Here is a 230,686-nt window from a genome sequence, read left to right on the forward strand (position 1 = left end):
CAACACATTCAGTGACCATTACGTTGAAGTGCCGTTTAATTTATCCAACGTGATGTTTGTTACGACTGCCAATGCGCTTCATAATATTCCTCGTCCGCTGCTTGACCGTATGGAGGTCCTGTATATTCCCGGGTACACGGAGCTTGAGAAGCTGCAAATCGGTACGCGTTACTTGCTGCCGAAGCAGAAGAGAGAGCATGGGCTGACGGAAGAGCATTTGGTTATCAAAGAAGAGGTGCTGCTGCAGCTCGTTCGGGAGTATACGCGCGAGTCAGGCGTCCGTAATTTGGAGCAGCAAATTGCAGCCGTATGCCGGAAAGCAGCCAAGCATTTCGTTTCCCAGGAGCAAACCGAAATATTGGAGCCGCTTGAGCTGACGAGCGAGCTGCTTAAGGAATGGCTTGGGCCATCAAAGTTCCGCTATGGTCTTGCCGAGAGCGAGAATCAAATCGGCGCGGTGACCGGTTTGGCTTGGACGGAGGTTGGCGGAGACACGCTTGTAATTGAAGTTACCGTAATGCCTGGTAGCGGAAAGCTAACGTTAACTGGTAAACTAGGTGATGTCATGAAAGAATCGGCCCAAGCTGCGTTCAGCTATACCCGCTCGAAAGCGAACGAGCTTGGCATTGATCCGTCATTCCATGAGAAAAACGATATTCATATTCATATTCCAGAGGGCGCTATTCCAAAAGACGGCCCATCTGCGGGCATTACCATTGCAACAGCTCTTATTTCAGCGCTAACGAACCGTTACGTGAACAAAGAAGTAGCGATGACTGGTGAAATAACGCTCAGAGGCCGTGTGCTGCCGATCGGCGGCTTGAAAGAGAAATCGCTAGCCGCGCATCGGGCAGGAATTCGCACGATACTGTTGCCGAAAGATAATGAACGGGATCTAAGGGATATTCCCGACAGCGTACGTCATGATATGCAATTTTTTCCTGTCAGTCATATGGATGAAGTGCTGCAGCATGCGTTGCTTCCGGTTCAAACGGAGGAGAAGGCAGGTACATCGATTTTATGAAAATTACACAAGCAGAGTTCGTCATCAGTGCAGTAAAGCCCCACCAATATCCAGAAGACGCCTTGCCAGAGATTGCTCTGGCAGGGCGTTCGAATGTAGGAAAATCTTCATTGATCAACAAACTTATTTTACGCAAAAACTTAGCAAGAACGAGCTCGCAGCCTGGGAAAACGCAGCAGCTTAACTATTACCGGGTAAACGACCTGGTTTATTTGGTCGATTTTCCGGGTTATGGCTATGCAAAGGTTTCGAAGACACAGCGCGTGCTGTTTGGAGAAATGATTGAGCGGTATCTGCAAGGCCGAGAGCCGCTTAAGCTGCAGCTTCTGATCATTGATATCCGCCATGAGCCGTCGGAGCAGGATCAGCAGATGTACAAATGGCTGAAGCACTACGAAATTCCAACCTGTGTCGTCGTAACGAAAGCGGACAAGATTCCAAAGTCGAAATGGGACAAGCATATCAAAATGGTCAAAAAAACGCTTGAAGTGGATCCGCGCGATTCCGTTGTTTTATTTTCGTCGGAATTGGGTATTGGAAGAGAGCAGCTTTGGGATATTATTAACGAAGCGATTGCTACATGAGGTAGCAAGAGCAGCAAGTTCTTATATAAAGCAGAGGATACAGTGAAAAAGTCGGCATTACTCGTGAATTCTACCGTTATATTGTGGAATATGCGAGAATATCGGGGATGAACAGCAGGAATAAAATGCTCAGATCACGTATAATATACTTAAGCAACGAGACCAGAGTTATAAGTCCAAAGCGTGCAAGTTCAAAGAATTGAGGAGATTTTTATGGCTAAGCGGCTAGCCACAGAGTATGTAAATGCCAAACTGCAATTGACGAATGAAGAGATGGCTGAGTTTATCCGATTATTTGAAGAGCAGCAAATTCACCTTCAGGTGCTAGTGCTCGACAATGGGAATCAAGAGCTCGTTCTCGAAGACGTAGCAGGGAGGGAAGAAGTCCGACTGACCTTTGAACGTCAACAAGACTATTATGTATGCGTACTATCCTGCCGTCTTGTGCAACCGAGGCTGACCAATGCCATGCGAAAGGCACTGTCTGCTTTCCGCGGCAATGCGATCGTCAACCGAATCTATAGTCATTATACGATGATCTATCATTATAAGAATGGTTCTGTTCACCAAATTGTCGAAAGCTCCAAAACGGGAGACCGAATCGTATTCGAATTCAAGGATACGTTAGGTCAATTGGAGCGAGTATTCCGCAGTCGACTTATCGAGCGCGAGATTGGCTTGTTAAACAGCGCTGTCAATGAGCTGCTTGACCTTCGCAACCAAACGAAGGAAGCCGGAGAAATTCGCAAGATCGACGAGCGCCTTACAGATTTGACGCGAAAGCTGTTCATTCTTGAGGCGTAAGTTGAATACGAAAGCTAATGGAAGGAGTCGCCGCGGCGGCTTCTTTTTTTATGGTTTAGGAAATTATGAAAAGCCGGTAGCTGTGAGCAAGCATGTATGCATGTGGAGTCAAATTGGCGTAACAGTGAGCATTGAAGGGGATAATTAAGAACCAATGTGTTCTAACAGCAGCCAAGTAACCCTATTGAGCGAGCTGTAAGCACACATGTGTTCTTACGGAGCCAGATTGGTGTAGTGGTGAGATTGAAAGGGAGCTGTAAATACCTATATGTTCTTATAGCAGCCAAGTAACCCTATTGAGTGTACTGTAAGCACACATGCGTTCTTATGGCTCCAGATTGGTGTAGGATTGAAGTTGAAGGGGAGCTAAAGCATCTATGTGTTCTACAGCAGCAGGTAACCCAATTGAGCGAGCTGTAAGCACACATGCGTTCTTATGGCGTCAGATTAGCCTAGCAGTGAGCATTGAAGGGGAGCAGCAAGCACCTATGTGTTCTAACAGCAGCCAAGTAACCCTAATGAGTGCGATCAAAGCACATATGTATGTTTTCTAACTATTTTTGTTTGCGTGAGGTGCAACATTTTATCCTGATTTGCAGTTAGTAGCAAGGTAAGGGAAACTAAGCCCACATAAAAAGACATAATATAGGAGATGAACAACGATGAATCAAACGAAGCGTTTCAAACAATTCGCAATTGGCATATCGTTTGCGATTGCTTTATCATTGACGGCATGCAGCAGTGATGCCAACACGGATTCGACGCCGCCGCCGGCAACGGTGCTGCCAAGCGAGCAGCCTAACAACGATGCGACGCCTGAGCCGAGCGCAGAGCCTTCCTTGGAGCCTACAAAAGAGCCTGAGCAGTCCGGCGATAATAATGACGAAGCGGCCGAAAGCGGTGCAGAGGTTAGCGAATTGATCGGGCCAATCTATAATCTAGCCAAGGAAGGCAAGGTTGAGGGAAGCGATTATGCGGCTCATGATTCTCTATTTGATGAGATCGAGAAGGCTTGGGGCAAGCCTGATTCGAATGAATCAGCGGGTAAAGGCATCTATGCGACCTATAAGGACAAAGGTGTTACGTTCGGATATAACAAAGGCATGGTCGTGTTTGATGTAAGGTCTTATTCGCCTAAGCTGAAGCAGATCTCCTTGAAGGATCTTGAAGTTGCGCTGGGAACGCCAGAAGAGAAGACGGTCAGCGGCTCCGATACGATCTATACGTATGAGGTCAATAAACAATATCAATTGAAATTCGCCATTACGAAGTCTTCGGGCAAGGTTGATCACATTTCCGTCTACAGCGCGGCAGACACGAAAAATAATATGGCAGGGTAAGCAGCATACCGTTGCGGGACAAGTTCTGATGTCATACATTGAGAACGGGGTTGATGCAGAAAGGCGAATTACAGCTTTCTGAAAAAAACTATTGCATTTATCTCGGATAGATGTTATTTTTATTCTCGTTGAAAAGATTGTTGAAGAAAATAATAGGAACCAGGATTCACTCAGGACATAGTTATGTTGCGAGAGATTAATCCCTCGAGAAGTGAATGACGTAGGTCCTAGCGGATGAAATTTTTCAAACATTTTATTCCTAGGAAGGGGGAACCGGAAGATGGAATACTCAACTTTCGGAAGACACGTTGCTGTTGATACTTGGGGTGTAGACTTTGATCTACTTAACAGCGCAGAATTTTTGCAATCACACATGGTAGAGGCTGCTGAAGCATGTGGTGCTACTGTATTGTCGGTTCAAGCAAAACAATTCGATCCTCAAGGCGCAACTGTACTCGTGCTGTTGTCGGAGAGTCACCTCTCGATTCATACGTATCCAGAGAGAGGCTTTGCTGCATTAGACTGTTATACCTGCGGTGAAACTGTAGATCCTCAGCTTGCGATCGACTACATGCTCGCTGTATTGAAGCCAAAAGCGACTTATGCGAAGAAGCTTGTGCGCGGTATGGGCGAACTGCAAGTGGAAGAGCCACAAATGAAACAAACTGAGCTCGTTTAAGAGCTTTAAAACTTATTAATCATAGCGAGATAACCATGGAGAATATCCATGGTTATTTCTTTGTATGAATAGGGAATAATGAGTCTGTAGTTTTCAAATATTATTCATAAATGAACATTATCTGAATAACGAACTATGCTATAATTAGCGATAACATCAGTGGCTTATACGCACAAGAGAAGGAGGCAGGAGACCGCGCATGCACATTATCGCAGTAGGACTGAATTACCGAACAGCTCCCGTGGAAGTAAGAGAGCAATTTGCATTTGCGGAACGGGATTTACCCGAAGCAGTGTCCCAGCTTATTCAGACACAAAGCATAATGGAATGTGTCATAGTAGCGACCTGCAACCGTACGGAGCTTTATGCGGTAGTAGATAGGCATCATCTATGCGGGCATTACATTCGCAGCTTTATGGAGAAGTGGTTCAAGCTCCCGCGGGAGCATTTCACTAACCATTTATATATGTATGAAGACGAGAAAGCGATCGACCATCTGTTTCGCGTGACTAGCGGTTTGGATTCCATGGTAATCGGCGAGACTCAAATTCTGGGACAAGTAAAGAATGCATTCTTGCTTGCGCAGCAGCAGAAGACGACGGGAACCGTATTTAATATGTTGTTCAAGCAAGCGGTGACGATGGCGAAGCGGGCCCATTCGGAAACGTCAATCGGTGAATCGGCGGTATCTGTTAGCTATGCAGCGGTAGAGCTAGGCAAGCGGATTTTCGGACAATTCAACAAAAAGACGGTAATGGTTGTCGGTGCCGGCGAAACGGGCGAGCTTACCGCCAAGCATTTGTACGCGAACGGTGCGGAGCGCGTCGTCGTCGTAAACCGGACGTATGAGAGGGCGACGCAGCTGGCCGATAAGTTCAATGGCGTTGCTTGGTCTATGGAAGAAGCGGCCGAGAGGCTGCATGAAGCGGATATTATTATCAGCTCAACCGGCTCTGACGGCTACGTTCTGACACGGCAGCAGGTTGCGGCTGCTATGCAGCGGAGGAAGGCGAAGCCGCTCTTTATGATCGATATAGCGGTTCCGCGCGACCTGGATCCTTCGATTGCGGCAGTAGAGAACGTCTTTTTGTATGATATCGACGATTTGGAAGGTATCGTGGAGAGCAACATGGAGCATCGGCGCCAGGAGGCGGCGAAGATCGAAGCCATGATAACCGAGGAGATCGAATTGTTCGAGCAATGGTATAAAACGTTAGGCGTCGTTCCGTTAATCCGTTCCTTGCAGACGAAGGCGGCCGGCATTCACGAGGAAACGATGAACAGCCTGACCAATAAGCTGCCAGATCTAGGCGATCACGAGCTGAAGGTCATCCGCAAGCTAACAAAGAGCATCGTGAACCAAATGATGCAGGATCCGATTCTGCGCATTAAGGAAATGGCCGGCGAGAAACGTGCCGACGAGGCGATGGACATGTTCGTCAAATTGTTCGCGCTTGAGAATGAGCTTGAAAAAACGCGTCAAGCCGAGCTTGAAGCGGCAACGGATACTGTCGCTGCAGCACAAAAGAAAAATGTTCAACCCCATGCGGCTGCGGCAGTATTAGCACCTATTACAAGGTAGAGGGCTGCAAGGTGGAGGAGCTATGGTGACGCAAAACTTTCTATATGATGCGATACTTTATATTTACGCCCTGAGCCTGCTGTTTTACTTCTCCGACTTTATGAACGCGAGTCAGAGAGCGAAACGGATGGGTACAGGGCTGCTTATTTTTGTTTGGGTATTACAGACGGGCTACTTAATATCTAGGGTCGTCATGCATCTTCAAATGACAGCGGTCACGGCTTTTGAGTATTGGCTGGGGTTTTCTTGGCTTCTTGTTACGACGTCGCTAGTAATCAATAGGTTCTTCAAAATTGATTTCATCGTTTTTTTCGTCAACGTCGTTGGTTTTGCTGTACTGGCATTAAATCTTTACAGCAATCCAGGCAGCGGCGAATCACTCGAGCTTTGGAAAACAACGAGAGAGCTGCTCTATATTCATATCAGCTTAGTATTGTGCGCCTATGCTGCTCTGACGATCGGCGCACTATTCGCAGGCATGTATTTATTTCTTCATAACCAATTGAAAAGAAAGCGTTGGACGAACTTTGTGCGTAGGCTGCCCAGTCTCGATCTGATGGAGCGGTATGGCGACCGTGCAGTCATTATAGGCGTTCCCTTGCTTGCCATGTCGCTTGCTATCGCCGTGACCTCATTGCTCGTCGAAGGACGTGCTGCGCTATTGCTTGATTGGAAGGTGCTCTCTTCCTTCGGAACATTAATCGTGTATGGCATTTATGTTTATCAGAGAGCGATGCTGAAGCGGCCGGGACTCCAATTGGCGCGTTTGTACATTTTTTCCTTCGGTTTGCTGCTGTTGAATTTATTTTCCAATTATTTCTCTTCGTTCCACTGACCGAACCTATTAATCAAGCGGTTAAGGAGGAGACTGACACCGATGAATGGATTTTATCCGGTGTTCCTGCAGCTTAAAGGCCGCCGCTGCTTAATAATCGGCGGAGGCAGGATTGCTGAGCGCAAGCTTCTGGGCTTATTGAATGCCGGAGCGGATAACGTTTGGATCATTAGTCCAGACGTAACGCCGCGAATTGCCGCCCTAGCAGCCGAAGGAGCCATCACTTGCTGCTTGCGTGCCTATGAAGCAGGAGATCTAGAAGGAACCAGGCTGTTATTTGCGGCAACCAATGATAAACGCCTGAATAAGGAAGCTGCCGCTGCTGCCGAGCGTATGGGGATATGGGCAAATACGGCGGATGAGGCGGGCAAAGGCTCATTTATATCTCCGTCTGCGCTGCGAAGAGGGGACTTGCTGTTTGCGGTTACGGCCTCAGGCGCAAGTCCCGCTTTGTCCCAGCATATCAAGCAGGAGCTTGAGGCGAATTACGGAGCAGAGTACGAAGAAATAAGCGCCGCTCTGCGGCGTTTGCGGGAACGAGTTATCCGCGAGGTCGAGGATGAACAGAAAAGACAGAATATACTGAAGCTTGCGGCTGAAGATGCTGCTAGGCACAAACGATACAATAGGGACATCGATGAATGGCTGATTAGCCTTCTTCATCGTACAGACAGGAGGCATACATAATGGAAGCAGGCAAGCAGGGAAAACGCGTCATTGTCGTAGGGACAAGGCAAAGCGCGCTGGCATTGACGCAAACCGGACAGGTCATTGACGAGCTGGCGCGGATCAGCGAGAAGCATGGCTTTGATTATACGTTTGAAGTAAAGAAAATCGTAACCAAGGGTGACCGAATTCTAGATGTAACGCTATCGAAGGTTGGCGGCAAAGGCCTGTTCGTGAAAGAAATTGAGCAAGCTCTCGTTGACGGTGATATCGATTTGGCTGTGCACAGCATGAAGGATATGCCGTATGAGCTGCCGGAAGGCTTGATGAACGGCGCGATTCCTAAGCGAGTAGATCCTAGAGACTGCTTGGTTACGCGCGAGGGCGGAGGTCTGGACGCTTTGCCGCTGGGCGCCCGCGTTGGGACGAGCAGCTTGCGCCGCTCATGCCAGCTCAAGCATGCGAGACCTGATCTGCAATTGGAGTCCATTCGCGGCAATATCGACTCCCGTATCCGCAAGCTGGAGACGGAAGGCTTCGACGCGGTTGTGCTTGCTTCCGCCGGGCTTACGCGCATGGGCTGGCAGGACCGCATATCGGCGAATATACCGGTAGATGTATGCCTGCCGGCAGTTGGGCAAGGTGCGCTTGGCATTGAATGCCGCGAGAATGATGAACAGATAAGAGAGCTGCTTTCATTGCTCAATGATAGTGAAACGGAGCTGACTGTCAGGGCGGAACGAAGCTTTCTGGGCTCATTGAACGGCGGCTGCCAAGTTCCGATTGGCGCCTACTGCATGAGGGGCGAAGAGATGGAGGGCCAATCCGGGACCTATAATTTGATCATGACCGGCATGGTTGGCTCGCCTGATGGCGCTGTTTTGCTTAAGGAAGTTATGCAAGGATCTGACCCTGAGCAGCTCGGCAAGGACGTCGCAGCCGCACTCATTGCGCGCGGTGCAGATCGTATATTAGCTGAAATCGGGGGATGACGGAATTGGATAAGGGGAAGGTTTACTTGGTTGGCGCGGGACCGGGAGATCCTAAGCTGATCACAGTGCGCGGACTGCAATGCTTGAAGGAATGCGACGTGGTCGTGTATGACCGCTTGGCAAGCCCAAGATTGCTGCGCTACGTTAAGCCGGGCACTGAGCGGATATACGTTGGTAAGCTGCCTGACCGCCACACCATGAAGCAAGAGGAAATCAATCAGCTGCTCGTGGACTTGGCGCTGCAGGGCAAGGTCGTAACGCGCCTTAAGGGCGGTGACCCAACCATTTTCGGACGTGTCGGAGAAGAAGCAGAGCTGCTTTATGATAACGAAATCGAGTTTGAAATCATCCCGGGCATTACCTCTGCGATTGCCGTACCTGCTTATGCGGGCATTCCGGTTACCCATCGGGATTTCGCATCCTCCCTCTCCATCATTACGGGGCATGAAAGTCCGGACAAGCTTGATCGCTCCATTCATTGGGATAAAGTTACGAATGCAACCGGTACGCTTATTTTTCTGATGGGCGTAGCGAAGATTGGATATATTGCCGATCAACTAATGAAGCACGGCAAGCCTCCTGAAACGCCGGTAGCGCTCGTTCGCTGGGGGACGAGAGTAGAGCAGCGAACGGTTGTCGGCACGCTTGAGACCATCGAGGGGATCGTCAAAGCGGCCAACTTCCAGCCACCTGCCGTCATCGTTGTCGGCGAGGTTGTATTGCAGCGGGAGAAGCTTAAGTGGTACGAGAACAAACCGTTGTTTGGCTTGCGCGTGCTCGTCACGAGGGCAAGGGCGCAGGCGAGCGAGCTTGCGGATCAGATTGAAACGCTGGGCGGCGAGCCTTGCGAATTTCCCGTTATTGAGACAATCGAGCCCTCGTCACCGGAAGCGCTTGAGGCGCTTCGCGATAAGCTGGAGCTGGCAGAGCAATATGATTGGTTGATGTTTACAAGCGTGAACGGCGTTAACTATTTTTTAGGGTGGCTTCGCAAATTCAGAATTGACATCCGTAGGTTTTTTGGTGCTAAAATCGCGGCGGTAGGTCCGAAGACGGCAGCAGCGCTCGCTGAGCATGGACTTATCGCTGAGGTGCTTCCGATGAAGTTTTACGCGGAAGGTCTTCTTGAACAGCTAAAGCCCCAGCTTAAGGCGGGTGAACGAGTGCTGCTGCCGCGAGGCGATCTCGCTCGCGAGGTGCTGCCGCTGGAGCTGAAGGCAATGGGCCTTGTTCCTACGGAGATTGACGTTTACGAGACGGTGCTTGCCGAGCAGCAGGACGAGCTTGCGCTTGAGTGGATTCTGGAGAAGGAAATCCATATGATTACGTTCACGAGCTCATCGACAGTAACGAATCTGCTGGAGCTTCTGAAACGTAAAGGCGTGGCTGATCCGGTAGCGCTGCTTGCGGGCATTCCGATTGCAAGCATGGGACCGATCACGACCAAAACCGCGCAGGAAGCTGGTTTAGTCGTTACGATTGAGCCGGAAGCAGCTACGCTGGACGGCTTGCTTCAAGCGATCGTCGGTTATCAGCAAAGCCAGCTAGCCGAAAAGGCAAGGGAGGAACTATAAATGTTACGTTTTCCAACGGTTAGAAACCGTAGATTGCGCAAATCGCAAGCACTTAGAAATCTTGTTAGAGAAACGACGCTTGGCGTTCATGATTTCATATATCCGATTTTTGTAACGCACGGCACGAACATCAAGGAAGAGATTCCGTCCATGCCTGGAGTTTATCATCTTTCCATGGATCTATTGGAGGATGAAATCCGGGATGTCGTCGCCACCGGCATACAATCGGTACTGCTGTTTGGCTTGCCGGAGCATAAGGATGCTCTAGGCACCTCTGCTTATGCATCAGACGGCATTGTTCAGCAAGCGATCCGTGCGGTAAAAGAATGGGCGCCGGAGCTCGTTGTCGTTGCCGATACATGCTTATGCCAATTTACCGATCATGGCCATTGCGGCATCGTGCATGTGCATGAAGAGTCCGGCATTGCGGAAGTGGATAACGATTCCTCCTTGGACCTGCTTGTGCAGACAGCGGTATCGCAAGCCGAGGCTGGCGCCGATATTATTGCGCCATCGAATATGATGGACGGCTTTGTGCTGGCGATTCGTCAAGGTCTTGATGACGCTGGCTTCAGCGATGTGCCGATCATGTCGTATTCCGTGAAGTTTTCGTCTGCGTATTACGGGCCTTTCCGTGATGCTGCCCATTCCGCGCCTCAATTCGGAGACCGCAAAACGTATCAAATGGATCCGGCAAACGGTCGCGAGGCGCTGCGCGAAGCGGAGACCGATATTGCGGAAGGCGCCGACATGCTCATGGTTAAGCCGGCTTTGGCATATTTGGACATCGTGAGGCAGCTTAAGGATAAATACCACTTGCCTGTCGTCGCGTATAACGTAAGCGCGGAATATTCAATGGTCAAAGCGGCTGCAGCCAATGGCTGGATCGACGAGAAATCGATTGTGCTGGAGACGCTGCTTGGGATGAAGCGGGCAGGCGCGGATCTGATCATTACGTATCATGCAAAGGATGCGGCACGCTGGTTGAAGGGAGAGGTATAAGCAAATGAGTGAAAAGTCGAACCTAAGAAATGACTCGCGCTCGGTAGAGGCTTTCGCAAGAGCGAAGAAGGTCATTCCCGGCGGAGTGAACAGCCCGGTGCGGGCATTCAAGTCGGTGGGCTTAAATCCTGTCTATATGGAGCGCGGACAAGGAAGCCGCATTTATGATATCGACGGCAACAGCTATATTGATTACGTGGCTTCATGGGGGCCGCTCATTATGGGACATGCCCACCCTGAGGTTATTGAAGCGATTAAGCGAACGGCGGAGAAGGGGACAAGCTTCGGTGCTCCTACAGAGCTGGAGACGCTCATGGCTGAGCTCGTTTGCGAACGGGTGCCCTCCGTTGATATCGTCCGTATGGTTAACTCCGGCACGGAAGCAACGATGAGCGCAATTAGACTTGCCAGGGGCTACACGAAACGCAACAAAATATTGAAATTCGAAGGCTCCTACCACGGTCATTCGGATAGCTTGCTAATCAAAGCAGGGTCGGGTGTTGCCACTCTCGGCTTGCCTGACAGTCCGGGCGTTCCCGAGCATGTCGCGTCTCATACGATTACGGTTCCATACAATGATATCGAATCGGTAAAGCTGGCTTTTGAAAAATTCGGCGAAGAAATTGCCTGCGTTATCGTAGAGCCCGTTGCCGGCAATATGGGCGTTGTTCCTCCCTTGCCAGGTTTTCTTCAGGGACTGCGCGACGTGACGACCCAATACGGAACCGTGCTTATTTTTGATGAGGTTATGACCGGTTTCCGCGTGGGCTACAGCTGTGCGCAGGGGCTTTATGACATTAAGCCGGATCTGACCTGCTTCGGCAAGGTCATCGGCGGTGGCTTGCCCGTAGGCGCATACGGCGGCAAACGTGAGCTGATGGAACTGATTGCGCCTAGCGGACCCATTTATCAGGCGGGTACGCTGTCGGGCAACCCGCTTGCGATGGCTGCAGGCTTTGCGACGCTAAGCTTGCTGACACCTCAGGTTTATGAGCTGCTGGAGCGCCAAGCGGTAAGACTGCATCTCGGCTTTGAATCCAATGCCCGCAAGCTTGGCATTCCGAGCACGATTAACCGCGTAGGCTCCATGGTATGTCCGTTCTTCACCGAGACGACGGTTATCAATTTCGAGACTGCCAAAACATCGGATCTGGAAAGATTCAAGGCGTATTTTGCTTCGATGCTTGATCTGGGCATTAGCGTGGCTCCATCCCAATTTGAAGGCATGTTTGTATCGGCCGTTCATACCGATGAGGATATCGATGCTACGGTGGAGGCGCATCACGCCGCATTAAGCCGTTTATAGGGTTATGAATAGGAGGAACGGGAATGGTTGATGGTCGTGTAAAGAGGAACGGCAAGTGGCTTGAGCTGGACGATGCAGCTCTCCGGGCCATAGCCGCTGCTCCAGCTCCAGCCATTGATCCCCCTTCGGAGAAAGGTCCGGCGGCAACGCCGGAGCTGTCACAGCCTCGGGCTGGCAGTCATCCGCATATCGTGCGGCAGTGGCTGCTGGCCCGTTCCTTTTTTCCGCAGAAGTGGGTTAATCGGTTATTTTCAGTCGGCGGGATTCGCTGGGAAGGCGATGTGCTTCAACTGCTCGCGTTCCCTCCGGTAGATCCGCGCAGTGACGCCGTCTACCGAAATATCCGTTTGGATTCGATTGAGCCCCTGCCTAAGGTGCTTTACGAGGATGAGTTCTGCATCGTCTTTGACAAGCCTGCAGGAATGGCTGTCCATGGCTCTTCCCCAGGACAAGCCGGCACATTGGATGATGCGGCGGCCAGGCATCTCTTGGCACAAGGCGATCCGTTAAACGTTCGCCATATCCATAGACTCGATGACGATACGTCGGGTCCGGTTCTCTATGCCAAAAACGATTTGGCGCAGTGGAAGCTCGACGAGTCTATGCGGGCAAAGTCGATTGACAGGCATTATATCGCCGTTGTGCACGGGCAGCTATCCAAAGCCAAAGGCAAGATCGATGCTCCGATTGGCAAGGACAGGCATCACCGTTCAAGAAGGCGGGTATCCGATCAAGGAGATGAGGCGATTAGCCATTATGAGGTGATAGTCTCGAATGCCGAAATGTCGCTGATCCGCGTTAAGCTGGAGACGGGACGCACGCATCAAATACGCGTCCATCTAAGTTACATCGGCCACCCGCTGGTGGGAGATAGCTTATACGGCGGAGATACCCGTTTGCTAGGCCACCAAGCGCTGCATGGGGAAAAGCTGGTATTCGCCCATCCTTGGACAGACCAGGCCATGGAAATCGCTTCGCCATGGCCGCAGTGGCTGGCTCACCTGTCGGGAAAGATGCCGGCACGACCAAAATGATAGTCATGCTCCAGCTTCTCCTACCATATAGATAAGTAGTGAATGTAAAGTTAGACCAAGCATTCAGTAGGAGAGGGGAGGACTTTAGCGTGTCGGATCAAACGAACGGATTACGCTTTGACGTGTATGAGCGCGTCCATTTGCCCGATGATGTTGCGGCAATTGACGAGCTGGAGGAAATCGAGCTTGTTCCCCGCATTCAGGTTATCGACCAGGGGGATCATGCTGTGCTTAGAGGGCAGCTTCTTCTGAGCGGTGTGTATCGGAGTCAAACCGATTCCGAGAATTCACTCACGCTTGAGCACTGGATACCGGTTGAAATAACGCTGCCAATGAACCGGATATCGCGGCTGGATGACATTTCGATCGAGATCGATAATTTCGATGTGGATTTATTGTCGGCGCGAACGCTGAACATTACGGGCGTATTATCGCTGCGGGGCATTTCTGCCCAGCCTGTTTTGGAGCAGGAGGAAATCTGGCGCGAGGAACCGTTCACCGTCGTGCATCAACGTGAAATGTACGAGGAGCGCGTTCCGGAAGCGCATGATGGACAGAATGCGGCGATTGAAACGCCGTACATACCAGCAGAAGAGCTATACGGCAGGCAAGAGGAAATTGCTTATGAACAGCAGGAAGAGCAGACGGACGAATCGGAGGCGATCGTTACGATTTCTTCCGTTGCTTCGGATACCGGCTGGAGCTCTTCGCAGCTGTTTGCGAATCCGAAGCAGCAGGCGGAAGAAGATGCCGGACCTGCGGAGGATGAGCGGGAAATAACGTTAGCCTCGCAGCAGTTCGCGAGCGAAGGCTGGCTCACAACGTCATCGGCGTATGCGAATGCGAACGCAAGCTTCGCGCAGCCGGTTGAAGGGTCATCCGAGCCGTCGGAGCAAGAACGTATCGCATTTGCAGAATCGGAAGCATTGGCAGAGGAAGAAGCGGAAGCATTGGCAGAAGCAGAGGCAGAGGAAGAAGCGAAAGCTTCATCCGAGCCGACCGAAGCAGCATTGCCTCCGCAGCGAGTCGAGCCCGAACCTGAAAAGCAAGAGCTGCGGATCGCTTTCAATGGCAAGCAGCCTCAAGACGGGGCAGGCACGCCGCCGGACGTCGGAATACTGACCTTGCTGCAAACAAGCAGGCGCGAGCAAGCAGCCCGCGAGGCTGCCGAGCAGGTGGTTGCGCAGCAGCGGGCGGATGAGGAAGCTAGGGTGCAAGCGTCAGGCGACGAGATTGAATGGAAGAACCTGTTCCTCGGGAAACGATCGGAGGACACGGAATTCCGCAAAATCAGGATGTGCATCGTGCAGCGCGACGAGACGCTCGACGTCATTGCTTCTCGCTATAGCCTAAACCCGAGAGAAATCGTCATTTACAACCGATTGGAAGATTCAGGAGTATCGGAAGGACAGCTATTGTATATTCCATAATGCGTTGCTTGGCGGAAATGCCCTTGTTGCTCAAAAAAATGAGCGATAAGGGCATTTCTTGCGTTAGTTTGGTTGACTCAGCTTTGTAAGAAAGGTATGATTAAAGATATATATGCGTTATAACGACATTGAAGGGGAATAGTAGACAGCAAAGCCTTCAGAGAGTGGAACCGTTACGCTGAGAGGTTCCGCAGGAAGTGACTGCTACGAGTCGCCCCGGAGTTGCCTGAGCCAAGTGGGTGCAACCTGTGCCCTACCGAATTCAGGCCGGCTACAGCCGTTATCTGTTTGAGTGCCATGCGTATTTCGTTCGCGTGGAACAAAGGTGGTACCACGGAAGCTAAACCTTTCGTCCTTTATGTTGAGGGCGGCAGGTTTTTTTTGTGTTTGTAGATCGATTTATGGAGGATGGAACGAATGTCAGAAAATCAAACGACAACTGCAATGCCAACAACCTATGATCCGAAGGCAGCTGAGCAGAAATGGTACGATTACTGGATGCAGGGGAAATTTTTTGAAGCGGGCAAGCGCCCGGACGCGGAGACGTATACGATTGTTATCCCGCCTCCAAACGTAACGGGCATGCTTCATATCGGTCATGCGCTAGATTTCACGCTGCAGGATATTTTGATTAGGACGAAGCGGATGCAAGGCTACGATGCGCTATGGCTGCCTGGCACGGATCACGCGGGCATCGCGACGCAGACGAGAGTAGAACAGAAGCTGCGCGAGCAAGGCGTGTCCCGTTACGATCTTGGACGCGAGGCGTTTTTGGAGAAGGTTTGGGAGTGGAAGGAAGAGTACGCGAACACCATCCGCGACCAATGGGCGAAGATGGGACTCTCCCTCGATTATTCGAGAGAACGTTTCACGCTCGATGAAGGCTTATCCAAAGCGGTACGCGAGGTTTTCGTAAAGCTGTACGAGAAAGGGCTCATTTACCGCGGCAAAAAAATTATCAACTGGGATCCGGCCGCACGCACGGCGCTTTCCGATATTGAGGTTGAGCATAAGGAAGTTAACGGACATCTGTACCATTTGAAGTACCCGCTCAAAGACGGATCGGGCTTTATCACGGTGGCAACGACCCGTCCGGAAACGATGCTTGGCGATACGGCGGTAGCCGTTCATCCCGAGGATGACCGCTATAAGCATATGATTGGGCAAATGATCGTGCTTCCGGTTGTCGGACGCGAGATTCCGATCATTGCCGATGAATACGTTGACAAAGAATTTGGCTCAGGAGCCGTGAAAATTACGCCGGCGCATGACCCGAACGACTTCGAGATGGGTGAGCGCCACAGCCTGCCTCAGATTATCGTTATGGACGAAACGGGCACGATGAACGCCGAAGCCGGTCCTTACCAAGGGCTTGACCGCGCGGATTGCCGCAAGCAGCTCGTTAAGGATTTGCAGGAGCAAGGCGTATGCGTCCACATCGAGGACCATGTGCATCAGGTTGGACACAGCGAGCGCAGCGGCGCCGTTGTCGAGCCGTATCTGTCGACGCAATGGTTCGTTGCGATGAAACCGCTCGCCGAAGCTGCGATTGCTGCCCAGAAGTCTGGGAAAGGCGTGAACTTCGTACCGGAACGGTTCGAGAAAATTTACTTGCACTGGATTGAGAACGTACGCGATTGGTGCATATCGAGGCAGCTATGGTGGGGTCATCGCATCCCGGCATGGTATGACGAGTCGACCGGCGAAATGCATGTGTCCCGCGAGGATATGGCAGGCGAGCATCTTAGCCAGGACAACGACGTGCTCGATACATGGTTCAGCTCGGCGCTTTGGCCGTTCTCTACGCTCGGCTGGCCGGATCAAACCGAGGACCTGAAACGCTTTTACCCCACGGACGTACTCGTAACGGGCTATGATATCATTTACTTCTGGGTTGCGCGCATGATCTTTACGGCGCTCGAATTTACGGAGCAATCACCATTCAAGGACGTATTGATCCACGGCCTCGTTCGCGATTCCGATGGCCAGAAGATGTCGAAATCGAAAGGCAACGGCGTTGACCCGCTCGAGGTTATCGAGAAGTACGGCGCAGATGCCATGCGGTACATGATCTCCACAAGCAGCACGCCGGGACAGGATCTGCGTTTCCGCTGGGAGAAGGTAGAGCAGGCCCGTAATTTCGCGAACAAAATATGGAACGCATCGCGCTTCGCCTTAATGAACCTGGAGGGCGTGGAAGCGGCCGACATCGACATTAAGGTAAGTCTTGGCACAGCGGACCGTTGGATTCTGCATCGCTTGAATGAGACCGTTCGCGATGTCACCCGCTTAATTGAAAGCTATGAGTTCGGCGAAACCGGGCGTATCCTGTATAACTTTATTTGGGATGACCTATGCGATTGGTATATCGAATTCGCAAAGCTCAGCCTTTACGGCACGGATGAAGCTGCCAAAAAAGCGACGCAGTCGGTGCTTGCTTACGTACTGGATCGCACGCAGCGCCTTATTCACCCGTTCATGCCATATATCAGCGAGGAAATTTGGCAGCATCTGCCGCATACTGGCGACACGATCACATTGGCCGAATGGCCGGTGTATGACACTGCCCTTGAAGCTCCGGATGCCGTTAAAGAAATGGAACTGCTGATGGAGATGATCCGTGCGGTACGCAACATCCGCGCTGAAGTAAACGTGCCGATGAGCAAAAAAATCGAGATGCTGATCAAGCCGTCCAGCGAGGCGGAAGCCGCTATTATGACCCGCAACGAAGAATTCATTAAGCGCTTCTGCGGTACGTCAAGCCTTGAAACGGGCTTGCATATCAGTGCGCCTGACAAAGCGATGACCGCGATCCTGACAGGCGCAGAGCTTTACCTGCCGCTCGCGGGACTGATCGATATCGAGCAGGAAATTGCGCGGCTTGAGAAGGAGCACCAGCATTTGAATGCTGAGGTTGATCGTATTGAGAAGAAGCTTGGCAACGAAGGTTTTGTCGCGAAGGCGCCAGCCAAGGTCATTGACGAAGAGCGTGCCAAAATGAACGATTATGCAGACAAACGCGACAAGGTGCTGGCTAGAATTGCGGAGCTGCGCGGTTAACGCTGCAAAACGGAAGAAGGAACGATTGGAATGACGAATCAACCATTTGAGCAGCGGCCGTCAGAGCCGCTGCAATCCTATAAGGAAGCCGTGGATTGGATAAATGGCTTAATTCCATTCGGCATACGTCCGGGCTTGGAACGGATCGAAAAGCTGATGGAGCTGCTGGATAATCCACATCGCAGGCTGAAATTCATCCATATCGCAGGCACGAACGGCAAAGGCTCGACTTGCGCCTTTTTGACCAGCGTGCTGCTGCGGGCAGGTTATGACGTAGGCACGTTCACGTCTCCTTACATTACTAAATTTACGAATCGATTCCAGTACAACGGCGTCGATATCGACGAAGAAACGCTGCTTAGGCTCGCGAATGAGCTGAAGCCGTTCGTTGAGGAGCTTGCAGAGACGGAGCTTGGCTCGCCAACGATGTTCGAAGTGTCCACTGCGCTTGCCATTCTCTTCTACGCGAGGGTTACCTATCCCGACTACGTTGTATGGGAGACAGGCCTTGGCGGACGCCTGGATGTAACGAATATCGTTCAGCCTGTCGTTACGGTCATTACGAATATCGGACATGACCATATGGACCGTCTGGGGGATACGATCGAGGCTGTGGCGAGCGAGAAGGCTGGCATTATCAAAGCAGGCATTCCGGTCATAAGCGCGGTCGAGCAGCCGGAGGCGATTGAGGTCATTAAACGCACGGCAGCCGAGAAAAAAAGCACGCTTTATTTGCTGGGCGAGCAGTTTCACGTTGAGACGCTGTCGGCGCGCGAGAATGAACAAACCTTCCGCTTCAACAATCTGTTCCGCAGCATCGAGCCTTTGACGATTACGTTAAACGGCGCGCATCAACGGACCAATGCGGCAGTAGCCGTAATGACGCTCGAGGTGCTCCGCCAATATAACGCTCTGGTGGTAGAGGACGAGGTGCTTGGCGAAGGGCTCAAAGCGGCAGCGTGGCCAGGCAGACTGGAAATGCTGTCAGAGCAGCCGCGTATTTTGATTGACGGGGCGCATAATCCGGAAGGTGCGCAAGCGCTTGCCGAGGCGCTCAAAAATACCTATAAGTATGATCGTTTACATCTAATGATGGGTATGCTGGAGAATAAGAATCATCAGGATGTACTTAAGCATATACTACCAATAGTGGATACGCTTATCTTGACCGAGCCTGATTTTCGGATGAAAAAAGATGCGGTTGCTTTGGCTGAGTTGGTGTCGGAAATGCGGCAGCAGCAAGGCATGCAGCATGCGTTCGAGCTTGTAGTGGAACAGAACTGGCAAGCAGCATTACAAAAACTACAACAGTTAACCGGGGAAACAGACCTTGGGGTCGTAACAGGCACGCTCTATTTAATCGCCGACGTTCGCTCCCGCATTTTGTACAACTCGGATTCTGAAAAAGGTTGGTGAACCGTCTTTGAATACGGCAGAACACGTTCATTTCATCGGAATCGGCGGTTACGGAATGAGTGCCATTGCCCGCGTTATGCTGGAAATGGGCTATAAGGTGACCGGGTCCGATGTCGCTAGGCAAGAATTAACAGAGAAGCTTGCAGCCAATGGTGCCAGCATCTATATCGGTCATCAGCCTGAGCACGTGAAAGGTGCGGATTTGGTTGTGTATTCCACGGCGCTGTCTAAGGACAACGTTGAACGGAAAGCGGCCGAGGAGCTCAACATTCCAGTATTGCACCGCTCGCAGATGCTGGCAAGATTGATGAATGCAGGCAAAGGCATTGCTGTAGCCGGCGCACACGGGAAGACAACGACTTCTTCGATGATCGCACTCGTTATGGAATCCTGCGATGCAGATCCAACCTACATTATTGGCGGCGAAATCGTCAACGTAGGCACTAACGCAAAAGCAGGAAAGGGCGAATACGTCGTAGCAGAAGCGGATGAGAGTGACGGCTCCTTCCTTCACTACCATCCGACGCTCGCTATCGTGACGAATATCGAGCCCGATCACCTAGAAAACTACGATGGCGACTTCGGCAAGCTCAAGGCGGCTTACGTGCAATTTTTGCAGCAGGTGAAAACGGACGGAAAAGCGATTGTATGCGCGGATGACGAGACGGTTAACGAACTGATCCCGCAGGTATACAAAGGCGATATTGACAAAGCGCAGCTTGTTACCTACGGCATTGACGGCGATGCGGATTATAAAGCCCAGAACATTGTGCTCGGAGACCGTAAGGTAGCCTTCACGATGACGTACAAAGGCGCGGAGCTCGGCAAGGTTGAGCTGTCCGTCCCAGGCTTGCATAATGTGTATAATGCAATGGCGACGGTCATCACTTGTTTGGAATCGGGTCTATCCTTCGACAAGATTGCCGTAGCCATTCAATCCTTCAGGGGAGCCAAGCGCAGATTCCAAGTGCTTGGCGAAATCAACGATATTCTGGTTATCGACGATTATGCCCATCACCCTACGGAAATCAAAGCGACAATCAGCGCGGCAAAAGCAACGGGGAAACGCATCATTGCTGTATTTCAGCCGCAGCGGTATACGCGTACGTTCTTCTTGTTCGAGCAGTTTAGCCGTGCGTTTCCGGAGGCGGATGAAGTCATTATTACCGACATTTACTCGCCGGCTGGCGAGCTTCAAATAGAGGGTGTGACCTCGCTTAAGCTTGTAGAGCTAATCAAGAGCAACAGCAATTCGAACACCACTTATTTGCCGACAAAGGAAGAAGTGCTCGAATATTTGACGGCACGCGTCGTGCCTGGCGATCTCGTTATTACGATGGGAGCAGGCGATATTTGGAAGGTAGCGGATTTGCTGGCCAAATCATTGAAGTCGAATCACTAAACGATAAAAGCCCGATGATTCCACATAGGAGTCATCGGGCTTTTGGAATTCCGGGGGTCATTAACCTTGTACTTGCCTTTCCCGTTCGGTCTAAATCTCGTAAAACTCTCATAGAATGATACGAGATGAAAGGGACAAGGAGTGGATGGAATGACGCAAAAAAATCGGATTACCTATCGTTTCGATCGCAATGGACAAGCTGTAACGGGAGATGGCAACAGCCTCGAGAAGCAGCTGGATGTCCCTGAGAACAAACCCGATGAAGCAGGCAGCACGGCTCTTCAGGGTAATAGATTGCCTAAACCGAAAGTAGTTCCTTTATATCCAGCCGTAGAACAGCATGCTATGAGTGAGGTCAGCCCTTGGAACAGCCCGTTTCAGGAGGATATCGCCGCCTTGGAGGAGCTTATTCGGAACGCGGATACCGTGCCGGCAGCCAGCAAAGGGAAAACAATCAAACAAGCTGTCGTACCGCCCATCGAGAAAATAGAAAAAGAAGACCCGTACAAGGACGAGCTCTATTTGGTGAAAAAAGAAAAAAAAGCCGTAGACGAAGAAATGGATTTCCCCGTTCATGAAGAGCTGGAGGACATTCAGTCTTACGGGGAAGAGCGAATATACGAGGAGCCGCGCAGAGGCAAAGCGCAATACTCGAGAATTAAAAGAAGCTCGTCCGCGCCTTCGTGGTTTAACGTCTTTTTGTCGGTAGCAGCCGCGCTTGCAACGGGAGCGCTATTTGGTTACTTGCTGCTGTCCTTATTTACGGGAGCCAGCCTTTTTCCCGGCGAAGCAGGCAATAAGCCGGACGCTCAACCGGTCATTGGCAATGCGGCAGGCAGCGGAGAAGGAACGGAGAACGGGGCAAACGTCAAAAATAACGATACGCCTAAACCGTCAGCGGCGGATGGCTCGGGCGAGGATCAAGGCAGCACGGCTCCAACAGTCAGCCTGACAGGGCTGGAGCATACGTATTTCATGCTGCAGTTCGGCGTATTCAGCAATACGGAGGGGAAGGATGCCGCGCTTGACCAGCTTGCTAAGAAAGGCTTGGCTGGGGCGACTCTGACAAGCGCTAAGGATTACAGAGTTTATGCGGGCTTGGGGAGCGACCGCAAGCAGGCAGAAGCAATCAAGGGATTGCTGCCGGATTTGGAATTGTACGTAAAAGAAGTAACGATCGATGCCCCTGGCAAGCTGCCATTCTCAGGCAACTCGGCTGTCGCTCAGCGCTTCTTTGAACATACGGGCGCACTCGTCCAAATGCTGGATGAATTGACATTGGCCCAATTGGAGCAGCCGACGCTCAATCCTTTGAGCAAAACGGCGGCAGCCTCCTGGCAGGCAGAGCATAAGGAATGGACCGAAAATGCGGCGGCAATGCGAATAGGTATAGGGGACGCGGAAGGAAAGGCCTATGTGGAGCAGATCATCCAGGCTGTTAATTCGGCCGCAACATCAATGGTAGAGTACGATAAGAAGCCCTCGCAAGCTCACTTATGGTCTTCACAAACTGGAATTATGCGTGCAGTCATCGCTCAGAAAGAATGGTTTGAGTCCATCAGCGCATTGTAAACGAATAGGTTCATGCGTATAATGGTCTTAGGTGTCATTTCATGGCGAGAGGCGTTGAAAGATGAAGAAAAACGGCTGGATCCTTCTCATTTTTATCATTCTTGGCTTATTAGCCGGCGCATTAGTCGCGCGGTGGCTGGCCCCCGTTCAAGGCATCTCATTTCTAACAAAACCAATTGAGGCTTCATGGTCTCCCGCCATTGATCTATATGTGCTCAGTTTCAACCTGGCGCTTCACCTGCAATTCAGTTTGTTCAGCATAATCGGAGCTGTAATTGCAATATGGTTGTACCGCAAAATGTAGTGAGGCGGCCTTGACCGCTTAAGGAAAGCATGAAGGAGAAGCAATAATTTGATGGCTTATAACCAATTACGCAACGAAGCGTTCAGCCAGTTCGTCCTGGCCTCTTCGTCACCGCGCCGGAAAGAACTGGTCGCATCGCTGGACCTTTCTTTGCCGGTTTATATTTTGTCTACAGATACGGACGAAACGATCGAAGCAGGCTGGTCTCCGGCGCAGGCCGTGGAGGCGCTTAGTCTAAGAAAAGCAAAAGCCGCGATTCCAATGCTGCAACAAAAACAAGAGGTTCTTTCGTCTTTAATTATTGGCGCAGACACCATTGTGGTGCTTGACGGCGATGTGCTGGGCAAGCCGGCCGATGAGGAAGAAGCGATGTCGATGCTGCGGCGTCTTCAAGGGCGATCCCATGAGGTGTTTACGGGTGTCGCGCTCGTAGTTTCTTCTACTTCTGAAGCAGTTGCTGCGCATCGCATGACGAAGGTCACGATGAAATCCCTTACCGAAGATCAGATCAGAAGATACGTGGCAACAGGCGAGCCGCTCGATAAGGCAGGCTCATACGGCATTCAAGGCTTGGGAGCCACGTTGGTGGACCGAATCGACGGCTGTTATTTCAACGTTGTAGGACTGCCGTTGTCGCTATTGTCCGACATGCTGGCCTCCTTTGATATCGCAGTAATCTAAAGGATGTTTTTGTGGCGCCGCTCGGATTTTTTTTCAAAAATTAGGCAGGCTATAAACAAACCAATATGGAGAAGGCGGGATTGGGACATGTTGCCGCAACCGATGATTTTGCGTGATGTCCCCCATGAAGAACGTCCGAGAGAGCGCATGATGAAATATGGGGCAGAAGCACTTAGCCATACCGAATTGTTAGCGATATTGCTCCGTACGGGTACGCAGCGTCAATCTGCCGTTCACCTGGCAGGGACGATATTAAAGCAATGCGGCAGCTTGCGTAACCTGATGGATATGAGCATGGAAGAAATGACGTCCATTCGCGGAATTGGTCCTGCCAAAGCGATTCAGCTCCGTGCGGGAATTGAGCTTGGGAAACGAATTTCACGTAGTCAAATGGGCGAAGCGATTATCGTCCGCAAGCCCCAGGATGCAGCGGATTATGTGATGGAGGATCTTCGCTATTTGAAGAAGGAGCACTTCGTATGCTTGTTTTTGAACACCAAAAATCACATCATAGGACGCGAAACCTTGTCCGTAGGTACGCTCAATGCATCGCTTGTCCATCCCCGTGAAGTTTTTCGCGCAGCCATCTCGCGCAGCAGCGCATCTATTATTTGCATTCATAATCACCCAAGCGGCGATCCAACGCCTAGCCCGGAGGATATCGCATTAACGAGGCGCTTGGCGGAAGCCGGCCAGCTAGTCGGAATAGAAGTGCTTGACCATCTCGTAATCGGCGACGGAAGATTCGTAAGTTTGAAGGAACAAGGTCATATGTAATATAATAAAGTGATGTGGCAATTAGAAGGGAGCAACAACATGTTTGGTGGTTTTTCGAAAGATTTAGGTATTGATTTAGGTACGGCAAATACGTTGGTTTTCGTCAAAGGCAAAGGAATCGTCGTGAGGGAACCTTCCGTAGTGGCCCTTCGTACAGATACAAAAACAATCGAGGCAGTTGGCGAGCAAGCCAAAAAAATGATCGGTAGAACGCCAGGCAACATCCGCGCTGTTCGTCCAATGAAAGACGGCGTCATCGCCGATTTCGAAACGACGGCTACGATGATTAAATATTTTATTCGTCAAGCACAGAAGCAACGCTCTTTATTTCCACGTCATCCAAACGTCATGGTTTGCGTGCCGTCAGGCATTACGGCGGTTGAAAAACGGGCAGTAGAGGATGCGACCAAGCAAGCTGGAGCCCGTGAGGCCTATACAATCGAGGAGCCTTTCGCAGCTGCAATCGGCGCTGATTTGCCGGTATGGGAGCCAACAGGCAGCATGGTTGTCGATATTGGCGGCGGCACGACAGAAGTAGCGGTCATCTCCTTGGGAGGCATCGTTACGGCGCGTTCCATTCGCGTTGCGGGCGATGAAATGGACGAGGCGGTAACGCAATACATCAAGCGGCAATACAACCTTATGATCGGCGAGCGCACCGCGGAGCAGCTCAAAATGGAGATTGGCTCAGCGCTTCCGTTCGAAAAGCCGGAGACGATTGAAATTCGCGGTCGCGATCTCGTATCGGGCTTGCCAAAAACGCTGGCTATCACATCCGATGAGATTACAGAGGCATTGGCAGATACGGTCAACGCGATTGTCGATGCTGTGAAAGTAACGCTTGAGAAATGCCCGCCGGAGCTGTCCGCCGATATTATGGATCGCGGCATCGTGCTTACGGGCGGAGGCGCCTTGCTGCGCAACCTGGACAAGCTGCTGCAACGCGAAACAGGCATGCCGGTTATCGTTGCGGACAATCCGCTCGACTGCGTAGCGATCGGAACAGGCCGCTCGCTTGATAATATTCATCTCTTCAAAGCAAGAAGCTCAGCATCTCGTTCGAGACGCTAAATTAGGTCCGCTGGGATACGGATATGAAATGGGCAGGTGATCGAGCTGTTTAAGCTGATGCGAAATAAGCGTATGTCTATGCTTATGATCGGATTTATATTGTGCATAGCGGTCATCGGCTTTTCGCTAAGCGACCGTAAGGAATTATCATGGCCGGAGAAGTTTCTGAAGGATTCGGCAGCATACGTGCAGCAATGGTTTTACAAGCCCGCTGGTTCTATAGCGGGCTTCTTTGAGGATATCGGCAATCTTCGTACGATCTATGAGGAGAATGAGCGGCTTCGTCTTATGGCTGCTGCCTACTCTCGTGAGAAAATCAATTATAATTTCGTAGAGAAAGAGAATAAACGCCTTCAAGAAGAGCTGAAGTTCACAGAGGCGCAAAAGCAAATGTATGATTATAATTATTTGATCGCCCAGGTCGTCTCTGTCAGCAACGAAGCCAATAACCGGACGTTAACCATCAATCTCGGATCCAAAAACGGCATTAAGCCGAATATGGCCGTTACGACGATTGACGGTCTGATCGGGTTGGTCAGCTCGGTTACGCCATTTACTGCAGCCGTAACCCCAATAACGGAGCTTGATGAGTCATCACCGACATTCAATCTGATCGCGGTGACGGTTATGGGGCGCGAGGCCGAGTCTTTCGGTATATTGAGCAGCTACAACAAGGAAACCTCGAGGCTGCTTATGACGAAAATCGCAGAGAAGGATAAAATGGACTACCAGGATACGGTAATCACTTCCGGCTTGGGCGGCGTTTATCCAAGGGGGCTCGTGGTTGGAACCATAGAATCCAAACAACTCGGCGATTTCGGGCTTACTTATACAGCTTCGGTCGAACTGGCAGCCAGCTTCGATCACTTGACTGAGGTGTTTGTGGTTCAGGTGCCTGAATTGGAGGCTGCCGATCAATGAGCATGAACCGAATCATCCTGCTTATGGTTCTCCTTTTCGTCATTGAGGGGGCTTTAATGCCGTGGATCATTCCAGCCGGCTTCGGGCATCGGATCATTCCTCACTTTGTTTTCGTAATGGTCATTTTCTCTGGACTTTACAGCCGCCGGCATCTAGCTTTGCTGCTGGGCGTTAGCTTCGGTTTGCTTCAGGATATCGTTTATTTCGGTCATTTACTCGGCATTAATGCCTTTATCATGGGTCTTATGGGTTATTTCACTGGCGTTCTTCTGGAGCGCCGCCGTTCTACGATCATGATGGCGATATCGGTTATCGGTTTCGCGTGCATTCTGTTTGACAGCGTTATTTATTTTATATATAGCGTGTTTCGGATAACGAATGAAAGCTACGCATGGGCACTTATCGATCATATTCTTCCAAGTTTGTTTCTTCAGCTTGCGTTCGCGCTTGCCTGCTACGTGCCGGCTAGGAAGCTGTTTGAAGGCCAGACTGGCGTGAAGGCGGAGAAGGATGATGAATAAAATAATGGCGCAGGCAGGATTTTGTTAGTCGCACCAAGAATGCATTAGGTTGGGGAGGGACGAACGTGACCGATAAGCAGCATATAATTATAAAAGGTGTAAAAGAAGGTCTCGTGTTCCTTCTCGACGATAAATGTGAATTCGCGACGCTACTCGATGAATTGCAATACAAGCTGGAGAAGACGCATCAGCAGCTGCTCACTGGCCCGCTCGTACATGTACACGTAAAGCTCGGCTCAAGGCAAATATCGGATGATGACAAGGACCGAATCAAAAGCGTGATTCGGTCACAAGGCAATCTCATGGTCCAATCCGTTGAGTCTGAAGCGCCGAAGGTTGATTTGCTGCAAGGGGATCAGCCTCGTCTTCAGGTGCTTACGTCTATCATTCGTTCGGGACAAACCTATGAGCATGACGGGGATTTACTTTTAATCGGCGATTTGAATCCAGGCGGCACTTTGATGTGCACAGGTGACATTTACGTGCTAGGCGCTTTGCGCGGCACGGCGCATGCGGGTATCGGAGGAAGAACGGACGTTATTATCGCGACTTCGCTCATGAAACCGACTCAGCTTCGCATTGCGGATATAATCAGCAGACCGCCAGAGGAATGGATGACCGGCGATGCTTCAATGGAGTTCGCCTTCTTAAGCGAAGGCAGAATGCAAATCGATAAGCTAGCGCAATTATTCCGCATACGGCATAATCCTATCATGTTTAAGGGAGTGTAGAATATGGGAGAAGCGATTGTTGTAACATCAGGTAAAGGCGGCGTCGGAAAGACGACCACCTCGGCAAACCTGGGTACCGCGCTAGCTTTGCTTGGCAAGAAAGTATGCATGGTGGATACCGATATCGGACTTCGTAACCTAGACGTGGTCATGGGACTGGAGAACCGGATTATTTACGATTTGGTAGACGTTGCCGAAGGCCGCTGCAGATTGAATCAGGCACTCGTCAAAGACAAGCGCTTCGATGAGTTATATATGCTGCCGGCTGCGCAGACGAAGGATAAGGACTCCGTTACGCCAGAGCAGGTCAGAAATATGATATTGGAACTGAAGAAGGACCATGACTACGTTATCATCGATTGTCCGGCCGGAATTGAGCATGGCTTCCGGAACGCAATTGCAGGGGCAGACCGCGCTATCGTGATTACAACACCGGAGAATGCTGCCGTACGCGATGCCGACCGTGTAATCGGCTTGCTCGAACAAGAGAAAATACCAAGCAAGCTCATTATTAACCGCATTCGCCAAAACATGATGAAAACGGGCGAGATGCTTGATATTGATGAAATCTGTCAAGTGCTGGCGGTTGATCTTGTTGGCATCGTGCCCGATGACGAGAAAGTAATTTCTGCCGCAAACAGCGGAGAGCCGACGGTTATGAATCCGGCTTCGCGCGCCGCAATCGCCTACCGGAATATTGCGCGCCGTATCTTAGGCGATATGGTTCCACTCATGCTGCTTGATGAGAAGGCGGGAGCGTTCAAGCGTTTCCGTAAGTTCCTTGGAATAGGATGATTACGATTTGCTTAACAAACTAAAAAAGCTGGATTGGGGAATTTTGATTATTTTAGTATTCCTCATGATTATCAGCACCGTTGTTATCCATAGCGCTACTGCCAACTTTCCCAAATACGCCGGATCGGACGTTAAGCAGCTCATCTTTTACGGCATGGGTTTTTTTATTGCTATCGCAGCAACGTTGTTCGATTACCGCATTGTGCTGAGGAGCTGGCACGTGCTCTACGGCATCGGCGTTTCCATGTTGATTCTTGTCTATTTCTTCGGTGCGGTCATCAATGGCGCAAGAGGCTGGTTCAAGCTCGGTACGATGTCCTTTCAGCCAGCTGAAATCGTCAAGATCGTGCTCATCATCGGGATTGCCTACATTATGGGCCGCAGGCAGGGAGAGCGCCTTACCTTCATGAAAGACCTGCTCCCGATAGCCGCCTTTTCGTTTTTGCCGTTCTTGCTCGTTATGATCCAGCCTGATTTAGGAAACGCGATTATTTACTTGGTTATCGTGCTTGGGATGCTCTGGATTGGGAACGTAAAGTATACGCATGTCATTGCGGGCCTTGCTGTCGTCGTTGCCGGGCTTGTACTGTTCGTTTCCTTATTCAATACGTTTAATCAGGAAATTTTCGATTATCTGGATGATAGGGATATGGGACATTGGCATAAGCGGATCAACACGTTTATCAATCCGGAGACCGCGACCGCGAATGACAAGCATCAATCGGAGAATGCGCAAATCGCGATCGGATCGGGCGGTTTGAGCGGCGATGGTTATTTGCAAGGGGACATGAAAAATGGAGGTTTCGTTCCGTATCCGTATTCCGACTCGATTTTTGTCGTCATCGGCGAGGAATTCGGCTTCCAAGGCTCGGCTATTCTCCTGCTGCTCTATTTCCTGCTTATCTACCGAATGATAATTATCGCATTCAAATGTTATGATTTGCGTGCTTCGTTTATCGTAATCGGCATTGTATCCATGTATGTATTCCAGGTGTTCCAGAATATAGGGATGATGATTGGGATTATGCCGATAACGGGAATTACGCTGCCCTTTGTAAGCTATGGCGGAACATCGCTTTTGCTTAATATGCTGTCGATAGGACTTGTTTTCAGCATCAAGGCGCATCAAGAAAAATATGAGCTGGCCGATTGAGGCTTTGCTGCAGTTAAAGCTGCTTCCGAGACGGATTTGATCCGTTTCGGAAGCAGCTTTTTATCGTTTGGAGGTTCGCATACTTGTCTCGCTCCCCACATATCCATGTATAAAGAAACAAGCTGTCGCAAGGACGATGGAAGCGGGGAGGAAATCGATATGCGGAAAAAGGTTAACGAAGAGCATGCGTACTTTTTGGCAGACGAGACAGAAGAGCTTGATCCGGAGGTTGTCTGGAAAACGAATCCGAACCCGTGGGCGAGCTGGAGCGACGACAAAGGGTTTATGGATAATAAAAGCTTTGTAAAGCCTCCGGACCTAACGAATAAAAAAGACCCGGATTTCGGAAAAAACAAGCATTCCTTCCGCAAAGAGCTGAAATGGAAGCTGGTCATTGCCATAATGCTTTTTGGAGCGGTCTGGGCGATGTTCCATTATGATACGCCGTACACGCTTAAGGGACAAGCGCTTGTAAAAGAGGCGCTTACCGATGAAATCGATTTTGCGGCAGCAGCCGCATGGTACAAGGATACGTTTGCCGGAGCGCCATCGTTTATCCCTATTTTCAAGGATAATAGCGAGTCAGCGATTGGTGCGGACGGAACCGTTAAGCTGCCGATTGTGGCACCGCTTGAGGGAGGCTCCTTGGTTAGAACCTTTGCAGAGCTGCTGAACGGCATTGAGCTGGCGGGGGAATCGGAAGAGCAGGTTGTCGCTGCTGAGACGGGACGCGTTCTGCTGCTGACGGATAAGGATGATAACAAGGGCTCCACGGTCCTCATACAACACGCGAACCAGCGCGTTACCGTATATGGGCTGCTCGGCAAGGCAGAGGTGAGCGTCAACGATTGGGTAGAGGCCGGCGATCCGATCGGCAGGCTATTAAAGTCAGAGGGCTCGCAGCCGAGCTTACTCTATTTCGCAGTGAAGCAGAATGATCAGTATATCGATCCCGTGGGCGTGATACCGATTGATTAAATGGAAAGGTATCGTATGGTCGGTTCATCCGCTGTTTGTCATCATTATGCTTGGATCGGTCATGACGGGATACTTCGCCGAGCTCATAACGTTATTTTTACTCGTACTGGTGCATGAGCTTGGCCATGTGTTCGTAGCGCTCGGCTATGGATGGACGGTACGGGAAGTAAAGTTGCTTCCGTTCGGGGGCGTGGTTGAGGTAGAGGAGGCAGGCGGGCTTCCGGCGAAGGAAGAAGCGATCGTGGCGATTGCAGGTCCGCTGCAAAATGTTTGGATGGGGCTGGCTGCTTGGACATGCGGGCAGCTTGGCCTTTGGGACCTTGAATGGGCGACCTACGTGTGGAAGGCGAATCTGATGATCGGCTTGTTTAATCTGCTCCCGATACATCCGCTAGACGGGGGCAAGCTGCTGCAGGCAGCTTTGAGCTATACCGTGAATTATTACAAAATGCTGCTATGGTCTGCCCGCATCAGCATGCTATTTAGTCTGCTGATGATAGCAGCCTCGCTACTTCCATGGCTGCTGCGCACCAGCGGCATTCAGCTCAACCTGCTTATCGTTGGCATCTTTCTCGTTATGACCAATTGGACGTATTACCGGAACGTTCCTTTTTTATTTTACCGTTTCCTCATGTACCGCGAACGCATATCGCTGCATGCGCTCTCGAAGGGCCATATTGCAAGCCCGATTATCGTAAACGGACGGCAATCTATTATTTCGGTTGCCAGACTGTTTCAACGGGAAAGGTACCATTTAATTTATATGCTTGAAGCAGGGAGCAAGGAAGTAAAAGTGCTGCCGGAACAAAAAATTGTCGAAGGCTGCCTGTCTGAAAATAATCCCAATCGTGCAGTATCGGAACTTTTCAGTTAAAATAGATGAAAAGCGTACTGGCAGGTGATACTCGGGTATGAAGCAAATGTTAATGCATGTACAGGGAGAGATGCTGCAAACCGCAGTGCTTGCGAACGGCCGCCTAATCGATTTTTTTATGGAAAAGACGAAAGCAAGCAGCCTGGTCGGCAATGTATATAAAGGACGAGTGGTTAATGTGCTGCCGGGTATGCAGGCTGCCTTCGTAAATATTGGATTAGCCAAAAATGCATTTTTGTATATTGATGAGCTGCTTCACCCGCATTTGGAAAAACAGCCCGCTCTAAAGCCGATGATCCAGGATTTAGTGAAACCGGGACAAGAGCTGATCGTGCAGGTGATGAAGGAGCCGCTCGGCGGCAAAGGAGCGCGCGTAACCACCCATTTCTCGCTGCCTGGCCGCTGGCTGGTGTATATGCCAACCGCTGATTATGTGGGCGTATCCAAAAAAATCAGCACGGACGGCGACCGCGCGCGATTGCGTGCAATCGGAGAAAAGCTGAGGCAGGACGAGGAAGGCATTATTCTGCGCACGGCAGCAGGCGGCGAAAGCGAACAGTCCCTTCACGGCGACATCGTACAGCTCAGGGAGCTGTGGCAGGATATCGTTAATCGAGGCGTAGAAGCAGCCGTACCTTCCGAGCTGCACCGTGAAGCCGGGTTATTAAGAAGAGCGGTCCGCGACACGCTGACGATGGATATGGATGAAATTTGGATCGATGACGGCGAGCGGTTCGCTGAGGTGTCCGCGCTGCTTGAGGAGATGACGCCCCAGCTTCGCAAGCGGTTGAAGCGATATGAGCATAAGAAGGGCCAGCCTTTATTCGATGCTTACCGCGTAACGGATCAGGTTAGGAAAGCCTTCGACCGCAAAATTTCCCTGGAATGCGGCGGTCACCTCATATGGGAAGAGACGGAAGCGCTGACGGTTATCGATGTCAACACGGGGAAGTTTATCGGATCCTCGGGCCTTGAGGATACGGTATTCCATACCAATATGGAAGCTGCGGATGAAATTGCGAGATTGCTGAGAGTGAGAGACGTAGGCGGCATTATTATCGTTGATTTTATAGATATGGGATTGGACAACCACCGTGAGCAAGTGATGCACAGGTTGATGGAGAAGACTCGCAGCGACCAAACGAAATGCACGATTCTCGGCTGGACCAAGCTGGGACTCATGGAGATGACGCGCAAGAAGGCGCGTGAAACAGCCGTTCACCTGCTGACTGAGCGCTGCTCTTCCTGTGGCATGATTATAAATAAAAAAGATGCAAGGCCAATGAATAGCCAATGAATAGCCAATGAATAGCCAGCTGTCTAAACCCGCGATTGCTGTGGTTTTTTTCTGTTTTTGACGGCAAGCGGTGCTGCATAAGAGTTTTACCAGTTAAAGTAAACGTATAATTGTTCAGCCGTTTGAAATAAATCGTCGTTTTTCTTGCTGGATCAATTGATATAGCTTGCATAGTATGGTACACTCTTTGGGTGTGTGTCTCGTGCCTCAGTGGAATGAGATGTACAAGTACCGCTCCGATTGGGTATACAAGCGTATGTGGCGCAAGCTGCAGACCACCTGAATTAGGCGAGTCTTCGAAAATAAGGAGGTGCACCAACAATGTTCGCAATCATCGTAACAGGCGGAAAGCAATACAAAGTTCAGGAAGGCGATGTTATCTACATCGAGAAACTGGATTCTGAAGCAGGCGAAAGCGTAACGTTTGATCGTGTTTTGGCGGTTTCTAAAGGTGACGGTCTTGTAACTGGAACTCCGGTTGTATCCGGCGCTACAGTAACAGGTAAAGTCGAGAAACAAGGCAAATCCAAAAAAATCATCGTTTACAAATACAAAGCCAAAAAGAACTACCGTCGTAAGCAAGGTCATCGTCAACCGTTCACAAAAGTAACAATCGAGAAAATCCAAGCGTAAGCGGGATTTCCATGATAACCATTACTTTTGTACGAAGAGCCGCTGACAGACGTATCGTAGCATTCGCGGTCGAAGGACATGCTAAATATGCGAGGCCCGGCAAAGACATTGTTTGTGCGGGAGTATCGGCCGTTTCGGTGGGTACCGTCAACGCGATCGAAGCTTTAGCAGGAGAAGAGTTGCCTGCCAAGATGAAGAACGGCTGGCTGTCGTCGGATATTCCGACGCTGGCGGACGAGGCTTCGGATGGCCGGATGCAGCTGCTGCTGGAATCGATGGCGGTTATGCTTGACACTATCGCAAAATCATACGGCAAGCATGTCGTCATTCATGAACTTCTTAATGCGTAAGCTTTCGAAGTAGGTTTGCTCCGCAAGCCTTAATGTCCATGCTTCCGAAGCAGGTTTGCTCCACAAACCTTTAAGAAGGAGGGAATAACTATGTTGAAACTGAATCTTCAGCTTTTCGCTTCGAAGAAAGGTGTTGGTTCCACGAAGAACGGACGTGACTCGCAGTCGAAGCGCCTTGGCGCTAAACGTGCTGACGGTCAAACCGTTTCGGCTGGAAGCATTTTGTTTCGCCAACGCGGAACAAAAATTCACCCAGGAACTAACGTAGGCATCGGGAAAGACGATACGCTTTATGCGAAAGTAGAAGGCGTAGTGAAGTTCGAACGTTGGGGACGCGACCGCAAAAAAGTGAGCGTGTATCCAGCTGTTCTAGCTCCGGTAGCTGCTGCAGTAGAAGCTTAATACAATCTTATATATGCACCAAGCCCCGGCCTGCATCGCTAGGCCGGGTTTTTTTGTTTCAAGGCTGATGACCGTGGGACGACCGCATGATATACTGGATAAGTAAGTAAAAACGCCATCGGCGAACTCTATATGCTAAATTAGCTTTGCCGGAGAAATATAAGACAAGGATATGGAAAAGGTATGCTTTCTTATGTTTTCGGGAAATACGATGAAAGTAGGTTTAATCGATGGGACGCTTAACAACGGCGAAATACTACGCGGCAGGCACTGTCATATTGCCTTGTGCCGCAGTACTTATTTGGCCCACTAAAGTGTGGTTAACTGCTGTCTTTCTCGTTTGGCTACTAGCTGTTGCAACTTACTGGATACGAACGGAACGGAAAGAGCATGCGGAGCGGACTGCACGGACAATCTTGTCATTGCAAGGATCCGCAATACGAACTCTCAATCATCATCGCCATGACTGGATGAATGACCTTCAAGTGGTATTTGGCTATATCAGGCTCAAAAAGCTGGATAAAGCTGCGGAGTATGTGGAAAAAATAAGTGAGCGAATGGCCGTGGAGAGCCAAATATCCAAGCTTGGCGTTCCGGCTCTGACCAGCTACATTCAATCCTTTCGCACCATTTCGAATTCGCTGGAGCTGCAGCTCGTCATTAAAGGCGATATTCATTTAAACGAATTAACGGCAGATGCCGATCAAATAGCCGAAACGCTCATTCATACGATTAACGCATATCGGTTTGCGGCTAAGCCTGGCTATGGTAATGCTGCTGTTCTTACGCTGGAGCTGTCGCTAGAGAACGATACGCTAAGCGCAACGTTTTTCTACGATGGCGAGTTAATGAATGAACAGCAATGGAAGCAAAAAATACAACAGCAGTTGGAAGGCGCGCCAATGCAGCCGGTCAACTTCGAGCAGCCGTACGCAAAGGTGCTGCTGAGAGCGGAAATGCGCGCATGAACGGGGGCACAACATGTTTGTCGATAAAGCGAAAATATTTGTAAAAGGCGGCGACGGAGGCGATGGAATCGTTTCTTTCCGCCGTGAGAAATATGTCGAGCAGGGCGGACCTGCCGGCGGCGACGGAGGCCGCGGCGGCGACTTGATCTTTCAAGTTGACGAAGGGCTTCGCACGCTCATGGATTTCCGTTACCAAAAGCATTTCAAAGCAAACCGCGGCGAGCGCGGCAAAGTAAAAAGCATGCACGGCGCAGGCGCGGATGATACAATCGTCCGCATTCCGCCGGGAACCGTCATAGTCGACGACGATACGCAGGAAATTATCGCAGACATGACGCGTCATGGGCAGAAGATCGTAATCGCCAAAGGCGGACGAGGCGGGCGCGGCAATATCCGCTTCGCAACGCAGAACAATCCGGCTCCGTATATTTCGGAGAACGGAGAGGAAGGGCAAGAGCGCTGGGTCGTGCTGGAGCTTAAGGTTATGGCTGACGTAGGTCTTGTTGGCTTCCCAAGCGTAGGCAAGTCAACGCTTTTGTCTGTCGTTTCCGGTGCCAAGCCTAAAATCGGCGCTTATCATTTCACGACGATTACACCGAATCTCGGCGTAGTGGATGTGGGGGACAGCCGAAGCTTCGTTATGGCGGATTTGCCTGGGTTAATCGAGGGTGCCCATGAAGGCGTAGGCCTTGGCCATGAGTTCCTTCGACACGTTGAGCGGACACGGGTCATTATTCATGTCATCGATATGTCTGCGTCCGAAGGACGCGATCCTTTCGATGATTGGCTGAAGATCAACGAGGAGCTCGTGCTGTATAACGAGAAGCTCGCAGATCGCCCGCAGATTATAGCAGCTAACAAAATGGACATGCCGGACTCCGCGGAGCAGCTTGAACTATTCAAGCAGCAGCTTGCAGAGGCAAGCGGTGACCGTCATTATGAAATTCTGCCTATATCCTCGCTGACGAAGCAAGGCATACAGGAGCTGCTGTACAAAGCGGCTGACGTGCTCGATACGATCTCCGAGGAAGTCGAGATCGAGGATGTCAAGGATGTTGCCGAACGGAAGGTCTACACCTACGAGAAACGTGAAGAAACAACCTTCACGATTCATAAGGAAGACGAAGTGTACGTGATCGTAAGCGAAGGCATTGATAAATACATGAAGCGGATGAATTTGACCTCCTATGACGCGGTCATGCGCTTTGCGCGCACGATGCGAAAAATGGGCGTCGATGCCGAGCTTCGCAAAATGGGTGCCAAGGACGGCGACATGGTGCAAATCGGCGATTTTGCTTTTGAATTCTTCGAGGGCAGCGATTACAATCCGAACGGCTAATGAATACAACCTTAAATTAGAAGCGAAGACGGCGAAAGCCGTCTTTTCTTATTTGCCTATTGCCCCAAGCCGAATATTTAGATATAATGTCCACTATAGGTGAACAATTGTCTTTTTGAGGAGGACGTATAGTGAGTAAACGCTATTATGTCGTTCGAGAGGATATTTTACCGGAAGCGATAATGAAGACGATACAAGTAAAGGAAATGCTGGGGCGGGGGGAAGCGGCAACCGTGCACGAAGCGGTTGAACGGGCGGGCCTTAGCCGAAGCGCCTTCTATAAGTATAAGGACGGCGTATATGCGCTCAATGAGCTGGAGAGGGAACGGATCGCCACGATATCCATGGATTTGGAGCATCGTTCCGGCATGCTCTCGAACGTGCTCAGCACGGTAGCATCTTTGGAAGGCAATGTACTGACGATGAATCAGACCATTCCGCTCCAAGGCTTCGCTAACGTTGTCATTTCAGTCGATATTTCGCAGCTTTCCGGGGAACTGTCGTCGCTGGTCGACATGCTGCGCAGCCTACCAGGCGTGCGTAAGGCTTCGGTCATCGGACAAGGATAACAGAACAGATAATGGAGGGTATATATGAAGCCGGTTAAAGTAGGTTTATTAGGTCTTGGTACTGTAGGAACAGGCGTCGTTCGCATCGTGGAAGGCCATCAGGAGGATCTTGCAAGCCAAGTAGGCTCGCCGATCGTGATTGAAAGAGTGCTCGTGCAAAACAAAAACAAAGCACGCAATATCGCAATCGATCAGGATAAGCTCACGGAGGATCCCTGGGATATTATTCGCCATCCTGACATCGACGTAATCGTTGAGGTTATGGGCGGTATCGGGCTCACGAAGGAATACATTCTAGAAGCGCTGGCGCTTGGCAAGCATGTCGTAACGGCGAACAAGGATTTGATGGCGCTGCATGGCCCGGAAATACTTGCAAAAGCACAGGAGAACCGCTGTGATGTGATGTATGAGGCGAGCGTTGCCGGAGGCATTCCGATCATCCGTACGCTCGTTGAGGGCTTTTCCTCCGACCGCATCAACAAAATCATGGGAATCGTAAACGGAACGACAAACTTTATTCTGACAAAGATGAGCCAAGAGGGAGCATCCTATCTGGACGTCCTAAAGGAAGCTCAGGAGCTGGGCTATGCGGAATCCGATCCGACATCGGATGTCGAAGGTCTAGACGCGGCTCGGAAAATGACGATACTTGCAACGATCGGCTTCCGCGCGAATGTAGCGCTCGAGGACGTATCGGTTCAAGGCATATCTTCCGTTACGAAAGAGGATATCTTGTACGCAAAGCGTCTAGGCTATGAAGTGAAGCTTCTAGGCATCGCAGAACGTCAAGACGATCTAATCAGCATTAGCGTACAGCCGACAATGGTTAAGCAATCGCATCCGATTGCGTCGGTTAACGGCGTGTTTAATGCGGTTTACGTATATGGCGAAGCGGTTGGCGAGACGATGTTCTACGGCGCCGGCGCCGGTGAGCTTCCGACCGCAACTTCGATCGTGTCGGATTTGGTTGCTGTCGTGAAAAACCTGAAGCTGGGCGTTAACGGGATGCAGGGCAGCCTTGCCTATAAAGAGAAGAAGCTTAAGACCGACGATCAGATTTCGTCCAAATACTTCCTGCTTCTGAAAGTAGCTGACCGCGCAGGCGTATTGGCACGGATTACGCAGGTATTCGCTGATTTCGAAGTAAGCTTGGAGTCCGTGCTGCAGCAGCCGACCCCGTTTAATCCGGAAGCGGAAATTATCGTTATTACCCATGATGCGAATAAAGCAGCTATTCAGAAAGTACTGGCTACTTTCGAATCGCTTGACGTGGTTCATAAAGTGAAAAGCGTATACCGCGTAGAAGGGTAAGATTATGAATAATCGCAGAGTTATTGTAAAAGTACCGGCAAGCACGGCTAATTTAGGTCCTGGCTTCGATACGCTGGGAATGGCGCTCTCGCTATATGCATGGATCGAGCTCCGGGTCAGTGAACAAACCGAATTCCAATTCTATGGCGATCAAATGCGGGGCTTGCCGAAAGACAAGTCGAACCTCATCTATAAAGTGGCGCAGCTTGTATTCAAAGAAGCTGGCGTCCATGTGCCTGAGCTGTCGATCTCGATGCACAGCGACATTCCGCTGACTCGCGGACTAGGCAGCAGCGCGTCAGCGATCGTAGGAGCTCTCGTAGCGGCGAATGCGCTAATCGGAAGCCCTTTGACGGACGATAAGCTGTTCCAGATGGCAACGGCTTTAGAAGGCCATCCTGACAATGTAGGCGCATCAATGTTCGGCGGTATCGTTGTCTCTGCTTGGGACGGGGAGCGGGCGGAGTATATCCGTCTGGAGCCGGATCCGCGGCTGAAGACGCTTGTAGCGATCCCGGCCTTCCAGCTGTCGACGGAGAAAGCGCGCCACGCGCTGCCGACGCAGCTATCGATGGCCGACGCGGTGTACAATGTCGGCCGCAGCTCTTTGCTTGTCGCCGCGCTTGCAAGCGGCGAGCTTGGCATGATCCGCCATGCGATGAAGGACAGGCTGCACCAGCCTTACCGTGCGGCACTGATTCCCGGCATGGCGACGATTCTGGAGCGCGCGGTTGAATATGGCGCGCTGGGCGCTGCGCTAAGCGGAGCGGGACCGACGCTGATTGCTTTTGTTGGCGACAAGGCAGGGGATGCGGATGCATTGGAGCCGTTTCTGCTGGAGACACTCAAGCAAGAAGGCATCGAGGCAAGAACATTATGGCTAGCACCTGCCGTTCATGGTCCTCGAATTACGGTTGAGGATATATCAAAGCACCCTGCGGTTCCTCTTCCCGAACGAATTAAAGGAGAGGTGTAGGAATGAAAACAATCGCGGTTTTACCTGCCGGCTCGGTATCGGATGAGGCGGCTAGGCACTTTTTAGGCGGCGAGCAAATCGATTGGAAGTATCATAGGCTCATCTCGGATGTGTTTCTTTCCACGGTTAACGGAATCAGCGAGTACAGCATTATTCCGATCGAGAATACGATAGAAGGCTCAGTGAGCTTACATATGGATTGGCTTGTGCATGAGGTCGACATTCCGATACAAGCGGAGTGGGTCTATCCATCGATCCAGAATTTAATCGGCCGCCAAGCCGAAGCGCAGGGCGCTGAGGGTGCTGTGGATTATTCGAAAATTACGAAGGTCATCAGCCATCCTGTTGCGATCGCGCAATGCCTGCAGTTTTTGCGAACCAATCTTCCTCACGCGGTGACGGAGCATGTCAGCAGTACGGCCGAGGGCGTTCGAATCGTGCAGAACAATCCGAATGCCGGCTGGGCAGCGATTGGCACGAAGACGGCGGCGGCGAATGAGAAGCTGGATGTCATTGCAAGCGAGATTACCGATCATGATAACAACTATACCCGGTTTTTGCTTGTCGGCTCGGAGCCTTATACGGCTAGGCAATCGGATAAGTTCAAAACGAGCATATTGGTTACGCTGCCCGAGGATTTCCCTGGCGCGCTTCATCAGGTGCTTGCGGCTTTTGCATGGCGCAAAATCAACTTATCCCGCATCGAGTCGCGTCCGACAAAGAAAAGGCTGGGCAATTATTATTTCTTTATCGATATCGACATGGCGCTCGACACGGTTCTGCTGCCATCCGCGCTGCAGGAAATCGAAGCGATCGGCTGTCAGGTTCGCGTGCTGGGAAGCTATCCGAGCTTTATCGAGTTCAAAAAATAGTACGTGCGCATGAAAGGGAATTATATAGCCTTGCAAAGCAGCTAGCCGTGTTCACTCTTAGGAGTGGGCTCGGCTTTTTTACTATTTTTTTGTGAAAGTGGAGACACTCGCCCATATTCTGCATAGGATGTAAGGATTGATAATAGGCATAAGCAGTGCCATGTTATTCAGAACGTGACAGGAGGGTAACGGCGAGTGAAAATCCATATTGTAAAAAAGGGCGACAGCTTATACTCCATCGGCCAAAAGTATAATGTATCGCTCGAAGAGATTTTAAAGCTGAACCCGGGCATTACGAACCCGGACGTCATCGAGGTAGGAATGAAGCTGAAAATACCGTCAAGCCATACCGGCGGTTCAGGCGGCGGGATGGACATCATGCATCAGCATATCGTGAAGCAGGGGGATACCCTTTGGAAGCTGTCGAAAGCTTGGGGAGTACCGCTTGCCGACATGATCAAAGCTAATCCGCAGCTTAAAAACCCGAATGTGCTGCTTACCGGCGAGGTCGTTAACATCCCTAAGGTAAGCGATTCGGGTCATGGCGGGACCGACGGGCATGGTGCCGGCCACGGCATGGGCCAAGGAACCGGCGGTGCGGGTTCGCTGCATCCAACATCGGTTATGCAAAACGTGCAGGGCTGGGTAGGAAAACTGTCTACGGCTCCGATAACTGGCAAAATACCTACCGGACCGATCGCGGGCAAAACGCCAACGGCACCAATCGCGCCAGTGCCTGTTGCACCAGTAGCGCCAGCGCCTGTCGCTCCCGTCCAGCAGAAGCCAGTGGCGCCTATTGTAAAGCCAGTGAAACCAGCCCCGCTGCCGGCACCAAAAGCAGCTGCGGTTGAACCGGCCAAAAAAGCGCTCCCGATCCAAAAGCCCGTTGAGAAGAAGCTGCAGCCCATTCATTCGGAATATAAGCCGAATGTAGATTTGTTCAAGCAGTATGGGATACCCGCAACCGAAGCATTATCATTATACGATCTTCCAAAAGCACCTGAAGCCGTGTCCCCGGTCCAGCAGCAGCCTTCATATGGCGGATATGGTTATGGCCACTCCATGGCAATGCCCGCGCAAACTGGCCATGGCTACGGCTATGGCGGCTGGCAGCAACCGGTTCCCTTCGGCAGCACGGTCAGCCCGCTTGGGGACAGCAATGAAGCGCCGTTCGACTGTCCTCCAGGCACCGTATTTGTTGGCAGCTATCCGTCACCTTCAACGATGCCGATGGCAGCAGGACCTGGCTGGGGATATGGGTATCCTGGCGTGAATCCGCTCCAGCAGGATGCAAACGAGAACAGCCAAATGGTGGCGGGAGCTTCGGCATTGCCAAACCAAGGATTCGTATCGCCGCTTGCGATGCAGCCGAACCAAGGAATGGTATCGCCGCTTGCGATGCAGCCGAACCAAGGAATGGTGTCGCCGCTTGCGATGCAGCCGAACCAAGGAATGGTGTCGCCGCTTGCGATGCAGCCGAACCAAGGAATGGTATCGCCGCTTGCGATGCAGCCAAACCAAGGAATGGTGTCGCCGCTTGCGATGCAGCCGAACCAAGGAATGGTGTCGCCGCTTGCGATGCAGCCGAACCAAGGAATGGTGTCGCCGCTTGCGATGCAGCCGAACCAAGGATTCGTATCGCCAGCAGGCATGCAGCCGGATTATGGTTATGGGTATGGCGGGCATGGTATGGTCATGCCGGCGCATGCCCAGCATGATGGAGGCTACGGCTATGGATACGGCTATCCGGCCTATCCGCCATATCCAGGTTGGCCGCAAACGGCAGGCGCAAATGATGCCAATCAAGCCGATTGCGGATGCAAAGGAAACCGTTCGGACCAAAACGCGGCAAAGCAGGCAGAGCCCGAGCTGGATAAACCCGTGAAAACAGTCGTACAGCGGAAGAACGCCAAAAAGGCGGTTATCCGAACCGTATCGACACGGCCTAACAAAACGAAAAATCGCGGAAACCAGCCTTGGCTGAATCGTTAATGCAGGGGGGAACCCCCAATGGTTGCAATCAACCATTGGGGGTTTTCTTATTTTTTGCATATTTATGTAATACTGGCGCATACTATCAAAAAATATAATGAAGGGGTCTTCCCTATGATGGAATTCAGCCTTTGGAAAAACTTGAAAAAGCAGCTCCGAAGAAAACGCCGGCCGACATGGAGTTTAGGGGCAATCATCCCTATCCTGCTGGCAGGCGGGCTTTTGCTTCCCGATGCTGAGCTTGTGCTGGCAGCGCCGGATATATCCGCAGAACAAAGCATAATCCATAAGCTTGAAAACGAAAAGAGCCCGCTTACGGTGGAACTGCACCGCGTATATGTATGCGGCGAGGAAACGAAGCCCCTCGGCCGGATGATGAGCAAGCAAGTTGCCAAGCTTTTGCGGGGCCATCCTGAATGGAAGGCGGAGCTTGATGTATCGGAGAGCTTGGTCCGCGTTGAGCAGCGCGTAGAGGATTTATCCGAGCATTGCAAGGCGAACGCTTATATGGGCGTGGACAAGCAGGGGAATTTGAATCTTTATGACGGGATTCCCAAAAAAGAAAAGGTTGTACGCACCTTTTTTCAGCTTGACGTTCGTTACATGGAGAGCAGCCTGCCGCAGGACAAGCTGGACCAGATTACAAAAGGCATACGAATTAGTGACATCGAGGAGTATAACAGCGTATTATCCACTTTTAGCGATTATGCCATCGAACAAAACCAGAAGGTTATGCAACCGGCCTATTAGGCTATGAACATGAAGGAAAGAGAGGCTGCGCAGCGATGCGTGGCCTTATTTGTATGGGCTGAAAGCCGAAATATCAAACGCGCGTTCTCATTCCTCCTATCTTTTGCTATAATGGATGAAGCAACTTTCAGTGCTTGCGCTGAGTAGCACGTAATTTGAGGAGATGGGCGTTTGCGCGTTCTTGGGATAGACCCTGGTTATGCCATAGTTGGATTTGGATTTATAGATAAGATCGGACACAAGCTTACGCCTGTTCAATATGGCGCGATTCAGACGGAAGCTCATACGCCGGCCGAGCAGCGATTGCTGCAGGTTTATGAGTCCGCGGGCGCGTTAATGGATAAATATAAGCCGGATACCGTCGGCGTGGAGAAGCTGTTTTTTAACCGGAACGTAACCACTGCCTTTGACGTCGCACAGGCTAGGGGAGCGATTATCCTGGCTGCTGCCCAGCGGGGCTTGCCCATTGGCGAATATACGCCGCTTCAGGTGAAGCAGGCTGTTGTCGGATACGGCAAAGCAGAGAAGAAGCAAGTGCAGGAGATGGTCAAAATGTTTCTGAAGCTATCGGCAGTTCCGAAGCCAGATGATGTGGCCGATGCTCTTGCCGTGGCCATTTGCCATGCGCATTCGTTCGTTCTGAATCAAAAAATAAGCGAGGTGAAACGTTCGTGATCGATTTTTTGAGAGGCAATGTCGTTCATCTGGAAACCGAATATATCGTCCTGGATGTTCGAGACACCGGCTATCGCGTGTTTACACCGAATCCTTACGCGTTCGCAAAGAAGGAAGAACCCGTAACCGTATATATTCACCATAGCGTTCGCGAAGATGCGATTCTTTTGTTCGGCTTCGAGACTAGAGAGGAGCAGGCCCTGTTCCGCAAGCTGCTTGAGGTATCGGGCATCGGTCCCCGCGTAGCGCTTGGCATTCTTTCAGGAGGCAGGCCGGACGCCGTTATTGCGGCCATTCAGCAGGAAAACATCGCTTTCCTTACGAAACTTCCCGGCATTGGCAAGAAGACCGCGCAGCGAATGATTCTGGATCTGAAGGACAAGCTGATCGGCGCAGGCTTAGACGGAGGATTGCTTACGGCGGCAGGCATAGCGCTTGACCTTACTTCGAGCAGGCATTCCGGTCAAGGAGCAGGCACGGCTTGGCAGGAAGCCAGAGAAGGGCTTGCAGCTCTCGGCTACACGGCAGCAGAGCTGGATAAAGCATGGTTAGGGCTGCAGCATAGCGCAACGGCGGAGGAATCCGTCGATTCCTTAATGAAGCGTGCGCTTCAGCAGCTGTTCAAAGGGTAACGGAAGGAGATGAAGGCAAATGGATGATCGAATCATTTCCGCCAACCTGATGATGGAAGACCAGGCGGTTGAACTCAGCCTGCGTCCACGCTATCTGGCCGAATATATCGGGCAATCGAAGGCCAAGGAAAATCTGAAGGTGTACATCGAAGCAGCGAAGCTGCGCAAGGAAGCGTTGGATCATGTATTATTATATGGACCGCCGGGACTTGGCAAAACGACGCTATCTAATATTATTGCGAATGAGCTTGGCGTCAGTCTGCGAACGACATCCGGGCCCGCGATCGAACGGCCTGGTGATCTTGCGGCATTGCTGACGAATTTGCAGGAAGGCGACGTGCTGTTTATTGACGAAATCCATCGCCTGCACCGCACGGTAGAGGAAGTCTTGTATCCAGCGATGGAAGACTTCGCGCTGGACATCATGATTGGGAAAGGGCCTAGCGCCCGTTCAGTAAGGCTGGATTTGCCGCCGTTCACGCTTATCGGCGCGACAACTCGGGCAGGCTTGCTCTCAGCACCGCTGCGCGACCGTTTCGGAGTCGTCAGCAGACTTGAATTTTATACGATTGATGAATTGGCATTCATAGTGGCGAGGACAGCCGAAATTCTGAACGTAAGCATAGTAGGGGAAGCTGCCGGGGAGATTGCCATGCGGTCACGGGGGACACCTCGTATTGCGAATCGGCTGCTGAAGCGCGTTCGGGATTTTGCGCAGGTTCGCGGTGACGGCGTTATTACGCATGATTTGGCGAGATCTGCGCTTGAGCTGCTGCAGGTAGACCCAATGGGCCTAGATCTGATTGATTTCAAAATGCTTCAAGCAATGATGACGACGTTTGCCGGGAGACCGGTTGGCCTCGATACCATTGCGGCAACCATCGGTGAAGAAAGCCAAACGATTGAGGATGTCTATGAGCCCTATTTGATGCAGATTGGATTCTTGCAGCGGACGCCTCGCGGAAGAATTGCGACAGACAATGCCTACAGGCACTTGGGGCTTCCCATTCCGGGGAGGTAATGACCAATGGGAAGGACTCGAGGCTTGTCTGCAGAGAAGCTCTATGTTATCTATGACGGATATTGCAATCTATGCCTTGCTTCCGTCGCTAAGCTAAAGGAGCTTCATTCAAAGGCAGCGTTGCAATTCATACAAATCCAGCAGCTGGAAGCAGCAGGCGATACGGAAGCGCTGTTGTCGCGGAGTCCGCAGCTTGATTTGGCAGCTCTATACGAGAAAATGCATGTAATCGATGAACAAGGGAAGTTATATGCGGGCGCAGACGGTGTTGTTAGGATACTTAGAACGGTAAAAGGTTTTGGCTGGCTGTCCGCTTTCTATCGCATTCCGGGCATGAGCCGCATTGCCGATCGCATGTACCGTTTCGTTGCGAACCGAAGGTACGAGTGGTTTGGCTCGACTGAGCAAAGCTGTTCCATTAACGGCTGTGATTTGCCGAAGAGCAGAGAGGAGAGAGACAAACATGGCAAATAAACGGACATTCAAGCAATATTTGATGCTTGTAGTTGTAATTATGCTGCTTGCAACATCGTGGACGGGCTCTCCGTCACATGCGGCAGTACCCAAACTGGATCAAATACGCGTTGCTCTTTTCATGCAATTGCCTGGGAAATATGATGATACGACGGCTGCGGCAACCTTTTCTTCGCCTACAGGCTTGAGCATCGGCTCTAGACAGCCGGACGGCGTAAGCAGCTGGTTTAATGTGTCAGGCGGCGCTAGCGTGAGATTTGCAGCAGACAGCTTTAAAGTTAAAGTGTATGAATCAACGACATTCGCATCCGCAATTGCGGTGCAGAAGAGGTTGCAAGCGTTAAAGGGAGCCGCTTTCCTCACTTCGCTTTCCAAAAATGGCTCGATCGTTTATCAAGTCATTGAAGGTACATATAAGACGGCGGCAGAAGCAGCCGCTGCCCTAACCAAGTGGGCGGCTGACAGCGAGATTTCCAAGCTGGTTGGCGGGTATAAAGCGGTACAGCAGGGACCCTTGCATCTGGAGAGTGCTCCGCTTGCAGGGAAGACGGAAGCGATAGCAGCTGCCAGCAGCTTCGGGGCGATCGGATTGGATGCTTATGTAGCTGTCCGCGCCTCCCAAGCAGGAGCGGCAAGCTACTCCGTTATGGTTGGCGCTGCAGTAACAGAGGCAGAGCTGCAGATCGTGCAGGCTGCGGCATCCAAAGCTTCAGGAGGCAGCACGCTGAAAGCAGCAGATGCCAAGCTGCCCTTTCTTTTGCTTCGCAATGACCATACGGTAAGCGCGAAAGCTGAAAGCAGTACAGAGCTTTACATGTTCGCGGGAAGCGACACCAAGATATCGATCTTGCCGCTCGGAACGGATCCGATCAAGCTAACGGAGCGCAGCAATCGCAGCTACCGCGGGCAATTCGAGCTTAGTATGCTGAATGGCCGGATGGCAGTTGTCAATGAACTGCCTTTTGAGCAATACCTATATTCCGTCGTCGGCGTAGAGATGTATCCTTCTTGGCCGGCAGAGGCGCTTAAGGCACAGGCCGTTGCGGCGCGCTCTTACGCATTGAACAAGGGATTCGGTTTCCAAATCGCTCATGTCGTAGATACCACGCTTAGCCAAGCCTATTACGGAACAGGCTCTGAGAAGTCCTCTACAATCGCAGCTGTCGATGATACGGCAGGCGAAGTGGCCATGTACGATGGAAAGGTTATTGAGGCGTTGTTCGCAGCCAGCGGCGGAGGCATGACGGCAGATGCCAAAGAGGTATGGGGCAATGCCGTACCTTATTTGATGCCGGTGAAAAGTCCGGACACTTCCAGCGAAGCAGGCTTGCACAGCTGGTACCGCGTTATTCTTCCTAGCGGGGAAATCGGATATATCCGTGACGATTTGTTGGACGAGACTGGACAAGCTACGGCGGCCGGAAGCTCAATTATGCAAGTGAATACGAATGGGACAAAGGTTCGCAAGCATCCTCAGATTCAAGATACGATTCCAGTTGTTGCAACGGCAGACAGCGGAACGAAGGTTATCGTGCTGGAGAAAAAAACGGAGTCCAATTCGATGTCTTGGGTGAGAGGTCCTTATACGCCCCAAGAGATGCTGACCGTCATAAATGCTAAAGTGAAAACGCCGATATCGGGTCCTCTCCGTACGCTGGAAGTTAGTCAGAAGGGTGCTTCCGGTCGTGCAACCGAGATTACAGCCAATGGCCAGAAGCTAACGGTGAGCTACCCGGATATGTTCCGCAGTACCCTAGGGGTACAAGGCTCGCTGCCAAGCACATTGTTCCAGATCGAGGAAACGGCGAAGGTTGCTTTACTAGGTTCGGGATCTGCGACAAGAACGAAGCCGGGCGACTCGGCTCCCGTTTATATGATCAGTGCAGGCGGCAAGGTAACAGAGGCTAGCCAATCGAATTTATTTATTCTGGATGGCAGCAAGCAATTGCGCGCTGCGACCAAAGAGCCGTCATTCCGTTTCATCGGCACCGGTAACGGGCATGGCGTTGGCTTATCGCAGTATGGCGCGCTTAGCCTTGCCCAGCAAGGGTATGACTATCAATATATTTTGAAATACTACTACAAAGATGTAACCATCGCTAAGGAATGATTGAATCGATATGAACGTAGAATGGTTTGACTTTGAATTGCCGGAGAACCTTATAGCCCAAACCCCGTTGCTTGATCGCACAGCATCTAGGATGCTGGCACTTAATAAGCAGACGGGCGAAATAACGCATGGCAGCTTTACGGATTTGGAGCGGTACGTTGGAGCCGGGGATGTGCTTGTCCTCAATGACACTAGAGTAATTCCTGCGCGGCTGACTGGCGTCAAGAGCGATACGGGCGCCAAGATCGAGCTGCTGCTTCTGAAGCAGCTAGAGGGTGACAGCTGGGAAGCGCTTGGCAAGCCTGCCAAACGCCTAAAGGTCGGTACCGCTCTTTCCTTTGGAGATGACGGGCAGGGCAATCCTTTGCTGCGGGCCGTTATTGAGAAGGAAGGCGAGATGGGTGGAAGAACGATCCGCTTCGAATACGAAGGGATCTTCCAAGAGCTGCTGGATCGATTGGGAGAGATGCCGCTGCCGCCTTACATCAAGGAGAGGCTTGAGGAGCGCGAGCGTTATCAAACCGTTTACTCCAAGCATGCAGGATCTGCTGCGGCGCCGACAGCCGGACTTCATTTCACGGATGCTTTTCTTAACAAGCTTCAAGCAAAAGGCGTCAAGCTCGCGTATGTAACTCTCCATGTTGGCCTTGGAACCTTTCGTCCGATGTCGGTGGACTTGGTAGAGGATCACGAGATGCATTCGGAATATTATGAGCTGAATGAACAGAATGCAGCCATAATAAATGAAGCCAAACAAAGCGGTGCCCGTATTATTGCAGTGGGGACAACTTCGTCTAGAACGCTGGAGACGGTTGCGGCCCGGTACGAAGGGAGTCCGGTTGAGGCTTGCAGCGGCTGGACATCGATTTTTATATTCCCAGGCTACGAGTTTAAGCTCGTTAATGCTCTACTGACTAATTTTCATTTGCCGAAGTCTACGCTGGTCATGCTCGTAAGTGCGCTGGCTGGACGTGATGAGGTTATGCATGCCTATAAAGAAGCGGTTGCACATGAGTATCGGTTCTTTAGCTTCGGCGATGCAATGTTTATTTACTAACTAGGAATAGGAAGCGTGAATCGTGGCTGTAAAATATGAATTAATCAAACAATGCAAGCAATCGGGAGCGCGCCTTGGTCGCGTGCATACCCCTCACGGCGTGATCGAGACGCCAACCTTTATGCCGGTAGGCACGCAGGCTACGGTCAAAACGATGAGCCCGGAAGAATTGAAAACGATGGATGCCCAAATTATACTGAGCAATACGTACCATCTGTTTCTAAGGCCAGGACATGAAATCGTAAGAAATGCAGGCGGCCTGCATAAGTTTATGAACTGGGATCGTCCGATCCTGACAGACAGCGGAGGCTTTCAGGTTTTCAGCTTAAGCGAGATGCGTAAAATTACGGAAGAAGGCGTCCATTTCCGCTCCCATCTCAATGGAGACAAAAAGTTTCTATCGCCTGAGGTTGCGATGGAAATCCAGAATGCGCTAGGTTCGGATATTATGATGGCGTTCGATGAATGTCCGCCATTCCCAGCCGAGCATGAATATGTGAAGAAATCGTTGGAGCGTACGACAAGATGGGCAGAACGCTGTCTTAAAGCGCATGCGAGACCTGAGGACCAGGGACTTTTTGCTATCGTGCAGGGCGGAATGTACAAGGATCTGCGCATTCAGAGCGCAAATGATTTGACTTCCATGGATTTCCCGGGGTATGCTATTGGTGGACTGAGCGTTGGAGAGCCTAAGCATTTGATGTACGATGTGCTCGATTATACAGTACCCATTTTACCTGCGAATAAACCTCGTTATCTAATGGGAGTGGGATCGCCGGATGCATTGATTGAGGGTGCTATCCGCGGTATTGATATGTTTGATTGCGTACTGCCGACTCGGATTGCCCGTAACGGGACAACCATGACAAGCCAAGGCAGGCTCGTTATTCGCAACGCGAAGTATGCCGAGGATTTCGGTCCTTTGGACCCTCAATGCTTCTGCTACACGTGTACGAATTATTCGAGAGCGTACATACGGCATCTCATTAAAGCCGACGAGATATTTGGCATGAGGCTTACGACTTACCACAATTTGCATTTCTTGCTTCAACTCATGAGGGACGTTCGGCAAGCGATAATGGATGACCGACTGCTTGATTTCCGGGATTCCTTCTTCACAAGCTACGGCCTTTTCGATAATGAGAAAGGATTTTGAAAGGGGGGATTTCGATGTGGCTAGCAGCAGAAGCAGGTCAAAGTAACATTTTAGGAATGATTTGGCCGTTTGTACTTATGTTCGCGGTGTTTTATTTCTTGCTTATTCGTCCGCAGCAGAAGAAACAGAAGCAACGTTCTTCGATGCTCAACCAATTGAAAAAAGGCGATAAAATTTCAACAATTGGTGGTTTGCACGGAACGGTCGTCGAGCTTAGCGATGACACAGTTGTACTTCGTGTAAACGATACAACTAAAATGACATTCGAGCGCAGTGCAATCAACACAATCATCAACTCTGCACCATCAGCAACGGTTGATTTGGAAAAATAATAAAAAGAAGCTGACATGCATGCATGTCAGCTTTTTTTTATTGTTTTTTCATGTTGACGCCGATCATTCCGCCGAAAGCACCTGCGAGAAGAGAGGATCCGAGCAGCAAAGCACTGTGCATGGAGAGGGATGCGTCCGAGGCTAGGAAGCTGATGATTATGACGATTGCTCCGTAAATTAAACCAAGCAATCCGCCGTTGTACCATCCTTTGCTCTCGGATCGTCTCCCGGAGGTAAAGCCCCCGGCAAGTGCAGCGAAGCCATGAACAAGCAGGGCATTCATAGCCAAGCTGCTTTCTTTCATGCCCGTGAAATGTAAAAGCAATGATAGCAGTAAGGCGCCAGCGGCCAGCCAAATGATCGAAAATAAAACTCCAGCAAGCAGCGGTGATGCGATTAAAGGCGGTTTAACAGCTTGTTTTACCGAGCTCATCAAATTCCCCCCAGTGATTGGAACGTATTACTTAACCATATGGTCAAGCTAACCGGATTAGTACAACTACTTGCATGTCTTGCCATATATTCGTATAAGCGGGCAGAGTATGAGGTTATGCGCCGCAGGTGAGAATAGCTTTACGCACAAAGGAGCTGACTGCAGCTCAAATGACATAAGTCGAGGAGGAGGTTTCCGCTTGGAATTCTGGAGCCTGTTAATCCGGACGGTGATTATTTATTTCGTTGTGTTTCTGATTATGCGCTTTATGGGAAAGCGGGAAATCGGAAAGTTGTCTGTATTCGATTTGGTTATTTCCGTGATGATCGCGGAGATTGCGGTAATTGTAATTGAGGATATGGAGCGATCCATGTGGAGCGGCATATTGCCGATGGTTGTTCTGCTGCTCATTCAAGTGGGAAGTGCTTTTATGACGATGAAAAGTCGAAAGCTAAGGCTCTTGTTCGATGGCAAGCCAAGCGTAATCATCGATAAGGGGAAATTAAATAGCGATGTAATGCGGAAGCAGCGTTACAATTTGGATGACTTAATGCTTCAGCTCAGGGAAAACAAAATAAGTGCGGTATCGGACGTGGAATTCGCGATATTGGAGACGAGCGGAAAGCTTTCAGTCATTCCTAAAGAGGATTCGAACGACTCTGCAAGTGACGAAAGCAGAGGCCAAGATGATCATAATAGCTTAGGCGGGGATAGACTTAAAACATACAGCCAATCCAAGATTATTCCGTCCAAATATCGTTTTGAAATTTTACCGGTACCGCTCATTATGGATGGCAAGGTACAGGACGAGAATTTGGAGAAACTTGAAAAGACGAGATTTTGGCTTAAAAATGTGCTTCAGGAAAAAGGAGTCACCGATTTTAAGGACGTATTTTTCTGCACGATTGACCACAAAGGGAAGCTCTTTGTCGATACGCATGACAAGAAACGGCGATAAGAAGAGGGTGGTCCCTCTTTTTATCGCCGTTTCTAATGCCTATTTATTTAAACCAATTTCCGAACAACGGAATGCGTACCATATCATGGCGATCGATAATTTTCATGATGACCATTAATAACAAATAAATAACGGCGCTCGCGGCGCAGGCAAGCAGCAGATTAATCCATTCTGCCGGCAACGGCTGCTGGTTCATTGTAAACTGGGCGCCAGCCCCCATAATGACCATTGCTGCCCCCACTTTGACAAAGTCGAGCAGCTTCATATGGAATCCGATGAATCTCAATACGCTTATCGCATGCAAAAGGGTAACGAGGACAATATTCACGTTAATCGCAATAAGCGCGCCGTAAATGCCGTATTCGGGATCGGAGGCAAGCTGAACGATGAGAAACAGCTTCACAATGGCGCCGATTAAAGTGTTGATCAAAGATGTACCTGGTTTATTCAGTGCTTGAAGCGCTGCTTGCAGCGGCGCCTGCAGATAGATGAAAATGCCAACCGTAGCAATGAGTTGAAGCATGGGAGCGATATCGGCATGATTGTAGAGCATGCGGCAAATCGGCTCGGCGAACAAAAACATAATGACTACGAAGGGGGCACCTGATACGAGAGCGAGCCGCATGGACTGATGCAATCTTTTATGAATTAAGGCATGATCGCCTCTCGCAGCAGCCTCGGACAATGAAGGGACAAGCGATACCGCCAGCGAGTAAGTTAGAGCTGTAGGCAGCAGCAGCAAAGGTACGATCATGCCCTGCAGCGCTCCGTATTGAGCGGTTGCGAGCCCGGTAGCTATTCCGGCTGCTGCTAGGCTTCGTGCGGTAAGGATGGATTCAAGCAAATAGGAGAATGAACCAATCAGACGGCTTCCGGTGACCGGAATGGATAATCCAAGCAGCCTGCGCAATACGGGCATGTTTTTTTCTGTTTTTGCGGGACCGGCATTTTCAATTGCCTGTTCCGTCGGGGGCCGGTCACGGTAATATTTCCAGAGCAGGACGGCTAAGCCCCCGATTTCTCCGATTACAGCACCCAGCATGGCGCCGGCGGAAGCCCATTCCAGACCATAGGGCAGGAACAAAAAGGCAAAGGTAAGCGATGCGATTATGCGAAGCACGGTTTCGACGATTTGCGAGACCGCAGTCGGTATCATATTTTGCTTCCCTTGAAAGTAACCGCGATAAACCGAGGATAACCCAATGATCATCAGCATGGGCGTCATAACTAAAAAGGTCTGATAAACGCGCGCATCGGGAAGGATATGCGTCGTAATCCATTTGGCGCCAAGCAGCATGACACCAGTCATTATAACGCCAAGCAGGGAGACAAGGCCCATCGCCGTTCGGAAAATATACTTCACGCGCGCCGAATCGCCTTGCGATTCGGCTTCGGCAATCCATTTGGCAACGGCGAGCGGAATACCCCCAGTAATAATCGTGAGCATCACCGTAAGAAACGGGTAGCTTAGCTGGTATAAGCCGACGCCTTCCGCGCCCATAATTCGAGGCAGCGCGATTCTTGGCACGAATCCGAGCAACCGGTTGATGATGCCAGCGGCAAGTAATATCATAGCGCCTTTGATAAATGTTTGTTTGGTTGCGTTTTTACGCTTCGTCATACTGGATTACCCTCTTCTCTATTATGGAATAGCTGATCTGCTCCTGCCTGAGCAATCAGACGAAGCTGTAAGACAGGCTTTTACTATCATCTTTATGCTCGGCATGTCCGATTCCATGTCACTCAATTTGCAGATTGCAGAAGACGGGGCAGGAATTCGGATGAGCAACAGCGAATAGTTGGATTAGAAAAGTTAAAGTGGCTGAAACGGACCAAGCGTTCTGGGTATAGTTGCGGGTTGGACAAAGTGTGCTGCTTCCCTTACTATATGAACGATGGTTGATGTCACAGGGCTTTAGGAGGCGCAGCATGGCAGACGAAGAATTAAATCGTATGATTGAAGAGCTATGCATAAGCAAAGCGGAAGAATTTCATCTTATCGGGTACGAGCATGTTACGGGCCAAGAGGTATGGGAGTGTGTCAGCGAGAAATACAAGAAGACGGGACACCCCGAGCTTCACGAATTAGTCAACGACATTCTATCTCTGAAAGTGATGAAATTTATGAATTTCATGACGATTAGCGCATACAAGGGAAACCCGTTTTGATCAACTGGGTTTCTTTTTTTTTGACTCGATTTTGCCTCGTCTGTATAATAGGAATATTGAGATCATAAGGGGGATTTAGACGTATGTTCGGGAAGAGAATTATTGCCTTCCTTGCGATCGTAGTCATTATGTTTGGCGTTATCGCTTGGACAAGCCCATCGCTAGTGAAAGACGTAAGGCTAGGCCTTGATTTAAAAGGCGGTTTCGAGGTTTTGTACGAAGCATCCCCGCTTGAGGGCGGAGAGGCTGTAACGCCGGAATCTTTGAAAGAAACAGCAAGAAGCTTGGAGAAAAGGATCGATGAGCTCGGAATAGTTGAGCCTGAGATTACGACAGAAGGCGCGAACCGGATTCGTTTGCGTTTGGCAGGCGTGGAGGACGAGAATGAAGTACGCGCGATTCTCGCTAAGCCGATCAATCTGACATTCCGTGGCCCAGACGGCAAAATCGAACTTGACGGCAGTGATTTCAAGCCGAACGGCGCAGGCATCGGCTATGATAACCTAAGCAAGCCTTTTGTTACGATTGAGCTTAAGGACGGCAAAAAGTTCGAAGAGATTACGACTCGCTTGACTGGCCAGTATTTGGCTATTTATCTCGATGACAAAGAATTGTCCAAGCCCTCTGTTAACTTTCCTATCTCTGGGGGTTCCGCGCAGATTTCGGGAAATTACACTGTAGATGAAGCCAATGAATTGGCTGATATGATCAACCTCGGCGCGCTACCGCTCAAGTTGACTGAAAAGTATACCCAAAGCGTAGGCGCTAAGCTTGGTCTTGCTTCCTTGAAGGATACCGTTGAGGCGGGCATTATTGGTACGGTTATCATATTGGTATTCCTGCTTATTCTGTTCCGTATTCCTGGCGTTGTGGCAGGCATCACGGTCATTACTTATACGTGGCTCTTGCTCGTTGTTTTCAATTTAATGAACGCTACTTTAACGCTGCCAGGTATCGCCGCTTTTGTGCTGGGGATCGGGATGGCAGTCGATGCCAATATCATTATGTATGAACGGATTAAGGAAGAAATCCGCAGCGGCAAAAGCTTGCTATCCTCGCTTAAAGCGGGCTCGAAAAACTCGTTCCGTACCATTATGGATGCGAATATTACAAACATCATCTCAAGCGCGGTGCTTTATTTCATCGGAAATGGTGCCATTCGCGGTTTTGCATTAACGATGATCTTCAGTATTCTTGTCAGCATGCTGACGAATATTTTCTTGTCCCGGTTTTTGATCATGCTGCTTATCAAGAGCAATCTATTTACAAAACCGAGCTATTATGGTGTGAAGGAGGCAGAAATCCGTGAACTTTAATACAAAGATTCGATACGATTTTATTGGGAACCGCAACAAGTTCTTTCTGTTCTCAATCACGTTGACTATAGTAGGGATCTTGTCGTTGCTTTTCTTTAGCCTTAATTTCGGTGTTGATTTCAAGGCGGGAACGAACATGGATATATTGGTAGGCAAGGCGGCTAACCAGCAGGATGCCAAAGAAATTCTAGTGAAAGCCGGAATCGAAGGCATTACGCCTACCGTAGGCGGTACGGATAGCGATCGCGTTTCTGCCCGTTTCGATGAGGTTCTTACGCAAGCCAAGATTGTTGAGATTCAAGAAGGCTTTAAAGCCAAATACGGCGATCAGGTTTCTTCTGAGGTTAACGTCGTGTCGCCAGACATGGCGCAGGAACTCGGCATCAAGACAATCTGGGCGATTCTGATCGCGAGTGTCGCCATTATGATTTATGTCATGATTCGATTCGAATGGCGTTTTGCCCTTGCTGCGAATATCGCGATTCTGTATGATGCGTTTGTGGTGGTTGCCCTGTTCTCCATTTTCCGTCTGGAGGTAGACCTTCCGTTCATCGCGGCAGTGCTTACGACAATTGGTTATTCCATTAATGATAAGATCGTTATTTTTGACCGTATCCGGGAGAACTTGCGCTTCGGGCAGTTCAAAAACCGCGATCAGCTCGCTGAAATGGTCAACGCGAGTATTTGGCAAACGATGGCGAGAAATATTTATACGGTATTGGCCGTTCTCGTCGTTGCCGTATGTTTGTTCATCTTCGGAAGCGAGTCCATCAAGCTGTTTGCGCTCGCGAAAATTATCGGTCTCACCAGCGGTGCATACTCGTCAATCTGTATTGCAAGCCCGCTCTGGCTGCTGCTTAAAGGCAAGCAAAAACCGAAAGCAGTCGCTAAGACTACGGCTTAATTCTGAGTTCGCACATGCTCACGAAGCAGGTTTTGCATCCGCAAAACCTAAGCACATGCTCACGAAGCAGATTTTGCATCCGCAAAATCTAAGCACATGCTCACGAAGCAGATTTTGCATCCGCAAAATCTTTTAGGAGGTAAAAATGTCAACCACACAGCGATATGCAAAAGCAGAGTCCGCAAGCTGGGCCGGCTTATGGGGAAACATGCTGCTGGCTCTATTTAAAGGCGTGATAGGTTGGTTGTCAGGTAGCAAGGCGTTGCTTGCAGATGCATTTCGGTCGGCTGCCGAGGTAGCAGCGGGCGTTGCAGCATTATCCGGCTTGCGGATAAGCAGGCAGCGGAAGCTGGTTCAGTCTAATTCCACAACGGAAACAGAAGACTTAAGAGGAGAGGCGGCGACAACAATTCTGTTGTCAGTCGTCCTTCTCATCATTGGGCTCGAGATTGGCATTTCGGCAATTCGCGATATTGCTGACGGCGTGCCGTCGGCGCCGCATTGGAGCGCAACTGCAGCAATCGTCATTTCATTAATCGTACAGCAGCTTTTCTCGCCGGAAAAGGATCGGATGATGGGGCTTTATTGTTCCTCAGCTGCCTTGCTCGGGGCAAGCGGCGCGATTATGGGGAAAATGCTCTCGATACCTGCCCTTTATTATTTTGATCCGGCCGCAGCGATCGTTATTGCGGTTATTGTTGTCATGAACGGCTATAGGATGGCGACCGTATTCATCCGCAAGGATAGCGAATCAGCAGCTTTGGACGAAAATCCGAATGAGCTAATGCAGTTGGTACAGCGGGTGGAAGGCGTAATTACGGTGCAGTCCATGAGGGCGAAGGAACATGGCCATTATGTCATAGCCGATATGGTTATAAGCGTTAATCCGCGCATATCGGTACTTGAAGGCCAAGAAATCGCAAAAAGAGTAAAGCAGCTGGTCATGAAGCGTTTTATCCATGTTACGGACGTATCGATTTATGTTGAGCCTTATGATCCTGGTTATCCATACAAGTCCAATCATGATCCGAATCAGGAGCAGATGCCGACACTGCTGCAATAAGCAAAACCAAACAGCAGAGGAGGAAAAAGCAGCATGATTCAGAGGAAAACAAGGTGGGCACTTGCTCCATGGTCCGTAACCGATGAAGAAAATGCCCAAAAGCTGGCTTCGCATCTTGGCTTGCCGTCGTTGGTAGCCAAGCTTCTTGTTAAGCGGGGCTTTGATGAAGTAGGAACGGCAGAGCGTTTTCTGCGGGGCGGCGTCGAGCATTTTCATGATCCGTATTTATTGCGCGGCATGAAAGAGGCAGTCGAGAGGATTAGGCAGGCGGCAGCCCATAACGAGAAAATACGAATATACGGCGATTATGACGCTGACGGCGTGTCGAGTACTTCCTTGCTTGTTCATTTGTTCAGAGCCTTGAATTATGAATTTGATTATTACATTCCGCATCGTGCATTAGAAGGATACGGCCTGAATAAAAAGGCTATTAAGCTTGCTGCGGATGAAGGTGTCCGCTTGATCGTAACCGTTGATACCGGCATTAGCGCCGTCGATGAAATCGCTTATGCGGGGGAGCTCGGCATCGATGTCGTAGTAACCGACCATCATGAGCCTCCGGAGCAAATCCCGAACGCCTGCGCGGTAGTCAATCCGAAGCAAATAAATTGTGACTATCCATTTAAAGGGCTGGCCGGCGTAGGAGTAGCGTTTAAACTGGCGCATGCTTTGCTGGACCGACCGCCGCTTGAATGGGCGGATATTGCCAGCTTAGGCACGATAGCGGATTTGATGCCTCTTAAGGATGAGAACCGGATATTGGTCCGTTATGGATTGGAGCGATTGAGGAGCCAGCCTAGCGTGGGCTTCCGAGCCTTGGCGGAAGCGGGCGGCATCGAGCTTGAAGCGATAACCTCAACGGGCGTCGCGTTCGGCATGGCACCGCGGATCAATGCTGCCGGAAGGCTGGATCATGCGAAGCGTGCCGTAGAACTGCTTACGACAGAAGAGTATGACAATGCGATTCTCGCCGCCATTAGCTTGGATAGCTTGAACAAAGAGCGGCAGCGTGTCGTAGAGAGCATCGTGAAGGAAGCAGAGCAGCTCTGGCAAGTGAAAACGGAGGAGGCTGAAGCTGCTGGCATGGCCTCTCCGCCAGTCATCGTGCTTGCGGGCGAAGGCTGGAATGTCGGCGTAATTGGCATCGTAGCCTCCAAGCTTTTGGAACGGAATTATAAACCAGTTATTATTTTGGGGATAGATGAGCAGACGGGGATGTGTAAGGGGTCTGCGCGCTCAATAGAGGGCTTTGATCTCCATGCGGCTCTTACAGCGTGCGACGAGCTGCTCGATCACTACGGAGGCCACCAGGCCGCTGCCGGAATGAGCTTGCATCGCGACCGTTTGCCAGAGCTTGAGCAGCGTCTGGGCAAGCTCGCTTCCGAGTGGCTGAGCGCGGATGATTGGATACCGAAAACAGCGGTCGATCTTATGTGCTCCGTGAACGAGGCAACTCTCGAAACGATTGCAGAGCTGTCGCAGCTCGAGCCATTCGGGATGGGGAACCCTTCGCCAAGACTGCTCTTCCAAGGCGCTGAGCTTGCTGATCGGCGCACGATTGGCAAGGATTCCAAACATCTGAAGCTTTCGCTTGGGAGCGGCCGCCGCTTGCTTGACGGAATCGGGTTTAGCATGGGCATGCTGGCAGAGGGACTGCGCCCCGGAAGCAAAGTCGATGTTATCGGCGAGCTGTCGATCAATGAGTGGAACGGGCAGCGGAAGCCGCAGCTGCAACTGCATGATATGCATTTCGACCCTGCTGCCGGAATGTTCCCTGAACGCGAGGATTTCGGCAAGGTCTATCAGCAGTTGAAGCAGCTGGGCCAAGCTCAGCTACCCGGTCTAAACGAGCGGATCGCTAAGCAAAGCGGATTATCGCTAGTTATCGTAGAGCTGATGCTTGACGTATTCGAGGAGCTGGCGTTTATTGAGCGCAGCAACGGGACGATGACCGCTGCAAGCTCACCGCAGAAACGGGACCTGGCAACCTCGGAGCGTTATCGCTCGGCCAAGGAACAGTATGAAGCATCACGAATGTCCGTAGCCGGTCATTAACACTAAAGAATAGTTTGAAAAGGAAAGGGTTGACCTCTCGTGTCCAACACAACATACAACTTCAAAGATTACATTCGGGTAATTCCTGATTTCCCGCAGCCTGGCATCAGGTTCAAAGATATTACGACGCTATTGAAGGACGGAGGGGCTTATCGCGCAGCGATTGAAGAAATGCGGGCTGCCATTGCGCATATGAAAATCGATGTCATTGCCGGTCCGGAAGCGCGCGGATTCGTTGTCGGTGCTCCACTCGCGGTTGCGCTCGGCGTTGGCTTTGCTCCCATCCGCAAGAGCGGCAAGCTGCCCGGCGAAACCATTACAGCTAGCTATGATTTGGAATACGGCAATGATCAGCTCGCTATGCACAAGGACGCGATTTCACCGGGACAGCGCGTTCTCATCGCGGATGATTTGCTTGCGACAGGCGGAACGATCGCGACTTCGATCAATCTGGTGAAGCAGCTTGGCGGGGAAGTCATTGGGGCTGCGTTCCTGATCGAGCTAACTTACCTGACCGGGCGCGAAAAGCTTGACGGAATTGAAGTTTTCTCACTCATGACCTACGAATAAATGACATAGCGAAGCTAGTCTATACGTGCACCGCCTGTTGCTTCTATCGCTTATTGCGGGAAGCCCAGGCGGTTTTATTTTATTAATGAAGCGCTTCGGTAGTTGACGCGGTGCCGCTATTACAGGCATAATATTATAAAAACTCGGAAAACGCATGAATGGGATCCGCCAGGAGTGTAATCAGAAAGGGACGTTTCATGGGCATTGAGCATTTACTCGAGAAGGCATCCGCCTATATGAAAGAGCAGGACCTTATACGCATCCAGGAAGCCTATGACTTTGCGGAGCAAGCCCATCACGGACAAGTGCGGAAGTCGGGAGAGCCTTATATCCTGCATCCCGTAGCGGTTGCGGATATTCTTGTTGATATGCAAATGGACGTGCTGTCTATTATTGCGGCATTGCTTCATGATGTCGTTGAGGACACGACTGTAGATTTGCAGACGGTTCGCGCGAAATTTGGCGAAACCTGTGCGATGCTGGTAGACGGCCTGACCAAGCTTGAAAAAATTCAGTTTCGTTCGAAGGAAGAGCAGCAGAACGAAAACTATCGCAAAATGTTTGTCGCCATGGCGCAGGACATCCGCGTCATTCTTATAAAACTGGCAGATCGCCTGCACAATATGCGCACGCTTAAATTCCAGTCAGAGGAAGCACAGCGCCGGATTGCCTATGAGACGCTGGAGATTTTCTGCCCGATTGCCCACCGGTTGGGTATTTCGGCGATCAAATGGGAGATGGAGGACATTGCGCTCCGCTATTTGAATCCGCAGCAATATTACCGCATCGCCAACCTCATGAAGAAGAAGCGCGCGGAGCGAGAGCAGTTCATCGAGGACGTTATCGGCCGCATTACGGAGAAGCTTGAGGAAATGGGCATTGAAGGCGATATTTCCGGAAGGCCAAAGCATTTGTACAGCATTTACAAGAAAATGACCGACCGCAACAAGCAGTTCACTGAGATATATGACCTGCTCGCGATTCGGATTATCGTAGATAACATTAAAGATTGTTATGCCACGCTTGGCATTATTCATACGCTTTGGAAGCCAATGCCCGGCCGCTTTAAGGATTACATCGCCATGCCGAAGGCGAATATGTACCAATCTTTGCACACGACCGTTATCGGACCTAATGGCGAGCCTACCGAGGTTCAAATTCGTACTTGGGAGATGCACCGTACATCGGAATACGGGATCGCGGCGCATTGGGCGTATAAGGAAGGCTCGCTCGTTCCGGGCGGGAACTTCGAGGACAAAATGTCCTGGTTCCGCGAAATTTTGGAGCTTCAGCATGAGGCTCGCGACGCATCCGAGTTCATGGAATCGCTCAAAATGGACTTTTTTGCCGATTTGGTATTCGTGTTTACGCCAAGCGGTGAGGTTATCGAGCTCCCTGCGGGCTCCGTTCCGCTTGATTTCGCTTACCGTATCCATACGGAGGTTGGGAACCGGACAATCGGCGCGAAGCTGAACGGCCGCATCGTCCCGCTTGACCATAAGCTGAAGACGGGAGATATCGTTGAGATTCTGACGTCGAAGCATTCATACGGACCTAGCCAAGACTGGGTCAAAATCGCGCAGTCCTCGCATGCCCGCAGCAAAATTCGGCAATGGTTCAAGAAGGAGCGACGCGAGGAAAATGTCTCGAAGGGCAAAGACCTGCTCGAAAGAGAGCTGAAGCGGCTTGGTCTCGAGCCGTCAGCATGGCTTCAGGACGACAAGCTTCTGGAGGCTGCATCGAAATTCGCTTTCCATGACATTGAAGATATGATGTCTGCCATTGGTTTCGGCGGGATTACGGCCGCGCAAATTTGTACGAAGCTGACGGAGAAAATGCGCAGGGAAGCCGAGCTCGCCAATCAACTCGAGCTAACGAGCGAGGTTAAGGAAATTAAGTCGCCGGGGAACCGGAAGCCTAGGATGAACCAGGGCGTAACGGTAAAGGGCATCGACAATTTGCTCGTTCGTTTTGCCCGCTGCTGCAATCCTGTGCCGGGTGATGCCATTATCGGTTACATTACTCGCGGCCGCGGCGTTTCCGTGCATAGAATGGACTGCCAGAACATTCCTTTTGGCGAAGAGGGAGAAGAGGGCGACCGCGTTATCGAGGTCGAATGGGAGGATACGATTGACGCCAATTACAGCGTGGATATCGAAATCACCGGAAATGACCGCAGAGGCTTGCTGAACGAAGTGCTTCAAGCTGTATCGGAGAGCAAAACGAACATATCGGCAGTAACCGGACGCTCCGTTAAGAACATGTCGCTTATTCATATCACCGTGCTCATCCGAAATATTGAGCATCTTAACGCGGTCGTTGAGAAAATAAAACGCGTGCAGGATATTTATTCCGTGCAACGGATTATGCAATAATTTTGAAAAAATAGCCGCAAGCAAGCGCAAGCCATATAGGAGGTTAACGGGTAGTGAAAGTCGTCGTTCAGCGCAGCAACAAAGCCAAAGTTGTCATTCAGGGCGAAACGGTTGGGGCAATTGATTTCGGTTTAGTGCTCTTAGTCGGCATCACGCATGACGATTCGGAGGCAGACGTGAAGTGGATGGCGGATAAGGTCGCTCATTTGAGAATCTTCGAGGATGATTCCGGGAAGATGAATCATTCGGTTTCGGATATCGGAGGACAGCTGCTTTCCGTCTCGCAGTTTACGCTTTACGGCGATTGCCGCAAGGGCAGAAGGCCAAACTTTATGGCAGCCGCAAAGCCGGATCAAGCGGAGAAGCTGTATGACTGCTTTAACGAAACGCTGCGTGCCATCGGATTAACCGTGGAAACGGGGCGCTTCGGAGCGATGATGGACGTGGAGCTGGTTAATTCTGGGCCCGTCACGATAATTTTGGAAAGCGGTATGTAAGAAGGCATTCGCGGGAAACAATAGACCATAAGCTTTGCAGGCAGATTGATTGCCTGGCACAAGCCGAACGAACTATTGGAGGAATTCCGCGCATGCACCAATCACGCAAAGAGCAAGGCATTGAACGGGTTTCACGCAAGCTGCTTCATCCGGACCGCAGGGAGGCCAAAGTTTTCGCTGAGCTAGAGGACGATATAGAAGCAGCGGAGGAATGGGCGGGCTTCCCGCAGCAACCGCGCCGTGATAACCCTAATCATTTATAATGAGCAAAAATAGCCGTCCGGATCAAAAGACCGGGCGGCTGCTTCGTTTGATGGACGCAATTGCAATAAAAACGCTTTCGAAATTGTAATATATCTGTAATCAATCTCTAACTTTGTTTTAACATCATTGGCCTATAATAGACCTCGACCCCCTTTTTAAAAATATATTTTACTTTTGGACCTACAAACATGTTTTGTAGGTTTTTTTCTGCCCATTAACGGAAAGCCTATCGGATATGCATCTCGATCTTGACTTTAACTGCTGCTGAAGGTAAAATTAATCCTCAGTATAGATATGTGATTCATGGATGGGACAAAGTAATTCTACGCGCTGTATCCAGAGAGGGACGCCAATTGGCTGCAAGGGTCCTTATATCGGCAGAATGAACAGACTTCCCGGAGAACAGGCAGTGAACAGCGTGCATGAAGCAAGCCATGGGCTTGGTGATAAGCGCCCATTAGCTGGACTGCGGATGACGGACGTTAACCGTCTTGGAGCGGGCTGATGCATAGGATGCAGGCTCGGAATGTGGGTGGTACCACGGGAGATACACTCTCGTCCCTTATGGCGCAAGCTGTTAGGAACGGGAGTTTTTTGCGTCTTGCGACGGTTGGGAATTTCATTATGGGGTCAGGAGGTTTTAGTTATGGCATTTCAAAAAATGCCGGGCACGCAGGATATTTTGCCCGGAGCCGTAGAGAGATGGCAGTATGTGGAGCAGAAGGCACGCGATATTTGCCAGCGCTACAACTTTCGCGAAATTCGCACGCCAATTTTTGAATCCACGGAGCTTTTTCAGCGCGGAGTAGGAGAAACAACGGATATCGTTGAGAAAGAAATGTACACGTTCACTGACCGCGGCAACCGCAGCCTAACGCTGCGTCCAGAAGGCACGGCGGGCGTAGTGCGTTCTTATGTCGAGAACAAGCTGTACGGCGAGCCAGACGTGTCTAAGCTCTACTATATCGGTCCCATGTTCAGGTATGAGCGTCCGCAGGCCGGACGATACCGCCAGCTACATCAATTCGGCGTCGAGGCGCTAGGTTCGGTTGATCCTGCCATTGATGCTGAAGTGATCGCACTCGGTTACACCTTCTATACGGAGGTTGGCTTAAAAGGCGTTCGCGTTGAAATCAACTCGGTTGGAACGCCGGCCGTACGCGCCGTTTTCCGTGAACGCTTGCTTGCTTTCCTAGAGCCGAAGCGCGAGCTGCTTTGCAAGGACTGTCAATCACGGATGGACCGAAATCCGCTGCGCGTGCTCGATTGCAAGGTTGATCAAGAGCATTTCACCGATGCGCCCTCCATATTGGACAGCTTGGACGAGGAGTGCCAGATTCACTTTGATAAAGTGAAAATGTATTTGACCGATATGGGCATCCCATACGAAATCAACCATCGTCTCGTTCGCGGCCTGGACTATTATACCCATACCGCTTTCGAGTACAAGGCTGAGGGAATCGGTACGATCGATACCGTTGGCGGAGGCGGACGCTATAACGGTCTAGTCTCGGAGATCGGCGGTCCGGACCAACCGGGCGTCGGACTTGGTCTAGGACTGGAGAGAACGATTCTGCTGCTCCAGCATCAAGAAACCGAATTGCCTATCTCCAGCCAAATCGACGTTTATGTCGTGGCGCTAGGCGAAGCGGCCGAGCGTGAGGTTACGAAGCTGGTTTATCAGCTGAGACAGCGAGGCATCAAAGCAGAACGCGATTATTTGGGACGCAAGATGAAGGCTCAGATGAAGTCAGCTGACCGATTGCAAGCCCGCTATACGGCTATTCTTGGCGATGACGAGCTGGAGAGAGGCGAGATTTCGCTTAAGGATATGGCGAAGGGCGAGCAGCGTGTTGTAGCCTTAGATAAACTTGCCGACGACATTATTGGTTAATGAACTACCCCATACAATCTAACTAAATGAGGAGCTTGAAAACTATGTTGTTAAAAACACATCATTGCGGACGCTTAACGAAAGCGGACGTTGGCCAAACGGTTATTCTAAACGGCTGGGTACAGCGACGTCGCGACCTTGGCGGCGTACTCTTTATCGATTTGCGTGACCGCTCGGGTATCGTACAAACGGTATTTAACCCGGATTTCTCCGGCGATGCGCTAGCTATCGCCGATCGTGCGCGCAACGAGTTCGTCCTTGCGATTCAAGGCACGGTCGTTGAGCGTGACGCGGAAACGTATAACGCGAACCTTGCTACAGGTGAAATCGAAGTGCGGGTTACGAAAATCGAAGTCATGAATGCGGCTAAAACCCCTCCTTTCCCAATCGAGGACGGCGTAGAAGTCGATGAATCGCTTCGCTTGAAATATCGCTACCTGGACCTTCGTCGTCCAGAAATGCAAAAAACGCTGTTCCTTCGTTCGAAAGCGGCTAAGATTTTCCGTGATTTCCTTGACGGTGAAGGCTTCATCGACGTTGAAACGCCAATTCTGACCAAAAGCACGCCGGAAGGCGCGCGTGATTACTTGGTGCCGAGCCGCGTGCACGAAGGCGAATTTTTTGCCCTGCCGCAATCGCCGCAAATTTTCAAGCAGCTTCTCATGGTGGGCGGAATTGAGCGTTACTACCAAATTGCCCGCTGCTTCCGCGACGAGGATCTTCGTGCGGACCGTCAGCCGGAATTCACGCAAGTCGACATCGAGACTTCTTTCCTATCGCAAGATCAATTGCTTGCCATGATGGAAGAGCTGACGGCTAAACTTCTTAAGGAAACCGTTGGCGTAGAGCTGGAGCTTCCATTCCAGCGCATTACGTATGCTGATGCGATGAACAAATATGGTTCGGATAAGCCTGACCTACGCTTTGGCCTTGAGATTGAAGACATTACGGATATCGTTTCCGGCAGCGAAGTGAAAGTATTCGCAAGCGTTGCAGCTGGCGGCGGCGTTGTTAAAGCGCTCAATGCGAAGGGCTGTGCGAGCTGGAGCCGCAAGGAGCTTGACGACCTGCAGCCGTTCGCGGCGCGCTACGGCGGTAAAGGACTTGCCTGGATTACAGTGAAGGACGGCGAATGGCGCGGTCCAATCGTGAAATTCCTTAAGCCGGAAGAAATCGCTGCGCTAACCGAGCGTCTGCAAGTAGAAGACGGCGATTTGCTCACTTTCTCAGCTGATAAGAAAAAAGTCGTTTCGGATGTTCTGGGCAACCTTCGTTCAAAACTGGGCAAAGACCTTGGCTTGATCGACGAATCCAAATTCAAATTCGCATGGGTTGTAGATTTCCCATTGCTTGGATGGGATGAGGACGCTAAACGTTACGTGGCCGAACATCACCCGTTCACCCGTCCGAATGAAGAAGACCTTCAATTCTTCGATACGGACCCAGGCCAGATCCGGGCACAAGCTTACGATCTAGTCCTGAACGGATATGAAGTCGGCGGCGGTTCGATGCGTATTTACAAACGCGAAGTACAGGAGCAAATGTTCAAGGCGCTTGGCTTCAGCATGGACGAAGCACAAGAGAAGTTCGGCTTCCTGCTCGATGCTTTTGAATACGGTACGCCTCCACACGGCGGTATTGCTTTCGGTTTCGACCGTCTAGTGATGCTTCTTACCGGCCGCACCAATCTGCGTGAAACGATTGCGTTCCCGAAAACGGCAAGCGCGACCGACTTGCTGTGCGATGCGCCGTCCGAAGTGGAGCTTTCGCAGCTTGAGCAGCTTCACATTCGCACCGTATTAAAGCCAAAACAGCCCGTAGCGGCAGCTGCAGCTCCCGCTGCAGAATCAACTGAAAAATAACCAATCCATGCAAAGGAGGCGGCAGCCTGATGCTTCATCAATTTTCACGTACGGAGCTGGCTATTGGGCCGGAAGGACTTGCGCTAATGAAGGGGAGCACGGTTGCCGTGCTCGGCATTGGCGGCGTTGGCGGCATTGCGGCTGAAGCGCTCGCGCGTACAGGCGTAGGACGGATTATTCTCGTCGATAAGGACGTCGTCGACATTACGAACGTGAACCGTCAGGTTCATGCGCTTATTACTACGGTTGGTCAACCGAAAGCGGAGCTAATGCGGGACCGGATTAAGCTGATTAACCCCGAGTGTGATGTCATAGCGCTGCGGATGTTTTATACGGAGGAAACGTTTGAACAGTTTTTCGAGTATCCGCTCGATTACGTCGTAGATGCTTCGGATACGATTTCGTATAAGATTCATCTGATCAAGCAATGCTTGGAGCGGAAGATTCCCATTATTTCGAGCATGGGCGCAGCTAATAAAATGGACCCGACGAAATTTCAGGTTGTTGATATTTCAAAGACCCATACGGACCCGCTTGCTCGGGTTATCCGGACGAAGCTTCGCAAGGATGGCATTAAACGCGGCGTGAAGGTTGTATTCTCAACAGAAACGCCGATTAAGCCACGCGAGGATGTAACGAAACAAATCGTACCCGAGAACGCGCCGGAAATTCGCAAAGCGAAGCAGCCTCCAGCCAGCAATTCTTTTGTTCCGCCTGTCGCGGGACTCATCATGGTCAGCGTTGTTGTCAAAGACTTGCTTGACTCCGGAGGCATTGAGGCTTAATAGCTAGCCGGCAGCGGCAAGAGTAGCGCTTTCGAGGCCGAAGCTTCCACTCTCCAAACGATGGGATACACGTAGTCTGTAATAAATAGCCATGCCAAGAACAGCGGAAACGCTAATTCTGGCATGGCTTTTTTGATATATGAGACTTTATATGTTTTCACTTATAATATCTCGGCGAAACGACTGCTTTTGCCACAGAGGACGGCGATAGCCGTTTCACCCTGCAAAATCAAGCTCTTGATGAACTCCGGCATATGTAGCGAACAAATGTGCTTGTATGCTATGATCGACGTAACAGAGGGCAGAAGGTTGGGAAGCAGAATGGATTTATTCTCTTATCAGGAAACGGAAATGCCGCGTGCAAGGCTGCTAGCAGACCGTATGCGGCCGCAAACCTTGGACGAGTACATTGGGCAAGAACATATAGTTGGGACAGGCAAGCTGCTGCGCAGAGCCATAGAAGGGGATCAGGTATCTTCCATATTGCTGTACGGACCGCCGGGCTGCGGCAAAACGACGCTTGCCCACATTATTTCGCTGCGAACGGCGGGCGAGTTCGTAAAGCTGAACGCCGTGGACGCTTCGGTAAAGGACGTGCGCGAGGTTATCGATCAGGCTCGCACGAATAAAGCGATGTACGGCAAGAAGACGATTCTTTTCCTGGACGAGGTGCATCGCTTTAATACGGCAAGGCAGGATGCGCTGCTGCCTGCGGTTGAGCAGGGAATCATTATTTTTATCGGGGCAACGACGGAGAATCCGTTTCATCATGTCAATGGAGCCTTATTGTCGCGATCCACGCTGTTTCAGCTGGAAGCGCTCGGAGAGGAGCATGCCTATGAAGCGATGCGAAGGGCACTCGGCGATCGCGATCGGGGACTTGGCTTTATGGATCTGCAGGCAGACGAGGAGGCGCTTCGGCACATTGCGTCGATGGCAGGCGGGGATATTCGCAGAGCGCTGAACGCGCTTGAGCTTGCGGCGGTTACGACGCCCTCGGAGATGGACGGCTCCGTGCGATTAACGCTGGAGGTGGCGCAGGAATCCATACGCAAGCCCTCAATACGGGCAGATCTCTCCACGCAGTACGATGTGTTGTCGGCTTTCCACAAGAGTGTCAGAGGCTCTAGCGATGCGGCTCTCTTCTGGTTTTTGTATGCGGTCGAGAAGCTGGGCATGGACCCGATGACTTTCCTTCGCAGGCTAATCGTAGCTTGCAGCGAGGATATTGGCTTAGCTAACCCCCAAGCGATGATTCAGGCTGTTACGGCAATGGATGCTTACCATAAAATCGGCTGGCCGGAAGCGAAGTACAACATCTCGCAAGCTATTCTCTTCGCGGTAGAGAGCCCGAAGTCGAACGCGACGGCCATTGCGATCGGCAATGCCGAGGCGGCGATGGAGAGGGCAGGCGGCGCGGAAGTGCCTTTGCATTTGCGCGACACGCATTACAAAGGCGCTCAGCAGCTTGGCCATGAAGGCTATCAATATCCGCATAACTTCCCGAACCACTACGTGAAGCAGCAATATTTGCCCATTACGCTTGGAAGCATGTCCTTCTACAAAGCGACGGAGCAGGGCATGGAGGATAAAATACGGCAAAATCAGCAAAAGCGCAAATAAGCTTCGACGATCGGCTCATACGAGAAAAGGCTGCCCGGTTTCATTAATCGCGGCAGCCTTTCGTATGTAGGTTGAGCGAGCCGTTTAAGCAATCGCGAACATCAATCCATAATAACCAAAAACGGCGGTCAGAATGCCCATTAGAAAAGCAGGGATCAGCTTATTCGTACGGTACATCCAAAGCAGCCCGCCAGCCATAAGCAGCGCAGCCGCAAACATAAGCAGGCTTTCCAAATGCAGGTTGAAATGTAGCGTAATATCAGGGCTGAAGCTGCCTTTATAAATGGTCATGAATAATGGCGATGGCGAGACGGTTTGCAGCGTCTCCTTCACGATGTGAGGGGGAGTTTGCTGGCCGAGCACGCCTGTTGCGGCAAGCACTAGCAGGGCAATTAGGCTCTCCGCTCTCAACCAGCGCTTTGGATTGAACTCTGCATTGTTTTTTACTGCCTTCTTGTAGCCAAAGCCATTGGAGTATGCAAATAACAGCAGCGGCAGTATTAATAAATGTTTAATCAATAGCATTTGACCATATGGAAGCATCCAAGCGTTTACATATTCAGGTGTCGTGAAAGTCATGAGAATAATCCCGGCGAGCAGAGTGACGACTACGGCTGCAATGGCTACTGGAGAGAACCAGCGCAGAAACGCAGGCCAATTGGCGTTATCCTTCGCAAACCAGCTGACGATGAATAGGATGCCGATCCACACGCTTACGGCCAGGAAATGGGACGAGTGCGTAATCAACCCTCTAAAGCCATAAAGCGAAGAGGCATGTCCCGCGTAGCCTAGCCAAACGATCAGCAAAAAAGTGACAAACAAAGCGACCTTGGGCATATGCTTATCGTTGCGAAACGCTTTTAGCCCAAGCAGCAAAGCTAGCCCTGCCGAGCCTATAGCCGTCCATAGCCACGCTTTGCCTGTATTGATATCCAGCAGGATGCTTTTGAGAATGGAGCCGTAGGACATGTCGAAATCTTTGCCGAAAACAAGGGCAAGGTTGTGAATAGGCACATACGATAAAATCGGAATCGCTATCGCGCATGCAAGCAGCAAGCCATTCGGCACTTGAATGGACGGCCTTCTATTCTCCGGTACGAGCTTAAGCAGCAATGATCCTGTTAGAATGGCGAAGCAAACATAAAGAAGGCCTTCGCTCACGTAAATCATTATTTCCGCCTCCGCATCAACAAGACGAGCGCCGCAACCACGATAATCGCACCGATGATGATGGCAGGCGTATAGTTCGTATCATCGCCTGCCGCTGCCGGGGAATTATTATCGCTGCCCGCGTCTGCGCTTGGAGCCGTTTCGCTAGACGGGGAAGGTGACGGCGTCGCGGTCTCGGCAGTTGCCGTAGGCTCGGGTGATGGGGCTTCGGTCACAACAGGAGCGTCAAGCGTAAAAGCATAGTCACCTTCGACCGAATGCCCGTCTGCGCCAATAATGACCCATTTCACGGTGTAAATGCCATTGGGAAGCGTATCCGGAATGCCTCCGGTCATTTTCATTCCATCAACCTCAACCTTGTCCTTTTCGATTTCCTCGCCAGCAGCGTTTAACAGCTTGAAATTGCTAAGCTTCTCGATTTTTGTATTATAGGTCAGCTCTATGCGCTCTGGAAGGACGGTAACCGTCGCATCCTGCGCAGGCAAAGCCTCCTCAAGTTTTGAATGGGCCAAAGCAATGCTCGGTAGCAGCCATAGTGCGGCTAAGCAAATCAGTAATATTCGTTTCATTTGTAAACCTCCTACATAATTTAGTAACGCGTCTAACTGGCAGACTGATTGCATTATAACAGATTTCGCCAAGCGTCAGCCCGGCACTTCATGATCAATTCGTCACGGCTTTATGAACATTTGTTGAAGAGCCATCCAAGCACCGCATAAATATCCAAAGAATGGGCGCAAAACTGCGTATAATGGATAGCCTCTGCCGAATAGAAATAACTACGGTCTTGAAAATGGATTATCCTCCGGTTATACCGCATGACACGGCGGCTCAGCAACAAGAGATGCTCCCACATTACACAAAGATCGCCGTATCTTTGTTCCCAAAGGAGGTGCACCTGTTTCCGCAGCGGCATGACTGTTCGCGGAGGCAGGAACTCGTTGAATGACCCGATGCCGATTAGTTTGTCCCTGATTCTTATTTTTCTTTTGGTCTTTATGAATGGTTTTTTTGTCGCTGCTGAATTCGCGATGGTGAAGGCTAGGGGCAGTCGAATGGATTTGCTTGCCTCGGAAGGCCATACCCGAGCGAAGCTTGCAACGCATATGACTGGGAATTTGGATGCTTATTTATCGGCTTGCAAACTTGGCATTACGCTTGCCTCCCTTGGACTCGGCTGGATTGGGGAGCCCGCGGTTGCACGGGTTATCGAGCCTCTCCTCGGCGAGCTTGGGATTCGCAACCAGGTCGTTCTTCATAGTTTCTCTTTCCTGCTCGCATTTACCTTCATTACGGTGCTTCATATTGTGCTTGGCCAGCTTGCTCCGAAAACGATTGCTATTCGCAAAGCTGAATCGGTAACGCTGCTAACGGCTACGCCGCTCGTTTTTATGTATAAAACCATGTACCCGTTTATTTGGATATTGAATGAAATGGCCAACCAGTTCCTTCGCAGAATGGGCATCGAGCCAGCGAACGAGAAGGATTCAGCGCATACAGAGGATGAAATACGCATTTTGATGAAGGAAAGCCATAAAAATGGATTTATAAATAATACCGAGCTGACGCTCGTTGATAATATTTTTGATTTCACGGAAACGAATGCGAGAGAAATCATGATTCCACGCACAGAGATGATTTGCTTGAATGCCAGCCATACGATTGCGGAGAATAAAAAGCTTGCGCTTGAACAAATGCTCACCCGTTATCCGGTATGTGAGAACGATAAAGATAATATTATCGGCTTTGTGCATATCAAGGATTTATTAAAGGATACGCACCAAAGCCTAAGTGATATTAGGCAGATTACGAGACCCATTACAACGGTACCCGAATCGATGCAAATTAGCACGCTGCTAAAACTGATGCAGAAGCGAAGGTCGCAAATCGCGATTCTCATCGATGAGTATGGCGGCACGTCAGGCCTCGTGACGCTGGAGGATATTATGGAGGAAATCGTCGGCGAAATACAAGACGAGTTCGATGAAGAGCGTGAGCAGCTGGAGAGGCTGGATGACGGTGCGTATTCGGTCAGCGGTCTAATGCTGATCGAGGAGGTGAACAGCTTCTTTGGGCTAGACATCGATACGGACGACTACGACACAATCGGGGGTTGGATGTATTCTAGAATCGATCTTCCGCCTGCGTGCAACCAACTCATCCGCTTCGGGAATGAAGTTGAGTTTATTATCGAAGAAACGGACCATTTGCGAATTTCCCGTTTGCGTATTCGGGCCATCAACGACGACGAGTTCATAGGGAAGCAAGCTGATCAGCAGCTTGGATGAAATACAGCGTCTGAATAAAATTAAAAAAAGGCTGCTTCGCACATCAGAGGATGTAGGAAGCAGCCTTCTCTATTGATTCGATTATGTCTGCTTGGCTAGCATCGCATTAGCATCGATTTTTTGGACCGTTTCGATCGTTCCGCCCCCAAGACAAACGGCTTCGTCGTACAGGACGACGGCTTGCCCAGGGGTAATCGCTTTTTGATGCTTATCAAAAACGATTCGTGCATCTCCGTTCGGCAGCACCGTAACGCTAACGCCTTGATCCTGCTGGCGATAGCGGAATTTGGCCGTGCAGCGGAGGGTTTCTCCTGCTCGCAAAGGCTGGGAGATCCAGTTCATGCCGCTTGCGGTCAAACTTTCGGAATAAAGGCTCGGATGCTGCTCGCCTTGCACGACGTACAGGATATTGCGCTCCAAATCCTTGTCAGCGACGAACCACGGCTCGCCAGATCCCGATCCACCGATGCCAAGTCCTTGGCGCTGACCGAGGGTATAATACATAAGGCCGTCATGCCGGCCCTTCTTCTCGCCGCTTTGAACGTCAATCATATCGCCTGCTTGAGCTGGCAAATACCCGCTAAGAAACGTCTTGAAGTTTCGTTCTCCGATAAAGCATACACCTGTGCTGTCTTTCTTCTTCGCCGTATACAAACCGGCTTCCTCCGCGATGCGACGAACCTCGGGTTTCGGAAGATGGCCAATCGGAAACATCGCTTTCGCAAGCTGTTTCTGATTTAATGCGCTGAGGAAGTAGGTTTGATCCTTGTTGGAATCAATGCCTCGCAGCAGCTTGGTAACGCCGTCCTCCGTGCGCTCGACCTGAGCGTAGTGCCCCGTAGCCAAATAGTCTGCTCCAAGCTCCATCGCCCGCTGAAGGAAATCGCCGAATTTGATTTCGCGATTGCACATGACGTCTGGATTCGGCGTGCGCCCGCGCTTGTATTCATCTAGGAAATAGCTGAATACCTTATCGAAATATTGCCGTTCAAAATTAACGGTATAGTACGGGATACCGATTTGCTCGCATACGCGGCGGACATCTTCCGAATCTTCTTCCGCCGTGCAATGACCGAATTCATCGGTATCGTCCCAGTTTTTCATGAATATGCCGACAACGTCGTACCCTTGCTGCTTCAGCAGCAGGGCAGTGACGGAGGAATCGACGCCGCCTGACATGCCGACGACAACCCTAGTCGATGCGATTGGTTTTTCCATCATAAACACCACCTTGCTCGAATCAAACAATTATTATTGTAACATAGGAAGCAAACTTTTTCATGAAGTAGTCAAGCTTTTTGCACACGGCGCGCGCGTGATATGTTAACATATAAGTGAAATGGGAATACAGAGAATTAACAGCTACGCATGCAGACACGCGGATGAACCACTATAAAACCAACTAAAGAGGTGCCACTTTGAAAATATCGACAAAGGGCCGTTACGGCTTAACGATTATGATGGAGCTTGCAGTTAAATTTGGGGAAGGCCCAACGTCGCTCAAGAGCATAGCAGAGCGCAACCAGCTTTCCGAACACTATTTGGAGCAATTAGTCGCACCGCTTCGCAATGCAGGGCTTGTGAAAAGTATCCGGGGGGCATACGGCGGCTATATCCTTTCGAAGGACCCGGAAACAATTACTTCCGGAGATATCATTCGTATCCTCGAGGGTCCTATTTCACCGGTAGACTTTACGGAAGAGGATGATCCTGCGAAACGCCAGCTTTGGCTAAGAATCCGGGACAGCATTGCTGATGTGCTTGACTCGACGACGCTTGCGGATCTCATCAATTTCGAAGACGCGGGCAAACCTGACAGCTATATGTTCTACATCTAAAGGAAACGAACCTATGACAAAACATTATTTTGACCATGCCGCCACTACGCCTATGCATCCTGACGTCGCCAAAGCGATGCTCGAGGTTATGCTGGGTCCTGGCGGCAATTCGTCTAGCATGCATGCGTTTGGAAGAGCGGCTAAGCTCCATCTCAACCGGTCGCGCGATCTAATCTCGGCAGCGGTCGGCTGCAAACCGGGCGAGCTGATGTTCACCTCCGGAGGGACGGAGAGCGATAATGCGGCAATTATCGGAGCAGCCAGAGCACAGCGCAAACGCGGGAGAACACATCTGATTACTTCTGCGGGCGAGCATCACGCCGTTCTTCATACATGCGAGTGGCTTGCCAAGGAAGAAGGCTTCACTCTAACGGTACTTCCTGTCGATTCGGCAGGGCGCACATCGACGGAGAACGTCCAAGCGGCTATTACGCCAGAAACTGCCCTTATCAGCATTATGCATGGCAACAACGAAGTAGGAACGATTCAGCCCATAGAAGAGATTGGCCGAATGGCGAAAGCTGCAGGCGCGATCTTCCATGTGGATGCCGTACAGACATTAAGCTGGTTCGATTACCGGCTCAATGAGCTGCCGATCGACCTCATGAGTTTCTCATCCCATAAGATCAACGGTCCCCAGGGCGTTGGCGCACTATATATCGCTTCAGGCACTCCGCTTGAACCTCTTCAGCACGGTGGTTCGCAAGAAAGAAAACGCCGGGCTGGCACCGAAAACATCGCCGGAATCGTTGGATTCGCAGCAGCAGTTGACATTTGTGTGAACGATAGAAAAAATAAGCAACCTTTTATGGACAAGCTTCGTAAGAGATGGATAGAACTGCTTCATGAGCATGCTGGATTACCCGTATCCGTTAATGGAAGCGGGGAGGACTATTTGCCGCATATCGTAAATGTCAGCTTTATCGGAGTCGATACGGAAACGATGCTGATGAATTTGGATATGGAAGGCATTGCTGCAGCAAGCGGCTCTGCATGCACATCTGGCGCACTTGAGCGATCACATGTACTGAGAGCCATGGAGCTGTCCGAGGAGCGAATTCAATCTGCCGTAAGATTTAGCTTCGGTTTGGGGAATACTTTGGAGGAATTAGAAGATGCCGCACGGAAGATTGCATTAATCGTGAAGCGTATTCGTAATAACTACTAGGAGGACTCCGCTTAAGCGTGATTAAACTTCAACGGCTTATTGGGCTTCCCGTAATCGTCATTCATTCGGGCAAGCTGGTTGGCACGGTCAAGGACGCTTGGTTTGATGAGCACTGGCAGCTAAAAGGGCTCATCCTTGATTGTCCCAAATGGTTTGCTTCTACTGCTAAGATCGTTGAGTGGTCTCATGTGCTCACTTGCGGAGAGGACACCGTCATCATAGCAGATGAAGCGTCGATTTCTCGGATGAAGTCGAAGCAATTGCTGCGTTCCTTTTACACCGGATTAGTGAAATTAAAGGATTTGCCCGTCGTAACGGTTAGCGGAATTCAACTTGGCCGTGTGTCGGATGTTTATTTTTACCCAAAAGAGGGTACACAAATAGTAGGCTACGAGCTTACGGACGGTTTTGTTTCGGATCTGATGGAAGGGCGCAAATGGCTGAGAGCGCCGAGTGATCCGGATAGCGTATTACTCGGGGAAGACGCGATTATTGTTCCTGCTGTCAGTGAAGCGGAATTGGAGCCTGTCGCAGCTTCCAATTTCAGAGGATAGGGAGAAATGAAAGATGATGAGATGTCCGAATTGCAACTCGAAAGATATCGGAAAGATCGGTTCCCACCAGTTTTATTGTTGGGGCTGCTTCATAGAACTGACGGTAAACGGCGAGAAAATGTCGGTTTACCAAGTAGAAGAGGATGGTACGTTAAGCTCGCTTGACGACTTGTTCTTTGAAGAGGAAATGACTCAGATTCACGTCAATTGACGTGCTTCTTCATAAACGATGACTTTGAAGAGACGGTCTTTGGCCGTCTTTTTTTGCTGCATACGGATGAATCGAGCCGCTTGTACATATACTGAACTAGTTCCGCTAGCCTTGCAGGGGCATGCCGGAAAACGAAGGTTCGGGGGTGAGGACGGTGGAACGCTTTACAAAGAACCGTCTGTTTGTTTGGCTGGTTTATTTGATATTAGGCTTGCTTTCCATTTATTTATTGCTGCTTATCAAGCCGCTTATCGTAAGCATATACATTTTTGTGAAGGCAGTTTTTGCACCTTTTATCATAGCGATGATTATTTCCTACGTGCTTAATCCGATCGTGACGATCCTGCATGAGAGGAAGGTGCCAAGGACGATTGCGGTGCTGCTCATTTATGCTGTCTTTTGCGCGGTCATTACCGTTCTTCTGGTTAACCTGATCCCGATGTTTATCAACCAGGTTCAAGAATTGAATCGCCACGTGCCGGAGTTGTCCATGCGCGCGCAAAATATCGTGACGGACATTAACAATACATCCTTTTTGCCCGAAAGCATTCGCAGCGGCCTTAACAAATCGCTTGTCCATATTGAGAAAAGGCTGTCCGAAAGCTTATTCAATTTCGTAAATAATATCGGATCCATGGTTAATGCGATATTCATCACCTTCATTATACCGTTCCTTGCCTTCTACATATTGAAGGACTTTGACGTATTCGAGCGTACGGTCATCACCTACGTGCCCAAGTCGCATCGGAAAAACACGGTTAGGCTCCTAAAGGATATTGATACGGCATTAGGCAGCTACATAAGGGGACAGTTTCTGGTTTGCGTGATCGTCGGCGTATTGGCCTACTTTGGCTATCTGCTCATCGGAATGCCATATGCGCTTTTATTGGCGAGCATCGTTGCCATCACGAATGTCATTCCTTACTTGGGTCCTTTTTTCGGGGCCGCTCCGGCATTGCTAATGGCTTCGACGGTTTCCTTGAAAATGGTTATTCTAGTCGCCATCATTAATACGCTTTGCCAAATACTCGAGGGCAATGTGATTTCTCCGCAGGTTGTTGGCCGAACGCTGCACATGCACCCTTTGTCCATCATATTCGCGCTCTTGGTTGGAGGCGAAATAGCCGGCATCGTCGGAATGATATTGGCGGTCCCGATATTCGCAGCCTGCAAGGTCATTATCCAGCATATGTTCGCTTATTACGTGCGCAGAAAGATTATTTGACAGGCTGAGAGGGTGTAGCTATAATTTTAAAATAATCAAGTGTCAAAAATAAGGTGATAAAGCGTTGACGAATTGAAGTAGGCCAATGCCCGTTAACCAGAGAGAAAGCTTCTTCGCAGCGACTGCCCGGCAGTCGAATGCGTCGGTTGAGAGAGCTTTTATGACGAAGGGTGGCTGAAAGCTCTTTTCGGAGTGTGAATGAACTTCACCGGGTTGACCCGTTAACGTCTAATGAAGGCGATTGCGCAAGCTGCATGCAGCGAGCAATAACCAGGGTGGTACCGCGAATGTTTTCGTCCCTGTCAATGACAGGGGCGTTTTTTGTGTTTTATGATGAAAAGGGGGCTTATTCAAATGAAAGCTAGTGAAATTCGGTCCAAATGGCTTGCTTTTTTCGAGAGCAAGGGGCATAAAATTGAACCAAGCGCATCGCTTGTCCCGCACAACGATCCATCGCTTCTTTGGATTAATGCAGGCATGGCGCCGCTTAAGGCTTATTTTGACGGACGTATCGTACCTGATAATCCGCGGATTACCAACTCGCAGAAATGCATCCGCACAAACGATATCGAGAATGTCGGCAAAACACGCAGGCATCATACGTTTTTTGAAATGCTGGGCAATTTCTCGATCGGCGATTACTTCAAGGAAGAAGCGATCACATGGGCATGGGAATTTCTAACCGATTCGAAGTGGATCGGCTTTGACCCGAACCGCCTATCCGTCACGGTATATCCCGAGGATGAGGAAGCGTTTGAATTCTGGAACAAAAAAATCGGCCTTCCGGAAGAGCGCATCTACAAGCTTGAAGAAAACTTTTGGGATATCGGCGAAGGCCCATGCGGACCATGTACTGAAATTTTCTACGACCGCGGCGACAAATATGGTGACCTCACGGACCCGGAATGCTGGCCAGGCGGGGAAAATGAGCGTTTCCTAGAAGTATGGAACGTCGTTTTCTCACAGTTCAACCACAATAAAGACGGAAGCTATACGCCGCTTCCCATTAAAAATATCGATACGGGCGCAGGGCTTGAGCGTTTTGCTTCCATTCTGCAGGACGTGGATTCCAACTTCGATACGGATTTGTTCCGTCCGATCATTGACCGTACCTGCACGATTGCAAAGGTAACCTACAAAACGAATGAAGAGCATGACGTAGCGCTCAAGGTAATCGCAGACCACATTCGTACGGTTGCGTTCGCAGTCGGTGACGGCGTTATGCCTTCAAACGAAGGACGCGGCTACATTATCCGCCGTTTGCTCCGCCGTGCCGTACGTTACGGTAAAACGATCGGCATCGACCGTCCTTTCCTTCATGAGCTTACTTCTGTGGTAGGCGAGGTTATGGGCGTGTACTATCCGGAGGTAGTCGAGAAGCGCGAGTTTATAGAGCGCGTTATCCGCACGGAAGAAGAAAGATTCCACGAGACATTGTCCGATGGGCTCGCTATGTTGTCCGAATTAGTGGCAGCGGCCTCGAAAGCAGGAAATAAAGAGATTAACGGCGACGATGCTTTCCGTCTCTATGATACCTATGGTTTTCCTTTCGATCTGACAGAAGACTATGCTTCGGAGAACGGCATGACCGTTGACCGCGAAGGTTTTGATGCTGCAATGGAGGCGCAGCGCGTACGTGCTCGCGCAGCCCGCCAAGATACTGGCAGCATGAAGGTTCAAGGCGGGCCTCTTGGCGAATTCACGATTAAAAGCGAGTTTGTTGGCTATAATGAATTGGTATCTGACTCCAAAATCATTGCCATCGTTCAAGATGATTTGCTGGTCGAAAGCGCAGCGCAAGGAAGCAAGGTTCTTGTCATCTTGGACCGTACGCCGTTCTATGCGGAAAGCGGCGGACAGATTGGGGACAAAGGAACAATCAAAGGCGATGGCTTTACGCTCGACATCCTCGATGTTACGAAGGCGCCTCATGGGCAAAGCGTGCATCATGCCATCGTAGCCGAGGGAACCGTTCGAAGCGGCCAATCTGCGCAAGCAAGCGTAACAAGAGTCATTCGGGACGATATCGTTAAAAACCATACGGCAACGCATCTTCTGCATAAAGCGCTAAAAGAGGTGCTTGGCGATCATGTCAATCAAGCAGGCTCGCTGGTAGAAGCGGAACGGCTGAGGTTTGACTTCTCTCATTTCGGCAGCATAACGGCAGAGGAGCTAACCGAAATCGAACGTCGCGTCAATGAGCAAATCTGGCTGGGAACCTCCGTTTCGATCGACATTAAGACATTGAATGAAGCAAAGGCAATGGGCGCAATGGCTCTGTTCGGAGAGAAATACGGTGATGAGGTCCGGGTCGTTCAAGTGGGAACCTATAGCTTGGAGCTATGCGGCGGATGCCATGTAGGCAATACCTCGCAAATCGGGCTGTTCAAGCTGTTAAGCGAGAGCGGTATCGGTTCAGGGGTTAGAAGGATTGAAGCCGTTACAGGCAAGCATGCTTATAACTATTTGGAAGGTCAGTTCGAGCTGCTCAAGCAATCGGCTACACTTCTCAAAGCGAATGCCAATGACGTACCGAAACGGATTGAAGCGCTGTTCGGCCAAGTGAAGGAGCTTACGCGCGATAATGAATCGCTGCAAGCGAAGCTTAGTCGGATCGAGGCAGGCTCCCTCGAGCAAAACGCCAAAACCGTAGATGGAATAACGGTATTGTGCGCGCAAGTTAATGCGCCTTCCATGGATGCGCTTCGGGGAATTGTTGACGAATTGAAGTTGAAGCTGGAGTCCAGCGTCATCGTGCTGGGCGCGATTGCCGACGGAAAAGTAAACCTAGCGGCAGCGGTTTCCGCGGATCTCATTAAGAAGGGTTTCCATGCCGGGAAAATCGTAAAAGAAGCGGCTGTTCATTGCGGCGGAAGCGGCGGAGGACGCCCAGATATGGCGCAAGCGGGCGGAAAAGATACATCAAAGCTGGATGAGGCTTTGAAACTTGCGGAAGAACTAGTTCTTAATCAAACAAATGTGATATGATATAGTTGTATATCTCATTGAAAAGCGGTTTGGAAAGCGAGGTGCTGGCGATGAGTTCCATGGACAAAACAATGAAATTTAACGTGACGGCGGAGGGGGTTGAATCTTCTCAAGACATTCTGCTATCCGTGCATGAAGCGCTTCTCGAGAAAGAGTATAATCCGATTAACCAGATCGTTGGGTATTTGCTGTCCGGAGATCCCGCGTATATTCCGCGGCACAACAACGCCAGAAGTTTAATTCGCAAAAAAGAACGAGACGAATTAATCGAAGAGCTGGTCCGGTTTTACCTAAACCATAAGAAACAATAACAAATGAGGCAGGAGCCGGACTTGAAATGAGATTAATGGGATTGGATTATGGCGACCGCAAGATCGGTGTTGCTGTCAGCGACGCCTTTCGCTGGACCGCGCAAGGGACCGGGGTTATCGAACGCAGGAGAGACGGCAGCGAGTTTGACCAAATTGCCGCGTTAGTCAAGGAGCATGAGGTTAGCGAAATCGTAGTAGGCCTGCCTAAGAATATGAACGGTTCCATCGGTCCTCGAGGGGAAATTTGTATCGAATTCGCAGAACTGATTAAGCAGAAACTAAACATACCTGTTCACCTTTGGGATGAAAGGCTGACAACGGTAGCTGCCGAACGTACGCTTATTGAAGCGGACGTCAGCCGGAAGAAGCGAAAGCTCGTAATAGACAAAATGGCGGCAACGCTTATTTTGCAAAATTATCTCGATTCTAAAGCGAAAAGGTGAGGGTAAACATGACAAAAGAAGAAATGGAATTCGAAGAGCCGGAAATTATTTATATCCCGGATGAAGAAGGAAACGAAGAAGAATTCGAAGTCATCATGAAATTCGAAGTTGATGGTTCCGATCAGAAATATATGATGGTTGTTCCGCTTACGGGCGAGAACGAAGAGGAAGACGAGGTTTACGCTTTCCGTTACGAAGAAGAAGGCGACGATCTGAAGCTTTATACGATTGAAGACGAAGAAGAGTGGAACATGGTCGAGGAGACGTTCAACACGCTTCTAGGCGAGATGGAGGAAGAAAACTAATGTCTGGCAACGAGCATGAAGCGCCTAAGAAGCTGAATAGCCTAAGAACTGCTTTTGGCAATGAAATTGAGCTGGAAGCGGATGACGGCAGCGTGGAAGTATACGACATTAAGGCTGAATTTCAGCTTGGTGACCGTGTTTATGCGGCACTTCAATCCGATCCGATGCGCGGTGAGGAAGATGTCGAGCTTTTCCGTGTTATTCAAGTAGGCGGAGAGCCGCAGCTTGAAAACATTGAGGATGACGAGGAATGGGAAGCGGCATCGGAAGCTTATGATGATCTTTTGTTCTCGACCGACGAGCGCCCTTAACGTTCATTAAGCGCATATGCAGTTAACGAAAGAGCGGTTTCTAACCGCTCTTTTGTTCACGTATAGGAAAGGATATGAGGTTACTTATCCTTTCTCTATACGTTTCGTAGAAACGATGGCGTCTATTAAAAGGACGCCGTCATGCGTTTCTTCTTACATGTTATGGTACAATTGTCGTTGAATACAAGCAGAAGCTGAGCTGCATTTATGCGGTATCAGCCATTTCGCCTGCGCAAATCGGGAAATTGATAGCTAAGAATCATAAAGCGGGGGGTCTAAGATTGGATAAGACATCACAGCAGGTTGAGCAGAGCGACCAGTATTCACGTCGCGGTCCGAAGCGCAGCCGCATTACGTTATGGGTTATTTTGAGCTTGCTTGGCATTATAATCATCGGGACAGGCAGCGTCGCCTTATATATCTGGAGCAGCCTGCAGCCTACCGCGGCAGGTGAAGTGCAAAGGGTGGAGATTCCTAAAGGGACGTCGGCCAACAAGGTAGCCGATTTGCTAGAACAGCAGGGTATGATTAAAAACGCATTTATATTTAAGTACTACCTGAAGCTGAAGGACGAGGGCGGCCGGTTTCAAGCCGGTATCTATGAGCTTAACCCGGGAATGGACAACGATACGATTATCGAGAAGCTGAACGCCGGCGCCACTGTTGCGGCTGAAACGATCCGTTTTACGATACCAGAAGGGTTCACCGTTCTGCAAATTGCTGACAAGCTGGCAGCAGAGAAGCTGATTGACAGAGAAAAGTTCATTGGATTGGTTGCCGAGCAGAAAAATTGGGGAGACGCCGAGGCCGTGCGTTCGATTCCAGAGAGCGATAAGCTGCATGAGCGCCTGGAAGGCTATCTGTTTCCCGAAACGTATGAAATGAAGAAGGACAGCACCGAGGAGGACATTATTAATCGGATGGTGTCTGAGCTTGACCGAAAGCTCGCAGAGCTTCCGGAAGGCTGGATGGATGTACTCGATGAAAGAAAAATATCTTTCCATGACTTATTAACGATCGCCTCGCTCGTAGAGCGCGAAGTCGTTGTCGACGAAGAACGAGCACTCGTTGCCGGCATCATATACAATCGAATTGCCGATGGCATGAAGCTGCAAATCGATGCTACCGTTCAGTATTCGCTCGATAAGCCCAAGGAGCGCTTGTACGAGAAGGATCTGCTGGTCGATAGTCCATATAATACGTATAAAGTCGAAGGATTGCCTCCCGGCCCTATCGCAAGCCCGAGTCTGGCATCGATTCAGGCTGCGTTGTATCCGGAGGAAACGGAATTTTTCTTCTATGTTACGAAAAAAGACGGCAGCCAATCTCATTTGTTTGCAAAAACGTACAAAGAGCATTTAAGAAACATCGAAAAGAGTAATCAGACCGCTGGGTAAGGCCACTTGATAGAGGGATATGCAAGTGCGTCCGCTCAGAGCTTTAAGGAGGAGCAGGCATGGCGTACAAGCCCGAATTGTTAGCTACCGCCGCATCGTTAGAGGAGCTTCAAAGGCTCATTGCAGCAGGTGCGGATGCTTTCGTCATCGGCGAAGCACGCTACGGTACACGATTAGCAGGGGAATTTACGATAGAAATGATCGCAGAGGCCGTAAAAATTGCGAGGCCCCAAGGCGTCCGCATTTATGCAGCGCTCAATAATTTAATGGATAACGAAGCGGCTGAATCTTTGAATAAGTACGTATCGGCGCTTGCAGATGCCGGGGTCGATGCATTTGTTTTTGGCGATCCGGCGGTATTAATGGCTGCAAGGTCTCATGCGCCGGGCATCGCTTTGCATTGGAATGCCGAAATGACGTCTACGAATTACGTCACGGCAAATTATTGGGGCCGCAGAGGGGCAACCCGGTATGTGCTGGCACGCGAGCTGAATATGGAGCAAGTCATTGATACGGCAGCCGCTTCCGACCTCGAGGTTCAAGTACAGGTACATGGGATGACGAACATCTACCATTCCAAACGATCCCTTGTCGGGAGCTACCTGGATCATCAAACAGAGCCCGAGCGACTGCCGGAGAAGGACAAGGATCGCGGTCTATACGTAATGGAAGCAGAGCGGCAGGATGAGCGGTATCCGATTTATGAAGACATGAACGGGACTCATATTATGAGCTCGGATGATATTTGCATGGTCGAGAATATTCATGAGCTGCTCGAAGCAGGCGTCAGCAGCCTGAAGATTGAAGGCATAATGAAATCAATGGACTATAACGAAACCGTTGTGCGCGCCTACCGGCAGGCTATTGATGCATACTTGTCAGATCCTGAAGCTTATGCATTCAACGAGGAATGGCTGGAAGCCATCCAACAGATTCAGGATCCCAATCGGGAGCTAAGCTACGGATTCTTTTATAAGGAACAGGTATATTGAATGGGATTCAGCCGGGCTGCCTCTACTCAGCAGAACGTTAGAAATGGGCTTGCGAGGCGAGTTTTGCTTAGTATATAAGCATGTATATGTTTTCACATATACATGTGCTTATCTATCTCCGCGAAACGACTGCTTTTGCCACAGAGGACGGCGACAGCCGTTTACGCTTGAAATTTAGGAAAGTATATGATTTCGCCATCTATCTCTATATTTCTATGCGAAACGTAAGCTTAGCCGCCAGAAGACGGCTTCAGCCGTTTACGCTTGAAATATAGGAAAGTATATGATTTCGCCAACTATCTCTATATTTCTACGCGAAACGTAAGCTTAGCCGTCAGAAGACGGCTTCAGCCGTTTACGCTTGGCGAAACTACAGGAGGTGCACAACATTGACGACTATAGAGAAAACAACTCCGCGCTATCAAGGCAAACGGCATCGTCTTGCTAAACCGGAACTGCTTGCTCCTGCAGGCAACCTGGAGAAGCTCAAGTTCGCCGTCCATTACGGTGCAGATGCCGTTTACATCGGCGGACAGAAATATGGCTTACGCTCCAATGCCGACAACTTCAGCTTCGAGGAGATGAAGGAAGGCGTTGAGTTCGCCAAGCGATACGGAGCAAAGGTTTTTGTTGCGACTAATATTTATGCGCATAATGAGGATGTTGAGGGTCTTGAAGATTATTTGCGCGCTCTTGAGCACGCAGGCATCTCTGCAATCATTGCGGCAGATCCGGTCATTATCGAAACAGCGCAGCGCGTGGCTCCAAAGCTGGAGGTGCATTTGAGCACGCAGCAGTCTACGCTGAACTGGCAAGCGGTGCAGTTTTGGAAGGAAGAGGGCTTGCCACGGGTGGTGCTGGCACGTGAAACCAGCTTTAAGGATATCGCCGAAATAAAAAAACATGTTGATATTGAGATTGAAGCGTTTATTCATGGCGCGATGTGCTCCTCGTTTTCTGGCCGTTGCGTGCTGTCTAATCATTTCACCGACCGGGATTCCAACCGTGGCGGGTGCTGTCAATCCTGCCGATGGAAGTACGATCTGTTCGTGGATGACATGCCGATGTATGCCGAAGAGGAAGACAAGTTTACAATGGGCTCGAAGGATCTTTGCATGATCGAATATTTGCCAGAGCTGATTGAGGTCGGCGTTGACAGCTTCAAAATCGAAGGCAGAATGAAGAGCATTCATTATGTGGCAACGGTAGTGAACGTGTACAGGCAAGCGATCGATACTTACTTCGAGGACCCGGAGCATTTCGAGCTGAAGCAGGAATGGATCGAGGAAATCAACAAAGCTGCGAATCGTCCGCTTAACACCGGCTTCTTCCTGGACGAGCCTGGTGCGGAGGATCACATCTACGAGCCCGAGGAGAAAGCGGCACCGTATGACTTCGCGGGTATCGTTGTGGATTATGACCCGAAAACAAGCTTTGCCACCGTTCAGCAGCGAAATCATTTCAAGGTTGGCCAGGAAGTGGAGTTCGTCGGCCCGGAGGGCACGTTCTTCAAGCAGACTGTCACGGAGTTGACGGACATTGAGGGAGCAGCATTGGAAGCGGCAAGGCATCCTTTGCAGCAGATTCGGATCCGTACGCTTAAGCCGGTTAAGCCAATGGACATGATGAGGAAGAAGCTTGGGCGGAAATAAACCTATATAGCAGGACTAGAGTCTTATTTTACCAAAAAAATAAGGCTCTTTTTTTTTGTTTTCTTATTATGGATTGACAAGATTGTGTCGATATAAAATAATATATGGTAAATACATATTTCGGCAAGATTCGCTAGAAGCATACGAACTAATTCAGACTTACAATATTGAAGGCGGTGTCTTTCCCAATGAAAAACGAAGAAGAACAAAAAGCGAAGAAGTCGAAGAAAATTAAGCAACAACCAGCTGTGGATGGGTCAAATGTCGGGAAATCAGAGTTGAGCATGAAAGCGCAATCAGGAATGAAGGCCATGAAGCTATCAGCGAAGGCAGCAAGAGAATCTGTCATGTCAACAAAACTTTCCAATCCGTTAAAATCAGTAGGAACAAAGCTTTTTACGATTATTTTCGTAGGTATTATCGCATGTGTATTGACAGTAGGACTATTGGCGTATTCGCAATCGAAGAAAATTATTGAAAGCAAGGTTTCTGATGCCAGCTTCGAGACAATAAAGCAAGTCGCAAATAATATGGACGTTATTTATAAGACGTACGAGGATCTTTCGCTGCAAATTCTAATCGATAAGAGCTTCCATGAAATCGTAAGAAAAATGCTGGATAGCGCCGATGATTACACCAAATTCGAAGCTTCGCGCAACCTGAGCGAAAAAATGCAATCATACGTTATGGGCAATAACACGATTATTTCATTGATGCTTCTACCCGTAAATCCAAAGCTTGAAGTCGTTACAGCAGGCTCTGCGAGCAGCAGCAGCGCGGAGCGCCTATTAAAAACAGCGTGGTTCTTGGAGACAGTTGAGCTGTCGGGGAAAACAAATTGGATCCCGCCTCAGCCTGAAGGCTTATCAAACTCTACAGGCGTGAGCACGGTCGGACTAAGCCGTCTTATCAAGGATACAACCTCGAGCGAGGCATCTTATGTTCTGCTTATGGAAGTATCGGTTGACTCGATTGCCGAACGTTACAAAGATGTTAACTTAGGCGAAGGCAGCCAGATTGCGATTCTGGATGCTGACAATACGTACATAACGAATGCCGATGCCACAATGATTGGCAAGGAAGCAAGCATCGCTTTACCGTCCGAAGGGGATAAGGCGCTTCAGGATTCTGTAAAGATGAAGACCACAAACAACGAAGAGGTTCTTGCGGCATACAAAACCTTTGCAACGATGGATTGGAAGCTAGTCGGCACGGTACCGGTGAAGGAGCTTGTGAAGGATGCCAAAGCGATTCAGAATATGACTTGGATTACAGTATTAATAGCTGCGGTCATTGCCATTGCAATCGGCGTTCTTGTCATTATGACGATTGCGCAGCCGCTTGTTAAGCTCCGCAACCTTATGAATGAAGGCGCAAGCGGCAATTTAACGGTTCGCTCGGAGATGAAGAAGCGCAGGGACGAAATCGGCGAGCTAAGCGACAGCTTCAACCTGATGATGTCCCAAATTAAAGCATTAGCCGTTCAAACCACTCGTTCCGCCGAGGATGTGCTTCATACCGCTTCCGAGCTGAGCGAGGCTTCGAGAAAAACGGCGATTTCCGCCAAAGAAATTGCCGTGGCAACCGAAGAAATCGCCGGCGGCGCAACGAGCCTTGCTGTTGAAGCAGAGAAGGGCACTGACTTGACGGGAAATATCGATGCTCAAATGAAAAAGGTTATTGCTGCTAACGAGGAAATGGTCCGCTCCGCGCAAGACGTGGAGAAGGCGAGCGAGCAAGGAACGACGTACATGGGCGTACTCATACAAAAAACAGGCATGACGGAAGAAATGACGCGTTCCATGGTGGAGAAGGTCGATGCGCTTAAGGTAAGCACAGGCTCCATCGTGAAAATTCTGGATGTGCTGAATAACTTAACGAAGCAAACGAACATTCTTTCACTGAATGCGACGATCGAAGCAGCCCGCGCGGGTGCAGCCGGAAAAGGCTTTATGGTCGTTGCCGATGAGATTCGCAAGCTTGCCGATCAAAGCCGTCAATCGATTGACGTGGTTGGCCAAATCACGGAGAAGATTAGAGGGGAAATCGACGAGACGGTAAATGTTTTGTCTGACGCGTATCCATTGTTCCAAGAGCAGATTGGCTCCGTGAAAGAAGCGAACCAAATCTTCTTAACGGTTTCCGGCCAAATGGGACAGCTTGCCGAGAGACTCGATCTCGTGACCGATTCCATCGGACAGCTTGACCAATCGCAAGCAGTACTTGCTGATGCTATGACTAACGTAAGCGCGGTAGCGGAGGAATCCTCGGCTACATCGGAGGAAGTAGCCTCGCTGAGTTCCGAGCAGCTAAGCATAAGCGATGGTATGGTACGCTTGTCTGAGAAGCTTGATACCGTATCCCGCGAGCTGAAGGATTCTCTATCACAGTTTAAGATTAATTAAATGTGATCCATACATGAATTGAAGCTATTAGGAAGAGCTTTTCAGGCAAATACTGCTGAAGAGCTCTTTTTTGTTTTTTCGGACGGGTTGGAAGGTTTGAAGCGGGTAGGCTAAAGGAAACAATAGTTAATAAAGACCATATCGCCATAATAATGAGGACGAGAATTAAAGGGGGCTGCAGCATGAGGAACCGGAGACTGAAACGCATATCGCTGGCTGCAATGGCTATCAGCCTGATTATGCTCGTTTATATTGGAAGGCTGGCTTGGCTGCAATTAATGCCTGGGAGCGCTCCCGCAGCCGCGCTCTCGAACAAAACGAGCAGAGGCGGCTGGCAAAGGCTTTCTGTCCAGCAACGGCAGCGCAATCTCGTACTCGATTCCGGCCGCGGTGATTTCTATGATCGAAACGGGGCACCGTTAACAGGCGAGACCTATTCGTCTCTCGCATTGTTTCCGGTAAGAAATGATATAAGGGGAAAGCAAGCAGATTTAATCGCGCTTAGCCGCATGTTGGACATCTCAGTCGAACAGCTGATGAACAAGTGGGACGAAGTGCGGGAGCCTGTTTTCTGGAAAAAGGAAGGAGAGCTCCAGCCCTTGAGGCTGTCGCAAGCGGATGTAAGCCGGATTGAGCATTTATCGTTAAATGGCATTCGGGTGCTGCCCTATCGAAATCGGTATTTGTCTGCTTTTCAGCCCAAGCATCTCATCGGATTTACGAGCGAGCACCCAGAGTGGCTGTTAGTTGAGCAGGCAGGGGATTTGGCGGAAGGCAAACGAAAGCTGGCTGACCAGGTGGGCGGCTCAGGCTTGGAGAAATCGCTGGATAAGCTTCTGCACGGCGTAGGTCCGACCTCTGTTTCTTATTTCATGGATGGACGAAATGCTCCCTTGCATGGCTTGGATGTTAGAATTACGCAGCCGAACAACCGTTATTATCCGCTGAAAGCGATGACAACAATCGATTTGCAGCTTCAAAACGAGATTGAGGAATATGTGGATGCGCATGGCCTGAAGGAGGGGGCTGTTGTCGTGCTGGATACGCGGAACGCCGATATCGTGGCAATGGTATCGAGACCGCAGCTTAAGCCCGGACGATTCGCAACGGCGGATGGGACCGAATGGGAGAATCATGCCGTGAAAGCTTTTGCGCCCGGCTCCGTATTTAAGCTGGTAACGGAAGCTGCCGCACTGGAAGCGGGTGTCGCCAACCAGCATGAATCATTTTACTGCAGCGGAGAGTATGGCAAATACGGCTTATCCTGCTGGAAGGACGGCGGACACGGTCATGTGACGCTGAAGGAGGGATTGGCCCAGTCATGCAATATTGTGTTTGCGACGATCGCCGAACGCCTGACGCCGGCTCAGCTAAAGCGTACCGCAGATGCGCTGGGGATTGGGCAGCAGGCGGGCTGGCATCGTGAGCAGGCTTTTGGTCCATTCTCGGAGCCGCTGCGTTTGCTAGAGGAAGAAGAGAGCGGGCAATTGTTTGCGGTGTCAAAACGCTTTAACAAGGGTGGCGGGGGAAAACAGGGGAGCGGAGAGCAAATTGGAGGAAATAGAAGCGGGGAGCTGAAAGCGGAGAATGGAGAGCGGGGAAGCAGGAAACTGGGAGAAGAGAATGGTGAGAAGAATTCGGGGAAGCAGAGCAGCAGAGCTACCGATGCGGCAAGCGAGCAAGCTGCGATGCTTGCTGCCGTTGACGGCGGTACGCTCGCGCAAAGCGGGCTTGGGCAGCGTGATGTAAGGATGTCGCCGCTTCAAGCGGCTAATCTGATTGTAACGCTGCTTAACGACGGGCGCGTAATGGAGCCGCGCCTGCTCACGGAAATCCGCTATGCCAACGGCCAGCGGATGGTCAAGCTGCCCGCACAGCGGGCGCAAGCCGGCCGTGGCCGGATTAAACCGGCCACGGCGCATGCGCTGCTGCGCGGCATGGCGGCGGTCGTCGACCATGGAACCGGTCGATCGATCCGCCAAGGGCTGTGGGCGGTTGCCGGCAAATCGGGCACCGCCGAGACTACGTGGGCCGGAATCGACCGCAACCACCAATGGTTCGCGGGCTACGGCCCGGTCAAAAAGCCGCGCTACGCCATTGCTGTGCTTGTGGAAAACCAGCCGCCTGGCAGTTCGAATCAGGCGACACGCCTATTTCGCGGCGTAATGGACATCGCCGCCCGTCTATCTTCAACGGTTGAAAAGTAACTGATTATCTTGGATGGTTGACTAGTGACCGTATACGGTCAGCTCGTTCTTTCTGATGTTTATCTATTGAAATAATGACTCTTTCCAGCTTGCTGATGTTCACCTATCAAAATAATAATCCCGTTCCACCTTGCTGATGCGCAGGGCAAAGCTTTGGTACCACTCGCTCTTTCCTCTTTGCTGGGCAATCTGATGCGCTGCGTTGTCCTTCCATGCTTTAATGGAATCAAGAGACGCCCAGTAGGATACGGTTATCCCTAGTGCTTCGTCTCGTGCGGACTCGATTCCCAAATAGCCGCTCTGCTGCGAAGCGAGCTCGACCATTTTATCGGCCATAAGCCCGTATCCCTTATCTCCTTCGGTACGCTCGGAAGAAAAGATCACCGCATAATAAGGCGGCGTTGGCAATTTTGCTATGACGCTCATCTCTAATACTCCTCCTAATAAATAAAAATCGATTAGAATTTCGTTTGAAATGAAAACGAAGTCATGCTTTAGCAGAAAGCTCTTTAACCTGCTAAGGCATGACTTCTATTTTTGAAGCGGACTAAACTTTTTTATTCGGGTCCTCCGGTTTCTCTAAATGGTCGATACCGGGATCTGCTGGCGGCGAATCGAATTCCCCCAGCGGAGCGCGAATCCAGCGATGAAAATAACCTTGATCATACAGCGCTTTAATCAGGATCATGAGGATCGGAGCAAGAATGACGCCGGCGATTCCGAATAACGAGAGGGACACGATCATGAAGGCCAGCATCGTAAAAGCGGAAACGCCTAAGGAATCGCCCGTAATTTTGGGTTCAAGAATTTGGCGAGTCAGCACCACGACGAGGAATAGCGCCGATAACCAGATAGCCAGCGAAATTTTGCCGACGATGATCAAATAAATGATCCAAGGAATGAAGATCGTACCAACGCCAAGCAACGGCAAAATATCGAAAATCGCGGATACGACTGCGATGACGAATGCATTCTCGACCCGGAGCAACAGCAGTGCGGCCAAGATGACGACAAAGGTGATGCCGATCATTTTGGCTTGCGCTTTGATGTAGAGCGCAATTCCTTTGAATACATTGTTGCGAAGGAAAAAGAAAGCGGATTTAAACGTATTTGGCGTTTTTTCCTCGGCGGTCTGCTTCCATGTCGTAATTTCGATGCTTAAGAAATAAGCTAATATAATCCCCACTACAAAATTGAAAATGAAGGTGGAGAATGAAGAAACATAACCGACTACGCTCCGGAGCACGGTTTGTCCGAATTTCGCTAACGTAGAGGACGCGCCTTCAATTAAGTCCTTGGACCGCTGTACCAGATCGAGATCGGCCGACGTCGTGCCGAACCGCTGCTGAAGCTCAACGGTAATGTTGGCGATTTGGCCAGCGAGAATTTTTTGATATTTGGGGAAATCATTGACAAGCTGGGTGCCTTGCTTCGTAAGCAGGTAAGCCGCGCCCGAGAAGGCGGCTAGAATGATAAGGGTGAACACGAGTACTGATATGCCGGAGGCAATGGATTTCTTCATCCCCAGCTTGTTCAGCCGCCTTGCCAGCGGTTCAATGCATAAGAAAATGACGAAGGAGAAGAAAATGGGTGTTGCGATTCGGTACAAATAGCTGAAAGAGTACATAATTAAGTAAACAGTGAGAGCGATGAGGGCGATGTCGAAAGCGGTTCGCCAGTACTTTTTGTAAAAGGGCAACATAAGGGTACTCCTTCTTTTTCCATATTCATATTTCCATAAAGATTGTACTATAGTTTTTAAAAAGATGCCTATTTTTTATTGCGTTATGCTACAATTAAAGCTACTGTTGTTGTTTTGTACCGCTATTCATTCGTCGACTAAATCATATAACGGTGGGGAAAACAAAATGGAAAATTTGCTGTTATGGGGATTATACGTTGCAACCTTCTATGCGTTTCTTCCTGGACTAATTAGCCGTACATTTGGCTTTCGAGTTTTTAAGAAGGGTCTTGTAGAGAAAGAGATAGCCTTAACGTTCGATGACGGCCCAGACCCGGTATACACGGCTCAGCTTCTCGACTTGCTTGCCCGTTTCGATGCGAAGGCGACGTTTTTCATTGTGGGCTCGCATGCCGAAGGGCAGGAGCATTTGCTGCGTCGAATGAAAGATGAAGGGCATAATCTCGGTGTTCACAACTATGTGCATAAATCGAATTGGCTCATGCGTCCACGAACGGTGAAACGCCAGATTGAACGCACGCTAGACATTATCGAGCAAGCGACAGGATCGCGTTCCGCTTATTATCGGCCGCCTTGGGGAATCGTAAACGTATTCGACTATGCGAAGTTCGGACATCTCCAAATTATTTTATGGTCCGCCATGTTTGGAGATTGGCGCATGCGGCTCGGCTCTGAGCGGCTTAAGAAACGGATGATGGAGAAGCTTAAGCCGGGCGAGGTGTTGCTGCTGCATGATTGCGGGATGACGTTCGGAGCAGATAAGGACGCGCCGCGCAACATGCTTATTGCACTGGAAGCCTATTTGGAAGAAGGCGCGAAGCACGGCTACCGATTCATAGCGATCGATGAAATGATTAAGCTGACAGAAGCAGCCAAGTCTATGCATAGGTCAATGTGGAAAAAGGTACTGGTTTCGCTTTGGCTGACATGGGAGAGGATCTTCCACTTCCTATTTCGGCTTAAGACGGTTGGCAATGAAGCGGATGCCGCTTTTCACTACCGGGTCATTACCTACAATGGCGAGGATATCGCGTTCGCCGAAGGCGGAAATGTCGTCAAGGGAGACCGGGTAGCCGAGCTGCATTTCGATAACAGAATGCTCTCAAGTATCGCGGCAACATCCAAATCGCCAGTTGCAACCGGCATTCGCATGCTCAGGGAGGTTGAACAAGCGCTTCCATTGCTTGCCAACCAGCTCGCCGCCGATTCGGATGCCAAGGATATCAAAGCGGTATATGGCGTGACGATGATTCACCGCGGTGCGGATCGCCTGGGCTTTGAAATCTTTCAGCTGCCGGAGGGACTGTTCGCCAAGTCCACGCGCGTTTATCTTCGCTTATTGATTAAGGTCCTAACGAATACGAAGAAAACAGTCAAAAGCAATAAGAAGAAGGATGCAGTTTCGCCGCGAATGCTGTTAATGCCTGTCACGACCGTTAGACGTTACGCAACCGAACAGCTTAATCGGATGCAAGATATTACCGAAGCTGTAGAGCGTTCATTAAGCGCAGCTGCCGACGAAGCTGCGCAGCTAGGTACGAAAACAACAGCCATATAATACAACGAGTAATTGATTTGCGAATTTCCGGCAGCCGACTAGGGTCATTCACCTTAATCGGCTGTTTTTTTATGATTGGTTTAGGCGAAAAAATGCTATTTTCATTGAAGAAAACCGTTAGGTTTGCCTTTTGTTATGAACAAGCTATGATTAGAGCAGGAAATATCGGAGGAGGGGAACCCTTAATGGGGGAGTCAGCATCAGACGAACTGCTCATCCGATTGATTGCGGAACGAGATTCAGACGCATTGGAGCAGTTATATGACCGTTATGAGCGCCAAGTTTACGCTTTCGTATTTCGAATCGTTAGAGACGCGATGGCAGCCGAAGAGGTCGTGCAGGAATTGTTCATCCGGGTTTGGAATTCCGCCGGCAAGTTGCGAACGGATGAAGCAGCTGGGAAGATCAGCAGCTGGATCTTTACGATCGCACGAAATTTATCTGTCGACTGGCTTAGGAAGCATGGAAGAAAACCGCTTGAGACGAAGGAGGAAGGGGCACTTGAACGTGAGGCCGCTCCTTATTCGACGGAGCAAGTGGTTGAGCATAAAATGCTTGGCGAGCAGATGAAAGAAGCGCTCGGCGAGTTGAACGAAGATCAGAAACAAGTGGTGGAACTTATCTATTTTATGGGATATACGCAGCAAGAGGTCAGTCAAAGGCATGATATTCCGCTTGGTACGGTGAAGAGTAGGGTCAGGCTGGCACTGACTCAGCTGAGGAAAAATTTTGATTCGACGTGGAAGGAGGGGGTTCGTCCATGAGCAACGAGCAGGATGTTAGCTGCGGAGACGTTGAAATGTATGTGCTGGGCGGAATGGATGACGAGGACAAGCTGGCATTCGAAGCCCATTTGGCAAGCTGCGCGGCTTGCAGGATCAAAATGGAGGAGCTGACTGCGTTATTCGGTATCATGCCGTTAACGGTTGAGCCTGTAGCCCCCCCTTCTGGCATGAAGGCTCGCATTCTTGCCGCAGTCGCAGAAGCGGATCGTGCAAGCTCGCGGGAAGCATCATCCTCTTCTATGGAAGAAAAGGAGATCATGCGCCCGGCAGCAAAACGAGTTATAGATTTGGCTTCAGCGCAATCGCTGCCTGAGCAGAAAACAAAAAGCTGGACGACACCTTTGTTCGCTGGGGCTGCTGCCGCCTTGTTAGTGGTATCGGCAGTGCTTTATCAGCAGGTAGGTCGCTTAAACGGCGATTCTGATAAGCTTACTGCTCAGGTTCAGGAGCTGCAGCAGCAGCTTGCTGCGGTAGAGCAGCCTTCTTCTGGCATACAAGTCAATCATGTCGTCTCGCTTACGCCAACGATACCGGATATCGTTGCGCAAGGACTAGCTACGATCGTTATTGATTCCAATGGGATGCATTTGATCGTACAAGCGGAGAACCTACCTAAGCTTGCAAACGACGAAGCGTTTCAGGTTTGGCTGCTTAAGGAAGGTAAGCCGGTTAATGCAGGTACGTTCCTTACGAATGACGGCACGGGAGCACTTTATTATACGTTTAAGCCTGATGAATACGACCAGATTGCCATTACGCATGAGCCCGATGCAAAAGGCTTACAGCCGCGCGGTGAAATCGTGCTGGCAGGCAAGCTTGCCACGGGCTAGAAACGGTACGACGCGAACATAAAAAAGGAATGCAGGCTGTTTCCAGCTTGCATTCCTTTTTGAATTTAGGCTTATTACATTTTCATTACGCCGCCAGTGCTGGCGGAAGTAACGAGATGCGCGTAACGGGCCAAGTAGCCGCGTTTGATTTTGAGCTCGAAGCCTTTCCATTCGGAACGGCGTTTTTCGAACTCCTCATCGCTGATCAGAAGATCCATCGTCCGGTTGTTCATGTCGATCTCAACGATATCGCCATCTTGTACGAAAGCGATCGGACCGCCTTCGGCTGCTTCTGGCGAAGCATGGCCGATGCTGATACCGCGCGATGCGCCCGAGAAACGGCCGTCTGTTACGAGTGCAACCTTAGCGCCTAGACCCATACCAACGATTTGCGAGGTAGGAGCTAGCATTTCCGGCATGCCAGGGCCGCCGCGCGGTCCTTCGTAACGAATGATGACGACATGGCCTTCTTTGATCTTGCCGTTCGCAATGCCGTGCAGCGCCTCGTCCTGGGAATCGAAGCAGATAGCAGGTCCTTTGTGGTACCCGCCTACCGATTTGTCTACAGCGCCTGTTTTGATGATCGCGCCGTTAGGAGCAAGGTTACCGAACAATACGGCCAGTCCGCCACGCGCGGTGTGCGGATTGTCGATTGTACGAATAACATCGGTATCCTGAATCTCACAGCCAATAACGTTCTCGCGCAGTGTTTTCCCTGTTACTGTCATAACATCACCGTGCAAAGCGCCTTCCTTTTTGAACAGCTCATTAAGAACTGCGCTTACGCCGCCTGCATTATGAACGTCCTCGATGTGGTAATCGGAAGCCGGTGCGATTTTTGCAAGATGCGGTACGCGCTCAGCCACTTCGTTGATACGCTCAATCGGGTATTCGATGCCAGCTTCATGCGCGATGGCAAGCGTGTGAAGAACGGTGTTAGTTGAACCGCCCATTGCCATATCAAGCGCAAACGCATTATCAATGGTATCTTTCGTTACGATATCACGCGGTTTAATGCCGAGCTCGATGATTTTCATCAGCTGACGAGCTGCGTCTTTAACGAATTCTTTGCGTTCTGGAGCCACGGCAAGTATTGTACCGTTACCAGGCATAGCAAGTCCCATGCCTTCAGCCAAACAGTTCATGGAGTTAGCCGTGAACATGCCTGAGCAAGAGCCGCAAGTCGGACATCCGAATTGTTCCAGCTCCATGAGCTGGTCATCGTTGATTTTGCCTGCTTGGTGAGCGCCTACGCCTTCAAATACGCTGGATAGCGAGATGGAGCGGCCGTCTGACGTTTTGCCTGCTTTCATCGGCCCGCCGCTAACGAGCATGGTCGGGATGTTGACGCGGAGTGCGCCCATGATCATGCCCGGCGTGATTTTGTCACAGTTCGGAATACAGACCATACCGTCGAACCAGTGCGCGTTGACTACGGTTTCGATGGAATCGGCAATGATCTCGCGGCTCGCAAGCGAGTAGCGCATGCCGATATGGCCCATTGCGATTCCGTCATCTACGCCAATCGTATTAAACTCGAATGGTACGCCGCCAGCTTCGCGGATTGCTTCCTTAACTAGCTTGCCGAACTCCTGCAAATGAACGTGGCCAGGAATAATATCAATATACGAGTTGCAAACCGCGATAAACGGTTTATCGAAATCTTCTTCTTTTACGCCTGCGGCGCGCAACAAGCTGCGATGCGGTGCGCGGTCGAATCCTTTTTTGATCATGTCTGAACGCATTCTTTTGGCCGCCATGTAAGTGCCCCCTATGTGCATAATAAAATAATAATACTCTCGATTTTATCACAACGGACAAGCGTTGGCTATAACGCGTGGATGGCAGCGGGTACGGGCATAGTTTAAGAAAACATTAAAAAAGCCTTAAACATTGTGATAATGCGCCAAAGCATGGGACATGCCTCGCCATATTCATGTATAGTATGCTCAAAGGACACAATGAGAAAACAACAACAGGCTGAAGGAGGCTGCTTCTTTATGGAAAGACGCGTATTAATTGTCGACGACGAGCGAGAAATTGCTGATCTTATAGAGATTTATTTGAAGAATGAGGGTTTTTCCACAGAAAAAGCGCATGACGGCGAGCAAGCCTTGGCGGCTTACGCGAAAAATCCGTTTGATCTGGTCATTTTGGATATTATGATGCCGAACATGGACGGACTCGAAGCGACGCGCCGATTACGGCGGGACCAATCGGTGCCAATTCTCATGCTGAGCGCGAAGGCTGAGGATATGGATAAAATAATGGGCCTCATGACCGGTGCGGACGATTACATGATCAAGCCGTTTAATCCGCTGGAGCTTATAGCCCGCGTTCGGTCGCTGCTGCGGAGAACCTACCAATATGCAGCGCAAACGGAAAACAGCATGGATTCGCGTTCGGAGAAAGAGCTTAGACTGGGGCCGCTCCGAATTGACAAGCTTAGCCATACTGCTGAGATCGATGGGAAACCGCTTCATTTGACGTCCACGGAGTTCGGCATCCTACATCTACTCGCGAGCCAGCCGGGACGGGTATTCAGCGCGGAGGATATATTTCAGCAAGTATGGAAAGAGAAATATTTCGATTCCAATAATACGGTCATGGTACATATCAGCAAGCTCAGGGATAAGCTGGAAAAGGAGCTTGGGGATAAAATGATCGTTACCGTGTGGGGGGTTGGCTATAAAATTGAAGGATAATATTGCCTTGAAGCTGGTCTTCCGTTCGATACTGAATCTGATCGTGAGCGCATCGCTTGCCTTTATTACCGTGTTTTTCTTTATATTCGCTGGTATGTATCTCATTGACCGAATATCGGCCGTGAGGGATATATATCGCAATTTGTTTTCGATATTTACAGAAGCCGTCCTATTTGGCGGTACAGGGATTGTTTTGTTTTTTTTGTATTTTTTTATCCTGCAATGGCAAATGTTCCGTAATCTTAGTCAAATGAATCATACGGTACGCGGAATTGCCGAAGGAAGATACGAAATGGATTACCAGATCGAGGTGAGCAAGCGCAGCCTCTTCAGCCCGATGGCCTCCAATATTAATAATTTGGTTGGACGGCTGCACCACGCCCTGGACGATGAGCGCAAAGCCGAGCAAACCAAAAACGAGCTCATCACGAATGTATCGCATGATTTGCGTACGCCGCTCACCTCGGTGCTTGGCTATTTAGGATTAATTGAGCAGGACCGGTACCGCGACGAGGTAGAGCTCAGGCATTACGTGCAGATCGCCTATGACAAATCGCAGCGGCTGAATGTGCTGATTAACGATTTATTCGAATATACGAGAATGCGCCATGATACGTCAGGCCTTAAGCTGACAACCTTCAATTTAATTGAAATGCTGGGACAGCTGCTCGTCCAATTCCGGCTGCCGCTGCAAGAAGCGGGCATGCAAAGCAGGCTTGTGACGGATAAGGCTGGCGTTATGCTTGAAGGGGATCCGGCCAAGCTTGTGCGGGTTTTTGAAAATTTAATTTCGAATGCGATAAATTATGGAAAAGAGGGCAAGCAGATCCTCGTCAAGGCAAGTGCCGAGGATGGAGCGGCAATCGTTGAAGTGATCAATTTCGGCGAGCCGATATCATCGGTGGACTTGCCTTATCTTTTCGATCGTTTCTATCGAGTAGATAAATCCCGGACGCAGTGGGCAGGCGGTTCGGGACTCGGACTCGCGATTGCGAAGGGCATTATCCAGAAGCATGGCGGGATGATATCGGTATCAAGCGATCTCGAACAGACGTCATTCCGGGTAGCCTTACCGATTATTCATTAATATTTAAGCTTTTCTTATGGTTTGATTACGGTCTCCTTAAGTTGATGCTCCTATACTGATCGTATAGAACGTTAAGCGAGAGGGAGACACATAATGATGGCAGAAAGAACGTACAAAAGAAACGCTACCGCAGCTGTTAAGATGCTAGTGATTGCTGTTGCTTTAATAGCTTGCACCTTGTACCTTATATCCTTGAAAGGCAAGCCCGCCGTGTCCGATCTTACGCTCGAAGCCAGCTCGGCCATATTGGTCGACCTTCAGACCGGCAAGGTCATCTATGAGAAAAATGCCAATGAACCGCTTCCTCCTGCAAGCATGTCCAAGCTTATGACAGAGCTGCTCGTCTTGGATATGGCAAATGAAGGGGAGCTTGGATGGAGGGACCGTATCACGGCAAGCCCGTACGCGGCTCAGGTGCCAGGCTCTCAAATCGGCTTCAATGCCGGGGATAGCTATACGGTTAGGGAGCTGTTTGAAGCGATGGCGGTCCATTCGGCCAACGATGCTGCCGTAGCGTTGGCTGAGCACATTGCGGGGAGCGAAGCCGCTTTTACCGTGCTGATGAATAACAGAGCGGAAAAGCTCGGGTTATCCGGCCAAACGGTTTTTGCCAATGCGACAGGCTTAAGCGCGGAGGATCTGCTTCCTTTCGAAGAAGCTTCCAATCAACGGGATACCGTTATGACAGCCAAGGATACGGCATCGCTAGCCGCATATTTATTGAAAAAATACCCCGAGGTGCTGGAGGTTTCGAGTCGGAGCAGCGTAAAGCTTGCAAGCACGTCGCAGAAGCTGCAGACGACGAATTTAATGCTGAACGGCATGCCCTACGCTTTCCCTGGAAATGACGGACTAAAGACAGGCTACACCGTTCAAGCCGGCTATTGCTTCACAGGTACAGCAAAGCAGCAGGATAGGCGCCTGGTTTCGGTTATTATGGGAGCGCGAACGCCTGAGCAGCGATTTACGGAAACGAGCTTATTGTTTGACTATGGCTTTCAAACCGATGGTCTGGTGAGCTTGATTGGTCACATCCAAAGCAAGCTGGGCATTCAGACGGGGTAACTTTTAACTAACGAAAGGTAGAATGATGTCGATTAATGTCGATAATCCGCATATGAATAATAGTGTAAGTGTGATGTTAAATCTAGAGTGATCCGAAAGGATTATTCTAGATTTTTTTGTTTTAATGTCATAAAAACTAACGTAGAGTGATTTACTATCCATAATTTGCTGTCTATAATGGAAGTATTATGGATGAAGAGGTGAATACATGCAGTTGACTGAACGCGAAAAAGAAAAGCTGCTCATTACCATTGCGGCTGATTTGGCAAGGCGGCGGATGAATCGCGGCGTAAAGCTTAATTACCCGGAGAGCGTCGCACTCATCACTTCGGAAATAATGGAAGGCGCCCGGGACGGGATGACCGTTGCGGCGCTTATGGAATATGGAACGCAAATATTGAAGGCCGAGCAGGTTATGCCGGGCATTCCGGAAATGATACATGAGGTTCAGGTGGAAGCGACTTTCCCGGACGGAACGAAGCTTGTTACGATCCATGATCCGATTACGAGCTAACGATTCATAGATCAGAGAGGAGCGCGGTTGCATATGATTCCTGGAGAGTATCGAACGGCAGCAGGAGAAATCGAGTTGAATGCCGGGCGCAATACGGCGAAGCTTATCGTTGTGAATACAGGTGACCGTCCTGTGCAGGTAGGCTCTCATTTTCATTTTTTCGAAGTGAATCGTGCATTGAAGTTCGATCGTGAAGCTGCCTTTGGCATGAGGCTTCATATCGCGGCAGGTACGGCGGTCAGGTTCGAGCCAGGCGAAGAGAAGCCGGTAACGCTTGTTGAGCTAGGCGGTGCCAAGCTTAGCTTTGGCTTGAACGGCCTTAGCCAAGGAAAAGCGGTGAATGGCGCGATGCCAGATGAGGTTCGCGAGCGCTTGAAGGCTTGGGAAGGTGGCGGAGCATGACAAGAATGGATCGCAAAAGCTATGCGGCTATGTTCGGCCCGACGACGGGAGATGCAGTAAGACTCGCTGATACGGAGCTCTGGGCAGAGATTGAGCATGACTATACGGTGTATGGCGATGAATGCAAATTCGGCGGCGGTAAGGTAATCCGTGACGGCATGGGTCAATCAAGCGGAGCGCTGCGGGATGAGGGCGTGCTGGATACGTTAATTACGAACGCTGTCATTATTGATCATTCCGGTATCGTGAAAGCGGATATAGGCATTAAAGACGGTTTCATCGTCGGTATTGGGAAAGCCGGGAATCCGGATATCATGGACGGCGTGCACCCTAATATGATCGTTGGCGCAAGCACAGAGGTCATTGCAGGAGAAGGCAAAATCGTAACGGCAGGCGCCGTGGATTCGCATATTCATTTTATTTGCCCGCAGCAAATTGAAACGGCGTTATCCTCAGGGGTGACGACAATGATCGGCGGCGGAACGGGTCCTGCTACGGGCACCAATGCTACGACCGTGACGCCAGGCGCGTGGCATATGCGGCGCATGCTGGAGGCAGCGGAACATTTTCCGATGAACATCGGTTATACGGGCAAAGGCAATGCTTCGTTTACGGCACCGCTCATCGAACAGATCGAGGCAGGCGCAATCGGGCTCAAGCTGCATGAGGACTGGGGGACAACGCCGGCCGCGATCGATGCGTGCCTGCGGGCGGCCGACCAATACGACGTGCAGGTCGCCATTCATAGCGACACGTTAAATGAAGCAGGCTTTGTGGAGGATACGCTTGCGGCAATCGGCGGGCGGACGATCCATACCTATCATACCGAAGGCGCGGGCGGCGGGCATGCTCCCGATATTATTATCGCGGCTGGCGAGCTGAACGTGCTGCCTTCTTCGACGAATCCGACGCGTCCGTTCACGATCAACACGATCGAGGAGCATTTGGACATGCTGATGGTTTGCCATCACCTTGACAGCAGCATCCCGGAGGATATCGCTTTTGCGGATTCGCGAATTAGGCCTGAGACGATAGCTGCCGAGGATATCTTGCATGATATGGGCGTGTTCAGCATGATCAGCTCAGATTCGCAGGCGATGGGGCGTGTCGGCGAGGTCATCATCCGGACTTGGCAGACGGCAGACAAAATGAAAAAACAACGAGGCCCGCTGCTTCCCGATAGCGAACAAAACGATAATTTCCGAATAAAACGGTACATTGCCAAATATACAATCAATCCTGCGATTACGCATGGCGTATCGCATCTCGTAGGTTCGCTTGAGGCAGGGAAATTCGCGGACCTCGTCATTTGGAGCCCGATGTTTTTTGGCGTCAAACCCGATTTGGTGCTGAAGGGCGGCAGCATAGCCTTTGCGCAAATGGGAGACCCGAATGCTTCGATTCCGACGCCGCAGCCCGTATTCGGCAGACCGATGTTCGCGTCATTCGGCAAGCTGGTATTCAACAGCTCCATTACGTTCGTATCGCAGGCTGCTTTCGACCGCGGCATAGCAGCGGAGCTCGGGCTCCAGAAGCGCATTGAGCCGGTTAAAGGCTGCCGCTCGGTAACGAAGAAGGATATGATCCACAATGACGCGACGCCAACGCTCGAGGTGGACGCCGAAACCTACCACGTTATGGTGGATGGCGAGCATATCACTTGCGAGCCGGCTGAGGTGCTGCCCATGGCGCAGCGTTACTTTTTATTTTAAATCCGGCACGTACCGAATCGGTAGCTAGGAAGGGCTGACAGTCATGAATGAAAGCGTAAAATGGCTGGCTATGCAGCAGCTGCTTGACTCTGCGCTCCCCATTGGAGGATTCTCCCATTCCTTCGGACTGGAGACGATGGTCCAAGACGGCAGAATGAGCCGATCAGGCCAATTGTACGCGTATGCAGCGGCCATGCTGCTGCAAAGCTGGGCAAGCTCGGATGCGATGGTTATTAAAGCAGTGTACCGCGACGCGCCCTCAGCGGATTGGGAACGGCTTTGGTCCGTTGAACGGCTTGTCCATCTGCAGAGGGTCGCTTCGGAAACCCGCAGCGGCGTGGAGAAGATGGGGAGGAGGCTGCTTCAGCTGGCATCCGCCATCCATCCGCAGCTGGATTGGTCGCCGCTTGCAGACGCGCTGCGGACGGGGTCATGCTTCGCTTCCCATCCGCTGTCCCACGGCTATGCATGCTGGCTGCTTGGACTATCCGAGGAGCGGGCTATCCAGGGCTATTTCTACACTTGCATCGTCACGTGCATTAACAGCGCGCTGAGGCTCATGTCGATGGGACAGACAGAAGGCCAGTTCCTTATCGCGAAGCTGACTCCGCTTACGGAGGATGCGATGAGAATCGTGGAGAAGCTTGCGCCGGAGGAGGCTTACTCGAATATGCCGATGGCCGAGCTTGCCATGATGAGGCATGAGCGATTGTATTCAAGGTTATTTATGTCTTGATCATCATAAACATACAAATGGAGGAATGAATTTATGTGCCAAGGACAAGGACATACGCATCAGGAATGGGAAAGCCCGGCCATCGACGCATCAAGGCCAATTCGTATCGGCATCGGCGGCCCGGTCGGGTCCGGCAAGACCGCGCTCGTGGAAAGGCTGACGCGCGAGCTGCATACCAAATATAGCGTTGCCGTTATTACGAATGATATCTATACGAAGGAAGATGCGAAAATATTGTTTAATACAGGCGTGCTGCCCGAGGAACGCATTATTGGCGTAGAAACGGGCGGCTGCCCGCACACGGCGATCCGCGAGGACGCTTCGATGAATTTCGAAGCGATTGAGGAGCTTGAGCGGCGCTTCGACCATCTGGATCTTATATTTATCGAGAGCGGCGGCGATAACTTGGCGGCAGCATTCAGCCCCGAGCTCGTCGATCGTTTTATTTACATTATCGATGTGGCGCAGGGAGAGAAAATTCCGCGTAAAGGCGGGCCTGGCATTATGCGCTCCGATTTGCTCGTGATCAACAAGATCGATTTGGCGCCTTACGTTGGAGCGAGCCTTGCAGTCATGGAGGCGGATACGCTGAAAATGCGCGGAGAGCGTCCCTTCGTATTCTCGAACCTGTTCGGCGGTGACGGCGTGGACGAGATCGTAAGCTGGCTGACGCATGAGGTCGCACATGCCCGTGGGACGGAGCATTCCCATGTCATTCAACTGACGGCGATACCCGCCGAGCAGCGCCATACCGCAACCTAGATGGAGCTTACCGATCAACAGCCGCGGGCAATAGCTATTGACGGGGATGCCGCAAACAGAACGTCAGTGCTTCGTGCCGCCTTCGCTAATCGCCTAGGCCGCACGGTTGTCGAGACTAAATTTCATACCGCTCCCATCAAAATCGCAAAAGCATTTCCTCTGGAGGGGCAGCTGGGCATCATCGTCATGGACGTATCGCCAGGACTCCTGAGCGGAGACCGCTACGATCTGCATTGGACTTGCGGCGAATCATCCCATGTAATGATTACCAACCAATCCTACACCAAAGTGCATCCGAGCAAAGCATCGGAGGATTCCTCTATGCAGCAGACATTTGAGCTGGGGGAGAATGCCATTGTGGAGCATATGCCGGAACCGGTCATGCTGTATAAGGATGCTGCATTCCGGAATGACACACGCGCTAACCTGAGCCAGGGCTCCGTCTGGCTGCAAGCAGAGGTGCTTTGTCCAGGACGATCCTTGCGTGGCGAACGTTTTGACTACCGATCCTATCGAAATACCGTTTCCGTTTACTACGGCGAGGAGCTTGTTTTTTTCCAGCGTCAGCAGATCGAGCCTGAGAGACATACTTTAGCGGCAGCGGGGTGCTGGGAAGAGCTTACGCATTCAGCCACCTTTTACGTATTCTCCGATCGTTTGGACGGTTCGCATCTAGAACTGCTGCAGCAAAGGCTGGATAGCTTTGTTTGTCCCGAGGGACATAGCCTCGTATCAGGAGCCTCTCTGACGCATCGCTTCGGGATAGCGGTGTCTGCCATGTCTACGGCTGCTTGGCCGCTTCAGCAGCTTATGAGGGAGCTATGGGAGGCTATCAGGGCCAGCTTGCTAGGGAAGCAGCCGCTGCGATTTCTGCAAGGTTCCTAGAGCAAGCGAACTTTCTTTAAATGGAAGGCCAATCCGGATTTTACGGATTGGCCTTTTTGGGCGATTTAGCCGCTGTTAGCCGAATGCCCCTTCTTTACGTGGCTATGCTCGTATAATGGGGCTTCTTTTCATGCATTTTTGAGAAAAGAAGTTACTTAATCGCGTTGAGGAACGTTATACTATAGGGAGTTGAGTATATTCGAAACAAAGTATGAAAGAATAGGCTGGTGATCGATTGGAAGCTTCAAGTGCGGAACGGCTTGAACTGATGAGGAAGTTGGATGAATCCTTTCGTCAAGTACGCAGGCAGATTAATACGGAATGGAATACCTATAACGTTCACGGTCTCGGGATGACCCATGGCAGAATGCTCACGATATTGGCGCAATCGGGCCCGCAGAAGGCTTCCGCTTTGGCTGAGCAGCTTTTAATTACGAGCGGGGGCGTAACAGGCATTGCGGACAGGCTGATCGAGCTCGGTTACGTGAAACGGGAACGCGGCGAGAAGGATCGCCGAGTGGTTATGCTTGAAATAACAGAGGAAGGCTCTACCATCGTCAAGCTTATCGAGACGCTCCGTTCAAAGATCATGCATAAGCTTTTTGATGGCATGTCGGAAGCGGATATGGAGCAAGGTGTCCAGCTTTTTGAAACGATGAGCAGAAATATGGAATCGGATGTTACAAATTCGTGACTATTTTCATATTTCATTATTATTGGGATGAAAATTAGTGTAGAATAAACTAGAAATTTGTCGAAACGAAATAGGTTGACAAATTCCGATAAAACAACTAGGATTAAGAGGAATTAATACATCTAATGGTTTAGGGGAGATTACGATGAAGAAGGCATTTGCAGTAGCACTATCGTTGTTTCTAATGGTTGCGATTGTCGCGGCTTGCGGATCTAACAAAAATGATGCAGGAAACGCAGCGAATAACAGCGCAGCGACGAATAACACGGCTGGCGATAAAGCGGACAAGAAAAAAATCGCGCTTGTGCTGCCTGAAAAAATCGGCGTAAACAAATTTTTTGTATTAATGGATGAAGGCTTCAAAAAAGCGGGCGAGGAATTCGGAGCCGAAGTAAAAACGATCGAATCGACTGACCCTGCCGGTTTCGAACAAAACCTGCGTGCAACGGTTGCAGAGGATTATGACTTGATTATTACGGCTACTTTCCAAGCCGAGGATGCTTTGAAGAAAGTTGCTGCCGAGAATCCGGACAAGTCGTTCGCGGTTATCGATACCGTCGTAGATCTTCCGAACGTTCGCAGCGTTAACTTCCGCGAGCATGAAGCATCATATCTAATGGGCGCACTAGCTGGCCTTGCTACTAAAACAAATATCGTAGGCGCCGTAGTCGCAATGGACGCGCCGCTGCTTAGCAAATATACTTCTGGCTTCGAGCAAGGCTTGAAGAGCACAAATCCAGACGCACAATTCCTGATCAACTACGTAGGCAGTTTCACGGACCCGGTTAAAGGAAAAGAACTTGCCTTGCTACAGCAATCCAAGGGCGCTGACTTCATCGCAGGCATGGCTGCAGTAGGCGATAACGGCGTATTCGAAGCAGCGAAAGAAAAAGGCTTCTTCACTTCCGGACAAGATACAGACCGTACAGAAGAAGATCCAGAGCATATCGTTCTCTCGCAACTGAAAGGAACGGATGCGGTAGCATACGAAACGGTTAAAAGCTTTGTAGACGGCACTTTCGCTTTCGGCGTAGCCGACTATGGATTGAAAGAAGACGGCGTAGGCCTTACTTTCGTAACAAGAGACAGCACTTCTGCGCTTAGCCCGTTCATCGGCCAAGAAAACGTTGATAAAGTTAAGACGATTGCAGAAGATATTAAATCTGGTAAAATCGTAGTAGTTAACCCGCTCGCTCAATAGAATTACTGGCCGGCTGCTACCCATGCAGCCGGTTTGCTCGTTGCTTGGAAGCTTCCTCCGGTATGGAGGAAGCGGTTTTTTTGTTTAAACGCCTATGGCAGGAAAGGGGAGGATCATGAGTATGTTGCTGCAAATGGACAGCATTACGAAATCGTATGGCAGCGTAACCGCAAACAGCCAGGTGCAGTTCTCGCTCAAACGCGGAGAAATTCATGCCTTGGTCGGGGAGAACGGTGCCGGCAAGACAACACTGATGCGCATTTTATACGGAATGGAAAGCCCGACAAGCGGCGGGATCCTTCTTGACGGGAAGGCGGTTTCGTTCGCAAGTCCTGCTGACGCGATCAAGCATAGAATCGGCATGGTCCACCAGCATTTCATGCTATTTCCAACGTTTACGATTGCAGAAAATATCGTTATCGGACGGGAGCCGTCCAAAGGAATCGGGTTTGACCGTAAAGCGGCAGCCGCTGAAACAGAGCGGATAGGCAAGCTTTACGGAATGCCCGTCGATCCATGGAAGAAGGTAGCTGACTGTTCGCTTGGCATGCAGCAGCGCGTTGAAATCTTAAAGGTGCTGTACCAGGGAGCCGAGGTTATTATTCTGGATGAGCCGACGGGAGTGCTTACCCCGCTTGAGGTGAAGGAGCTGCTTGTCGCAATCAAAGGTTTAGCTGCGCAAGGCAAAAGCTTCGTGCTGATTAGCCACAAGCTGCAGGAAATTATGGAGGTTGCGGACAGGGTTACCGTCCTTCGCGATGGCAAGGTTACGGGAACCGTGGATGCAAGGGACACGAATGCGGAAGAACTCTCGCGGCTAATGGTTGGCCGGGATTTGATACATATATCGCGGAATGAAGCGTCCAGGGGCAAGAAGGTGCTGGAGGTTGCCGGCCTGTCGATAAAGGGAGCCAAAACGAAGCCGCTTTTATCGGATGTCAGTCTTCATGTCGATGAAGGCGAAATCGTGGGTATCGCAGGTATTTCCGGCAATGGGCAATCTGAGCTCATTCAAGCGATTTCCGGCCTTATGAAATCAGATCAAGGCCTCATCAAGCTGCTTGGGCAGGATGTGACTGGCGCCCCTGTCGGTGCTATTCGCGAGCGAGGACTTGCCCATATTCCGGAGGACCGTTACCAATGGGGCGTCGCGAAGGATGCAACCGTAACGGAAAACGGCTTAATGGGCCATACGGGCAGGCATCAAAAGCTAGGCATCCTAAATGGCTCAGGCATTCGCGGGATGGTTAGCGAATGGGTGTCGCGATTCGGAATTAAGACTGGCTCGTTATCGACCAAGGCCCAGTACCTCTCCGGAGGGAATTTGCAAAAGCTTATTGTCGCAAGGGAGCTTGCCCAGCATACGCCTTTTCTAATCGCTGCAGAGCCTACCCGGGGAGTGGACGTCGGTGCCATGGAAATCATTCACGGCGAGCTGCTCAAGAAAAGAGACGATAAAGGAGCGATTCTGCTCATTTCATCTGAGCTGACCGAGATTTTGAAGCTCTCTGATCGCATTTTGGTCATGTATGAAGGACAAATCGTCGGCGAGCTTGATGCGGAATCGGCCACGGAGGAACAGATCAGTTTGTTAATGGCAGGAGGAAAAGCAGTTGGATAAGCTGGTACAATTCGGACGGTCGCTGCTGCAGCCGCTGCTCGCAATCATAGTCGGTCTGGCTGCGGGTGCGATTGCCATCGTCATCGTTGGCGGCTCCGTCATAGAGACCTATGCTGAAATGTGGAAAGGCGCGTTCGGCAGCTTTTACTTTTTGACGAATACGTTAAGCCGGGCGACACCTATCATACTGATTGGCCTTGGGGTTGCGCTTGCGTTTCGGGCTGGGTTTTTCAATATGGGCTCAGAGGGACAGATGGTGCTTGGCGCGCTAAGCGCCGCTGTAACGGCAATCTACTTGCCCGGTTCAGGCATGGTCAAGCTCATTGCTGCTATTATTGCCGGTATTATCGCCGGCGGCGTTTGGTCAGCTTTTGCGGGATGGCTGGATGCCAGATTTCGAATGAATTTATTGATTACGACGCTTCTGCTTAATTATATTGCCACGTTGTTCGCCGGATACATGGTTTCTTATCCGCTCAAAGACCGCACAGGCTCAGCCGCGATGGCGCAGACGGTCATGCTTGATCAAAGCGTGTGGCTGCCTAAGCTGTTCAAGGGAATGAGCTTACATGCCGGTTTCATACTGGCGGTAGTCGGAGCGATTCTACTGTTCCTATTCATGCGCTATACGGTGAAGGGCTACGAGATTCGGATGCTGGGCGGAAATCCGTTGTTCGCAAGCTACGGCGGCGTGCAGCGGGGCAAGATGATGCTGATCAGCATGTTCGTAAGCGGGGGGTTCGCAGGCCTTGCCGGCTCCGTTGAGGTGCTCGGCACCCAGTATCGCTATTTGGATGGTGCCTTAACCTCGCCAGGCTATGCTTGGTCAGGAATTATGGCGACGCTGCTAGCGGGATCGCATCCGCTCGGAACAGCAGTTGCTGCGATACTGCTGGCTGCTTTGCAGACCGGCGGCATGGGGATGGAGCGCAACACGGAGGTACCGCTCGAAGTATCGAGCATTATCCAGGCGGTGCTTATCTTATTCGTATCTGCTAAATTTACGTATTCGTTTATTAAACGCAAGAAGGCGAGGTCATAAGATGGACTTTTTACTCGATGCCTCTTTATTTGCCTCGACGCTTCGGATGGTAACGCCGATTCTGCTTGCCGCGCTGGGCGGTGCCATATGCGCGCGAGTCGGCCTGTTTAACGTTGGCCTTGAAGGTTTAATCCTTATCGGCGCTTTCTCTGCCATCGTAGGCAACCACTTTACAGGCAATGTTTTTGCTGCGGTGTTGTTTGCCGTTTTTTGCTCGCTTTTATTCTCCATCATCTTCGGGTATATGAGCATCCATCTCAAAGCCAACGTTATCGTAGTCGGGATCGCGCTTAATTTCTTGGCACTTGGCCTCACGACCTTCTCCTTGCGCGCAATCTTTGATGTGAAAGGCGCATACTACAATAAGGATATGGTTGGTTTGCCGAAGTGGGATATTCCGATCCTGAAAGACATACCTTGGCTTGGGGATGTGCTGTCGGGGCATTCGCCGCTCGTTTATCTATCGATTCTGCTCGTTATCGGCTTGCAATATTTCTTGTTCAAGACCGTAACAGGCTTCCGGCTGCTCGCTTCGGGAGAAAATCCGACCGCGGCAAGGAGCCTTGGCATTAAAGTATCGAGAATTCAATACGGCGCTGTGCTCATATGCGGCATGTTGTGCGGACTCGCGGGCGCGCAGCTGTCCCTAGGCAATGTAACGATGTTTACCGAGGGCATGACGTCTGGCAGGGGCTTTATCGCGCTAGTTGCCACCATGCTCGGACAATCCAATCCGATCGGGGTCATGGCTTCAAGCATGCTCTTTGGCTTTATGGATGCGCTAAGCATCCGGCTGCAAGGCTTTGCGCTGCCAACGCATTTCACGATGATGCTGCCGTATATCGTGACGATAATCGCTATGTTGTTTTTCAAAGACAAAGGTTATATTCAGGAAGCACGCAAATCAAACGAAAGCTCCAGGTAGCAGATAGGGAGGAAGACAATGCACAAAAAAGCAGAGCGATTAAAAAAAATAACAAGCATCAAGCAAGCGGCGGTTTCGCCCGAGGTTGCGCATCGTGTCCCGCCCGGCCAAACGGTAACGGAACGGTTCCCGATCCTGCATGAGGGAGAAGTGCCCGTATACGATATAAACAGCTGGTCGCTTCGCGTATTTGGCGAGGTGGAGGAGGAGCGTACGTTCAGCTTCGAGGAGCTGCTTGCGCTTCCGCAAACGAAGGCGGTTTGCGATATTCACTGCGTGACGAGATGGTCGAAGCTTGACACGGAATGGGAAGGCATTAAATTCAAGGATTTGATGCAGCTGCTTAAAGTCAAGCCAGACGCAAAATATGCGATGATTCACGCGGACGAGGATTACGATACGAACGTGCCGCTTGCGGATTTGCTGGAAGAGAACGTGCTGCTCGCGCACCGCTTCGATGGAGAGCCGCTTACGGATAAGCATGGCTGGCCGATGCGCCTGCTCGTTCCTCATTTGTATTTCTGGAAAAGCGCGAAGTGGATCACGGGCATCGAATTCATGAAGGAGGATCGCGAAGGGTTCTGGGAGCGAAACGGCTTCCATAACTATGCGGATCCTTTCCAAGAACAGCGCTTCAGCAGCGAAGAAAACGAAATGCCCGAGGACGAATGGTTGAAGAAGGAGTTTGATTAATAAAATGCTGCCAATACTACAGGTTCACCCAGAAGATTTGCCGGAATACGCCATCGTGTGCGGAGATCCGCGCCGGGCTGAACTAATCGCTCAGAAGCTTGACCATGCCAAAGAGCTTGCGTTCGCGCGCGAGTACCGGACGTTCGTTGGCGAATACGAAGGCGTGCGGCTGGCTGTCGTCAGCCATGGCGTAGGCTCCCCAGGTGCGGCCGTATGCTTCGAGGAACTCATTCGCGGCGGCGTAAAGACGCTTATTCGCGTAGGTACCGCCGGATCTTATTCTGCTGACCATCCCGCGGGCAGCCTAGTGGTAAGCACGGCCGCCGTACGGGCGGAAGGCTTGACGCATCAGCTGGTGCCGGCCGGTTTCCCTGCAATCGCGGACAGCGAGGTTACAGAGGCGCTTTATGCTGCGGCCCAAGAAAGCGAAGGCATCGTGAAGAAGGGCATTACCGTCACGTTAGATGTCTTTTTCTCGGGCGTCGTTGATATTCCCCATAAGGCGTATAAGCAGTCGGGAGCGATTGCCGTTGAGATGGAAATCGCGGCGCTTTATATCATTGCCACGCTCCGCGGCGCGCGCGCCGGTGCTATTCTGGCGCTGGACGGTTACGCGGATGCTGATTTGGCGGGTGAATACGATCCGCATACCGACCAAGTTGCGAAGGCGGTAGAGCGTGAGATTGACACGGCGCTGCGTGCAATGGCTAAGCTGGCTTCCGTGTAACAACCTAGCTGATGGGCAGGGGGAGGCATGCAATGGGCGGAACGCTTTTTAAGAAGGAATGGATGATTGGTGATTTGCACCCGCATGTGTTCGCCTATTATTTCAAGCAATGGTCGGATTACTCGATGGCCTATCACACGCATGATTCGATCGAAATCATGTACGTTATTTCCGGTGCTTGCACGATTGGGTTCGAAGGAACTGCGGAAGCAGAAGGCCGCGATATGACGCTAAAAAAAGGCGACTTCGTCATCTTGAACGCCAATACGCCGCATCGGCTAACGGTTGACGAGCGAGGGCCATGCCGAATGCTGAACGTGGAATTTGATTTCAGGGAGCGCCAGGCGGCGTTCCCTTCTATGCGTCAGCTTGCCGTGGAGGATGAATTTGTGGCTGAATTGATCACAGAACCGTCCTCTTATTTGTTTTTGCGAGATCCAAGCGAGGTTTATCAGGTGCTCAAAGGCTTGGTGCTGGAGCTTGACCGTAAAGGGAAAAGTCTGAACATGAAAGCGGAGCTGCTGTTTGCCCAGCTGATCCTTGCGATTGCCAGGCTTCGGAGCGAAACGGGTTCAGAGGGCGCGAGTCCCATCGACCGTTACGTGAAACAAGCGATTGAGTATATGCACCATAACTATGACCGAGATATTCAAGCCAAAGACATTGCGGCCGCGGTCAGCCTGCATCCCGGTTATTTGCACCGGGTGTTCCGGGCGCAGCTCGGCAAAACGCTAACCGGCTATTTGACAACGCTTCGAATGGAGAAAGCGATGATGCTGCTGCGCGAGACGGATATCGCGATCGCTGATATTTGCGATTATGTGGGCGTAGGAAGCAGGCAATATTTTCATGCGATGTTCAAAAAGTTTACCGGCAGCACGCCTATCGCTTATCGAAACTCGCTAAATACGCACTTATGGGATTATCGCGGACAAAAAATTGCCGATGAAAGTGACGATTTCTGACAAGAAATAGACCATGAAGTCACAATTTTGATAACGCTTCCTTAAGATCGTTGCTACAATATAGAGGAGATAGAACGACTCTATTAAACGATAATCGGAGGCTGATTCGCATGTCTGCTTTTAAAATAACGTTCATTGGTGCAGGATCGATCGGATTTACGCGCGGCTTAATGCGGGATTTGCTTGCTGTTCCCGAATTTCAAAACATCGAGCTTGCGTTCACGGATATTAATGCGCACAACCTCGAGATGGTTACCGCGCTTTGCCAGCGTGACATTCATGAGAACGGGCTATCGATCCAGATTCAATCGACAACGGATCGCCGCGAAGCGCTGAAGGATGCGAAGTACGTAATTTGTACAATTCGCGTCGGAGGCCTTGAAGCTTTTGCAACAGACGTGGACATTCCGCTGAAATACGGCGTCGATCAATGCGTAGGCGATACGCTGAGCGCAGGCGGCATTATGTACGGACAGCGCGGCATCGCAGAGATGATGAACATTTGCCGTGATATTCGCGAGGTTGCGGCAGAGGACGTGCTTTTGCTTAACTATGCCAACCCGATGGCTATGATGACATGGGCATGCAATAAATACGGCGGCGTGCGTACGATTGGCTTATGCCATGGGGTGCAGGGCGGCCACTGGCAGATCGCTGAAGCGTTCGGCCTTAAACAGGAGGAAGTCGATATCATCTGCGCGGGCATTAACCATCAGACGTGGTATGTCCAAATTAAGCATAACGGCGAGGATCTGACCGGCAAGCTGCTGGAAGCCTTCGAGAAGCATCCGGACTTTAGCCGTACGGAGAAAGTGCGCATCGACATGCTGCGCCGCTTCGGCTATTACAGCACGGAATCGAATGGACACTTAAGCGAATATGTGCCTTGGTACCGGAAGCGTCCTGAGGAAATTAACGACTGGATTGATCTCAGCTCGTGGATTAACGGAGAAACCGGCGGTTATTTGCGCGTATGCACGGAAGGACGCAACTGGTTCGAGACGGATTTCCCTAACTGGATGAAGGATCCGGCGAACGAATTCAAAAGCGAGCTGCGCAGCCATGAGCATGGCTCCTATATTATCGAGGGATTGGAAACGGGACGCGTGTATCGCGGACATTTCAACGTAGAGAATAACGGCGTTATCGCGAATCTGCCTAACGATGCCATCATTGAGGCTCCAGGGTACGTAGACCGCAATGGCATCTCTATGCCAACGGTTGGCGACCTGCCGCTTGGGGCTGCAGCGGTCTGCAATGTTAGCATATCCGTGCAGCGCCTGGCAGTAGAGGCTGCTATTCATGGCGATGACAAGCTGCTGCGGCAGGCGTTCATGATGGATCCGCTTGTCGGCGCCGTCTGCAACCCTAATGAAATTTGGCAAATGGTCGATGAGATGCTGGTGGCGCAGGAGCAGTGGCTGCCGCAGTATTCGGAATCTATTGCAGCCGCCAAGAAGCGCCAAACGGAAGGCCCGCTGCTTCCTACCCGTGATTATGCAGGTGCAGCGCGCCTGAAGGTGAAGACGGTCGAAGAGATGCAGCAGGACCGTGACGCAGCGAATAAGAACGCTGGCGAATCGGATAAAGGCAAGGAGCGCGTCTAACGCGGCGCGTACTTCAGCTCAATCGGCTCTAGAATCGCCCCGGGCGGGCTCCATGCAGGGGGACCGAACTTTTTGAGATAACCGAGCGTATTGAGAAAATCTGCCGCGGGCATTTCCTCGTCCATCTTGCGGAAGATTTCCCAGCAGGCGATTACGTCGTTAAGCGCTCGGTGTCCGCCGATCAGCGGTATGCCGTAACGGTCCGACATATCCTTCAGCGTATGCGGATAGACATGCCGCGCACGGCTGATCGTAAGCGTATCGATGAAGCTGTTCGTAAAGGATCTCCCCGCGATGCGTTGCAAGGAATGGTGCAGGAAGCCAAGGTCGAAGGCGGCATTATGCGCAATAATAACGTTATCGCCAAGCATGCGGTTTAAGATGCGGAAAGCGGTATCCTCATCCATGCCGGTAGCGGTCATTTCATCGGTAATGCCGGTAAGCTCCGTTATTTTGGCAGAAAGCTTGCCATCATAGCGGACCAAGGTGCTGAATTCGCTGGCGATCTCGCCGTTCACGCAGCGGATGGCAGCCATTTCTATGACGCGGTCCTTCTTCGGATCGAGTCCGCTCGTTTCAAAGTCAATGACGGTATAATCATGTGCATTCATAGCTGTTCACCACTTTTTCTAGTAATAAGGTAAAGTTCTATACGCATATTATTCGCTAAAAGCGATAAATAACCTTTTATTTCGCGGATATAATACTAGATTTGAAACATTTACTAGTTAACCAAGGGCTTAAGTTAGGGGAGTTTTCCTCTTGCTGAGCCCTTTGTTTATGGAGTCATTACGTATTCCCTAATTTCCCAATTCGATTCGATTTCTATTTAGCATATCTTTTTTCATGCCTCGTAGTATTCAGTCTATTCCGATTGTTTCGTGTCTTCCAGCGATTTCAAGTCAAGGCTGCAACCTTAATCGAGAGAACAATGAACTAAAACAAAGAATAGGTTTCCTACAGCTTGCCATATGGGGGGCTAGTGGCTATTTTGAGCGAGAGAGCGCTTTCTTGCCTGAGGGGAATACGGAATCGATATGATAAAATAAATAAATAGAAAACGTTATCCAGTTGATGTACAACGGAGGATGCAGCAGATGGGGAATGGGGCCGGATTTTGGACCAGATTAAACCTTTTTAAAGGTGCACCGCTTTCTCCTGAGAGCAAATTGAGCAAAAATGCCGTCACGGCACTGCTCATTCATTGCTGCTTTCAGTTCGGCGCATCCATGTCAGGTTTGTTTTTGAATTTATATTTATGGCGGTTAACGCAGGATTTGATGATCAACGGGGTTTACAACATTATCGTATTTTTGCTCACACCGCCCGCGTTCGCGCTTGGCGGGTGGATTGCCAAGCGTCGTGACCGAATGGTTACGTACCGGCTCGGCATCGTGATGATCGCGGTCTTTTATTTGATGGTCGTCATTGCCCAGGAGCATGTCGCGCAATATTACATACTGTTTGCTATTTTCAACGGGATTGCCGCGGGGCTGTATTGGACCGGCTACTTAGTCATTCAATACGATGTCTCCACCGAAGCGAACCGCATCCGTTTTCTTGCGATCAATATGATCGCGTTTAACGCATCCGGTCTTGCCGGGCCTGCATTAGCCGGGTTCATCATTCAGCGCAGCGAAGGCTTGCAGGGTTACGTCATTATCTTTTCCATGGCGTTTATTATGTTTCTGATTGCAGCGATTGTAAGCTTCCGCATTCCGATGATTCAATCCCATCACAAAGCGTATTATTTGAAATTCATGGGTCTTGTCATGAACAAGAACCGGCGATGGATGAAAGCCTTGTTCAGCTTTTTCGTGCTTGGCCTATTCCAAGGCATTATGCTGTTTTTGCCTAATATCATGCTGTTCCAAACGGTCGGGCGCGAGGATTGGGTCGGGTATTTAGGCGTATTCTTCTCCTCCCTTACCGTTGCTACCGGTTATGTCATATCGAGAAAAGCGCAGAAGGAGCAAGTACGCAAATATGTGCTGCTCTCTACGACAGGCGTGGCGTTTGGCTCGTCGCTGCTGCTCGTCCAGGTTGAATTTTGGTCAGTCGCCATATTTATGATTTTATTTTCCATCTGCAATCCGCTCGCGGTCAACACGCTCACTTCTTATTATTACCGTTTAATCGGCACGCTGCCGTTGAAAGGGCAGCTTCGCGTAGAGTCCGTTGTCATGCGGGAGCTTTTCCTTAACGTCGGCAGAGTGTTATCCATTACGCTGCTTATCTTTCTAGCCAAGGACTTGGAATCGATCTGGATGCCTGTCGTGCTCTTCGCAATGGCCGTGCTGCAGTATATTTCGGTGCTGTTGATCAAAGAGGAGCCATGTCCGGAAAAAGCACGATAAATAGCTTATTCTTCAAAAACCGGGATGGCATAAGCACCAAGGAGTATCAGGGCTGAACCATCCCAAAGGATGAAACGTGCAGCGTGGCTTCAAGGTGCTTTTGCTGAAAAAGCCATGAAGATTTGCAGCAGCTCGCGAAGCCGCGCGGGATTGCCAAGCATAGGCAGATGACCGGTATCCATGCTTTGCACGTCATGTGGGTCCAGGTTGGCGATCATTTTATTTTGCATGGTGAGGCTGAGCTCCTTGTCATTGCTTAGCTTTACATAGAGCTTTTTCACCGAAGGCACTAGCGCATCGGAGCGGTCTACATATACGCGCAGAGACTCGGGAATATATCCGTCTATAAGCCCGGCTGCCTGCTCTTCCGATAGATCATGGCATAATCCGGCGCGCATGACAGATTGGGGAGGTTTGGTCCCTATAATCCGCATTAGGGCATACATCAAGATTCTATTCGGCAAGGGTAGAGTGGAGAGGAACGAGCTGCCCTTGCTTGGGATAATCGCGCCAATTGCCACAAAGCCTGCTATACGCTCCTTGAACTCTTCTGCCAACCGAAGGGCAAGCACACCGCCTAAAGAATGGGCAACGAGAATGAATCGCCGAGTGCCCCATTGCTCGATTTGCTTATGCATATACGCTGTATAATCCGCCAAGGTTAGCTTGCCCCCAGCAACATGACGACCGCTTCGATTCGGATAATCAACGAGTAGATAAGGATATCCGAGACTCTCCACCGTTTTACTCCAAATCCCACTGTTCAAACCGGCCCCATGGATGAATACGAAACCGATTTCTTGCTGCAATGCATGTATCTTATGCATGTCTATTCCCCCACTAATATATCGTTTGATTGGTGCTGTACTTACATTCTATCTTCTAAATAAGACAGATATTGTCTTGTTTGCGAATTAAGCTAAAATAAAAGGAGTGAAAGTGGGGGTTGCCTTTGCAGAAGTCGCAGCGGCTTATTCAATTGATGATGATCGTTAATGCGAAGAAATCGTTCACGGTGCAGGAGCTGGCCGATGAATTCGGCATATCCACTCGCACGATTGCGAGGGATTTGCTCGAGCTAAGCGAGCTTGGCGTGCCTGTCTATTCCGTGCAGGGCCGCGGAGGCGGATATAGGCTGCTGCGGGAGCGGTTGCTTCCGCCGATCAGCCTCACGGAAAGCGAGGCCGTTGCTATGTTTTTTGCCGGACAGTCCTTGGATTATTTCAGTTCGCTTCCGTTTGGGGAAGGAGCGAGCTCGGCGCTTCATAAGTTTTATCATTACTTGCCCGCGGACATGAAAGAACATATCGACCGTCTTAGAAACAGGGTAGCCCTGTATAGCCCGTACCGGCAAATGTCCCCCGTGATATTGCAATCTCTCCTTCAAGCGATTATGAATCGCAGCGTCGTATCGGTGACATATCGATCCAGCAGCGGTGAGAGCGTGCGGGATATTCAACCTATTGGATTGTATGCGAGTTCTGGTTATTGGTATTGCCCGGCGTACTGCTTCTTACGGGACGAGGTTAGGCAATTCAGGGCGGATCGGATGATTGCTGTGGAATTGAACCCGATTATCGCAAGCCGTGAGGATATCGAACGGCTAACGCTGTTGGATAAACCGGATAAGCAGCTTCTTGAGCAAACGGTGCTGCTGCTGGATCTAACGCAGCAAGGCGTTTGGCAGCTGGAAACGAATACGCGTTTTGCAGCTTTCATTAGCCGGAATGAAGATGGGAGCGGTTCGGCTGCCGTACCAATTGCCGTAGAGGATTTGCCATTCTATATCGAGCTTATCTGGTCATTAGGGGTGAAAGCGAAAGTTATCGCACCTGCAGAGGCTATAGCCGCAATGAAACGGAAAATGAGAGATATGCATGAATTATATGATTCATAACGAGTTTAGGAAGAAGCATGCGGTGATGGCGGGGGCAGCTGCAGGCTCATAGGCTAACCAGAGATTGGTGTCCGCGGTTTAGGCGCAGGGGCTAGTTGAGATAGTAATTAATGCAATAAAATAAATGAAAAAACAATGGCTATCTAGTATAATCAAGGCATACAGTAAATCCTTGCATAAGTTGGTGCCCAGAGTGAGTATGCTATTGGATATGAAGACGGTTATGGTCTTGATTGTACTTGGACATGTTTTTTCGGTTATTCTCATCAGCGCCTATTGGCGTACCCATATGAAAGACCGCATGCTGAGCATGTTTCTAATGGCTAAAGGCACGCAAATCCTAGCTTGGCTTATAATCGTCATGCGGAACGGCATTCCGGATTTGTTAACGATATCACTGACAAACTCGCTGCTCTTTATCGGGTTTTCGCTAGAAACAGCGGCGATGCTAAAGCTTCAGCAGCGCTTCAGCCGTTCGATCCGAATGATGCACCTAACGCTGACGATCTTTGTCATTGCCGCTTTTCATATCGTTTTGTTCATTAGCAATCAGGAGAGTGTTAGAATCGCGGTGGCTTCGATTGGAATCGCAATGTTTATGGCGGTGCCAGCCTATTTATTGATTCGCTCACAGAATCCATCGTTTATAATGAAACTAATCGGCTTGTTGCATGTTTCAATATTGGTATCGCTGCTAGGAAGAGCGGTCGTTGCGCTTGGTACGCATGAAATGATCGGGTTGTTCACGCCAAGCATCTATCAGACCTTTACGTTTCTGTCGTTATTTTTAATGATGTTCATCGGCAACATTGGCTTTGTTCTTCTTCTGAAGGAACAGGCGGATCAAGAGCTGGTAAGGCTCGCTAATTATGACGATTTGACGGGTGTTCTCAACCGAAGGACGTTTATTTCTTTATCCATGGGGTTGATTGCCGAGCATGCGAGAAGAGGCGAGCATTTATCTCTCGTGCTGTTTGACATTGACCATTTCAAGAAAATTAATGATACCTATGGTCATGTAATCGGCGACCGAGCGCTGCAGCAGCTGTCTGCGCACGTAGGCTCCCTGCTTCGCAGCAAGGACTGCTTCAGCCGCTACGGCGGTGATGAATTTGCGATTCTGCTGCCAGAGACGGATGAGCACGAGGCGGACCGGCTAGTGGAAGCATTAAGGCAGTCCACCATGCAGGTGCTTGTTCCCGAGATGGCGAGCAGGCTGTCTATAAGCCTGGGCGTTGTTACCGTAATTCCGACGGAGCAAACGAAGCTCGAATCGCTTTACAAGCTTTGCGACAAAGCATTATACACGGCCAAGGATAACGGGCGCAACGGGGCTGCCCGCATGGAAATGGCAGCAAGGATAGGCTGAACCTTGTTTTAAATGATTTCTTATAAACCGATGTTAGCGCTTGGCGCCGATGTCGGTTTTTTGCGTTCTTAACGCCATTGTTCCAAATGTTAAGGAAATCTTCATGTTTTCTTTAGTGTTACATTACGTTTGCTTGAGCAGTCTTATCTATACTTAATGTGAAAGAAAGGCGAGCCTACTTGCCTATATAGAAGGAGATGCTGGAGAGATGACGAGTACGCCCGTTATTGCGATTAAACAATTATCCAAAATATATGGAAGCAGTCCTGTAAATCAGGTCTATGCATTAAATGATATTTCCTTCACGATGCAGGAAGGCGAATTTATTGGCATTATGGGAGCTTCAGGGTCTGGCAAGACTACGCTGCTTAATGTCATTTCAACGCTGGACAATCCAACGGAAGGTACAATTAGCATCGCCGGTACAGATATTACCCGTATGAAGTCGAGGGAGCTATCTGATTTTCGGGCTAAGCAGCTCGGATTTATATTTCAAGATTTTAATTTACTGGACAATTTAACGGTATACGAGAATATTGCGCTGCCTCTTTCGCTTCAAAATATGGCCGTCGGCCAGATGAAAAGCAAAGTGAACGAGGTCATGGTGAAGCTTGGCATATCCCAGATCGCGGATAAATATCCGGCCATGATCTCCGGCGGGCAGAGGCAGCGCACCGCAGCCGCCCGCGCGCTCGTGCATAAGCCTGCTTTGCTGCTCGGCGACGAACCGACAGGCTCCCTCGATCTGAAAAATGCAGTCAGCCTGCTCGAGACGATGAAGCGCTTGAATGAAGAAGAACGTATTTCAATTTTAATGGTAACGCATGACGCGTTTAGCGCCAGCTATTGCGGGAAAATTGTGTTCATTCAGGACGGCAAACTGGTTCAGGAGCTGCACCGCACCGGCAGCCGTGAAGCATTCTATAAGCAAATATTGGATGTGCTCGGTGACTATGGCAAAGCGGCTGCGTCGGCAGCAAGTCCAATCTTCGAGGCTTCCTATGCCCAGGAGAGGCGCTGAGGTGGGCTTATGTTATTCAAATTAGCATGGTCAGGCATGAAAAGCAGAGCCAAAGATTATTTGGTCCTGTTAGCGGGACTTGTCATGTCGATCTCCATATTTTATATGTTTCAGACGATGGCTTGGAATCGCGGATTTACAGAAGCGAATGCCGTCATTGATTCTATCCAGCTCGTCTATGTCATGGGCTCGTTCCTATTGTCCGCGATTACGCTTTTTTATATTTTGTATGCGAACGGATTTCTTCTTTCGCTGCGCCAGCGCGAATATGGCTTGTATATGGTGCTCGGTGCGAGAAAAAGCAAAATACGGTCGCTCATGTTCGTCGAGACGATAGCGGTCGGGATCCTCTCGTTAGGTATTGGGCTAGCTTTAGGCTTTGGCCTGTCGGCTTTAGTCGGAAGGCTGATGGCTGCGCAGCTGGATGTAACCCTGACTGGCTACCAAGCCGTATATGGGCCCGCTGTTTTGTTTACTGTTGCTTTCTTTGTCATTTTGTTCGGCTTGTCGGCGCTTTGGAACCAATTAAAGCTTGCTAGGCTTCAAGTGCTGCAGCTCGTTCATGGTCATTCCCAAGCTGACCGGCCGTGGAAAAGCAGCGTGTGGAAGAGAGTGCTTGGCGTTCTAGGACTGATCGCATTAGGCTTTGGGTATCTAGCTTTAACCTTTATGGAGCAGCTGCGGGAGATTGGATTGTTTACCGCTACGTTTATGACACCGATCGGTACCTACCTTTTGTTCATGGTGCTGCTGCCGCCGTTTGTGGCGAAGCTGAAAAACCGAAACCGCTTGCGGGGAATACGAGCCTTTACCTTCGGTCAATTAAGCTTCCGTATTAATGGGTTGACGAAGCTGCTGGCGACGGTTGCGATGCTCATTGCCCTTGGAGCGGGCGCAATTGCTGGAGGAATGGCTTTTATAAACGATGCAAAAATAAAAAGCGAGAGCTACAGCGTATACGATATTATTGTCCATGATCCGTTGCCTGAAGAAGAAAAAGTGCTTGAAGAAATTCCGTTTATGGATCGGCTGCAATATCGCTACAAGGTTGAGAATGGGAAGCTCTATTATTCGCGTGGCGATCTTGAGAAGCAAAAGCCGCTCATTCAATCGATGCAAGGGGAAGAGGACGAGGAGCGGTTAATCCGTCTAACGGAAAAGCTTCCTGTCGGAGATTCAGGTGCCGAAACGGCTAACAGCCCGGAATGGGATTCCTTTCTGTGGACAATCGCGCCCGATCAGTCAATGGGCTATCTTATTGTCGAAGAAGACCACTTCGAAGCATTACCGGTTGAGGCGAAATACATCGTCATTGGGAAGACGAATGACTTCCTAGCCTATCGTGCGTCTTGGGCAGCGCTTGATGAGCTGAGCATAAGCAAGCATAAAGACGGTTACATGCCATGGAGCAAATTTCAATATTATCAGAATGCAATGGGCAACGCGAGCGGCACCTTTTTTATGGGCTTTTTTCTCGGCATCGCCTTTTTGGCAATGATGGCAAGCTGTCTGATGTTCAAGGTGCTATCTGGCGCTGCTAAGGACGTTCAACGTTATGATATGCTAAGCAAGATCGGCGTGAGGCGTGAAAAGTTGATTCGCTCGATCTATCAGGAGCTATTCCTGGTCTTCCTTTTCCCGGGAATCGCTGGGGTGCTGCATGTCCTTGTCGGCATGAGGCTGTTCGCCTTCATCCTTGAGGAGCCGTATTATAAGCTTTGGATCCCGCTTGTCTTGTTTGCCGTTATTTATTTCGTCTATTACATGCTAACCGTTAAGCTTTACCAGAATCTCGTACTAGCAGGACGTCAAAAAGCTGCCGAATAAACGATTAGAGGGAAGAAGCTGTCCGAGCAACAACTCGGCAGCTTCTTTTTCTTGGGACAAGACATTCGCCATTATGCAACTTCTCTCGACTATTTGCGTCTAAATTTTGACACAGAAATATTTGGGAGGCGATAGAATGAAACGGATGAGTTCTTACCTGTTCGTTTTTCTATTTATCATAGCAGGATGCAGCAGTGAAAAGGAGCTTGCTTCCGTTACCGTTATCGATCAGCAGGCGACTAATACCGTAAAGCAAACGATCAAAATGCCCAAGGATATGCCCAGTACCTTCGATTTCATGGTCCGCTACGGCTACGGTACGGCTAACAAAAACGAGGTTAACACCTTTCAAGGCACGATAACGAAGGACTTAATCGCGAACGGTACGGCTACGACGCCTATGAAATTTACCAAGGAAGAGCTGCGCAGCATTTATAATAAAATGAAAGAAATAGATATTATGAGCGGGAAGAAGCTGGAGACCGAAGTCAAAGGCTGTGAAACCGTTCCTTATAACGAAGATATTTGGGAAGTCAATGTAAACGGGAATACCGTTACGATGTCTTGGACCGATCGGTATTGCAGCCAAACGGTCGAGGCCGAGCAGCTGCTGGAGCTGCGGCAATTCGTGGAGCAAATCGTACAGGAGCGAACGGAGTACAAAAATTTGCCTGAATCCGAAGGCGGCTATGAATAACATGGACATGCTCGTCATAATGGGCATAAATACGACAGGGGTATGGACAGGCTTTGATGAAGCGGCACGTACCCATTTGCATTAGCTTGGTCACAACCGACTATAAGCTTTCTACTATTCCCACAAATAACAGCAGCCCCGTCTGGAGATCTTGAACGGCGAATAGGAAAGGACGATTGATGTCCATCTTGAAGGTTTTGCTTGGCGGTTCGCTCCCGGCATCCATGCCAATCTTCGTAATGGCAGCAGCTTCCGTGCCGCGTTCGGATACGTCAATGACCGTTTTATGCAGGATGTTGTTGATATATAAAGGGTTACCGTTAGCCGTATCAGCCAACATACTGAAGTCGGCTCTCTGGCTGTCGAAAGGCAGGCTCATGCCCATCGCCTTTAAGGCATCGGCAAGATCAAGCTGATTTTCTATACGGAATTTCGGCAGCGTAAGCTTTCCTTGAAACGAATCAAAGCGTTTGGTCCAGAAATCATTTTGTGACAGCAGCTGTTCAATTAAAACGGAACGGTCTGCATTTGGCTGGGGAAGCACGACGAGCATCCCCATCTGCCCATCGCCGTAAGGCAGTCGGACCGCTTGATAATCGGCGGTTTCCTCGTATTCATAAAGCTGCTGTTGATGCATATACGAAATTTGAGACGTATCTCCGTCAGCGTTCGTAAAACTCCCCATTTTGGTATGTTCCGGTTTAAAGGGTTCTTTCCATGTTCCATTGAAATAAAGCGCATTAATCAGAATCAACTTCGTTTTTTGTGCAACCGGCTTTTCCACTATCGTTGGAATAAGGCCGTTCGTTTGCTTGTTCACCCATTGATTCATTTCTTTGCGGGTAGCCGGTTGTGAGAGATTACGCTCGTTCAGCTGGGCGGTATAAGAATCCTTCACTTTCCCTAGGTAATTCTCCCGAAAAGGCCAGCCCTTTTGGAGCCAAAGCGAATTGGCAATGGTCAGCTTGATACCAGTGCCAGGCTGACGAAGCAGCTCATTTAATTTTTGTTGCCCGTTATTAACGTCATCGCGAGCGAGTTTACCTAAAAGCATCGTGCTTGCCATTTGGTCATAAGTATCACCTGCTGCGCCATTAAGGGCCATCGCTAACGCTTGGGATAGGCTAATGGGTGAGACTGTTACATTTTGTCCATCGTCAGCATCGAAGATTTGCTTCATGACGGACAGGCCAAGCGCGTTCGTGGCTGTCACGGTCCGAATATCTGCTAGGCTAGCTAATTGGGCACGAGCCTTTGTCGTAATCGTCGTTTCGATGTTTTGCCCGCAGGCTGTAAGGAGTAATGCAGCGATAATAGATATGTATTTTATTGTGCGCATCATGAAATATCCCCCATTTATTGAAAGTGTTACCTATACAACGAACGGCAGAGCGGGAAAGTTGCTGCACCAGATTTCAATGTATTCTGTCCATGCGCAGTGAAGCAAAAATGTTAACGAAACAACGTATTGTTAATTTTTTGTTCTTTGCGCCGGGAGGACCTCATTTCTTATACAATGAGAGCATTCGGTTCATTCAGGAGGCCAAGCAAATGAGGTCATTTTCGAAGGAAGAAAAAAGCTGGATGTGGTACGACTGGGGCCATTCTGCGTACTCCATTATCATTTCAACGGCCGTTTTCCCGCTCTTTTACAAAGCGGCCGCCGAGGACGCGGGCATTAGCGCAGCGAATTCTACGGCTTACTTGGGATATACGATTGCGATTTCGACGTTTATCCTTGCCTTGCTAGGCCCGATCTTAGGAACGATTGCCGATTACCAAGGCTTCAAAAAAACGTTTTTCGCCGGCTTCAGCCTGCTAGGCATTATCGCTACCGCGCTGCTTACGTTCATTCCGAATGAGAGATGGGAATTGCTGCTCGTCTGTTATACGTTCATCGCGATCGGCTCGGCTGGCTCTAATGTGTTCTATGACGCCTTCCTCGTGGACGTTACCGACGACAAGCGGATGAATAAGGTGTCTGCTCGCGGGTTTGCAATCGGGTATATCGGGAGCACGATTCCATTTATAATCAGTATCGCGATCATACTTCTTGCCCAGCAAGAGGTTCTGCCGGTTTCTGTCACGGCGGCGAGTCAGATTGCGTTCTTCATAACGGCCCTTTGGTGGGGCGTCTTCACGTTGCCGATGCTCCGCAACGTACGACAGAAGCATTACTTGAACCGCGAGCCTCGAATCGTCGCGAACAGCTTTAAGCGCCTTTACGAGACATTAAAGCAAATCAAGCAGCATCGCGCCATTTTTTTGTTTCTGCTCGCGTATTTTTTCTATATCGACGGGGTAGGGACGATCATCACGATGTCTACCGCTTATGGAACCGATCTCGGCATCGAATCGACGGACCTGCTTATCATATTGTTCGTCACGCAAGTCGTTGCTGCTCCATTCGCGATGCTGTACGGGCGCCTAGCTGACCGGTTCTCTAGCAAAATCATGCTGTACGTCGGTATTTGCGTCTATATCATCGTATGTATCTACGCCTATTTCATGAAATCGGCGTTCGATTTCTGGGTGCTGGCTATGCTGGTCGCCACCTCGCAAGGGGGGATCCAGGCGCTGAGCCGGTCGTACTTCGCGAGGATGGTGCCAAAGGAGAACGCTAACCGGTTCTTTGGATTTTATAACATCTTCGACAAATTCGCTTCGATTATGGGCCCGCTCTTAGTCGGCGTAACCGCGCAGCTCACCGGCCACACGAGCATGGGCGTATTCAGCCTCGTCATCTTGTTCATCGTAGGGATCGTTATTCTTATGCGAGTGCCGGAACCGGGAGCATGAAAAAAACCGTCCGCGCTAGTTCATCGGGAACGGTTTTTTCCATTGTCCTACTATAAGGCTGCTCATCGACAACGAGGCAATCAAATAAAAATCTTTTTATTTTTGTATCGAATACTTTAAATGAACGATACTGCTGTTCGATTGTTTGCCGTCCCATTCCGTATAAAGCAGTGCTTTGCCGGAAGGACTCCAAGCCGTCACGGCATTGTCGACATCTACCGCCAGCTGGGTGGACTTGCCGGTTAACATATCGTAGACATTGAGCCCTTTCACGATCGTTCCGTTTACGTCCGCTTTTTCGCTGTACGCAATCATCCGCTGATCCAGCGACCATGAAATTCCGCCGAGCTCCGTGCCCTCTGCGATCGTTTTTTGGTTTTTTCCATCTGCGTCGCTAACAATCAGCTTGTTTTTGGTGCCGTTTGCTTGCAAAACGAGCAATTGATTGCCATCAGGCGAGGAGACTACGCGATAAACATGGTCCATATCCAAGCTTGTCTTTTCCTTCGTAGTCAGGTCCAGTACCATTAAGGATTCATCGGATTGGGTATTGTAATAAACCTTATCCTTTATTTTTTCAACGATAAACAACGCTTCCTCATTCAAACCGGCGAGCGGAGCGATGCTCCCTGACGTATTTGCCGTATAGGCACCGCCGCTGTAAGCTGCGCCAATAATCGTTTTTTCGTCCGACCATTTGGCGCTGACGGCTCCGCCGATTGCGCTGCCGGTAATTGCGAATGAGTCCAACGTTTCGAGATTCAACATATAATAGACAGGATCGCCCAAGTCGAATTGTTGATACAGCAAATGCTTTTTATCGGAAGATAAGGTCGCATCACTTAAAAATGCGTTTTCCTGTTCCTTTAGCAGCTCGTATTGTTTGGTATTCAGATTGTACCCATACAAGCTTTTAGGATAGGAACCCGACAATTCTTCCAGCTTCATTTTGTCTAGCAACGTATTTTCTTTCGAGACGACGACGGTTTCCTCATCGATCCAGTCCGTAAACGCTACATTTTCATAACGTTCTATTTTTTCGACGGAAACATCAGGCTCGCCTGACTCCTTGCCGTCATCCTCAATGACCGTTATCGTTTCGCCGGGCTCTTTAATAATCACCCTGTTATTCGTATCTTCCGAGCTGCAGGCTGCAGAGAATACAAGCAATGCTGCTGCGAATCCCATTATGGCCGTTTTTGTTTTCTTCATCATGATCGCCTCCTCGATACCTACAATATCAAGAAATTGTACCCAAAATACAAACGAATGTTTCCAAGATGTAAACAAATGCATCGAAAATGCACCTGCATGGCTCGGTTATGTTGGCTTATAAACGGGAAAAGAGACTCGGAATACGGTTCCTGTCCTATCCGTCCTCACAAGTGCGATAGAGCCGCCTTGCAATTCGGCATATTGTTTCGCTAGCGAAAGGCCGAGTCCTGCGCCGCCATTTTCCCGGGACCTGTTTTTATCAACGGTGTAGAAAGGTTCGAAAATCTTGTGTGCCACTTCTTCCGGAATGCCAATGCCCGAATCGGCGATTTCAATGATAACCTGGCCGTCCTTGCAATCATTTTTCACCCCAATATGACCATTCGCTTTATTGTACTTAATGGCATTATCCAGAAGATTCACGAGCACAATGGTCATGCAGTCTTTATCAGCTTCCACATAGGCCTCGGTCAAATCCGTTTCCAGCCGCAAACCGAACTTTTCCAGCTTGCCTCTCAGGCTGTTCAGCACGAATTCGATCGATTGCTGCATATCTACCTTTTCCTTGTTGAACTCAAAATCATATTTCTCCAAGGAGGCCAATTGCAAAACCTTTTCCACCATTTCATACAGCCGCTGCGTTTCGCTTTGGATATTTGTTTTTGCTGTTTCGAGCAGGTCCTGATCATCCGGATACATTTGGAGCAGGTCGATATAGGCTTTGATAGACGTTAACGGCGTTTTGAATTCATGCGTAACGCTGCCAATGAACTGTTTTTGCTGCTGATCAAGCTTGGACAATTTATGGACCGCCATCGTCAGCTTTTCCCGTTCCAGATCCTTATCCCGCATCGTTCGCATAATTTGCTCGCTCATATGGCGTATTCCTTCGCTCAGCTCACCGATTTCATCTTTACGCGCAAGCGTGTCGGTCTCGAAATGTCCCTCCCGAATCCGATCTACCGCAGCGTTCAGCCTGATAATCTTACCGGCAAATGAGTTGAAATAGAAATAAGCGAGAATAAAGCTGAGCAAAAACACACCTGTCCCAATATAGATGAACAATTGCTTGATCTGGTTGTAAAAAGCAAGGTTTTTGGTAAGGGAGTAATTGAACTGCACAACGCCGACCTGCTCATTGCCTGTTTTTAACGGGGTCATGTAATATAACGAATCGTTGTCCGTCAAATAGGCTGTTTTATTGTTTAGCGCAAAAGCTAACGTTTTACTTATGCTGCCGGATGCTCTGCTCGGTTGATCTTTATTCATAATAATCCCTTGGTGGTCATATAGGACGACCGAATGTCCGCTAATCAATTCCAATTGATCCGCAAAATCCTTGCCTTTCTCAGCGAGAAAGGTTTGGGGCACTTTATTAGACTCGGCCATAAGGCTCTGGATAAAATAGACGTTTGCGGTTGCGCCTTGCTGGGCCAAATACTGCTCAACCTCGAGCTGTTGGTTTTTTTGAATGCCTTCCAGTACCAGCAGGCTTAGGATGAAAACAGTAAGGAGCAATAAGGCGGCCAAAAAAACGCTGAATTTAATTTTTATGCTGATTCTCACCGTAACCTCCCGAAGCTTTATAGCCGATGCCATGAACGGTTTGTATCCTATCACTACTGGCCGGACCCAGCTTTTTTCTCACTCTTTGCACATGAATATCCACGGTACGCGTACCGCCAATATAATCCATGCCCCATACCAAATCCAATAGCTGCTCCCTTGTATAAACCCTATCGGGGCTGGATACCAGCAGCGCGAGCAGATCGTATTCCTTAGGCGTCAAATCAAGCTGGTTATCGCCTGCCCAAGCCGCTCGCTTACTGGCGTGGAGCATAATTGGACCCAGCTTAATCTCGTCAAGCGCTTGCTTTTCTCCGGCAGCCTGCATTCTTCTCAGCAGGGATCTTAACCGTGCAAGCAGCTCCCGCATATCAAAAGGCTTTGTGATATAATCGTCTGCTCCCAGCTCCAGCCCTAAGATTTTGTTGACGATATCCTCTTTGGCAGTCAGCATGATCACGCCGATGCGGCCTTTGTCCTGCAGCTTCTTTAAAATGTCATATCCATCCATGCCGGGAAGCATGACGTCCAAAATAATGGCATCCGGACGATAGGCATGTAATCTATCGATGGCTTCTGCCCCATGATTTACGACCTCGACGGTATAGCCTTCTCTTCTTAAGGCGTAGGCAATTGCGTCAGCAATTTTTTTTTCGTCTTCAATGACCATCACTTTTTCGTTCATCGAATCACCAATCCATTCATCTGCATAACAACAGTTTATCATCCTTAGATTTAGATCGAAAGCAATGGGCTCATATATATACCCGAGCATGTTGAAAGGCAATCGATTTATTTTCGAAGTTTAGAAAAATTTCGCAATCGGCTTCATGCGCTTACCCCCACAAACGGCATCATAATTTCGAAACTAGTTAATAACGAAAGGGAAGGGAGCGGCCTATGAATCACTCGCAAGCGGTAACGCTTATAAGCCGGATCTACCAAAACCAGCATCCGTTATTTGATTCGGAGGAGACGGCTAAAGCAGCAATTGACGATATCGAAATTTTTCAAGTCGCTCCCCAAGTTTATTATTTATTGAAGAGCGGCGGCTTATTGGAAGCTTTGCCCTCCGAATACCGAAGCAAGCTTAAAGCGGGCGTGGATGCTGTTTTGTTTCAAAACATGTTCATTCGCTCCGAGATGTACAAGCTTCTTGAAGCGTTTGACCGTTCAGGAATTCAAGTGATCGTGCTGAAGGGGATTCGGTTGTCTGAACGTTTTTTTGGTCATTTTTCGGGCAGGGGAACATCCGATATCGATCTGCTTGTACGCCCGGAAGATGTTGACAAGGCGGTTGCCCTATTGGAGCGCCACGAGTATATCCGGTATATCGAAGACGATGCGGATCATTTCCATATGCTGTTGAATAAATTTTATGCGAATGAGGATTTCCCGCTGCTCGGGGTGGAGCTGCATTGGAATATTTTGCGCGAGCATGTCTCGGATACGGATATGAGCAGCTTTTGGATCGACGCAGAGCCGATATCTCCCTATCAATTGGTGAAGGAGCTTTCGGCCAAGGACACCTTTTATTACCTATGCCTTCATGGCTATAACCATAATATGCTATCTCTGAAGTACGTTATCGATATTTTGCATGTCCTGAAGTGCTGCAGCGCGGCAATAGACTACGGCCAGCTCTTTGCACAGGCAAAGAGCGACGGGAACTATGCCAAAGTACTAATTGCGCTGACCATTGTCTATGACTTGTTTCCCGAGCTGCATGAAACCAAGCCGCTGAGCATACGGAGACGCTGGCCGCTTTGGAATGTCGAACTGATGCGAAATGCCCAATTCGGGATTAGAAACTGGCGATTCTATGGCTTCCATCTGTTTTCTGCCTTCGTCGCCTACGATTCGCTTAAACAACAGTGGGCACATCTGCGTTATTTACTGCTGCCGCCAAGAGATTATGCTTTGGACCTATTAAAGTATGCCAATAGATCAGACGTCCCGGATTCGAATGAACCGATGGGCAAAATCTATGCCAAAATCTACAAAAGAAGGATCAAATCATGGATTCGAACCATTCGTGACAAACAAAATAAAAATTAAACCGAATATTCTCATGGTATATGTAAAAAAGCAGGTATAAATATAGTTTTTCATAGTATTATTTTACTAAATTTTATAAGTATCATTGACTATCGCTATAATATGGCATAAATTCCTTGAAAGGAGGTGAATGAATTGAAAAAATATGAAGCTCCTAAAGTGCTTGCGCAGCATACTGTCGAATTTGGAACAGCAAGGCCAAGCGATAAAGTCGGTGGCTACGAATGGTGCCAAAAACGTAATTTCAAACCTATGTTTTGCAGGCATTATATCGGAGGTTAACTAGAAAGCAATGATAGATAAGAATTGAGAAGCGGAGCTAACGATCGAGTTTGCTCCCTTTTTCTTCCCAGGAATAACTTCTGAAGAACTGGCGGTGCATAATGACGTACACATTACATACACAGGTCGGCAGGAGTTCGATCGCTTTTCACATTCAAACGGCCTTTTTATATGATGAATTGTCCGCGCGTTTTCGTTCCTTTGAAGCAAGCGGCAATCTTGAAACGCCTGACATTCAGGTGGAGGTTTACGACTTTTACGGTAAACCTTTCGACGACGGTCCTGTCGAGATTCAAGAGAACGGCGGCAAATTCGTCTATATCCGCGCGGACTATAAGCTGGTGGCAACACCTGATTACAGCCAGGCGAAGATGTATGTTCACGATGACCTGGCGCTCAAGCATGCCTTAATCAATCTCTACAGCGCCTGGCTGATTCATCGGCGCGCAGGGCTGCTCATCCATTCGTCATGCGTCGTGGAGGATGAACGCGCTTGGATGTTCGCCGGTCCTTCGGGAGCAGGCAAGTCGACGGTAGCCGATCTTTCGGTTCCCAGGCCTATTCTCTCCGATGAGGCTACGCTCCTATTGTTTGAGCAGGATGGTTCGATTACTATTCATGATTCCCCGTTTCGGAGCGAAATGGAAGAAGCGTGCGAGCTTCCAAGCAGTCCTTTGGCAGGCATTCATTTCCTGATCCAATCGCAGGATGTAAGGCGGGAAGGCATCCGCAAAGGCGATGCGCTGATTTCATTGCTGGATAAGGTTTTTTATTGGGAGCATAACAAGCTGGAAACGGCAAAGATGATTTCGCTTTGCAAGCAGGCAGTAGAAGGCGTACCGGCTTATGAGCTTTATTTTCAGAAAAACGACACCTTTTGGGGAGTGATATCATGACGATTCTGGCAGATCAAACGTTGCGGAGACGGGAAAATATCGAGACGGCTGAGCTGGATGGCGAGTGGCTGCTGCTGAACATCGATACCCACGCCATCACGAAAGTGAACGAGCTTGGAGGTTATATTTGGTCGATTCTTCCCGAATATCCAACTGTCGCAGAGCTGGCTGGAAAAGTACATACCGAATACGGCGTAGAGATGGAAGTTGTCCTCAATGACGTTCAGGCGTTTGTTGAGATGCTGGTTGAGGCCGGACTGCTCATACATGCATGATTTGACGACAGTCATGTCAGCGGCAATCCAGCGCAACGGAATGCTCGAACTGCCCTCCGCGGGCATCAGCATGTACCCCTTAATCAAGGAAGGTAACGTAAGCACTTTCCTGTCCGTGCGGCGGGAAGAATTGAATCCTGGCGATATCTGTTTATTTGTTACGGACCAAGGGGCGTTGACCGGACACCGGCTGTACGCCGTGAAGCAGGACGGCTCACAGGAATTATTTATCTTCAAGGGAGATACATGCTTTGAGCCGGATGATCCCGTGCCGTTCACAAGCATTCTGGGACGCTGGTCTGGCGTTCGCCGCAACAGCCGTTTTCAAGCTGCGAATCACTGGAAATCAAGGCTGCTTGCCGTACTGGCTTTGCATGTGCCGAAATGGCACAAAGTGATACGTTGGTGCGCAGAAAGAAACGAGCGTTATATGTGACTGCCGGAGAGTGACATTGATAAAGGAGTATTTTAATTTGAAAACGGAGAACGCGAAGCGGGAAGCTGGTAAACCTGTTAACGGCACCGCAGTCCAGCAACAGGATACGGACAATCCATGGCTCCGTTTAAGGGCGGATGTGGATTTCACCCTACGAAGATTTCGGCAGTACGAGGTTGTTTTCAAAAAGTTGTCCATGGAAATGGTGGACGGGCAAGGGAAAACCATCATGACCTTCCATAAGAAAAAGATGATCGATGTATCCGTTCGCGAAGCTTTCGGCGGAGCATCGTTTTTTATTATAACCGGTGAAGGCGAGATAGAAGCTGCGAGATTCTCGCTTCCGTACATCGAGTCTTTCCGACAGGCGGTTCCCGCGATTAGGAATTGGCTGGCGGAAAGGGATGAAGCTGGAGGTCATGCCCTCCCAGCTATAGACGAAAGCACGGAATCGAATAGATGCTCAAAATGCCACAAACCCGCCTCTCCCGGTACAAGCAAGTGCTTAAACTGCAGAAGCAGCAAATGGACCATGCTCCGCAGGCTGGCGGCTTACTGTACCCCGTACCGGGGCCCCATGCTGGTAAGCGCGCTGCTGCTTGTTTTATCGGTATTTATTGAAATGATCCCACCCTATTTGATCAAATGGATTGTGGATGAAGTAGCCAAACCGTCCGGAAGCTCGAGCATGCTTTTTGCCCTGGCAAGCGGTTTGGCCCTTGTGCAGGTGTTATCTGCTGCGATGCAAGTCGTGCGAAGCTACCTTGGCGTTCGAATAGGAGGGAAGCTGGTAGGAGCGATCCGCCGGGATATGTTCGGTGCTTTGATGAAGCTTTCGATGCGCTTCTTCGATCACCGCCAGGTTTCTCAATTCATCGGCCGCATCCAGGATGATACCGATGAATTGAAAGAGTTTCTGACGAACGGCATGGTGTATCTAGTGACGCAGATGCTGCTCGCCTTAGGCATCCTGTTTATGCTATTCCATCTGAATGGGCAGCTGGCAGCGATGATTCTGATCCCGACCTCATTTTTGTTTGCCGGATTTTATTGGCTGTGGAAGAGGCTGAGCTCGCTTTGGTATTCGCAATGGCAATCCGCTTTGCATGTCAACAATGTGATTGGCGAAGCGCTGCAAGGCATTCGGGTCATCAAAGCCTTTGCGCAGGAAAATGCCGAGAAAAACCGTTTTGACAAGGTGAATAATCATTGGATCAATCGTACGATTTCCTTCGGCAATCTCTGGCTTGGCGTATCTCCGATTTTTACGGTACTGACGGCTGTGTTCGGCATCGCTGTGTGGTATTTGGGAGGACGGTCGGTCATGTCCGGCACCATGTCTATTGGAACATTGACTGCCTTTACGACCTATTTGCTCATGTTCTTCGGGCCCGTTCAAGCCTCCGGGCAGCTATTAAGCTGGCTTAACCGCTCGCTTGGCTCGGCTGAACGGATTCTCGAAATCATCGATGCGAAGGTTGATGTCCCCGATAAGAGGGACGCGGTGGAGCTTTCTTCCGTTTTTGGCGAAATCCGCTTTCATGATGTTCGGTACGGGTATGAGGTGGAACGACCTGTGCTAAAGGATATTAACCTCACCATACGTCCCGGTGAAATGATCGGGCTGGTTGGCCGCTCCGGTGCAGGGAAAACGACTCTCATAAACATGATTTGCCGGTTTTATGACCCGAATGCCGGAAGCGTTGCGCTTGACGGGCACGACTTGAGAGATATCCGGCAGGAAAGTCTCCGGAAGCATATTGGCGTCGTGCTGCAGGAAACGTTTTTGTTCGACGGTACGATTGCCGAGAACATAGCCTACGGCCGTCCGGGTAGTCCGCCGGAGACCATTATATCAGCTGCCCACGCCGCGAATGCACATGATTTTATTTGCCGTCTGCCGGAAGGCTACGATACGCGAGTCGGGGAACGCGGACACCGCTTATCGGGCGGGGAGAAACAGCGTATCGCAATTGCGAGAGCGCTGCTGCTTGATCCGGAGATTTTGATCTTGGACGAAGCGACGGCTTCTGTCGATACGGAGACGGAGCGGCTGATTCAAGAAGCTTTGACTCGCTTAATCCGGGGAAGAACAACCATCGCGATTGCCCATCGCCTATCCACTCTACGCCATGCGGACAGGCTTGTCGTCCTCGACCAAGGCCGCATTGTTGAAATGGGGACGCATGAAGAGCTATACGCGAAACAAACGCATTATTATCGTTTGGTCGAATCGCAAAAACAAACGGCGAAAATACCATCGGAGGTCGGATAAGATGAACCCGTTGTACTTTATAAGCCGTTCGGAGCTGAGCCAAATCCGTTTGTTCCGAGCTTCTGACGGAAATTTGCATATGGAGCAGGAAGGCAAGGACTTTGCCCATGTGACGCTAATTCGCAGTTTTCCGTATACAATGCCTGATAGATTCATCTCGGTTCGCTCGGCGGAAGGGCGGGAAATCGCAATGATACAGGATGTGAAGCATCTCGCGGAAGACAGCCTTCAGGCGGTACGGGAAGAGCTTGACCGGAATTATATGATTCCGGTCATTGCACGCATCCTTATGGTTAGAAAAAATAACAGCGTGTGGCATTTGCAGGTCGATACGAATTATGGCCCGGCAGCACTGGTTATGGTTAACCTCCATGAAAGTATCCAGCCCGTAGCGGAAAACCGCTGGATCGTAACGGACAATGAAGGACGCCGCTTCGAGCTGTCCGATCCGGAGCAGATGGAAACCCGAAGCCGCGAACATTGGAAGAAGCTGATCTGATTAAAGACAAGTTACGGAGACATAGCCTCTAAACCATTAATAGGAAGGCCGCGATGACTTAGGTTGCGCGGCCTTTGCTTATATCGCGTACTTTTGGGGTTTATACTATAATGAGAGCAGCCCATAAAGACTGAAAGGCGTTTGTTGAAGGCGAAAGTTTGCCTTAATGATTCTGCTCGAAAGGAGAATTCAGGATGACGCGCATTGGCGAGATTAGCAGCATCAATAGGTATCCGGTCAAGTCATTGGCAGGTGAGAGACTGGCGAGCTGCCACATCGATACATACGGGTTAGCGGGTGATCGCTGCTTTGCTTTTTATGATGAAACAAAAGAGGGCTGGGACAGTTTTATAACGGCAAGAAATATTCCGGCGATGCTTGCTTATCAGGCAGAGCTTGTTGAAGAGAGCTTGGGCTCAGATCCTCTACAGGTTCGCATAACCTCTCCGACAGGGGAGACATATAACTGGGACGGCCATTTATTAGAGGAGATGCAGAAGCATTCCAAGAAGAAGATGCTCATGCGCAGCTATCATGCAACCAGTCCGGAGCTTAAAGCCGTGGACGAGGGCAGCATTCTCATCATTACGAGTACAAGCTTGCAAAAGCTTGAAGCCATATGGGGGAAAGAGCTGGATCCGCGTCGGTTTAGAGCCAATCTAGTCGTAGCTGTGGAGGGGAGCGGGCTTGGCGAGGAAGAGTGGATAGGCAAGCGTCTCTCCATTGGCAGCACCGAGTTGCAAATCGATAAATATTGCGATAGATGCTCGGTGGTCACGCTGGATCCGGATTCACTCGAGCGTGATGCTTCCTTGCTCAGAAAGATCAACGAAGAAATGAATTTAAACTTCGGGGTGTACGCATCGGTCAAAAAAACAGGCGTCATTCACGCAGGTGATCAGGTTCGGCTGATCGTTTAAAGACATGGTGGAGCATTGCCGGACTTATTGCGAAAAAAACCGCTAGCTTTTTGCCCGTAAGGAGCAATAAGCTAGCGGTTTTTTTCAATTGGATGGATTATAACCGTTTGCGTTTATAGAAAACGATGAATGCACAGGAGAGGAGAAGGATAACGATGGAGATTCCGGTTGCAGCAGCTTCTTCTGGGCTTCCCTCAGGTTGTGCCTGCTGCGTGCCTGGACCGCCAAAACCGCCGCCCATGCCTCCTCCCATACCGCCTTGTCCGTCTGGCCGCTCGCCGCCGCCGAAGCCGCCTTGCATTCCGCCTTGCATGTCGGGCATTTGCCCGTCCGGAGGAGCCATGCCTCCTTGCTGGGCATTGGGCCGCTGACCGCCACCGCCCATGCCACCGCCACCGAAGCCGCTGCTTCCGCTTCCTGAGCCGTCGCCGGAGGAAGGGGTCGTTCCGGCTAGCTGCTGGGAGATGGAGCTGGTTTGCGTTTGATTGAACGTAATCACCTGCGTAACTCCCTGCTCGTATTGTTCATACGTATAGAAGGAGGAGGGGTCGGCCTCGACATAACCGGAAATCATGCCTTTAAGCTCATTTATTCTCGTTTGGAACGTCTCTTCGGCCAGATAGCCGGAAAGCATGCTTTGCACGATTTCATGGTATTGTTCCTTGTAAGCCTCGACCTTGAGCAGCTTATCGACGAGTGGACGCTCGGCAACCGCGCCTGTCGTTGGCTCATCGATCAGGACGCCAGAGCCTCCAAACCCTCCAAAGGACATGTTGTAATCCCACGGTAAAACGTTGAAAATGCCGTCATCCTCATACAAATAGTAATTATGTTTTTTCTCGGAGAGATAGCTGTCAAAGTTGCCGGCTACGGCGTTTAAAGCGATAAACTTCAATGCTTCGTCTACATTCAGCACGCTCTCATAATCGGCTCCGTTGTTCAGCTCATCCAGCATACCGAGCAAAATATCATCGTTGGATTTGTCGGATTTCAAATCAAGCCCCGGATAAGCATCAATCGTCTCTAGCCAGTTCAGCTCGCTGCCGCTGCCGCCGTTCGCTTTGTAGAGCGCTCCGTAAGCATTGCCGAAGTTCCGTTCCAGATACGCGTCCCCGATCTGCTCAACCGCAAGATAGAAGCCCCATAACTCTCCATTGACATAGACGTTCACATAGGAATATTTGGGGGTGGGCAAGCCCATTTGCTCGGCAAGCTCATAAGACAGAAATTCTCGCATGTAGGAGGCATCGCTGTAGTTATTGTTCAAGTTGATTTTGCTGATTCCCTCAAGCGTCTGGTTCACATATTCATCGAAGGAGATTTTGAAGCTGTACCGGTCGGAATCAGCCATATTTACGACACTGTTCAAGCTAAGATTGCCTTTCGTTCGAATGCCGACGTTCTCAAGGGTTTGGCCGTTGTATTCAACGGTGGCCTCCTTTAGCTCCTCCGCGCCGGCGTTATCCAGCATGCTCTGGAAATCATCCTCCGCTATCGTGATTTTGACATCCACAACATTGTCTTTCGGGAAAACGGTCTCATCCAGCTTTTGCTCATTCGCCGATTGCTCATGCCCGCCCGCACTCGTGCTGGCGCCTGTGAGGTTAAAGGATGCGCCTCCGAAGGAGCATCCGGACAATCCAATCATCAGGAGAACGGAGCAAAAGCCCAATAAGAACATTTGAGCTTTCGCTTTCATATTGAACACCTCCCAATCGTTATGAAACGTAATCGCCGCTGTAGCTGATCAGGACAGCGTTGCGAACGCCTGCCAGCTCCGTTAATTGGTTAATGAACCGGCCGGTTTCGTCTTTGAGGCGAACCTCGAGCGTCATTTCGATATTGCCTGGCGTTACCGATTTCTGCTTCACATTGTAGCGTTTCACGAGCGTTCCGATTTGTTTGTGAACCAACTGCTCAGTCGCATCGCTGTCACAGTTCACGACAAGCAGATAGGGCGATTCCACGGAGCCGCCTTTGACGAAAAAGAAGAGTATAAGGCCGACTACAACGGAGCCGATCACAGCAAGCGTAAAAAAGCCTGCTCCTGTTACGATGCCTGCTACGGCAGCCCAGAACAGGAAGATGAGATCGGTTGGATCTTTGATCGGCGTTCTGAAACGTACGATGGAAAGCGCGCCGACCATGCCGAGCGAGAGCACAAGGTTGGAATTGATAGCGATAATGACGACGGCAGTAATCATGGTCATGCCCATCAAGGAGACGTTAAAGCTTTTGGAATATAGCACGCCGCTGAATATCCGTTTGTACAGCAGGTAAATAAAGAAGCCAAGCAGGAAAGCGACGCCTAGCGTAATCAATATTTTGGAGATGCTAATATCGGATGAGAAGTTTTCCATAACTGAGTTTTTGATAACGTCAGCAAAGCTGGTAGCCGAGTCGTTCGTAGCGGCAGAGGTAGTCGTTGTTTCCATTTTAATAATCCTCCCAAGTGTTGTATTTCATATGTTTCCGGCATATCACGTATTTCGAAGCGGATTGTCGGTGAAGACCTTCGAGCTGCAGCGCTATTTTGATAATAGCGGGAATGTAGGCATCATATTTGACTTCAAGAATGATAAATTCATTGTCCAGCGCACGGATAGGCTCGAGATTCTTGTCAAAAATATCGATGGCATGCAGGCCGGTCCTCAGCTCCTTGTCGAAGGTGATTCTGACATTGCCGTTGTCGCATACATAAGGCTCGCGGACGTAATCGACGATGACCTTCGGCCTTAATAAATGATGTTTCATTTCATGATGAATTTCGTTCAGAAGCGGCTTGTCCGGTTCCTTCAGCACATCGTGGTCTCCCGCCATTAGCCGGTCGTACATGTCTCTAGTGAGCGGCTCCTTTACCTTGGCGATGTATTCCTTGAATTTGATTTTTTTCTCAAAATGAATGACGTTATCCTGACCGTTATATATACGGATGCGGTATTTGACCCGATCCCGGACACCGCCAAGCTTCTCATGCAAGGCTTTGTTGCTGATATCATCGAAATACAAGCTTCGGATATGATACTCGCCTGTCGGTCCCGCATGCTTGTCTGAGTCCATCAGATCCTTAAGCCTTTGGCGGATAATGAAATATTGATGGTAATTCATATAAAATTTCAATTCATTGCGGTAGATTAGATTCTTATTCATTTCACACCTCTTTTCATGTTCAGCGCCCCTTGTTGCTTACAAATGTTATTCTACGGGCCTTTACTTATTCTTAACTTAAGGCTGGCTGAAAGATTGCTGAATGCGCCAAGCGGCATTTATTTGTTAAGATATAATGAAGGATGAGAGAGTTGGGAGGTTGTGCGGTTTGAGATTCAGAAAAGACGTGCTGGTCGTACTCGCATGCTGCGCGCTGCTGCTTGCAGGCGCAATTGGAATGGAGTGGCTTAGGCTGGGCCATGCGAAAAAGCCGATTGCAGTAGTGACTACATTCAAGGGAGATCCGATGACCAGTCGAGCTTTTACATGGCATAGCAAGAAATTGGATGAGGAAACAGTCGTTCAGGTATGGGAAGGAACGGGTGAGATCAATTGGAAGGACGAGAAGGCCATGACCTTCAAGGGAAGCACGTCGGCGGTAGCAATAGCTGAGAACGAGAGCCAAGCTGTGCATAAGGCGGAAGCAAGCGGGCTTGAGCCGGGAACGGCGTACACGTACCGCGTAGGGAACGGAGACGCGAGAGGCTGGAGCGAACCGATGGTTTTTACAACTGAAGCGGAGGATACGGATTCCTTTGCCTTCATTAACGTAACGGACTCGCAGGGCGTGGTGGAGCAGGACTTCGCGCTATGGGGCAATACGCTGGACAAAGCCTTCGCAGTATTTCCTGAGGCTTCCTTTATTGTGCATAACGGGGATTTGACGGAGGAGCCTGCCGATGAGCAAGCTTGGACTCATCTATTCAACAATGCGGACAAGTGGGTGACGAGCGTACCGTTCATGCCGGTAACCGGCAACCATGACGAGGTTGAAGGTGACGCAGAGCGCTTCGTATCTCATTTCGATTTGCCGGAGAATGGGGCAGAGGGATCGATTCCCGGGACAAACTACTCGTTCGATTACGGTCCCGTTCACTTTGTATTCCTGAATACGGAATCTAACATTAAAGAACAAACCAGCTGGCTGCGAAGCGATCTTGGAGGTACGGACAAAGAATGGATAATCGCGGCGCTGCACCAAGGTCCGTACGGAGGCAATACGAATAAAAAGGTAAAGGATTGGACGGAGCTGTTCGATGAGTTCAAGGTTGATCTCGTGCTGCAAGGGCATAACCACGAATATTCGAGATCGTTCCCGCTGCGTGACGGCAAGATAACGGGTGATGGCGATTCGGCTGTTCAAAACCGCGAAGGTACGGTCTATGTCGTGACGAATGCATCCGGTCAGAAATTTAATGAAAAGAAGGAAGACAAGTTTTATCATAAGGTTCATTTTCAGAATGATAAACAGATGTTCGCAGGAATTACGATTAACGGAAACAAGCTGACGTATCAAGCTTACGACGTGGATGGGAAGAAATGGGATGAATTCGTATTGGCGCATTCCTAATCGGATGGTTGATTCCTGGCAATCAGGCATATATTTCGCACAATAATAGATGTAATAGGAGCAAGGATTCGGCGTTGGCTGAATCTTTGCTCTTATTTGTTTATGCGCATACCCGTATCTAATTATTAAACAGGTATGTATACTATGAATTAGAGCGAGGGCGGTGATTTGGTGAAAAATATGAAAATCAAACATAAGCTTTTTGTATTTATATTTATTGGGGCTACGATCTCTAGCTTGTTAGGGCTATTATTTGTCCAGAAATCACAAACGCTGTACGAGCAGCTGATCTATACGGAAACGACGGACAAGTTCTTCATGTTCTCGCACCGGATCGAGGAGAAATTAAAGGAAATCGAAAAGCTGTCGCTGACGATTATGAAGGATCCGGACGTGCAGCAGCAGCTCCGTACGATTCAAGCAAACGAGGGCAGCTTTGAAGCGTTCCAGGCAGCAAGCAGCCTGAAGCAAACCTTGCTCATGTATCAGCAATCCATATCTGCCGTCTCCTCCATTCTAATTATAGATGAGAGCGGAGGCAGAAACAGTGTCGGCGTTCTAACTTCACAAGTGGACGAGCGTCAGCTGGATGAGCTTGAAGCGCTTGCCGCCAGCAATGAAGGTGCCCATTCTTGGGTCGGCGGCAGCTCTCAGAACAATCTGCTTATTTCCAACCGGGAAATTAGAGAGCTGGATCATTTCAGCTTGAAGCCGCTGGGCAAGCTTATGATTACGATTGAAGCCGGTGAGGCCGTATATGCGTCAATTGCGGAGAAACATAAATACGGCTCTGAGCTGCTCATTCAAGATGGGAACGAGATCATCTACCAAGAATTAAGCCATCAGAAGCTTCCCAGCCTGGATGCATACGAAGATGACGATTACAGCGTAATCAGTCTGGAAGGCGAGAAATATTTGGCCGCCTACTTCAAGCTGGACTATACCGGCTGGACATTCGTGCATTTGATTCCATATGGCGCGATTTTTAAAAATGTTGCGGTTATGAAAGGAATCTTGGTTGTGCTATACGTTTTAGTGCTAATCCTATTATTAGGGCTTGGCTGGTCCTTCTCCCGCAGCATAACGCGATCATTAGAGCAGCTGTCACGCAAAATGCTCAGCTTGGAGAAGGGGGATTTCGAGACGAGCAGCAGCAGCGGGGAGCCGCTGAGAGATGAAATCGGATTGCTGAGCCGTAATTTCGACAAAATGACGGAGAGGCTAAATACGCTTATCAATGATAATTACGTCAAGCAAATGAAGCTGAACGAAGCGAAGTACAATATGTTGAAAGCGAAGCTGAACCCGCATTTTCTATATAATACGCTCGATTCGATTAACTGGCTTGCGCGGATGAATGGCCAGTCAGCGATATCCGGAATGGTAAAGGCACTTGGAAATATGCTGCGCGTCACGCTGAATACGAAGGAAATGGTATCTCTTGGCGAGGAAATTCGGCATTTGCAAAACTACATCGCGATTCAGCAATTCCGTTTCGAGGACCGTTTGTATTATAGGGTACATATTGATCCGGAGATTCAGCAGCTGCAAATGCCGAGCATGCTGCTCCAGCCAATCGTAGAAAACTGCATCAAATACGGCACGGATGCGGAAACGGGGCATTGCAATATATCCATCCATGCTGCGATTACAGGGAACAGGCTCGTGATTGCTATTCGTGACCAAGGCCCCGGATTGCTGGACGGGTGGCGACATAAGGAAAGCGAAGCCTTCACGATTGCCGAGAGCACGGGAATCGGCTTGCACAGCATCGACGAGCGGTTGAAGCTGCTTTATGGAACCGAATACGGCATCAAGATGGAAGCGGCGCCAGACGCGGGAACCGTAGCCCGCTTGACGCTGCCTGTCATAAAGCAAGGCGAACGAAACAAAGAGGAGGGAACCGAGAATGAGCGAATACAGCGTATATTTAGCAGATGACGAGCGAATGATCCGCGAGGGGATCGAGAAGCTGGTGCCATGGAAGCAGCTTAACCTAAAATTTATCGGATCGGCTGCGGATGGGATAGGTGCCTATGAAGACATCGCGAAGCTGCGGCCGGATATCGTCATTACCGATATTAAAATGCCCCGAATGGATGGCATAGAGCTTATTCGCAGATCCAAGGAACGATATGAGGGCATACATTTCATCGTATTATCCGGCTACGGGGAGTTCGAGCTGGCGACGCAGGCTATGAAGCATGGGGTCAAGCATTATTTGCTCAAGCCATGCGATGAGACGGAAATTACCGAGGTGCTGAAGCACGTCGTACGGGAGGTTCAAGGCGACAAAGCCAAGCGCGAACAGATCGATAAGAGCGATAAAGTCCGTATTTTGAATATGAAATCGCTAGAGGAGATACATACGTATATTCAAATGGACCACATGTCCGGAGGAATAGCGGAGCACAATTCTGGCCGGAGAGGCAGCAGCATGCTCATTCCTCGCGTCCTATCCTTTATTCAGGAACATCTGGGGAATGAAGAGCTTTCCTTGTCCTGGCTTTCTCAATATCATTTCTTCTTGAACGCCGAGCATTTGGGCAGGCTGTTCCGCAAAGAAACGGGCCAACGGTTCTCCCAATACGTCACTGCAATGCGCATGGAGCAGGCCAAGCATTTATTGATCAAGCAGCCGGATCTGAAAATATACGAAATTGCCGAGCGGGTTGGATTTGGCATGGATCAGCAATATTTCGGCAATGTATTCCGGAAATCGACCGGATTAAGCCCGCTTGAGTATCGGAAAGCGAAACAAACGTAGTGAATGATCGGTTTTTTACAAAAACGTATCGGGTAATTTCATTTTGATTTTAACGAAATGGGAGTAAACTCAGTTTAATTCCTACTATTCACATGTGATATATAAATTGGAGGTGCGAGAGTCGCATGCATGCGAAAGGCCTTACGGATCGGTTCGTCCGCAACGAACGGGAAGCGAGTATCGTCGCGAAAACAGACCAACTGGCGAATATATTTGCCGAAAGATCGACGAAACACGATCGAGAGGGCTCTTTTCCTCACGAAAACTTTGCAGATATGCGGGAGCGCGGATACTTGAAGCTGACGGTTCCTGCACAATATGGCGGGGATGAGGCTTCCCTGTACGAAATGCTTCTTGCCCAGGATCATCTGGCTAGAGGCGACGGATCTACTGCGCTGGCTGTCGGTTGGCATCTTGGTCAAGTAATGCAGCTGCGGTTAAACCGTTCGTGGCCGGAGCCTTTGTTTGCAAGCTTCTGCAAGGAGGTCGTGGATAAAGGTGCTGCGATTAACCATTATGCCAGCGAGCGGGCGACTGGCAGTCCAAGTAGGGGAGGCAAGCCGGAAACGGCAGCCTATAAGACAGAAGGCGGTTATATCATTAACGGCCGCAAAACGTACAGCACGTTAAGCCCGGAGGTTTCGTATTTCACTTTGTCCGCATGGATAGAAGAAGAAAGCAGGGTGGACGAGTTTCTTATTCCGATGGGCGAAGGCGTTCATATGGAGGAAACTTGGGATACGCTGGGAATGCGGGCAACAGGCAGCCATGATCTCATACTGAAGGATCTGTTTGTACCGGATAACGGAAGCCTTCGCGGCAGCCGGATCAAGCGGAGCGGCGAAGCTCCTTTCGACGGAGGAGTGCTGCTGCACATACCGGCTTGTTACATCGGTATCGCCCATGCTGCCCGTGACTTTGCCGTTCAATTCGCGAAGAACCATCGCCCGAACAGCTTGCCCGGCCCTATTGCCGAGCTTCCGTCCATCCAGCGGCAAATCGGGGAAATGGAAGTGGAGCTGATTACCGCCAGAACCGTTCTCTACAGCGTAGCCGACCGCTTTGACCGCGATCCCGTCGAGGAGCGCAGCCTGCTCAAAGAGGAACTGGCGCTCGCGAAATACGTGGCAACAAACGCAGCCGTACGCATTGTCGATGTGGCGATGCGAATTGTCGGTGGCGCTAGCCTGTCACGGCAGCTCCCGCTTGAGAGGATGTACCGCGATGTTCGGGCAGGTCTGCATAACCCGCCGATGGATGACCTAACGTTAAGCGGACTAGCGAAGCGAGCGCTATCGGAATGTTAAGCCTGTGAGAGAAGAGGTCGGTGACGGATGCAGCGAATAAGGCTGATTGGCGTATTGGCAGGAATGCTGCTTATTGCAATTCTAGCAGGCTATGCGTATTCATTGGATTTGAAGGATAAAGGAGCGCTTGCGAGCAGGAGCGGTTCAGAGTCCGCGATCACGCTGCGAATGACGTACTGGGCAGGTTCTCAGCTGACGATCGACAAGAATAATGCCGTCATTGCCTTGTTTGAGCAGGCTTATCCGCATATCAAGATCGAATCCGAGTATATTTCCGGTGAAGCCTATGACGATCAATTGATCGTAATGGCCGCAACGAACAGCTTGCCGGATATCGTCCGCATTGATTATTCCAACATGGCCAGATACGCCAAAAAAAACGTATTGCTGCCTTTGGACGCGTATATCGACGATCGGGTCATTGATCTCGACGGCGTTCATCCCGTACATAATGCGGGAGCCATGTGGAATGGAAAGCAGTACGGGCTTAACATCGGGAACAATGCGCTTGTGATGTTCTACGATATACAGCTGCTTGACGAAGCGAACGTTAAGCCGCCGACCGGCCCATATTCATGGGAGCAGTATGAGGACGATCTGCGAGCCATCAAAAACGAAACGGGCCGTTATGGCGATACGCATCTGACACAGCAGCATTTCCGGGTATGGCTAAGATCAAATGGCGTGTCCTTCTATAATGACGCGCAGGATGGCTTAGGCTACGAGGATGACCAGCTGTTGATCGACTTCTTCAATCGGCAGCTCGCCTGGCAAAGAGAGGGACTGTTAACGCCGCTCAGCCAAGAGCTTGAAACCCGTAACTTAGAGGATGGTCCGTTCCCTCGGGGTCAAACGGCATTCGGCGGTTATGCTTATTGGAGCAACCAAATCGATATAGTGGAGAAAAAGCTGGGCAAGCAGGTTGGGTTAGCTGCTTATCCAGGTGCCGGCGGGCATGGCATGTTCATAAAGCCGTCATTCTTTCACTCGATTGCGAGGTCATCGAAGCATCCCGACGAAGCCGCATTATTTATTAATTTCTATACGAATAACTTGGATGCAGCCGCAGCATTGAACGCGTATTTCGGTGTTCCTTACAATCCTATCGTTATTAAGGGATTACAGAAAACGTTTACCGATTCGCAGCGGAATGTACTCGATTATTTGGCAAAGGTTGAGCGGGACGGAAGCTTAATTGATCCTCCCGACCCGATTGCGGGACCTGCCGTTAATCAATTATACAAATCGATAAGCAACGAAATTTTATTCGAACGTATTTCGCCAGAGGCAGGCGCAGCCAAGTTTCGCATGGAAGCGAATGCTTTGCTTGAGGCGAAACCGTATTGAGAAGGAGAGAAGCTAGGAATGGGACGATTTAAATTACGGAATACGGCAATGATTTTATTGCTGGCAATCGGGCTAACCGCCTGCGGTGGAGGCAATGCCGGCAATACCGGGAAGAATGCTCAGGCAAATCAGAGTGAAACGAATGCGCCGGCGGAAAATAAAGAAGAGGCGACAACGGAACCCGTAACGATCCGCGTCAGCTATTGGGCGGGCACGCAGCTGACGATTGATGCCCACGACAACGTCGTGAAGCTATTCGAGCAAGCTTATCCGAACATAAAGGTGCAATCCGAATACGCGCCAGGTGCCGAGTATAATGACAAAATACTCGTTCAAGCCGCATCGAAGGATTTGGCGGACGTTGTCCGTGTCGATTACTCCCAGATTCAGAATTACGTGAGCAAAGGCTTGCTGCTGCCGCTAGATTCCTACGTTGCAGATAAAACGATAGATTTGGAAGGCATAAGCCCGCTGCATATTGATGTCGGCAAGGTAAACGACAAGCTCTATGGCGTGAATATCGGCAATAATGCCCTCGTCCTGTTCTATGATCCAGATAAGCTTAAGGAGGCAGGCGTAGAACCGCCTTCCGCCGACGGCTACAGCTGGGAGCAGTACGAGCAGGATTTGCAAGCCGTGAAAGATAAGCTCGGCATATATGGCGATACGCACTTCGGCCAGTCCCAATTCGAAATATGGCTGCGCCAGCATGACGCTAAGCTATACAACGATGCGCAGAATGGGCTTGGCTATGACGACGAGCAATTGTTTACCGAATTTTTCGAGACGCAGCTGCGTCTCCAGAAGAAAGGACTGCTTACGCCGGTCGCGGTTGAATCGGAAATTAAAGCGCTTGAGGACGGGCCATTCCCGAAAGGCAATTCTGCTTATGGCGGCTGGGGATATTGGAGCGGCAGCCATAGCGCAGTCGTTGAGAAGCAATTGAACAAGGTTGTCGGCTTCTCGCTATTCCCGGGCGAGGGGAAAGGCGCGTATATTAAGCCTTCCTTCTTCCACGGCATCGCGAGCAACTCTAAACATCCGAAGGAAGCCGCTCAGTTTATTGAATTTTACACGAACAATATCGAAGCAGCCCAATCGCTTGACGGTTATTTCGGGTTTCCTTACAACCCCAAAGTGCTCGCTGGCGTAGAGGCGGAATTTACCGATACACAGAAGAGAGTCAGAGCGTATTTGGAATTGGTAGAAGCACAGGGTGATCCGATCGATCCCGCCGCGCCAGCTGCCGGAAGCGAAGTCAGCACGTCATTCAAAAACATCGCGTCCGAAATATTTTATGAAAAGCTAACCCCTGCAGACGGAGCCAAACGATTCCGCGAGGAAGCGAACAAGGCATTGAACAAATAATGAAGCCCGCCTTTGGCGGTGGGTAACGGCCTTCTCCTCGATTTGATGAGAGGGCCGTATTCATGAACGGGTCCAAGGGGCGAAAGGAAGGTAACCATTGTGAACCGCAACTACATACGCTGGCTCCGCAACCCGGATTTATATGCAGGCTATGCTTTCATACTGCCATGGATGATTGGTTTATTCGTATTTTCACTATTCCCGATTTTTTTCTCTCTGTATCTATCATTTACCGATTACGATATTTTATCGTCGCCCGAATGGGTTGGCCTAAGCAACTTCAAAGAGATGTTTGCGGATGATCCTCGGTTCGTGAAGTCGGCAAAGGTAACGCTGCTCTATGTATTCGTTTCTGTTCCGCTGCGCTTAACATTCGCGCTGGCTGTAGCTGCACTGCTTAATCTGAAGCTGAAGGGATCAAGCGCGCTGCGTTCGCTTTATTATTTGCCTACTTTAATGGGAGGAAGCGTCGCGGTCATCGTCATGTGGGGGCAGCTGTTCGGCATGAACGGCGCATTCAATTCGTTGTTGAAATCGCTATTCGGCATTCAAATGTCCATCTCGTGGATCACGGACCCGTCAACGGCATTAGGCTCATTGATTGCCTTGTCCGTATGGCAATTCGGCTCAGCCATGCTTATCTTTCTCGCAGGCTTGAAACAAATTCCGGCAAGCCTAATTGAAGCAGCCAAGGTGGACGGGGCGCCGGCATGGCAGCGATTCATCCGCATAACGCTGCCGCTGCTTAGCCCTGTTATTTTCTTCAATTTGGTCATGGGCATCATCGGAGGATTCAAGGTATTCTCGGAAGGTATGATTCTAACAGGCGGCGGACCGCATGACCAAACGTTGTTTTATGTCATTTATTTATACGAAACCTCGTTTCGGTTCCTGCACATGGGCTATGGCTCGGCCATGGCATGGGTGCTGCTGCTTACGGTTAGCTTGTTAACGGCACTTGTTTTCCGAACATCCTCATTATGGGTGCATTATGAGTCGAAAGGGAATGGTTGAGCATGAGCACCCTATCGAAAAAGAAGGTCGGCCATTTTATTCTAAGCGTGGCGGTATGGAGCTTTGCGATTCTAATGATTTACCCGCTGCTGTGGCTCGTTTCGAGCTCATTTAAGCATACAACGGAAGTGTATGTGCTTGCGCATCAGCTCATACCGGACCATTTCTACTGGGAAAATTACGTGAATGGCTTTAAAGGCTTCGCAGGCCATTCCTTCTTCTTGTTTTTCGGGAATTCGCTTTATGTCACTTTTTTGTCGGTCATTGGTACGGTTGTTGCTTCGACGATGGCTGCGTATGCTTTTGCAAGAATCCGTTTTCCGGGGTCGGCTTTTTGGTTTGCATGCATGATGCTGACGCTTATGCTGCCAGGCGAGGTGCTTATTATCCCGCAGTATATGCTGTTTAACAGGCTTGATTGGATTAACACGTTCTGGCCGCTCATTGTTCCTTCATTCGCAGGAGGCGCGTTTTTTATTTTTCTGCTCGTTCAATTTATGCGGGGCATTCCGATCGAGCTCGATGAGTCGGCACGGATCGATGGCTGCGGGCGATTTCACTTTTTTGCCAAAATCATGCTGCCGCTCATCGTACCCGCTATCGTAACGACGGCCGTATTCAAATTCATTTGGACGTGGGATGATTATTTCGCACCGCTGCTCTATTTGAATTCGGCGGAAAAGGCGACTGTATCGCTAGCGATCAAAAGCATGGCCGATCCAACGATGGAAACGGATTGGGGGGCGCTCTTCGCGATGTCAGTGCTATCCCTCGTTCCGGTCATGGCCGTATTTATCGGATTTCAGAAGTACATCGTAGACGGCATTAGTACGACCGGGTTGAAGGGCTAATAGACGAATGGGCTGTCTAGTCAGGTTTTAGCCTGCTAGAACAGCCCATTTGAGTAGTCTTGTTCGTGAAAATCATTGATGAACCATATGGCTAAGCGGTGTTAAGCGGCAGTACGATCTGGAAACAAGTACCTACCCCTTCCTGACTGGTCACTTCAATGGTGCCTCCATGCGCGTTCACGATGGACTGCGTAATGGCAAGACCTAGTCCCGCCCCTCCATTTTTCCTCGTTCTGGAGGACTCGCTGCGGTAGAACCGTTCGAACAAATGCGGCAAATGCGAATCGGCAATGCCGGCGCCATTGTCTGAGATGCGGATGATTGCTTCATGATTCCGTTCGTGAAGGTGTATGGAAATGGCTCCTGCTCCTTCCTCCGTATGCTGCACGGCATTCAGAAATAGATTTAAGACAACCTGTTTCAACTGATCGGCATGGAAACGGCCCCTAGCCGATGACGCCAGCTCGAGCGTTACGGTGCGGTTGCCGGCGAGCAGCTGCAATTGCGGTTCCATCTCCTGAAGCAGTGCATCAAGTCCCGTATCGGAGAGCTGGAGCTGAGGAGCCTGGTCCAGCTTGGCGAGCGCAAGCAAATCTTCTACTAATCGGTTAATCCGTTTCGATTCAAGCTGCATGCTGTTAAGCGCACGGTTAAGCTGCTCGGGATTGGCAGCAGCTCCCCGCAGCAGCACTTCAAGGAAACCATGAATGGAGGTAAGCGGCGTACGCAGCTCATGGGAAGCATCGGCTATGAAACGGCGCATTTTTTCGGTTGTTTTCCGCTCCGTCCGGAACGAAATCTCGAGACGTTCAAGCATTCCGTTAAAAGCATCCGATAACCGGTCGATTTCCTCTTGCCCTTGGCTTTCGGGGATGCGTCTCGTTAAGCTTCCGGCATCCGTTTGCTGCGCAGCGATCACAACGCGCGATAACGGCGTTAAGGTACGGCGCAGCAGCGGCAAATATAGCGCAAGCCCGGCTGCAAGCGCAAGCACAGAGAGACCGGCAAATATGGCAAGCTGAGTCATAAGCAGCTGTGTAAGCGAGTCGGTTTCCGTGCTTACTTGTATGATGCCTTCTGCTTTATTCGGCGGGCCGGTAAGCCGAAATACGACCAGCTGCTCGATCCCATCGGCGTTATTGAGAATCCGGTAGCCCTGTTTCTCACGTTTCTCCAGTTGTTTTTTTATTTGCTCATATTCACCAGTAGGCAGAATCGGCGCGCTTACATCCGTTTCCTTGGAAACTTCGGTGACCGTGCCATCCATGTCAATGAAGAGGATGGCTAAACCGGGCTGATAGAATAAGGGCGAATCCCTGCGCTCTTTGGGCGGCCGATCCATGGGAGCCGACTCCTCGTCTTGATTGGAACGGTTGCCGCTTCGGTCCCCCGATTCTAGAGCGTTTTCATTCGAGAACCAGTCCATCGGCATCGACATGACTTGGGCACTCAGTGCTTCGGCTTTATTCTTGTAGACAAAGTCCTTCATGATGATGTATTGAAGTATGCCGATGAGCATAAATAAACCTGCAATGATGAGCAAAGAACGATAAAGCAGCTGGTAGCGCAGAGAACGAGGCGAGAAGAGCCTCTTGACCGTTAGCTTGTTATCCGCGTTCATGACAAATCCATCCGGTAGCCTGCTCCCCGCAGCGTTCGTATAAGCTTATGCTCTTTGTCATTCAGTTTGTCCCTGATGGACCGGATATACACTTCCACGATGTTCTCTTCTCCGCCGAATTGATATCCCCATACCTTGTCCAAAATAAGCGACTTGCTCAGCACGACTCCGTGATTCAGAATGATGAACCGGAGCAGCTCGTATTCCGTTGGGGAAAGCTCCAGAATGCCATCCATAAAGGCAAGCTCTTTTTTTCGCTCGTCCAATCGGAACGGCCCGTAAACGGCCTCGCCCAGCAAATTGGGGAATTGGTTTCGGAGCCTTGCCCCGATTCGTGCGAGAAGCTCGCTGAAGCTAAAGGGCTTGAGCAAATAATCGTCAGCTCCGAGCGTCAATCCCTTTACGCGATCCTCCACCTCATCTTTGGCCGTGAGCATAATGACGGCAATGTTGTCTCCGGTTGCGCGGAGAGCAGCGCATACCTCAAAACCATTCATCCCCGGCATCATTATATCCAGAATGACAACATGAGGCTGGAAATGAGCAGCTTCCTGCAACGCGGCTTCCCCGTCATGGGCGGTTCTAATGTCAAAGCCCTCATTCATCAAACCCAGCTCCAGAAATTGCACGATGTTCGGCTCGTCGTCTACGAGCAATATTTTAATCCCTTGGAAGGATATCATGTTGGCAGCCCCTTTCACGAAGATACCTGTCTATTATCAGCTTTTCAAACAAAAGATGCACCTGTTTACTTCTAAATTCAGCAAACTTTCAGCGGGTAGTCAAAGGGGAGATTCTTTTCGAAGATGCAAAAGTTTAAGGGAATGAAATTGAAAAATTGGGGATAGTAATGGGGTGCTCGAAAAAGACAATATGAAGGATGGTGTATTTTGCATGCAACAAAGTAAAAAGGGATTCGTATCAAAAGAAATCGGCAATACGTTCAGAAGGCTTGCAGCAAGGTACATAGTTGCAGCGTTTTTGGCCATTGCGTTGATGGTGAGCATGCCGCACACGGGTCACGCGATCGGCAAGCACGCCAAAGGGCCCGATGTCTATGTTATTCAAGGCATGCTTAAATCGTTAGGCAGCTATTCAGGTCCCATCGACGGTTATTACGGCGCATCGACAGTACGCGGCGTTAAATACTATCAGAAAAAACACGGTTTGCCGGCAACCGGAGCGGTAGACGTTAAAACGTTACAATCCATTTCTTACTCGTACTCTGATTTGAAGGCGTCAATGAAAGCAAAGAGCAAAGCGAAATGGAACGGCAAAGCAAAAAGCATCGGAAAAGGGAACGGAGCAGGTAACGGTGCAGGCGGCGGAGCAGGTAACGGCGCAGGCGGCGGAGCTGGTGGAGGCGCAGGCGGCGGAGCTGGTGGCGGCGCAGGCGGTGGAGCTGGTGGCGGCGCAGGCGGTGGAGCTGGTGGAGGCGCAGGCGGTGGAGCTGGTGGCGGCGCAGGCGGCGGAGCTGGTGGCGGCGCAGGCGGCGGAGCTGGTGGCGGCGCAGGCGGTGGAGCTGGCGGCGGTGCAGGTGGCGGTGCAGGCGGCGGAGCTGGAAATGGCGGCGGTCAAGCTGAGAACCAAGGCAAGTCTGGCGGAATTGGCGGAGGCCAAGGCGAGAACCAAGGCAAGTCTGGCGGAATTGGCGGAGGCCAAGGCGAGAATAAAGGCAAGTCTGGCGGAATTGGCGGAGGCCAAGGCGGCAACCAAGGCAAATCCGGCGGAAATGGCGGCGGCGGCAGCCAAGGTGGCAGCCAAGGCGGGAATCAAGGAAACAGCGGCCCGTCTGAGAACCAAAGCCCAGGCGGCACTCAAACGGAAAACCAAAGCAAGAGCGGAGCTCAGCAATAATCGAGCTTCAGATAAGCATGGAAGCAAAAAGGACCTCGCGAGAGGTCCTTTTTGGCATGCCACAACAGGAAGATATCATAATGGCTTGCGTGGAGCACCTACGCGAAGAAACATGTCCTAACCGAAGCTGCAAGCGCCGCGGAGTCAAAAACGATTAAATAAGTGCACATCATTCTAAAAAAACATACATACGTGAATTTTTTCGGCATGCTACGATAGTTCATATTTGATGATTTCTTTCATGCATGAAGATGCTGGATCACCATTTGATAACAAATGATAAGTATGTGTACGATTCCGTAATGCAAGTTTGCAGCATCAACAAAGCTATGGCCTGCGAATGTGCGAACAAGCCCTTTTCGGAATAGATGCAATAAGCAGCAAGAAATATGCAATGGCAGATGGAGGGTTAGATACATGATGATAAACAATCCGGTTTTGACCGGTTTCAATCCGGATGCCTCTTTGCTGAGGGTGGGCGAGGATTACTATATCGCCACTTCTACCTTTGAATGGTTTCCTGGCGTTCAGCTATATCATTCCAAAGATTTGGCGAATTGGCAGCTCATTCCGCATGCCCTGCAGCGTGCTACTCAGGTTGATCTAATTGGAAATCCAAGCTCTGGCGGGATTTGGGCACCGGCAATCTCTTACGACAAAGGCATTTATTATTTGCTCTATACGGACGTTAAGGCTCGCAAAGGCGTATTCAAGGACCTTTATAATTATTTGGTGACGGCTGACAGCATGAACGGGCCTTGGTCGGAGCCGGTTACGCTGAACGGAAGCGGATTTGATCCTTATTTGTTCCATGATGATGATGGCACGAAATGGGTGCTCAATATGCAGTGGGATTTCCGGGACAATCATTCGCGGTTCGGAGGTATATTGCTGCAGCAATATGATCCAAGCGAGCAGAAGCTTGTCGGGCCGATCAAGAAGATTTATGAAGGCACGGATATTGGCGTGACCGAAGGTCCGCAGCTGTTCAAGCGCAATGGTTATTATTACCTTCTGGTCGCAGAGGGGGGAACTGGCATAAACCATGCCGCAACGCTAGCCCGTTCGCGTACGCTAGACGGCCCTTATGAAACAGACCCGTCTTATCCAATTATGACGACGCGCGGAGCACCTGATTATCCCCTGCAAAATGCGGGTCACGGCATGATTGTCGAAACGCAAAACGGCGAGTGGTACATGAGCCATATTTGCAGCAGGCCGTTTGCCGGGACAAAGCTGAATCCGCTTGGCCGGGAAACAGCGATGCAGCGCCTCCGCTGGACGGAGGACGGCTGGCTGCGTCTCGCTCATGAAGGAAGGCTGCCAGCCATGGCATTTCCTGCGCCTGATCTTAAAGCTCATCCTTTTCCAGAGCTTCCGGCAAAGGATGACTTCGATTCTCCCGTGCTCGGACTTCCGTATCAAACGCTGCGCGTGCCGCCCTGCGAGTCATGGCTCAGCTTGCGGGAGCGTCCCGGCTATCTCAGGCTGAGAGGACGGGAATCGCTGAACTCTTGGCATCGTCAGAGCATGGTAGCACGCCGGCTTCAGCACTTTAGCTGCGTCGTTGAGACTCGTATGGCTTTTGAACCGGATCACTTTATGCAGATGGCTGGACTGGTATTCTATTATGATGAGCTGGATTATTTTTACCTCCGCGTCACGCGTGACGGAGACAGCGGACGGAAGCTGGGCGTCGTATTCTCGAATAGCGGCAAGTACAGGGAAGACAGAGCCAGCGAGCTTAACGTCGAGGGCTGGTCCAGTTATTATTTGCGAGCAGCCGTTAAGGAGCGGGGGCTTCACTTCTTTGCATCACAAGACGGCGAAACATGGGAACCGATCGGCGGCGAGCTCGATATGGGGGTTCTATCCGACGAATATGGCGGTAAGCTCGGCTTTACCGGGGCAATGGTTGGCTTGTGCGCGCAGGATATGAACGGGACGAAGAAACATGCGGATTTTGATTATTTTTCTTATACGCCCAATTAAAAACAAGAGGAAGAGGGATTCATCCATGCTGAATGACAAGGATCAATTGTGGCTAAATGAAGTGGTGGATAAACTAACGGCGAAAATGGATTGGGTAAGCGAAAAATCCAAACATAAAATACCATATACGACGATTAACGGCGAGCATGACAACCGGGGCGTTGATAATCCGTCAGGCAACGATGCAGATGGTATCAGTTGGTGGACCAATGGCTTCTGGGGCGGCATGATGTGGCTGATGCATCACGAAACCGGCAATGAAAGGTATAAGGAAATTGCGAATATTTCGGAGAATATGCTGGATGAATGCTTTCATGAATATTATGGCCTTCATCATGACGTTGGATTCATGTGGCTTCCTACAAGCGTTGCGAACTACAAAGTAACGGGCAATGCGCAATCCAGAAAGAGAGCCATGCATGCTGCAAATCTACTTGCTGGCCGTTTCAATCTGGCAGGCGGGTTTATCCGCGCGTGGAACGATTTGGGCGAACAGGACACCCGCGGATGGGCGATCATAGACTGTATGTTTAATATTCCCCTACTCTACTGGGCAACGGAAGAGACTGGAGATCCGCGGTTTATGCAAATGGCGATGAAGCATGCGGATACCGCAATGACGGCATTTGTAAGACCGGACGGCTCCGTCAATCATATCGTAGAATTTGATCCCTTCAACGGCGGTGTCGTGAAGACCTATGGCGGCCAGGGCTATGAAGAAGGCTCCTCTTGGACAAGGGGTCAAACTTGGGCGCTGTACGGCTTCATGATGAGCTACATTCATACGGGAAAAGAAGAATATTTAAATACCGCGAAACGAATTGCGCATTATTTTATAGCCAACATACCTGACAATGGCATCATTCCGATTGATTTCAGGCAGCCGAAAGAGCCGGCTTACGAGGATTCGACAGCAGCTGCCATAGCGGCATGCGGGTTAATCGAGATTGCCAAAGCGGTTGGCGAGCATGAAAAGGACATGTATATGCAAGCCGCGGTTAAGCTGCTGAAAAATTTGGATGAATCCCGCAGTGACTGGAGCAAGGATTCGGATTGCATTTTATTGAACGGATCGGCCGCTTATCATAACAAAGATCACCACACTGCGATTATTTATGGCGATTATTACTTTATGGAAGCGATTTTCAAGCTTAAAGGCAATGATTTGTACCTCTGGTAGGCAAGCCGGTTTATTCGCCTAACGTTTGCCAACAATAAACAAAAGGCTCAATCGCTTGAAAACAGCGGCAGCAAGGACCATGATCATAGGTTCCGAGCTGCCGCTGATTTGTTAGGTTAAGCTTTAGTTGATGCTGCTTTGGGGGCTGCTTGTATATCGGATTCCTGCCAACTTCTTAAATTATCAACACATGCGTCTTAAAAAACTTCATTTAAGCTGTCGGATATTGATGTTAATCTTAAATCAAGGAAACGGAATGGAATAAGATGATGCGCACATCTTGCATGAAGATTCCTCTTAAACAGCGGAAATCTAAGGGAGGTCACATGAATATGGCTAAAAAATCATTAATACAAATGGCATCCATGATGGTGGCACTAACGGTAGTCTTGTCTGCATGCGGCGGCAATAACGGCAACAATGCGGCAGCGCCGAGCAACAACGCGGGAGCATCCGAGAATCCAACCGAAGCGCCAAAGAAAGAAGTTAGCTTCACGCTAGCGTACGCGACAGGCGATCCAGCTACGAAAAAAGCAATCGAAACGACGATTGATGCGTTCACAGCTAAAAACCCGAACATTAAAATCGTTAACTATAGCGAGACAACATCGGCATCCTACTTGGATTGGCTGAAAACAAAGGATGCAGTGGGCCAATTCCCCGACCTGGTCGAAATGCGCGATACAAAGGTATTCGTGGATGCAGGGAAAATCGTTGAGCTGCCCGAGGATCTCAAAAGCCTGTTTACTCTGCTGCCGGAATACAGCGGAAAAGTATATAATGCGCCAATCGCGGGCACGGCGCCCCAAGGCATCATTTACAGCAAGAAGGCGTATGCAGATGCAGGCGTAACGGAGCTTCCGAAAACATACGATGAATTTCTAGCTATTCAAGAAAAGCTGGCGGCTACCGGTATTTCTCCGATCGTCGTTGGCGGCAAAGATATTTTCCACATGGGCTTCTGGACCAACTACTTCTTTATTAACGAGGTTTATGCCAAGGATGCGGATTGGAACTCGAAGCGAACAGCCAAAACGGCAAGCTTCACGGATGCCGGAATGGTTCAAGCGGTATCCGATTACAAAGAGCTGTTCAGCAAATACGTGGATAAAGGCTGGCTCAGCACCGCCGATAACCAAACTGCGTCCATTCTAGTGAGCGGGAAAGCGGCTCAGCTATTCTCCGGTCCGTGGATGTTCGGCCAAATTGCCGAAGCGGATCCAAGCTTCGAATTCGGCTTCTACGCTATTCCTGATCGCAGCGGCAAGATCAACATCAATGCGCTGCCTAGCCTTGCAGGCTGGTCCTTGTCTGCCGAAGGAGCGAAAGACCCGGACAAAGTGGAAGCGATGAAATCCTTCATAAAGTTTTTCTTTGAAGCTGAGCAATACGGCCCATATCTTGCAACCGTTAACGGGATTCCGACTACGACCGCTGAAGTGGCCTATGAAACAGGCGAGCAAATGAAAGAAGTGCTGCGACTGGTCAGCGATTCTTCCGTTAACAAATATTTGGGACTTGCTAACTGGTTCGGCGACAACGCGATTCCGCCGCAATTCCGCAACTGGTACTACAAGCTGCTGCAGGAGCTCGTTCTGACGAATGGCGACGTGACGGAATATATGAAAAAAGCAGATGCCGAGTATGACAGCAACGTGAAAGCAAACCAACAATAATCATTGAGAAAAACTAGGATAAGCAAAAAAGAGAGCAGCCTCTGCTTACGCGGAGGTTCTCTTTCTATCAAGCACTTAGGAGGTAGGAGAGCCATGATTGCCCAGCTAAAGAAAAAGAAATGGACAAATTATGCCATCTGGTTTATATTGCCCGCATTTCTACTGTATACGGCTTTCGTCATCGTCCCCACGCTGAGCAGCGTATATTTAAGCTTTACCTCATGGGACGGGCTAAGCAGCAATATCCGTTATATCGGTTTCGAGAATTTCAGGGAAATACTGAGTAGTCCACGGGTACACAACGCACTTAAGAATACGTTGATATTTGCCTTCTCGCTCGTTATTTTGGAGAATGCGCTTGCCTTGCTGCTGGCCATTCTAGTGGATCAAGTACGTTGGCTTCGCAACTTTTTCCGCAGCATCTTTTATTTTCCCGTATTGATGAGCGGTATTATTATGGGCTTCATATGGATGATTATCATGAACTATAACTTTGGCGTATTAAATCAATTGTTGGATATGATAGGTCTCGGTTCCCTAAAGGCAGATTGGCTCGGTGATCCTGATTTCGCATTAATTGCGATCATCCTCTCCACCGTCTGGAAGGCAGCCGGTTACTATATGGTTATTTATTTGGCAGGCTTGCAAGGCATCCCGCAAGAGCTGCACGAAGCGGCGAGCATTGACGGGGCGAATCGGTGGCAGCAATTCCGCAGCATCACATTCCCGCTGCTTGCGGGAGCCATGACGGTGTGCCTGATGCTGTCGATGATTGGTTCGCTGAAAATATTCGATCAAATCGCGGTAATGACGGACGGCGGTCCGGGATTTGCGACGGAAACGTTGACCTACATCATTTATAAAGTCGGTTTCGGTGAATTAAGGCAAGGCTTTGGTACGGCGCTATCCATGGTGTTGTTCCTGCTCACGCTCGTGATTTCCCTGGTCCAAATGAAAGTCCTTCGGAAAAGAGAGGTGCAAATGTAGGATGAAAAAAAAGATTAAAGCCAATGACGTCGTTGTTTTCGCCGTTACATTTGTCATCGCGATCATTTTCGCTTTCCCGATTTACTTTAACATCATGTCCGCCTTCAAGAGTAATGGGGAGATTATGCGTGATGCCATCGCTTTCCCGAAAGGACTTTATCTGGATAGCTTCAAATATTTGCTTACGGAAACGCAATATCCAGCCGCTATGCTAAACAGCGCGGTCCTAACTTTCGCATCGATTGTCGCTATGGTCCTTGTTATCCCTATGGCGGCGTACGCCATAGAGCGGACAAACAGCAAATGGACAAACGGCGTGTTTACTTATTTTCTGTTCGGGATGATGGTTCCGTTCCAGGTCTACATGATTCCATTATTCAAGCAGCTTAAGATGATCGGTTTGTTCGGCACGCTGACAGGTCCTATCCTGGTCTATATTTCCGGCTCAGTGGGCTTCGGCGTACTGCTCTACACAAGCTTCCTCAAAGGGATTCCAAAAGAAATCGAGGAATCCGCGGAAATTGACGGCTGCTCAAGAACCGGTATTTTCTGGCGCATCGTATTCCCGCTGCTTGGACCGGTTACGGCAAGCATGGTCGTCCTTCAAGGGCTTGGCATTTGGAATGACTTCTTGATGCCGATGATGGTGCTTCCGGCAGGCCAAGCCAAAACGATGATCGTGGAGCTGTTCTATTATGTCGGCGAATTCTCGTCGCGCTGGGATATGATATTCGCTGGAACGACCATGTCGCTCATTCCGGTACTCATTGCATTCCTTTCGCTGCAGAAATATTTCGTCAAAGGCGTCTCGTCAGGCGCGATTAAGGGCTAAGCCCGAACGAACAAACGAAGCAAATCGCCTACAGCCGGAAGCTCCTTTCAAGGACTTTCCGGCTGTAGCCATTGCATCGCTATCTTCGGGAGCGGGTATCGGGTGAACGAGATATGGTAAGATATAGGTTGACGGCTTGTGCGAAGGAGGGTGCGGATGAAAGCGTGGCGGCTCAGATTCAATAGCGTGTTCGTGAAGTTTTCGGTTGCTTTTATAATAGTGGGGCTGATTCCGTTATTCGCGCTTAGTTATTTCTCCGTTCAAACCTTTACTGGGCACGTAGAGCGTTACACGAACGATAATTTGCGCCAGATGGTTCTCTATATCAGCTACAATTTGAATTCCGCATTCAATAACTACAATGAAATATCCATGTTGATGTACACCGGCCGGTACGAGGGGATGCAGGACAGCATATCGGACAATCAGACGCGCAACGTGAATGAATTGGAGCAAATCAATGCCGTTCCCATCGATGCGTTTCTCAAAATGATCATGTACAGCGACCGCTATATAACGAGCGCTTATTTCGTACGTACGATTGACGGCAAGCTTTTCTATCAAACCAAAGAAAACAAAGTCGTGATTTCGGAGCAGCTGCCCGTTAGGGAATGGCTCGATACGGTCAAGGAAGATCCAACGGGGCTCATGATCTATCCGACGCATGACGATTATTATATTTTTAATTCCCAAGACAAGGTTATCACGATCGGGCGCAATTTAATCGATACGTCAGGCACGCTCACAAAGGATCCCAAAATCGTCGGCACTTTGTTTTTTGACGTGGATGCCAAAGTGGCAGACCAATTCCTGCGCGAGTTGAACTTGGGAGAGAAGGACGAGCTTTACGTGCTCGATGGCAAAGACCGCCCCTACTTCAGCAATAAAGAATTAGCATCCATCCCATCACCGCTAACAACGGAATCAGACAGGGATAAGCTCATTCTGAGCGAGGAGATTCCGTTCATAAAAGGCAAGCTGCTCGTTAAATTCGAGAATACCGAAATTTATAAACAGCTTGGAACGACCAGTACGGCCGTATATATCGCAATCGGAATCTGCTCGCTCGTGCTCATCATTATGGGGACATGGTTCTCCAGGCGCCTTGCCGCGCCTATACGCGGGCTGATCAAGCAGATGACCAAGGTGGAGTCCGGTAATTTGGAAATTCAAATCGAAGTGAAAAGCAATGATGAAATGGGCAGGCTGGCGCATGGCTTCAACCGAATGGTCGACCGCCTGCAAGTGTTCATCAATGAGGCTTACGTAGCGGAGATCAAGCAGAAGCAGACGGAGCTGAACGCGCTGAAGAGCCAAATTCGCCCGCATTATTTATACAATACGCTGGAGGTTATCCGCATGAATGCCGTTCACAGCGATGCGGATGAAGTGGCGGATATGATCCTCTCCTTATCGAATCAATTGAAATACGTCATTGACTACGGCGAGGATTGGGTGAGTATTCAGCGTGAGCTGGATCATCTGAAGGACTATTTCTACATTATTCAAGTAAGATTCGAGAATCGGTTCGAGCTTCGATGCGAGATCGCCGAGAATGTGAATAGGGATTGGCCGATTCTGAAGCTTTCCTTGCAGCCGATCGTTGAGAACGCCATTCAGCATGGGCTGCGGATGAAAGGGAAGGGTACGGTTCAAATATCAATTGAGTGCGTAGAGGATAAGCTGGCTGTTACCGTTTATGATGACGGTATCGGCATGGATAAGGACGAGCTGGAGCGGCTTAGCTTCATGCTTGGCGATGCGGCCGCTCCTTCCAAAAATGTCGGTGTCAAAAACGTTCATGAAAGAATTAAATCGGTCTGCGGAGAAGGCTATGGCATCTCGATAAGCAGTCGCAAGCATGTCGGCACCTCGGTGCTGATGCTATTTCCGGTAAAGGAGGAATTGCCTCATGATACGGCTCATTCTGGCCGATGATGAACCAATTATCATTAAAGGGCTGCGGAAGCTGATTGACTGGGAATCATTCGGGATGGAAATCGTCGGGCATGCCTATGACGGGAACGAGCTTATGCAGCTAATCGAGGAGCTGCAGCCGGATCTGGTTATTAGCGATATCAGCATGCCGCATCGAACGGGAATCGATATTATTAAAGAAATAAAGCATAGAAGCTTGCCCGTTCACGTGATTTTTATAAGCGCTTATCAGGAGTTTTCCTACGCGCGGGATGCGGTTGCGTTCGGAGCGATCGATTACTTGGTGAAGCCGGTCGTTAAGCAGCAGCTTGAGAGCGTGCTGGACAAAGCTATTTCCTTGATCACGGAGCTGAATGAAGAGCAGAAACGAAAAGGGAAGCTGCAGCTGCTCGAGCGGAAGAGCAAGCATGAAGAGATGCAGGATGCTTTAATCCGATTGACGGACGGGAATTTATCGGCGAACGCGCGGTCTTACCAGGAGACGGCGGAACAGCTTAGAGGACCATATTATTCCGTCTTAATCGTAGCGGTAGAGCATTTGAAGGAAGAATCGGACCGCTGGACGGAGAAGGAAAAAAAGCTGATCGAATTCGCGATTGGCAATGTGCTGCAGGAGGTCATCATCGATACCGGCATTGGCTACGTGTTCATCAAGCAGAATCAACATATTATCGTTGTCAGCCATGACGAGATGGATGTGCCTATTCTTCTTGCTGAGGACACGCAGCGGAAGATCGATACATTCCTGAAGCTGAAGGTATCGATCGCCATCGGGCGCCCAGTGAGCGAGCTGCTGAAACTAGCTGCTGCTTACGCCGAAGCGGATCAAGCGATGGAAATGAAGTATTTCGTCGGACTGAACCGCGTGTTAAGCTACGTACCGCAAAGCAAGGTGCATGCTTTCGATAAACAGCTATATGATGCACAGTGGGATGTCATCCGCAGGATTACGGCAAAGGGGTGGCCGGAGGTACAGGCTTCGCTGGCCGTGTGGCTTGAAATGATAAAGAATGAAACGTTCGGAAACCGTTCGCTTGCCGTCTCGACCTGCTTCTCCTCCATGTCCTTTATCATCCAAGAGCTCTCGAAGTCAGGCGTACATCTATCCGAGCGCGCTTTGGACAAACGGGAGCTGCAGCAGCTCCTTGCTAGTTTTGATACGTTTGATCGAATGAGCGATGAAATAATCGGCTTGTTCGAGAAAACCTATAACGAGCTGGATAGCGATTCCGGCAATAAGGATAAGATCGTGCTTGCCAAAATCAAGCAATTTATTGATGAGCATTACCGCGAGGAGATTACGCTGGAGTCTATGGCGAGCATGGCATTCATGAACCCCTATTACTTCAGCAGCTTTTTCAAAAAACATACGAAACAAAACTTTAAGCAATACGTGACTGAGGTGCGAATGAGACATGCCGCGGATATGCTCAGCCTGACCGATCTCATGGTCTATGAAATCGCGGAAAAGGTAGGATACAACAACGCAAGGCATTTCAGCGATATGTTCAAAAAGAGGTATGGCAGGCTTCCCATGGATTACCGTCAGGATACAAAAAAATCAACTTGATAGCGTGAAGCAAGCTAACCGGATGATCCGATTAGCTTGTTTGTTTATTATGGATGAAATCGATTGCAAAACAATTACAAATGATATAACATGATATATTATTAACGATACGCTTATACGCTGGAATGGAAGAGGGGCTCGCAATGAATGAAACTTCATCTAAACCGATGTACGAAAAAATATTTGAATCCGTTAAAAAACAAATTATTACGAATGTTTACGGAATCGGCGAACGGATCCCTTCGGAGAAGGAATTGGCGGAAGCCTACAAAGTTAGCCGAATCACGAGCAAAAAGGCGTTGGAGCTGCTTACGAACGAACGCTTGATTGTGAGAAAACCGGGAAGAGGCTCTTTTGTTGCCGATCCTGAAACGGATTTCGGACCTGTACCATCCCAATCCCAAGCTGCGACTTCGGCGTTCACGGCGGATATGACGACGATCGGGCTCGTCATTACAGATTTCGGCAACAGCTACGGTACGGGATTGATCTATGGCATGGAAGAAGCATCCAGAGCGCATGATTGTTTTCTCGTGCTTCGCAGATCGTTCGGCATTCCTGCCAATGAAGAGCTTTCGATACAGAAGCTGCTTCATCTAGGTGTGGACGGGTTAATCGTGTTCCCGGCACAGGGCGAATATTTTAACGAGGAAATATTAAAGCTCGTCATTAGCCGATTTCCGCTGGTGTTGATCGACCGCCATCTAAAGGGCGTGTCCGCCGCTTCTATCAGCACCGACAATGCCGCAGCCGCGCGGAAAGCGACGGCATATTTGTTCGAGCTAGGGCACCGCCACATCTCCTTCCTATCCCCGCCGCCTACGGATACGACAGCGGTTGAGGACCGCGTAGAGGGCTTTATCCAAGCGTTTGCCGAGCATGGGATTGCCGTAGATAAAGATTTGTGGGTAAGCGACCTCACTTCTACGCTGCCCAATTCCTTCAACGATAACAACATCGAACAGGATGTTGAAAGGCTGATGGCACATTTGAAGCGCCGTCCGGAAATTACGGCACTGTTCGCGATTGAATATAATATTGCGCTGCTTGCGAAAGCGGCGGTGGAGAGGTTAGGTCTCCGCATTCCTCAGGACATCTCGATCATTTGCTTCGACAGCCCGCCTACTGGCCTCGGCGGCGGTTATGCTTTTACGCATATTCGGCAAAACGAAGAGGAGATGGGACGTTTGGCCGTCGGCCATGTGCTGCGCATAATGCAGGGGCAAGCCGTTCCCAATAAGGTGATGCTGGAAGCGGATTTGATTATCGGTGATTCAACTGCTACAGCACGCAAGGAGTACCCTTGATGGCCAGGGGTATTTTTTTTGCACTCAAACAGCCATAAAATGATATATTAGCTTGTAAAATGTCGAATTAAATTCATATTGACATACACACCTCATACTAATATACTCAATTTATGAAAGCGGTTACGTTTTACCGAGAATAACCTCTTTCGCAGCATAAACATAAATACGAAAAGGGAGGCACGGCAATGAAAATGAACAAATGGTTAATGACAGGGACAGCGATGCTGCTCGTCATAGGGCTTCTTGCAGGATGCTCGGGCAACAACGCAAACCAGAAAAACACAGACGGTTCTACGAATGCGGAGGGCGGCAATAAAGCAAACGCAAAGGCAGTGGAATTGACCTTCTGGGGCGATTGGGGCGGCGAGGGACAAGCGCAATTCGAGACCATGGTCGATGCCTTCAATAAATCGCAAACTAAAATACATGTCAAATATGTCCTGCAGCAGGATATGATTACGAAATTTCTAACGGCTGCAACGTCTGGAGGTTCACCGGACATTCTGTTCTGGGACCGCTGGCGGACTTCGCTTTACGCACCTAAAAACGTACTGCATCCGATTAATGAGTACTTAGAGCGTGACGGGATTTCGCGCGATGATTATTACGAGGAATCGCTGAAGGAGCTTTCCCTGGACGACAACCTATACGGCCTGCCGCTTACGGTCGATGCACGCGCTCTCTTCTATAACAAAAAGCTGCTTGCCGAGGCTGGAGTGGAGCCTCCGAAAACATGGGATGAGCTGGCAGACGCCGCTGCCAAGCTCACGAAATGGAATGGAAGCAAGCTGGAGGTAGCAGGCTTCTCGCTTGGCGACGTCGGTTTGTTCAATATGTATTTGCAGCAAACGGGCGGGCAAATGCTTACCGAGGATGGAAAAACGAATTTCAACAACGATAAAGGAAAACAAGTGCTTCACTATTGGGACCGGTTGTTAAACCAAGATAAAGTATACAAAGTAGGCTTCGAGCAAGGGCTCGGAGAAGGCCAAGATGCATTCGTAACCGGCAAACTGGCTATGCAGTATACGGGACCCTGGATGCTAAGCACATATAAGAAATACGGCAAGGACTTGGATTTCGGAATCGTTCCGCCTCCTGCGGGGCCAAACGGCGACAAAGCAAGCGTAATGGGCGGCTTTGGACTGGTCATTCCCGAAGGCGCGAAACATAAAGAAGAGTCATGGGAATTTATTAAATGGTGGCTTGCGAATAAAGACAACGCGCTGCTCTGGGCGAAAACAAGCTTGAATATTCCGGGCTACAAGCCTGCGCTGGAGGATCCGTTCTTCAAGGATGACCCGTTCTGGCAGCCGTTTATGGAGACGCTTGAATTCGCAAAGGTACGTCCGAACCATCCAGGCTACTCCGTGATGGAGGGCGATGCCCTCACGCCGAACTTACAGCTGTTCCAGCAGAACAAGCAAAGCATCGAGGATACGCTTAAGAAAGCGCAGGATCAAGGCGATAAGCTGCTGCAGGATAACCGGGAAGCGAAATAAAACTAGCGTTCGTCAATTAGAAAGGGAGGGATACCTCCCTTTCTCCAAGTGAAGGGAGAGTTTTTATGGCTTCCGTAAGAAAGCTGGAGCGTCATCAGGCAAGGACAGCCTATTTGTTCATCACTCCGACCATGCTGCTGTTTCTTGTGTTTACGGTAATTCCGGTCATTATGGCGCTTTATTTGAGCTTCACCAACTATGACGTATTGAGCCGAAAAGACTGGGTGGGCTTTGATAATTACCGCCGTTTGCTCGACGACCAATTATTATGGGTAACGTTCAAAAACGTCTTTCTGTACGCGGTTATATTCGTACCGTTCAATATTATCATTTCACTTGCCCTAGGCATTCTGATGAATCGGGCGTGGCGAGGCATTAAGCTGTTTCGCACGCTCAATTATTTGCCAACCTTAACGTCTTCCGTAGCGGCGGCAACCGTCTGGATTTGGCTTCTGCATCCCGAGTTCGGCTTGGTTAACGGACTGTTGTCCTACGTGGGAATTACGGGCCCTGCGTGGGTAGCCCAGACGGAGACCGCGATGCTGTCCATTATTATGGTAACGCTATGGCAATCGGTCGGCTCCAATATGATCATCTACCTTGCCGGCTTGCAAGGGGTTCCCGATTATTTGTATGAATCGGCGAGGCTGGACGGAGCAACCAAGGTCGACTGCTTCCGGTTTATTACTTGGCCGCAGCTCAGGCCAACGACATTTCTGGTTAGCACCTTATCGATTATCGGTGCGCTGCAATTGTTCGATCAAGCATTCGTGCTTACACAAGGCGGGCCTGCCAACGTGACCAAAACGCCGGTTTATTTGATCTACCAGCAAGGCTTCAACCAGCTGCAAATGGGCTATGCGTCAGCTCAGGCGTTCGTATTAGCCATCGCCATTCTTATTTTCTCCATCATTAATATGAGAATAACAAAAGCGGAAGAGTCCGTTATATAGGGGGGAGAGCTGCAAATGGAAACGGTTGGAGATACTCCTCTCAGCAAGGGGATAAAGAAGACGGTCTATTATGTCGGATGTGCTTTGATTGCGATCGTCATGTTTTTGCCTTTTTACTGGAGCGTGCTGACCTCGTTTAAGCCAGACGAACAAATCTTTGCGATGCCGATCCAGTGGCTGCCGACCGACATTACGTTCGAGCATTACAAGAAAGCATTTACGACGGTGCCTTTCGGTTTGTACTTCTGGAATTCGTTCGTTCTAGCCGCGGCGGGTGTATGTTTTAACCTGTTTCTGGGATCGCTCGCCGGTTACGCCTTCGCTAAGCTGAAATTCAAGCTGAGCCAGCCTTTGTTTCGCGTCTTGCTGGCGGCGATGATGATTCCCGGCATCGTGACGATGATTCCGAGCGTGTACGTCTTGCAGCATCTGCCGCTATTCGGCGGCAATGATCTGCTCGGCTCAGGAGGGCACGGGCTAATGAATTCCTTCTGGGGGATCATTCTCCCGGGCGCTTCCGGAACGTTTGCCGTCTTCTTTATGCGGCAGTTTTTTCTTACCTTGCCGACAGACATGCTGGAGATGGCACGGATCGAAGGCTGCGGGGAATTTATGATTTTCTGGAAAATATATTTGCCGCTTACGAAGCCCGCGCTTGCTACGCTAGGCATCTTTACGTTTCAGGCAGGCTGGAACAGCTTTCTTTGGCCGATGATCGTACTGAATGATCCCGCGAAAGCGACGGTCCAAATGGGCCTGCAGGCATTTTCCTACAATTTTCAGACGGATTTCGGACCAATGATGGCAGGCGCGCTGGTTGCCATACTGCCGATCTTGATTTTATTTCTGCTTTTGCAGCGTTACTTTGTTCAAGGCATCGCATTCAGCGGTATTAAAGGATAATCAGCTAGCGGGATGAATAATGACCTAGGGGGAGAAGTTACATGAGCCAAATGGCAATCGGAGTATGGGAGAAGCGGGCCGATGAAGCACAGATAGCGCTGGAGCGGTTTTTCTGGAACGGCGAAATAAAAATGTACAATATCGAAACGCCGTGCCCGAACGGCATTTGCAACACGATATTTCATTATTGGTGGATGGCGCATGCGGCCGATGTATTGGTTGATGGGCTGGTTAGGACGGGAGCCCCTCATTATGCGGACAGATTAGCCCAGTTCTATAACGGCATCGTTGAGCGAAACGGCGGAGCGTTGCCAAACGAGCTTTATGACGATATGGAGTGGATGGCGCTTGCATGGCTTCGCGCTTATAAAGCAACCGGGGAAGAAAAATATAAGGCAGCGGCATTGGAGCTGTGGGCGGATATCAAAACGGGCTGGAACGAGCATATGGGGGGCGGAATCGCTTGGCAGAAATCCCAGCTAGATTATAAGAATACCCCTGCGAACGCGCCAGCAGTCATATTAGCCGCCAAGCTGTATCAGGAGTTCAAGGCCGACGATGACTTGGCGTGGGCATTGAAAATCTACAAATGGCAAAAGGAAAAATTAGTAGATCCAGAGACTGGCTTCGTATGGGACGGGATGAATCGAAACGGTGACGGCGCCGTTGATAAAGAATGGAAATTCACGTACTGCCAAGGCGTGTATATCGGGGCTGGCGTAGAGCTTTTCCGTGCAACTGGCGATCAAAGCTACTTGCAGGATGCAAGCCGTTCCTTCCGCGCTGCCGTTGCAGAGCTTGCTGATCCTGCAACAAGCGTGCTGCCGGATGAGGAGACAGGCGACGGCGGTTTGTTTAAAGGCATCCTCATCCGATATGCTGCTGAGCTGGTGAAGGAAACCGGGGATACGGGCGCCTTTCAGCTGCTTCTGCGCAATGCGGAGCAGCTGTGGTTGAATGGGAAGTCGGAGGGAGAGGCGCTGTTTAACCATAATTGGACGGAAAAGCCTGGCGAGACGGTAACGCTCAGCGTGCAGCTCAGCGGAATCATGCTGCTGGAAAAAATGGCGGAGAACGAGCGATGAGCACGAACAGCCGAGTTGACTTCGTACAGGATGCTTTGTTCCGCCATTACTGGAACGAAGAGTCAAAGATCATGAACCAATGGTATCCGAAGGAGGCGAGCCCGCCTCATGAAAACTATTATTATTGGTGGCAGGCGCATGTTATTGACGTATTCGCCGATGGGCTAAACCGTACCGGTGACCGGAAGTATCAAGATCGGGTTGAAGCGATTTACGAGGGTATTCTGGCTAGCAATGGCGGGACTTTCCTCCACCATTATTACGATGACATGGAGTGGCTCGCGCTAGCCCTGCTTAGAATTTATCACATTACCCTTGATGAGAAGTACAAGAGGAGCGTCCTGGAGCTGTGGGCAGATATCCAAACCGCTTGGAGCGACCAGATGGGCGGCGGCATGGGCTGGAACAAGGGACAAAAGGATTATAAAAACACGCCGGCCAACGCGCCGGCTGCCATATTAGCCGCAAGGCTTTACCGATCCTTCGGAAACGAGGCCGATCTAGACTGGGCTATCCGTATCTATAAGTGGAACAAGGATTATCTCGTCGATCCGCGGACGGGCTTCGTTTGGGATGGATGGAACCGCAATGGCGATATGCAAATCGATTATGACTGGGCGTTCACCTATTGCCAAGGCGTATTCATCGGCGCAGGGGTGGAGCTGTACCGCTGCACGGGAGAGCCGCACTATCTGGAGGATGCAAAGCGTACCGCAGAAGCTTGCTTTGATCGGTTCGCGAAGCCTAATCAGCTTATATTTCCAGATGAAGGAATCGACGATACGGGCTTGTTCAAAGGCATATTGATACGGTATTTGGTGGAGCTGCAGCGTGAAGCGCCGGATATGAACGTGATTAGGGATATTATAGAAGCAAATGCTGCCGTTTTTGCTGCAAAAGGCTTGGAGCCGCAACGGGGATTATGCGGCCCATCCTGGGAGAAACACCCCGAGTTGCCTGTCCAATTAAGCGTGCAGCTGAGCGGCGTCATGCTGCTGGAAGCCGCGGAGTTAGTCAAAAAGACAGATTCGTAGATGCATTGAAGCTAAAACAAGTGATAGTTTCGCCTTCCTCTCCATAATATGGTTCAGTTGGACTTTCGATGGGAAATGAGCTATTATACTATCGACCAAATGAATAGAGTGATAGATTTGCTCTAATGAGGAGTTGGATACGTTGAAGCTTAGGGGAAAAACGGCCATTTTAATCGGATTACTAGTCGTATTATTAATAGGGACTTCCATGCAGGCATTCGCATACGAAGCGCAATTGAAGCCGTTTCGCGATGTGAAGGAGCAGGATTGGGCGGCGGAATCTATCTACCGGCTAGTCGCGATGGGCATTGTGACCGGCTATGAGAATGGAACCTATCAGCCGGATACGGTACTTACGAGAGAAGCGTTTGTTAAGCTGCTGACGCAGTCGGTCAAGCCGCAGGCAGAGAAGGAAAGAACGGCCTCCCTTAAGGATGTGGCGAAGGATCGCTGGTCCTACGGGGTAATTAAACAGGCATATGATGCTGGCTGGTTGGATGTGCTGATTCAGGACGGCAAGTTTAATCCTGCACAGGCGATTAAGCGTGAAGAGGTTGCAGCGTTGACCGGATTCGCCTTGCTGCAAGGAAAATCCGCAGAAGAGAAGCAACAATGGCTGGATACGGATTGGAAGGCAGCAGACAAGCAGGCGAATTACGCAGATAAGGCGCAAATCGATAGCAAGCTTGCGCCATATGTGATGCGGACGTACGCGGATTCCATCATGCAAGGCGATGATAAAGGACGGTTTCTTCCAGGCAAATCGTTGACGAGGCGTGAAGCGGCTGCTACGGTCGATCGGTTGATCAGCTTCCGCAGCCAAGGCAAGCAACTAGGCATCTCCGCCTTTTATGCACCGTCCGGACCATACAAGAAACCGGAACGCTTTGCGGGTGCCGGCGAGATTATCTTCGATTGGGCCAAGCTGAGCTATGAGGGCGCAGGCAAGGCGTCGCTTGCGTTTGCGCCTCCCAGCGATTGGAAGCAGCTGCTTGCCGCAGCGGATGCTGGCGGCTCCGAGAAGACGCTTATGGTATTCGGCAATACGACGCTGAACAAGCTGGGCGAATTCGTCGTAGATGCCGAAGCGCGCAAGTCATTCGTAAATGCTTTGGCAGATGTACTCCTTGATCCGCAATATGGGTTTGATCGGGTTGCCATTGATTTGGAAGGGCTTGTCCCGGCTACTTTGAAAGAGCCGTTCACCGAGCTCATTCGGGAAGTGAAAAGCGCGGTAAGCGAGACAACTTTGCTTACGGTAGTTGTTCCGCCCTCCTATTATTATGGCGGTTACGATTATAAAACGCTTGGTGAGCTCGCTGACACGGTGGTGCTGATGGCTTACGAATTCACTCACGAGGAGAGCGGCTTGCCTTCCGCTCCGCTCACGCTGGTAGGCGACGCCGTACGTAACGCGCTTGCGTACATTCCCGCTGATAAGCTGCTGCTTGGCATTTCCAAGCAAGCGAACCAATGGACGACTGCTGCAGACGGAACGGTTGAGTTTTTCCGCTCTCCGTCCATAGCGGCTGTCGAAAGCAGAATTGCAGCCGAGGGGACTGTCTCTACGATGCAGCTGCCATACTTCCTTAATCGCATCACGTTTACGGATACGCGAGGAACGCATTTGCTATGGTACGAGAATTCGGAGAGTATCCAAGCGAAGATGCGATTGGCGCAAGCCATGGGTCTGCGCGGTGTTGCAATTTGGCAAATTAATCAGCTTACCGATGCGGACTGGACGATCATTTCTTCGTTTAACAAGTAGCAATAATAATGATGTTATACAAATGAATAACTTATATTGCATTAACGATAGAGGCAGTCAAGGACGTTCATTCGTCCATGGCTGCCTCTGTTTCGATTAGGGGATGAACCTTAAAGTAAATCTTACTTTCATCCCATTAATGCTTAGTTTCATCCATCGTCAGTGCATGAATGCGCTTTTATAATAAAGGCAGCGACGATATCGGCGCCGATGAGGAGTACGCCGACCGATATTCCGTAGGGGAAAGACTTGTTTCTTTGCGAAAAAACTTAGTAAAGTGATTCGTTTCCTTGAAGCCGCATTGGTCCGCTATGTCCTTGACGCTGAGCGAAGTGGTCGTAAGGAGCTGCTTTGCCCTTTCGGTTCGTTTGCGGTTCACGTATTTGAGCGGCGGGATGCCAAAATGCTTTTTGAAATACGCGCTGAAATAATTCGGATGCAGATGGAGAGCCTCTGCCATTTGATCGATGCTGATGTTCAGATGGAGGCGGCTGTCCACAAACTGCTGAATAATATTCAAACGGCTCATTTCCTCCGAACGGTGCTGGAGCACTTGAATCGGTACCGATTCAAGGTAGCGGCTGACGATCTCTAGGAGGATCGCTTTCTCGCGGAGCCGGGCTACAATCGTCGGCTGTTCATGCCAGGCAATCAGCTCCTGGAATAAGGCTGTCATGCGGGAGTGATCATCGATATCCAGGCATAAAGGAACGCCAATCCATTGAAACAGGTCGAAGGGGCCCGCCAAAATGCTGAAGTGGCACCAATATTTCAAGTATGGTCGATTATTGCGAGCTGAAAAGGATATGCGGGTATGGGCGGGGGTCAGAAAAAGCTGACCGGGCTTCGGATAATAATCGACGTTGCCGATGCGAATCCAGCCTTCACCTTCGCAAATGTAATACAGCTTATTATAATCGGGCGTTGAATCGGTTTCAGCCCAGTTCATGGATACTTGCGTTTGATGGGCGATAATCAATTGAAGCTGCAGGGATTGAAGCAAATCGGATAAAGCATGCTGTTCGTTTTTTCTCATCATGGCCGTGCACCGCCGTCCGGTGGTTTTAGTAGGTATACACTCATAGTAATAGATTGCTAGGGCAAAGAAAAGCTAGATTCATGGAAGGGGATATGAGGATGACAATACAAAGGGAAAGCCGGTTATGGTACAAGCAGCCTGCTGCAATATGGGAGGAGGCATTGCCGATCGGAAACGGGAAGCTGGGCGGCATGATATTCGGTCATGCGAAGCAGGAGCGCATTGCACTGAATGAAGACAGCGTATGGTACGGCGGGCCGCGAGATCGCAATAACCCGGATGCTTTGCCGCATTTGGAGCAAATCCAAGGGCTGCTCAGAGAAGGACGGCTGCGCGAGGCGCATGATTTGTCCGCGATGGCTTTGTCAGGCGTGCCCGAGACGCAGCGCCATTATATGCCGCTAGGCGATTTGCAGCTATCGTTTCGTTATGAGGGTAACGGGGAAACGAGTGAATATGTGCGTGACTTGGATGTTAACAAAGGCATGGCTTCGGTTTCGTTCCGAATAGGCGAAACGGTTTTTCGCCGGGAACATTTTGCGAGCTTTCCGGATGAGGCGCTCGTTACAAGATTGACATCGGATAAACCCGGAGGCATCAGCTTTACGGCGCGTCTTCTTCGCGGAAACAATCGTTATTACGATGAATTGGTGAAGGCCGATAATAACACGATTGTCATGAGGGGGATATGCGGCGGCTCGGGCGGCTCCGATTTCCGAATGGCGCTGCGCGCGGCTGCCGAAGGCGGCTCTATCACGATCATTGGCGAGCATCTTGTCATCGAGGGTGCTGACAGCGTGACGCTGTTCATAACGGCTGCCACCTCGTTTCGTCATGCTGACCCCGAAGCTTATGTGCTTGAAACGGGCTCGAAGGCAGCACAGCTCAGCTATGAAACGTTGAAAAAAAACCATATCGACGATTTCGTCCGGATATCGGGTCGGGTGAGCCTGCAATTAACGGACGCCTCTTCTGCCGGTGTTGAAGGCTTGCCGACGGATGAGCGTTTAAGGCTTGTCCAAGAGGGCCATGCGGATAGCGGGCTTGTAGCCTTGTACTATCAATACGGTAGATATCTGCTCCTATCCAGCAGCCGGCCTGGCTCGTTGCCAGCGAATCTACAAGGCATATGGAATGATAAGATGCTGCCGCCATGGGACAGCAAATATACGATAAACATTAATGCGCAGATGAACTATTGGCCAGCCGAAGCAGGCAATATGGCGGAATGCCATGAACCGCTGTTCGAGCTCATTGAACGGATGCGGGAGCCGGGCCGGATTACAGCCAAGACCATGTACAATTGCGGAGGCTTCGTCGCTCATCACAATACGGACATTTGGGGAGATACGGCACCTCAAGATATCTATTTGCCAGCTTCCTATTGGACGCTTGGAGCAGCATGGTTTTGCCTGCATTTATGGGAGCATTACGAGTATGGGCTTGATTTGGCTTTCTTGGAAAAAAGCTATCCGATCCTTCAGGAGTCGGCACAATTTTTCGAGGAGTTTCTGACAGAAACGGAAGAGGGCTTGCTCGTGCTGAATCCGTCTGTTTCGCCGGAGAACACGTATAGGCTGCCAAATGGCGAATCGGGCACGTTATGTATTGGCGCTTCCATGGACAGCCAGATTCTGTATGAGCTGTTCACGGCTTGTTTCGAAGCTGCGAAAATACTAGAGTTGGAAGCAGCTGAGCAGAACCGCTGGGAACGGATCCGTGCGCGCTTGCCAAAGCCTGCAATCGGCAAGCATGGGCAAATTCAAGAGTGGATGGAGGATTACGAGGAGGCAGAGCCTGGCCATCGGCATATTTCACATCTATTCGCGCTTCACCCCGGCAAGCAGTTTACCGTGAAGGGTACGCCGGAATGGGCAGCGGCAGCCAGAATAACGCTTGAACGTAGGTTGGAAAGCGGCGGCGGTCATACGGGATGGAGCCGTGCTTGGATCATTAACTTCTGGGCAAGGCTTGAGGATGGCGAGAAGGCGTATGAGAATGTGCAGGCGCTGCTAGGTCACTCGACGCTGCCCAATCTGTTCGACAATCATCCGCCTTTCCAGATCGACGGCAACTTCGGCGGCACGGCGGGCATTTCAGAGATGCTGCTGCAAAGCCACGCTGGCTATATCCACCTGCTGCCGGCTATGCCATCCGCATGGAAAGACGGCGAGATCACGGGCCTGCGCGCCCGTGGCGGCTTCGAGGTGGATATCCGCTGGTCAAGCGGCAAGCTTGCGGGAGCACGCATTCGTGCGACCGCTTCGAATAGATGCGTCCTGTTTGCAAGCGGAGAGTTGCTGATCTCGAAGGACGGCCAGGAGCTAAGCAGCATGCAATATGAAGACGGTTGTGCGGTATGGCAGGCGGTAGCTGGCAGCGAGTATGTCGTGACGATAAGAGAATAGTGATTTTACGGATAGATGGCCTGCACGGTAATGTGTGGGCTGTTTTTTTTGTTCCATAGTGAGAGGGGAAGGTTAAGTCATTGTGCTGCAGCAATCCAGAAGCTGATGGGAGGGATATCGTGATATGATGGAAATGAGAGGTAATTATTTTTTTATGCGAAGTGAATCGTTAAGGGAGGAATGCAAATGGAACAAATATATCGAAAAAAAATCTTATTCTCAGCTATACTACTGTTGATTGTTTTCATAATAGTTGCAATTAGATTTGCTAAATTAAATATAGGATTAGGTTCGGCTAATCCATATAGTACCGAGATACAACCGGTTGTTGATAGATTTCCGCTTTTAGAAAAGGTAGAAAAGGTTTACTGGCAGAGTGAACCAATAGGTGATCAAAATTTTGGACCGAGCTCATACCGGATGAAAGGGTATGTTTATATAGATAAGGGTGTCATAGACAAGATTAAAAAAATGTACAAATGGCAAGAGGTTAAAGACGTAACAACATCTTTTCAATTGGAGCATGAACAAATGCAAGAACCGCATTGGTTGTATAGCGCAGAGTATAATAGTTACATTAAACCATCTAATTTTATTGGATATTTTCATATGGATATAAATAATGATTTGTTTTACTTTGAAGTTGAAAGATAGGATTGAAAATGAATGAAATTCAAAATTGAGAAAATATCTGTGTCAGATGCGGCGGATATTATTACTTCATTTGTAAAGGATGATGAGTTTGGAAATTAATTTAAATCGCCCTTATGGCGTGATTAAGCATAATATGACAACGGAGAAGTTAGTAGATTTGATCAGTTTATTTATTGACAATGATTCGATTATTTTATTTTCATTTTATGAAAGGAATTTGCGTTTAATAGATGTGAATATTCGTGAGTTCATCTCCGAGAGACGTGTCTTTGAGAACTCAGAATGGGTGTTGCCTTGGGGAATATCTATCGCTCATTGGGATGAGCCTAATCAAACGTCGCCACAGATAATATGGTTTTCGGCAATGACAAAAGAAGAAATGATTAAAGCAATCGAAATCGATTACCTATTTAGAAGTATTGTTATTAAGAAAGGTAGTACATTTAATCAGTATTCCAATGTTTTATTTCATCAAGAACACTATTCGTTAATGGATGAGGAAAACTATGACTATTATTTAGGATTTACCAATAAAAATTCGTTCCTTGCAGCGTCATTTTCAAAACTGGAGGGTCTATCATGACGATGCCTAAAAAAGGTACGCGAAAGATAACAGTCGGAAATACAACGTACAGTTGGCTCATTTCTGCAACTTCAAAGGGACGCATAGTATTAATCGCAGAGCATAGTGAAGAAAAGGGCCAAAAGCTTGAAGTGCATATCGCCTCGGACATTAACGATTACTGGGTGGAGTTTCCCCATGTGGAGCAGTTGAACTTAAAGTTCGTCAAGCCTTCAGAGGTTGCCGCAATTTTAACGGAAGCGATAGAGAAGGGCTGGCGTCCTGAGGAATACCGGCCGTCGCTGCTTTTTAACTGGATTAATCGTGAGTTGGTTGCTATGAATTAACGTATTGTTAAGTTTGGGAGGAAATGGGATGAGTTATGCTTTTAACAGAGATTGGCTGCTGCATCAATTCGATGAAATCAGAAGACGCCTCCAATTAGCGATCGAGCAGCTTGATGATGAGCAGTTGAATTGGCAGTCAGAGGAATGGAGTCACAGTATCTCCGTGCTGATTAAGCATATTGACGGCAACATTGCGGAGCGGATCAAATGAACACTCTTGGGACGGGTTCAATTACAGCGTTCAAGATAGTTCGGGGACAAGGGGCACGATTACATTTAGCTCGGATTATATTGTCGCTGCCTTTAGGGATGATCACAGTGAACGATTGAAACAGATGAACATACACAAAGATGCTATTCACTTTTTTGAAGGTGCTCCACATGCAGTGATAGAGATAGCAGAAAGCGAAGCGTTGCAATATCTATTGGATGATGTTGAAGGTTGTGTAAAACCGCTAATAACATCTTCATTTTGGGGAACTGAAGAGCTCTGCTTCTCAATCGACTCACAAGAAATTCTTATTGAACAAGGAGCACATCTACTAGAATATTAAATTATGGATTGGGAGACAGCGATTGATGCTTGGAAAGAATATTATGATATGTTACCTAAACAAATTGAATGGTTAGTTTCCGTTTACAACCGAAAGATAGCCCGACCATCGGGACTATTGTTTTATCAAAAAAAGAGATAGATCTAATAGGAACAAATGATGATATAGGGTTAAAAGAGAGCAAAATATCGTTCGGAGAACTTGGAATAATTTGGGCGTGAATTTACGTGCAAAGGAACCTTGAAGGGCTTGCAGCCCTTCAAGGTTTTTTATTGTTCACATGCAGAGCCAAATAAAAAACCGCCTATGCGGCGGCTAGTTAAAGAGAAGGGGCATAAAAACAAAAAGAAAGACGATCAGCACAATAACGCTGCTAATTCGAGTCATGAGAATGTACGCGTCACTGGGCTCGGATCTGCCTTTCACCATCCATCCGTATCTCATGAACCATCCGAATTTAGGGAAGAAAATATGAAGTAATGCAACGAGGATAAATAGAAAAGCAAAAATCACCATTGTCATCATCTCCCTGCACGTATTTACGTTCCATTATCAGTATATGTTCCAGCATGCCTGAACGCGTGCACAAACGAATAGCTATGCCTTGCAAGTAAAGTCGAGCGCCGCATTGTTTCACACCCCTAAGTTATGGGATAATTAATAAGGTAAAGATCACCAGGAATGGAGCATAGCCATGAACAATTTCAGCATAAAGAAAAAAGCGGACTTGGCACTGCTTTTTTCTGCTATCGGCATATTTGTCGCTTTTCCGTTCCATGACTCGTTTGTAGGCGGGTTTTTGTTTTCATTGTTTAGCGCGGCAACGATCGGCGGGCTTGCCGATTCATTCGCCGTGAGTGCCTTGTTCGGCAATCCGCTGCGGATCAAATGGCCATCGTGGATGGGTACGAATATCATTGCGCGCAATCGGGAGCGGCTGATCGGAGAGCTTGTCAAAATGGTTCAGAACGACCTGCTGACCATCCCGAATATAAAGGAGCGGCTCGATGAATACAACATTGCCGAGGTGTTGGTGACGTATTTGAAGGAGCATGGCGGCGAAGAAGGGGTCAACGATATTTTGCAGCAGGTTGCGAATGATGTGATCACGACCATCGATTTGCGGGAGCTGGCCAAAACCGTGCAAACCTTTCTGCTTGAGCATGCCGATTCGGTACCCGTATCGAACATTGCCGCCGATGTCGGGGATTGGACGATTAGAAACGGCTATGATGACCGCATTATCGAATTCATGATACCCGAATTGATCAAAATCGTGAAATCGGCCGTATTTGGCTCCGTCGTGGATCAAATCGTGAAATCGGCGATTAAATCGTACGAAGGCGATAAGTTCAGAAGGAAGCTCATTGATTTCACGGCTGGTCTTGAGGCTGCCAATATTAGCGGAAGATTGCAGGATTGGCTCGTTTCCTTCCTGGAGAAATTCCATGGCGAGGACCATCCCCAGCGCCAACAGATCAAAGCTTTCATTGCGCGATTCGTGGATCGTCTACGCACCGACGAGCAGCTGAGGGAGCGGATAGAAGCGGGCAAGCTCAGCCTGCTGGCAGCCGTGAAGTCCGATATTAAGCTGGATGTATTCATTGAGCGCGGACTCGAGGCGCTTCGAAAGGCTGCTGCCGACAATGCCGAGGGACAGCTTGCGCGATATCCTTGGATCAAGGATAAGGTCCGCGAAGGAGTCGGCTACCTGGAAAGCAATGGCGAACTGCTTGAGCGCATCGATCAGTACGTGAAGACGACGGTGCTGAAATGGATCGAGCAGAAGCATTCTTATATCGGGAAGCTCGTTACCGACAAGCTGAACGATTTCTCCGAGGAGGAGCTTATTTCGCTCGTGAAAGAGAAAGCGGGCAAGGATCTGCAATACATTCGGATCAATGGCATCGGAGTCGGCGCGCTTATCGGCGTCGTGCTGCATCTTGCAACGTTTTGGATCGGAGGGCATGCTTAAATGGCAATGAGAAAAAAAGCAAATCGCAGCTTGGTTATTTTGGCCATCCTATTCGTCATTGCCGCATGCTGCTTGTACGTATTCCCGGATAGCTGGTGGACGCGAATGCTTCTCTATACGACGGAAGCGGGGCTTGTCGGCGCATTGGCTGATTTGTTCGCGGTAACGGTGCTGTTCCGCCATCCTTTCGGCTGGAAGTGGATTCCCCACACGGCTATCATTCCCAAAAATCGCGATAAGCTGATTGAAGGCGTCGCGAATATGGTAGAGCAGCAGCTGCTCAGCAAGGATCTGCTCAAGGAGAAGGTTAAGCACATTTCGCTTGTCGAGATCGGCATTGCTTGGATCGACCGCCGGCCGTCAGGCATGCTGTCGGAGCAGGGGTGGAGAGTGGTATCCACCTTGCTCGCCAAGCTCGATATGAAAGGAATTTCAATCATTATTGACGAGAAAGCGCGTAGCGGCTTTGGCAAGGTCAATCTGTCCCCTTATGCGGGCAAGGCGCTCAAATGGGTCATGGACAAAGGCAATTTCCAAGTATGGCTTAGCCAGATCGTTGAGCTTGCGGCGGAACGCGCGGCAGACGAGCGAATGAAGCCCATCATCCGGGAGCTGCTTGGGAAAGAGAAGGAGAAGTTCGTTAATCAAGGAAGCATCTTCTCCAAGTGGCTCAAAAAGATGGCCGTAGAGATTGCTGAATCGACTAATGCGCTTAATCTCGACGACGCCACGAACGTATTGTTCGAGGATTTGCAGCTGTTGATCGATGATCTGCGGAATCCGCAGCATGAGCTGCGCGTGCTGCTTGAGAGCATGGTCTATCAGCTAGCCGACAATTTGCAGAATCGGGAGGATGTCGCTGCCGCGGTCAGCGAGTGGAGGGATGAGATGATCGACAAAATCTCATTGCTTCCTACGATTGAAGCATTACTCGGGAATATCAAGCAGCTGCTCGTTCATGAGCCAAGTCTGCAGCTTGCCGTTCAAGAAAAGCATACGGTTAACCCTTCCGATATCAAAGCGCTGATTAACGACTTCATTGCTTCGTATTGGGACTGGTTCAAAGCCAATGAGGAGACAAAGGGCTGGCTGGAGCAATATGTCCAGAAATTCGTCAACAAAATGATCGAGACGGAGCATGCCATAATTGGCGTTATCGTGCGCAAGACGCTAGAAGGCTTTACCGAACAGAAGCTCGTTTACTTTATTGAAAGCAAGGTCGAAACGGATTTGCAGCGCATACGGCTCAATGGGGCCTATATCGGTTCTGCGCTTGGCGCAGCGTTTTACCTGCTGCTGTACGGCATTTACGAGCCGCTGTTGCAGCTGTTTTAAGAAGAAGCTTTCACCTTTTCGGGATTCCGGGGGTGAAGGCTTCTGTTTATTTAAAACAACCCCATAAAGTTTGCTTTTACCCCCGTGCAATCCAAAATAGAGTCAGGTAGTATGGAGATATGAAGCAGCAAGCAGAGCACGGCTCACGAATATGCAATAGAGGCGGGGTGGAAGGATGCTGCGAGTACTTATCGTAGATGATGAATTCGAGATTCGCGAAGGTTTACGAAACCGCTTTCCTTGGGATTCCTACGGAATCGACGAGGTATTGACAGCCGATGACGGAGATACGGCGCTTATGCTTGCGCTTGATAAGAGACCCGATCTCATCGTGACCGATATCAAAATGAACCGGATGTCCGGGCTTGATTTCCTTCGGGGGTTGGTACCCGTTCAGGATTATAAACCGGAGTCCATTGTCGTCAGCGGATATGATGATTTCGAGCTGGTGAAGCAAGCGATGCAAATCGGCGTGCTGGATTACATTTTAAAGCCAATTAATTTGAAAGAGCTGGACCAGATCGTGTGCACCATGATCGACCGTATTCAGAAGCGGCAGCTCGATCAGCATAACGAGCAGCTGCTGCTGAGCCAAGTCAAATTCGCGATTCCGAAGATGCGTGATGAGCTGCTCAAAGAAATGATCGAGCAGGACTATGATCCGTACCGCGGTGCAAGAAGACGGCATCGCCTGCAAACGCTGGACCTCGAATGGATCGCCGAGCAGCAGTTAACGTTGGCAGTCATCGAGGCCGATGATTTGAAGGCGATTGAAAACCGTCAGGCTCGGGAGAAGGATCTGATCCTCTTCGGTATCGGCAATGTGGTGAATCAAACGCTGGAGGAGGAGAACCCTAATCCCTTCGTCCTTTGCACGGATAGCTTCGGCCGCTGGGTTGTCATATTCGGCTGTCCGCGTCCTGAGCATGCCGAACAGAGCCAGGGCATGGCACAGCTTTGCATTCAAAGAATCAATGAATTCGTTAAAGTCAAAGCGAGTGCGGGGATGCGCACGACGCCTTGTACGTTCGAGCATCTTCATGAGATGTTCGCCGAAGCGGTGAACGTGCTGGAACAGAAAGCGGTATACGGAGGGAACCGGTTATTCACGGAGCAAGGTCTTTATTACGAGGGTGATGGCGGTGATTTATCCCTGAGCGAGCCCGATGAGGTGCTGGACCTTGTGAAATACGGCTCCAATGAGGACATTACGGCGGCGATGGAGCGATTTGTCGAGATGGTCCAAGCCTGGCGGCTCAGCCAGCTGAGAGACATTCAGCAAAAAATATTCGAGTGGCTGTTTGAAGTATTCCGCCGTGCGGCTTCGGCAGGCATACCGAATAAGGCTTGGGGCAGCAATCCAATTGCCGTGTGGGAACAGCTCGAGCAATTCGATACGCTGCAGTCGCTTCGGGAGCAAACGGAGATGTTCCTGCATGCAATTGCCGCAGATTTCCGCAAGCTGTCCGCGACGCCAAGCCAGATCGTCACCGAAGCGGAGAAAATTCTGCACCGTGATTATGCCGAGAGCTTGACGCTCCAAAGCGTAGCGCAGGCCGTGCATGTTACGCCGGTTTGGTTAAGCAAGCTGTTTAAGAAAGAAAAACGAAAGACGTTTTTGGAGTATTTGACGGAAATCAGAATCGAGAAGGCAAAGGACATGCTAGGCGATATTCAGCATAAGGTATATCAAATTTCTTATCAGGTGGGGTACAAGGACCCGGTGCATTTCTCTAAGCTGTTCAAGAAACAGGTGGGCTGTACGCCTAAGGAATATCGGAGACAAAGAGGCATTGCGGAAGAGTAACACTTTCCCTATCCAACCATTCACGTACAACAAGAGGCAGCTTCCAGGTAGATTGTGCTTAACCTAGGGAAGCTGCCTCTCGTTTATTTGCAGAGGTTCACGTAACGGTGTTATTTCGAAATGCCAGGCAGCCCGATCGTAATGATCTTGTAAGGGGCGACTTCAATCGTGTTGCTAACCAAATCTTGGCTATTGTCCTCCATAATGGTGCTTATATACGCGCCGGTTGAGGCATCCGGATGCAGGGCAAGATGAATGTCGGAGCTGCCCAGATTATACCACCGAGCCATGCTGTCTCCTCGCTCCTCGTTGACCTTTAGGCTGGAGAAGGCGAGCTGATCGCCGTTCCACTTCAGGAAATCATGTACGGGGGGAAGCTCTCCCTCGTGTAAGCTGGCGCCGATGACGGTAAGAGGAACCGGGTAGCGGTACGCTTCTCGGTATGCCTCGAACCGTTCAGCTTCGCCAGCATAAGGAAGCAGCAGCCATTCGGCTTCGTTCGTACCTAGGCACTGCGCTTCCGGCGTATGGAAGACGCCCCAATCGCCAAGCTCGCCTACTGCGCGCAGCAGCGTCAAGGCAATAGTGCTTCTGCCATCCTGCAGCACCTCGTATTCATTCAAGCCTTTGCCTGCGACCGTGAACCCGCGTTGGTCGTCATGCACATCGATGAAGGCTTGCATGTGCTGGCAATTGCTAGGATTCTCCCATTCTTTCTCGGGAATGTTATTTCTTTGCGCAACCTCGAAGATCGAATCGGCAAAATGAGTATCCGCCATAATGTCGGTCGGCAGCAGAACCCGTAGCCTATGGTCTTTGGACTGATTCTCGATACGCGCATGCGTATGCACGCCTTTCCCTTCGCGCTCCAGGCTGAGGCGCGTTACAATGACCAACGGGACAAGCTCTTCCGATCTAGCGGCTTTCCGCTCGCGGAACTCGACCATGGTGCGAATCTCGCCAGCGAGACGATCATCCGCCTCCGCCGGTATGGCCAGGCGATGTACGATTTCAATCGCTGCTCGGAAGGGGGTATCCTCCACGATTCGGATTTCGGGTCTGCTGCCTTTGGTTGTCAACGCGGCGTCAGAGATGGGCTGTTTGAAAATATACTCATTGCCAATATCGCCTACATTCTCATAGTGACCGAGATCAAGAAAGAGCTGCCGGCTGTTTTTGTCATAAAGCGAATAACTGCCGTCCTCTTCAACCGAAAGCCGAAGATGGCGGTTCTCAAGTGTCCAATCTCCCGTAATGAGCGATTCCTTGGCTGTTGATTCCGAACTGTCGCCAGCGCGGCTCGGAATCCACGCAAAGCTGCCGTAGCCCATCGAAGGCAATACCCCGGTCTCGAAGGTTAGGCGAAGCGCGCGGGCCATGTACGGCTGACGAAATTTGTCCTTCGGCAAATCATAGCCGAAGCGGACGCCGAGATCCTCGGCGCTGAACGCCACGCGTTTCCCGCTCGCATCGACCAAATAGCCATCTGCGAACGTTCGCTCGCTCACTTGCTGCGCGATAGCGACAGGATTCTCGCTTTGATCGAAGTAACGGTGCGACCACTCAACCTCGGCGGTGACGACGGAAGAGCCTTCGTATCCGCTGGTGTTGAATACGATTAAAGGCGCGGCGTCGGGTCCGAATGAAGCAAAGGGTGTCGTGTCTACCTTGCTGGCAATAAATGTGGCGCTCTCGGTGATTAGCGCTTTGCCAACCTCCATGCTTTTGGCAAAACGCGTCTTCATTTCCTGGTATACTTCGTCCACGCTGCAGCCGCAAATGCTGTCATGCGGATGGTTCTGCATCAACGTTTTCCAAGCATATTGCAGAAGGCCGTGCGGATATGCCTTGCCAAGCTGATAGGCGAGCGTGGACAGCGGCTCGGCGATCTTCTCTAGAAGCGTCTGGTTCCGCGCGTTAAGCTGCTTGATATAGACTCTTGCGGATGCCGTGTTGACGAGAGAATACCAGCCATCCGTTTTCTGGCCGCGAAGCTCGCCTTGCGTCAGGCTGAGGCTGGATGGCTTATCCGCATGCAGCGCTTTCTTGTAGTCGTCGAAATTAGAGTGGATGAATTCATAATCCGGGAAAAGCTCGCGGGCGACGCGCAGCGCCTCGGACAAATTGGTCTGAATCGGCTGATGGTCGCAGCCGTTCATGAGCAGGAGATGCGGAGTAGACGCGTATTGCTCCGCTCTGGCCAACCGATGCTCCCAATAAGGCTTTGCGAGTGCCGGATCAACGGGAATTTCCATGCCGTTGTTATACCAGTTGGCAAACAGAATTCCTAGGACGCTTGAACCGTCTGGCGCCTGCCAGATCAGCTCGGAGTAGGGAGATTCAAGCCCTGCGGTATCCTCGACGCGGTTATTGAATCCAGTCGCTTTGACGCCTCTGCCGAATACGGCGGTATCAATGCCGGCTTGGCGGAGCAGCTGCGCCGCTTGCCCCATATTGCCAAAGGAATCAGGGAAATAACCAAGCTTTGAGATAGGCCCGAACTTGCGGGCGTCATTGTGTCCAATTTGCAGGTTGCGGACATTTGCTTCGCTGCTCGTTAGGAACTCATCCTGCAAAATATACCAAGGTCCCAGGGAAAGCTTGCCTTCATCGCATAGCCGCGCGATGGTCTCGCGCTTCTCCGGGTATACCTGCAAATAATCGTCCAAAATAATCGTTTGTCCGTCGAGATAGAAGCTGCGGAATTCAGGATCGTTCTCGAATGTATCCAGCAGCGTGTCCATCGTTTCAACCAGCTTCACATGATGGGCTTCGTAAGGCATATACCATTCCCGATCCCAATGGGTATGGGAAATGACATGAACCACCCGCTTCGATGCAGTCATCGTTGTTCCTCTTTTCCGTGGAAGGTTTGATCGTACGCCATTAGTGTAAAGAATCGCCCGAGGCGCTTCAATGAGGCAAACCGAAACTTTAAAGTGAATTATTATCGTTTCGGGGGAGAATGTGGGTAAAGGCGTAAGGAAGCGACTAAGCAAGCTAGAAATACATATTGCATCAACAGCGGATTGAAGGTTAAAATCGAGGACAAGCTTATTTAAGCGAGTGGGGAATATCGGAAAGCAGGTGCTTGCAGATGAACAAAGTTTCCTTTCGGCTCGCTTCATCCTTCCGCAATCGGATGATTCTTATTTTCTTCATGATTATCATTGTGCCATTCCTGCTATTTGCCTATTACGCGCATATCAAGTCCATAGAAGGCATCTCCAATACGAATACAAAGATGTCGATGAGCTATTTGCTGCAGGCACGAAAAAACTTTGAGATTTACCTTGGCAAGCTTAATGAGCAGGTCAATGAAGTGATTGGCAACAAGGACCTTCAGGAGCTGCTGGAGAGGGAGCCTTTAGGCCGCGCAGAAGAGGAAGCGTTTACAGTCAACCTGCTGACCGCTCTCTATCAAGCGACGCCGGTCATCGATGCGTTCAGGGTCAAGGTGTATCCGATCATACCGACAAACTATCCGTCCTATATGAGGACCATCGACGAATCGATACGGATTGGGGACCAATATTGGTTTCAGCGCTCCAAATCGACGGTGAGCCCGACTTGGTATTTAACGATGCCGAAGCAGGGGAAATACGGGAAGCCGCTGCTTTCGTACGTGAAACGTTTCTCGGGTTTATACGATCAGAAGCTGAGAGGGATCATCGCAACCGATTTGTCCGAGGATTACCTGAAACGTTACTTCTCGCCATCGGACCAGCTGAAAGACCAGAAACTGCTACTCATCAATGAGCAAGGAGTGGTTCATTACGATTCCACGGCCAATGAATGGACAGGGAAGGAATTCCCGTCCGCTGCGCTCATTTCATACATAAAGTCAGGTGACGAGGGGTCTACTTCCATTGCGGTAGAAGGACAAACCTATCTCGCTACCCATCTGAAGATGGCGAACCATCCATGGACGATCGTCAGCCTTACTCCGCTGCACGAGCTGACTGGAACCATAGATGAGATCAACCGGATGCTCGTTATTTTTCTTGTGGTTTATCTCGTCTGCTGCATTAGCGTGGTCTTTTACATTACCGCGTATTACACGCAGCCAATCGCGCATCTTGTCCGCTTAATGCGGAGGCTGGAGGCTGACAATCTGCATTACCTGCTGCCCTGGTCGTCGCGAAAGGATGAGGTTGGCTGGCTGTACCGTGGGGTAAGCAATCTCGTGCAGCGGATTGAGGGATTAATCAAGGAGGCAGCGCTCTCGGAGCGCAACAAGAAGGTGCTGGAGTTTCAAGTGCTCAGCCATCAGATCAATCCGCATTTTCTTTACAATACGCTGGAGTCCATACGGTGGAAAGCGGAAAATCACGGACGAAGCGACATTAGCGAGATGGTATCCGCGCTCGGCAACCTGCTCCGGCTCAGCTTGAACCAAGGCAAGGAGATTACGACGCTGCGAAGGGAAATTGAGCAGGTAAAAGCGTACGTGCTGATTGAGCAGGCGCGGATGGGCAAGGCTGTCCGCATCTTGTATGCCTGCGAGGATGCTTCGATGGATTTGCCATTTTTGCGGCTGCTTCTGCAGCCGCTGATAGAGAACGCGATCCAGCACAGCGTAAGGGAAGATTTCGACAAAGGCAAAATCATGATTACGTCCAGGGTCGAGCAGGAGGACATCGTGATTGAACTCGCGGACAACGGCAAAGGCATACCGGATTCTGTTCTGGAAGAGCTGGAGAAGCCGGAGGAGCCAACCGCGGCATTCAACCAATCACGCAGAGGCGTCGGACTGCGCAACGTGAACGACCGTTTGAAGCTGTATTTTGGGGAAGCCTATAAACTAAAGATCGAGACAGCGCCCGGGGCAGGGACCAAAATTACGCTAAGGCATCCGATTCTGAAGGAGGGCCAGGAGCCGGATTCGATTGGAATGGGTAAAGCATAAGGATCAAAGGAGGCATTACCTTGATAAACAAACGTACTTTTACATTTGTTCTAAGTATACTCCTGATGGTTATGCTCGTTCTCACCTCATGCACAATGAAGAACGTGGAGAACGGGGACAAGGCAAAAAAGGCAGAGCAAGATCAGACTAAAGCTCCCGTAACGCTTAAGCTCCTGACCTGGGCGGATGATACCTATCAGGAGCTGTATGATAAATTCAACGCGAAATATCCTTGGATTACGATCGAACCGATTCAGATTGACGGCGGAGACGACACGATCATGGACCGCATTATTGCGCTTCAGGCAGCGGGAACGCCAGCTGATCTCACTTGGGTCGTCGGTGACCTTCTGCGGTATGAGGAAAGCGGCTTGCTGGAAAACTTGAAGCCCTATATGGATAAAGACCGTTCCTTCCAAAACAAAGTGCTGCCGGATGGCTATTTCGATACGATGGTCTTTAATGGCCGCAGGCTGGCCGTACCGTTCGTTGACGTGCCGATGTGGATTATCGTCAATAAGGATCTGCTCGCGAGGCATGGCATTGACATGCCTCCCAATGATTGGACTTTCGATGACTTCCGAGATATTGCGAGGCGCGTAACGGACCCATCTGCAGGAGAATACGGACTGACGACGAACAGCGACTTTGTCATGCGCTTGCTGCCGATGAAATCGGCTGCCGATGGCCATGCCCCCAATTTGGCGTATTTGAATGAACGGTTGACCCAGAGCTTGCTGCATACGCCGAATATATTGGATGATGTGCGCTGGCTGCAGGAATTCGTCACAAAAGATGGCTCTATGCTGTCGTGGGAGGCTGCCGCTGCCAACGGCGAAGTCGTGAGGCAATTTGCGAACGGCAAAACAGCCTTCGAGATCGGCGGCGACTGGCTGCTGCCGAGATTGCAGAAGGAAGCGACATTTGAATGGGACATTCTTCCATTCCCGAGAGGAAAGGTTAGTCAGTATTCTTTCCATATCAATGGACCGCTTGCGCTGCTGAGCGGCTCGCAGCATAAAGAGGAGGCCTATAAATGGATCAGTTTTCAGTTCGAAATGGAAGCGCAGAAATGGAAGATCGAGAAGGGGGCCAATGCTTCGGTCATCGATCCGGAATTGACGGCTTATATTGATCAGGTACCGCTTTGGCAGGGGAAGAACATCGAGGCGGTCAAGATGACGAAGGATAACGGTCTGGTGCTGCCAGGCGCAACGATCCCGGGCTTCTCTGAATACAACTGGATCAATGTGGTCAACGATATCGTTTTTCAAGGACATGACGTGAGCCGCATTATCCCGGAAACCGAGGCTTGGAACAAAAAAACACTGGAGCTCCGGGAGCGTATGAGACGTAAGCCTTGAGCTTGGAGCAGCGCGCTTTTAAAACCGAAAAATGCAGCAAAGAGCCTCCTACTAGCAGATACATCCTGCTGGAAGGAGGCTCTTTTTCTCTATCGGCCCAAGAAGAAAAGAGGAGGATAAAACAAAACAACAAAGGATAAGAATGACTCATAGCAAGCCCAATGGCGCTACTTTAGAATAAAAGTATCACATATGGGAAAGGGAAATCGATATGAAATCAAATGGAGTCATTCGGGAATTGCTTCGAAACCGCACCTTGCTGCTTATGTTCCTGCCCGTCGCGACGCTCCTTTTTCTATTTAATTACTTGCCGCTCGCGGGGCTGGTCATCGCTTTCAAAAACTTCGACTTCGCCAAAGGCATATTCGGAAGCGATTGGATGGATCCGCTGCTCTATAACTTTGAGTACTTGTTTTCATCCTCCACCGCGTTCCGGGCGATTCGAAATACGATCCTGCTGAATGCGTTGTTCATCATGGTAGGCCTGCTGTTCGAAGTAGGGTTCGCCTTGCTGCTGAACGAGATCCGGAACAAATATTTCAAAAGGGTCACGCAATCGCTTACGTTTCTGCCATTCTTTATCTCATGGATCGTCGTTGGCGTCTTCGCCTATAACCTGATGAATTTCGAGAGCGGCGCCATTAACAGATTGCTTGAGAACATCGGCATGCAGCCTATCGACTTCTACAGCGAAGCGGGCTTGTGGCCGCTTATCCTGACGATTGCCGTGAGGTGGAAGGTAACCGGCTACGGCACGATTATCTATTTGGCGGCACTAACCTCCATTGACAATTCTTATTACGAGGCGGCTTCGATTGACGGCGCCACGCGTTGGCAGCAAATTCGCTACATCAGCATTCCGATGCTGAGGCCGACGATTATTATACTGACGCTGCTTGCGGTCGGACGAATCATGAATGCGGACTTCGGCATGTTCTACGCCATGGTCGGAGATGCGTCCCTCTTGTTCCCGACTACAGATGTCATTGATACATTCGTTTATCGCAGCTTGCGCAAATCGGGAGATATCGGCATGGCATCCGCCGCTGGCTTCCTGCAGTCGATTATCGCTTTCGTGCTCATAATCGGAAGTAATTACGCGGCTCGCAAAATCGACAAGGATTCGGCGATTTTCTAAAACGTCTTTTCACATCAAGGGAGGTTCACCTATATGCTTGCCAAAAAAATGTCCATATCGCAAACGGTCATCATGATTGCCATCTCCCTGTTCAGCCTGTCCTGCCTGTTCCCATTTATAATGGTCATTTCGGGCTCGCTCAGCACGGAGAAGGACATTATGGACTATGGCTACTTGCTCTGGCCGAAGACGGTAACGTTCGATTCCTACCGGATTCTGTTTCTCGGCTCCACCCGAATTATCGACGCTTACGGCGTTAGCTTATTCGTAACGATAGTCGGTACGGTGCTTTCATTGTTCGTAACGAGCATGGGCGCTTACGTGATGGCGAGAAGGTCATTCAAGTATAGAAACATATTGTCCATCTATGTTATCGTCACTATGCTTTTTAACGGGGGACTTGTCCCTTGGTACATTATTTGCGTCAGATACCTGGATCTGAAAGATACGTTATGGGCGCTTATCCTGCCGATGCTGGCCAATGCGTTCAACATGTTCCTCATTCGCAATTTCATGCTGTCGATCCCAGAGGATATGAACGAATCGGCCAAAATGGACGGGGCAGGCGACTTCAAAATCTTCTATAGCCTAATCCTGCCTCTCTCATTGCCCGTGCTTGCCACGGTTGGCTTGTTCGTTGCCCTAAGCTATTGGAATGACTGGTTCCTTGGCCTCATGTTCGTCGACAAGCAAGAGCTGCAGCCGCTGCAGCTGCTGCTGCGAACGCTCATCTCCAACGTGGAGTTTCTCAAGAGCTCAAGCAACGCTTCGGCGATGCAGCGCATCTCGGCGCAGATTCCATCCGAATCGATTAAGATGGCGCTTACGGTCATCACGATCGGGCCGATTATTTTCCTATATCCGTTCGTTCAGCGTTTTTTCGTAAAGGGTTTAATGGTTGGCGCCGTAAAAGGATGACTATGTCGGCTTCAGCCGTGTAGTATATAAATCACAAGCTAAGGGGAGAGATTCAGATGAAAAAAAGAAAAGCGAAGCTGCCGTTATTGCTGGCTGCTGTAATGCTGCTTACCGTAATGCTGGCTGCGTGCAGCTCGAACAACGGGAATACGCCAAGCAATGACAAAGCAACGAACGCGCCCTCCGGGGAATCCGGCGAGAAGCTGGAGGATGAGGTGACGCTCAAGTTCTATTTCGGCGGGGATAAAAAAGCGGCTACGGACGAGGTATGGTCCAAGGTCAGCGAGTACGTAAAGGCGAAGGGCTTGAACGTGAAGTTCGACATCAACTTTATCCCGTTCGGCGATTTCAAGGAAAAAATGCTCGTTATGGCTGCTTCTGGCGATAACTGGGATATGAACTTCGACGGCGATTGGCTGTCGTACAAGCAGATGGCTGCCAAAGGCTCGTACATGGCGCTGAACGATCTGCTTCCCGAATTTGCGCCTAATCTTATGAAGAAGTACGAGGAGCAGGGTACGCTTGCGGCTGCTACCGTAAACGGCAACATCGTTGGCCTTCCTTGGACGATGAAGATGAACGAGCGTAAGTTCACCGGATGGCGCTCCGACCTTGTCGAGAAAGCTGGCCTTGATATACCGGCTGGTTCGATTAAGACAATCGAGGACGTTGACCGCTTGCTGCGCGAGCTGAAGAAGGCTTACCCGAACGAAAGAATTTCCCGGACGCCGCCCGTATCGCTCATTATGATCCGCGACGAGTGGGTAGACCTTAATTTCCACGGACTCGGCTTCTACTTGGCTGACGACAAAATTACGGTTCAAGCGGTTGAGCAGCAGCCTTTCTATCTGGAAGCGGCAAAGCTGGCAAAGGTGTGGTATGACGATAATCTGATCAATAGAGACGCAATGATTGATAAGTCGGACGAAGCAGCTGAGTGGAGAAACGGCAAAAAACTGTTTACGGTCACTTCCCATGAATGGGTAAGCGCGAATCCGGGCTTCTCCGATCCAGCATTCAAAATGGAATCGGCTGAGCTGTATCCAGACAAACGCTTTGTTAACCGTACGGCGCTCGCTAACGTCGTTGCGATCAACCGCAATTCCAAAAATCCGGAGCGCGTGCTTCGCCTTCTGGATATGATCGAAACCGACAAAACGCTTTATGACCTTGTGCAATACGGGATTGAAGGCAAAACCTACGTGCTGAACGGTGAAACGGCGGAGTATCCGGAAGGCATGGAAACGACGACGAGCAACTACATGGAGTGGGGCGGCCAATGGGCGTTCTGGAAGCCGCAATTCATGCGTCCGACGATGACGTACGGACCTGATTTCTGGGTGAAAGAAGCTGAGTTCGCCAGCAAACCGAACAATGTGAACTCTCCGATCGACGGTTTGTTTATCGCAGAGGACAATATGAAGAACGAGATCGCCAAACGCGATACCGCAAGCGACGAGTTGAACAGGCCGATTGAATTCGGCGTCGTGAAGGATGTGGAGAAGGCGGTAGCGGATTATATCGAAAAACAGAAGAAAAACGGACTGGACGTCATTATTGCCGAAACGCAAAAACAAATTGACGCCTTCCTTGCAACCAAAAAATAATCATTCACCAACGAGAGAAGCCGACCTGAAGCAATGAAGGAAGGCTTCTCTTTTTAAATGCAATGAAAGCGAATACATTCGTAAAATCTGGTTACCGGGCAGATTAATTGCCGCCGTACTCCTGCATCGAATGGACAACCAGCAGCCTTCATCCGCGAGCCTGGTCCCCAGGGACCAGGCTCTTTTTCAATCAACGTGCCTCTTGAACAAGGCAGAAAGTTACTGCTTCGCCGCGCAATTACTCCGAAATAAGAGATAGGAGGTGGTAGGATCGTCAATAATTGCTTGCTTCGCGATTGCAACAACAATTAAAGGAGGAAAAACATGTTCGCAAAAAGCAGAAAAAGTGTATGGCTCATTATCTCCCTCGCTTTGGTGATCATTTCCACGCAGCTGTCATTCTCGCCATCCCAGGTTTCCGCCGCTTCAAATTTAGCGCTTAACAAGCCCGTCACGGCAAGCAGCCACACGCAGGTTTATGCGGCTGCCAACGCAACGGATGGGAATCAGGCTACTTATTGGGAAGGGGCAGCAAACAGCTATCCGAATGGACTGAGAGTCGATCTTGGCAGCAGCGAGGCGGTCAATCAAGTCGTGCTTAAGCTGCCGGTATCTTGGGGAACGCGCACGCAGACGCTATCGATACAAAAAAGCGGTGACGATGCGAGCTATACAACAGTCGCTGCCTCGGCGGACTACGTTTTTAGCGCCGGCTCGAACACGGTTACGATTAATTTCACAAGCACCAGCGCGAGGTATTGGAAGGTAAACGTGACGGCGAATACCGGAGCGACGGGCGGCCAAATTTCGGAGCTGGAGGTTTATGGGCCTTCATCCACGCCTACGCCATCGCCAACCGTTGCCCCAACGGCTGCGCCAAATGCGATATCGGCCTTCGTTCAAACCGCAGCCTCTAGCTACAACAGCCAATTCGGCATCCAGCTGGAATCCTCCAGCGAGGGTGGGCAAAACGTCGCTTACGTAGACAACGGCGACTATATCGCGTTCAACAACGTCGATTTCGGCAGCGGAGCATCATCGGTTTCCCTGCGCGTAGCAAGCCAAACGAGCGGCGGCAATATTGAAATTCGGCTGGACAGCGCCACGGGAACGTTGGCGGGGACCTGCGCCGTAACGGGTACAGGCGGATGGCAGACATGGACGACGAAAAACTGCTCCGTAAATACGATAAGCGGGGTGCATCAGCTGTATTTGAAATTTACGGGCGGAACCGGAAATCTCTTTAATGTACAATGGTTTAAATTCACGGCTCCTGCGGCTGGAGGAGATGTGGTCGGTAAAATATTCGCAGGCTACCAAGGCTGGTTCACAGCTGGGGGCGATGGCTCGCCGCTCAACAACTGGACGCACTGGTCCAAAAACAACAACAACCTATCTCCCAATTCGAACGTAAACGTCGAGATGTATCCGGATATCAGTGAGTATACGAAGCTGTATCAGACGAATCTCGGCAATCTGGGCAATGGTCAGCCTGCCAAGCTATTCTCCTCTTATGACCAGGAAACGGTCAACAAGCATTTCGAATGGATGCAGACGTACAACATTAGCGGTGCCGCGCTGCAACGGTTCGGCGCGGATGCAAGCAGCGCTCCGAACACCTGGAGGCAGAACCGCGACAGCGTTGCCGTGAAGGTGAAGAACGCAGCGGAGTCGTACGGGCGGAAATTTTATGTCATGTACGATATTACGGACCTGAGTCCAACTCAGTGGGTCAACAATGTCAAGACCGACTTCACGAACAATGTGGTGGGCACGATGAATTTGACTGCGTCATCCGCATACGCGAAGCAGGACGGAAAGCCCGTCATATGCATATGGGGTATCGGGTTTACCGATCGTCCCGGTACGGCGGCCGAAGCGGCTGAGCTCATAACATGGTTCAAAAACCAAGGATATTACGTTATTGGCGGTGTTCCCACTCATTGGCGCAACGGGAATGAAGACTCGAAGCCCGGTTTCCTAGACGTGTACAAATCGCTGGATATGCTGTCTCCGTGGTTTGTCGGCAGATTTAGCCAACTTGCAGGAGCGGATCACTACAAAACGAATCAATGGCAGCCGGATTTTGCTTTTACGCAGGCGAACGGCATTGTTTATCAGCCTGTCATCTGGCCCGGCTTTGCGTGGAAGAATATGAAAAACGGGCCGATCAACGAAATTCCTAGGCTGCACGGGGATTTCATGTGGCGCCAGGCTTATAATTTGAAGAGTCTAGGCGTCAATACGGGTTATATTGCCATGTTCGATGAATATGACGAAGCGACAGCCATTGCCAAAGCGGCGGCAAACAGCACGATGATCCCGAACAACCAATATTTTCTGACCCTCGATGCTGACGGCGTTGCCGTGTCGTCAGATTTCTATCTGCGCTTAACCGGCGATATCGCAAGGCTGTTCAGCAATGAAATACCGCTTACCGCGAATCACCCGACGAGCCACCAATAAGCACACTCTCGATTTAAATGAAAAGGCGTGCCTAACTAAGGCTGTTGCAATGCATTCAATTGCAGCAGCCTCTAGCAGGAACGCCTTTTTTTCAAAATATAAGACCTTATAGGCTTCACGCGATAAAGCATTCTCCTACTTCTACGAGAAACGGATACCTTCCTCATGCAGAGGATGGCGTAGCCTTTTTTTCTTGTATATACTAGTAAGAACTAACAGAGAGGGGCTATTACATGAGCACGATCAAGCATATCATATTTGATTTTGACGGAACGCTGGCGGACACTTGGCCTGTTATGTATATGGCTGTTGCAGGCGTATTCCGCCGACATGACAACCGCGAAATATCGATTGAGGATATTTATGCCGTGGCGGGGCCGACAGAACTGCAAATTATCGAAACGCATCTTCGCAACCGCGAACAGGTCGCGGCTGCAGTAAGCGAGTTTTTGACGGATTACGAGCAGCATCACGATGAGCTGGTAGATCGCAGCACGGCAATTGCGGAGCTGCTGCGTACGCTCAGGGAAGCTGGCTTTGGCATAGCCTTATTTACCGGGAAGTCGCGGAGAACGCTTGACATTTCACTCGAAAAGTTGCGCTGGGAAACCGAGTTTGACCATATCATTACGGGTGACGACGTCGAGAAGCGCAAGCCGTCCGCGGAAGGCATTCACCGTATACTGGACAAGCTCGGCTGGTCGCGTGAGCATACCCTATTCGTTGGCGACAGCAATGATGATATGCTTGCTGGCCAAGAAGCAGGCATGCGTACCTTCGCGGCGCAGTGGATGTCGATCGTACAGGACAAGCATTACCTTGTCGAGCCGGAGCGCATCTTCAGCGACGTCGGCGAATTTCAGGCATTTGTTTTGTCGCAAGCTCAGTAATTGCAGCTCAGCTTTCGTTGTTCGAGGGTCCATTTATGCATCATTAATCATTCCGCATAAATGGGGTAAACCGCCAATCATCGGACCTCCATTCCTAATAGCAAGTGGCCAAAGAAGCGTTCCTTCGCGAGGGAACGCTTCTTTGGCGTATATAAAGCACGCAGAGGGGGACAATCGTAAGAGGAAAAATAGGGGGATAAGGAGAAGCGGAGCATGGACTCATTCATACAGGAAATAAGAGATTCACTTGGCGGCAATGATGATTTTTTTTTCCAGCAGGAGAAGATCGGTAGAGCCAACGTCATTTTAATGGGTTTTATCTCGCTTATTGATTTGACTAGAACGAAAGAAGCGCTTCATGCCAATATGGAGAGTTGGAACCCCGATCGAGACGATCCTTTATCCATGATGGAGGCTGTCGGTGAAGTAAGGGAAATGGATCTGAGCGAAGCGATCACCATGTTCATGGACGGTAAATTAATTCTCTTTTTTGAGTGTGAGCGCATATTGGTTATGGCAGAAGCCTATCCGAGCCTGCAGAATCGCGCGGTGGAATCGCCTACGAACGAGAATGTTCTCCAAGGGGCGATTAGCTCGTTTATCGAGGATATCGATACCAATATCGGTATGGTTAGGAAACAAATCGTTTCTCGCCATGTCAAGGTGAGAAGCTTCTTGGCAGGCTCTTTGTGCCATAAAAAGCTGTCCCTGGTCTATGATGAGAGCCATGCCGATTCCAAGCTGGTGGCTAAAGTCATTAAACAAATCGAAAGCAGCAGCGACAAAGAAATCAATAACCTGCAAAACCTAACGAAGGCGCTAGGGCTATCCGCATGGTCATCCGTTCCCAAATTCAATACGACCGAATTGCCGGAAGAGGTGGCGGGCGCCTTGATCAAGGGCAGAGTCGTCCTTTTTATTGACCGCATGCCGTTCGGCCTTATTCTGCCTAACCTGATCTGGGATATGTTCTCGCTGGAAAATGACCGTAATTATCCGCTCCCTCTCATGATCGTCATTCGGCTTCTCCGCGTAATTGGGGTGCTCACGACGCTGATTGCACCTGGACTCTACGTTGCGCTCGTAGCGGTAAACCCGGAGGTGCTTCGGATCGAGCTGGCATTAACGATTGCCCAAAGCCGTGAAGGCGTGCCGTATCCGGCTATCGTAGAGATGATATTCATGCTTATCATTCTGGAGCTTATTATCGAAGCGAGCACGAGATTGCCCAAAAGCATCGGACCGACGATCACGATGGTGGGAGGCATTATTCTCGGCCAAGCGGTCGTGACGGCCAAGCTGGTCAGCAATTTGTTGATTATTATTTTGGCGGCTACGACGATCTCGAACTCGACGGTGGTCGGCTTTCAAAACTCGCTGGCCATTCGGTTATTTAAATACGTGATCGTCATTATGTCAGCGATGTATGGGGTGCTGGGCTTACTTGCGGGGCTGGTACTGATATGCGCTTATCTATCAAGCTTGAGCACCTTCGGTATTTCCTATTTGAATATAAGCATGAATAAGGGTGAGTCTGGAAATGGATAAAAGCTTGCACGTCATTCTGATGTATGGATTAACTCAGCTTGGGTTTATCTTTTTCTTCTACTCCGGTGATATTATTGCCAGTACGACTGAGGGGCATTGGTTAGCCGTCGTGATAGGCCTTGTGCTCAACTGGGTTATGGTTTGGCTATATATGAAAGGGCTTGGTTATTTCCCGAAACAGGACATTATAAGTATTTATGTCACGGTAGGAAAGTGGGCGGCCGTATTATTTCTTTTGCCGCTTGTCTTCTTCCTATTCATTACCAATATCATCACGATAAGGGCTTTCTCGGAGGTCATTACGCTCGTCTTTCTTGCCAATACGCCTTTATGGGCGATTATGGCACTTATCATCACCATTTCAGGTTATATTGCGCTTAATGGCGTCGAGTCCATCTTTCGAACGGGTGTTTTACTCGCTATATTATTTCTGCCGGTCATTTTGTTCACGATCTGCATCTCATTTCAAAATGTGGACTTCCGCTACTTCTTCCCGATCATGGACGAAAAGTTTTCTTTTCTGGCCAAGCCGCCCTATTGGCATAGCTTCTCCGCATTCGCCGGGAGCTTCCTGTTTCTCGGATTCATACAGCCTTATGTAGCTTACCGTCCCAAATATGTATTAATGACGGTAGCCGCGCTAGTCCCATTTTATTTCATTTCCGTGTACGTCCCGCTCTTTACGTTCGGGCAAGCGACAGCTTCGACATTTAAATTTCCCTTTATCGTGCTCATGAGCACGATTCATATCAACTGGCTCATGTTTGACCGGATTACGATGTTTTTGCTCCTTTGCTTAGTCACCTTCACGATGCTGTTTATTTCAATGGTGCTATGGAAGCTCAGCCAGGTTCTGCATCGCTGCATGCCAAAGGTGAAGCCTAGTTATTTCGTTATTTCGATTGCCGCTGCTAATTTCATAGGCTGCTTGTTCATTACGAACTGGGATGAAATTCAATCGCTTGTAATGTGGAACACCATGCTGCGTTTTTTTGCGATGGTCGGCATTCCATGCTCCATTTGGCTGCTCGGAATTCGTGCTAAAAGGATGATTAAAGATGAGGGCGCTTAAGCTGCTGGCCGCTGCGATAATGGTTATTACTCTCAGCGGGTGCTGGGACAACATCGATATTAACCACCGCGTATTGCCTGTCGTAATGGGCGTTTCCAAGCATGACGGCGAATACTTAATTTATTTGCAAATTCCCGAGCCGATGCAGAACACGACGCAGATCAAAATCGTGAAGGGAAAAGGCAACACGATTAATCATGCCGTTGACGATATTAGCGCTAACCTGGAGGATCGTGTCGATTTGCTCCATGTCAAAGTCATCGTGCTGGATAAAAAATACGCGGAAGCAGGCTTAGAGGATACCATTTCCGATTTTATGAGAGGCAGGGATGTTTCCCCCAAGACGCTTGTGACGATCTGCGACGAGGATATGGATCATTTTTTTTCTTTGGTCAAAAAGAAAATGGGCCCCAAAGGGACAACGTTATATGATTTTTTTGAAAAAAACGCAGGCTGGAATCCGCAAATCGCGCTGACGAGGGTTTGGGAGGTTTACCGCAGCATTCATTCGTATACCCGCGACGTGGCGGTTCCGATCATTCGATCGGGAGATACCACAGTCGTTCAGCATGTCGGCTCCGCCGTTATTAGAAAAGGCAAAATGGTTAGTCAGATTAATTCGGAAGAGACACTTCTTTTTAACGCCTTTCAACGCGAGAGCACGCAAGGGAAAATAGAAGTCATGCATCACGCCAGTGTCCTTGTGATCGGCAATTCGCTTGCGGTTGAAAGCCAAATGGATGGCCAGATTCCGATTCTCAGGTGCAAGCTCAAGCTAAAGGTCGTTATATTGGAAACGAAGGACCAACCTACAAGCGATATGATCATGAAAGAACTGAACGATGGACTGACCCATCAGTTCAATCACATGTTTGCCAAGCTTCAAGGCAGCGGAGCAGATATTCTAGGGACAGGGCAATACTTCCGCAGAAAAATTCCTCGTTCGGAGTTGAAGGATTGGCGTACGGCGTTTTATCCCAAGCTGAAGCTTGATCTGCAAGTGCAGACGATCATTGAGAATACGGGATTTCTCGAGCTGAAATGATGCGGGATGCCAATCATTTGCCGTTCAGCCTGGCCGAGCTGTCCGTATGCTGTCCAGCTTTGCGCTTTGTGAAAGTTTTTCTCCAGCTTGCGGATAACGCGGGGTTTGCAAGCAGTTGATCGATGCCTTCGTTATTTTGCTTGTCCATATGCATGATACGGTTGGCGAATGATACCGTAAGGGAAGCGTCCGGATTGCGCTCGATTAAGGAAAGCTCGGCTTGGCTCGGTACGAAGCCTTCCTGAAGCACGCGGAAATAATAACCGGTAAAGCCCGTCGTTTGAACCAAAAGCGGGAGAGTGGGCATATTAAATTTAACGGAAAGCTTGAAGCAGGGCTGCCTAGGCTGACTCACTTGCACGATTGCTTCACCTAACCGGAAAATGTCTCCTATGCATAATTGGGATTCGAGCATGCCCTTCGTCGTGAGGTTCTCGCCAAAAGCTCCCGGGCTCAGCCGGGCTCCGAGCTTGTTCTCCCAATAAGCATAATGCTCGGCAGGATATACGCAGACTGCTTTGTCCGTACCGCCATGATGCTCCAAATCCGCTTGTCCGTCCCCCTCGAAGTTCAGCTTCGATAAATAGGCATGCTGATGGACGGGCTTTTTGTAAATGGCTGTCCGGACCTCTTTATTTTTATGCTCCACGACAATAGGTTGGCCTACATTTAAAGATAGAATTGCAGCTGTTTCGGCTAGCGTTGATTGCATTGAATTCCCTCCTGCGATAACGTTATAGGTTGATTTTTTCTCTCGAACATAGTATCGTTCATGTCAAAATCGTGATGCCGGATCTGAATAAAAATCGGGAGCTGACGAGAGACATGGACTTGAAGCAATTAGAATATTTCATGGGCGTATGCGAGGAATTGCATTTCACGAGAGCCGCAGAGAAGCTGGGAATCTCGCAGCCGTCACTGAGCCAGCAAATTCGTATTCTTGAGCATGAAATGGGATTGCCCTTATTTGATCGGATCGGAAAAAAAACAGTCATTACCGAAGCGGGCCACATCCTTCTGAAGCACTGCTATAATCTGTTCCATGAGCTCGATCAGGCGCGTTTGGCAATCGGGGAGCTTCAGGGATTAAAAAGAGGATTGTTGAAAATCGGCGCGCTGCATTCCGTCATGAACCGCTTGCTGCCGCCTGCCATTATGGCTTTCCACCGCAGCTATCCGCAGGTCGAACTTGTGCTCTCTGGACTTCGTCACGGGGAAATTATCGACAAGCTGCTGCATAATGAGCTGGATTTGGGCATCATTTATTATCCGGTATTTAATGAAGAACTGCAAATGACCTATTTGTACGAAGAGAAGCTCGCCCTTGTCGTTCCCAAAGCACATGCAATGGCAAGTTTGCGGGAAGCGAAGCTGGCGGATCTCTCCGGCATTCCGATGGTGTCTCTGCAGCAAGCCTATTATCTCAGACAGTACCTGGACCAGCTTTTCAGGCAAAATAATATGGAAATTCGAATCGCCATGGAGCTGAACACGTTCGACAGCTTGATCAGCATGGTAAGCGAAGGGGCGGGAGCAGCTATTCTGCCCTCCTCTTATTTGAACCAGCTTAATCAAGACGCCCTCCGAACGATTCCCCTTGCGGAACCTTCAATGACGGTTAAGGTCGGAATGGCTCACCGGCGCAATAAATATTTATGCACGGCGAGCAAGGTATTCATGCAACAGATTTCTTCTACAGCGATTGCGGCTATATAATACAGTGGCAGCCAAGGACGTATTCGGTCCGAGGCTGCCATTTATATGTTAAGCAAGCTATGCAGCTAAAAAATGATGATAGGGCTAGCCTATGCTGCGATCAGCCTTTTTTTACGTCTTCCATGCTCGCGCCGAAGTTGATATGGTATACGATGCCATCTATGACGACTGCGGGCACGGATTTAACGCCTGCTTCCTCCGCTTCGCGGATACGATCCGGCTGCGTGCCTAGATGAACGATTTCGGGCTGAACTTTATTCACGTCCAAGTAGCTGAGAAAGGTTTGCTCGGCTTCGATGCAAACGGGACATCCTGCGTGATAAAAAGTAGCTTTTGACATAATAGAACCTCTCCTTTTGTGTGCGTATCTTGTTGCAGCGCTGCTACATGTCTGATTATATAGCGATGCAAAAGCGACAACAATTGCTAATATCGTATGATAACGATAGGCTGAGCCTATCAATCGCAATCAGAGGAGACGGTGAAAGGCTGACCTTGAAACGAAATGGCTAATAATAGGACAGAAAGTTTAAGGATGCCTCATTTGGAACGCTTCATCATTCGCTTACACTATACGTGATACGAAAAAGGGATGGTGAGGGCATGGCGAAAATAACGGGAATTTCCTGTATACGCACGCGTAAAAACGGCACTTGGACGATCGTAAAGGTTCAGACGGACCAAGACGGACTATATGGGATCGGATCAGCTTCCGATGTTTACAATCCCGAGGCCGTGGTACAGGTGATCGAGCAATTGCTGGCGCCGCTGCTGATCGGCAAGGACGCAGCTAATATTGAGGATTTATGGCAGACGATGTATATGAGCGGCTATTGGAGAAACGGAGCGATTCTACATACCGCAATCGGCGGCATCGATATGGCTTTATGGGATATAAAAGGCAAGGAAGCGGGATTGCCGATTTATCAGCTGCTAGGGGGAGCCAGCCGAGCCGCAGTGGCATGTTACGGTCACGCGGGAGGCGCAGACATTAGCGAGCTGAAGGAGGATGTGCAGCGCTTTATCGAGGAAGGTTATTCAGTCATCCGCGTTCAAATGGGCGGGTACGGCGGAGGCGGCTTTATTGGTGCTGACAAAGCAAATCTTCCCGAGCGTCCATGGACGAGTGGCCCTGTCTTTGACGAGCATGCGTATTTGAATGCCATTCCGGCTATGTTCGAGCAGCTTCGGGTCGCATTCGGCATGGGCGTCCAATTCACGCATGACGTGCATGAGCATCTTTCCCCGATCCATGCCATTCAGCTGGCGAAGCGGGTCGAGCCGTATGGTTTGTTTTTTCTGGAGGACGCGCTGGCCCCCGAGCAGATCGGCTGGTACCGTCAGCTGCGCCAGCAAAGCGCGACGCCGCAGGCGGTAGGCGAGCTGTTCGTTAATCCGCAGGAGTGGACGGAGCTTGTCAAGGAGCGACTTATTGATTTCATCCGCGTTCGCGTCTCCAAGGCTGGCGGCATCAGTGCATGCCGTAAGATTGCTGCGCTATGCGAAGCTTTTGGCGTACGGACAGCCTGGCAGGAAGGCGGGGAGAACGATCCGGTTAATCAAGCAGCCGCCGTGCATCTGGATATGGCGATCTGGAATTTCGGGATCCAAGAGGTCAACCACTTCAAGCCGGAGGAGCTGGATGCCTTCGAAGGGCATGTCGTAAGGAAAGGCGGATACCTATATCCTTCCAACAAGCCGGGACTTGGCATAGAGCTGGATGAATTGAAAGCACGGCTGCTCGTCGGCGAAGAATGGAACCGCTCAGCCTATCATAATCCTTATCATCTAGACCGCAAGGCGGACGGCACACTGGTACGTCCGTAACTATGAGCGAAATACGGAGGGGTTATTCAGCATGAAGACGATTGCAGTAACGGGTGGAAGCGGAAAGCTTGGATTCGCGGTTATTCAATCGCTGCAGCAGCAGGGCTATCAGGTTGTGTCACTGGACAACCAACGATCGAATGAGCTGCGCTGCAAGCAGGTAAAGGTAGAGATGAGTGATTTCGGACAGGTCGTGGCTGCGCTTCATGGCGCGGATGCCATCATTCATTTGGCGGCTATTCCCGCCCCGCTGTTTCACACTACCCCGTATATTTTCGCGAACAATACGATTGCGGGCTATCATATTTTGGAAGCGGCTTCGATTCTCGGCATTCGCAAGGTCGTCATGGGCTCAAGCGAATCCTCGTATGGCTTTGCTTGGGCGCCGCAGCCCTTCGATCCCGATTATTTGCCGCTCGATGAGGAGCACCCTCAGCAGCCGCAGGAATGCTACGGTTTATCCAAGGTAGTGAATGAGCTGACCGCTGAGATGTTCGACCGCAGAAACGGGCTGCAGACGATCTCGATGCGCTTCTCCATGATAACGAAGCCTGACGATTACAAGCATCTTTCGGTCAATAAGCCGGAAGCGTTCAAAAATATTATGTGGAGCTATATCGATATACGCGATGCGGTCAGCGCATGTATCGCGGCGTTGCAAGTCGAGGACCGCGGGGCGCTCAGCTTGAATATTACGAGCAGCGATACGCTCAGCGACTGGGAAACGTTACGGCTGCTTGAGAAGTTTTATCCGGAGGTTGCGGATCTTCGCAGCTCCTTTGAAGGGCGGACCGCCATTGTGAGCAACCGATTGGCGCAGGACGTGCTTGGCTGGCGTCCCAAGCATTCTTGGGCGGATACCGTAGAACCAACTCAGCAGGTTTAGAAGCGATAGGAGGAGAAGGCGAGCAAGACTGCCTTTTCCTCTTTTTTTTGCGCATGTAGGAACAACGTGGTCGTCATCGTTATTTAGGATAGGCGGCACAGGCAAACCGAGCTAAAACGTAAGCGCTTACTTAAAGCAGGTGCAAGATCATGAGAATCTGCCTTTACAGGCTAAATTTTGACTGTAAAAGAAAATATCGCCTCATATTTGCCGCAAGCGCGATGCGTTAACATTAGTGGTAGCAAGAGGAAGAAAAAAGTAACGAGAGGTGAGTGTGGGTGGGAAGCATTACGTTCAGCCATGTCTACAAGCACTATAAAGGGGAGTCGCGTCCGGCGGTCAACGATTTCCACCTTTCGATTGAGGAAGGAGAGTTTCTGGTGCTTGTCGGTCCGTCCGGCTGCGGCAAATCGACGACACTAAGAATGCTCGCGGGCCTGGAGGAAATAACCGAAGGCGACTTGTACATTGATGAAAAGTTCGTGAATTACGTCTCGCCCAAGGATCGGGACATTGCAATGGTGTTTCAGAATTATGCCCTTTATCCCAATCTGACCGTATACGAGAATATCGCGCTCGGGCTTAAGCTCCGCAAAACAGCGAAGCATGAAATCGAGCTGCGGGTAAATCGCGTCGCCAAAATACTAGAGATCTCCCATTTGCTGGAACGCAAGCCGAGCCAGCTGTCAGGCGGGCAAAAGCAGCGCGTGGCGCTCGGCCGCGCCATTGCCAGGGAACCGCAGGTGTTCCTCATGGATGAGCCGCTGTCCAACCTCGATGCCAAGCTGCGCGCCCAAACCCGTGCAGAGATTATCAAGCTTCAAAGCGACCTGAAGCGGACGATGGTTTACGTGACGCATGACCAGGTGGAAGCGATGACGATGGGGACGCGGATTGTCGTCATGAAGGACGGCGTCATCCAGCAGGTTGCACCGCCGCGCCAGCTCTACGATGAGCCGGCAAACCTGTTTGTAGCCGGATTTATCGGCTCCCCGCAAATGAATTTCTTGGAAGGCAGTCTCGTGCGGGAGAACGGAAGCTATTATTTCCTGAACAAACGGTTAAAGCTGCTCGTTCCTGAACGCTACTATCGGCATTTCTCGGCAAAGCCGGGCTCGCTTCGCAATTGCGTGATGGGCGTACGCCCGGAGCATGTGCAGCTCAAGCGCGAGGAGCAGGAAAAGCAGGAAGATGAGTTCTCGCGCTGCTTGGTAGAAATGACGGAAGTAACGGGCGCAGACTCCTATGTATACGTCAAGGTTGGCGAGAAGACAGTGATCGGGAGAACGGAGCCCGAGACCGTGTATGAGAAGGAAGAAAAGCTGGTCATCGGCTTTAACATGAACAAGGTTCACTTTTTCGATGAGGAAACCGGAGTATCCTTGGCTGCTGGAGGAACGGAAGCATGAAGAGGATGAGGATGCTGAGCACCTTGCTTCGTTTGGTTTTGGCTCTGGCGCTCTTATTCGCAGGCTTGCGCTGGATAACGGCAGGCGAACCGGTCCTGCATGCTACCTCCGTCAGCACGGAGAAGCTGTTATCCTTCGAGAGCAAGCCGGAGGAGCTGCCTTACGCGAAGCTGATGCTGGAGCAACCGGATGCAGCAGAGGTCGATGAAGCCTTGAAACCGATTGCAATCGAGGCGGAGGAATATGCAGCGGCGGCGGACGAGACGGTTCTCCGCAAGGATGACGAGGAGCAGGGCGCTATCCGGTGGGAGAATGAGCAGGGCTGGATCGAATGGGCTTTCGATGCACCTAAGTCCGGCTGGTATGAGCTGCATTTCGATTACAAGCCGCTTGCGGGGGGGAATGCCTCTGTCGTACGCGGCGTCCAGATTGACGGGCAATATCCATTCGTCGAATCTGGACGCATCGAGCTGGAACGGCTATGGAAGGATTCGAAATTCCCTTATGACCGCAATGAAATCGGCCAGCAAATCAGGCCGCCCCAACAAGAGCTGGAAGGGTGGAGCATGAAGGCGGCAAGCGTACTATCCGCTTCGTCGGAGCCGCTGCTCTACCGCCTGGAGCAAGGCGAGCATCGCTTGCGGCTGGTTGGCGTGCGAGAGCCGGTTGCGCTGCGAGCGCTGACCTTCAAGCCGAAGGAAGCCATACCGGATTACGAAACCTACAAGCGCTTACATCCAACCGAAGAGACGCAAGCAGCGAGCAAAGAGCAAGCAGGCTGGTCCAGCGTTATTGAAGCGGAGCAGTTCAAGCAGAAGTCGAGCTTGGCCATCCAGACGGATTTCTGGTCGGAGCCATACATCTCGCCCGATCCAAAGGGGCGCATTACCTATAACGTGCTTGGCGGGCAAAGATGGCGGCTGCCGGGAGAATGGGTGGAATGGGAGCTGAATGTGCCAGGCGACGGCTGGTATGAATTGGACCTCAAAACGTTCCAAAACTACCGAAACGGCTTCGAAGCATACCGGACGATCTCGATCGACGGGAAAATACCTTTCCAAGAGCTGCTTCATTACGGCATTCCGACAGAAAAAGAATTCGTGATCGGAACGCTTGCGAGTGAGGAAGAGACGCCATTTCGCTTTTATCTCGAAAAGGGACCGCACACGCTTCGCATGACCGTCGATTCCTCGATGGTCCAGCCCGTTTATCTGGCTCTAAAGGAGACGCTGGGCCAGCTTGCCGCATTCGACCGCCATATCCGGCTGTTGACGGGCAATTACAGCAAATCGGGCTTTGATGCCAATACCGATTCGACGCGGACATGGGATATGCGCAGGCTCGAACCGGATGTCGAGCAGAAGATGGCAAGCATTGTGAACCAGCTCACCGATATCCGCAATTATATAAACGGACTGAACAAAAAAGATTCCGATTTGGCGGAAGCGATTAAGGGCTCCGTCGCCATCCTTGAGGAAATGCTCGAGGATGTCAACGAAATCCCGAACAAAATCAATGACTTCTCCACGATTCAGAATAATATCGGAACTTGGATGGCGACATTGACGCAGCAGCCGCTGCTGCTCGATTATATCGTCGTGCGTACGCCGGAAGCGGAGACGGGCCTTAAGACGGCAAGCACGCTGTCCCGCATTCCTTATTCGATTGCCGATTTCGGGCGCTCCTTCTATATGGATTACGATACGCGCAAGCATAACCGCAAGGAGGCGCTCACCATTTGGGTGCAGCGCGGCCGCGATTACGTGGAGCTGCTGCGCGAGATGGTCGATCAGGACTTCACGCCGCGGACAGGGATTGAAGTCAATATTAACCTGATGACGAATCCCAATATGCTCATACTCGGCAATGCGGCCGGGGATGTGCCTGATCTTGCGCTAGGCGTGGGCGAATCGACGCCAGCCGACTTTGCCATGAGGGATGCCGCGCAGGAGCTTTCCGGATTTCCTGGCTTCGAAGATGTTTTTGATCGGTTTATTCCTGGAGTAAGCCGCTCGCTAAGCTATGACGGAGGCATTTATGGACTGCCGGAGGTACAAAACTTCCAAATGCTTTTTTACCGGACTGATATTTTGGAGGGCCTGCATTTAAAGGCGCCGGATACATGGGAGGATGTATTCGACATCTTGCCGACGCTTCAGGAAAACGGAATGACCATGAACTATCCGAAAAGCGATTTCTCCACTCTGTATTTCCAGAACGGGGCAGAGGCTTATACGCCGGATGGGCTCAAGGGAACGCTATCCAGCGATGCCGGACAGCAGGCATTCAACCGCTGGACAGAGCTTTACCGAAAGTATAATCTGCCCATCGATATCCCGGCGTTTTTCCAGCATTTCCGCGACGGCGATATCCCGATCGGCATTTCGGACTTCAATACGTACGTACAGCTGCTCGTTGCAGCTCCGGAAATTACGGGACACTGGAAGATCGCGCCGCTTCCGGGCATGAAGCAAAGCGACGGCGAAGTGGCGCGTTGGTCGCCGCAGGGCATCTCCGCAGCGATGATGATGAAGAAAAGCGAGCGGAAGGACGATGCATGGGCCTTCCTCGAGTGGTGGACATCAGAGAACGTGCAGTCGCAGTATGCGAAGGACATCGAATCGTTCTATGGCATCGAGTTCCGATGGAACACGGCCAATACCGATGCGATGAAAGCTCTAACCTGGCCTAGCGAGGACTTGGCAGCGCTTCAGGAGCAGGCGAGGTGGGCGAAAAACATGCCTTACGTGCCCGGTTATTATTTCCTGACGCGCGAGATGGAATTTGCATGGAACCGAACCGTAATGGAGGGAATTCCCGCGCAGGAATCCCTGGAGCAGGCGCAGCTGTCGCTGCAGCGGGAGATGGACCGGAGACAGGGCAACTTCGGCATTAAGGCCGGCGATGATCTTCGTATCCCGCAAATTACGAAACCTTACGAATGGGAGGAACCGCAGAAATGAATACGCAGCTTGCTCCCAGCCTAGAGAGGCCGAAGCCAAAAGCGACGGCGATACGGGCGAAATGGAATCGGTTCTGGCGAGAGATGCGGCGCGATGCCTTTGTTTATCTGTTTCTTGCGCCGTTCCTCATTTGTTTCCTGCTCTTCATCGTCATTCCGGTCATTATGGCAGCGACGCTCGGCTTTACGTCTTATGACGGATTCGGCTCGCTGCGCTTTATCGGGGTAGCCAATTATATCAGCTTATTCACGCAGGATATCATTTTCCTGACGAAGGCCATTCCGAATACGTTTCTGTTCGCGCTGATCGTTGGGCCTGGCGGCTATATTCTGGCTTTTGTGTTCGCGTGGCTCATCCACCAGCTGCCGATCCGCATTCGCGATTACTACACGCTTGCCTTCTATGCCCCTTCGATGGCGGGAGGAGTTGCTTTGTCGGTCGTCTGGATCGCTGCCTTCAGCGGCGACCGCGTCGGTTATTTCAACAACTTCCTGCTCGGAATGGGCTGGATCGACAGCCCGGTAATCTGGCTGCAGGACCCGAAATATTTGCTCAACATTATGATCATTGTGTCGCTATGGGTAAGCTTCAGCGTCGGCTTTCTCGCCATGCTGGCCGGACTTCAGACGGTGAACCGCGAGCTGTACGAGGCGGGCCGAATCGATGGCATTTCCAGCAGGCTGCAGGAAGTGTTCTACATTACGATCCCGTCAATGAAGCCGCAGATGCTGTTCAGCGCCGTCATGTCGATCGTCGGCACGCTGAAGGCGGGCGGCATTTCCACCCAGCTTACGGGGATGGCGATTACGCCGTCTTACTCCGGGCATTTGATAATCAACCATATCGATGATTACGCTTTTATCCGTTTCGAGCTCGGTTATGCTTCCGCGGTCTCGGTTATGCTGCTTATCTTCAGCTATTTCGCCATGAGATTCGCTTACCGGCTGTTCGGATCAAAGGAGGAGCTGTAAACGATGCTTCGGAAATTTCGCAACATAACGCCGTTTCAAGTCATACTCGTGACCGTATTTACCGCGCTTGCCGCGTTCATGTCACTGCCGATCGTTTTCATTCTCAACCATGCGTTCAAGCCGCAAAATGAGCTGTTCCTGTTCCCGCCGCGGTTTCTCGTTCAGAATCCGACGATGCGCAATTTCGAATCGCTCATTCTCCATGCGTCGAACGCAACGGTTCCGTTCACGCGATATTTGTTCAACAGTCTTATCGTTGCGGGGTTAACGCTTGGCGCTGTCATTATCGTGAGCACGATGGCGGGGTACGTGCTAGCCAAATATCAGTTCCATTTCAAACAGCTGATTCTTGCGCTAATTACTCTATCCTTGATGTTCGCGCCGGAGACGGTCGGCATACCGCGGTATTTGATCATAAGCGGGCTAGGCATTAACAATACGTATTTCGGCCATATACTGCCCGCACTGGCTTCACCGATCGCGGTGTTCATGCTGGTCGGCTTTATATCCCAAATTCCGGGCGAGCTGCTGGAGGCAGCGAAGATCGATGGCGCAAGCCATTTCGGCATATTCGCAAAAATCGTATTGCCGTTGTCAACGCCAGCCATAGCGACGATCTCCATCTTCACTTTTCAAGGCGTGTGGGGCGACGTGGAAACTTCCACGCTGTTCATGCAGGAGGAAACGATGAGGACGCTGGCCTTCTATGTCAACAGCTTGCTAAGCGGGCTTCAGAACAGCGTATCCGGCCAAAACGTTGCAGCAGCCGCTGGACTGCTCATGTTCGTGCCCAATCTTATTATATTCCTGCTCTTCCAGCGAAGAGTGCTCGAGACGATGGTTCATTCCGGCATCAAGTAATTCCATTAAGCAAAGGAAGTCGTAACGATGAAGAGATTTCTACTATTCCTGCTTCTTGCGGCGACCTGCATGCTTGCCGCGCCGGAAGCGATTTACGCGGAGCTCCCTTACCGGACCTCCTACTATGACAGCAATCAAGCGGCTTGGCTGCGCATTCAGCCGGTATATGCGCCGGCGGAGACGAAGGGTCCGCGATTCTCTGAGCCGGTTGACCTGCAAGTAGGAGCGGATGACAAGGTTTATGTGGCGGACAAAGGAGCGAACAAGATCGCCGTGCTGAGTCCGGAAGGCGAGCTGCTGCTCTCCATCGGCGCAGAAGAGGGAGAAAGCATGCTTAGCGCGCCTGAAGGCCTATTCGTAACACCGGAAGGGCTTATCTACGTAGCGGACTCGGGGAACCAGCGCATAGCCGTATTCGGCGCAGACGGCAAGTTCGTTCGCGACTACAAGAAGCCTGCGTCGACGTTTCTGGAGCAGGAGCATTTCGTGCCTGTCAAGCTGGTCGTTGATCGCCGCGGCGTCATGTATATCAGCTTGAATTCCTCCTATCAGGGCTTATTGCGGATGAATGGCGAAGGCGAATTTATGGGCTACTTTGGCGCTAATAAGGCTCAGCAGACGGTGTTGAACTGGCTGAAGAAGCTCATTCTTAACAAAGAGCAGCTTGCCAAAGAGCTTGCCAGCCTTCCTCGGCCAATCTCGAATGTCGCGCTGGATTCGGACGGATTCATCTTCACGGCTACGGCGGCAGGCTTCGGGCAAGGCGCTATCCGTAAGCTGAATGCAGGAGGCGTTGACGCTTTTAAGAACAAAACGCTCGTAAATGGGCATGGCATCGTTGACGTTGCCAGCGATTCGAACGGTTTCTTGTACAACGTGGATATGGACTCAGGCCGCGTGAACATTTATGACCAGAATGCGGAAGCGCTGTTCGCTTTCGGTTTCATCGACAATGAAACGCAGCAATACGGCGTACTTGGCTATCCGACAAGCATTGGCGTAGATTCCAAGTTCGGCGTATGGATATCCGACAGCCGTACCGGAACCATCCATAAATTTGTTCGGACCGAGTTCGGAAGCGACGTGATGCAGGCACTCACGCTGTATTTGGCAGGAAAATACGAGCAAAGCGAGCCTTATTGGGACCGCGTCTACGCCCGCAATGATATGTACAATGGAGTCTTTCAAGGGCTTGGCAAAGTGTATCTGCATGAAAACAAGCATGAGGCTGCCTTGTCTTTCCTAAAGACGGCATTCGATACGAAAGGCTACTCTAAGGCTTTCTGGGAAATCCGGCTGGATTATTTGCAAAAGCATTTGATATGGCTGGCAGTGGCAATCGCTGCGGTTTTGCTCTTGTTGAAGTATGGCGTTAAGGCTATCCGCAAGCAGTTCAAGCGGCGTCCCTTGCCTGAAGCATGGCAGCGACCGCTTGCCGATATCCGGAACTTATGGTTCGTCATGCTCCATCCCTATCAAGGCTTCTACAAGCTGAAGGAAGCCAAGGTATCTGCTTGGATCATTGCCTTCATTCTAGCGGCCGTTATCGCCGTGAAGGTCGGAACGATTTATCTTACGGGCTTTCTCTTCCATCCCGTGGAGCTGTCGCAAATCAATATATGGGGAAGCCTTGGCTTGTTCGTGGTGCCTTGGCTGACCTGGATTATTGCCAATTATCTGGTTTGCAGCGTGAAGGACGGGGAAGGAAAATTCAGGGAGGTTATCCAAGGCAGCACGTATGCGCTCGCACCTTATCTGTTTTTCTCCATTCCGGCATTGGTGCTATCCAATTTGGTCACGCTTGACGAGCGGGTTATCGTGGATTCGCTGAATACGGTCATGTTTCTATGGATGGGCGTCATGCTGATCGTGATGACGCAGGTTATCCATAACTTCGATTTTTTGGAGACGCTCAAAAATATCGCGATTACTGTATTCACAATCGGCACGATATGGCTGTTTGCTTTCCTCGTGTTTGGCCTGTCTTACAATTTATACGATTTCTTCTATCAGCTTTACAAGGAGGTAACCTTCTATGGTTGAGCTCATCAAGCGCACTTCCCTTCGGGTAAAGCTTGCCGCAACGGTGTTTCTTTTGCTGCTTATCGTAACGGTTATCGTCCTTTTTCAGAGCAACGAGCTGTCGCCTGCCAAGGCGCTGGAGCTTGCTGGAATCGAGGAGCCTTCGGTCACGCTTTCTCCGCTCTACGAGGGGGAAGCCTGGAAGCCGGTGCCGGAAACGGACGGCTTCGCCGAAGCGCTGGAAAACGATGATTTCGCGCTTTATATCCATCCTGCCAGCACGCAGATTGCTTTGGTAGACAAACGGAGCGGCTACAGATGGAGCAGCAATCCTGCCGAGGAGCAGCTTAGCGGTGAAACGGTTAAGGGCGTATTGCTGGCCAATCTGAAATCGCCGTTCGTGCTGACCTACGTCAGGACGCAGGGGAAGGACCAGACGATTCGCGAGGTGCTTAACGCTGGCGATCCCAAGGTCCAAACGACGCTGGTCAGAAACGAAAACGGGCTGCAGGTCTCTTACCTGTTCACGGAAAAGCAGCTTGGCTTTACGATTCAATACGAGCTCACGCCGCAGGGGCTGAAAGCCCGGATTCCGAGCGAGGGCATTAAGGAAGAAGGAGAATATTCGGTCTTTACGGTTGACTTGCTCCCGTATTTCGGTGCAGCAACCACAGAGGAAGAGGGCTATATCTTCGTACCGGACGGCCCAGGCGGGCTGATTCGCTTCGATAGCGAACGTGCCGGGGTATCCAGAGGTTATATCCATCAAGTATACGGCCTTGAATTAACCAATTCCGGCAATTGGAGCCGTTCGGGGGAGAGACGGGAGAACATCGCGTATCCCGTGTTCGGCATGAAGCGGGGCAGCAACGCCTTTATGGCCGTGCTGACTAAGGGAGGCGATTCCGCGAACATCGCCGCGATGCCGCCCGGGCTTAAATCGGGGCTCTACAACGTGTACGCCAACCAGATCTACCGCGAGGAGTATTTGTACCGGATGAGCCGACTCGCTGCGCCGCTCAAAGCGGTGCAGAAGCAGCGCTTGCAAACGGACAGGGAAATCGAATATCGATTCCTGAACGACGAGGATGCCGATTATGTGGGCATGGCGTCAGCCTATCGCGACTATTTGACGGAGACAGGCAAGCTGAAGGAAAAGCTGGAGCCGGTGGAGCATACGCCGCTCTACCTGAAAATTATGGGAGGCAGCTATACCGAAGCTTTTAGCAAAATCAAGTATATGACGGCAACCACCTTCGCGCAGGCGGCCCGCATTGTCAATGGTCTTCGCGAGGAAGGTGTCGCAAATATGAAGGTCGTCTACTACGGCTGGCAAAACCAAGGCGAATACGATTTGTATGACCGTTTTCCGATCGAGGAATCGCTTGGGGGCGAAGCGGCAGCGAAGGATTTCTTAGCCGAGATGAAGGAAAAAGGCGTCGATGTGCTGTTCGAGGACGACTTCGTATGGATTGATTCGGAAAACTCGGATTTATCCGGCAAGACCAATGGCATCCGAGGCATTGATGAAACGGTGTTTATCGACGAAGGCTGGTTCATCAGCAAGCCGGCACGGACCGTTGCGATGGCTTACCAGACGATGGAGAAGCTGAAAAAAATCGGCGTATCCGGCATGCTGTTCAATTATTTGGGCGAAATGGTGTTCCACGATTACGACCCGTCAGGCATTGCCACCCGTGAGGATACCATTGCCGTGTATGAGGGTCTGCTCGCTTATGCGCAGAAAACGCTAGGCTCGGCAGGCGTATACCGCGGCAACGATTATACCGTCGGTCAAACCGACTATATTGCGGGACTTCCGTCGGAATCCAGCTACGATTTCATGGTAGACGAGACGGTACCCTTTTATCCGATCGCGCTGCATGGCTACGTATCGTATTCGTTCGGCGACGGGAATTTGCGAAACGATGTGGAGGCCGAGTTTTTGAAGGCAATCGAGTATGGCGCGATCCCTTCCTTCTTTCTGACCCATGAGGATTCCAGGACGCTGAAGTACACGTCCGCGAGCTTTCTGTTCAGCAGCAAATATGAGAAGTGGACGTCACGTATTCTGAAGGAATATGCGGATTTCGATTCCCTTGCGCCTGTCTTCTCACAGACGATCGTAGACCATGAGAAGCTGTCGGAGACTAGATTCGCAACGGTTTACGAGGACGGCACGCGCGTCGTTGTCGATTACGGTACGAACACATTCACGGTAGAGAAGGGGGCGGGCGCCTAATGCAAGCAAAAGCTAAAGGACGCGCTGCGCGCCTCTATCTCTGGAAGGGCTACGGCATGGGCCTGCTGTTCATGCTGCCTTGGATCATCGGGTTTGCCCTGTTCGTGCTGATCCCAATCAGTTGGTCCTTGTTCATGTCCTTCAACAAAGTCCAAGTGGCCGTCGGCGGCTTCAAATATGAATGGATTGGCATGCGCAATTACCGCGACGCTTTTCTCAAGGATAATGTTTTCCCGATAGAGCTGATTACGTATATCCAGGAAATGCTGCTGATGGTACCTATTATCGTTATATTCGCATTGCTGATCGCCTTGATGCTCAACCAGAAGTTTCCGGGCAGATTCATTTATCGGGCATTGTTTTTCTTGCCGGTCATATTCGCGACAGGGCAGGTGCTCTCCGAGCTGTTCCTACAAGGCGCTGGCGATATTCCGTTTCTCGAGCAGTACAATTTGCTGCCGCTGGTCGAGGAGTATGTCGGCAAGCAATTCGCGGAAACGGTCATGGCCGTTCTTGGCAAAGCGATACTTATTCTGTGGTATTCAGGCGTGCAAATTCTTATCTTTATCGCAGGTTTTCAAACGATATCGCCGACCATATACGAGGCTGTACGCATCGACGGCGCGTCGCCTTGGGACAGCTTTTGGAAAATAACGCTGCCGGCATGCGTACCGTTCATCAGCTTGAATGTGCTGTATACGATTATCGATCTGTTCACCTTCCCGCTTAATCCGGTTTTGAAGCACATCAAAGACAATATGTTTAAGGTCGATACCGGCTATGGTTACGCCAGTGCGCTCGCGTGGATTTATTTTGGCATTATTTTCGCGCTGATCGCCATCGTATTATGGCTATTCAGCCGGAGCCTCAAGACTAGGAGGGCGCATTCATGATTACCGCAATGAAATCGGAGCTGTCCAAGGTAAGCCGCAGCATAAGAGGCGTTCTTTGGAGCCGGAAGGCGCAAAAAACGAAAATGCTTGTGCTCGGCCGAAGCCTCTCCGACGGCTTGCTCGCAAAGCTTGTTATCTATTTGCTGCTGTCAATCGTTGCTTACCTGTATTTGCAGCCGATTCTGTACATGGTCAGCACGATGTTCAAAAATATGAGCGATCTGCTCGATCCGACCGTAAAGTGGATTCCGCGCGAAATCACTTGGGAGAACATCTCGAAAGCGCTCAAAGGGCTGCAATATCCGGAGGCGCTTCGCAATACGGCGTTAATCTCGGTTACTTGCTCGCTTGTGCAGGTCATCATTTGCGCTCTGACCGGCTATGCGCTGGCTAGGCTGGCGCTGCCGTTCAAGGGGCTTTTCACGGCCCTTATCATTTTGACCTTTTTGATTCCGCCGCAGGTCATTATCATTCCGCTATATGTCATTTTCAGCAAGCTCGGGCTATTGAATTCGCTATTTGTCTTTCTTATTCCAGCCTTATTCGGGCAGGGGTTGAAGGGGGCGCTATTCATTCTGATCTTCCGGCAGTTTTTCAAGGCGCAGCCGCCAAGCCTGGAGGAAGCAGCGAAGCTCGACGGGGCATCGACGGCAAGACTGTTTTTCGGAATTATGCTTCCGCTTGCGAGATCGGCTTGCCTCGTCGTTTTTCTCTTCTCGTTCATCTGGTACTGGAACATGTATTACGAGCCGTCCATGTTTCTGACCAAAGGCTTTACGCCGCTGTCGATTCGCCTCGACATGCTGGAGGAAGTGCTTAATCCTTCGCTTCTGGGCAATACGCGAACGATCGTGAATCCAATTACGGAAAGCACCAAAATGGCGGCCGCGTTTTTCATTATTCTTCCGCCGATTCTCGTATTTATGTTTCTGCAGCGCTGGTTTGTGAGTGGCATTGAGAGAACGGGCATTGTCGAGTAGGAGATGCGGGATGTTGAGGAGGTGATGCGGCGGCGATCAGTTCGAAGCGGCATGGAGACACGAGGGGAAGGCTCATGGAGCGGCGTTTGCTTGACAGAGAAGCAGTAAGCGCTTACGAAGGCAGAACACAAGGCGGAGCAGAGGCTTACGAGGCGAGTTTTGCTTTAAATACTCATTAGATGAGTATTTGTAACACAAAACGAGGTTCATGCTTACGTGGCAAGTTTTGCTTTAAATACTCATGCGATGAGTATTTGTAACACAAAACTTTTGGGAGGTTAAAAGAATGAAAAACAAACGCGGCTTTACTTGGATGTTGTGTATCGTACTTATGTTTTCGGTTATTCTTACAGCTTGCTCAGGCAATAATGGGGGCACCAACGCTCCGAGCAATACAGCTGAAGCGACCGATCCGCCGGCAACGACGGATAACCAGCCAGCGCCGGAAGAGAACAAAGAGCCGGTTACACTGAAGCTGATTTCCTGGTCGGATTCCTATACGGAGCTATACAAAAAGTTTAACGAAAAGTACCCTTGGATTACGATCGAGCAGGTGCCTGTTAACAGCCAGCCGATTATGGAAATTATCGCTTCGCTTGAAGCAGCGGGAACGCCTGCCGATTTAACGTGGATCGACAGCGACTTGATTACCTTCGACCAAGCAGGCCTTGTCGAGGATCTAACGCCTTATATTGACAAGGATCCGACTTTCCAAGACGTTCAGCTTCCCGAAGGCTTCTTCGATACGATGACGTACAACGATAAGAAGCTTGCGGTTCCTTTTGTAGACGTACCGATGTGGATTCTGGTCAACAAAGACCTTCTCGCCAAGCATGGCGTGGAAATGCCTGCCAACGATTGGACGTATGACGACTTCCGTGACGTTGCCAAAAAAATCACGGATCCCGAAGCGGGAGAGTACGGCTTGACCACGCAGCCTGAGTTCCAAATGCGCGTGCTGAGCACGAAAGCGATTGCGGACGGCCATGCGGCTAACATCCATTACATGAATGAGGATTTGACGCAAAGCTTGCTGAACACGCCTGACGTTATGAACGATGTAAGATGGCTGTCGGACTTTGTTTGGAAGGACGGCTCGATGCAAAGCAATGCGAAAGCTGCTGAAACAGGCGATGTAACAAGAGAATTCATTAACGGCAAGACTGGCTTCGCAATCGGCGGAGACTGGGTACTTCCTGGCCTTAAGAAGGATGCTAAATTCGAATGGGATGTACTGCCTTTCCCAAGAGGAAAAGTAAGCCAACCTGGGTACAGCATCTACGGACCGCTTTCCCTGCTTAGCGGTTCGAAGCATAAGGAAGAAGCTTTCCTATGGATCAGCTTCCAGTTCTCGAAGGAAGCACAGAAGTGGAAAATCGACCAAGGCGCGAACGCTTCGGTCATCGATCCGGAATTGACTGCTTATTACGATGAGACGCCAATGTGGGAAGGCAAAAACAAAGAAGCGGTAAAAATCGCCAAAGAAAACGCGAAGATTCAGCCTGGCGTTACGATCCCGGCTTGGTCCGAATACAACTGGAACAATATTTTGAACGAAATTATTTTTGATGGCGCCGACATTAACCGCCTTATTCCGGAAACGGAGAAATGGAATAAACGGACGCTTGAGGTCCGCGAGTCTTTGAAATAACAGATCGAAATACCTTAGACTTCTAGTCATAGTAGTCGATAGCAGTCATCCAAACACCTTAAGCGGGAGCTTTTATCGCTTAGGGTGTTTTTTTTGTTAAGACCTAATCGTCCGCATGATCGTTACTGCCGATTAGACGTACGATGTTCTTTTCGTTATGCTTAAGTGAAGGAAGTCGCATACCGGGAGGGAACAACCATTGAATGAGGCGATATTGGTCGTAGAGGACGAGCGTCGAATCGCTCGCCTGCTCCAGATTGAGCTCGAAAGCGAAGGCTATGAGGTGCGGCTGGCGGCTGATGGCGTAGAGGGCTGGGGCGAGTATAAGGCGGGGGGAATTGCGCTAATTCTATTAGACGTGATGCTTCCGGGGATTAGCGGGCTGGATTTGCTGCAGCGCATCCGAGCCGTAGACAGCGATACCCCAATTATTATGTTGACAGCGAATAGCACCGTTTCGGACAAGGTTACCGGTCTCGATCTCGGAGCTAATGATTATATGACAAAACCGTTCGAGATGGAGGAATTGCTCGCTCGAATTCGGGCATCATTCCGCATGGGATCGGTTCGTGCCAGCGAGGAGCAGCATGCAGGCGAGTGGTTGACCGCATCCGATTTGAGGCTTAATGAACGTACGCGCGAAGTAGAGCGTGCCGGTCAAGCGATCGCGTTAACGCAGCGCGAGTTCGACCTGCTCACTTATTTGCTGCGCAACAAAAGGCTGGTGCTCAGCCGGGACCAGCTGCTTGCGGAAGTATGGGGCTACGATTATGCGGGCAACACCAATGTCGTGGATGTCTACATCCGCTATGTCCGGAAAAAGGTGGACGAGGGCTTTGGTGCGGAACTCATCCATACGGTTCGCGGCATCGGTTATTGCATTAAGGATGCGACATGAAGCTGGGCAGCAAGATTCATCTCTACTCGTCGGTATTGTTTACGGTATTGCTGCTAATTGCCAATGCGACGGTATATACGGTTTTCTCGAACATGATGCTGGAGCGCGAGCTCGATAAGCTTGCTGCGGAAACGAAGCAGGCTGCCGCAGCATTGCGTCAGGCTGACCAGCCTGCTGCAACGACGGAGCTGCTCCGCGCTTATGTGCCGCTGGACGGCATGCTTCAATGGGTGCCTGAGGTCGAGAATGACAGCGGCATACTTGTAACCTCTGCCTCGGAGACGGACTTAAGCAGTCAAAAAACGGCTTATTATGCCGAGCAAACGAAGAAGCGATTGAAAATAGAAGGTAAAAGCTATAGCTTTGTGTCTATTCCAATCATTGGGGCAAACGGTGGCGTAGCCAATGTACAGGCGACAGAGAGCCTCGAGGAGCTCATGGAGCTGCTTCAAATATTGCGTCTCGTTCTGGTCAGCGTATCGGCAGCGGTGCTTGTCCCCGTGCTTATTTCCAGCGGGTTGCTCGGCAGGATTGTCATGCGCCCGATCTCGGCTATGACGCGGACGATGCGCCAAATTACCCGCAGCGGTCAATTTATGAGGTTGAAGCAGGAGGGCAGATCACGTGATGAATTAGTGGAGATGGGTGAAACCTTCAATGAAATGATCGGACTGCTGGAGGAGAGCTTCATGAGGCAGGAGCAATTCGTATCGAATGCTTCGCATGAGCTTAAGACGCCGTTAACCATTATCGAAAGCTATGCCAGTCTGCTTAAGCGAAGATTGCGCGACCGGCCGGAGCTGCTTGAGGAATCGATCGAGGCGATTCATTCGGAGGCCGTGCGGATGAAAGGGTTGACGGAACAGCTGCTGCTGCTTGCCATGCCGCGCAGCGAGTGGAAGATTGAACGGGAACCGCTTGATTTACTGCCATTCGCCGAGCAGGCAGCCGCATTTTTTCGCAGTGCGTACGGGCGTGAGATTCATGTGGTCTTGCAGGGGGATGACAGTGTGACGGTAATTACAGATCAAGATAAGCTGAAGCAGGTGCTCTTTATCTTGCTGGACAATGCGCGCAAATACAGCAATGACAGGATCGAGATCGAACTTGGGCGTACAGGCGAGGACAGCTATCTGCGCGTGAAGGATCAAGGCATCGGCATTCCGGCAGAGGAGCTGCCGAAAGTATTCGAACGTTTCTACCGGGTGGATAAATCCCGCAGCCGAGATCAGGAGTCAATAGGCGGTACGGGGCTCGGCCTATCGCTTGGGAAAGAGCTGGCAGATGCGATAGGGGCAGAGCTTGTACTGGAAAGTGTCCAAGGCAAAGGAACGACGGCGACGATTCGAATGACATAAAGGATGTCTGCGGTGCTGTCATTTAAACGACGAAAGCAATCGGAGCATCAGCCCGTTGTTCTCAGTAAATTGTAAGAAAAGGCGTTTATACTCGAACCAATGACGGAGAGGAACGATTGGAGGGATATGATGCATAATCCTAAATGGCGCATAAGTGTAGTTGCAGCAGTATTGGCAATTGGCGTTATCGTTGCGCTTACGACACTTGTCTTCCAGTCACGAGCTGACCGTTCCCATGGACTTACGCTGGCTGCGGCGGAAGAAGCGGTGCTCGGGCAATATGAGGGAGAAATCGTTGGCAGCAAGGAGCATGGCGATGGGTATGTTCTACAGCTCCAATCGACGCATGGCTTATATGAGCTGACGGTTGGGCCTGCGGGGATTACCGGCATTCGAAGCGTAGAGCGGTTCGGCTCTAACGATCCTGGAGCGACGCCAGGGACGGAAACGCCTTCGCCAACGGACAGCGGCGTGGTTAGCGATGAACCGTCCCAGAATCCCTCGGAATTACCGACTGATAAACCGGCGCCATCTCCCTCAGAGACGCAGATGCCGGAATCAACGCCAAAGCCTAGCGTACCGGAAACGACGGCAAATCCGACAACGAAGCCAACCATTCTTATTTCCGAAGAGCGGGCATCCGAGCTGGCGCTCAAGAAAATCCCCGGCAAGGTTAAGGATATCGATAAGGAAAATGAAGGCGGCAAATGGTATTATTTTGTTGAAATTGAAACGGTTGATGGCCGTGAAGCTGACGTTCAGCTAAATGCGGCATCTGGCGCGGTCGTGTCCGTCACATGGGATGATGAAAGTGACGATGATTAGGTTTATCATCAAATTCTAATGTTTCTGTAATGGTTCTCTTAGATTTCAGGTGTAAGTTATAGATATAGCAGCAAGGACACCTGGCATTCACAAACAAGAAAACCTTGAAGGAGATGTTGAAGATGAAGAATAAAAAAGGCTGGATTATCGGATTGGGACTTGTAGTGGCACTTGGAGGAACGAGTGCAGTAGTAGCCGCTGAGGCGGCTAGCACGTATATCAGCAAGGATAAAGCAAAGCAGATTGCCTTAAAGGCGGCACCTGGCAGCGTAACCGATATTGAGCTGGAGCATGGGCGTAACGCGGTATACTATGAGGTAGATATCGATCGCAAAGATACCTTTCAGGAGGTTGATGTTCATGTGGAGGCCGTTTCGGGCAAGGTGCTGAGCATCAGAAATGATGACGATGATCATACACCGCGTGTAACGGCTGCTCCGGCTGCTCATGCTGCCGCCAATACCGAAGCCACAAACGAAGCGACAGCTTCTAGCTCGACAGTCGAAACAAACGCAACAAGCGCAAGCACGGCGACGAAGCCGATTACGAAAGAGCAGGCTGGCAAGCTGGCTCAGCAGAAGGTGAAAGGTGACATCATCCGAGTGGAAACGGACTGGGACGACGGCGTTAAAAAGTACGAGGTCAAGCTGAAAACAGCTGCGGGCACAGCTGAAGTAGACATTGCTGCCGCAAGCGGGAAAGTGCTCGATATTGATTATGATGATGATCGTTATGACGACGATGATGACCACGACGACCAAGACGACCAAGATGATGAAGATTACGATGATGATGACCGTGACTAATCACGTAGATACCCTCTTTGACCGCTTAATCTGCGGTTTCGGAGGGTATTTCGCTGTTTAAGGCAATAAAACCAATGGCATGGCCCGCGACTATGGCTAAGCAAATATAACTATTCAAAAATAATGAAACACATACAACCTTCGCAGTGCTTCAAGATCTGCGTGCCATTCAGCTATGAAGGAACAGACAATCCAGCACCTAAACCGAATCTTTAATGGTTCGGTTTTTTTTTGGTGCGTTGCATATTAAATCATCCATTAAAGCTTCAATAGTGAATGTAATATTGTAAAAATATTGAACGGATCTGTCACTTTATTTTACAAAAAGAATGAAACCGCTCCTAATGTGATTTAAATCACACGTTATATACTTAATCTGGTTTACTATTGATAAAAATGCAATGGGGGTTGCTGCATATGAAGCTCAAGAAAAGCTCGTTAACGAATAAGTTCATGCTGGTTATGGCTGCTGCTTTAATCATAATCGTCAGCGTCATTATGGTCTTTGAATGGCAGTCCATACGAACGGAAGTAGAGAAAAGACTCTTGGATAAAGGGCGTGATCTTTCCTTGTCGCTCGCTCATACGCTTGAGCATGTGACGGAACAGGACTTGAACACGGGAGTCGTATTGCAGGACGGAACGAAATGGGCGGGGGACCAGCTGCGGAAGGATCTGTTCCAGGATGCGCTTACCGTTAACGAACAAAGCGAAGCAGCGGCCGAGAAGCGGGCCCAGGACGCTGATTATGCAGCAAAAAAAGTTATCCTGCATAACGGTGATTCGATCCCTTTGCTCGAATATGAGCTGAAATATGATAGTGCATATGATAAATATACCGATGACCGCTGGCAAGGCATCATCGACAGCTTTTTGAATGAGGAGAACGTGGTCTATGCCATGGCTGCCGCGTATTCGGAAAATCCTAAATGGGCTGGCTATATTTCCACGCATAACGGCATTTATAGTCCGGTGGGGGAGCAATCTGTCGACGCTTGGGGCGACAAAGGGTTCCTCAGCCAAAATTACCGAGCGAACCGCATATTTAATGATGAAACAGGTTACAATGCGGTCATGAATGTAAATACGGATGACGTATATTTGCAGAAGTATGATCGGATCATTGATGGGAAGACCGTTGAGACATGGGATGTGTCCTATCCGCTTATCATCGATGGAGAGCATTGGGGAGCCGTTCGAGTTGCTCTGTCCAAAGAGAAGGCAGAGGAGCGGATTGCTGCCGAAAGGATGAAGGTGCTGCTGCAATTCGGATCATTAATGGCGGTTGTTCTCGTTATTTTATTTTTCCTCTCGCAAATCATGTTAGGCAGAAAGCTTCGGGAAATCGTCAGGGCAGCCGTGAATCTGAATTCCAGCGAAGCGGATTTGACCTATCGCATCGCAAACAAAGGCACTGATGAAATTGGCGTACTGGCCCTTGAAATCAATCGGTTTATCGAGCATATGCAAAGCTTAATGCGGACGGTCAGAAGCAATGCGGCTTCCGTATCCGACTTTGCAATCACGCTCAGCGAAGGCTCCCATCAGAGCAAAGAGCTGTCCTTCCAGCTTGCCTCCTCCGTTGATGAAATGGCGGCTGGGGCAGAGAATCAAGCAGATGGGGCGGCGGAGGTCGCTCGCTCTATGGAGGAAATGGCGGCAAGCGTCGGCAGAATCGCCGCTTCTTCTTCGATTATGTCAGAGGCGGCAGGCGATATGCTTCATGCAGCCGAGGAAGGCAATGACAAGTCGGATCAAGCGGTTGCCCAGATGGAAAGACTTGGCGAAGCAACCTCTTCAGTAGCGCAAGTGATCGGCCAGCTTAATGAACAATCCGCGCAGATTCAAGAGATGGCCGGCACGATTGCGGCTATTGCAAGCCAGACGAATCTGCTCGCTCTGAACGCTGCAATTGAAGCAGCTCATGCGGGAGAATACGGAAGCGGATTTGCCGTCGTAGCAGGAGAAATTAGAAAACTGGCCGAGCAGGCGTCCGATAACGCGCGCCATATCGCAGAAACGATCAGTCATGTACTCGCTTCTACATCTGAAGCGGTAACGGCTGTACGTAACGGCGAACAGGAAATGGAGCAAGGAATGACCATCATACATGAATTAAAGCGGTCCTTCGATCTGATCTGGCAGGAATCTCGCCATGTATCGTCGCAAGTGCAGGATGTATCCGCATCTACGGAGGAAATGGCGGCCGGCAGCGAGCAAGTGAGCGCATCGGTTGAAACGATGGCGATGGTGGCCAAGGACACCTCTTCCCACGCCGCGCAATCGGCTGAGGGCACGAACCGCCAGCACGAGCTTGCCATCGAAACCGAGCTGCTGGCACAATCGGTAAGCAAGCTTGCCGAGGAGCTAAGGGAATCGATTGGCCGATTTAAGTTGGAATAAAGAGTTCGGGCTTAGTTCCTAGGAGCCCAAAGCATAATGGAAACGCCGATGATACAGATTGCTGCTCCCAGCCAATCGTACGCATCCGGCGTTTTTTTATCAACGAGCCACCCCCAAAGAACGGCCAATATAATAAAAACGCCGCCGTAGGCTGCATAAACCCGCCCGAAGGAAGGGAAGCCCTGCATGGTGGGGATGATGCCGTATGCCATAAGAATGAGGCTTCCGACAATGCCGAACCAAAGCGGCCTTGCTTCGCGCAGCCATAGCCACACCATATAACCACCGCCAATTTCGGCAAGCCCGGCGAGGATGAAGAGAAAGATCGTGATGAACAAGTGGGGTTTCTCCTTTTTGAATGAGTCAATGAATGGTCATGCGGTGAATGATACTCGTTTTATATGCAGAATAACTATATCATACTATTCTTCAGTGATTTGTTGTGTATTCATAGAGTTAGTTATAGACAAATGACTCAGATTCCCTGTATGATCTTTAGGACAAATAAATAAAATGATAGAAATATGGTGTTCTTGCTTCAATTATGAAGTGATAGAACTTAATAGGGAAGTACGGTGCAATCCCGTCGCGGTCCCGCCACTGTAAATGATGAGTTTCTTGTCTACATGCCACTGGATGCACAATGATCTGGGAAGGCGACTAGAAATGATGAATCATAAGCCAGGAGACCTGCCAATTTCTTCGTTTCTAGTTCCTCGGGTAGTGGGAAACGGAAACAGACGATAAAGAGATTTATACGTTGTTCTGACGTATGAATAGCTTTTTTATTGTGTGTTCACATGCTTGTAAGCATGTTTATTGAAAGCCGCCCTCACAAGGGCGGCTTTTATTTGTTGGAACATAGTATAAGGAAGAGAGAGGGTTAATAATGACAATGCAAGAAGTTTCTCGAAAGTGGTTAGCTTTGGTCTTAAGCTTAACCGTGTTTGTTTCGGCAGCCAGTTCCGCTTTTCTGCCATCCCAGGCAGCAGCCGCATCGGACGCGAATCCCAAATTAGGTCCGCTCACGATTTATCATGAACTCCCCGCACCGGGGCAGTTTATTAATGCGACTGCTTACGGCGGCATGAACGATCTTAACCTAACGTGGGATAATGACAATACAGGATCTGCCATTTCACTTGGTGGTTTTGGCGGAAGTATTATTTTTAAAACAGATGCTCCCGTTCTTAACAGCAGTGGCCATCCGTATGGGGTGGATTTCACCGTATATGCAAATGCTTCGAGCTCTTACCAGGAGCCTGGCGGCGTGGCAGTTGCTCAGGATGACGGTACCGGAAAACCAGGTAAATGGTACAATATCGCAGGCTCTGATCATTATGAAGACTCTACGATATGGGATTATGAGGTAACGTATACGAATCCCGATCCAGCATTTACAGTTCCGAATGGTATGAGCGTACCTTGGGCAGATAATTATGGTGGAACCGGATTTATAAAAGTAAACTCTTTCAATAAGCATGCTTATTATCCTATCCCAGCGAACTATCCATTATCGATAACGCCATTCAATAACTTGTCCCATACGTATTCGGGTGTCAAAATTACTAAACAAACGCCTACATTCGGTTATGTGGACACACATACTAACGGCGCAGCTCCATTTAACGTAGCTGGAAATCCATATGTTGCAGCTGCCGCCAAGGGTGAGGGTATAGATATTAGTTGGGCTGTCGATGAGAACGGCTTGCCAGCTAATCTAGATCAAGTAGATTTCATTAAGGTATATACAGCTGTCCAAATCGATGGCGGTTCATTAGGTGAGGTAAGCACTGAAGTTTCTTCATTAAAGACCCATCAATCGGATATCACGGTTGGACAAACGCCAAGTTTGAGCTCCATAACGTTAACCGGTGTTAATAGCGGATCTGGTTCTCAAACGGTAACGGTACAGGACAGTGTCTACGTTTATAAAGATATCGTTGTAGATGCAGAATCAATTAAGATAACAGCGAATGCTGATCAAGCAATCGATCAGATTTTTGTGAATGACACTAGAGGAGTAACAAACGCCCCAGTGAATAAAGTGCTCACGCTTAATGCGAAGGAGCCTCGTCTTGTTAGGATCATTGCCCAATCAGGAACCAATGAGCCGAAAATTTACTACTTATCTATTCGCAAGAGCACTGAAAAAGTAGATGCAGCAATAGAGAAAACGACAGGCTTTGTTAAGAGCAAAGGTGTTGCATCGGAGTGGCAGGCTGTCGGAATGGCTCAAGCCAACAAAAAGGTGCCGGCAGCTTACTATAATCAACTAGTAAACGAATTGAAAAACGCAAATGGTACATTTACCAAAGTGACTGATTATGCCCGTTATGCGATTGCGATTACTGCACTCGGTTACGATGCAACAAGCTTTGAAGGCTATCATTTCATCGAAAAAATATACAATAATGCAAGAATGACGAATCAAGGTGTGAATGGTCCTTTATACAGCCTCATTGCACTTGATTCCCATGCGTATCAGGTTCCTGATGATGCACAATGGACGCGCGCGAAGCTGCTCGACAACATCCTTCAATCGCAACAGCCGGATGGAGGCTTCTCGTTAAGCACAACAAGCGATGCTGATTTGACAGCAATGACATTGATTGCATTGGCGCCTTATAAGGATCAGGCCGCTGTGAAAACGGCAGGCGAGAAAGCGGTAGCGTGGTTATCCCTTAACCAACAGCCGCATGGCGGATTTGGCGGCGAAAGCAGCGAAAGTGTATCGCAAGCTATTATTGGGCTTTCATCTTTCGGGATTGATCCGGCAAGCATGGCTTTTACAAAAAACGGAACGAATCTTCTCGATAAGCTATTAAGCTTTGCTCAGGCTGATGGCGGATTTGCCCATGTACTTCCTGGAACGAGCAATGGACTTGCAACCGAGCAGGCTCTGCAAGCACTCGAGGCTTATCGTTTGTTCATAGATGACCAGAAGCTCTATCACTTTGCTGGTAAAACGATGCCAGGTGTTCTCTTTCCATCTGATATTACAATCAATATCGAAGGACCACAGGCATTAATAGCTGAAGGTCAGACAAAAGGCACGCTTGCTTTGGAGGCGTTAGAGCTTTTTGCAGCCGACAATCAGATTGCCTTGCAAGTTGTAGATTCCGCGTACGGTAAATACCTGAAAGCGGTTGAAGATATCAGTGAAGCCAAGTACGGGGGCTACGATGGATGGCAATATGCTGTTAAACGCAGCGGCGAATGGATTTATCCTTCTGTAGGCATTGCAAGCTTTGAGCTGCAGCCTGCCGACCACCTACTTGTCTATTACGGTGATTTCAATACCCAGTATGTAAGTGCGGTTGTTGTTAGTCCTTTACAACCAAGAGTAGGACAAGATTTCACCGTTCAAGTCCATAAGGAAACAATGGATTGGAATGCTAATCAAGTTATCAAGTCCCCAGTCGCAGGGGCACAGGTTGCTTTTGGCAGTAAAATCGCCACAACTAACGCGAGCGGAGAGGCTGTCTTCTACGGAGGGCTTACGACAGCAGGCTCTCAGAGCGGCGTAGTCACGAAATATGTGGCTGACGGTGCGCCTAGCATTGTTCGGCAGAAGTTTGATGTAACGATAGCTCCAGCAGATCCGGATGCTGTCGATACGTTTGTTACGCTGAAAGTAGTAGGCGACGACGAGAAAGGAACCATCTTGCCATCCAGATCCTTAAAAGGGTTTGAGGGTGATACGGCGTTTAGCGTCCTGAAACGCGTACTAGGCGAAACGGTTATATCAAGCGGAACGGGAGCTTCAACGTATGTCACCTCCATTGATGGGCTCGCCGCATTTGACCGCGGGGATAAGAGCGGCTGGCTTGTAGCGGTAAATGGCGCTTATTTAAATGTGAGCGCTGGCGATTACACGCTGCAGCCTAATGATGTCGTAACATGGATTTATACACTGGATTACGAACAAGAGATAGGGATCGATACAGGTGTAACCGACGTTTCCCTTGCAATTGAGGGGCCTCAAGGAATGGTTGGCGAGGGCAGCGTTCAAGGCGTGACTGCGCTTGATGCCTTGCAGCGATTCACAGCGACGGAAGGGAAGCAGCTTGACGTAGCAAGCTTCTCCTTTGGCCTTATGGTCAACTCCGTTGATCATATTGCATCGGGAATTTACGGTGGATATGACGGTTGGCTCTATGCAATAAACCGAGACGGTCAATGGATTTATCCATCGGTAGGCATTGCAGAATTTGAGCTTGAGCATGCAGATCATGTTTTGGTTTATTATGGAGATTCAGATACGCAGCTGGTAAGCGAGGCTGTCGTTAACCCGGAAACTCCTAAAGCAGGACAGGATTTCTCGATACTGGTAACCAAAGAAACATGGGATTGGACAAATAACAAAGCCATTACTACGCCGGCAGCTGGAGCGAAAATTGCTTTCGGCAGCAAAACGGCCATTACCAATTCAAGCGGAGAGGCTGTCTTCTACGGAGGGCTTTCAACAGAAGGAACGAAAAGCGGCATTATTACGCAATATAATACGGACGGAGCTCCTGGCGTCGTCCGTCAAACGATTGAGGTAACGGTGCTTCCTGCTCCGATTGCTCCAATCCAATATGTAACGTTAAGCGTGAAAGGCGATAGCCAGAAAGGGACTATCGTTCCTTCGAAATCGATACAGCTACAAGCTGGAGATACGCCATATTCGGTTCTTAAACGCGAATTAGGCGCAGCAGCGATAGCTAGCGGTACGGGAAGCACGGTATATGTTGAAGAAATCGACGGACTCGCTCAATTTGACCGTGGACCATTAAGCGGATGGATGTACAGCGTGAATGGTGTATTTCCGAACTACAGCGCTGGTATTTATACGCTGCAACCAAACGATATTGTCGCATGGAGGTACACGACTGACGGTGGCAAGGATCTTTTAAATGATTCAGCTCCTGTAGGAACGCCAGGGACAACGCTTCCTGTGGTGTCCGGTGCGATATCGCAAACCATTATAAAAGAACTCGATAAAATAGCGGTGCCTGCAAACAATATGAACCCGATTGGAAAAACGGGTCAGGCAACAACAACGATTAATGCGGATACACCGATGACGGAAGCAGAGCTTGCTGAGCTCATTAAACGATTGAATAAGTCAGTAGTCAAGCTTAGTCAAATCGGAGAACCAAATAGCGAAACAATCATTCAGGACTCAGATTCTAAAGTGAAGTTGGTATTGCCTGCAGGATCATTAAAAAATCAAAGCACGATAAAAGTGGAAGAATTATCTATCAAACGCAATGAGCTCGTTTCTGCTGTATTCGAATTTACGAATGATGGATCCGAGTTCCAGAGCCCGATTTACATTCAATTCAAAATACCGGTTCAAACGAAAAACACAAATGATTTGACTATCGTTTGGTTAAACGAGAAAACGGGACAATGGATTCCGATACCAGCAGTGCTTAATCTGAAAGATGGCACGATAACGGGAAAAACAACGCATTTCACGAAATATGCCGTAGTGGATCGCAGCAAGATCGCGACGAACAGTATGGATGTTACGAATGAAATACAAAATGCTTCAAAACTTCTATTGAGCAGCAACAGCTTCTCCGAATGGGAGGCGGTCGCCTTGCTTCGTTCAAATCGCAAGCTTCCGGCTAGTTATCTGGTTCAGCTGGAAAACCAATTAAAACAAGCAAAGGGCCAATTCCGCAAAGTAACAGATGCAGAACGTATTGCGATTGCCCTGCGTGCGGCTGGAGAAGATGCAACAACATTTGCTGGCTATAATTTAATTGAAAGCATTTATAACCATGCAAACATGACGAGCCAAGGCACGAATGGACCCATTTTCGCTTTGATCGCATTGGACAGTGGGAAATATGAGGTACCAGCAAATGCCCTATGGACGCGTACGAAGCTTGTAGACTGGCTGCTTAGCCAACAGAATGCAAGCGGCGCATTCCCGCTCGCACAAAAAGGCGAAGATAACATCGATATGACGGCAATGGCGATAACTGCGCTTGCGCCTTACCAAGCACAAGCTAACGTGAAGGCTGCAATTGAAAAATCCGTTAAATGGTTATCTT

201 protein-coding genes, 1 riboswitch and 2 other annotated features (2 of these 204 cut by a window edge) are annotated in these 230,686 nt (G+C 50.1%); of the genes, 176 read left to right on the plus strand and 25 right to left on the minus strand.

The window, feature by feature from the left end; translation table 11 throughout:
- The 49 genes from lon to yajC all read left to right on the plus strand — a co-directional run.
- Positions 1–1,024, plus strand: partial view of an endopeptidase La gene (gene lon, locus AC0YN3_RS12770; protein ID WP_475775416.1) — the 3' portion only. Its footprint begins 1,346 nt before the window's first position; 1,024 of the gene's 2,370 nt are visible here — the last part of the coding sequence; its start codon lies off the left edge, out of view; it ends in the stop codon at positions 1,022–1,024.
- The gene (yihA, locus tag AC0YN3_RS12775; RefSeq protein ID WP_475775417.1) at positions 1,021–1,608 is read left to right on the plus strand and encodes a ribosome biogenesis GTP-binding protein YihA/YsxC; all 588 of its coding nucleotides are present in this window, start codon (positions 1,021–1,023) and stop codon (positions 1,606–1,608) included. The genes lon and yihA overlap by 4 nt, the downstream gene beginning before the upstream one ends.
- A 213-nt stretch (positions 1,609–1,821) precedes the next feature.
- Positions 1,822–2,412, plus strand: coding sequence for a non-ribosomal peptide synthetase module (locus AC0YN3_RS12780; RefSeq protein ID WP_475775418.1), 591 nt, complete (start codon positions 1,822–1,824; stop codon positions 2,410–2,412).
- A gap of 662 nt (positions 2,413–3,074) precedes the next feature.
- Positions 3,075–3,752: a DUF4309 domain-containing protein gene (locus AC0YN3_RS12785; RefSeq protein ID WP_475775419.1), complete on the plus strand. Its 678-nt coding sequence runs from the start codon at positions 3,075–3,077 to the stop codon at positions 3,750–3,752.
- A gap of 280 nt (positions 3,753–4,032) precedes the next feature.
- Positions 4,033–4,431, plus strand: coding sequence for an adenosylmethionine decarboxylase (speD, locus tag AC0YN3_RS12790; RefSeq protein ID WP_138752416.1), 399 nt, complete (start codon positions 4,033–4,035; stop codon positions 4,429–4,431).
- 199 nt (positions 4,432–4,630) lie between these two features.
- Positions 4,631–6,013: a glutamyl-tRNA reductase gene (hemA, locus tag AC0YN3_RS12795; RefSeq protein ID WP_475775420.1), complete on the plus strand. Its 1,383-nt coding sequence runs from the start codon at positions 4,631–4,633 to the stop codon at positions 6,011–6,013.
- Positions 6,014–6,035: 22 nt separating this feature from the next.
- On the plus strand, positions 6,036–6,848 hold the full coding sequence (locus AC0YN3_RS12800) for a cytochrome C assembly family protein (RefSeq protein WP_475775421.1): 813 nt from the start codon (positions 6,036–6,038) through the stop codon (positions 6,846–6,848).
- A 42-nt stretch (positions 6,849–6,890) separates the two neighbouring features.
- Positions 6,891–7,535: a precorrin-2 dehydrogenase/sirohydrochlorin ferrochelatase family protein gene (locus AC0YN3_RS12805; protein ID WP_475775422.1), complete on the plus strand. Its 645-nt coding sequence runs from the start codon at positions 6,891–6,893 to the stop codon at positions 7,533–7,535.
- Positions 7,535–8,506 (plus strand): hydroxymethylbilane synthase, encoded by a 972-nt coding sequence (gene hemC, locus AC0YN3_RS12810; protein WP_475775423.1) that lies wholly within the window; start codon positions 7,535–7,537, stop codon positions 8,504–8,506. The genes AC0YN3_RS12805 and hemC overlap by 1 nt, the downstream gene beginning before the upstream one ends.
- Entirely contained in the window at positions 8,503–10,080 is a 1,578-nt protein-coding gene (gene cobA / locus AC0YN3_RS12815) for a uroporphyrinogen-III C-methyltransferase (protein WP_475775424.1), read from the plus strand. The genes hemC and cobA overlap by 4 nt, the downstream gene beginning before the upstream one ends.
- Positions 10,081–11,082: a porphobilinogen synthase gene (gene hemB, locus AC0YN3_RS12820; protein WP_475775425.1), complete on the plus strand. Its 1,002-nt coding sequence runs from the start codon at positions 10,081–10,083 to the stop codon at positions 11,080–11,082. It begins immediately after the preceding gene.
- Positions 11,083–11,086: 4 nt separating this feature from the next.
- Positions 11,087–12,388 (plus strand): glutamate-1-semialdehyde 2,1-aminomutase, encoded by a 1,302-nt coding sequence (gene hemL, locus AC0YN3_RS12825; protein WP_475775426.1) that lies wholly within the window; start codon positions 11,087–11,089, stop codon positions 12,386–12,388.
- 23 nt (positions 12,389–12,411) lie between these two features.
- Positions 12,412–13,422 carry an RluA family pseudouridine synthase gene (locus tag AC0YN3_RS12830; RefSeq protein WP_475775427.1) on the plus strand — a complete coding sequence of 337 codons (1,011 nt, stop codon included), beginning with the start codon at positions 12,412–12,414 and terminating at the stop codon, positions 13,420–13,422.
- Between the two features lie 89 nt (positions 13,423–13,511).
- Positions 13,512–14,852 (plus strand): LysM peptidoglycan-binding domain-containing protein, encoded by a 1,341-nt coding sequence (locus AC0YN3_RS12835; RefSeq protein WP_475775428.1) that lies wholly within the window; start codon positions 13,512–13,514, stop codon positions 14,850–14,852.
- A gap of 119 nt (positions 14,853–14,971) precedes the next feature.
- Positions 14,972–15,212: a binding site (T-box leader), on the plus strand.
- Positions 15,213–15,269: 57 nt separating this feature from the next.
- On the plus strand, positions 15,270–17,912 hold the full coding sequence (locus AC0YN3_RS12840; protein WP_475775429.1) for a valine--tRNA ligase: 2,643 nt from the start codon (positions 15,270–15,272) through the stop codon (positions 17,910–17,912).
- 30 nt (positions 17,913–17,942) lie between these two features.
- Positions 17,943–19,328, plus strand: coding sequence for a bifunctional folylpolyglutamate synthase/dihydrofolate synthase (locus tag AC0YN3_RS12845; RefSeq protein WP_475775430.1), 1,386 nt, complete (start codon positions 17,943–17,945; stop codon positions 19,326–19,328).
- A 7-nt stretch (positions 19,329–19,335) separates the two neighbouring features.
- Positions 19,336–20,730 carry a UDP-N-acetylmuramate--L-alanine ligase gene (murC, locus tag AC0YN3_RS12850; RefSeq protein WP_475775431.1) on the plus strand — a complete coding sequence of 465 codons (1,395 nt, stop codon included), beginning with the start codon at positions 19,336–19,338 and terminating at the stop codon, positions 20,728–20,730.
- Positions 20,731–20,880: 150 nt separating this feature from the next.
- A complete protein-coding gene (locus AC0YN3_RS12855; protein WP_475775432.1) occupies positions 20,881–22,302 on the plus strand; it encodes an SPOR domain-containing protein in 1,422 nt (473 codons plus the stop codon).
- Positions 22,303–22,363: 61 nt separating this feature from the next.
- Positions 22,364–22,606 (plus strand): DUF4321 domain-containing protein, encoded by a 243-nt coding sequence (locus AC0YN3_RS12860; protein ID WP_475775433.1) that lies wholly within the window; start codon positions 22,364–22,366, stop codon positions 22,604–22,606.
- A 51-nt stretch (positions 22,607–22,657) separates the two neighbouring features.
- The gene (locus AC0YN3_RS12865) at positions 22,658–23,287 is read left to right on the plus strand and encodes a Maf family protein (protein WP_475775637.1); all 630 of its coding nucleotides are present in this window, start codon (positions 22,658–22,660) and stop codon (positions 23,285–23,287) included.
- An 87-nt stretch (positions 23,288–23,374) separates the two neighbouring features.
- Positions 23,375–24,064, plus strand: coding sequence for a RadC family protein (gene radC, locus AC0YN3_RS12870; RefSeq protein WP_475775434.1), 690 nt, complete (start codon positions 23,375–23,377; stop codon positions 24,062–24,064).
- Positions 24,065–24,103: 39 nt separating this feature from the next.
- Entirely contained in the window at positions 24,104–25,135 is a 1,032-nt protein-coding gene (locus AC0YN3_RS12875; RefSeq protein ID WP_183557656.1) for a rod shape-determining protein, read from the plus strand.
- 72 nt (positions 25,136–25,207) lie between these two features.
- Positions 25,208–26,056, plus strand: a complete 849-nt coding sequence (mreC, locus tag AC0YN3_RS12880; RefSeq protein WP_475775435.1) for a rod shape-determining protein MreC — start codon at positions 25,208–25,210, stop codon at positions 26,054–26,056.
- Positions 26,053–26,577, plus strand: a complete 525-nt coding sequence (mreD, locus tag AC0YN3_RS12885; protein ID WP_475775436.1) for a rod shape-determining protein MreD — start codon at positions 26,053–26,055, stop codon at positions 26,575–26,577. Before mreC ends, mreD begins: the two co-directional genes overlap by 4 nt.
- Positions 26,578–26,642: 65 nt before the next feature.
- Positions 26,643–27,308, plus strand: a complete 666-nt coding sequence (locus AC0YN3_RS12890) for a septum site-determining protein MinC (protein ID WP_475775437.1) — start codon at positions 26,643–26,645, stop codon at positions 27,306–27,308.
- Positions 27,309–27,311: 3 nt separating this feature from the next.
- Entirely contained in the window at positions 27,312–28,103 is a 792-nt protein-coding gene (gene minD / locus AC0YN3_RS12895) for a septum site-determining protein MinD (protein WP_183557669.1), read from the plus strand.
- A 7-nt stretch (positions 28,104–28,110) separates the two neighbouring features.
- Positions 28,111–29,256: an FtsW/RodA/SpoVE family cell cycle protein gene (locus AC0YN3_RS12900; RefSeq protein ID WP_475775438.1), complete on the plus strand. Its 1,146-nt coding sequence runs from the start codon at positions 28,111–28,113 to the stop codon at positions 29,254–29,256.
- A gap of 159 nt (positions 29,257–29,415) precedes the next feature.
- Positions 29,416–30,234, plus strand: a complete 819-nt coding sequence (locus AC0YN3_RS12905) for a peptidoglycan DD-metalloendopeptidase family protein (protein WP_475775439.1) — start codon at positions 29,416–29,418, stop codon at positions 30,232–30,234.
- Positions 30,227–31,108, plus strand: coding sequence for a M50 family metallopeptidase (locus AC0YN3_RS12910; protein ID WP_183557678.1), 882 nt, complete (start codon positions 30,227–30,229; stop codon positions 31,106–31,108). Before AC0YN3_RS12905 ends, AC0YN3_RS12910 begins: the two co-directional genes overlap by 8 nt.
- Before the next feature lie 37 nt (positions 31,109–31,145).
- Positions 31,146–32,405 (plus strand): Rne/Rng family ribonuclease, encoded by a 1,260-nt coding sequence (locus tag AC0YN3_RS12915; RefSeq protein WP_475775440.1) that lies wholly within the window; start codon positions 31,146–31,148, stop codon positions 32,403–32,405.
- Positions 32,406–32,621: 216 nt separating this feature from the next.
- Positions 32,622–32,711: a sequence feature (ribosomal protein L21 leader region), on the plus strand.
- A gap of 15 nt (positions 32,712–32,726) precedes the next feature.
- A complete protein-coding gene (rplU, locus tag AC0YN3_RS12920; protein WP_138752392.1) occupies positions 32,727–33,038 on the plus strand; it encodes a 50S ribosomal protein L21 in 312 nt (103 codons plus the stop codon).
- An 11-nt stretch (positions 33,039–33,049) separates the two neighbouring features.
- Positions 33,050–33,388, plus strand: coding sequence for a ribosomal-processing cysteine protease Prp (locus tag AC0YN3_RS12925; protein ID WP_475775441.1), 339 nt, complete (start codon positions 33,050–33,052; stop codon positions 33,386–33,388).
- A gap of 90 nt (positions 33,389–33,478) precedes the next feature.
- On the plus strand, positions 33,479–33,790 hold the full coding sequence (gene rpmA / locus AC0YN3_RS12930) for a 50S ribosomal protein L27 (protein ID WP_053374800.1): 312 nt from the start codon (positions 33,479–33,481) through the stop codon (positions 33,788–33,790).
- Between the two features lie 230 nt (positions 33,791–34,020).
- Positions 34,021–34,758, plus strand: coding sequence for a Spo0B domain-containing protein (locus AC0YN3_RS12935; protein ID WP_475775442.1), 738 nt, complete (start codon positions 34,021–34,023; stop codon positions 34,756–34,758).
- Positions 34,759–34,771: 13 nt separating this feature from the next.
- Entirely contained in the window at positions 34,772–36,097 is a 1,326-nt protein-coding gene (obgE, locus tag AC0YN3_RS12940; protein WP_475775443.1) for a GTPase ObgE, read from the plus strand.
- Positions 36,098–36,228: 131 nt separating this feature from the next.
- Positions 36,229–36,666: an ACT domain-containing protein gene (locus AC0YN3_RS12945; RefSeq protein ID WP_475775444.1), complete on the plus strand. Its 438-nt coding sequence runs from the start codon at positions 36,229–36,231 to the stop codon at positions 36,664–36,666.
- A gap of 24 nt (positions 36,667–36,690) precedes the next feature.
- Positions 36,691–37,977: a homoserine dehydrogenase gene (locus AC0YN3_RS12950; RefSeq protein ID WP_475775445.1), complete on the plus strand. Its 1,287-nt coding sequence runs from the start codon at positions 36,691–36,693 to the stop codon at positions 37,975–37,977.
- Between the two features lie 4 nt (positions 37,978–37,981).
- Positions 37,982–38,953, plus strand: coding sequence for a homoserine kinase (gene thrB / locus AC0YN3_RS12955; protein ID WP_475775446.1), 972 nt, complete (start codon positions 37,982–37,984; stop codon positions 38,951–38,953).
- 2 nt (positions 38,954–38,955) lie between these two features.
- Entirely contained in the window at positions 38,956–39,825 is an 870-nt protein-coding gene (pheA, locus tag AC0YN3_RS12960) for a prephenate dehydratase (protein WP_475775447.1), read from the plus strand.
- A gap of 195 nt (positions 39,826–40,020) precedes the next feature.
- A complete protein-coding gene (locus AC0YN3_RS12965) occupies positions 40,021–41,817 on the plus strand; it encodes a LysM peptidoglycan-binding domain-containing protein (protein WP_475775448.1) in 1,797 nt (598 codons plus the stop codon).
- 114 nt (positions 41,818–41,931) lie between these two features.
- Complete coding sequence (locus AC0YN3_RS12970; RefSeq protein WP_475775449.1) at positions 41,932–42,567, plus strand: BofC C-terminal domain-containing protein; 636 nt, start codon at positions 41,932–41,934, stop codon at positions 42,565–42,567.
- 171 nt (positions 42,568–42,738) lie between these two features.
- Positions 42,739–43,242 (plus strand): crossover junction endodeoxyribonuclease RuvC, encoded by a 504-nt coding sequence (gene ruvC / locus AC0YN3_RS12975; RefSeq protein ID WP_475775450.1) that lies wholly within the window; start codon positions 42,739–42,741, stop codon positions 43,240–43,242.
- Entirely contained in the window at positions 43,239–43,874 is a 636-nt protein-coding gene (gene ruvA / locus AC0YN3_RS12980; protein ID WP_183557711.1) for a Holliday junction branch migration protein RuvA, read from the plus strand. Before ruvC ends, ruvA begins: the two co-directional genes overlap by 4 nt.
- Before the next feature lie 19 nt (positions 43,875–43,893).
- Positions 43,894–44,895 carry a Holliday junction branch migration DNA helicase RuvB gene (gene ruvB / locus AC0YN3_RS12985; protein WP_441943915.1) on the plus strand — a complete coding sequence of 334 codons (1,002 nt, stop codon included), beginning with the start codon at positions 43,894–43,896 and terminating at the stop codon, positions 44,893–44,895.
- A gap of 6 nt (positions 44,896–44,901) precedes the next feature.
- A complete protein-coding gene (locus AC0YN3_RS12990) occupies positions 44,902–45,369 on the plus strand; it encodes a thiol-disulfide oxidoreductase DCC family protein (RefSeq protein WP_475775451.1) in 468 nt (155 codons plus the stop codon).
- On the plus strand, positions 45,359–47,479 hold the full coding sequence (locus AC0YN3_RS12995; protein ID WP_475775452.1) for a SpoIID/LytB domain-containing protein: 2,121 nt from the start codon (positions 45,359–45,361) through the stop codon (positions 47,477–47,479). The genes AC0YN3_RS12990 and AC0YN3_RS12995 overlap by 11 nt, the downstream gene beginning before the upstream one ends.
- Positions 47,480–47,489: 10 nt before the next feature.
- Positions 47,490–48,536 carry a tRNA preQ1(34) S-adenosylmethionine ribosyltransferase-isomerase QueA gene (queA, locus tag AC0YN3_RS13000; RefSeq protein ID WP_475775453.1) on the plus strand — a complete coding sequence of 349 codons (1,047 nt, stop codon included), beginning with the start codon at positions 47,490–47,492 and terminating at the stop codon, positions 48,534–48,536.
- A 22-nt stretch (positions 48,537–48,558) separates the two neighbouring features.
- Positions 48,559–49,692 carry a tRNA guanosine(34) transglycosylase Tgt gene (tgt, locus tag AC0YN3_RS13005; protein ID WP_475775454.1) on the plus strand — a complete coding sequence of 378 codons (1,134 nt, stop codon included), beginning with the start codon at positions 48,559–48,561 and terminating at the stop codon, positions 49,690–49,692.
- A 14-nt stretch (positions 49,693–49,706) separates the two neighbouring features.
- On the plus strand, positions 49,707–50,024 hold the full coding sequence (gene yajC / locus AC0YN3_RS13010; RefSeq protein ID WP_441943910.1) for a preprotein translocase subunit YajC: 318 nt from the start codon (positions 49,707–49,709) through the stop codon (positions 50,022–50,024).
- A gap of 37 nt (positions 50,025–50,061) precedes the next feature.
- Here the strand turns inward: yajC and AC0YN3_RS13015 are convergent, their stop codons facing one another.
- On the minus strand, positions 50,062–50,457 hold the full coding sequence (locus tag AC0YN3_RS13015; RefSeq protein WP_475775455.1) for a TIGR04086 family membrane protein: 396 nt from the start codon (positions 50,455–50,457) through the stop codon (positions 50,062–50,064).
- 199 nt (positions 50,458–50,656) lie between these two features.
- On the opposite strand from AC0YN3_RS13015, the gene AC0YN3_RS13020 reads away from it, so the two are divergent.
- The gene (locus tag AC0YN3_RS13020) at positions 50,657–51,415 is read left to right on the plus strand and encodes a YetF domain-containing protein (RefSeq protein WP_475775456.1); all 759 of its coding nucleotides are present in this window, start codon (positions 50,657–50,659) and stop codon (positions 51,413–51,415) included.
- 43 nt (positions 51,416–51,458) lie between these two features.
- On the opposite strand, the gene spoVB is transcribed toward AC0YN3_RS13020, so the two are convergent.
- Positions 51,459–53,036 (minus strand): stage V sporulation protein B, encoded by a 1,578-nt coding sequence (gene spoVB / locus AC0YN3_RS13025; RefSeq protein WP_475775457.1) that lies wholly within the window; start codon positions 53,034–53,036, stop codon positions 51,459–51,461.
- A 308-nt stretch (positions 53,037–53,344) separates the two neighbouring features.
- On the opposite strand from spoVB, the gene AC0YN3_RS13030 reads away from it, so the two are divergent.
- The 14 genes from AC0YN3_RS13030 to AC0YN3_RS13095 all read left to right on the plus strand — a co-directional run bounded on the left by AC0YN3_RS13030 (position 53,345) and on the right by AC0YN3_RS13095 (position 68,792).
- Complete coding sequence (locus AC0YN3_RS13030; protein ID WP_475775458.1) at positions 53,345–53,584, plus strand: post-transcriptional regulator; 240 nt, start codon at positions 53,345–53,347, stop codon at positions 53,582–53,584.
- Between the two features lie 83 nt (positions 53,585–53,667).
- On the plus strand, positions 53,668–54,900 hold the full coding sequence (secD, locus tag AC0YN3_RS13035; protein ID WP_475775459.1) for a protein translocase subunit SecD: 1,233 nt from the start codon (positions 53,668–53,670) through the stop codon (positions 54,898–54,900).
- A complete protein-coding gene (gene secF, locus AC0YN3_RS13040) occupies positions 54,890–55,804 on the plus strand; it encodes a protein translocase subunit SecF (protein ID WP_475775460.1) in 915 nt (304 codons plus the stop codon). Before secD ends, secF begins: the two co-directional genes overlap by 11 nt.
- 145 nt (positions 55,805–55,949) lie before the next feature.
- Positions 55,950–56,867 carry a cation diffusion facilitator family transporter gene (locus AC0YN3_RS13045; RefSeq protein WP_475775461.1) on the plus strand — a complete coding sequence of 306 codons (918 nt, stop codon included), beginning with the start codon at positions 55,950–55,952 and terminating at the stop codon, positions 56,865–56,867.
- Between the two features lie 33 nt (positions 56,868–56,900).
- Positions 56,901–58,922, plus strand: coding sequence for a single-stranded-DNA-specific exonuclease RecJ (gene recJ / locus AC0YN3_RS13050; RefSeq protein ID WP_475775462.1), 2,022 nt, complete (start codon positions 56,901–56,903; stop codon positions 58,920–58,922).
- Positions 58,923–58,961: 39 nt separating this feature from the next.
- A complete protein-coding gene (locus AC0YN3_RS13055; protein WP_475775463.1) occupies positions 58,962–59,492 on the plus strand; it encodes an adenine phosphoribosyltransferase in 531 nt (176 codons plus the stop codon).
- A gap of 197 nt (positions 59,493–59,689) precedes the next feature.
- The gene (locus AC0YN3_RS13060; protein ID WP_475775464.1) at positions 59,690–61,867 is read left to right on the plus strand and encodes a RelA/SpoT family protein; all 2,178 of its coding nucleotides are present in this window, start codon (positions 59,690–59,692) and stop codon (positions 61,865–61,867) included.
- A 53-nt stretch (positions 61,868–61,920) separates the two neighbouring features.
- Positions 61,921–62,364, plus strand: coding sequence for a D-aminoacyl-tRNA deacylase (dtd, locus tag AC0YN3_RS13065; RefSeq protein WP_475775465.1), 444 nt, complete (start codon positions 61,921–61,923; stop codon positions 62,362–62,364).
- Between the two features lie 92 nt (positions 62,365–62,456).
- A complete protein-coding gene (locus AC0YN3_RS13070) occupies positions 62,457–62,627 on the plus strand; it encodes a hypothetical protein (protein WP_475775466.1) in 171 nt (56 codons plus the stop codon).
- A 308-nt stretch (positions 62,628–62,935) separates the two neighbouring features.
- Entirely contained in the window at positions 62,936–63,133 is a 198-nt protein-coding gene (locus tag AC0YN3_RS13075) for a hypothetical protein (protein ID WP_475775467.1), read from the plus strand.
- 141 nt (positions 63,134–63,274) lie between these two features.
- Positions 63,275–64,522 carry a histidine--tRNA ligase gene (gene hisS / locus AC0YN3_RS13080; RefSeq protein ID WP_475775468.1) on the plus strand — a complete coding sequence of 416 codons (1,248 nt, stop codon included), beginning with the start codon at positions 63,275–63,277 and terminating at the stop codon, positions 64,520–64,522.
- Between the two features lie 44 nt (positions 64,523–64,566).
- Positions 64,567–66,384, plus strand: coding sequence for an aspartate--tRNA ligase (aspS, locus tag AC0YN3_RS13085; RefSeq protein ID WP_475775469.1), 1,818 nt, complete (start codon positions 64,567–64,569; stop codon positions 66,382–66,384).
- Between the two features lie 29 nt (positions 66,385–66,413).
- Entirely contained in the window at positions 66,414–67,169 is a 756-nt protein-coding gene (locus tag AC0YN3_RS13090) for a tRNA threonylcarbamoyladenosine dehydratase (protein ID WP_475775470.1), read from the plus strand.
- A gap of 321 nt (positions 67,170–67,490) precedes the next feature.
- Positions 67,491–68,792: a replication-associated recombination protein A gene (locus AC0YN3_RS13095; RefSeq protein WP_475775638.1), complete on the plus strand. Its 1,302-nt coding sequence runs from the start codon at positions 67,491–67,493 to the stop codon at positions 68,790–68,792.
- Between the two features lie 84 nt (positions 68,793–68,876).
- Here the strand turns inward: AC0YN3_RS13095 and AC0YN3_RS13100 are convergent, their stop codons facing one another.
- Together AC0YN3_RS13100 and AC0YN3_RS13105 are read right to left on the minus strand one after the other, a co-directional pair.
- On the minus strand, positions 68,877–69,962 hold the full coding sequence (locus AC0YN3_RS13100; protein WP_475775471.1) for a copper resistance D family protein: 1,086 nt from the start codon (positions 69,960–69,962) through the stop codon (positions 68,877–68,879).
- A complete protein-coding gene (locus AC0YN3_RS13105) occupies positions 69,962–70,531 on the minus strand; it encodes a copper resistance CopC family protein (RefSeq protein ID WP_475775472.1) in 570 nt (189 codons plus the stop codon). The genes AC0YN3_RS13100 and AC0YN3_RS13105 overlap by 1 nt, the downstream gene beginning before the upstream one ends.
- A gap of 372 nt (positions 70,532–70,903) precedes the next feature.
- On the opposite strand from AC0YN3_RS13105, the gene AC0YN3_RS13110 reads away from it, so the two are divergent.
- Positions 70,904–72,250: a hemolysin family protein gene (locus AC0YN3_RS13110; RefSeq protein WP_475775473.1), complete on the plus strand. Its 1,347-nt coding sequence runs from the start codon at positions 70,904–70,906 to the stop codon at positions 72,248–72,250.
- 81 nt (positions 72,251–72,331) lie between these two features.
- Here AC0YN3_RS13110 and mnmA read toward each other — a convergent pair whose 3' ends face one another.
- Positions 72,332–73,468, minus strand: coding sequence for a tRNA 2-thiouridine(34) synthase MnmA (mnmA, locus tag AC0YN3_RS13115; protein WP_475775639.1), 1,137 nt, complete (start codon positions 73,466–73,468; stop codon positions 72,332–72,334).
- Between the two features lie 200 nt (positions 73,469–73,668).
- On the opposite strand from mnmA, the gene cymR reads away from it, so the two are divergent.
- The 15 genes from cymR to AC0YN3_RS13190 all read left to right on the plus strand — a co-directional run bounded on the left by cymR (position 73,669) and on the right by AC0YN3_RS13190 (position 90,257).
- Positions 73,669–74,088: a cysteine metabolism transcriptional regulator CymR gene (cymR, locus tag AC0YN3_RS13120; protein ID WP_183557792.1), complete on the plus strand. Its 420-nt coding sequence runs from the start codon at positions 73,669–73,671 to the stop codon at positions 74,086–74,088.
- A gap of 13 nt (positions 74,089–74,101) precedes the next feature.
- Positions 74,102–75,256 carry a cysteine desulfurase family protein gene (locus AC0YN3_RS13125; RefSeq protein WP_475775474.1) on the plus strand — a complete coding sequence of 385 codons (1,155 nt, stop codon included), beginning with the start codon at positions 74,102–74,104 and terminating at the stop codon, positions 75,254–75,256.
- A 17-nt stretch (positions 75,257–75,273) separates the two neighbouring features.
- Positions 75,274–75,810: a PRC-barrel domain-containing protein gene (locus AC0YN3_RS13130; protein ID WP_475775475.1), complete on the plus strand. Its 537-nt coding sequence runs from the start codon at positions 75,274–75,276 to the stop codon at positions 75,808–75,810.
- 13 nt (positions 75,811–75,823) lie between these two features.
- A complete protein-coding gene (locus tag AC0YN3_RS13135; protein ID WP_138752357.1) occupies positions 75,824–76,021 on the plus strand; it encodes a hypothetical protein in 198 nt (65 codons plus the stop codon).
- Positions 76,022–76,175: 154 nt separating this feature from the next.
- The gene (locus AC0YN3_RS13140) at positions 76,176–77,246 is read left to right on the plus strand and encodes an AI-2E family transporter (RefSeq protein ID WP_475775476.1); all 1,071 of its coding nucleotides are present in this window, start codon (positions 76,176–76,178) and stop codon (positions 77,244–77,246) included.
- A gap of 354 nt (positions 77,247–77,600) precedes the next feature.
- Positions 77,601–80,234, plus strand: a complete 2,634-nt coding sequence (gene alaS, locus AC0YN3_RS13145) for an alanine--tRNA ligase (RefSeq protein WP_475775477.1) — start codon at positions 77,601–77,603, stop codon at positions 80,232–80,234.
- A 50-nt stretch (positions 80,235–80,284) separates the two neighbouring features.
- A complete protein-coding gene (locus AC0YN3_RS13150; protein WP_183557809.1) occupies positions 80,285–80,545 on the plus strand; it encodes an IreB family regulatory phosphoprotein in 261 nt (86 codons plus the stop codon).
- Between the two features lie 26 nt (positions 80,546–80,571).
- On the plus strand, positions 80,572–80,988 hold the full coding sequence (gene ruvX, locus AC0YN3_RS13155; protein WP_183557812.1) for a Holliday junction resolvase RuvX: 417 nt from the start codon (positions 80,572–80,574) through the stop codon (positions 80,986–80,988).
- A gap of 8 nt (positions 80,989–80,996) precedes the next feature.
- Positions 80,997–81,293, plus strand: coding sequence for a DUF1292 domain-containing protein (locus AC0YN3_RS13160; protein WP_183557815.1), 297 nt, complete (start codon positions 80,997–80,999; stop codon positions 81,291–81,293).
- Positions 81,293–81,604 (plus strand): DUF1292 domain-containing protein, encoded by a 312-nt coding sequence (locus AC0YN3_RS13165; protein ID WP_475775478.1) that lies wholly within the window; start codon positions 81,293–81,295, stop codon positions 81,602–81,604. Before AC0YN3_RS13160 ends, AC0YN3_RS13165 begins: the two co-directional genes overlap by 1 nt.
- 281 nt (positions 81,605–81,885) lie before the next feature.
- Positions 81,886–83,001, plus strand: a complete 1,116-nt coding sequence (gene mltG / locus AC0YN3_RS13170; protein ID WP_475775479.1) for an endolytic transglycosylase MltG — start codon at positions 81,886–81,888, stop codon at positions 82,999–83,001.
- 59 nt (positions 83,002–83,060) lie between these two features.
- The gene (locus AC0YN3_RS13175; RefSeq protein WP_475775480.1) at positions 83,061–83,993 is read left to right on the plus strand and encodes a peptidase U32 family protein; all 933 of its coding nucleotides are present in this window, start codon (positions 83,061–83,063) and stop codon (positions 83,991–83,993) included.
- A gap of 389 nt (positions 83,994–84,382) precedes the next feature.
- Positions 84,383–85,645: a peptidase U32 family protein gene (locus AC0YN3_RS13180; RefSeq protein WP_475775481.1), complete on the plus strand. Its 1,263-nt coding sequence runs from the start codon at positions 84,383–84,385 to the stop codon at positions 85,643–85,645.
- A gap of 188 nt (positions 85,646–85,833) precedes the next feature.
- Positions 85,834–88,050, plus strand: coding sequence for a methyl-accepting chemotaxis protein (locus AC0YN3_RS13185; RefSeq protein WP_475775482.1), 2,217 nt, complete (start codon positions 85,834–85,836; stop codon positions 88,048–88,050).
- Between the two features lie 182 nt (positions 88,051–88,232).
- Positions 88,233–90,257, plus strand: a complete 2,025-nt coding sequence (locus AC0YN3_RS13190) for a peptidoglycan D,D-transpeptidase FtsI family protein (protein ID WP_475775483.1) — start codon at positions 88,233–88,235, stop codon at positions 90,255–90,257.
- Positions 90,258–90,356: 99 nt separating this feature from the next.
- Here AC0YN3_RS13190 and AC0YN3_RS13195 read toward each other — a convergent pair whose 3' ends face one another.
- On the minus strand, positions 90,357–90,683 hold the full coding sequence (locus AC0YN3_RS13195; RefSeq protein ID WP_475775484.1) for an antibiotic biosynthesis monooxygenase family protein: 327 nt from the start codon (positions 90,681–90,683) through the stop codon (positions 90,357–90,359).
- A gap of 121 nt (positions 90,684–90,804) precedes the next feature.
- Positions 90,805–91,959, minus strand: coding sequence for an AI-2E family transporter (locus tag AC0YN3_RS13200; protein ID WP_475775485.1), 1,155 nt, complete (start codon positions 91,957–91,959; stop codon positions 90,805–90,807).
- 166 nt (positions 91,960–92,125) lie between these two features.
- On the opposite strand from AC0YN3_RS13200, the gene AC0YN3_RS13205 reads away from it, so the two are divergent.
- The 3 genes from AC0YN3_RS13205 (at position 92,126) to AC0YN3_RS13215 (ending at position 95,132) form a co-directional block, all read left to right on the plus strand.
- Entirely contained in the window at positions 92,126–93,517 is a 1,392-nt protein-coding gene (locus tag AC0YN3_RS13205) for a polysaccharide deacetylase family protein (RefSeq protein ID WP_475775486.1), read from the plus strand.
- Between the two features lie 185 nt (positions 93,518–93,702).
- The gene (locus AC0YN3_RS13210; RefSeq protein WP_475775487.1) at positions 93,703–94,281 is read left to right on the plus strand and encodes an RNA polymerase sigma factor; all 579 of its coding nucleotides are present in this window, start codon (positions 93,703–93,705) and stop codon (positions 94,279–94,281) included.
- Positions 94,278–95,132, plus strand: a complete 855-nt coding sequence (locus AC0YN3_RS13215; RefSeq protein WP_475775488.1) for an anti-sigma factor domain-containing protein — start codon at positions 94,278–94,280, stop codon at positions 95,130–95,132. Before AC0YN3_RS13210 ends, AC0YN3_RS13215 begins: the two co-directional genes overlap by 4 nt.
- Before the next feature lie 74 nt (positions 95,133–95,206).
- Here AC0YN3_RS13215 and ilvD read toward each other — a convergent pair whose 3' ends face one another.
- Complete coding sequence (ilvD, locus tag AC0YN3_RS13220) at positions 95,207–96,892, minus strand: dihydroxy-acid dehydratase (RefSeq protein ID WP_475775489.1); 1,686 nt, start codon at positions 96,890–96,892, stop codon at positions 95,207–95,209.
- Positions 96,893–97,132: 240 nt separating this feature from the next.
- On the opposite strand from ilvD, the gene AC0YN3_RS13225 reads away from it, so the two are divergent.
- From AC0YN3_RS13225 to melA, 18 genes are all read left to right on the plus strand, one after another.
- Complete coding sequence (locus AC0YN3_RS13225; RefSeq protein ID WP_475775490.1) at positions 97,133–97,837, plus strand: response regulator transcription factor; 705 nt, start codon at positions 97,133–97,135, stop codon at positions 97,835–97,837.
- Entirely contained in the window at positions 97,827–98,924 is a 1,098-nt protein-coding gene (locus AC0YN3_RS13230) for a sensor histidine kinase (RefSeq protein ID WP_475775491.1), read from the plus strand. The genes AC0YN3_RS13225 and AC0YN3_RS13230 overlap by 11 nt, the downstream gene beginning before the upstream one ends.
- Positions 98,925–99,017: 93 nt before the next feature.
- Complete coding sequence (locus AC0YN3_RS13235; protein WP_475775492.1) at positions 99,018–99,989, plus strand: D-alanyl-D-alanine carboxypeptidase family protein; 972 nt, start codon at positions 99,018–99,020, stop codon at positions 99,987–99,989.
- A gap of 208 nt (positions 99,990–100,197) precedes the next feature.
- The gene (locus AC0YN3_RS13240) at positions 100,198–100,503 is read left to right on the plus strand and encodes an urease subunit gamma (RefSeq protein WP_475775493.1); all 306 of its coding nucleotides are present in this window, start codon (positions 100,198–100,200) and stop codon (positions 100,501–100,503) included.
- A gap of 33 nt (positions 100,504–100,536) precedes the next feature.
- On the plus strand, positions 100,537–100,905 hold the full coding sequence (locus tag AC0YN3_RS13245; protein ID WP_475775494.1) for an urease subunit beta: 369 nt from the start codon (positions 100,537–100,539) through the stop codon (positions 100,903–100,905).
- Complete coding sequence (gene ureC / locus AC0YN3_RS13250; RefSeq protein WP_475775495.1) at positions 100,902–102,617, plus strand: urease subunit alpha; 1,716 nt, start codon at positions 100,902–100,904, stop codon at positions 102,615–102,617. The genes AC0YN3_RS13245 and ureC overlap by 4 nt, the downstream gene beginning before the upstream one ends.
- Before the next feature lie 43 nt (positions 102,618–102,660).
- The gene (locus tag AC0YN3_RS13255; protein WP_475775496.1) at positions 102,661–103,353 is read left to right on the plus strand and encodes an urease accessory protein UreF; all 693 of its coding nucleotides are present in this window, start codon (positions 102,661–102,663) and stop codon (positions 103,351–103,353) included.
- Between the two features lie 33 nt (positions 103,354–103,386).
- Entirely contained in the window at positions 103,387–104,115 is a 729-nt protein-coding gene (gene ureG, locus AC0YN3_RS13260) for an urease accessory protein UreG (RefSeq protein ID WP_475775497.1), read from the plus strand.
- A complete protein-coding gene (locus tag AC0YN3_RS13265; RefSeq protein ID WP_475775498.1) occupies positions 104,116–105,000 on the plus strand; it encodes an urease accessory protein UreD in 885 nt (294 codons plus the stop codon).
- Between the two features lie 235 nt (positions 105,001–105,235).
- A complete protein-coding gene (locus AC0YN3_RS13270) occupies positions 105,236–105,694 on the plus strand; it encodes a MarR family winged helix-turn-helix transcriptional regulator (RefSeq protein ID WP_475775499.1) in 459 nt (152 codons plus the stop codon).
- A gap of 145 nt (positions 105,695–105,839) precedes the next feature.
- A complete protein-coding gene (locus tag AC0YN3_RS13275; RefSeq protein WP_475775500.1) occupies positions 105,840–106,895 on the plus strand; it encodes a BMP family lipoprotein in 1,056 nt (351 codons plus the stop codon).
- Between the two features lie 121 nt (positions 106,896–107,016).
- The gene (locus tag AC0YN3_RS13280) at positions 107,017–108,516 is read left to right on the plus strand and encodes an ABC transporter ATP-binding protein (RefSeq protein WP_475775501.1); all 1,500 of its coding nucleotides are present in this window, start codon (positions 107,017–107,019) and stop codon (positions 108,514–108,516) included.
- Positions 108,509–109,558: an ABC transporter permease gene (locus tag AC0YN3_RS13285; RefSeq protein WP_475775502.1), complete on the plus strand. Its 1,050-nt coding sequence runs from the start codon at positions 108,509–108,511 to the stop codon at positions 109,556–109,558. The genes AC0YN3_RS13280 and AC0YN3_RS13285 overlap by 8 nt, the downstream gene beginning before the upstream one ends.
- 1 nt (position 109,559) lies before the next feature.
- Positions 109,560–110,483, plus strand: a complete 924-nt coding sequence (locus tag AC0YN3_RS13290; RefSeq protein ID WP_475775503.1) for an ABC transporter permease — start codon at positions 109,560–109,562, stop codon at positions 110,481–110,483.
- 18 nt (positions 110,484–110,501) lie between these two features.
- Positions 110,502–111,176 (plus strand): sulfite oxidase-like oxidoreductase, encoded by a 675-nt coding sequence (locus tag AC0YN3_RS13295; RefSeq protein WP_475775504.1) that lies wholly within the window; start codon positions 110,502–110,504, stop codon positions 111,174–111,176.
- Positions 111,177–111,180: 4 nt separating this feature from the next.
- Positions 111,181–111,903 carry a nucleoside phosphorylase gene (locus AC0YN3_RS13300; RefSeq protein ID WP_475775505.1) on the plus strand — a complete coding sequence of 241 codons (723 nt, stop codon included), beginning with the start codon at positions 111,181–111,183 and terminating at the stop codon, positions 111,901–111,903.
- Between the two features lie 32 nt (positions 111,904–111,935).
- On the plus strand, positions 111,936–112,868 hold the full coding sequence (locus AC0YN3_RS13305; protein ID WP_475775506.1) for an AraC family transcriptional regulator: 933 nt from the start codon (positions 111,936–111,938) through the stop codon (positions 112,866–112,868).
- 110 nt (positions 112,869–112,978) lie between these two features.
- Positions 112,979–114,475: an alpha-galactosidase gene (gene melA / locus AC0YN3_RS13310; protein WP_475775507.1), complete on the plus strand. Its 1,497-nt coding sequence runs from the start codon at positions 112,979–112,981 to the stop codon at positions 114,473–114,475.
- Here melA and AC0YN3_RS13315 read toward each other — a convergent pair.
- On the minus strand, positions 114,472–115,086 hold the full coding sequence (locus AC0YN3_RS13315) for a 3'-5' exonuclease (protein WP_183557895.1): 615 nt from the start codon (positions 115,084–115,086) through the stop codon (positions 114,472–114,474). The two genes, melA and AC0YN3_RS13315, sit on opposite strands and share 4 nt — an antisense overlap.
- A 486-nt stretch (positions 115,087–115,572) precedes the next feature.
- Between AC0YN3_RS13315 and AC0YN3_RS13320 the strand changes: the two genes are divergently transcribed.
- Positions 115,573–116,832 (plus strand): MFS transporter, encoded by a 1,260-nt coding sequence (locus AC0YN3_RS13320; protein ID WP_475775508.1) that lies wholly within the window; start codon positions 115,573–115,575, stop codon positions 116,830–116,832.
- Positions 116,833–116,921: 89 nt separating this feature from the next.
- On the opposite strand, the gene AC0YN3_RS13325 is transcribed toward AC0YN3_RS13320, so the two are convergent.
- Positions 116,922–117,659 carry an alpha/beta fold hydrolase gene (locus tag AC0YN3_RS13325; RefSeq protein WP_475775509.1) on the minus strand — a complete coding sequence of 246 codons (738 nt, stop codon included), beginning with the start codon at positions 117,657–117,659 and terminating at the stop codon, positions 116,922–116,924.
- 119 nt (positions 117,660–117,778) lie between these two features.
- Here AC0YN3_RS13325 and AC0YN3_RS13330 point away from each other — a divergent pair, with 119 nt between their 5' ends.
- The 5 genes from AC0YN3_RS13330 to AC0YN3_RS13350 all read left to right on the plus strand — a co-directional run bounded on the left by AC0YN3_RS13330 (position 117,779) and on the right by AC0YN3_RS13350 (position 123,643).
- Complete coding sequence (locus tag AC0YN3_RS13330) at positions 117,779–118,729, plus strand: helix-turn-helix transcriptional regulator (RefSeq protein WP_475775510.1); 951 nt, start codon at positions 117,779–117,781, stop codon at positions 118,727–118,729.
- Positions 118,730–118,928: 199 nt separating this feature from the next.
- Entirely contained in the window at positions 118,929–120,098 is a 1,170-nt protein-coding gene (locus AC0YN3_RS13335; RefSeq protein WP_475775640.1) for a GGDEF domain-containing protein, read from the plus strand.
- Between the two features lie 208 nt (positions 120,099–120,306).
- Positions 120,307–121,119, plus strand: coding sequence for an ABC transporter ATP-binding protein (locus tag AC0YN3_RS13340; RefSeq protein WP_475775511.1), 813 nt, complete (start codon positions 120,307–120,309; stop codon positions 121,117–121,119).
- A 9-nt stretch (positions 121,120–121,128) separates the two neighbouring features.
- Positions 121,129–122,946 (plus strand): FtsX-like permease family protein, encoded by a 1,818-nt coding sequence (locus tag AC0YN3_RS13345; protein ID WP_475775512.1) that lies wholly within the window; start codon positions 121,129–121,131, stop codon positions 122,944–122,946.
- Between the two features lie 136 nt (positions 122,947–123,082).
- Positions 123,083–123,643 carry a hypothetical protein gene (locus AC0YN3_RS13350; RefSeq protein WP_475775513.1) on the plus strand — a complete coding sequence of 187 codons (561 nt, stop codon included), beginning with the start codon at positions 123,083–123,085 and terminating at the stop codon, positions 123,641–123,643.
- Between the two features lie 100 nt (positions 123,644–123,743).
- Here AC0YN3_RS13350 and AC0YN3_RS13355 read toward each other — a convergent pair whose 3' ends face one another.
- Positions 123,744–124,985, minus strand: a complete 1,242-nt coding sequence (locus AC0YN3_RS13355) for a serpin family protein (RefSeq protein ID WP_475775514.1) — start codon at positions 124,983–124,985, stop codon at positions 123,744–123,746.
- A gap of 209 nt (positions 124,986–125,194) precedes the next feature.
- Between AC0YN3_RS13355 and AC0YN3_RS13360 the strand changes: the two genes are divergently transcribed.
- Positions 125,195–126,442, plus strand: a complete 1,248-nt coding sequence (locus AC0YN3_RS13360) for an MFS transporter (protein WP_475775515.1) — start codon at positions 125,195–125,197, stop codon at positions 126,440–126,442.
- Positions 126,443–126,538: 96 nt separating this feature from the next.
- On the opposite strand, the gene AC0YN3_RS13365 is transcribed toward AC0YN3_RS13360, so the two are convergent.
- The 3 genes from AC0YN3_RS13365 to AC0YN3_RS13375 all read right to left on the minus strand — a co-directional run bounded on the left by AC0YN3_RS13365 (position 126,539) and on the right by AC0YN3_RS13375 (position 129,908).
- Positions 126,539–127,657: a TolB family protein gene (locus AC0YN3_RS13365; protein WP_475775516.1), complete on the minus strand. Its 1,119-nt coding sequence runs from the start codon at positions 127,655–127,657 to the stop codon at positions 126,539–126,541.
- A 105-nt stretch (positions 127,658–127,762) separates the two neighbouring features.
- Positions 127,763–129,223, minus strand: a complete 1,461-nt coding sequence (locus AC0YN3_RS13370) for a HAMP domain-containing sensor histidine kinase (RefSeq protein WP_475775517.1) — start codon at positions 129,221–129,223, stop codon at positions 127,763–127,765.
- Entirely contained in the window at positions 129,201–129,908 is a 708-nt protein-coding gene (locus AC0YN3_RS13375) for a response regulator transcription factor (protein ID WP_475775518.1), read from the minus strand. Before AC0YN3_RS13375 ends, AC0YN3_RS13370 begins: the two co-directional genes overlap by 23 nt.
- Before the next feature lie 215 nt (positions 129,909–130,123).
- Between AC0YN3_RS13375 and AC0YN3_RS13380 the strand changes: the two genes are divergently transcribed.
- From AC0YN3_RS13380 to AC0YN3_RS13415, 8 genes are all read left to right on the plus strand, one after another.
- Positions 130,124–131,281 (plus strand): nucleotidyltransferase domain-containing protein, encoded by a 1,158-nt coding sequence (locus AC0YN3_RS13380; RefSeq protein WP_475775519.1) that lies wholly within the window; start codon positions 130,124–130,126, stop codon positions 131,279–131,281.
- 135 nt (positions 131,282–131,416) lie between these two features.
- A complete protein-coding gene (locus AC0YN3_RS13385) occupies positions 131,417–131,563 on the plus strand; it encodes a hypothetical protein (RefSeq protein WP_183558568.1) in 147 nt (48 codons plus the stop codon).
- A 101-nt stretch (positions 131,564–131,664) separates the two neighbouring features.
- Positions 131,665–132,459, plus strand: a complete 795-nt coding sequence (locus AC0YN3_RS13390; RefSeq protein ID WP_475775520.1) for a hypothetical protein — start codon at positions 131,665–131,667, stop codon at positions 132,457–132,459.
- Positions 132,456–132,734 carry a PqqD family protein gene (locus tag AC0YN3_RS13395; RefSeq protein WP_475775521.1) on the plus strand — a complete coding sequence of 93 codons (279 nt, stop codon included), beginning with the start codon at positions 132,456–132,458 and terminating at the stop codon, positions 132,732–132,734. The genes AC0YN3_RS13390 and AC0YN3_RS13395 overlap by 4 nt, the downstream gene beginning before the upstream one ends.
- A complete protein-coding gene (locus tag AC0YN3_RS13400) occupies positions 132,727–133,170 on the plus strand; it encodes a S24/S26 family peptidase (RefSeq protein WP_475775522.1) in 444 nt (147 codons plus the stop codon). The genes AC0YN3_RS13395 and AC0YN3_RS13400 overlap by 8 nt, the downstream gene beginning before the upstream one ends.
- Positions 133,171–133,207: 37 nt before the next feature.
- The gene (locus AC0YN3_RS13405; RefSeq protein ID WP_475775523.1) at positions 133,208–135,445 is read left to right on the plus strand and encodes an ABC transporter ATP-binding protein; all 2,238 of its coding nucleotides are present in this window, start codon (positions 133,208–133,210) and stop codon (positions 135,443–135,445) included.
- Position 135,446: 1 nt separating this feature from the next.
- Positions 135,447–135,944 (plus strand): DUF1854 domain-containing protein, encoded by a 498-nt coding sequence (locus AC0YN3_RS13410; protein WP_475775524.1) that lies wholly within the window; start codon positions 135,447–135,449, stop codon positions 135,942–135,944.
- Between the two features lie 194 nt (positions 135,945–136,138).
- A complete protein-coding gene (locus tag AC0YN3_RS13415) occupies positions 136,139–136,864 on the plus strand; it encodes an MOSC domain-containing protein (protein ID WP_475775525.1) in 726 nt (241 codons plus the stop codon).
- Between the two features lie 97 nt (positions 136,865–136,961).
- Here the strand turns inward: AC0YN3_RS13415 and AC0YN3_RS13420 are convergent, their stop codons facing one another.
- Genes AC0YN3_RS13420 through AC0YN3_RS13430 form a run of 3 tightly spaced genes read right to left on the minus strand, consistent with a single transcriptional unit; the run spans position 136,962 to position 140,014 of the window.
- Complete coding sequence (locus AC0YN3_RS13420; protein ID WP_475775526.1) at positions 136,962–138,563, minus strand: CotH kinase family protein; 1,602 nt, start codon at positions 138,561–138,563, stop codon at positions 136,962–136,964.
- 19 nt (positions 138,564–138,582) lie between these two features.
- Positions 138,583–139,299 carry a DUF4956 domain-containing protein gene (locus AC0YN3_RS13425; RefSeq protein ID WP_475775527.1) on the minus strand — a complete coding sequence of 239 codons (717 nt, stop codon included), beginning with the start codon at positions 139,297–139,299 and terminating at the stop codon, positions 138,583–138,585.
- A gap of 1 nt (position 139,300) precedes the next feature.
- Positions 139,301–140,014, minus strand: a complete 714-nt coding sequence (locus tag AC0YN3_RS13430; RefSeq protein ID WP_475775528.1) for a polyphosphate polymerase domain-containing protein — start codon at positions 140,012–140,014, stop codon at positions 139,301–139,303.
- A gap of 166 nt (positions 140,015–140,180) precedes the next feature.
- On the opposite strand from AC0YN3_RS13430, the gene AC0YN3_RS13435 reads away from it, so the two are divergent.
- The 8 genes from AC0YN3_RS13435 to AC0YN3_RS13470 all read left to right on the plus strand — a co-directional run bounded on the left by AC0YN3_RS13435 (position 140,181) and on the right by AC0YN3_RS13470 (position 150,076).
- The gene (locus AC0YN3_RS13435; protein WP_475775529.1) at positions 140,181–141,422 is read left to right on the plus strand and encodes a purple acid phosphatase family protein; all 1,242 of its coding nucleotides are present in this window, start codon (positions 140,181–140,183) and stop codon (positions 141,420–141,422) included.
- A 180-nt stretch (positions 141,423–141,602) separates the two neighbouring features.
- Positions 141,603–143,363: a sensor histidine kinase gene (locus tag AC0YN3_RS13440; RefSeq protein WP_475775641.1), complete on the plus strand. Its 1,761-nt coding sequence runs from the start codon at positions 141,603–141,605 to the stop codon at positions 143,361–143,363.
- Positions 143,332–144,189, plus strand: coding sequence for a response regulator transcription factor (locus tag AC0YN3_RS13445; RefSeq protein ID WP_475775530.1), 858 nt, complete (start codon positions 143,332–143,334; stop codon positions 144,187–144,189). The genes AC0YN3_RS13440 and AC0YN3_RS13445 overlap by 32 nt, the downstream gene beginning before the upstream one ends.
- 125 nt (positions 144,190–144,314) lie before the next feature.
- Positions 144,315–145,496 carry an acyl-CoA dehydrogenase family protein gene (locus AC0YN3_RS13450; protein WP_475775531.1) on the plus strand — a complete coding sequence of 394 codons (1,182 nt, stop codon included), beginning with the start codon at positions 144,315–144,317 and terminating at the stop codon, positions 145,494–145,496.
- Positions 145,497–145,523: 27 nt separating this feature from the next.
- Positions 145,524–146,843 (plus strand): ABC transporter substrate-binding protein, encoded by a 1,320-nt coding sequence (locus tag AC0YN3_RS13455; protein WP_475775532.1) that lies wholly within the window; start codon positions 145,524–145,526, stop codon positions 146,841–146,843.
- An 18-nt stretch (positions 146,844–146,861) separates the two neighbouring features.
- Entirely contained in the window at positions 146,862–148,211 is a 1,350-nt protein-coding gene (locus AC0YN3_RS13460; RefSeq protein WP_475775533.1) for an ABC transporter substrate-binding protein, read from the plus strand.
- A 99-nt stretch (positions 148,212–148,310) separates the two neighbouring features.
- A complete protein-coding gene (locus AC0YN3_RS13465; RefSeq protein ID WP_475775534.1) occupies positions 148,311–149,225 on the plus strand; it encodes a carbohydrate ABC transporter permease in 915 nt (304 codons plus the stop codon).
- 2 nt (positions 149,226–149,227) lie between these two features.
- Complete coding sequence (locus AC0YN3_RS13470; RefSeq protein WP_475775535.1) at positions 149,228–150,076, plus strand: carbohydrate ABC transporter permease; 849 nt, start codon at positions 149,228–149,230, stop codon at positions 150,074–150,076.
- A 91-nt stretch (positions 150,077–150,167) separates the two neighbouring features.
- Here the strand turns inward: AC0YN3_RS13470 and AC0YN3_RS13475 are convergent, their stop codons facing one another.
- Together AC0YN3_RS13475 and AC0YN3_RS13480 are read right to left on the minus strand one after the other, a co-directional pair.
- Entirely contained in the window at positions 150,168–151,697 is a 1,530-nt protein-coding gene (locus tag AC0YN3_RS13475) for a sensor histidine kinase (protein ID WP_475775536.1), read from the minus strand.
- Entirely contained in the window at positions 151,694–152,380 is a 687-nt protein-coding gene (locus AC0YN3_RS13480) for a response regulator transcription factor (RefSeq protein ID WP_475775537.1), read from the minus strand. Before AC0YN3_RS13480 ends, AC0YN3_RS13475 begins: the two co-directional genes overlap by 4 nt.
- Positions 152,381–152,591: 211 nt before the next feature.
- Here AC0YN3_RS13480 and AC0YN3_RS13485 point away from each other — a divergent pair, with 211 nt between their 5' ends.
- The 15 genes from AC0YN3_RS13485 to AC0YN3_RS13555 all read left to right on the plus strand — a co-directional run bounded on the left by AC0YN3_RS13485 (position 152,592) and on the right by AC0YN3_RS13555 (position 172,284).
- Positions 152,592–153,554 carry a peptidoglycan-binding domain-containing protein gene (locus tag AC0YN3_RS13485; RefSeq protein WP_475775538.1) on the plus strand — a complete coding sequence of 321 codons (963 nt, stop codon included), beginning with the start codon at positions 152,592–152,594 and terminating at the stop codon, positions 153,552–153,554.
- Positions 153,555–153,971: 417 nt separating this feature from the next.
- The gene (locus tag AC0YN3_RS13490) at positions 153,972–155,546 is read left to right on the plus strand and encodes a glycoside hydrolase family 43 protein (RefSeq protein WP_475775539.1); all 1,575 of its coding nucleotides are present in this window, start codon (positions 153,972–153,974) and stop codon (positions 155,544–155,546) included.
- A gap of 25 nt (positions 155,547–155,571) precedes the next feature.
- Positions 155,572–156,726: a glycoside hydrolase family 88 protein gene (locus AC0YN3_RS13495; RefSeq protein ID WP_475775540.1), complete on the plus strand. Its 1,155-nt coding sequence runs from the start codon at positions 155,572–155,574 to the stop codon at positions 156,724–156,726.
- A 332-nt stretch (positions 156,727–157,058) separates the two neighbouring features.
- A complete protein-coding gene (locus tag AC0YN3_RS13500; RefSeq protein WP_475775541.1) occupies positions 157,059–158,402 on the plus strand; it encodes an ABC transporter substrate-binding protein in 1,344 nt (447 codons plus the stop codon).
- A gap of 93 nt (positions 158,403–158,495) precedes the next feature.
- Positions 158,496–159,389: a carbohydrate ABC transporter permease gene (locus AC0YN3_RS13505; RefSeq protein ID WP_475775542.1), complete on the plus strand. Its 894-nt coding sequence runs from the start codon at positions 158,496–158,498 to the stop codon at positions 159,387–159,389.
- Position 159,390: 1 nt separating this feature from the next.
- Complete coding sequence (locus AC0YN3_RS13510) at positions 159,391–160,221, plus strand: carbohydrate ABC transporter permease (protein ID WP_475775543.1); 831 nt, start codon at positions 159,391–159,393, stop codon at positions 160,219–160,221.
- 156 nt (positions 160,222–160,377) lie between these two features.
- Complete coding sequence (locus AC0YN3_RS13515; protein WP_475775544.1) at positions 160,378–162,159, plus strand: cache domain-containing sensor histidine kinase; 1,782 nt, start codon at positions 160,378–160,380, stop codon at positions 162,157–162,159.
- On the plus strand, positions 162,134–163,729 hold the full coding sequence (locus AC0YN3_RS13520) for a response regulator transcription factor (protein WP_475775545.1): 1,596 nt from the start codon (positions 162,134–162,136) through the stop codon (positions 163,727–163,729). The genes AC0YN3_RS13515 and AC0YN3_RS13520 overlap by 26 nt, the downstream gene beginning before the upstream one ends.
- Positions 163,730–163,872: 143 nt before the next feature.
- Positions 163,873–165,036 carry a GntR family transcriptional regulator gene (locus AC0YN3_RS13525; protein ID WP_475775546.1) on the plus strand — a complete coding sequence of 388 codons (1,164 nt, stop codon included), beginning with the start codon at positions 163,873–163,875 and terminating at the stop codon, positions 165,034–165,036.
- Positions 165,037–165,230: 194 nt separating this feature from the next.
- Positions 165,231–166,541: an ABC transporter substrate-binding protein gene (locus AC0YN3_RS13530; protein ID WP_475775642.1), complete on the plus strand. Its 1,311-nt coding sequence runs from the start codon at positions 165,231–165,233 to the stop codon at positions 166,539–166,541.
- Between the two features lie 65 nt (positions 166,542–166,606).
- The gene (locus AC0YN3_RS13535; protein WP_475775547.1) at positions 166,607–167,494 is read left to right on the plus strand and encodes a carbohydrate ABC transporter permease; all 888 of its coding nucleotides are present in this window, start codon (positions 166,607–166,609) and stop codon (positions 167,492–167,494) included.
- Between the two features lie 15 nt (positions 167,495–167,509).
- A complete protein-coding gene (locus tag AC0YN3_RS13540; protein ID WP_475775548.1) occupies positions 167,510–168,397 on the plus strand; it encodes a carbohydrate ABC transporter permease in 888 nt (295 codons plus the stop codon).
- 41 nt (positions 168,398–168,438) lie between these two features.
- Positions 168,439–169,482 (plus strand): glycoside hydrolase family 76 protein, encoded by a 1,044-nt coding sequence (locus tag AC0YN3_RS13545; protein ID WP_475775549.1) that lies wholly within the window; start codon positions 168,439–168,441, stop codon positions 169,480–169,482.
- Entirely contained in the window at positions 169,479–170,516 is a 1,038-nt protein-coding gene (locus tag AC0YN3_RS13550) for a glycoside hydrolase family 76 protein (protein ID WP_475775550.1), read from the plus strand. Before AC0YN3_RS13545 ends, AC0YN3_RS13550 begins: the two co-directional genes overlap by 4 nt.
- Positions 170,517–170,658: 142 nt before the next feature.
- The gene (locus AC0YN3_RS13555) at positions 170,659–172,284 is read left to right on the plus strand and encodes a glycosyl hydrolase family 18 protein (RefSeq protein WP_475775551.1); all 1,626 of its coding nucleotides are present in this window, start codon (positions 170,659–170,661) and stop codon (positions 172,282–172,284) included.
- A gap of 178 nt (positions 172,285–172,462) precedes the next feature.
- Here the strand turns inward: AC0YN3_RS13555 and AC0YN3_RS13560 are convergent, their stop codons facing one another.
- Positions 172,463–173,323, minus strand: a complete 861-nt coding sequence (locus AC0YN3_RS13560) for a helix-turn-helix domain-containing protein (RefSeq protein ID WP_475775552.1) — start codon at positions 173,321–173,323, stop codon at positions 172,463–172,465.
- A gap of 98 nt (positions 173,324–173,421) precedes the next feature.
- Here AC0YN3_RS13560 and AC0YN3_RS13565 point away from each other — a divergent pair, with 98 nt between their 5' ends.
- The 6 genes from AC0YN3_RS13565 (at position 173,422) to AC0YN3_RS13590 (ending at position 177,848) form a co-directional block, all read left to right on the plus strand.
- On the plus strand, positions 173,422–175,731 hold the full coding sequence (locus tag AC0YN3_RS13565; protein ID WP_475775553.1) for a glycoside hydrolase family 95 protein: 2,310 nt from the start codon (positions 173,422–173,424) through the stop codon (positions 175,729–175,731).
- 186 nt (positions 175,732–175,917) lie between these two features.
- Positions 175,918–176,385, plus strand: a complete 468-nt coding sequence (locus tag AC0YN3_RS13570; RefSeq protein ID WP_475775554.1) for a hypothetical protein — start codon at positions 175,918–175,920, stop codon at positions 176,383–176,385.
- 82 nt (positions 176,386–176,467) lie between these two features.
- Positions 176,468–176,968 (plus strand): hypothetical protein, encoded by a 501-nt coding sequence (locus tag AC0YN3_RS13575; protein ID WP_475775555.1) that lies wholly within the window; start codon positions 176,468–176,470, stop codon positions 176,966–176,968.
- Positions 176,965–177,294 carry a hypothetical protein gene (locus AC0YN3_RS13580; RefSeq protein ID WP_475775556.1) on the plus strand — a complete coding sequence of 110 codons (330 nt, stop codon included), beginning with the start codon at positions 176,965–176,967 and terminating at the stop codon, positions 177,292–177,294. The genes AC0YN3_RS13575 and AC0YN3_RS13580 overlap by 4 nt, the downstream gene beginning before the upstream one ends.
- Positions 177,295–177,322: 28 nt before the next feature.
- On the plus strand, positions 177,323–177,505 hold the full coding sequence (locus AC0YN3_RS13585) for a DUF1572 family protein (RefSeq protein WP_475775557.1): 183 nt from the start codon (positions 177,323–177,325) through the stop codon (positions 177,503–177,505).
- A 115-nt stretch (positions 177,506–177,620) separates the two neighbouring features.
- Complete coding sequence (locus AC0YN3_RS13590) at positions 177,621–177,848, plus strand: hypothetical protein (RefSeq protein WP_475775558.1); 228 nt, start codon at positions 177,621–177,623, stop codon at positions 177,846–177,848.
- A gap of 315 nt (positions 177,849–178,163) precedes the next feature.
- On the opposite strand, the gene AC0YN3_RS13595 is transcribed toward AC0YN3_RS13590, so the two are convergent.
- Positions 178,164–178,373 (minus strand): DUF6199 family natural product biosynthesis protein, encoded by a 210-nt coding sequence (locus tag AC0YN3_RS13595; RefSeq protein WP_475775559.1) that lies wholly within the window; start codon positions 178,371–178,373, stop codon positions 178,164–178,166.
- Positions 178,374–178,542: 169 nt separating this feature from the next.
- On the opposite strand from AC0YN3_RS13595, the gene AC0YN3_RS13600 reads away from it, so the two are divergent.
- From AC0YN3_RS13600 to AC0YN3_RS13610, 3 genes are all read left to right on the plus strand, one after another.
- A complete protein-coding gene (locus AC0YN3_RS13600; RefSeq protein WP_475775560.1) occupies positions 178,543–179,823 on the plus strand; it encodes a DUF445 domain-containing protein in 1,281 nt (426 codons plus the stop codon).
- Complete coding sequence (locus AC0YN3_RS13605; protein WP_475775561.1) at positions 179,824–181,158, plus strand: DUF445 domain-containing protein; 1,335 nt, start codon at positions 179,824–179,826, stop codon at positions 181,156–181,158.
- 175 nt (positions 181,159–181,333) lie between these two features.
- Entirely contained in the window at positions 181,334–182,965 is a 1,632-nt protein-coding gene (locus tag AC0YN3_RS13610) for a response regulator transcription factor (protein ID WP_475775562.1), read from the plus strand.
- Positions 182,966–183,075: 110 nt separating this feature from the next.
- Here the strand turns inward: AC0YN3_RS13610 and AC0YN3_RS13615 are convergent, their stop codons facing one another.
- Complete coding sequence (locus AC0YN3_RS13615; protein ID WP_475775563.1) at positions 183,076–185,811, minus strand: alpha-mannosidase; 2,736 nt, start codon at positions 185,809–185,811, stop codon at positions 183,076–183,078.
- 251 nt (positions 185,812–186,062) lie between these two features.
- Here AC0YN3_RS13615 and AC0YN3_RS13620 point away from each other — a divergent pair, with 251 nt between their 5' ends.
- The 10 genes from AC0YN3_RS13620 to AC0YN3_RS13665 all read left to right on the plus strand — a co-directional run bounded on the left by AC0YN3_RS13620 (position 186,063) and on the right by AC0YN3_RS13665 (position 199,922).
- A complete protein-coding gene (locus AC0YN3_RS13620) occupies positions 186,063–187,874 on the plus strand; it encodes a sensor histidine kinase (RefSeq protein ID WP_475775564.1) in 1,812 nt (603 codons plus the stop codon).
- A gap of 20 nt (positions 187,875–187,894) precedes the next feature.
- On the plus strand, positions 187,895–189,238 hold the full coding sequence (locus AC0YN3_RS13625; RefSeq protein ID WP_475775565.1) for an ABC transporter substrate-binding protein: 1,344 nt from the start codon (positions 187,895–187,897) through the stop codon (positions 189,236–189,238).
- Positions 189,239–189,449: 211 nt separating this feature from the next.
- The gene (locus AC0YN3_RS13630; protein ID WP_183558022.1) at positions 189,450–190,376 is read left to right on the plus strand and encodes an ABC transporter permease; all 927 of its coding nucleotides are present in this window, start codon (positions 189,450–189,452) and stop codon (positions 190,374–190,376) included.
- Between the two features lie 33 nt (positions 190,377–190,409).
- Positions 190,410–191,294 (plus strand): carbohydrate ABC transporter permease, encoded by an 885-nt coding sequence (locus tag AC0YN3_RS13635; protein WP_475775566.1) that lies wholly within the window; start codon positions 190,410–190,412, stop codon positions 191,292–191,294.
- A 56-nt stretch (positions 191,295–191,350) separates the two neighbouring features.
- Positions 191,351–192,901: an extracellular solute-binding protein gene (locus AC0YN3_RS13640; protein ID WP_475775567.1), complete on the plus strand. Its 1,551-nt coding sequence runs from the start codon at positions 191,351–191,353 to the stop codon at positions 192,899–192,901.
- A gap of 324 nt (positions 192,902–193,225) precedes the next feature.
- A complete protein-coding gene (locus AC0YN3_RS13645) occupies positions 193,226–195,367 on the plus strand; it encodes a carbohydrate-binding protein (RefSeq protein WP_475775568.1) in 2,142 nt (713 codons plus the stop codon).
- Between the two features lie 233 nt (positions 195,368–195,600).
- Positions 195,601–196,257 carry an HAD family hydrolase gene (locus tag AC0YN3_RS13650; RefSeq protein ID WP_475775569.1) on the plus strand — a complete coding sequence of 219 codons (657 nt, stop codon included), beginning with the start codon at positions 195,601–195,603 and terminating at the stop codon, positions 196,255–196,257.
- A gap of 213 nt (positions 196,258–196,470) precedes the next feature.
- A complete protein-coding gene (locus tag AC0YN3_RS13655) occupies positions 196,471–197,805 on the plus strand; it encodes a spore germination protein (RefSeq protein WP_475775570.1) in 1,335 nt (444 codons plus the stop codon).
- Positions 197,798–198,877, plus strand: a complete 1,080-nt coding sequence (locus AC0YN3_RS13660; protein WP_475775571.1) for a GerAB/ArcD/ProY family transporter — start codon at positions 197,798–197,800, stop codon at positions 198,875–198,877. Before AC0YN3_RS13655 ends, AC0YN3_RS13660 begins: the two co-directional genes overlap by 8 nt.
- The gene (locus tag AC0YN3_RS13665; protein WP_475775572.1) at positions 198,864–199,922 is read left to right on the plus strand and encodes a Ger(x)C family spore germination protein; all 1,059 of its coding nucleotides are present in this window, start codon (positions 198,864–198,866) and stop codon (positions 199,920–199,922) included. Before AC0YN3_RS13660 ends, AC0YN3_RS13665 begins: the two co-directional genes overlap by 14 nt.
- A 13-nt stretch (positions 199,923–199,935) precedes the next feature.
- Here AC0YN3_RS13665 and AC0YN3_RS13670 read toward each other — a convergent pair whose 3' ends face one another.
- Complete coding sequence (locus AC0YN3_RS13670) at positions 199,936–200,634, minus strand: MOSC domain-containing protein (protein WP_475775573.1); 699 nt, start codon at positions 200,632–200,634, stop codon at positions 199,936–199,938.
- A gap of 113 nt (positions 200,635–200,747) precedes the next feature.
- Here AC0YN3_RS13670 and AC0YN3_RS13675 point away from each other — a divergent pair, with 113 nt between their 5' ends.
- Entirely contained in the window at positions 200,748–201,638 is an 891-nt protein-coding gene (locus tag AC0YN3_RS13675) for a LysR family transcriptional regulator (RefSeq protein ID WP_475775574.1), read from the plus strand.
- Positions 201,639–201,738: 100 nt separating this feature from the next.
- Here the strand turns inward: AC0YN3_RS13675 and AC0YN3_RS13680 are convergent, their stop codons facing one another.
- Positions 201,739–201,978, minus strand: coding sequence for a thioredoxin family protein (locus AC0YN3_RS13680; RefSeq protein WP_475775575.1), 240 nt, complete (start codon positions 201,976–201,978; stop codon positions 201,739–201,741).
- Positions 201,979–202,241: 263 nt separating this feature from the next.
- Here AC0YN3_RS13680 and AC0YN3_RS13685 point away from each other — a divergent pair, with 263 nt between their 5' ends.
- The 16 genes from AC0YN3_RS13685 (at position 202,242) to AC0YN3_RS13760 (ending at position 224,633) form a co-directional block, all read left to right on the plus strand.
- Positions 202,242–203,465: an enolase C-terminal domain-like protein gene (locus AC0YN3_RS13685; RefSeq protein ID WP_475775576.1), complete on the plus strand. Its 1,224-nt coding sequence runs from the start codon at positions 202,242–202,244 to the stop codon at positions 203,463–203,465.
- A 31-nt stretch (positions 203,466–203,496) separates the two neighbouring features.
- Positions 203,497–204,351 (plus strand): NAD-dependent epimerase/dehydratase family protein, encoded by an 855-nt coding sequence (locus AC0YN3_RS13690; protein WP_475775577.1) that lies wholly within the window; start codon positions 203,497–203,499, stop codon positions 204,349–204,351.
- A gap of 278 nt (positions 204,352–204,629) precedes the next feature.
- Positions 204,630–205,760, plus strand: a complete 1,131-nt coding sequence (locus AC0YN3_RS13695) for an ABC transporter ATP-binding protein (RefSeq protein WP_475775578.1) — start codon at positions 204,630–204,632, stop codon at positions 205,758–205,760.
- Entirely contained in the window at positions 205,757–208,723 is a 2,967-nt protein-coding gene (locus AC0YN3_RS13700) for an extracellular solute-binding protein (protein ID WP_475775579.1), read from the plus strand. Before AC0YN3_RS13695 ends, AC0YN3_RS13700 begins: the two co-directional genes overlap by 4 nt.
- Positions 208,720–209,694 (plus strand): carbohydrate ABC transporter permease, encoded by a 975-nt coding sequence (locus AC0YN3_RS13705; RefSeq protein ID WP_475775580.1) that lies wholly within the window; start codon positions 208,720–208,722, stop codon positions 209,692–209,694. Before AC0YN3_RS13700 ends, AC0YN3_RS13705 begins: the two co-directional genes overlap by 4 nt.
- 3 nt (positions 209,695–209,697) lie before the next feature.
- Positions 209,698–210,555, plus strand: coding sequence for a carbohydrate ABC transporter permease (locus tag AC0YN3_RS13710; RefSeq protein WP_475775581.1), 858 nt, complete (start codon positions 209,698–209,700; stop codon positions 210,553–210,555).
- A 27-nt stretch (positions 210,556–210,582) separates the two neighbouring features.
- Positions 210,583–212,598, plus strand: a complete 2,016-nt coding sequence (locus tag AC0YN3_RS13715) for a YIP1 family protein (RefSeq protein WP_475775582.1) — start codon at positions 210,583–210,585, stop codon at positions 212,596–212,598.
- Positions 212,591–214,819, plus strand: a complete 2,229-nt coding sequence (locus AC0YN3_RS13720) for a DUF5696 domain-containing protein (protein ID WP_475775583.1) — start codon at positions 212,591–212,593, stop codon at positions 214,817–214,819. The genes AC0YN3_RS13715 and AC0YN3_RS13720 overlap by 8 nt, the downstream gene beginning before the upstream one ends.
- On the plus strand, positions 214,819–215,712 hold the full coding sequence (locus tag AC0YN3_RS13725; protein ID WP_246431532.1) for a carbohydrate ABC transporter permease: 894 nt from the start codon (positions 214,819–214,821) through the stop codon (positions 215,710–215,712). The genes AC0YN3_RS13720 and AC0YN3_RS13725 overlap by 1 nt, the downstream gene beginning before the upstream one ends.
- A complete protein-coding gene (locus AC0YN3_RS13730) occupies positions 215,709–216,692 on the plus strand; it encodes a carbohydrate ABC transporter permease (RefSeq protein ID WP_475775584.1) in 984 nt (327 codons plus the stop codon). Before AC0YN3_RS13725 ends, AC0YN3_RS13730 begins: the two co-directional genes overlap by 4 nt.
- A 286-nt stretch (positions 216,693–216,978) precedes the next feature.
- On the plus strand, positions 216,979–218,343 hold the full coding sequence (locus AC0YN3_RS13735; protein ID WP_475775585.1) for an ABC transporter substrate-binding protein: 1,365 nt from the start codon (positions 216,979–216,981) through the stop codon (positions 218,341–218,343).
- Between the two features lie 199 nt (positions 218,344–218,542).
- The gene (locus AC0YN3_RS13740) at positions 218,543–219,241 is read left to right on the plus strand and encodes a response regulator transcription factor (protein WP_475775586.1); all 699 of its coding nucleotides are present in this window, start codon (positions 218,543–218,545) and stop codon (positions 219,239–219,241) included.
- The gene (locus AC0YN3_RS13745; RefSeq protein WP_475775587.1) at positions 219,238–220,599 is read left to right on the plus strand and encodes a sensor histidine kinase; all 1,362 of its coding nucleotides are present in this window, start codon (positions 219,238–219,240) and stop codon (positions 220,597–220,599) included. Before AC0YN3_RS13740 ends, AC0YN3_RS13745 begins: the two co-directional genes overlap by 4 nt.
- A 126-nt stretch (positions 220,600–220,725) precedes the next feature.
- Entirely contained in the window at positions 220,726–221,424 is a 699-nt protein-coding gene (locus AC0YN3_RS13750) for a PepSY domain-containing protein (RefSeq protein WP_475775588.1), read from the plus strand.
- A 122-nt stretch (positions 221,425–221,546) separates the two neighbouring features.
- Positions 221,547–222,230, plus strand: coding sequence for a PepSY domain-containing protein (locus AC0YN3_RS13755; RefSeq protein WP_475775589.1), 684 nt, complete (start codon positions 221,547–221,549; stop codon positions 222,228–222,230).
- Between the two features lie 417 nt (positions 222,231–222,647).
- Positions 222,648–224,633, plus strand: a complete 1,986-nt coding sequence (locus AC0YN3_RS13760) for a methyl-accepting chemotaxis protein (RefSeq protein WP_475775590.1) — start codon at positions 222,648–222,650, stop codon at positions 224,631–224,633.
- Positions 224,634–224,644: 11 nt separating this feature from the next.
- Here the strand turns inward: AC0YN3_RS13760 and AC0YN3_RS13765 are convergent, their stop codons facing one another.
- Positions 224,645–224,971, minus strand: a complete 327-nt coding sequence (locus AC0YN3_RS13765; RefSeq protein WP_475775591.1) for a YnfA family protein — start codon at positions 224,969–224,971, stop codon at positions 224,645–224,647.
- A gap of 170 nt (positions 224,972–225,141) precedes the next feature.
- Positions 225,142–225,345, plus strand: a riboswitch (cobalamin riboswitch).
- A gap of 177 nt (positions 225,346–225,522) precedes the next feature.
- Here AC0YN3_RS13765 and AC0YN3_RS13770 point away from each other — a divergent pair.
- On the plus strand, positions 225,523–230,686 hold the 5' portion of the coding sequence (locus tag AC0YN3_RS13770) for a DUF4430 domain-containing protein (protein WP_475775592.1). 860 nt of this gene lie beyond the right edge of the window; only the first 5,164 of its 6,024 coding nucleotides appear in the window; its start codon is at positions 225,523–225,525; its stop codon lies off the right edge, out of view.

The organism is Paenibacillus sp. J22R232, assembly GCF_056269165.1.

Bases quoted from the DNA above. Each gene is read 5' to 3' on its own strand.
- yihA (WP_475775417.1), top strand. From the start codon at position 1,021: ATGAAAATTACACAAGCAGAGTTCGTCATCAGTGCAGTAAAGCCCCAC.
- AC0YN3_RS12780 (WP_475775418.1), top strand. From the start codon at position 1,822: ATGGCTAAGCGGCTAGCCACAGAGTATGTAAATGCCAAACTGCAATTG.
- AC0YN3_RS12785 (WP_475775419.1), top strand. From the start codon at position 3,075: ATGAATCAAACGAAGCGTTTCAAACAATTCGCAATTGGCATATCGTTT.
- speD (WP_138752416.1), top strand. From the start codon at position 4,033: ATGGAATACTCAACTTTCGGAAGACACGTTGCTGTTGATACTTGGGGT.
- hemA (WP_475775420.1), top strand. From the start codon at position 4,631: ATGCACATTATCGCAGTAGGACTGAATTACCGAACAGCTCCCGTGGAA.
- AC0YN3_RS12800 (WP_475775421.1), top strand. From the start codon at position 6,036: ATGGTGACGCAAAACTTTCTATATGATGCGATACTTTATATTTACGCC.
- AC0YN3_RS12805 (WP_475775422.1), top strand. From the start codon at position 6,891: ATGAATGGATTTTATCCGGTGTTCCTGCAGCTTAAAGGCCGCCGCTGC.
- hemC (WP_475775423.1), top strand. From the start codon at position 7,535: ATGGAAGCAGGCAAGCAGGGAAAACGCGTCATTGTCGTAGGGACAAGG.
- cobA (WP_475775424.1), top strand. From the start codon at position 8,503: ATGACGGAATTGGATAAGGGGAAGGTTTACTTGGTTGGCGCGGGACCG.
- hemB (WP_475775425.1), top strand. From the start codon at position 10,081: ATGTTACGTTTTCCAACGGTTAGAAACCGTAGATTGCGCAAATCGCAA.
- hemL (WP_475775426.1), top strand. From the start codon at position 11,087: ATGAGTGAAAAGTCGAACCTAAGAAATGACTCGCGCTCGGTAGAGGCT.
- AC0YN3_RS12830 (WP_475775427.1), top strand. From the start codon at position 12,412: ATGGTTGATGGTCGTGTAAAGAGGAACGGCAAGTGGCTTGAGCTGGAC.
- AC0YN3_RS12840 (WP_475775429.1), top strand. From the start codon at position 15,270: ATGTCAGAAAATCAAACGACAACTGCAATGCCAACAACCTATGATCCG.
- AC0YN3_RS12845 (WP_475775430.1), top strand. From the start codon at position 17,943: ATGACGAATCAACCATTTGAGCAGCGGCCGTCAGAGCCGCTGCAATCC.
- AC0YN3_RS12855 (WP_475775432.1), top strand. From the start codon at position 20,881: ATGACGCAAAAAAATCGGATTACCTATCGTTTCGATCGCAATGGACAA.
- AC0YN3_RS12860 (WP_475775433.1), top strand. From the start codon at position 22,364: ATGAAGAAAAACGGCTGGATCCTTCTCATTTTTATCATTCTTGGCTTA.
- AC0YN3_RS12865 (WP_475775637.1), top strand. From the start codon at position 22,658: ATGGCTTATAACCAATTACGCAACGAAGCGTTCAGCCAGTTCGTCCTG.
- radC (WP_475775434.1), top strand. From the start codon at position 23,375: ATGTTGCCGCAACCGATGATTTTGCGTGATGTCCCCCATGAAGAACGT.
- AC0YN3_RS12875 (WP_183557656.1), top strand. From the start codon at position 24,104: ATGTTTGGTGGTTTTTCGAAAGATTTAGGTATTGATTTAGGTACGGCA.
- mreC (WP_475775435.1), top strand. From the start codon at position 25,208: ATGTCTATGCTTATGATCGGATTTATATTGTGCATAGCGGTCATCGGC.
- mreD (WP_475775436.1), top strand. From the start codon at position 26,053: ATGAGCATGAACCGAATCATCCTGCTTATGGTTCTCCTTTTCGTCATT.
- minD (WP_183557669.1), top strand. From the start codon at position 27,312: ATGGGAGAAGCGATTGTTGTAACATCAGGTAAAGGCGGCGTCGGAAAG.
- AC0YN3_RS12905 (WP_475775439.1), top strand. From the start codon at position 29,416: ATGCGGAAAAAGGTTAACGAAGAGCATGCGTACTTTTTGGCAGACGAG.
- AC0YN3_RS12915 (WP_475775440.1), top strand. From the start codon at position 31,146: ATGAAGCAAATGTTAATGCATGTACAGGGAGAGATGCTGCAAACCGCA.
- rplU (WP_138752392.1), top strand. From the start codon at position 32,727: ATGTTCGCAATCATCGTAACAGGCGGAAAGCAATACAAAGTTCAGGAA.
- AC0YN3_RS12925 (WP_475775441.1), top strand. From the start codon at position 33,050: ATGATAACCATTACTTTTGTACGAAGAGCCGCTGACAGACGTATCGTA.
- rpmA (WP_053374800.1), top strand. From the start codon at position 33,479: ATGTTGAAACTGAATCTTCAGCTTTTCGCTTCGAAGAAAGGTGTTGGT.
- AC0YN3_RS12935 (WP_475775442.1), top strand. From the start codon at position 34,021: ATGGGACGCTTAACAACGGCGAAATACTACGCGGCAGGCACTGTCATA.
- obgE (WP_475775443.1), top strand. From the start codon at position 34,772: ATGTTTGTCGATAAAGCGAAAATATTTGTAAAAGGCGGCGACGGAGGC.
- AC0YN3_RS12950 (WP_475775445.1), top strand. From the start codon at position 36,691: ATGAAGCCGGTTAAAGTAGGTTTATTAGGTCTTGGTACTGTAGGAACA.
- thrB (WP_475775446.1), top strand. From the start codon at position 37,982: ATGAATAATCGCAGAGTTATTGTAAAAGTACCGGCAAGCACGGCTAAT.
- pheA (WP_475775447.1), top strand. From the start codon at position 38,956: ATGAAAACAATCGCGGTTTTACCTGCCGGCTCGGTATCGGATGAGGCG.
- AC0YN3_RS12970 (WP_475775449.1), top strand. From the start codon at position 41,932: ATGATGGAATTCAGCCTTTGGAAAAACTTGAAAAAGCAGCTCCGAAGA.
- ruvB (WP_441943915.1), top strand. From the start codon at position 43,894: ATGGATGATCGAATCATTTCCGCCAACCTGATGATGGAAGACCAGGCG.
- AC0YN3_RS12990 (WP_475775451.1), top strand. From the start codon at position 44,902: ATGGGAAGGACTCGAGGCTTGTCTGCAGAGAAGCTCTATGTTATCTAT.
- AC0YN3_RS12995 (WP_475775452.1), top strand. From the start codon at position 45,359: ATGGCAAATAAACGGACATTCAAGCAATATTTGATGCTTGTAGTTGTA.
- queA (WP_475775453.1), top strand. From the start codon at position 47,490: ATGAACGTAGAATGGTTTGACTTTGAATTGCCGGAGAACCTTATAGCC.
- yajC (WP_441943910.1), top strand. From the start codon at position 49,707: ATGTGGCTAGCAGCAGAAGCAGGTCAAAGTAACATTTTAGGAATGATT.
- AC0YN3_RS13015 (WP_475775455.1), bottom strand. From the start codon at position 50,457: ATGAGCTCGGTAAAACAAGCTGTTAAACCGCCTTTAATCGCATCACCG.
- spoVB (WP_475775457.1), bottom strand. From the start codon at position 53,036: ATGACGAAGCGTAAAAACGCAACCAAACAAACATTTATCAAAGGCGCT.
- AC0YN3_RS13030 (WP_475775458.1), top strand. From the start codon at position 53,345: ATGGCAGACGAAGAATTAAATCGTATGATTGAAGAGCTATGCATAAGC.
- secD (WP_475775459.1), top strand. From the start codon at position 53,668: ATGTTCGGGAAGAGAATTATTGCCTTCCTTGCGATCGTAGTCATTATG.
- AC0YN3_RS13045 (WP_475775461.1), top strand. From the start codon at position 55,950: ATGTCAACCACACAGCGATATGCAAAAGCAGAGTCCGCAAGCTGGGCC.
- recJ (WP_475775462.1), top strand. From the start codon at position 56,901: ATGATTCAGAGGAAAACAAGGTGGGCACTTGCTCCATGGTCCGTAACC.
- AC0YN3_RS13060 (WP_475775464.1), top strand. From the start codon at position 59,690: ATGGGCATTGAGCATTTACTCGAGAAGGCATCCGCCTATATGAAAGAG.
- AC0YN3_RS13070 (WP_475775466.1), top strand. From the start codon at position 62,457: ATGCACCAATCACGCAAAGAGCAAGGCATTGAACGGGTTTCACGCAAG.
- AC0YN3_RS13075 (WP_475775467.1), top strand. From the start codon at position 62,936: ATGGGACAAAGTAATTCTACGCGCTGTATCCAGAGAGGGACGCCAATT.
- hisS (WP_475775468.1), top strand. From the start codon at position 63,275: ATGGCATTTCAAAAAATGCCGGGCACGCAGGATATTTTGCCCGGAGCC.
- aspS (WP_475775469.1), top strand. From the start codon at position 64,567: ATGTTGTTAAAAACACATCATTGCGGACGCTTAACGAAAGCGGACGTT.
- AC0YN3_RS13090 (WP_475775470.1), top strand. From the start codon at position 66,414: ATGCTTCATCAATTTTCACGTACGGAGCTGGCTATTGGGCCGGAAGGA.
- AC0YN3_RS13095 (WP_475775638.1), top strand. From the start codon at position 67,491: ATGGATTTATTCTCTTATCAGGAAACGGAAATGCCGCGTGCAAGGCTG.
- AC0YN3_RS13100 (WP_475775471.1), bottom strand. From the start codon at position 69,962: ATGATTTACGTGAGCGAAGGCCTTCTTTATGTTTGCTTCGCCATTCTA.
- AC0YN3_RS13105 (WP_475775472.1), bottom strand. From the start codon at position 70,531: ATGAAACGAATATTACTGATTTGCTTAGCCGCACTATGGCTGCTACCG.
- mnmA (WP_475775639.1), bottom strand. From the start codon at position 73,468: ATGGAAAAACCAATCGCATCGACTAGGGTTGTCGTCGGCATGTCAGGC.
- AC0YN3_RS13125 (WP_475775474.1), top strand. From the start codon at position 74,102: ATGACAAAACATTATTTTGACCATGCCGCCACTACGCCTATGCATCCT.
- AC0YN3_RS13135 (WP_138752357.1), top strand. From the start codon at position 75,824: ATGATGAGATGTCCGAATTGCAACTCGAAAGATATCGGAAAGATCGGT.
- alaS (WP_475775477.1), top strand. From the start codon at position 77,601: ATGAAAGCTAGTGAAATTCGGTCCAAATGGCTTGCTTTTTTCGAGAGC.
- AC0YN3_RS13150 (WP_183557809.1), top strand. From the start codon at position 80,285: ATGAGTTCCATGGACAAAACAATGAAATTTAACGTGACGGCGGAGGGG.
- ruvX (WP_183557812.1), top strand. From the start codon at position 80,572: ATGAGATTAATGGGATTGGATTATGGCGACCGCAAGATCGGTGTTGCT.
- AC0YN3_RS13160 (WP_183557815.1), top strand. From the start codon at position 80,997: ATGACAAAAGAAGAAATGGAATTCGAAGAGCCGGAAATTATTTATATC.
- AC0YN3_RS13165 (WP_475775478.1), top strand. From the start codon at position 81,293: ATGTCTGGCAACGAGCATGAAGCGCCTAAGAAGCTGAATAGCCTAAGA.
- AC0YN3_RS13175 (WP_475775480.1), top strand. From the start codon at position 83,061: ATGGCGTACAAGCCCGAATTGTTAGCTACCGCCGCATCGTTAGAGGAG.
- AC0YN3_RS13185 (WP_475775482.1), top strand. From the start codon at position 85,834: ATGAAAAACGAAGAAGAACAAAAAGCGAAGAAGTCGAAGAAAATTAAG.
- AC0YN3_RS13190 (WP_475775483.1), top strand. From the start codon at position 88,233: ATGAGGAACCGGAGACTGAAACGCATATCGCTGGCTGCAATGGCTATC.
- AC0YN3_RS13195 (WP_475775484.1), bottom strand. From the start codon at position 90,683: ATGAGCGTCATAGCAAAATTGCCAACGCCGCCTTATTATGCGGTGATC.
- AC0YN3_RS13200 (WP_475775485.1), bottom strand. From the start codon at position 91,959: ATGTTGCCCTTTTACAAAAAGTACTGGCGAACCGCTTTCGACATCGCC.
- AC0YN3_RS13205 (WP_475775486.1), top strand. From the start codon at position 92,126: ATGGAAAATTTGCTGTTATGGGGATTATACGTTGCAACCTTCTATGCG.
- AC0YN3_RS13210 (WP_475775487.1), top strand. From the start codon at position 93,703: ATGGGGGAGTCAGCATCAGACGAACTGCTCATCCGATTGATTGCGGAA.
- AC0YN3_RS13215 (WP_475775488.1), top strand. From the start codon at position 94,278: ATGAGCAACGAGCAGGATGTTAGCTGCGGAGACGTTGAAATGTATGTG.
- ilvD (WP_475775489.1), bottom strand. From the start codon at position 96,892: ATGGCGGCCAAAAGAATGCGTTCAGACATGATCAAAAAAGGATTCGAC.
- AC0YN3_RS13225 (WP_475775490.1), top strand. From the start codon at position 97,133: ATGGAAAGACGCGTATTAATTGTCGACGACGAGCGAGAAATTGCTGAT.
- AC0YN3_RS13235 (WP_475775492.1), top strand. From the start codon at position 99,018: ATGATGGCAGAAAGAACGTACAAAAGAAACGCTACCGCAGCTGTTAAG.
- AC0YN3_RS13240 (WP_475775493.1), top strand. From the start codon at position 100,198: ATGCAGTTGACTGAACGCGAAAAAGAAAAGCTGCTCATTACCATTGCG.
- AC0YN3_RS13245 (WP_475775494.1), top strand. From the start codon at position 100,537: ATGATTCCTGGAGAGTATCGAACGGCAGCAGGAGAAATCGAGTTGAAT.
- ureC (WP_475775495.1), top strand. From the start codon at position 100,902: ATGACAAGAATGGATCGCAAAAGCTATGCGGCTATGTTCGGCCCGACG.
- AC0YN3_RS13255 (WP_475775496.1), top strand. From the start codon at position 102,661: ATGAATGAAAGCGTAAAATGGCTGGCTATGCAGCAGCTGCTTGACTCT.
- ureG (WP_475775497.1), top strand. From the start codon at position 103,387: ATGTGCCAAGGACAAGGACATACGCATCAGGAATGGGAAAGCCCGGCC.
- AC0YN3_RS13265 (WP_475775498.1), top strand. From the start codon at position 104,116: ATGGAGCTTACCGATCAACAGCCGCGGGCAATAGCTATTGACGGGGAT.
- AC0YN3_RS13275 (WP_475775500.1), top strand. From the start codon at position 105,840: ATGAAGAAGGCATTTGCAGTAGCACTATCGTTGTTTCTAATGGTTGCG.
- AC0YN3_RS13280 (WP_475775501.1), top strand. From the start codon at position 107,017: ATGTTGCTGCAAATGGACAGCATTACGAAATCGTATGGCAGCGTAACC.
- AC0YN3_RS13290 (WP_475775503.1), top strand. From the start codon at position 109,560: ATGGACTTTTTACTCGATGCCTCTTTATTTGCCTCGACGCTTCGGATG.
- AC0YN3_RS13295 (WP_475775504.1), top strand. From the start codon at position 110,502: ATGCACAAAAAAGCAGAGCGATTAAAAAAAATAACAAGCATCAAGCAA.
- AC0YN3_RS13300 (WP_475775505.1), top strand. From the start codon at position 111,181: ATGCTGCCAATACTACAGGTTCACCCAGAAGATTTGCCGGAATACGCC.
- AC0YN3_RS13305 (WP_475775506.1), top strand. From the start codon at position 111,936: ATGGGCGGAACGCTTTTTAAGAAGGAATGGATGATTGGTGATTTGCAC.
- melA (WP_475775507.1), top strand. From the start codon at position 112,979: ATGTCTGCTTTTAAAATAACGTTCATTGGTGCAGGATCGATCGGATTT.
- AC0YN3_RS13315 (WP_183557895.1), bottom strand. From the start codon at position 115,086: ATGAATGCACATGATTATACCGTCATTGACTTTGAAACGAGCGGACTC.
- AC0YN3_RS13320 (WP_475775508.1), top strand. From the start codon at position 115,573: ATGGGGAATGGGGCCGGATTTTGGACCAGATTAAACCTTTTTAAAGGT.
- AC0YN3_RS13325 (WP_475775509.1), bottom strand. From the start codon at position 117,659: ATGCATAAGATACATGCATTGCAGCAAGAAATCGGTTTCGTATTCATC.
- AC0YN3_RS13335 (WP_475775640.1), top strand. From the start codon at position 118,929: ATGCTATTGGATATGAAGACGGTTATGGTCTTGATTGTACTTGGACAT.
- AC0YN3_RS13340 (WP_475775511.1), top strand. From the start codon at position 120,307: ATGACGAGTACGCCCGTTATTGCGATTAAACAATTATCCAAAATATAT.
- AC0YN3_RS13345 (WP_475775512.1), top strand. From the start codon at position 121,129: ATGTTATTCAAATTAGCATGGTCAGGCATGAAAAGCAGAGCCAAAGAT.
- AC0YN3_RS13350 (WP_475775513.1), top strand. From the start codon at position 123,083: ATGAAACGGATGAGTTCTTACCTGTTCGTTTTTCTATTTATCATAGCA.
- AC0YN3_RS13355 (WP_475775514.1), bottom strand. From the start codon at position 124,985: ATGATGCGCACAATAAAATACATATCTATTATCGCTGCATTACTCCTT.
- AC0YN3_RS13360 (WP_475775515.1), top strand. From the start codon at position 125,195: ATGAGGTCATTTTCGAAGGAAGAAAAAAGCTGGATGTGGTACGACTGG.
- AC0YN3_RS13365 (WP_475775516.1), bottom strand. From the start codon at position 127,657: ATGATGAAGAAAACAAAAACGGCCATAATGGGATTCGCAGCAGCATTG.
- AC0YN3_RS13375 (WP_475775518.1), bottom strand. From the start codon at position 129,908: ATGAACGAAAAAGTGATGGTCATTGAAGACGAAAAAAAAATTGCTGAC.
- AC0YN3_RS13380 (WP_475775519.1), top strand. From the start codon at position 130,124: ATGAATCACTCGCAAGCGGTAACGCTTATAAGCCGGATCTACCAAAAC.
- AC0YN3_RS13390 (WP_475775520.1), top strand. From the start codon at position 131,665: ATGACGTACACATTACATACACAGGTCGGCAGGAGTTCGATCGCTTTT.
- AC0YN3_RS13395 (WP_475775521.1), top strand. From the start codon at position 132,456: ATGACGATTCTGGCAGATCAAACGTTGCGGAGACGGGAAAATATCGAG.
- AC0YN3_RS13400 (WP_475775522.1), top strand. From the start codon at position 132,727: ATGCATGATTTGACGACAGTCATGTCAGCGGCAATCCAGCGCAACGGA.
- AC0YN3_RS13410 (WP_475775524.1), top strand. From the start codon at position 135,447: ATGAACCCGTTGTACTTTATAAGCCGTTCGGAGCTGAGCCAAATCCGT.
- AC0YN3_RS13415 (WP_475775525.1), top strand. From the start codon at position 136,139: ATGACGCGCATTGGCGAGATTAGCAGCATCAATAGGTATCCGGTCAAG.
- AC0YN3_RS13420 (WP_475775526.1), bottom strand. From the start codon at position 138,563: ATGAAAGCGAAAGCTCAAATGTTCTTATTGGGCTTTTGCTCCGTTCTC.
- AC0YN3_RS13425 (WP_475775527.1), bottom strand. From the start codon at position 139,299: ATGGAAACAACGACTACCTCTGCCGCTACGAACGACTCGGCTACCAGC.
- AC0YN3_RS13430 (WP_475775528.1), bottom strand. From the start codon at position 140,014: ATGAATAAGAATCTAATCTACCGCAATGAATTGAAATTTTATATGAAT.
- AC0YN3_RS13440 (WP_475775641.1), top strand. From the start codon at position 141,603: ATGAAAATCAAACATAAGCTTTTTGTATTTATATTTATTGGGGCTACG.
- AC0YN3_RS13445 (WP_475775530.1), top strand. From the start codon at position 143,332: ATGAGCGAATACAGCGTATATTTAGCAGATGACGAGCGAATGATCCGC.
- AC0YN3_RS13450 (WP_475775531.1), top strand. From the start codon at position 144,315: ATGCATGCGAAAGGCCTTACGGATCGGTTCGTCCGCAACGAACGGGAA.
- AC0YN3_RS13455 (WP_475775532.1), top strand. From the start codon at position 145,524: ATGCAGCGAATAAGGCTGATTGGCGTATTGGCAGGAATGCTGCTTATT.
- AC0YN3_RS13460 (WP_475775533.1), top strand. From the start codon at position 146,862: ATGGGACGATTTAAATTACGGAATACGGCAATGATTTTATTGCTGGCA.
- AC0YN3_RS13470 (WP_475775535.1), top strand. From the start codon at position 149,228: ATGAGCACCCTATCGAAAAAGAAGGTCGGCCATTTTATTCTAAGCGTG.
- AC0YN3_RS13475 (WP_475775536.1), bottom strand. From the start codon at position 151,697: ATGAACGCGGATAACAAGCTAACGGTCAAGAGGCTCTTCTCGCCTCGT.
- AC0YN3_RS13480 (WP_475775537.1), bottom strand. From the start codon at position 152,380: ATGATATCCTTCCAAGGGATTAAAATATTGCTCGTAGACGACGAGCCG.
- AC0YN3_RS13485 (WP_475775538.1), top strand. From the start codon at position 152,592: ATGCAACAAAGTAAAAAGGGATTCGTATCAAAAGAAATCGGCAATACG.
- AC0YN3_RS13490 (WP_475775539.1), top strand. From the start codon at position 153,972: ATGATGATAAACAATCCGGTTTTGACCGGTTTCAATCCGGATGCCTCT.
- AC0YN3_RS13495 (WP_475775540.1), top strand. From the start codon at position 155,572: ATGCTGAATGACAAGGATCAATTGTGGCTAAATGAAGTGGTGGATAAA.
- AC0YN3_RS13500 (WP_475775541.1), top strand. From the start codon at position 157,059: ATGGCTAAAAAATCATTAATACAAATGGCATCCATGATGGTGGCACTA.
- AC0YN3_RS13505 (WP_475775542.1), top strand. From the start codon at position 158,496: ATGATTGCCCAGCTAAAGAAAAAGAAATGGACAAATTATGCCATCTGG.
- AC0YN3_RS13510 (WP_475775543.1), top strand. From the start codon at position 159,391: ATGAAAAAAAAGATTAAAGCCAATGACGTCGTTGTTTTCGCCGTTACA.
- AC0YN3_RS13515 (WP_475775544.1), top strand. From the start codon at position 160,378: ATGAAAGCGTGGCGGCTCAGATTCAATAGCGTGTTCGTGAAGTTTTCG.
- AC0YN3_RS13520 (WP_475775545.1), top strand. From the start codon at position 162,134: ATGATACGGCTCATTCTGGCCGATGATGAACCAATTATCATTAAAGGG.
- AC0YN3_RS13525 (WP_475775546.1), top strand. From the start codon at position 163,873: ATGAATGAAACTTCATCTAAACCGATGTACGAAAAAATATTTGAATCC.
- AC0YN3_RS13530 (WP_475775642.1), top strand. From the start codon at position 165,231: ATGAACAAATGGTTAATGACAGGGACAGCGATGCTGCTCGTCATAGGG.
- AC0YN3_RS13535 (WP_475775547.1), top strand. From the start codon at position 166,607: ATGGCTTCCGTAAGAAAGCTGGAGCGTCATCAGGCAAGGACAGCCTAT.
- AC0YN3_RS13540 (WP_475775548.1), top strand. From the start codon at position 167,510: ATGGAAACGGTTGGAGATACTCCTCTCAGCAAGGGGATAAAGAAGACG.
- AC0YN3_RS13545 (WP_475775549.1), top strand. From the start codon at position 168,439: ATGAGCCAAATGGCAATCGGAGTATGGGAGAAGCGGGCCGATGAAGCA.
- AC0YN3_RS13550 (WP_475775550.1), top strand. From the start codon at position 169,479: ATGAGCACGAACAGCCGAGTTGACTTCGTACAGGATGCTTTGTTCCGC.
- AC0YN3_RS13560 (WP_475775552.1), bottom strand. From the start codon at position 173,323: ATGATGAGAAAAAACGAACAGCATGCTTTATCCGATTTGCTTCAATCC.
- AC0YN3_RS13565 (WP_475775553.1), top strand. From the start codon at position 173,422: ATGACAATACAAAGGGAAAGCCGGTTATGGTACAAGCAGCCTGCTGCA.
- AC0YN3_RS13570 (WP_475775554.1), top strand. From the start codon at position 175,918: ATGGAACAAATATATCGAAAAAAAATCTTATTCTCAGCTATACTACTG.
- AC0YN3_RS13575 (WP_475775555.1), top strand. From the start codon at position 176,468: ATGAGTTTGGAAATTAATTTAAATCGCCCTTATGGCGTGATTAAGCAT.
- AC0YN3_RS13580 (WP_475775556.1), top strand. From the start codon at position 176,965: ATGACGATGCCTAAAAAAGGTACGCGAAAGATAACAGTCGGAAATACA.
- AC0YN3_RS13585 (WP_475775557.1), top strand. From the start codon at position 177,323: ATGAGTTATGCTTTTAACAGAGATTGGCTGCTGCATCAATTCGATGAA.
- AC0YN3_RS13595 (WP_475775559.1), bottom strand. From the start codon at position 178,373: ATGATGACAATGGTGATTTTTGCTTTTCTATTTATCCTCGTTGCATTA.
- AC0YN3_RS13600 (WP_475775560.1), top strand. From the start codon at position 178,543: ATGAACAATTTCAGCATAAAGAAAAAAGCGGACTTGGCACTGCTTTTT.
- AC0YN3_RS13605 (WP_475775561.1), top strand. From the start codon at position 179,824: ATGGCAATGAGAAAAAAAGCAAATCGCAGCTTGGTTATTTTGGCCATC.
- AC0YN3_RS13610 (WP_475775562.1), top strand. From the start codon at position 181,334: ATGCTGCGAGTACTTATCGTAGATGATGAATTCGAGATTCGCGAAGGT.
- AC0YN3_RS13615 (WP_475775563.1), bottom strand. From the start codon at position 185,811: ATGACTGCATCGAAGCGGGTGGTTCATGTCATTTCCCATACCCATTGG.
- AC0YN3_RS13620 (WP_475775564.1), top strand. From the start codon at position 186,063: ATGAACAAAGTTTCCTTTCGGCTCGCTTCATCCTTCCGCAATCGGATG.
- AC0YN3_RS13630 (WP_183558022.1), top strand. From the start codon at position 189,450: ATGAAATCAAATGGAGTCATTCGGGAATTGCTTCGAAACCGCACCTTG.
- AC0YN3_RS13635 (WP_475775566.1), top strand. From the start codon at position 190,410: ATGCTTGCCAAAAAAATGTCCATATCGCAAACGGTCATCATGATTGCC.
- AC0YN3_RS13640 (WP_475775567.1), top strand. From the start codon at position 191,351: ATGAAAAAAAGAAAAGCGAAGCTGCCGTTATTGCTGGCTGCTGTAATG.
- AC0YN3_RS13645 (WP_475775568.1), top strand. From the start codon at position 193,226: ATGTTCGCAAAAAGCAGAAAAAGTGTATGGCTCATTATCTCCCTCGCT.
- AC0YN3_RS13650 (WP_475775569.1), top strand. From the start codon at position 195,601: ATGAGCACGATCAAGCATATCATATTTGATTTTGACGGAACGCTGGCG.
- AC0YN3_RS13655 (WP_475775570.1), top strand. From the start codon at position 196,471: ATGGACTCATTCATACAGGAAATAAGAGATTCACTTGGCGGCAATGAT.
- AC0YN3_RS13660 (WP_475775571.1), top strand. From the start codon at position 197,798: ATGGATAAAAGCTTGCACGTCATTCTGATGTATGGATTAACTCAGCTT.
- AC0YN3_RS13665 (WP_475775572.1), top strand. From the start codon at position 198,864: ATGAGGGCGCTTAAGCTGCTGGCCGCTGCGATAATGGTTATTACTCTC.
- AC0YN3_RS13670 (WP_475775573.1), bottom strand. From the start codon at position 200,634: ATGCAATCAACGCTAGCCGAAACAGCTGCAATTCTATCTTTAAATGTA.
- AC0YN3_RS13675 (WP_475775574.1), top strand. From the start codon at position 200,748: ATGGACTTGAAGCAATTAGAATATTTCATGGGCGTATGCGAGGAATTG.
- AC0YN3_RS13680 (WP_475775575.1), bottom strand. From the start codon at position 201,978: ATGTCAAAAGCTACTTTTTATCACGCAGGATGTCCCGTTTGCATCGAA.
- AC0YN3_RS13685 (WP_475775576.1), top strand. From the start codon at position 202,242: ATGGCGAAAATAACGGGAATTTCCTGTATACGCACGCGTAAAAACGGC.
- AC0YN3_RS13690 (WP_475775577.1), top strand. From the start codon at position 203,497: ATGAAGACGATTGCAGTAACGGGTGGAAGCGGAAAGCTTGGATTCGCG.
- AC0YN3_RS13700 (WP_475775579.1), top strand. From the start codon at position 205,757: ATGAAGAGGATGAGGATGCTGAGCACCTTGCTTCGTTTGGTTTTGGCT.
- AC0YN3_RS13705 (WP_475775580.1), top strand. From the start codon at position 208,720: ATGAATACGCAGCTTGCTCCCAGCCTAGAGAGGCCGAAGCCAAAAGCG.
- AC0YN3_RS13710 (WP_475775581.1), top strand. From the start codon at position 209,698: ATGCTTCGGAAATTTCGCAACATAACGCCGTTTCAAGTCATACTCGTG.
- AC0YN3_RS13715 (WP_475775582.1), top strand. From the start codon at position 210,583: ATGAAGAGATTTCTACTATTCCTGCTTCTTGCGGCGACCTGCATGCTT.
- AC0YN3_RS13720 (WP_475775583.1), top strand. From the start codon at position 212,591: ATGGTTGAGCTCATCAAGCGCACTTCCCTTCGGGTAAAGCTTGCCGCA.
- AC0YN3_RS13725 (WP_246431532.1), top strand. From the start codon at position 214,819: ATGCAAGCAAAAGCTAAAGGACGCGCTGCGCGCCTCTATCTCTGGAAG.
- AC0YN3_RS13730 (WP_475775584.1), top strand. From the start codon at position 215,709: ATGATTACCGCAATGAAATCGGAGCTGTCCAAGGTAAGCCGCAGCATA.
- AC0YN3_RS13735 (WP_475775585.1), top strand. From the start codon at position 216,979: ATGAAAAACAAACGCGGCTTTACTTGGATGTTGTGTATCGTACTTATG.
- AC0YN3_RS13745 (WP_475775587.1), top strand. From the start codon at position 219,238: ATGAAGCTGGGCAGCAAGATTCATCTCTACTCGTCGGTATTGTTTACG.
- AC0YN3_RS13750 (WP_475775588.1), top strand. From the start codon at position 220,726: ATGATGCATAATCCTAAATGGCGCATAAGTGTAGTTGCAGCAGTATTG.
- AC0YN3_RS13755 (WP_475775589.1), top strand. From the start codon at position 221,547: ATGAAGAATAAAAAAGGCTGGATTATCGGATTGGGACTTGTAGTGGCA.
- AC0YN3_RS13760 (WP_475775590.1), top strand. From the start codon at position 222,648: ATGAAGCTCAAGAAAAGCTCGTTAACGAATAAGTTCATGCTGGTTATG.